Origin of the sequence: Ottowia beijingensis (assembly GCF_013423955.1) — a bacterium.
Taxonomy (GTDB): domain Bacteria; phylum Pseudomonadota; class Gammaproteobacteria; order Burkholderiales; family Burkholderiaceae_C; genus Ottowia; species Ottowia beijingensis.
In genome coordinates, this window is the sequence record NZ_JACCKX010000001.1 from 55,280 (window position 1) to 285,461 (window position 230,182).

Consider the following 230,182-nt stretch of genomic DNA (forward strand, 5'->3'; position numbering starts at 1 on the left):
AGCACGGGGCGCAAGGTCGCCTCCGGCAGCGCCTGGGGCGAATCGGTGGCGATGGCGACGATGAATTCGTCGTCGGGGTAGCGCGCCGGCTTGCTGGCAGCGGCGCGCCAGACCTCGACCTTCGGCAGGTCGCTTTCCTTGAAGCCCTCGACCAGCACCCAGTCGACGCCGTCGTACAGCTCGGCGATCAGGTGGTGCACCGACAGTTGCGCCTCCTGCTCGAACTCGCGCATCAGCGCCAGACGATTGCGCGAGGCGACGACCACCTCGAACGCGCCGGCCTCGCGGTGGCGGAAGGTGTCCTTGCCTTCGTGGTCGATGTCGAACCTGTGGTGCGCGTGCTTGACGACCGACACGCGCAGCCCGCGCAGCTTGAGCGCCGGGATCAGCCGCTCGACCAGATGCGTCTTGCCCGAACCGGAATACCCGGCAAAGCCGACCACCTTCATGGATTCATTCTCGCTTCACTATCAGAGCAGGAGCTGCCGGCGCTTGCTTAGCGGGCGCTGGTGGCCAATTTCATTCACATTCTTGTGTGATCAGCGCCTTCACGCGGTCAGCGTCGGCGGGCAGCACCTGCACGCGGCGCGGCAGGTCTTCGATGCCGTCGAACTTGGCCGGGCGGTCCGGGTCGCGCCCCAGCGCCTCGCGGATGGTGGCGGCGAACTTGATGGGCAGCGCCGTTTCCAGCACGATCATCGGCACGCTGGGCTGCACGTGCTCGCGCGCCACCTTCACGCCGTCAGCGGTGTGGGTGTCGATCATCACACCGTGCTTCTGGAACACGTCTCGGATGGTCGCCAGGCGGTCGCCGTGCGTACTCTTGCCGCTGACGAAGCCGAAGCGCTGGCGCGTCTGCTGGAAAGCCGGGTCGCCACTCAGGTCGAATTGGCCGTCCTTGGCGAGTGCATCGTGGAACAGCGCCTTCGTGCGCGCGCCATCGCGGCCGAGCAGATCGAACACGAAGCGCTCGAAGTTGCTGGCCTTGCTGATGTCCATCGACGGGCTGCTGGTCTCGTGCGTGTCGGCACTGCCGCGCACGCGGTAAACGCCGGTGCGGAAGAACTCGTCGAGCACGTCGTTCTCGTTGGTCGCGACGACCAGCTTGTTGATTGGCAGGCCCATCTGGCGTGCCACGTGGCCCGCGCAGACGTTGCCGAAGTTGCCGCTGGGCACGGTGAAATCGACCTTCTCGTCGTTCCGCCCGGCGCCGGGCCGCCCTGCCGGGCACGGCCCCTCGGGGCAGCGCAGACGCGCCAGCGCGAAGCATGGGGGCATGTGACGTGGCCTGAAAATAGCCCGCGAAGTAGTACACCACCTGCGCCAGCAGCCGTGCCCAGTTGATCGAGTTGACGGTGCCGATCTTGTACTGGCGCTTGAAGGCCAGATCGTTGCTCACGGCCTTGACGATGTCCTGGCAGTCGTCGAACACGCCTTCGACGGCGATGTTGTGGATGTTGGCGTCCTGCAGGCTGAACATCTGCGCCTGCTGGAACGCGCTCATGCGCCCGTGCGGGCTGAGCATGAACACGCGGATGCCCTGCTTGCCGCGCATGGCGTATTCGGCCGCGCTGCCGGTGTCGCCGCTGGTGGCGCCCAGGATATTGAGCTGCTCGCCACGGCGCGCCAGTTCGTACTCGAACAGGTTGCCCAGCAGTTGCATCGCCATGTCCTTGAAGGCCAGCGTGGGGCCGTTGGACAGGGCTTCGAGGTAGAAGCCGTTGCCGAGCTTCTTGAGCGGAACGATCTCCAGCGTGCCGAACACCTCGGGCGTGTAGGTCTTCTCGCAGATGCGTTGAAGGTCGGCGGCCGGAATGTCGTCGATGTAGAGCGACAGGATCTCGAACGCCAGCGTGGCGTAGCCGTGCTGGGCATACAGGTGGCGCCAGTGGTCGAGCGTGGTGCGGTCGATCTGTGGATAGTGCTCGGGCAGGTACAGGCCGCCATCGGGCGCCAAGCCCTCCAGCAGGATGTCGCAGAACTTGCGCGGCGTGCTGTCGCCACGGGTGGAGAGGTAGTTCATAGATCAGGCTGGGCACGCCGGCGCGCGCGGCATGCCCCAACGGTCAATGGGTCGGTCAGGCCAGTTCTTCCTTGCGGATGCGCACGATGGGCGCCAGCACGCTGGGCAGCGCCTGCAACTGCGCCAGCGCCGTGCTCATGGCGCCTTCGCGCGTGTCGTGCGTGAGGATGATCAGGTCGGTGTGGTCGGGCGTGGGCTCGCCGGCGCCGGCGTCGGTGCCGGCCACGTCGTCGGCCTCGCGCTGCAGCACGGCGTTGATGCTGATGCCGGCGTCGGCCAGGATGCGCGTGACGTTCGATAGCACACCCGCCTCGTCCTTCACCCGCAGGCGCAGGTAGTAGCTGGTGATCACCTGCTCCATCGGCAGCACGCTGACGTCGCGCATCTGCCCCGGCTGGAAGGCCAGGTGCGGCACGCGGTGCTGCGGGTCGCTGGTGGCCAGGCGGGTGACGTCGACCAGGTCGGCGATGACAGCGCTGGCCGTGGGCTCGCTGCCGGCGCCCTTGCCGTAGTACAGCGTGGTGCCCACGGCATCGCCGTTGACGACGACGGCGTTCATGGCGCCCTCGACGTTGGCGATCAGCCGCTTGGCCGGCACCAGCGTGGGGTGCACGCGCAGCTCGACGCCCTCGCCTTCGCGGCGCTTGGTGATGCCCAGCAGCTTGATGCGGTAGCCCAGTTGCTCGGCATAGCGGATGTCGGTGGCCGACAGCTTGGTGATGCCCTCGACGTAGGCCTTGTCGAACTGCACCGGGATGCCGTAGGCGATGGCGCTCATGATGGTGGCCTTGTGCGCGGCATCCACGCCTTCGATGTCGAAGGTCGGGTCGGCCTCGGCGTAGCCCAGCGCCTGCGCCTCTTTCAGCACCACGTCGAAGTCCAGGCCCTTGTCGCGCATCTCGCTCAGGATGAAGTTCGTGGTGCCGTTGATGATGCCGGCGATCCACTGGATGCGGTTGGCCGTCAGGCCCTCGCGCAGCGCCTTGATGATGGGGATGCCGCCAGCCACGGCGGCCTCGAAGGCGACCATCACGCCCTTGTCGTGCGCGGCCTGGAAGATCTGGGTGCCGTGCACGGCCAGCAGCGCCTTGTTGGCGGTGACCACGTGCTTGCCGGCGGCAATGGCCTCCATCACCAGCGTCCTGGCGATGCCGTAGCCGCCGATCAGCTCGATGACGATCTCGATGTCGGGATTGGCGAGCACCTCGCGCGCATCGCCCACCACCTTGACGCCGGAGCCGACGATCTGCTGCGCGCGCTCGGTGTCGAGGTCAGCCACCATGGTGATTTCGATGCCGCGGCCAGCGCGGCGCTTGATTTCCTCCTGGTTGCGCTGCAGCACGTTGAAGGTGCCGCTGCCCACCGTCCCGATGCCCAACAGGCCGACTTGGATCGCTTTCATGTTCTCTTGGTTTTTAAGTCAAATATGCCTCTAGCACCCGTCCATCAAGCGCGGGCAGCTTCTTTTTGCAGCAATCTGCACCACCGATGCCGACTTGGCATGGCGCGCACGGTACTGCTCGAGGAACTTCGCCAACCGCCCGATGGCTTCGCGCAGATCGTCCTCGTGCGGCAGGAACACGATGCGGAAGTGCTGGTTGTCGGGGTAGTTGAAGCCCGAGCCCTGCACCAGCATCACGCGCGTGGCACGCAGCACTTCCATGAAGAACTGGCGGTCGTCCTGAATGGGGTACATCTTGGGATCGAGCCGCGGGAACATGTACAGCGCGGCCTGCGGCTTGACGCAGCTGACGCCCGGAATGGCACTGATCAGCTCATAGGCCAGGTCGCGCTGGCGGCGCAGGCGGCCGCCCTCCTTCACCAGGTCGTGGATGCTCTGGTAGCCACCCAGCGCGGTCTGGATGGCGTACTGCCCCGGCACGTTGCTGCCCAGCTTGATGTTGGCCAGCATGTTGATGCCTTCGATGTAGTCGCGCGCCGACTCCTTGTCGCCCGAGATCACCATCCAGCCGGCGCGGAAGCCGCACGAGCGGTAGGCTTTCGACAGCGAGTTGAAGGTGAGCGTCAGCACGTCGGTCGCCAGGCTGGCCAGCGCCGTGTGCTTCACGCCGTCGTACAGCACCTTGTCGTACACCTCGTCGGCCATGATGACGAGGTTGTGCTCGCGCGCGATCTCGATGATGCCGAGCAGCAGTTCGTTGGAATACAGCGCGCCGGTCGGGTTGTTGGGATTGATGACGACGATGGCCTTGGTACGCGACGTGACCTTGGCGCGGATGTCGTCCAGATTGGGCATCCAGCCATTGGCCTCGTCGCACAGGTAGTGCACGGGCTTGCCGCCCGACAGGCTGGCCACGGCGGTCCACAGCGGGTAGTCGGGCGCGGGCACCAGCATCTCGTCGCCCTCGGACAGCAGTGCGTTGGCGGCCATGCCGATCAGGTCGCTGGCGCCATTGCCCAGGTAGATGTCGTCGATGGTGACGCCTTCGATGCCCTGCTCCTGCGTGTAGTGCATCACCGCCTTGCGGGCCGAGAAGATGCCCTTGCTGTCCGAGTAACCGGCCGAATCCGGCAGGTTGCGGATCATGTCCTGCACGATCTCCTCGGGCGGCTGAAAGCCGAACGGCGCCAGGTTGCCGATATTCAGCTTGATGATCTTCTGGCCCTCGTCCTCCATCTGCTTGGCCGCGTCCACGATGGGCCCACGCACGTCATAAAGCACGTTCGCCAGCTTGGCGGATTTGTGGATGGGTTTCATGGCAAGACCTTCCGGGCGAAGCTTCAAGGAGGGAAAACATAGAATTGGAACACATCTGCGCCCTTCGCCCCCTCTTCCTGCATGAAATTCCAGCCCGATCAGTTCGGCTCTGCCATCACCAGCTACGGCCCCGGTTGGATCGCCGTGGCCGGCGAGCGCATCGACCGCAGCGTGGTGCTGCACAGCACGGGCGAACGCACGGATTGGCGCTGCAGCCATTTCGATGAATTGACCGATGCGCATTTCGCGCCGCTGGCCGCGCACAAGCCCGAACTGGTGGTGTTCGGCAGCGGCGCTGCCACCCGCTTTCCCAGGCCGGCGTGGATCCGCGCCCTGGTCGAGGCTGGCATCGGCGTGGAAGCCATGGACACCGGTGCCGCCTGCCGCACCTACAACATCCTGGCGGGCGAAGGCAGGCGCGTGATCGCCGCCTTGTTGCTGGAGCCGGGCGAAGAAAGTCAGGATGGGTTAAAATAAAGGGCTGGCAACTGTTGCCCTCGCCACACCTTCTGCAACAGCGGCGGATGGTTCGGCCGGGCAGTCACGTGTGCCCTACGCCCCCTCGATAAAACCGTCCGGAGATTGAAGTTCATATGGCGATCGTTGTCAACAAACCCCTCCCTGAATTCGAAGCGATTGCGACCGGCGACGTCAAAGTTACCAACACCTCCCACAACGGGCAAGCCCTCGTTCTGTACTTTTATCCCAAAGACAACACCCCGGCTGCACCACCGAGGCGATGCAGTTCCGCGACAAATACAAGGATTTCGTGAAGGCGGGTGCCGTGGTGTTTGGCGTCAGCCGCGACAACATGACGTCGCACGACAGTTTCAAGGCCAAGCTCGAACTGCCCTTCGAACTGATCGCCGATACCGAAGAGAAGATGTGCCACATGTTCGGTGTGGTCAAGAACAAGATCATGTACGGCAAGAAGGTCAAGGGCATCGAGCGCAGTACCTTCCTGGTCAACGCCGACGGCATCCTGGTGCAGGAGTGGCGCGGCCTGAAGGTGCCCGGCCATGTCGAGGAAGTGCTGAAGGCCGTGAAGGTGCTGAAAAAGCCGCCTGAAAGCCTGACGGTGACTGCCACCGTGCTCATGCATAATGAGCCGGAATGTTGTTGCAGCCGTATCGACTGACTTTTCTCGCGAAAGCCGCCTTGGCTGACAAGGCGGCTTTTTCTTTGGCCGACGCCAGCCGCATCGCGGCCGGGCGGTGCGCCCTCCGCTGAACCTTCCAATCCGCATGCCCCTGCCCCTCCCCCGACCAAACGTGGCGCCAAGCTGTCTTCCGACGTCATCGACCTGTCCACCCGCCGCGCCACGGCGCGTTCCACGGCAACGGCAACGGCAACGGCAACGCCCGCCAGCCGCAGCCGCGCGCCGGCACAGCAGGCGCGCTTGCTGACGGAATCCGTGGACGAGGTGGTCACCCCGCTGCCGGTGCCCGGCGCCCGCAGCCCCGTGGCACGCACGGAGGCGCCCGCCCCGGCCCGACCGGCCGAGCGCGTGGCTGAGAAACCTGCTCCCCAAAAGGCTGCCGCCCGCGCCCCCAAGGCCAAGGCCACAGGCCCCACGCGGCTGTTCGTGCTCGACACCAACGTGCTGCTGCACGACCCGACGGCGCTGTTCCGCTTCGAGGAGCACGACATCTTCCTGCCGATGATCGTGCTGGAGGAACTGGACGGCCACAAGAAAGGCATGACCGAGGTGGCCCGCAACGGCCGCCAGACCAGCCGCCTGCTGGATGCGCTGGCCGGCGTGAAGGGCGCCGACATGGCGCAGGGTTTGGCACTGGATTCGACCGGCAACGTGGCCGCCGGCGGCAAGCTGTACTTCCAGACCGCGCCGCTGGACGTGACCATGCCCGCCGCCCTGCCCCAGGGCAAGGCCGACAACCAGATCCTGGGCGTGGTCGCCGCGCTGGAGAAGCAATACGCACCGCGCGAAGTGATCCTGGTGTCGAAGGACATCAACATGCGCGTGAAGGCGCGCGCGCTGGGCCTGAAGGCCGAGGATTACGAGAACGACAAGACGCTGGAGGACGGCGACCTGCTGTATTCGGGCGTGCTGCAGTTGCCGCCCGACTTCTGGACGCGGCAGAGCAAGACCGTCGAGAGCTGGCAGAGCGGCAGTTCGACCTATTACCGCGTCAGCGGCCCGGCGGTGGCCAGTCTGTACATTAACCAGTTCGTCTATTTCGAGTCGCCCGGCGAGCCCAGCCTGTATGCGCGCGTGACGGAGATCCGCGACAAGACGGCGGTGCTGAAGACGCTGAAGGACTTCACGCACCTGAAGAACGGCGTGTGGGGCGTGACGGCGCGCAACCGCGAGCAGAACTTCGCCCTCAACCTGCTGATGGATCCGGAGATCGACTTCGTCACCCTGGCCGGCACGGCGGGCACCGGCAAGACGCTGCTGGCGCTGGCGTCGGGCCTGACGCAGGTGCTGGACGACCGCCGCTACACCGAGATCATCATGACGCGTGCCACCGTGAGCGTGGGCGAAGACATCGGCTTCCTGCCCGGCACCGAGGAAGAGAAGATGGGTCCGTGGATGGGCGCGCTGGACGACAACCTGGAGTTCCTCTCCAAGGGCGATGCCTCGGGCGCCGGCGAATGGGGGCGTGCCGCCACCAACGAGTTGATCCGCAGCCGCGTGAAGATCAAGAGCATGAACTTCATGCGCGGACGCACCTTCATGAACAAGTGGGTGATCATCGACGAGGCGCAGAACCTGACGCCCAAGCAGATGAAGACGCTGATCACGCGCGCCGGCCCCGGCACCAAGATCATCTGCATGGGCAACCTGGCGCAGATCGACACGCCCTACCTGACCGAAGGCTCGTCGGGCATGACCTACGCGGTGGACCGCTTCAAGGGCTGGCCGCACGGCGGCCACGTGACGCTGGCGCGCGGTGAGCGCTCGCGGCTGGCGGACTTTGCCAGCGAAGTGCTGTAGTCGCCCCTGAAGCCCCCACCCCCGCATGAACACTGGCTTTGCGGGTGATTGCCGATGTCCGGAACTCCCGGTTTGATATTCAATGGTGGCTGATTTCTGGGAGTTTTTCAGCCGTGCTGTTTGCCTGCTCTGCCACCGAGGACTTCTTTCGCTCGCGCATCGACCACATGATCGATCTGCACCATCCGCTGGCCGTGCTGGCCTCGCGCATGCCCTGGCAGCAGATCGAGGCATCGGTGTCGCACTTGCTGTCACGCAAAGGCCGCACGGGCGTGGCCATGCCCGATCTGGACCTCTTTGGCGAGCAGGTGCAACGTATCCGGGGCCCAGCAACGCTGGGCGCCCGCGCATACCGCTGCGGGTGATGATCTCCTTGCTGTACCTCAAGCACGCGTTCAACGAGTCCGACGAAGGCGTGGTGGCGCGCTGGGCCGACACGCCCCGCTGGCAGTTCTTCTCCGGCTGCGCCTACTACGAAGACCGCCAACCCTGCGACGCCAGCACCCTGATCAAATTCCGCCAGCTGCTGGGCGAAGAAGGTGTCGAAGAGCTGCTGGCACAGACCATCCACGTGGCCGTTGACCTCAAGCTCATCAAGGCACAGGAGCTCAGCCGCGTGATCGTCGACACCACGGTGCAACCCAAGGCCGTCGCGCACCCCACCGACAGCCGATTGCTGGAGACGGCCAGGAGCAAACTGGTCGAGGCCGCCAAGCAGGCCGGCATCGGACTGAAGCAGACCTTTGCAAGGAAGGCAAGCAACTGGCTCGCCAGGCCGGGCGTTATGCCCATGCCCGGCAGTTCAAACGCATGCGCCGGGTCATCAAGCGGCAGAGAACCATCGCTGGGCGCCTGCAGCGCGAGATCGAGCGCAAGGCCAGCGCCATCGCAGCGGCTGCGCGGCAGGCCCTGGATGAGACGCTGGGCAAAGCCCGGCGCATTGCCGCGCAAAGCGGCCAGCGCAAGGCAATTGATGGCTCCAAGCTCTACGCCTGGCACGCCCCCGAGGTGGAATGCATCAACAAAGGCAAGGCCCGCCAGCCCTACGAGTTCGGCGTCAAGGCAGGCATTGCCAGCACCTTCAAGGGCAATCTGATCGTGGGTGCAAGGACCTTTGCCGGCAACCCGTATGACGGGCACACCCTCCATGAGCAACTGGAGCAAGCCAGCATCCTGATGCAGGACTGCCAGATCAGGCCAGCAACAGCCTTCGTCGATCTGGGCTATCGGGGTGTGGAGAAGGACAACCCGGGCGTGGACATCAGGCACCGGGGCAAAGCCAGGCAGCTGAGCAAGGCAGAAAGAAAGCAACTCAAGCGCCGTCAGGCGATCGAGCCGGTGATCGGGCACCTCAAGAGCGATCATGGCCTGGATCGCTGTCATCTCAAGGGCCAGACTGGAGATGCGATGCATGCGGTGCTGTGCGCGGCGGGCTACAACATCCAATGGCTGCTGCGCATGATCGCCAAGAAGAGCATCGCCTTCTTGTGGCGGCTTTATTGGCGCCTATGCCAGAGTCTGCCCCCGGCGCCGCACTGCACGCCATCGCGTTGGAAGTTGATCGACCGAACGTCCAGCAGTCGTTCAGAGTCACTGGCCTGGGCGTGAAAATGAATAGGGTCTTAGGAAGCAAACCTCTCTACCAAGTGAGCTAACTTCCTATCGTGATTCAGAAAACAGGTACTTCAGGCGTTCCAAGATCAGTGAAGCGAAGTTTCGCCAGCTCGTGCGCTACTTCGCCATGGATTTGACGGCCACCGACTGCGCCCAACTGTGCGGGCTGTCGCTGCGTTCGGTCAACAGCATCTATCTGCGCATGCGTGCTCGCATGGCCGAGCACTGTGAAGCGCGCTCGCCCTTTGTCGGAGAGCTCGAAGCCGATGAGTCCTACTTCGGTCCCCGGCGCGTACGCGGCTTGCGCGGCCGCGGCGCGGGCCGCAAGACGGTGGTCTTTGGTTTGTTCAAGCGAGGCGACTGTGTCTACACCGAGATCGTGCCCGATGCCCCCAAACGCACCTTGCAGGCCATCATCCGGGGCAAGGCCGACATTGCCAGCATCATTCACACTGATGGCTGGAGAGGCTACGACGGGCTGGTGGACGTGGGCTTTGACAAGCACTTTCGGGTCAGCCACGGGGCCAATGAGTTCGAACGTGGCTCGGTGCATGTCAATGGCATCGAGAGCTTCTGGAGCTTGGCCAAGCGGCGACTGGCGCAGTTCAATGGCGTGCCGCGCAAGACGTTCTATCTGCACTTGAAGGAGACCGAGTTTCGCTTCAATCATCGAAATCAGAACCTCTACAAAGCATTGCTATCCTTGCTCAGAAACAATCCGCTTTGATAGCGTTTGCTTCCTAAGACCCATGAATAAATCAGGGACGACGCTGTAAGCATGAAATGATAAGAATTTGATAGCTGCTTGCGCATGTCCACAAAGGATTTGAGATAAAAACCTATCTGAAATCATTTAATAACGGGCGCAGGAAGCTATGATTTTTGAGTAGCCAGCCGCTCCCAACACTGTACGCTGGCGCCCACGAAAAAGCCCCGCACCTCTCGGTAGCGGGGCTTTGCTTTTCAGCCGATCGGGCCGATTACACGGTCACTTCCTTGGCCACGTCCGCGTACTCCTCGATCTGGTCGAAGTTCATGTAGCGGTACACGCTGGCCTTGTCGGCGTCGATGATGCCCATCTCGGCGCTGTACTCCTCCACCGTGGGGATGCGGCCCAGCTTGGAGCAGATGGCCGCCAGCTCGGCGCTGCCCAGGAACACGTTGGTGTTCCTGCCCAGGCGGTTGGGGAAGTTGCGCGTGCTGGTCGACATGACGGTGGCACCCTCGCGCACCTGCGCCTGGTTGCCCATGCACAGGCTGCAGCCCGGCATCTCGGTGCGTGCGCCGGCGGCGCCGAAGGCGGCGTACTGGCCTTCCTTCATCAGCTCGTCCTGGTCCATCTTGGTGGGCGGTGCCACCCACAGCTTGACGGGGATGTCGCGCTGGCCGCCCAGCAGCTTGGCGGCGGCGCGAAAGTGGCCGATGTTGGTCATGCACGAGCCGATGAAGGCTTCGTCGATCTTGGTGCCGGCCACTTCGGACATGAACTTGGCGTCGTCCGGATCATTCGGGCAGCAGACGATCGGCTCCTTGATGTCGGCCAGGTCGATCTCGATGACGGCGGCGTACTCGGCGTCCTTGTCGGCTTCCAGCAGCTGCGGGTTGGCCAGCCACTGTTCGACCTTCTCGATGCGGCGCGCCAGTGTCTTGGCGTCGGCGTAGCCGTTGGCGATCATGTTCTTCATCAGCACCACGTTGGATTGGAGGTACTCGATGATCGGCTCCTTGTCGAGCTTGATCGTGCAGCCGGCGGCCGAGCGCTCGGCGCTGGCGTCGGACAGCTCGAACGCCTGCTCCACCTTCAGCTGCGGCAAGCCTTCGATCTCCAGCACGCGGCCCGAGAAGATGTTCTTCTTGCCTGCCTTCTCGACGGTCAGCAGGCCCTGCTTGATGGCGTACAGCGGAATGGCGTGCACCAGGTCGCGCAGGGTCACACCCGGCTGCATCTCGCCCTTGAAGCGCACCAGCACCGACTCGGGCATGTCCAGCGGCATCACGCCCGTGGCGGCGGCAAACGCCACCAGGCCGGAACCGGCCGGGAAGCTGATGCCGATCGGGAAGCGCGTGTGCGAATCACCGCCGGTGCCCACGGTGTCGGGCAGCAGCAGGCGGTTGAGCCAGCTGTGGATCACGCCGTCGCCCGGGCGCAGGGCCACGCCGCCGCGGTTGCTGATGAAAGCGGGCAGCTCGCGGTGCATCTTGGCATCGACGGGCTTCGGATAGGCAGCGGTGTGGCAGAAGGACTGCATCACCATGTCGGCACTGAAGCCCAGGCAGGCCAGGTCCTTCAGTTCGTCGCGCGTCATCGGGCCGGTGGTGTCCTGGCTGCCGACGGTGGTCATCTTGGGCTCGCAGTAGGTGCCGGGGCGGATACCCTGGCCTTCCGGCAGGCCGCAGGCGCGGCCGACCATCTTCTGCGCCAGCGTGAAGCCGGCCTTGGTCGCGGCGGGGGCCTGCGGCAGACGGAACTTGTCCGACGCCGGCAAACCGAGGAATTCGCGCGCCTTGGCGGTCAGGCTGCGGCCGATGATCAGGTTGATGCGGCCGCCGGCGCGCACTTCGTCCAGCAGCACGTCGCTCTTGAGCGCGAAGTCGGCCACCTTCTGGCCGCCCTTCTCGATCTTGCCCTCGTAGGGGTAGATGTCGATCACGTCGCCCATCTCGAACTTCGACACGTCAACTTCGATCGGCAGCGAGCCAGAGTCTTCCTGCGTGTTGAAGAAGATCGGCGCGATCTTGCCGCCCAGCGTGACGCCGCCGAAGCGCTTGTTCGGCACGAAGGGAATGTCCTGGCCGGTGGCCCAGATCACGCTGTTGGTGGCCGACTTGCGGCTGGAGCCGGTGCCCACCACGTCGCCCACGTAGGCGACGATGTGGCCCTTCTTCTTCAGGTCCTCGATGAACTGCATCGGGCCGCGCTTGCCGTCTTCCTCGGGCTTGAAGGCCGCGTCGGGGCGCGTGTTCTTCAGCATCGCCAGGTAGTGCAGCGGAATGTCGGGGCGGCTCCAGGCGTCGGGCGCGGGCGACAGGTCGTCGGTGTTGGTTTCGCCCGGCACCTTGAACACGGTGACGGTGATCTTCTTCTCGACCTCGGGACGGCTGGTGAACCACTCGGCGTCGGCCCAGCTCTGCATCACCTCCTTGGCCTTGGCGTTGCCCGCCTTGGCCTTGGCGGCGACGTCGTTGAAGAAGTCGAACATCAGCAGCGTTTTCTTCAGCGCGTCGGCGGCTTGCTGAGCGACTTCGGCATCGTCCAGCAGCTCGATCAGCGGGTGCACGTTGTAGCCGCCGACCATGGTGCCCAGCAGCTCGGTGGCCTTGGCCTTGCTGATCAGGCCCACCTGGACGTCGCCGTGCGCCACGGCGGCCAGGAAGCTGGCCTTGACCTTGGCCGCGTCGTCCACGCCGGGCGGCACGCGGTGGGTCAGCAGGTCGAGCAGGAAGGCGGCGTCTTCACCCGCGGGCGGGTTTTTGATCAGCTCGATCAGCTCAGCAGTCTGCTTGGCATCCAACGGCAGCGGCGGGATGCCCAGGGTGGCTCGTTCGGCGACGTGGGCGCGATAGGCGTTCAACACTTTCTTCTCTCCTGATTGATGACTTCGATTCGTTGCGGATCGCCGCCGGCCCCATGCCGGGTGGCGACCCTTGCTGACCGCGCAACCACCGCCGGCCGCCCGAGGCGGGCTTACTTGCTGTCGAGCAGGCTGGACTGCGGGTTGGCCTGCATCTGGGCGGCGAACTCGCGCTGCGTGGGGGTGGCGCATTCGTCGGCCACGCGCTGACCCAGCTTCTGGTTCAGCAGCATGGATTTGTTGCCCAGCTGCAGCCACATGGCGCCCTGGCGGTTGTCTTCCATGCGGATGGCGCCGGTGCGGCTTTCGACCGGGTGCATGTAGTAGTTCTGCTTGCCGGTGCTGACGCGGAAGAAACCGGGGTTCTTGTCGTCCGGCGTCACCGTCACGTCGGCGCCCAGCTCGCACTGGATCTTGCCGGTGTGCACATGCTGGGCGATGGCCACTTCGGCATCGGTCAGGCGCTGGGTCAGCGTCTGCACCGGCGTGACCGATTCGACCGCCTTGGCAGTCTTGCTCGGCACACGCTTCTTCGGCGCAGCCTTGACGGTCTTCTTGGCGGGCGCCTTGGCCGGTGCCTTCTTGGTGGCGGCTGGCTTCTTGGCCGTACCGGACGACTGTGCCTGCACGGCACCCATGGGCAGGCTCAAAGCGACCGCGACGGAGGCAAGGGCGAGGAGTTTCATACTGCGTTCACTCTCAAGAAAAAGGTAGGGGTGGCGATGATGACATGCCGGCCGTGTCAGAACCATGGCGCCACCTCGGTGGGCAGGTGCCGTCCGGTGGCGTGGGCACGCTCCAGCACCTGCCAGAAATGGCGGTAGCTGGCGCGGTCGTGCAGGGCGCCGTCGTGGCTGATCGGCGCCCAGTCGGCCTGGGCCGCCGCCAGCAGGATGGCGCTGGCGGTGTGGATCTGCTGCTCGTCGGGCGCGAAGGCCTCAAGGATGGGGCGGATCTGGCTCGGGTGGATGCTCCACATGCGGGTGTAGCCGAACTCGCGCGCGGCGCGGCGCGCCGCGGTGCGCATGGCGGCTTCGTCCCTGAATTCGGTGACCACGCAGTGCGACGGCACCTTGCCGAAGGCGTGCGCGGCGCTGGCGATCTCCAGCTTGGCGCGCAGCACCAGCGGGTGCGTGAACTGGCCTTCGATGCCCATGCCCTCGGCCGGGATGGCGCCGGCGTGGGCCGAGACGAAGTCCATCAGCCCGAAGCTGAGCGACTGCACGCGTGGGTGCGCGGCGATGTCGAAGGCGCGGTGCACGGCGCCGGGCGATTCGATCAAAACTTGTAGCGGCAGGCCCTTGCTGTACGCCGACAGAAGGGCTTTTTCGGCCCGGATCACGTCCTCGACCGACTCCACCTTGGGAATCATGATGTGCGTCAGGCGCGGGCCGGCGTCGCGGGCGATGATGTCCATGTCGGCCTCGAAGGCCGGATGGTCGACCGGGTGCACGCGCACGCCCACGCGGGCGCCGTCGGGGGCGGACATGACCAGCTCGGTCACCAGCAACGCGTGCTCCGCCTCGCCGCCCACGGGCGCGCCGTCCTCGCAATCCAGCGTGACGTCGAACACGCAGGCGCCGAATTCCTCGGCCATCTCGGCCTGCAGTTGCAGGCTCTTGCGCATGCGCACTTCGACACCGCTGTAGTGGTCGCACACCGGCAGCATGCCGGCGGCGGCCTGGGCGCCGAGGAGGATGTCGCGCGGGTGGGTCATGGGCGGTGCGGAATCGGAAACGCTGTGGTATTCAAAAAGATAGCTTCCTGCGCACGCTGAGCCTTGATTTCAAGACAAATCGATCTGAAACCGGCTTGAATCGGGCGCAAGCAGCTATGTTTTTGCAGTCACGCCGGGTGGCCGGCGTGACTGCGGGGGCGCATCACAGCAGGTGCTTCACGCCTTCCTGCTCGCCTTCCAGCTCGGCCAGGGTCTTGTTGATGCATTCCTGGCTGAAGGCGTCGATCGGCAGCCCTTCGACGACCTTGTACTCGCCGTTCTCGGTGGTGACGGGGAAGCCGAACATCACGTCCTTGGGGATGCCATACCAGCCCTGCGACGGGATGCCCATGGTCACCCACTCGCCGTTGGTGCCCAGCGCCCAGTCGCGCATGTGGTCGATGGCGGCGTTGGCGGCCGAGGCGGCCGACGACAGGCCGCGCGCCTCGATGATGGCGGCGCCGCGCTTGCCCACGGTGGGCAGGAAGGTGTTGGCGTTCCATTCCTGGTCGTTGATCATGTCCTTGACGCTGGCGCCGTCGATGGTGGCGAAGCGGTAGTCGGCGTACATGGTGGGCGAGTGGTTGCCCCACACGGTGAGCTTCTTGATGTCCTTGACGGCCTTGCCGGTCTTGGCGGCGATCTGGCTAGCGGCACGGTTGTGGTCCAGGCGCAGCATCGCGGTGAAGTTCTTGGCCGGCAGGTCGGGCGCCGACTTCATGGCGATGTAGGCGTTGGTGTTGGCCGGGTTGCCCACCACCAGCACCTTGACGTTGCGGCTGGCCACGGCGTTCAGTGCCTTGCCCTGCGCGGTGAAGATCTGCGCGTTGGCGGCCAGCAGGTCGGCGCGCTCCATGCCGGGGCCGCGCGGACGGGCGCCCACCAGCAGGGCGTAGTCGGTGTCCTTGAAGGCGGTCATCGGGTCGCTGTGCGCTTCCATGCCGGCCAGCAGCGGGAAGGCGCAGTCTTCCAGTTCCATCATCACGCCCTTGAGCGCCTTCTGCGCCTTCTCGTCGGGGATCTCGAGCAGTTGCAGGATCACCGGCTGGTCCTTGCCCAGCATCTCGCCGGAGGCGATACGGAACAGCAGGGCGTAGCCGATCTGGCCAGCGGCGCCGGTGACGGCCACGCGAACGGGCTTCTTGCTCATGGAAAACACTCCAAAGGTTGTGATGAAACGGTGACAGGACGAACGTGCCAGACCACTGAAAACCGCCGGGCCAGGGCATTCCGAACAGCCCTCAAGTGTATCCGCAGAAACCCGGAGGGTCAATTTGTCTTGTGTCTTATATAAGATATCATTACCCTTCCAGCAACCTGACAAGGCAAGCCGCGATGGCCAGCGCCGCCACCCCTCCTCCCCCTGCCGACACCGATTCGCCGCCGGCGCCGGCCGCGGCCGCCTGGGGCGGGCAAGCGCCCGCGTTCAGCCCGCTGTACCAGCAGATCAAGGGGCTGATCCTGCAGGGCCTGCAGCAGGGCGAATGGAAGCCGGGCGAAGTCATCCCCAGCGAGTTCGACCTGGCCGCGCGCTACAAGGTCAGCCAGGGCACGGTGCGCAAGGCCGTCGACGAACTGGCGGCCGAAAACCTGCTGGTGCGCCGCCAGGGCCGCGGCACCTTCGTGGCCACGCACGCCGAGCAGCACATGCAGTACCGCTTTCTGCGCCTGCAGCCCGACAGCGGCACGGTGGACAGCGAGGGCCCGGCGCAGCGCGATTTCGTCGACTGCCGGCGCCAGCGCGCCAGCGCCGAGGTGGCCCGCCTGCTGGGCCTGCGCGCGGGCGACCCGGTGCTGCAAGCGCGGCGCCTGCTGCGCTACGGCGGCGTGCCGACGATCCTGGAGGACATCTGGCTGCCGGGCGGGCCGTTCAAGGGGCTGACGGTGGAGCGCCTGTCGGACTACCACGGGCCGATGTACGCGCTGTTCGAGGCCGAATTCGGCGTGCGCATGGTGCGCGCCGACGAGAAGATCCGCGCCGTGCTGCCCGACGCCGCGCAGGCTGCCCTGCTGGATGTGACGCCCGCCACGCCGCTGCTGAGCGTGGAGCGCATCGCCTACACCTACAACGACGTGCCCATGGAACTGCGCCGCGGGCTGTACCGCACCGACACGCACCACTACCGCAACGAACTGAACTGAGCGGCTTGGGCCACTTTGATCGTGATAGCTGCTCGCGCCCGATGCGCCTCGATTTCAGCATCGTTTGGATCTGAAATCGCCATGCACCAAGCGCAAGCAGCTACTGAATTCGAAGCAATCCTCGACATGCCCCTGCGTGCGCCGATGCAATGCTCCAGTCAGCTTGTTGCATTGCAATAGAATTTGCAGGTTCACTCCCGAAGAATTACAACGTCGTTACATTTTTCCCCACGAGAGCCCCACCATGAGCGAAGTCGCCAAGCCCCGGCCCGAATACCGAAACATCAACGCCCTGGGCGACCTGCCCAGCTACCGCTGGCCGCTGGCTGCGCTGGTGTCGGGCGCGCACCGCCTCAGCGGCGTGCTGATGTTCCTGCTGCTGCCCTTCATCCTGTGGCTGTTCGACAAGTCGGTGTCGTCCGAGATCTCCTTCGGCCAGTTCACCGCCGCCTTCTCGTCGGGGCTGGGCATCTTCGGCGGCTGGTTCATCAAGCTGGTGGTGCTGGCGCTCATCTGGGCCTACCTGCACCACCTGTTCGCCGGCGTGCGCCACCTGTACATGGACGTGTCGCACAACACCACCAAGGATTTCGGCCGCCGCTCGGCCGCCACCGTGCTGGTGGCCAGCCTCGGGCTGACGCTGATCCTGGGCGCCAAGCTGTTCGGCCTGTACTGATTCAAGAGGAAGAAGGAGCAAACCCATGGCTGTCAACTACGGCTCCAAGCGCACCGTCGTCGGTGCCCACTACGGCACCGGCGACTGGCTGGTGCAGCGCTTCACCGCCGCGCTGATGGTGATCTTCACCCTGGTGGTGCTGGCGCAGGTGATCCTGACCAAGGGCACCATCGGCTACGACAAGTGGGCCGGCATCTTCGCGTCGCAGTGGATGAAGGTGCTGACCTTCGCCGTCGTCGTGGCGCTGATCTGGCACATCTGGGTCGGCATGCGCAACGTGTGGATGGACTACATCAAGCCCGTCGGCATGCGCATGACGCTGCAGGCGCTGACCCTGGCCTGGCTGGTCGGCTGCGCGGGCTGGGCCTTCCAGGTGCTGTGGCGCCTGTAAGCCGCCGCTGCCCACCCCCGATGACAAGAATTACTGAGCCAAGAACATGAGTTACACCAAAGACAAAATCAACGTCCGCAAGTTCGACGTGGTGATCGTCGGCGCGGGCGGCTCGGGCATGCGTGCCTCGCTGCAGCTGGCGCGCGCCGGCCTCAACGTCGCCGTGCTGTCCAAGGTCTTCCCCACCCGCTCGCACACCGTGGCGGCGCAGGGCGGCGTCGGCGCCTCGCTGGGCAACATGAGCGAGGACAACTGGCACTACCACTTCTACGACACCATCAAGGGCAGTGACTGGCTGGGCGACCAGGACGCCATCGAGTTCATGTGCCAGGAAGCGCCCAAGGTGGTGTACGAGCTGGAGCACTTCGGCATGCCGTTCGACCGCAACCCCGACGGCACCATCTACCAGCGCCCCTTCGGCGGCCACACCGCCAACTACGGCGAGAAGCCCGTGCAGCGCGCCTGCGCTGCCGCCGACCGCACCGGCCACGCCATGCTGCACACGCTGTACCAGCAGAACGTGGCCAGCAAGACGACCTTCTTCGTCGAGTGGATGGCGCTCGACCTGATCCGCGACGCCGAGGGCGACGTGGTCGGCGTCACCGCCATCGAGATGGAAACCGGCGACCTGTACGTGCTGCACGCCAAGACGGTGATGCTGGCCACCGGCGGTGCCGGCCGCATCTTCGCCGCCTCGACCAACGCCTTCATCAACACCGGCGACGGCTTGGGCATGGCGGCGCGCGCCGGCGTCCCGCTGCAGGACATGGAGTTCTGGCAGTTCCACCCCACCGGCGTGGCCGGCGCCGGCGTGCTGCTGACCGAAGGCTGCCGCGGCGAAGGCGCCATCCTGCTCAACAGCGAGGGCGAGCGCTTCATGGAGCGCTACGCCCCGACGCTGAAGGACCTGGCGCCGCGCGACTTCGTCTCGCGCTCGATGGACCAGGAAATCAAGGAAGGCCGCGGCTGCGGCCCCAACAAGGACTATGTGGTTCTCAAGCTCGACCACCTGGGCGCCGAGACCATCCACAAGCGCCTGCCCTCGGTGTACGAGATCGGCATCAACTTCGCCAACGTCGACATCACCAAGGAGCCGATTCCCGTGGTGCCGACCATCCACTACCAGATGGGCGGCGTGCCGACCAACATCAACGGCCAGGTCTGCGTGCCCACCGGCGGCGACAACTTCAACACGCCGGTGAACGGCCTGTACGCCGTGGGCGAATGCTCCTGCGTCAGCGTGCACGGCGCCAACCGCCTGGGCACCAACTCGCTGCTCGACCTGCTGGTGTTCGGCAAGGCCGCCGGCAACCACATCATCGCCAACCATTCAAAGGGCGCGTACAAGCCGCTGCCGGCCGATGCGGCGGATCGCTCGCTGGAGCGCCTGAACCGGCTGGAAAACGCCAACGATGGCGAATACGCGCAAAGCATTGCCAACGACATCCGCGCCAGCATGCAGGCGCACGCCGGCGTCTTCCGCACCCAAGCCAGCATGGACGAAGGCGTGCGCAAGATCGCCGAGTTGCGCGAGCGCGTGAACGGCCTGGGCCTGAAAGACCATTCGCGCGTCTTCAACATGGCGCGCCAGGAAGCGCTGGAGGTCGAGAACCTGATCGAGGCGGCGCAGGCCACCATGGTGTCGGCCGCCGCCCGCCACGAATGCCGCGGCGCCCACACGGTGGTCGATTACGAGAAGCCGGCCGACGATCCGCAAGCCCCGCTGGGTCGCGACGACGCCCACTGGATGAAGCACACGCTGTGGCACAAGGACGGCAACCAGCTCAGCTACAAGCCCGTGCGCCTGCAGCCGCTCACCGTCGAAAGCGTGCCGCCCAAAGTGCGCACGTTCTAAAGCCAGCGCCCGGTCACAAGGAAAAACACGATGCAAAAACGCACCTTCAAGATCTACCGCTACGACCCGGACAAGGACGCCAAGCCGTACATGCAGACGGTGGAGATCGAGCTGGAAGGCAACGAGCGCATGCTGCTTGACGCCCTGATGAAGCTCAAGGCGGTCGACCCGACGCTGTCGTTCCGCCGCTCGTGCCGCGAAGGCGTCTGCGGCTCCGACGCCATGAACATCAACGGCAAGAACGGTCTGGCCTGTCTGACCAACCTGCGCACGTTGAAAGACCCGATCATCCTCAAGCCGCTGCCCGGCCTGCCGGTGGTGCGCGACCTGATCGTGGACATGACGCAGTTCTTCAAGCAGTACCACTCGATCAAGCCCTACGTCATCAACAACGACCCGCCGCCCGAGACCGAGCGCCTGCAGTCGCCGGAGGAACGCGAGGAACTGAACGGCCTGTACGAGTGCATCCTGTGCGCCAGCTGCTCAACCGCCTGCCCCAGCTTCTGGTGGAACCCCGACAAGTTCGTCGGCCCGGCCGGCCTGCTGCAGGCCTACCGCTTCCTGGCCGACAGCCGCGATCAGGCCACCGGCGAGCGGCTGGACAACCTGGAAGACCCGTACCGCCTGTTCCGCTGCCACAGCATCCTGAACTGCGTCGACGTGTGTCCCAAGGGCCTGAACCCGACCCGCGCCATCGGCAAGATCAAGGAGTTGATGGTTCGCCGCGCGGTCTAGAAATGCCCCCTGAGTCGCTTCGCGCCTTCCCCCGAGGGGGACAACACCACTGGCCGGCACAGGTCCGGCCACGGCGTTTGCTGGCATGGTCTGCTCCGCGGCCTTCTGAGCTGAAGTGACCCAGGGATCCCCGCCATGACGACTCCCCTCGATGAGCGCGCGCTCTCCAAGCTCAAGTGGCGCTGCCGCCGGGGCATGCTGGAGAACGACCTCTTCATCAAGCGCTTCTTCGTGCGCCACGAAGGCCGCCTGACGCCGCGCCACGCCGATGCGCTGACGCAGCTAATGGATCTGTCCGACAACGATCTGCTCGACCTGCTGCTGCGGCGCAAGGAGCCGGCAGACGATCTCGATTCGCCCGACGTGCGGGAAGTCCTGGGGATGCTGCGCACGCAGCCCCGGGCGACACCGCCACCCAACGTTCGACCGCCAACCCCCAAGGAAACCCGACATGAACCTTTCCGACAACAAAGCCAAGCTGACGTTCTCCAACGGCAGCCCCGACGTCGACCTTCCGGTCTATCAGGGCAGCATCGGCCCGGATGTCATCGACATCCGCAAGCTGTACGCACAGACCGGCATGTTCACCTACGACCCCGGCTTCCTGTCCACGGCCTCCTGCCAGTCGTCCATTACCTACATCGACGGCGACAAGGGCGAGCTGCTGTACCGCGGCTACCCCATCGAGCAGCTGGCCGAGAAGGTCGACTACCTCGACACCTGCTACCTGCTGCTGAAAGGCGAGCTGCCCGACAGCCAGCAGCGCGACCAATTCCACAAGCTCGTCACCAACCACACCATGGTGAACGAGCAGATGCAGTTCTTCCTGCGCGGCTTCCGCCGCGACGCGCACCCGATGGCGGTGCTGACGGGCCTGGTGGGCGCCATGTCGGCCTTCTACCACGAGAACACCGACATCCATAACCCCGACCACCGCGACCGCGCCGCCATCCAGCTGATCGCCAAGATGCCCACGCTGGTGGCCATGGCCTACAAGTACGGCAAGGGCGAGCCCTACATGTACCCGCAGAACAGCCTGAGCTACGCCGGCAACTTTCTGCGCATGATGTTCGGCACGCCGTGCGAGGAGTACAAGGTCAACCCGGTCATCGAAAAGGCGATGGACCGCATCTTCATCCTGCACGCCGACCACGAGCAGAACGCCTCCACCTCCACCGTGCGCCTGTGCGGCAGCTCGGGCACCAACCCGTTCGCGGCCATCGCCGCCGGCGTGGCCTGCCTGTGGGGCCCGGCCCACGGCGGCGCCAACGAGGCCTGCCTGAACATGCTGGAAGACATCCAGAAGATGGGCGGCGTGGCCAAGGTGGGCGAGTTCATGGAGCAGGTCAAGGACAAGAACTCGGGCGTACGCCTGATGGGCTTTGGCCACCGCGTCTACAAGAACTACGACCCGCGCGCCAAGCTGATGCAGGAAACCACCAACGAGGTGCTGGCCGCGCTGGGCCTCGAGAAGGACCCGCTGTTCGCCCTGGCCAAGGCGCTCGAGAAGATCGCCCTGGAAGACGACTACTTCGTGCAGCGCAAGCTCTACCCGAACGTCGACTTCTACTCCGGCATCGTGCAGCGCGCCATCGGCATCCCGGTCAACCTGTTCACCGGCATCTTCGCCCTGGCCCGCACCGTCGGCTGGATCGCCCAGCTCAACGAGATGATCAGCGACCCCGAGTACAAGATCGGCCGCCCGCGCCAGCTGTACGTCGGCTCGCCGCGCCGCGACGTGGCCTGACCGGTCAGCAACCGGACGCTGCACCCAGCCCGCCCGCCCCGGCGGGCTTTTTCTTGCGCGCTGCCGTGGCCCGCGGCGCCAAACCCCTGCAATGCAGGGGGGACCTGTCAAATTTTTCTGATGAAGAAAAACGGCTTCAGCGCCCATTCAACGGGCGCAAGCAGCTCCTGATCTTGAACTGCCATACCGCACCAAATGGCTATCGCCTGATTCAGCGTTTCATCACGCCTTGCGCTCAGAACAATGCCCCATGACGGCGTCTGGCGCCGCCTGACCGATGGCGAACGGGCCCTTTGTCATTGAAGCGCAGCGAAGTCGTTCGTCATTCTTGATGGCGAATGCGCCTCAGCCCCCGTCCATGTGCTCCAGCGCGAACAGCGGCACCTCGGCCTGGCGGCTCAGCCAGAGGCCGCCGCCGAGCTCGCGCATCTGCTCGCGCAGGCCGCGCCGGTACAGCGCCACGCGGTGGCGGAACTGGCGCCCATCGGTCAGCTCCTCATCGATCACGTCGCGCTCGTAGTCCTCGCGCGACACGGCCTCCAGGTACAGCGCGCCGCGGCTCAGGCGGCCCAGGGTGGCCGCGCGCGCTGCAGGTCGGGCGGGCTCAGGTAAGGCAGCACGCCCTGGCAGATCACCAGATCGAACGGTTCGCTGGCGCTGTAATCCACCACCGAGCCGCGCTCCCAGCCGTAGCGCTGGCACAGGTAGTCGCTGATCTCCACCCCGTGGTAGCTGGCCGCCGGAAAGTGCCGCGCGATCAGTTCACGCCACAGGCCGATGCCGCAGCCCATGTCCAGCACGCGCCGCACCGGCACGCGCAGGTACTGCAGGTAGGCCGCCACGAAGGCGCTCAGGCGCTCAACGTGGGCGGGATCGACCACGCTGGTCTTCTTGTCGAAATAGAAGCGCTGGTAATAGGCTTCGTCGAAGGTGGTCGGGGGCGCGGATTGCATGTGGTGGGCGGTGAAGAAAGACAGGCGCCGGTGGCGCGCATTCTGAATAAAAATGGCTCCAGCGCTTATGCTGCAAGCGCAGGCAGCTTCTGTTTATATAGCAATTCGGTGTCGAACCAAGGTGCGGCGCACCGGCGGAACGCAGGGCGAACGCCCGCCGCCCGCGCCACGGCGCCCCGCACCATACCTCACAGCCGCGCGCTGCCGCGCCGTCACCCCCAGCCATCCCCACCCGCCACCCCATCCATCGCCATTCACGATGCCCACCCATCGAATTACTGGAAAAATCGCTCCAAGCCATCTTCAACCAAGACGCCACCTCTGCCCGCCATGAAACCCACCGAACGCAGCTTTGCCCGCCGCATCGACCTGACCAGCCTGCAGCTGTTCGTGGCCGTGGGCGAGACGGGCAGCATCGGCAAGGCGGCCGAGCGCGAGTTCATTGCCGCCTCGGCCGTCAGCAAGCGGCTGGCCGAGCTGGAAAGCGCCCTGGGCACCGCCCTGCTCTACCGCCACGCCCGCGGCGTGGACCTGACGCCCGCCGGCCAGGCGCTGCTGCACCACGCGCGCAGCGTGCTGTTCGGGCTGGAGAAGATGCAGGGCGAGCTGAGCGAATACGCCGACGGCGTGCGCGGCCACGTGCGCGTGCACGCCAGCATCTCGGCCATCGTGCAGTTCCTGCCCGAGGACCTGGGCCGCTTCGCGCGCCAGCACCCCGATGTCAAGATCGACCTGGCCGAGCACCTCTCGGGCGAGGTGCTGCGCGCCGTGCAAGAGGGCGCGGCCGACATCGGCATCTGCAATGCCAGCGCCGTCGGACACGGTGCCGAGGCGCTGCAACTGCAGCCCTACCGCCACGACCATTTGGCATTGATTGTGCCCTCAGCGCACGCCCTGTCGGCGCTGACAGCTATCAATTTTGAAGAAACGCTGGATTTCGACCACGTCGGCCTGCAGGCCAACAGCTCGATCGCGCTGGCCATGCACCAGGCCGCGGCGCAGGCCAGGCGGCCGATCCGCCTGCGCATCCGCGTCAGCGGCCTGGACGCCATGTGCCGCATGATCGACAACGGCCTGGGCGTGGGCGTGATGCCCGCCCGCGCCTTCGCGCTGATGCGCGGCGCCAGCGCGCTGGTGGCGGTGCCGCTGGCCGACGCCTGGGCCCGGCGCACGCTGGGGCTGGTGGCGCGCGACTTCGCCACCCTGCCCGCCACGGCGCGGGCGCTGGTCGAACACTTGCGGCAAGCGCCTACGCCGGCCGAGGCCGCGGCAGCCTAGAATTTGAACCCACGAGAGAATGCCCCGATGACCGCCAAGACGCTTTACGACAAGATCTGGGACGAGCACGTCGTCCACACCGAGGAGGACGGCACCGCCATCCTCTACATCGACCGCCACCTGGTGCATGAAGTCACCAGCCCGCAGGCCTACGAGGGCCTGCGCCAGGCCGGCCGCAAGGTCTGGCGCATCAGCAGCGTGGTGGCCACCGCCGACCACAACACGCCCACCACCGGCTGGGAGCGCGGCTACGACGGCATCGAGGACCCGATCAGCAAGGAACAGGTCACCACGCTCGACGCCAACATCAAGGAGCACGGCGCGGCGGCCTTCTTCCCCTTCCTGCACGCGCGCCAGGGCATCGTGCACGTGATCGGCCCCGAAAACGGCGCCACCCTGCCCGGCATGACCGTCGTCTGCGGCGACAGCCACACCAGCACGCACGGCGCCTTCGGCGCGCTGGCGCACGGCATTGGCACCAGCGAGGTCGAGCACGTGCTGGCCACGCAGACCCTGCTGGCCAAGAAGGCCAGGAACATGCTGATCAAGGTGAACGGCCAGGCCGCGCCCGGCGTGACCGCCAAGGACATCGTGCTGGCCATCATCGGCAAGATCGGCACCGCCGGCGGCACCGGCTACACCATCGAATTCGGCGGCGACGCCATCCGCGCGCTCAGCATGGAAGGCCGCATGACGGTGTGCAACATGGCCATCGAAGCCGGCGCCCGTGCGGGCCTGGTGGCCGTGGACGACAAGACTATCGAGTACGTCAAGGGCCGCCTGCTGGCCCCGGGCACCGACTCGGCCACGGGCAAGTTCGTGGGCGGCCCCGAGTGGGACCAGGCCGTCGCCTACTGGAAGACGCTGCATTCCGACCCCGGCGCGCACTTCGACGCCGTGGTCGAACTCGACGCGGCACAGATCGTGCCGCAGGTCACCTGGGGCACCAGCCCCGAGATGGTGCTGGGCATCGACGGCCGCGTGCCCGACCCCGACAAGGAAAAGGACGCCAACAAGCGCGGCGCCATCGAGCGCGCCCTGACCTACATGGGGCTGGAGCCGAACAAGGCGCTGAACGACGTGCACGTCGACAAGGTGTTCATCGGCAGCTGCACCAACAGCCGCATCGAGGACATGCGCGAAGCCGCCGCGGTGGTGAAAAAGCTGGGCCGCAAGGTGGCCCCCAACATCAAGCTGGCCATGGTGGTACCCGGCTCCGGCCTGGTCAAGCGCCAAGCCGAGGCCGAGGGCCTGGACAAGGTGTTCACCGCCGCCGGCTTCGAGTGGCGCGAACCCGGCTGCAGCATGTGCCTGGCCATGAACGCCGACCGGCTGGAGCCGGGCGAGCGCTGCGCCTCCACCAGCAACCGCAACTTCGAGGGCCGGCAGGGCAATGGCGGCCGCACCCATCTGGTCAGCCCGGCAATGGCCGCGGCGGCCGCCGTGCACGGGCATTTTGTCGATGTCCGTGTTTTTCGTGACGCCCGGCGACGGGGTCTTTTTGCTAACCAAGGAGATGAAGATGTTCAAGAAAATCGCAGCAACGATGGCCGCCCTTGCCATGGTGATGGGCCTGGCCGCCTGCAACACCGTCAAGGGTGTGGGCAAGGACGTCGAGCGCGCCGGCGAAGGCGTGCAGAACGCCGCTGACAAGGCCAAGCGCTGATCGTCGGCCGGTAGCCCGGGCGGGCCCGCAGGGCGCGCCCGGCGCTTCTGTCGCCCTCGCGCGTGGCGGCCCGGCAGCACCCGCGCCGCTTTCCTGATCCTTCTCCCCGCGTCTGTCTTCACGTTCTGGTGCCCGGCCTGAAAGTGCCGCGCCCACCTCATCCACCATGGACAAGTTCACCATTCACCAGGGCCTGGTCGTTCCCATCGACCGCGAGAACGTCGACACCGACGCCATCATCCCCAAGCAATTCCTGAAGTCGATCAAGAAGACCGGCTTCGGCCCCAACCTGTTCGACGAGTGGCGCTACCTGGACAAGGGCGAGCCCGGCATGGACCCGGCGTCGCGCCAGCCCAACCCCGACTTCGTGCTGAACCAGCCGCGCTATGCGGGTGCCAGCGTGCTGCTGGCGCGCAAGAACTTCGGCTGCGGCTCCAGCCGCGAGCACGCGCCCTGGGCGCTGCAGCAGTACGGCATCCGCGCGCTGATTGCGCCCAGCTTTGCCGACATCTTCTTCAACAACTGCTTCAAGAACGGCCTGCTGCCCATCGTGCTGCCTGAAAGCACGGTGGCCAAGCTGTTCGACGAAGTGGCCGCCTTCCCCGGCTACCAGCTCACCGTCGACCTGCCGCGCCAGGTCATCGTCAAGCCCGACGGCAGCGAATTGCCCTTCGACGTGCAGCCCTTCCGCAAGGAATGCCTGCTGAACGGCTGGGACGACATCGGCCTGACCCTGCGCCAGAGCGACAAGATCAAGACCTTCGAAGCCGAGCGCCTGGCCAGCAAGCCCTGGCTGGCACACACCGCCTGAAGATCCGGACATCCGGACATCCGGACATCCGGACATCCGGACATCCGGACGCAGAAGGCGCAGAAACTCGCAGAGGACGCAGAACAAACCATTTTTTGGATTTTTGCGTCTTATGCGAAACCTCTGCGTCCTCTGCGTTCGGCTGTTTTTGACGGCCATTCCATTCTTTCCACCTACACGCTCCCATGAAAATCGCAGTTCTCCCCGGTGACGGCATCGGCACCGAAATCGTCGCTGAAGCCGTCAAGGTGCTCAAAGCGCTCGACCTCCAGTTCGAAATGGAAGAAGCCCCGGTGGGCGGCGCCGCCTACGACGCGGCCGGCCACCCGCTGCCCGAAGCCACGCTGAATCTCGCCAAGCAGGCCGACGCCATCCTGTTCGGCGCCGTGGGCGACTGGAAGTACGACAAGCTCGACCGCCCGCTGCGCCCAGAGCAGGCCATCCTGGGCCTGCGCAAGCACCTGGGCCTGTTTGCCAATTTCCGCCCCGCCATCTGCTACGAGCAGCTCACCCATGCCAGCAGCCTGAAGCCCGAGCTGGTGGCGGGCCTGGACATCCTCATCATCCGCGAGCTGACGGGCGACATCTACTTCGGCCAGCCGCGCGGCCGCCGCGTGGCGACTGACGGGCATTTCCCCGGCGCCGAGGAAGCCTTCGACACCATGCGCTATTCGCGCCCCGAGATCGAGCGCATCGCCCGCGTGGCCTTCGAGGCGGCGCGCAAGCGCCACAAGCGCGTCACCAGCGTCGACAAGGCCAACGTGCTGGAGACCTTCCAGCTGTGGAAGGACGTGGTGACCGAGGTGCACAAGGACTACCCGGACATCGAACTCGACCACATGTACGTCGACAACGCGGCGATGCAGCTGGTGAAGGAGCCCAAGCGCTTCGACGTGGTGGTCACCGGCAACATGTTCGGCGACATCCTCTCTGACGAAGCCTCGATGCTCACCGGCTCCATCGGCATGTTGCCCTCGGCCAGCCTGAACGACAAAAAGCAGGGCCTGTACGAGCCCAGCCACGGCAGCGCGCCCGACATCGCCGGCAAGGGCGTGGCCAACCCGCTGGCCACCATCCTGAGCGCGGCCATGATGCTGCGCTTCAGCCTGAACCAGCCCGAGGCGGCCGACCGCATCGAGGCGGCGGTGAAGAAGGTGCTGGCGCAGGGCCTGCGCACGCCCGACATCTACAGCGAGAGCACGACGAAAGTCGGCACGCGTGAGATGGGCGAGGCGGTGGTCAAGGCGCTGGGCTGACAGCCCCTGGTCCGGCCGGCGGTCGCCGCCGCGCACGGCCCGGTTCCATCGAGCCCTGACCTTGCCTGCGCACGGCCGTGCTGCAAGACCGGGTGATTCCAATGCCCGATCAAGACAGCCAGAAATTCGTCATTCCGGCGAAAGCCGAAATCCAGGCGGCGTGCACCAGAACACATGGGCCCCGGCTTTCGCCGGGATGACGGTTGTTCACGTTTTAAAGCAGAGGCAGAAATAGGGTAGTATATGCCTCAAACGCCCAGTTGACGGGCGCTGCAGCTTTGCATATAGGGAGTAATGCACCCCAGCCGCTACCTGCCGGCGTTCACTGGCGCCAGTGGACGTCTTCCAGCACGAAGGACGGGATGGGGCTTTCCTCCCACACGCCCATCAGGTCCTTGTGCATGAAGTTGCGCTCGGGCCGCATCAGCAGGAACACGTTGACCGCGTCGTCGCTGATCCTGCGCTGCGCCTCGCCCAGGCGGCGGTGCAGTTCGGCCTCGTTCGGCGCCGACAGCACGCGCTCCCACAGCGCGCGGAATTCGGGGCTCTGGTAGTTGAAGTAGTAGCCCGGCCGGGCGTAGATGTTCAGGTCCAGCGGCTCGACGTGCAGGATCAGCGACAGGTCGTAATCCTTCTTCTCGAACACCTGGCTCATCCACTGCTTCCAGTCCACCTGTTGCAGCTCGACGCGAAAGCCCACCTCCTCCAGGTTGGCGGCGATCTTCAGGCCGCCGAAGCGGCCGTAGTCGGTGGGCGGCACGGTCAGCGTCACGCGCTGGCCGGGCGCCACGCCCGCCTCGGCCAGCAGCGCCCTGGCGCGTGCCGGCTCGAACGGGTAGCGCTGCGCCAGGTCGACATACGCCGGGTGCCAGGGCGCGAAGTGGCTGCCGATGAGCTGGGGCTTGAACTGCGTGCCGTAGATGGTGCTCAGGTCGAACCGGTCGATGGCGTGCGCCAGCGCCCGGCGCACGCGCACGTCGTTGAACGGCGGGCGGGCGTTGTTGATGGCCACGATCATCTTGCTCTCGAGCTTGCGCGAGCCCATGCGGTAGTCCGGGCGCTCCATGAACGGGCCGGTCATCTTGGTCACGCTGCCCAGCCAGTCGAGCCGCCCCTCGGCCAGCATGTTCTCGGTCTCGGCGCTGCTGCTGAGAAACACGAACGGGGCGCTGCGCAGGGCCGGCTTCCTGCCCCAGTAGCCGGTGTGCCGGTCGATCCGCACCGAATGGCCGCGCTGCCATTCGCCGAAGCGGAACGGCCCGGTGCCGACCGGCTGCGTGGCGTTGCCCGCCGCCGAATCGGGGTGCACGATCAGCGCCGCCGGCAGGGCCAGGGCAAACGGCAGCAGCGCATCGGGCTGGTGCAGGCCGATGACGAGCTGGTGGCTGCCCAGCGCCTGCACCCCGGCGATCTTCTCGAACCACTGCTTCTGCGGGTTGCGTGAACCCGGCGCCAGGATGCGGCGCAGGCTGGCCGCCGCCACGCTGGCGTCGAAGGGCTTGCCGTCGTGAAAGCGCACGCCGCGGCGCAGCGTGAAGGTGTAGCTCAGGCCGTCGGGCGCGCGCACCCAGTCGGTGGCCAGGCGCGGCGCCACCCGGCCCTTGCCGTGGATCACCGTCAGGCCTTCCAGCACGTTGGCGTACACGATCTCGCCCGCCGTGGCGGCGGCGGTGGCGGTGGGGTCGAGCATCGGCGGCTCGAGCTGCACGCCGAGCCGGACGGTGTCGCGCGCCGCCAGCGCCGGCAGGCACAGCAGCAGCCCGCACAACAGCACGGCCACGGCGCGCCAGCCGCGGTGAATCGCGTCAGATTTCAAGCACTTCTCCCTGAACAGCAGGCGCCGCCGCTGCCGATGCCGCGCCCGGCGGCGCCAGCTGCACGCGGTTGCGGCCGCAACGCTTGGCCACGTACAGCGCGTCGTCGGCCGCGCGCAAGGCAATGTCGAGCGCCCGGCGGGGCGCGGCGGCGTCACCGGCCTGGGCGGCCGGCGGCGCGGCGATGGGCGCGAGGCCGAAGCTGATGCTCATGCCCAGCTGGCCGCCGTCCGGCAGCGCCATGGGCGTGGCGGCAATCGCCGCGCGCACGCGCTCGACCACGCTGTACACCGCTTCGGCCGTCTGCGCCGGAATCACGGCCACGAACTCCTCGCCGCCAAAGCGCGCCAGGGCCTCGCCCTCGCGCAGATTGGCCCGCAGCAGGCCGGCCACGTGCACCAGCGCCTGGTCGCCGATGGCGTGCCCGTGCTGGTCGTTGATCTGCTTGAAGTGGTCGATGTCGCCCATCAGCACCCACAGCGGCCCGCCCGGCTGCGCCACGCGCCGCATGGCCCGCCGCTCGAAGAAGCGACGGTTCGGCAGCTGCGTCAGCAAGTCGTGGTCGGCCAGGAAGGCCAGCTCCTCGTTGGCGCGGTTCATCTCGCGCTCGTGCGCCTGGATGCGGGCCACGTAGCTGCCCACGGTCTGCGCCAGGCTGCTGATTTCGTCAGGCGCCCCCACCGCCAGGGCCTGGGGCGCCACGGCGCCCTCGTCCACCATGCGCTTGAGCGTCAGCACGCGGCGCACCACCACGCGGTTGAACCACAGGGCGGCGGCGATCACGGCCAGCAGCAGCAGCAGGCCCACCGCCATCGTGGTGCGGCGGTGCGCGTCCACGTCCTGCGCCAGCTGGCTGCTCTGCTCGGCCAGCAGGCGGCGGCTGTTGGCGGCCACCAGGCCGAGCTGCGTGCTGAGCACCGCCGTCGCGTTCTCGTTGTCCTTCTGCAGCCGCGCCACCGCCTGTGCGGCCTCGCCGTCGGCCGGCTCGTCGATGCGCTGGCCCACGGCAGCGCTCAGCGCGCGCCCGGTCTCCTGGATCTGGCCGATGCGGTTGGCCAGCTCGCCGGCCAAGGCGGCGTCTGCCGGCGGCAGCTTCAGGTCGTCCAGCAGCTTGTTGACCCAGGTGATGCGGTCCGTCAGCGCCACCCAGGCGGCCCGGCGCTCGGCCTGGGTGCGGGCAGCGGCCAGCATCGCGGACTCGTTGTCGAGCAGATCGGCCTGCTGCATCAGGCGGGTGGAGGCCATCAGGTGCTCGACCTGCACCTGGCGCAGCTGCTCCAGCGCCTGGCTCTGGCGGGTCAGGGCCCACAGCGTGAGGCCCATGGCCCCCACCACGAGCAGGGCCACCATCGACGACACCAGCGCGCTGCGGGCCGTAAGGCCTGTGGGAATGAAGGGAAACCGGGCGCCGCGGGGCATGAATCTAAATGTAACTTGTATAGCGCTTTTGGTATAGCACCGCGAGGTATGGCCGTGCGTTTTTCGGCCGATGTGCGCCTACAAGCGCGAGGGCGCTCGTCTGGCCGCGGGGTGCGGCCCCGGTGCCACACTGGCGCTTTCAACCGCCTTTGCAGGAGCCGCCGATGGCCCAAGCCACTTCCAGCGAAACCGACGAAGCGCCCCGCCCCACCGCGCGCGTGGTGTGGAAGGGCGCGATCAGCTTCGGCCTGGTGCACATTCCGGTGGCGCTGTACACCGCCACCACCTCGTCGGCGGTCGATTTCGACTGGCTCGACCGCCGCACCATGGAGCCGGTCGGTTACAAGCGCATCAACAAGAAGACCGGCAAGGAGATCGCCGCCGCCGACATCGTGAAAGGCGTGGAGATCGAGGACGGCCAGTACGTGGTGCTGAGCACGGACGAGATCAAGGCGGCGTTCCCCAAGACCACGCAGACGATCGAGATCGAATCCTTCATCCAGGCCAGCGAGATCCCGTTCGTCTACCTCGAGCGCCCGTATTACCTCGCCCCCATCAACCGCGGCGAAAAGGTGTACGCCCTCCTGCGCGAGGCGCTGCTGGAGAGCGGCCGCGTCGGCGTGGCGCGGGTGGTGATCTCGACCCGGCAGCACCTGGCGGTGCTGGTGCCCAGCGGCCCGGCGCTGATCCTGAACCTGCTGCGCTGGGGCGGCGAGATCCGCTCCTTCGAGGCGCTCAAACTGCCACCCGCCGGCGCCAGGGCGTCGGGGCTGAAGGAGAGCGAGCTGAAGATGGCGCGCCAGCTGATCGAGGAAATGTCCGCGCCATGGGATGCCGACGACTTCCGCGATTCGTTCAAGGACGAGATCATGCGCCTGGTCCGGGAAAAGGCCGAGGCCGGCGAGGTGCAGAGCGTGGAAAAGGTCGACACGCCGACCGAAGGCACGCGCAAGGGCGCCGAGATCATCGACCTGACCGAGTTGCTCAAGCGCAGCCTGCAGGGCGGCGCCGGCAAGGACGACGATGGCCCCGCCGCCAAAGCCCCAGCCAAGTCGCGCCCGCGCAAGCGCGCCTGAACGCCCGGCGCGCACGCGCGGCGGCGCCAAGAACGCGGCCGCCGCCCGCCGCAGCGGCGCTGGCCAGGCTGGCAAGAATTACAAGACAAAAACGGCTCCAGCGCCCGCCCAACAAGCGCCGGAAGCTACAAAATTAAAGCGCCTGCACCCAGCACCGCCCTCGCCCGCTACCACGCCAGGCGCGACTTCACCCGCACGCCCGAACCGGCCGGCACCGTGGGCCCGCCCACAAAGGGCGCGCTGCAGTACGTCATCCACAAGCACTGGGCCACGCGCCTGCATTACGACCTGCGGCTGGAGCTGGACGGCACCATGCACAGCTGGGCCGTGCCCAAGGGCCCGAGCCTGGACCCGCGCGACAAGCGGCTGGCGGTGCAGGTCGAAGACCACCCGGTCGACTACAACGACTTCGAGGGCCAGATTCCGGCCGGGCAGTACGGCGGCGGGCGCGTCATCATCTGGGACCGCGGCAGCTGGCAGCCCACCGGCGGCGTAGCCGCGGCGCGCGCCGGCCTGGCCAAGGGCGAGCTGAAGTTCCGCCTGCACGGCGCCAAGCTCACCGGCCTGTGGGCGCTGGTGCGCATGAAGCCGCGCGCCGGCGAACCGAAACCCGCCTGGCTGCTGATCAAGGACCGCGACGACGTGGCGCGTGCCGCCAGCGAGTTCGATGTGACCGAGGCGCTGCCCGATTCGGTCGGCCCGGCGCAGATCAAGGCCCGCCAGCCGCCCACCTCCCATTCCAAACCAAATCAGCCCCCAGCGCCCGCCAGTCAAGCGCAAGCAGCTATCGAAACGAAAGCATCGAAAGCCGTGCCGCTGCCCGCCACCACCGCCCCGCAGCTTGCAAGCCTGATGCGCGAGCCGCCCGCCGACGCCGCCGACTGGCTGTGGGAGCTGAAGTTCGACGGCTACCGCCTGCTGGCGCGCATCGACGGCGGCCGGGCGCGCCTGTTCACGCGCAATGGCCTCGACTGGACAGCGCGCATGCCCGAGCTGGCGCGCGCCCTGGCCGCCCTGCCCGTGCGCCAGGCCTGGCTGGATGGCGAAGTGGCGATGCCGGGCGACGACGGCCTGCCCGACTTCGGCGCGCTGCAGAACGCCTTCGACGGTGGCCGCAGCGCGGGCCTGGTGATGTACCTGTTCGACCTGCTGCACCTGGACGGCGCCGACCTGCGCGAGCAGCCGCTGACCGAACGCCGCGCCCGGCTCGAGGCGCTGCTGAAGCGCGCCAGGCGGCCCAAGACGTCGCCGCTGCGCCTGTCCGAGGCGTTTGACGAAGCGCCGCACAACCTGATCGCCAGCGCCTGCAGGCTGGGCATGGAGGGCATCATCGGCAAGCGGCGCGACGCGGCGTATCGGCCCGGCCGCAGCAGCGATTGGATCAAGCTGAAGTGCGGCCAGGGCGAGGAACTGGTGATCGCCGGCCACACCGAAGGCCAGGGCGCCCGCAGCGGCGAAGTCGGCGCGCTGGTGATGGCGGCGCACGACGCGGACGGAAAGCTGCGCTGGGCCGGCAACGTGGGCAGCGGCTTCGACACGCGCACGCTGGTGCGGCTGAAGGAAAAGTTGGCGCCCCTGAAAGTCAAGACCAGCCCGCTCGAAACCGGCCCCCAGCCGCCCGGCCGCGTGCACTGGGTGCGGCCCGAGCTGGTGGCGCAGATCAGCCATGCCGGCTTCACACACGCGCGCCGCCTGCGCCACGGCGTGTTCCGCGGCCTGCGCGAAGACAAGCTCGCGGCGGATGTGGTCTTCGAGCAGGATTCATTGAAAAATCGGCCTCAGCGCCCGCCACACAAGCGCCAGCAGCTATTAAAACAGGATCAAAAGCCGCTGCCACACCAACCTTCAAGGGGCGCGGCGGCGGCGCCCTGTCGTCGGCGGGCAGGCCATCTCCAGCCCCGACCGCGTGGTCGATGCCAGCACCGGCACCACCAAGCTCGACATCGCCCGCTACTACGCCACCGTCGCCCCGCTGCTGCTGCCGCACCTTGACCAGCGCCCCGTCGCCTTGGTGCGCGCGCCGGATGGCATCGCGGGCGCGCTGTTCTTCCAGAAGCACCTGGAGCGCATCACCCTGCCCGGCGTGATTCAGCTCGACCCCGCGCTCGACCCCGGCCACGCCAGCCTGCTCGAGATCGACAGCCTGCCCGGCCTGATGGGCGCGGTGCAGATGAACACGCTGGAGCTGCACACCTGGAACGCCCGGCACGACCGCATCGAGCGCCCCGACCGCTTCGTCATCGACCTCGACCCCGGCGACGGCGTGCCGTGGGACAAGGTGCAGGAGGCCGCCCTGCTCACCCGCACCCTGCTGACCGAACTGGGCTTCACCCCGTTCTTGAAGACCAGCGGCGGCAAGGGCCTGCACGTCGTCACACCCATCAAGCGGCTGCACGACTGGGACACGGTGAAGGGCTTTACCAAGCAGCTCACCGAGCATCTCGCGCGCCTGATGCCCGACCGCTTCAGCGCGCTCAGCGGGCCGAAGAACCGCGTCGGCAAGATCTACCCCGACTACCTGCGCAACGGGCGCGGGGCGACGACGGTGGCCGCGTGGTCGGCCAGGGCGCGCGCGGGGATCGGCGTGTCGGTGCCCATCGGATGGGATGAACTGGCCGCAGTGACCGGCGGGGCGCATTGGCATCTTGGCAACGTCGAAGAGCGGTTGCGCGTGGGCGCGGGGCCTTGGGCGGGGTATGACAAGGCGGCCGTGTCCATCGGCGGGCCGGCGAAGCAACTGGGCGCGGTGCGCCCCCGCGTGTGACGCAGGTGATCGCCCGCGCGCCCGACGGCTGCGCTATAACCCCTTGACACGGCGCCCAGCCGTTGGCCAATGACGTGTGTGGAAAGCCAAGCCATGACCACCCTCACCCCCAAAATCCTCGCCTTCGACGTCTTCGGCACCGTGGTCGACTGGCACGGCAGCATCGTGGCCGAAATGGCGCGGCTGTACCCGCAGGTCGATGGCAACGCCTTCGCGCTGGCCTGGCGCGAGGGCTACCGGCCGGCGATGGCGCGCGTGATGTCGGGCGAACTGGGCTGGACGCGGATCGACGAACTGCATCGCATGATCCTCGACGACATCCTGCCGCGCTTCGGCCTGCAGGCCATGCCAGAGGCCGAGCGCCGCCTGCTCAACCGTGTCTGGCATCGGCTCAACGCCTGGCCCGACGTGGTGCCGGGCCTCATGCGGCTGAAGCAGCGGCACGTGATCTGCACGCTGTCGAACGGCAACATCGGCCTGCTCACCCACATGGCCAGGCACGCCCAGCTGCCCTGGGATTGCGTGCTCTCGGCCGAGGTGTTCCAGGCGTACAAGCCCGACCCGCGGGTGTACCGGGGCGTGGCCGAGGTGTTCTACGTGGCGCCGGCCGAGGTGATGATGGTGGCCGCGCACCAGGACGACCTGGCCGCCGCGCGCGCCTGCGGGCTGCTGACGGCCTACATCGAGCGGCCGCTGGAGTTCGGCGCCGGGCAGCCCAAGGACGTGTCGCCCGAGCCCGCCAACACGCTGCATGCGCGCGACTTCCTCGACCTGGCGGATCAGTTGGGCGCCTGAACTTCTTTTTGATAGCTGCTCGCGCTTGGTGGGCGGGCGCTTAGGGCTGATTTGGCTTAATTTACTGAAGATCAGGGCGCGGGCGTCGCATCCGCACATCAGCACGCCCGCGCGCAACCCCTGCACGGCGTGTGGCACGGGGTGACTGGGTTAGAATCGCCCCCATGAACACGCCTGATCGCTTCGATTCCGCTGCCGCCGCTTCCGGCCAGCGCGCGTGCGTGCGCATCTCCCCCATTACCACGACCACCCAAAAGGGCTGACCAGCCCCGGTTCGTCGTGCGCGCCGCCTCCGGGCCAGACGAGCCCGGCAGGCCAGACAGTTCTTATATTGTTTGAAAGGCGCGAAGCAAAATGAAAGTCGGTAACGTTGTAGGCCTCGTCGGCTGGCGCGGCATGGTCGGCTCGGTCCTGATGGACCGCATGCAGGCCGAGGGTGATTTCGACCTGATCGAGCCCATTTTCTTCTCCACCAGCAACGCCGGCGGCGCCGCCCCGGCGATGGCCAAGAACGAGAAGAAGCTCAAGGACGCGACCGACATCGACGCGCTGAAGGCCTGCGACATCATCATCACCTGCCAGGGCGGCGACTACACCAACGAGGCGTTCCCCAAGCTGCGCGCCGCCGGCTGGAAAGGCCACTGGATCGACGCCGCCAGCGCCCTGCGCATGCAGGACGACGCGGTCATCATCCTCGACCCGGTGAACATGCCGGTGATCCAGAACGCGCTGGCCAAGGGCGGCAACAACTGGGTGGGCGGCAATTGCACCGTCAGCTGCATGCTGATGGGCGTCGGCGCGCTGTTCAAGGCCGGGCTGGTCGAGTGGATGAGCACGCAAACGTACCAAGCGGCCAGCGGCGGCGGCGCGCAGCATATGCGCGAGCTGCTGGCCCAGTTCGGCACGCTGAACCACGAGGTCAAGGCCCTGCTGGCCGACCCGACCAGCGCCATCCTGGAGATCGACCGCAAGGTGATCGCCAAGCAGCGCGGCCTGGAAGACGCCGAGAAGGCCAACTTTGGCGTGCCGCTGGGCGGCTCGCTGATTCCCTGGATCGACAAGGACCTGGGCAACGGCGTGAGCCGCGAAGAATGGAAGGGCATGGCCGAAACCAACAAGATCATGGGCTGGGGCGAAGGCTTCGGCACGCCCGCCGTGCCGGTGGACGGCTACTGCGTGCGCATCGGCGCCATGCGCTGCCACAGCCAGGCGCTGACCTTCAAGCTGAAGAAGGACGTGCCGGTGGCCGACATCGAGGCCATGATCGCCGCCGACAACGAGTGGGTGAAGGTGGTGCCCAACAACCGCGAGGACACCATGCGCGACCTGACCCCGGTGGCCGTCACCGGCACGCTGACCATTCCCGTGGGCCGCATCCGCAAGATGGCCATGGGCCCGGAATACGTGGGCGCCTTCACCATCGGCGACCAGTTGCTGTGGGGCGCTGCCGAGCCGCTGCGCCGCATGCTGCGCATCCTGCTGGCGGCCTGAAGCCTCATAGAAAACGATAGCGGGCGCCGCTGCAACGGCGCCGCCCGTTGTCGCAAGACAACATGGCCGTCCGAGATTCGAGCCTGTGTGAACTTGTGAAGATGGTTAACCAGTGTCTCAGCTTGTCAGCCTAATACGTTGATGTTAATGTCGATTTTCATATTCGTTCCGGCGAGGCTTGGCCTGCCCAACACCAGACATGCAGAATAAAACCGCACAGGCTCCGCAGGGGTCGATCAATATGAAAATGGCCAAGCAGCCTTGGAAGAGGGGTGTGCTGGCATCGGCCGTGGCGTTGACGATGTTCGGCGTCAGCCTGGATGCGCAGGCGCTGGCCCTGGGCGCCATCACCGTGCGCTCTGCCCTGGGCGAGCCGCTGCGCGCCGAGATTGAGGTGCCGCAAATTTCGTCCGAGGAAGCCGCCACCTTCCAGGCAGCCGTGGCCTCCCCCAAGCCTTCCGTTCCGCCGGCGTCGATTATTCGCCTGCGCTCAGCGGCGCCCGCGTCACGCTGCACCGCCGTGCCAACGGCCAGGCCTATCTGCGCGTGGTTGGCGACCGCCCGGTGAACGAGCCTTTCCTGGGCATCGTGATCGACGCCAACTGGGCCAATGGCCGCGTGGTGCGCGACTACACCATGCTGGTCGATCCCCGGGCCGCGCGGCGCCCGCCGGTCGTGGTCACCCAGCCGCAGACCGCATCGCCAGCACCGATGGCGCCGGCAGCGCCCGCGCCCGTGGCACCGCCTCCCGTGGTGCCGGCCACCGTGGCGGAACAGACAACGCCCGCCACCGCAGATGCCGCGACGCGCGCACGCAGCGCGCGCATGGCCGAGGCGCGCCGCAAGGCCGCTGCCCCCGCTGCGGCGCCCGCGCCCGCCCCGCCGCCAGCGGCGGCGGTGACCAGGTGAGGGTGCAGCGCGGCGACACCGCCTATGCCCTGGCGTCGGCCCACCGTGTCGAAGGTGTGTCGCTCGACCAGATGCTGGTGGCCATGCTGCGCGCCAACCCGAACGCATTCATCCGCGGCAACTTCAACCTGATGAAGGCGGGCGCCGTGATCAACATGCCGACGGCCGAGCAGGCCGCGGCAACGTCGCGTCAGGCCGCGCGCCGCACCGTGGTGGCCCAGAGCCGGGATTTCAACGCCTACCGCCGCGGCGTGGCCCAGCGTGCCGGCGGCACGCGCGTGGCCGCCGCCACGCGCAGCGCATCGGGCGGCGTGCAGGCGCAAGTGCGCGACACGCGCGCCGCCGCCCCGGCACAGGATCGCCTCACGCTGTCGCGCGGCGGCTCGCCGTCCGGCAGCGAAGCCACGGTGGCCCAGTCCCGCCAGGCGCAGGAGCAGGCCGAGCGCGTGGCCGAACTGAACAAGAACATCAGCGAACTCTCGCGCCTGCAGGCAGCCTCGGGCAGCCCGGCCGCCGCGCCGGCGGCCACACCGGCCAGCAGCGCCGTTCCTGCCATCAACGTGCCGACAGGCGCACCCGCTGCCGCACCAGCCGCAGCCGCATCTGCCCCGGCGGCCCCGCCGGCTGCTGCGCCAGCGCCGGCACCCACGGCCGCCACCGTCACCGCGCCGGCCTCTGCCGCCTCGGCCGCCGCTGATGCGGCCTCCAGTGCTGTCGCCGCGGCGGCCAGCGCCGCGTCTGCCGCAGCATCGGCCACCGAAACGGCCGTGGTCAGCGCAGCCTCGGCCGCCAGTGCGGCAGCCGACGCCGCTTCTGCCGCCACCGCTGCGGCCAGCGCGGCACCGGCACCCCAGCGGCCGCGCGTGGCACCGCCGCCACCGATGCCGGTGCAGGAGCCTTCCTTCCTCGACACGCTGACGGAAAATCCGCTGCTGCCAATTGCCGGCGCCGGCCTGCTGGCCCTGTTGGCTGGCTATGGCGTGTACCGCTCGCGCCAGCGCAAGAAAGATGCCGCCCCGCTGGACAGCTCCTTCATCGAAAGCCGCCTGCAACCCGATTCCTTCTTCGGCGCCAGCGGCGGCCAGCGGGTGAACACCAAGGATGGTGGCAGTTCCGTCAGCGGCAACTCGTCCATGGCCTACTCGCCCAGCCAGCTGGATGCGGCTGGCGACGTGGACCCCGTGGCAGAAGCCGACGTGTACCTGGCCTATGGCCGCGACATGCAGGCCGAGGAAATCCTCAAGGAAGCCCTGCGCACCCACCCCGGCCGCATTTCGATCCACCGCAAGCTGGCCGAGATCTACGCCAAGCGCCGCGATGCCCGCGCCTTCGAAGCCATCGCCACCGAAGCCTACGCCATCACCCAGGGCCAGGGTCCCGACTGGCAGGCCATCACCAGCCTGGGCAGCGAGCTGGAGCCCGCCAACCCGCTGTACCAGCCCGGCGGCGCCCCGTCGATCAAACCGGTGCCCATGGCCGCACGCCCCAGCTTCGGTGCCGACACGGAGCCGCAGACTGCGCAGGTGCTCGAAGCCAAGGGGCCCGACAGCAGTGGCCTTCCGCTGGATCTCGACCTCGATCTGGACGATGCGCCCGTGCGTGCGGCCACCACCGCGCCCTCGCCCTTGCCGCCTGCTGCACCTTCGATAGCACCTGCCGCAGTGGCTGCAGGGGTGACAGCAGCCGCAGCCGGCGCTGCTGCGGCGGCCCGCGCGCCGGTTCCCCCACCGCCAGCACCGGCGCCAGCGCCTGTGGCCGACGCCCATGCACCGCTGGATTTCGACCTGGATCTCGACTTCTCGCCGCCTTCGGAGCTGGGCACCACGCGTCCGCCCGTGGCACCGGCTGAGCCTGCACGCCCGGTTGCCGCCGCTCCCGTCGTGCCGCCCCTGCCCCCGCGGTCGAGCGCAACTCCGGCATGATCGACTTCGACATGGACGCCCTGTCGCTCGATCCCGATTCGCGCTCTGGTGGCGAGCTGAAAACCGAGCAGCCAGAAGATGCGGACGAGGATCCCCTGGGCACCAAGCTGTCGCTGGCACAGGAGTTCCACGCCATCGGCGACACCGAGGGCGCGCGTGCCCTGGTGAAGGAGGTGATTGCCGAGTCCTCCGGCGCCATGCGCGTCCGTGCCGAGCGCTTCCTGGCGGAACTCCACTGATTTTCTGCCCTGTCACCTGGTCACGCGGCGCCCACTCGGGCGCCGCGTTGTTTTGTCCTGCGCCTGCAGCCACAATGACGCCATCGTGAGAATTGCGCTCGGCATCAGTTACCTCGGCACCGCCTACCAGGGCTGGCAAAGTCAGCCGTCCGGCCAGACCGTGCAGGACCGCCTGGAATCGGCACTGGGCCAGTTCGCCACCGTGCCGATCGCCACCCTGTGCGCCGGCCGCACCGACGCCGGCGTGCATGGTCTGATGCAGGTGGTGCATTTCGACACCGACCTGGTGCGCGAGCCGTTCTCCTGGGTGCGCGGCACCAACCGCTTCCTGCCGCCCGACATTGCCGTGCAATGGGCGCAGCCGGCGCCCGATGCGTTTCATGCCCGCGCCAGCGCCCTCGCCCGCCGCTACACCTACGTGCTGCTTGAGTCGCCCGTGCGCCCCAGCGTCGATGCCGGGCGCGTGGGCTGGACGTTTCGCCCGCTCGACGGCGACGCCCTGCGCCAGGGCGCCAAGCACCTGATCGGCGAGCACGATTTCACGTCCTTCCGCGCCTCGGCCTGCCAGGCGCTTTCGCCCGTCAAGCACCTCACGCGCATCGACATCAGCCGCCGTGGCGCCTACTGGCGCTTCGATTTCGAGGCCAGCGCCTTCCTGCACCACATGATCCGCAACATCATGGGCTGCCTGCTGCAGATCGGCCAGGGCCTGCAGCCGCCCGGCTGGATGCGCGAAGTGCTGGCCGCGCGCGACCGCGACGCCGCCGCGCCCACCTTCGCGCCGGACGGCCTGTACTTCCTCGGCCCGCGCTACGGGCCGGAATGGGATTGCCGGAGCGCACCGCGGCCTATGATTGGCTGCCATGAGCCCAAGCACCCACCGCACCCGCATCAAGATCTGCGGTCTGACCCGCGAAGCCGACGTGGACGCCGCGGTGGCCGCGGGCGCCGATGCCATCGGCTTCGTGCTCTACCCGAAAAGCCCGCGCTTCGTCGCGCCCGAACGCGCTGCCGAACTGGCGCGGCGCCTGCCTCCGTTCGTCACCCCGGTGCTGCTATTCGTCAACGAGAATGCTACCAATATAGAAGCTGCCTGCGCCCATGTGGCGGGCGCTACAATGCAATTTCATGGTGATGAATCAGCCGCCGACTGTGTGGCTGTCGCACGTACCACCGGCCGCCCGTTCATGCGTGCCGCGCGCATTCCCGCACCGCCCGCCGCGATGCCCGACTTGGTAAACTTCACCCACACATTCAGCGCCGCACAAGCCATCCTGCTCGACGCCCACGTCGACGGCTACGGCGGCGGCGGAAAGACATTCGATTGGACAAGCCTTCCACCAAACGTACCCGCTCACCTCGTCTTGTCTGGTGGGCTCACACCTGCAAACGTGAGCGATGGAATCGCCGCGCTGCGCGGGCGGGGTTATTCGCTCGCGGTTGACGTTTCCTCCGGCGTCGAGTGCCAGGCCGAAGACGGCAAGCTCCTGAAGGGCATCAAGGACGCCGGCAAGATTCACCAGTTCGTCGCCGCCGTGCGCGCGGCGGACGCTCAAGTTTTGACAGCCCCATGATCGATTACCAGCAGCCCGACGCGAGCGGGCATTTCGGCCGCTACGGCGGCAGCTTCGTCAGCGAGACGCTGACCTACGCCATCAACGAGCTGAAGGACGCCTACGCGAAGTACCAGCATGACGCGGACTTCCTGGCCGAATTCAAGTACGAGCTGGCGCATTACGTCGGCCGCCCCTCGCCCGTCTACCACGCCGCGCGCACCAGCCGCGAGCTGGGCGGGGCGCAGATCTATCTGAAGCGCGAAGACCTCAACCACACCGGCGCGCACAAGATCAACAACGTGATCGGCCAGGCCATGCTCGCCAAGCGCATGGGCAAGCCGCGCATCATCGCCGAGACCGGCGCCGGCCAGCACGGCGTGGCCACGGCCACCATCTGCGCACGCTACGGGCTGGAATGCGTGGTCTACATGGGCGCCGAGGACGTGAAACGCCAGTCGCCCAACGTCTACCGCATGAAGCTGCTGGGCGCCACCGTGATCCCGGTCGAATCCGGCAGCAAGACGCTGAAGGACGCGCTGAACGAAGCCATGCGCGACTGGGTGGCCAACGTGGACAACACCTTCTACATCATCGGCACCGTGGCCGGCCCGCACCCCTACCCGATGATGGTGCGCGACTTCCAGAGCGTGATCGGCACCGAATGCCTGACGCAGATGCCCGAGATGCTGGCCGCGCAAGGCATTGCCGCCACGCAGCCGGATGCCGTCATCGCCTGCGTGGGCGGTGGCAGCAACGCCATGGGTATCTTCCACCCCTACATCCCGTATGCCGACACGCGCCTGATCGGCGTCGAGGCCGCCGGTGAGGGCCTCGACAGCGGCAAGCATTCCGCCAGCCTGCAACGCGGCAGCAGCGGCGTGCTGCACGGCAACCGCACCTACATCCTGCAGGACGACAACGGTCAGATCACCGAAACGCATTCGATCAGCGCCGGCCTGGACTACCCCGGCGTCGGCCCCGAGCACGCCTGGCTCAAGGACATCGGCCGCGCCGAGTACGTGGGCGCCACCGACGCCGAGGCGCTGGCCGCCTTCCACCATCTGTGCCGGGCCGAAGGCATCATCCCGGCGCTCGAATCGAGCCATGCCATGGCCTATGCCATGAAGCTGGCGCCAACCATGCATCAAGACCAGTCGATCCTGGTCTGCCTCTCGGGCCGTGGCGACAAGGACATCGGCACCGTGGCCGACCTGGATGGCGTCGATTTCTACGACCGCCCGTCGATGCGCGGCCACGTGGTGAAAGGGGCCAAAGCATGAACCGCATCACCGCCACCTTCGCCGCCCTGGCCGAGCAAAAGCGCAAGGCGCTGATCCCCTACGTCACCGCCGGCTTTCCCTACGCCGACATCACGCCCGCGCTGATGCACGGCATGGTCACCGCTGGCGCCGATGTGATCGAACTCGGCGTGCCGTTTTCCGACCCCAGCGCTGATGGCGCCGTGATCCAGAAAGCGGGCGACCGCGCGCTGGCGCTGGGCATCGGCCTGGCGCAGGTGCTGGGGTATGTGAAGACCTTCCGCGAGAAGGACCCCAAGACGCCCGTGGTGCTGATGGGTTACGCCAACCCGGTGGAGCGCTACGACCAGAAGCACGGTGACGACGCCTTCATCCGCGATGCCGCCGCGGCCGGCGTGGATGGCCTGTTGATCGTCGACTACCCGCCCGAGGAATGCACCGACTTTGCCGCCAGGCTGCGTGCGCACGGCATGGACCTGATCTTTTGCTGGCGCCCACCAGTACCGAGCAGCGCATGCAGCAGGTGGCCGCGGTCGCCAGCGGCTACGTGTATTACGTGTCGCTCAAGGGCGTCACCGGCTCGGGGGCGCTCAACACGGCCGAGGTCGAGGCCATGCTGCCGCGCATCCGCCAGCATGTGCACATCCCCGTGGGCGTGGGCTTCGGCATCCGCGATGCCGAAACCGCCCGGGCCATCGGCAAGGTGGCCGATGCCGTGGTCATCGGCAGCCGCCTGATCCAGGTGATCGAAGTGCAGCCGCACGAACGCGTGGTCGCTGCCGCGATGGACTTCCTGCGCCCGGTGCGCGCGGCGCTGGATGCATAATCGCCGCTATCACTCAAGGAGCATTACATGAGCAGCTGGCTTGAAAAACTCCTGCCACCCAAGATTCAGAAATCCGAAGCCTCCGAGCGCCGGCAGATGCCGGAGGGGCTGTGGATCAAGTGCCCCGACTGCGACGCGGTGCTGTACAAGACCGATCTGGACCAGAACCAGAACGTCTGCCCCCAGTGCGGCTACCACCACCGCATCGGTGCGCGCGAGCGGCTGAACGTGTTCCTCGACGCCGAGGGCCGCTACGAGATCGGGCAGGAGGTGCTGCCCGTCGACGCCCTGAAGTTCAAGGACAGTCGAAAGTACCCCGAGCGCCTGAAGGAAGCGCTGGAGAACTCCGGCGAGACCGATGCCCTGGTGGTGATGGGCGGCGCCGTGCACTCCATCAGCGTGGTGGCGGCGGCGTTCGAGTTCGACTTCATGGGCGGCAGCATGGGCAGCGTGGTGGGCGAGCGCTTCGTGCGCGGTGTCGAGACCGCCATCGAGCAGAAAGTGCCCTTCATCTGCTTCACCGCCACCGGCGGCGCGCGCATGCAGGAAGGGCTGCTGAGCCTGATGCAGATGGCCAAGACCAACGCCTCCCTCACCCGCCTGGCCAAGAAGGGCCTGCCCTACATCAGCGTGCTGACCGACCCGACCATGGGCGGCGTATCGGCCGGCTTCGCCTTCGTCGGCGACGTGGTGATCGCCGAGCCCAAAGCGCTGATCGGCTTTGCCGGCCCACGCGTGATCGAGAACACGGTGCGCGTGAAGCTGCCCGACGGCTTTCAGCGCGCCGAGTTCCTGCAGACCAAGGGCGCGGTCGACTTCATCTGCGACCGGCGCGAACTGCGCGAGAAGATCGCCAAGGTGCTGGCCATGCTGCAGCGCCAGCCGGCGGATGCGGTGCAGTGAAGCCCATCAACAGTAGCGATTGACTCGATAAAGTCAGCTGCTCGCGCCCGCCCCGCAAGGATTTCAGTCCATTTCCTCTTGAATTCGGCTTCCATCCTGAGCAGGCAGCTATCATTTTTGCTTGATTATCAAGAAATTTCAGATCACGCGCGGACCGCATCCGCGGTGTGGCAGCGGGCTTGCCCGCGATGCGGCGCCTCGTCGCCACGAACGCTTGATCGCGGGCAAGCCCGCTCCCACAATGCTGTCTGAGACTTGTTGCTCATCAAGCATTTTTTGCCTGTCCACCCCACGCGGCGGGCGCCCTGACCGCGCTTCGGCGCGTGTGCCTCAAGCCCCGTTGGGCAGCACGCCCGCGCCAAACAGGCCGCCCTGCAGCGAGCCCAGCACGATGCCGAGCACCTGCAGGCCGATGATCAGCACCAGCGGCGACAGGTCGACCCCGCCCACCAGCGGCAGCAGCTTGCGGATCGGCGCCAGCAGCGGCGCGCTGAGCCGCTCGAACACGTCGTAGACCGGCGTGCGGTTGCCCGTCCACGACAGCACAGCGGCCACGATGATCACCGCCGTGGCCACCGACACCGCCAGCTTAGCCACGCCCAGCAAGGCCAGCAGCGGCAGCACGCTCCAGCGCGCCAGGCCCAGCAGGCCCATCAGCGCCGCGTACTGCACGAGCTTCAGCAGCCAGGCCGCCAGCAGACTGGCCACGTCCAGTTGCGCACCCTGCCCCACGATGCGCTGCAGCGGCAGCACCAGCCAGTCCGACAACGCCTGCACGAAGCGCCCCACGGGATTGTCCATCGACATGCGGCGCCAGCGCATGTAAAGCCGCAGCAGGCAGGCGCCGCCGATCAGCGTGACGGCGACTTCGATCAGGAAGGTGAGAACTTGATAAAGCATGCCCAGGCAAAGCGGAACTTGTTCACGCCCCCAGCGGCGCAAGCAATTCCAAAGTGTTCATGCGTGCGATGATAGCGAGCACTGGTGTTCACATTCGCCGCGGTTGCGACGGGCGTGCTGTTGGATGGCCCGGACGATGACCGAAGAACTGCTGACCCTCACCTCCCTGCCCCTGTTCCCGCTCGGCACCGTGCTGTTTCCGGGCGGCGTGCTGCCGCTGCGGGTGTTCGAGGTGCGCTATCTCGACATGATCGGCAAGTGCCACCGCGCCGGCGCCCCGTTCGGCGTCGTCGCGCTGACGCAGGGCCACGAGGTGCGCGCCGCCGGTGCACCGCCCGAGCAACTGGCCACCATCGGCACGCTGGCGCACATCACCACGCTGGAGCAACCGCAGGCCGGCCTGCTGCTGGTGCAATGCCGCGGCGAGCAGCGCTTTCGCATCGATCGGCCCAGCCAGCTCAAGCATGGCCTGTGGGTGGCCGACGTGAGCCTGCTGCCACCCGACCGCGCGCTGGCCGTGCCCGACGATCTGCAGCACGTGGCGCGCGCGCTGCGGCAGGTGTATGCCGGCCTGCGCGTGCAGTCGCCCGGCGCACCGCTGCCCGCCGTGGGCAGCGAGCAATACGACGACTGCGCCTGGGTGTCGAACCGCTGGTGCGAACTGCTGCCGCTGCCCGCCGCCACGCGACAGCAGCTGATGAGCCTGGACAACCCGCTGCTGCGGCTGGAACTGGTGGCCGACCTGCTGGGCAAGACGGGGATCGGCGCACCGAACAGTTGACGACGCTCGCCAACAGTAATAACGATAGCTGCCTGCGCCGAATCCAAGCTGGTCTGAGCGCGATTCAACTCGGAATCTGCGCTCGCAAACAGTCCTTCTTGACTATCAAGAAGTCTCAGACCGTGTTGTAGGAGCGGGCTTGCCCGCGATGAGGCGCCTCGTCCCCACCAACGCTTGATCGCGGGCAAGCCCGCTCCCACACAGCGGATGAGTTCAGCGCGTCATCTGAGACTTCTTGATAATCAAGCAGTCCTTACACATCGCATATCGGCAGCCCGATCCACGCGACCAGCCATGACGATCGAAAACATGAAGCAGGAAAAACTGGCGGTGTTGATCGACGCAGACAACACGTCGTCATCCGTCGCCCAGGGCTTGTTCGAGGAAATCGCCAAGTACGGCGTCGCCAGCGTCAAGCGCATTTATGGGGACTGGAGCAGCAACACCCTCAGCGGCTGGCGCGCCATCCTGCTCAAGCACGCCCTCACGCCCGTGCAGCAGTTTGCCTACACCAAGGGCAAGGATGCGACGGACATGGGCTTGATCATCGACGCGATGGATCTGCTGTACAGCGGCAACTTCAGCGGCTTCTGCCTCGTGTCGAGCGACAGTGATTTCACGCCGCTGGCTTCGCGCATCCGCGCTTCCGGCCTGGTGGTCTATGGCTTCGGCCGGGAGAAGACCCCGAAGCATTCCGGCAAGCCTGCGACCGATTCTTCTATGTCGAGAACCTGGGAGAAGTGGAAAAAGCGGAACGACAAGCGAGTGCCCCGACACCAACCGCCTCGGTATCCGGCAATAACGGGACAGCGCGACCGACCCCCGCCACGCCCGCCGTGGCCAGACAGATGGATGCTGGAACGCGCGCGTTGCTCTACAAGGCCATCAAGGATTCGACCGACGAAGCCACTGGCTGGGCCTTCGTGGGCAAAATAGGCAGCTACATCAATCAGACGCACCCGGACTTCGACTCGCGCAGCTACGGCTACGCCAAATTGTCGGGCATGCTGCGCGATCTTCGCGGGCTGCAGTTCCGCACGGATGAAGCCAGCCGCATGTTCTGCCGCAAGATTCCGTTTCTCGAACTCGTCAAGCTGCTGGATGAATCCTTCAACAAGTTCAAGAGCGCCAAAGGCTGGGCCCATATCGAGGCCGTGGGCAAATACGTGAAGCCGCGCTGGAACTGGCAGGAGTGGGGATTCGAGTCCTTCCCCGAGTTGCTGGCCAAGGTGGATCACGTCGAGCTTGCAGACGACAGCATGCGCATGAGGCCTGCGACGGAGAAAAGCCAAGCGGTTTGAAGTCGTTGCTCTCAAGCAACGGCCCATTCAGAACCGCACCGGCTGCGCCCGGTATTCCGGCACGCGCTGGTGCAGCCAGTCGCGGATGGCCGCCGCCTCGGGCGCGGCACCGGCAGCGGCCAGCCACGATTCCGTTGCCCGCACCACATCGCCACCTGCCGCCGCCACCTTGGCCACGCGCAGCTTGGGGTGCGGCGTGGGTTCGGTGGTTTCGTCGTCGGCCAGCAGTTCCTCGTACAGCTTCTCGCCCGGGCGCAGGCCGGTGAAGGCGATGGGCACCTCGGCCTCGCTCTTGCCCGACAGGCGGATCAGCAGACGCGCCAGGTCGACGATCTTCACCGGCTCGCCCATGTCGAGCACGAAGATCTGGCCCGACTGCCCCATCAGCCCGGCCTGCAGCACCAGCTGCGCGGCCTCGGGGATGGTCATGAAGTAGCGCACGATATCGGGGTGTGTCACCGTCACCGGGCCGCCCAGCTCGATCTGCGCCGTGAACAGCGGCACCACCGAGCCGCTGGAGCCCAGCACGTTGCCGAAGCGCACCGACACGTACTGTGTGCCCGCGAATTCGGCCGCCACCGCCTGCACCACCTGCTCGGCCAGGCGCTTGGTGGCGCCCATCACGTTGGTCGGGTTCACGGCCTTGTCGGTCGACACGAGCACGAAGCGCGCCGCCCCCACCTCGCCCGCCACGCGCGCGGCGTGCAGCGTGCCCAGCACGTTGGTGCGCAGCGCCTCGATCTCGTTGTGCGCCTCCATCAGCGGCACGTGCTTGTAGGCGGCGGCGTGCAGCACCACGCTGGGGCGGTGTTCGAGCGCGATGGCACGCAGGCGCTCCGCCTCGCGCACGTTGGCGGTATAGTACACGCCTTCCATGGCAGGGAAGGCTTGGCGCAGTTCCTGCTCCAGCCGGTAGGTGGCGTATTCCGACACGTCCACGCACACCAGCCGCGCCGCGCCCAGCCGCGCCACCTGCCGACACAGCTCGGCGCCGATGGAGCCGCCCGCGCCCGTGACCAGCACCGTGGCGCCGCTGATCAGGCCGGCCAGGCCGGCGGCATCCAGCTGCACCGGCGTGCGGCCCAGCAAATCCTCCAGCCGCACCTGGCGCAACCGGGCCGCCGCGCCGGGGCGCAGCAGTTCGTCAGCGGTGGGCAGCGTCAGCAGGTTCAGCCCGCTGCCCGACCAGCGCATCAGCACCTCGCGCCGCGTCGGCTCGCCCGGCGCGCTGGCCAGCAGCACGGTGGCCGTCTGCTGCGCGCGCGCCAGTTCATCCAGTGCGCCCACGCTGCCCAGCACGCGCACGCCCTGCACGGTGCGGCCGGCATCCTGCGCGCGCGGCGAGGCGATGCCCACCACGTGCCAGCCTTCCACGCCTTTCAGCGTGCGCAGCGCCTGGTCGGCTTCGTCGATGGTGCCGACGATCAGCAGCGGCTGCTGTGCCGCATCGGTGCGCGCGTGGGCCTGGGTGTATTCCGCCAGCGTGCGCCAGGCCGCACGCGCCCCGGCCAGCAGCAGCAGCGTGAGCAGCGCGCTGATCAGGAACACCGAGCGCGGAAAGCCGCCGATGCGCCAGCCCAGCACCGCCGCCGTGACCAGCAGCGCGCCCAGCGCCACGCCGGCGGCCAGATGTCGCAGATCGGCCAGGCTGACGTAGCGCCACGACTGGCGAGGAACGCGCAGCAGCAGCAGGCCCGCGGCCATGCAAGCCAGCGCCACGGGCGTGGTGCGCAGTGCCTGGTCAAAGTACGGCTGCGGCAGGCTCAGGTTGAAGCGCAACCAGAACGCCGCCCACCAGGCCAGCACGATCAGCGGCCCGTCGAACAGCCAGCTCTTGCTGCGCAGGCTGCGCCCCAGATCGTTCAGCACGGCTGCTCCGCGTCGCCCCGGATCGCGCCGATGGCCTTGCTGCCCCACAACCCCACGGCTTGACAGTCGGCGCTGTTGTGGGAGCGGGTTTGCCCGCGATGCGGCGCCCGGTCATCGCGGTGCCGCCCGATCGCGGGCAAGCCCGCTCCCACACCGGGGCACGCATGCGCGTGTGGACATGCCAGGTCAGGCTGATTGCTTTCATATTCATAGCTGCTCGCGCTTGTCTGGTGGGCGCTGAATGCCAATTTGGCACAAATTCCATGGTCATCGCAGCAGCGCCCGCACGGTGTCGAACAGGATGCGCAGGTCACCTGCCAAGGTGCGCTGCGCCACGTAGTCCAGGTAGTAGCGTTGTTTGACCGGCATGACACGTTCTATATAGGCGCGCTCCGGATCAGTGGCATCGGCCAGCAGCCGCTCCTCATCGCGGAATTCGATGGCCGCCTGGTCGGTGATGCCCGGCCGCACGCTCAGGATCCGCCGGCGCACGTCATCGGCGTACAGCGCCATGTAGCGCGGCACCTCGGGGCGTGGGCCGACCAGGCTCATGTCGCCCTTTAGCACGTCAATCAACTGCGGCAACTCGTCCAGCTTGGTGGCGCGCAGCCAGCGGCCGGCGCGGGTGATGCGGGCATCGCCGGCCGCCGTGACCTGTGGCCCGCTGCCGTCATGCACGTGCATGGTGCGGAACTTGTGGATGCGAAACGGCACGCCACCGCGCCCCACGCGCTCCTGCCGGAACAGCGCCGGCCCGGGCGAATCCAGCCGCACCCACAGCGCGATGGCCGCCATCAATGGCAGTGCCGGCAGCAGCGCGGCCAGCGTCAGCGCCAGGTCCATCGCGCGCTTGGTGGCGGCGCCGCGCGCGGTCACAAGCCGCACACTCTCATCTTTCGATAGCTGCCCGCGCTTGCCAGTCGGGCGCTGCAGGCCCAAAACGCTTGAAAACCCCATGCACTCATCGCACACAGGCTTTCAGCGCCGCGATCACGCGCGTCTGCTCTTCATCGCTCATCGAGGTGAACAGCGGAACGCTCAGCATGCGCTGGTAAGCGTGCTCGGCCACGGGGAACTGCTCAGGCGTCAAGCCGTAGCGGTCGCGCCAATAGGGCTGGCGGTGCAGCGGCACGTAATGCACGCTGGTGCCGATGCCGGCATCGCTCAATGCCTGGATCACCTCGTCGCGCGTCACCCGGGCATCGTCCCGAAGGCGGATCACGAACAGGTGCCAGGCATGCGTTTCGCCTGGCGGTGCGTCGGCGGGCAGGATCAGCGGCAGGGCTTTCAGCTCGTGCAGATAGCGCGCCGCCAGTTGCTGCCGACGCTGCACGAAAGCCGGCAGTCGCTGCAACTGCACGCGGCCCAGCGCGCCGGCCATGTCGGTCATGTTGTATTTGAAGCCGGGCGCGACGATTTCGTAATACCAGGCGGGCGTCTTGCTGCTGAAGCGGTCGAACGCATCGCGGCTGATGCCGTGCAGGCGCATCACCCGCATGCGTGCGGCGAGCTGCTCATCCTTCGTGACCACCATGCCGCCCTCGCCGGTCGTCATCGTCTTGTTGGCGTAGAAGCTGAACACCGCGGCAGCGCTGGGCAACTGGCCGACCAGCGCTCCATTGGCAGTCGTGGGCAGCGCGTGCGCGGCGTCCTCCACCACCTGCAGGCCGTGGCGGCGCGCGATGTCGAAGATAGCCGCCATGTCGCACGCCAGGCCGCCGTAGTGCACGGGCAAGATGGCCTTGGTTCGCGGGGTGATGGCCGCCTCGATCTGCGCCGGGTCGATGTTCAGCGTGACCGGATCCACGTCCACCAGCTTCGCATCCGCGCCCAGATAGCGCGCCACCTCCACCGTGGCGGTGAAGGTCAGCGTCGGCGCGATCACCTCGTCGCCCTGCGTGACGCCGATGGCTTCCAGCGCCAGGTGCAGACCGGCCGTGGCGGAGTTGACGGCGATGGCCTGCACACCGCCGCCCAGATAGGCGGCGAACTCCTGCTCGAAGGCCTTGGTCTCGGGGCCGGTGGTGACCCAGCCCGAGCGCATGGCGCGCGCCACGGCGTCGATTTCGGCCTCGGTGATGTCAGGGCGGGCGAAAGGAAGGAACGGTGAGGTGTTCATGATCAAATCCGGCTTCAGCGCTTTTCCATTCGGCGCAAGAAGCTATCATTAAGCTAGCGCGTCAGTCGGCTCCAGTGCTGCCCGGCACGGCGTTTCAGCAGCAGATCGGTCAGGCCGCGCCAGGTGCCGACGCCATAGCCCAGATGATAGGCGGCGATCACCAAGGGCAGGCGCGCCAGCAAACCCCACTCGCCCGCCTGCCGCGCCGCTGCCAGCGAGGTGCCGGCCAGGTACAGCGCGTAGCTGGCCAGCAAGACCCCCAGCGGCCAGGGCCACCAGGGCGCCAGCAGCGCACCGCCCGCCAGCGCCAGCACGAACAGCGCCGGCACCAGTTGCCGCACCGATCCGGGCTGGCCGTGTTTGCGCATCACGAACGGACGCCAGTAACCGTACTGCTGCTGCTGGCGGAACAGGTCACTCAAACGGCTGCGCGGCTGGTACACCGAGCGGATGCGCGCGCTTTGCCAAAGGCGCGCGCCTTGCAAACGCAGGCGCAGGTTGTGCTCGTCGTCCTGATTGCGCACCAGCTGTTCGTCGAAACCGCCGAAGCGCTCGAACACGGCGCGCGGCCAGCAACCCAGGTAGAGGGTGTCGGCCTCGCCCTCGTAGGCACGGTCGCGCGAGCGCGCGCCGCCGACCACCCAGCGGCACTGGAAGGCCGCCGCAATCGCGCGCCCGGTGGCGCCCTGCCCGCGCGCCACCCACGGGCCGCCCACGTTGTCGGCACCGGTGCGCGCCAGCGCGGCCAGGCATTCGGCCAGGTAGTCGGGCGCAAATTCGGTGTGGATGTCGAAGCGCGCGATGACGGCGCCGCGCGCCGCGGCCAGCGCGGCGTTCAGGCCGGTGGAAACGATGCGGTCCGGGTTGTCGATGAGCTTCAGGCGCGCGTCCTGCGCGGCACGCTCGGCCAACCGTTCGCGCGTGCCGTCGTCGCTGCGGCCATCGGCCACCAGCACCTCGAGCTGCCAGCCGGGCGGCAACTGCTGCGCCAGGGCGCTGTCGCAGAAGGCGTCGATGGCGGCGCGCTCATTGCGGCAGGGGGCGATCACGCTGATGAGCTGGGGCGCGGATGGGGCAGCCGAATGCAGGGGCGAGTTCATGGGCTGGCCCCTACATGCATCGCCGCGCCCTCACCCTGGCCTCTCCCGCCAGCGGGAGAGGGAGAAAAGCGAGCGCTGCCGTCCTCCTGCTCATGCAGCCAAGGCTTGGGCTGGCAGGCAGCAGGTCGCGTTGCTCCACTTCGCCCAGGTCTTGCCCCTCTCCCGCTGGCGGGAGAGGGTTGGGGTGAGGGCATGGCGCATCACGGCGCGCGCCCTTTCCACTCATCCAGCAAGCGCCGGTACATCGCATCGGCCGCATCCATCTGCACGCGGCGGTCGCCGTCGCGGGCGATGCGCTCGGCATTGCGCGCGCCGGCCTCGCGGGCCTGTGCCTCCTGGTCGATCAAGTGGCCCCACACGCGGGCCAGCGCGCGCGCATCGCCCGCGGGCACCAGCATGCGCGCGTCGAGCCAGTCGCGGTTGGCCGGCAGGTCGCTGCCGATCACGGCCAGACCGCAGGCCATGCTTTCGAGCACCGAGACGGAAGTCGCATCGCTGTGCGGCACGCTGATGGACAGTTTGCAGCGCGCCAGAACGGCGGCCATGCCGGCATCATTCAGGCGGCCATGCACCTGCACGGCGTCGGTCAGCCCGAGTTGGGCGATCTGCGCGCGCAGCGCCGGCTCCTGCGAGCCGCCGCCCAGCAGGTGCAGCCGCGCTTGCGGGTGGGTCGAATGCACTCGCGCGAAGGCTTCCAGAATGGTCCCGATGGCGTAATTCGGCTCCCAGCTGCGCAGGCTGACGGCCTCGAAGCCCGGCTTGCCGTCCCAGGGCGCGGGGGCGAAGCGGGCGCGTTCCACGCCCCAGTGAATCAGCTCGGTGCGCACACCGGGCGCCAGCACGCGTGCGGCGGCCAGCAGATCGGGCGAGTCGCCGGTCACGCCATCGGCCTGGCGCAGCGTCCAGGCCGTCAGGTGGCGCTTGAGGGCGCTTTCCTTCGGCGTGACCAGCAGGTCGCTGCCCCAGGCGGTCATCACCAGCGGGTGACGGCCGGCGCGCGCGGCCAGGTAGCCATACGAGGTAACGTAATGCGCGTGCACCAGATCGGGCGCCAGCGCCGCCACCGCGCGCCGCGCCGCGCCCACGCGCCACAGCCAGTCGGTGGCGCGGCGCACGGGCGGCAGCACGATTTGCTGTACGCCCTCGATGGCTTGTGGCCGCGCCGTGACCAGCGACAGGCGCCAGCCGCGCGCCAGCATCTCGCGCGCCCAGCGCTGCACGTGCACGCTGTTGGCGTCGCCGAGCAGGCAGATGTGGTGGGCAGTCATGGTTGCCGGGCGCTGTGAGGCGCTTCTCTATTCATAGCTGCTCGCGCATGTCCATCAAGCGCTGAGGTCCGATTTGGCTTGAAATTTTTGGCCCCTGCCATCATGCCCCACCCTCGCCGGCGTGCAGCGCCAGCCAGCGCTGGTAATCGGCCTGCAGCGCGGGGTGGGCCTGCAGCCAGCGCGCATCCGCCTCTCGCGTGTCGCCCACCACCCCCGCCGGGCTGCCGGCCAGCACGGCGAAGTCGGCAAACTGCCCGCGCACGCGGCTGTGCGATGCCACCAGCGTGCCATGACCGAGCACCGTGCCGGCCTCGATGGTGCTGTGCGGGCCGATGAAGCAGCGCTCGCCGATGGCGATGGGCGCACGGATCACCGCGTCTTCCAGCGCTGCGCCCGACAGCCCCGCCGCCACGCGCACCGCCCGGTGCGTGCTGTGGCTGACGATGCTGACGAAGTTGGTGACCTGCGTGCCACGGCCGATGCGCACGCCGGCGCTGGCTTCGATGTAGTTGAAGTGGCCGATGAACACGTCGTCGGCCAGGTGCAGTCGGTCTTCATGCTCGATGACGGTGGATGGCGAAATGCGCGTGCCGGGCAGGTCAACGCCCGCGCTGCGCTCACCGAACAGGATGCGGAAGAACACCGCGTGCCACAGCCGACGGCGCCAGCGGTTGGCGAACGTGCGCAAGCCCACGCTCATGCCCCGCCCTCGGCCGCCGCCACGGCCCGCGCCGGAATCGACGGCCAGTTCGCCAGCCGCCAGAAGTAATAGCCGAAATAAAGCACCATGCCCGCCGATACCGCCCACGCTCCTCGCAGCAACCCGCCCGTCCACAACCCCCAGGCCAGGCACAGCAGAAATACCGCCTGCCCCACCAGCGCCAGCCGGAAGGCCCAGCGCTGGCTCTGCCAGGCCATCGTCACCACCGCCAGCGGCGCGGCGACGAAGTGCGCGGCAATGTAGGGCGCCAGCGCACGCGCCAACTCGCCGGCGTCGCGCCACTGGGCGCCGAACACGGTGGCGAACAGCCACGGACCCACCAGCAGCAATACCAGCATCAGCACCAGCGCCAGTGCGCCCAGCAGCGCCATCACCTGCCGCACCGCGCGCTGCGCCTCGGCCGGGGTCGATTGTGTCAGCCGTGGATACAGCGCCTGCGACACGGCGGTGCCCACCAGCGTGGCGGGCGCCTTCAGGTAGCGCAGCGCGAGGCCCCAGAAGCCAGCCGCCGCTTCACCCGACCAGGCGATCAGCAGCGCCACCGCCAGCGCGTCCTGCAGCGTGCCCAAAAAGGCGTGTGGCGTGTTCAGCAGCGGAAAGTCGCGGTAGCGCCGCGCCACGCTGCGCATGGCATGGCCCGGCACGCGCCACAGGGCGCTCCAGCCACCAGCGGGCGCCGTCCGCGCCAGCAACGGCGCAGCCAGCGCCACGGCGATGACCGGCCCCAGCACCAGTGCCCAGGCTGCATCCGCCCCCGCTGCGCTGCCACGCCACAGCCACCAGCCCAGGGCCACTTGCAGCAGCGCGGCGCCCGCGTACTGCACGAAGCGGCTGGCGGCCAGTGCGCCGTAGGCCTCGGCGCGGTTGCTCCACATCATCAGCAGTTGCAGCAGGCCCGTGGCCGCCACCGACAGCGGCAGTGCCCAGGCCACTGGCAGGCGCCCCGCCGCGTGCAGCCCCCACGCCAGTGGCAGGCTGAACGCCGCCACGCCCACCCAGATGCGCAACGCCAGCGCCAGCAGCGCGGCGGCCTCGGCCTCGTCGCGTGCCATGGGCAAGGCGTATTCGTAACGCGCGCAGGCCACCACCGCGATGGCGGCGGCGATGGTGGCAAAGGCGGTGAACAGGCCGAACGCCTCGGGGCTGAACAGCCGCGCCAGCACCGGCCCCAGCAGCAGCGGCACCAGTTGCGCCAGCGCGCCGCCGGTCAGCAGGGTGAAGGTGGCGCGCAGCATGGGTGGTGAAAACCGACAGGCGGGTTGAACAAGAAGCGTGGTGGTCGACGGCTCGGGATATGTGGGCGCGGGCTTGCCCGCGATCAGCCTCCGCGCCGCACGGAACGCGCCATCGCGGCCAAGGCCGCTCCCACAAGAGACAAACCGGCAAGCCGCCTAAAATCGAGGGTTTCGCGTGAGCGTGCCGATTATCGGCGACCGGGCTCGCGCGATGTTTCTTTCAGCCACCTGCGATTCACCGTGACCCAGACCCCGCCCACCGACGACCTGCCCCAAGACGAAAACAAGCTGATCGCCGAGCGGCGCGACAAGCTCAAGGCCATCCGCGAAGGCGCCGGCGTGGCCTTCCCCAACGACTTCAAGCCGAAGGACCGCGCCGACCAGTTGCACCAGGCGCACGGCGCTGCCACCAAGGAAGCGCTGGAAGCTGGCGAGAAGATTCCCGCCAGCATCGCCGGCCGCATGATGCTGAAAAGGGTGATGGGCAAGGCCAGCTTCGCCACCGTGCAGGATGCCACCGGCCGCATCCAGGCCTACATCACCAAGGACGTGGGCGAGGACGTCTACGAAGCCTTCAAGCACTGGGACCTGGGCGACATCATCGCCGTCGAAGGCCACATGTTCCGCACCGGAAAGGGCGAGCTGTCGATCCACGCCACGTCGATCCGTCTGCTCACCAAGAGCCTGCGCCCGCTGCCCGACAAGTTCCACGGCATGCAGGACCAGGAGCTGAAATACCGCCAGCGCTACGTCGACCTGATCATGGACGAGGCCGCGCGCACGCGCTTTGCCGCGCGCAGCAAGACGCTGTCGGCCATGCGCCACTTCATGACCGACAACGGCTTCATGGAAGTGGAAACGCCCATGCTGCACCCCATTCCCGGCGGGGCCAACGCCAAGCCCTTCGTCACGCACCACAACGCGCTGGACCAGCAGATGTTCCTGCGCATCGCGCCGGAGCTGTACTTGAAGCGCCTGATCGTCGGCGGCTTCGAGCGCGTGTTCGAGATCAACCGGAGTTTCCGCAACGAAGGCATCAGCGTGCGGCACAACCCCGAGTTCACGATGATGGAGTTCTACGCCGCGTACTGGAACTACCAGGATCTGATGGACTTCACCGAACAGCTGCTGCGCGCCACGGCGCAACAGGCCGTGGGCACGCTGCAGCTGCAGTACCAGGGCCGCGAGGTCGATCTGAGCCAGCCCTTCGCGCGCATGACGATCCGCGAGGCGCTGCACGCCCACACCGACATCGGTGCGCACGTCGACGATGCGGCCGAACTGATCAGCCGCCTGAAGAAATTGGGTCTGAGCGAGGAGAAGGACAAGCTGAGCACGCGCAGCCTGGCCAGCCTGCAAGTGCTGTACTTCGAGGAAGAGGTGGAGCAGCACCTGTGGGCGCCCACCTTCATCATGGAGCACCCGACCGAGATCAGCCCGCTGGCGCGCGCCAACGATGCCCGGCCCGAGGTGACCGAGCGCTTCGAGCTCTACATCACCGGCCGCGAGATGGCCAACGGTTTCAGCGAGCTGAACGACGCCGAAGACCAGGCCGCGCGCCTGCAGGCGCAGGTGGCCTCGAAGGACGCGGGCGACGACGAGGCGATGTTCTACGACGCCGACTTCGTGCGCGCGCTGGAATACGGCATGCCACCCACCGGCGGCTGCGGCGTGGGCATCGATCGCTTCATGATGCTGCTGACCGACAGCCCCAGCATCCGCGACGTGATCCTGTTCCCGGCGCTGCGGCACGAGGCTTGATGGCGCCGCGCCTTGGACGCTGCATCCAAGGCTGGATTTTCAATCGTTTAGGGCTGAAATTCTTATCCAGCAAGCGCGAGCAGCTATGAATCAGGTAGCAACCGATTCAGGAGCGCGCCGCGCGCCGGCGCGTTCGCCCAGCAGCCGCCGCAGCCCCAGCCACTGCTGCGCCCAGAAGCCGCGGCCATAGTCGCGGCCCTGCAGCACCTGGTCGTCGATGCCGGTGGCGTCCAAGCCGGGGCGCCAGTCGGCGCTGCCAAACAGCAAATCCCACCACGAAAACAGCACGCCGTAGTTGGCGCCGTAGGGCGACAGAGGCTGCGAACCCGGCTCGTGTCCCAGCGCGATGGCGTGGTGGCGGCGGTGAAAGCTGGGGCTGACCAGCAGCCTGTTGCCCAGCCAGCCCCACGACCAGCGCAGGTTGGCGTGGTGCAGGCTTTCCAGCAGTTGCGTGACGGCCACCAGCGCCACGAACTGCGCGGGGGCCACGCCGATCAGGATGGCGGCGCAGACGAAGATCACGTCGGTGATCACCGAATCCAGCAGGTGGTTGCGGTTGTCGGTCCACATCGTCATCTGGCGCTGGCTGTGGTGCACGGCGTGCAGTTGCCACCACCAGTGCCAGCGGTGCTGTGCGCGGTGGATGAGGTAGCCGATCAAGTCGAACACCACCAGGTAGATCAGGAAGCTGACCCACGCGCGGTCCGTCACGCCGGGCCACAGCTGGTCGATCTGCAGCGTGGGCAGGCCGTGCGCGCGCAGCCAGCCGATGCCCTGCGTCAGCCACAGCTCGACGCTGAAGAACATCACCAGCTTGAACAGGCCCAGGCGGTGGATCAGCGTGTAGATCACGTCGATGCCGATGGCGTGGCGGTCGGTCACCCGCTCCACCGGCCACAGGCGCTGCAGGGGGCCGATGACGGCCAGCATCACCACGATCTGCAGCACGCCCGCCAGCAGCCAGCCGGTGGCGGCAAAGCCGTCTTCCAGCAGGTTGCCGGCGCCCAGGCCAAAAGCCAGCGGCTGCACGGCGGTTTCGAACAGCCACTGCTGCGCGGTCTCGAACGCATCGGTCAGGGTGGCCAGCATGTCAGCGGCCTTCTGCCCGGTTCAGGCGGCAGGCGGGCTGCGGCCGCTGCAGCGCGTCACTCATCATCCAGCTCATATACTCCACAACATATCATCCGCCAGCGCCCGTCAATCAAGCGCTGAAGACACATACTCCCCATATTTTCAGCCGCCATGGGTGCTGATCCAGGTCTGGTAATCGGGGTGCTCGCGCAACGTGCGAAAGCAGAAGCCACGGCTTTTGAGCCCGCTGACCAGCGGCTCCAGCACGTCGGGCGCCCACGGGTCCTGGCGTGACCAGATGCCCAGGTGTGCCATCAGGATGTCGCCCGCGCGAATATCGCGCAGCGCCTTGGCCAGCAAGGCGCTGTTGGGGTACTGGCCGCTGGGCAGCTCGTCGCCCAGAAAGCCGGCCGGCGCCCAGCCCACGTGCTTGAAGCCGCAGGCTTCGGCCGCGGCCAGCAGCCTGGGCGAGGTCTTGCCGCCCGCGGCGCGGAACAGCGGCAGCGGCTTCTTCACAGTGACGGATGACAGCCGGTCGGCCCCCAGCTGCAGGTTGCCGCAGTACTGCGCGGCGGTCCAGGTCAGCGTCTTGCCGGCCTGCGCCCCGGACGACGGGCGAATGCGAAAGCGCGGCTCGCCGCCCGGCTGCGCCGGCGGCAGGTCGGCCTGCCAGTAGGCGTGGTCCCAGGTGTGCGATGCGAACTCATGCCCCTCGGCCGCACGCGCCTTCCACCACGGCGCCCAGTGCCGGCCCAGCGTGCCGTCGCCTTCCTTCGTGCGCTCCTGCGCGGCGAAGAAGGTCGCCTTGACGCCCTGGCGCTTCAGCACCTCGGCCACCAGCGGCGCCACGCCCATGTGGCCGGTGTCGAAGGTCAGGTACACCGGCTTGCAGGGTTCAGGGCCGTTTTGGGCTGCAGCCGTTGTGCAGACGGCGCTGGCAGCTATCATGAAAATAGCAAACAGACCGCGACGCGCTGACTGCGGGCGTCGCGCATCCGGACGACGCATGCCCTCAGCCCCGCCCTCTCCCGCACGCGGGAGAGGGTGCCAGGCCCGCAACGATTCATCCGAGACCGATGGCCGCGGAGCAGGCCACGCCAGCGATCGCCGTCGGCGGACCTGTGCCGACGACGGGCGACGCGCCCCTGCGCAGCCAAGGGGAAAGCGGCGTCAGCCGCTCAGGGGGTCAAATCCTTTCCGCATGATCGAGCGTCCACACCCCGTGTGGCGACTTGCCGACCTTGACCTGGTGCACCACCTGGCGCTTGGCCACGTCGATCAGCGTCAGCCGCCCGGCCCAGCGCGAGCCGACCATGATCAGCGAGCCGTCGGCCGACACGTCCATGCAGTCCGGCCCGGCCGGCGCCGGAAAGGTGTCGACCACCGTGAACTTCTCGTAGTCGATCTTGCTGATGGTGTTGGCCACGCGGTTGCTGACGAACACGTGCCGCCGGTCCCCGTGGCGCGGAAGGCGTGCGCGCCCTTGCCCGTGGCGATGGTCTGCACCAGCTGCGGCATCTTGCCGCCGGCCACGTCGTACACCTCCACGCCGGTACCGCCCGTCAGGCCCAGCAGCAGGTGCCGGTCGTCGGGCGTGACGAACACGTCGGCCGGCATGGGGCCGGTCTTGGCGCGGTGCGTCAGCTGCTGCGTGGCCAGGTCGATCACCACCAGCTCGTTGCTGTCCTGCATGCTCGACCACACGGTGGTGCTCTTCGTGTCGATCCACAGGTGGCTGGGCGTGCGCGCGGTGGGAATGCGCTTGACCAGCGTGGGATTGGCGCCGTCCCAGCTGTAGATGTCGATGTGGTTCAGCCGGTTGGCGGCGGTGACGAACCACTTCATGTCGGGCGAGAAGCGCAGGTGGTACGGGTCGCGGATGTCGCGGATCGTGCGCTGCACCTCGGCCGTGCGCGGGTCGATGAAGGTGAGCGAATCGCTGGCCGCATTGGCCACGATGACCGATTTGTCGTCCGGCGTCAGGTACAGGTGGTGCGGCTCCTTGCCGGTGGGAATGCGCTTGATCTCGGTCCAGCGGATGGCGTCGATCACGCTGACGTTGCCATCGAGCGAATTGAGCACGAACACCGGCGCGCCCCAGCGTGGCGGCGCTGCGGCCGGCTGGGGCGCCACTGCAGTTTGCGCGCGCGCCCAGGGCACCGGCAGCGCGGCCAGCCCCAGCAGGCCGGCAAAGCGGCGCCGGGACGGTGAAAAACGGGAAAGAACGGCGTTCACGAGATGAACCCTCTTCAGACGGCGAGCGAGTGTAGCCCTGCGCTCTGACGCAGGGCCTTCACTTAACATCCGGCCCATGCAACAGGTGGACATCGACGGCGTTTTTCTTGAAGTGCATCACATCCCCGTGGCGGCCGGCACACAACCCGGCGGTGCACCGCTGGTGTTCCTGCACGAGGGGCTGGGCTCGGTCGCCATGTGGCGCGACTGGCCTGCCAGCCTGTGCGCCGCCACCGGCCGGGCGGGCTGGGTGTATTCGCGCCAGGGCTACGGCCGCAGCAGCCCGGTGCCCGACGTGCGCGGCGAGCCGCGCGAACACCCCGACGGCACGCGCAGCGGCCGCCTGCAGCCCGACTACATGCACCGCGAGGCGCTGGAGGTGCTGCCCAGGCTGCTGGCGCGGCTGGGCATCGAGCGGCCGGTGCTCGTCGGCCATTCGGACGGCGGCACCATCGCCCTGATCCACGCCGCCGCGCACCCGGTGACGGCCTGCGTGGTGATGGCGCCGCACGTGATGGTGGAAGACATTTCGGTGCAATCCATCGACGAGGCCCGCCGCGCCTTCGAGACGACCGATCTGCCGGATCGGCTGGCGCGCTACCACGACGACGTGCAGGTCGCCTTCTGGCAATGGAACGACGTGTGGCTGAGCCCGGCGTTCCGCGATTTCGACATCCGCGGCGAGATCGGCGGCATCAGCGCACCGCTGCTGGCCATCCAGGGCCTGGATGACCAGTACGGCACCCTGGCGCAGATCGAGGATGTGGCGCGCGCCGTGCCGCACGCGCAACTGCTCGCTGGCGGCCTGCGGCCATTCGCCGCACCGCGACCAGCCGGCGCTGGTCAACGAGGCGATCACGCGCTTTCTGGCCCCGCTGGCCGATGCCTGAAGCCTGACAGCGCGCCACGGGGCATGGTGTGGAGCGGCCCCTGCCCACCAACCCCTGTGGGAGCGGGCTTGCCCGCGATGCGGCGGCCATGCTGCAAGCAGGCGGGCATAGGACCGAATACTCCCCTCATACCTGTCCGCCAGCGCTTATCCATCAAGCGCCAAAACAACATACTCCCCACCACCACCGCATCGACAGGCTGAAACCACGGCGGGGACAGCGGCCCGCCGCACGACTCAGGCCGCGGGCTTGGCGGCCAGCGCGGCCTGCTCGGCCTCGGTCAGCCAGCGCCACTCACCGGGCGCCAGCTCGGGCGGCAGCACCAGGCGGCCCACCTGCGAGCGGTGCAGCCCCTCCACGCGGTTGCCCACGGCCGCCAGCATGCGCTTGACCTGGTGGTACTTGCCCTCGGTCAGCGTCAGCCGCAGGTGGTGGTCGCCCACCGCCTCGGCCGCTGTGGCGGCCACCGGCTTCGGGTCGTCGTCCAGCACTACGCCGGCGCGCAGGCGGGCGATCTGGCGCTCGTCCAGCGGGTGCTTGGTCGTCACCTCGTACACCTTGGGCACGTGGTGGCGCGGCGAATTCATGCGGTGGATGAAGGCGCCGTCGTCGGACAGCAGCAGCAGGCCGGTGGTGTCCTGGTCCAGCCGCCCCACGGCCTGCACGCCCGGCACCTTGCCGGTGGTGGGGCGCTGGCGCAGCGGCACGGGCAGCAGGGTGTACACGCTGGGCCAGGCGCCCGGGCGGTGCGAACACTCGTAGCCCGCCGGCTTGTGCAGCATCACGTAGGCACGCGGCTGGTAAACCCAGGCCTGCCCCTGCACCGAGAAGGCCAGCGGCTGGGCCGACAGGTCCACCTCGGCGGAGGGATCGGTGCACAGGCCATCGGCCAGCGCCACATGGCCTTTTTCGATCAGGCCAGCACACACGCGGCGGGTGCCGAAGCCCTGGGTGAAAAGCAGTTCGCTCAGGCGCATTTCACGATCATCCTGCAACAATAGTCCGGTCTGTATGCTGCGATGCATGACAAATTTCTCGTTGCGCGCACCCAAGCAGGGGTGAACCGCGCCAAGATGCTGTCACGCAAGTAACATTCGGCAATGAATAATGCGCGCAAAGCGCCATCAAGGGAGATGTTGTGAGTCTGTTGACCAGTTCGACCGCCATCGTGGCGACCGTGCTGGCCGCTGTCGGGTTGGTGGCGGCCACGCTGGGGTTGCGATCCACCTGTCGCGCCGCGGCAGCCCGGTGTTTGCCAAGCCCAGCGCCAAGCGGCGCCTGCCGGCGCAGTGGCCCGTCAACCCGCGCCCGCTGGCCAACAGCAGCGAGCGCCAGGTGTGGCACTGGCTGCAGACCGTGTTCCCCGACCACCACATCATGGTCAAGCTGCCGGTCACCCGCTTCACCATGCCGCGCCAGCCCGGCGAGGGCAAGGACTGGTTCGAGGTGCTGAGCGGCGCCTACTGCAGCTTCACCATCTGCAACAACCTGGGCCAGGTGGTGGGCTGCGTGGACGTGATGAGCCGCAACGGCCTGTCGCGCGGCAACCGGCAGCTCAAACAGACCCTGCTGGCGCAGTGCGGCATCGGCTACTGGGTGCTGTCGCCCGAATCGCTGCCGCAGGCCGATGCGCTGCGGGCCGAGTTCCTGGGCGCGTCGGCGCTGGATTCGCAGCCACCCCGCCACAGCCAGCGTGCCGAGCTGGAATCGGTGCGCCACCAGCTGCACGAGGTGCTGGACCGCAACCGCAGCTTCCGCCATCACCGGGCGCTCGACGGCCACGGCGACGACGCGCTGCAGGATGGCGAGGTCACGCCCTGGCCGCAGGCGGATTCGTTCCTTGGCACGCTCGACAGCCGCCGGGCACCGCTGTAACCGCGCAGAAACGCCCCGCACCGCTCCATCACGCCGCCAGGCGGATGAAGTGCTCGCGGTAGTGCACCAGTTCGTCGATGGATTCGTGCACGTCGGCCAGCGCGGTGTGCAGCTGCTGCTTCTTGAAGGCATCCACCACCTCGGGCCGCCAGCGGCGCGCCAGCTCCTTCAGCGTGCTCACGTCCACGTTGCGGTAGTGGAAGAACGCCTCCAGCCGCGGCATGTACTTGACCAGGAAGCGCCGGTCTTGCCCGATGGTGTTGCCGCACATGGGCGAGGTGCCCTTCGGCACGTACTGCGACAGGAAGGCGATCAGCTGGTCGGTGGCCTGCTCCTCGGTCAGGGTGGAGGCCTTCACCTTCGCCGTCAGGCCGCTGCGCCCGTGCGTGCCGGTGTTCCAGCTGTCCATGGCGTCCAGCACGCTGTCGGGCTGGTGGATCACCAGCACCGGGCCTTCCACGCGCGGCGTCAGTTCGGGGCCGGTCACGATCACGGCGATCTCGATGATGCGTTCCTTCTCGGGGTCCAGCCCGGTCATCTCGCAGTCGAGCCAGATCAGGTTCTGCTCGGATTTGGCCAGCGCGGGCGTGGCCTGGGGGTGTTCACAGTCTCGTTCATGGCGCCGATTGTCCACGGCGCGCGCCGGCTTCCTGGCGGCGCCGGCCTGCAGCGGCGCCACGCGCCCTAAACTCCGGGGTTGCAGCCGCCCTGCCCTTGCCCCTGCCCGAGTCCACCATCTTGAACCCACCGCTGTCCCCCGCCCTCGTACTCACCCTGCTGTTCAGCCTGGCGCTGCTGGCCAACGTGGCCGTGAAGTTCTGGCTGGCCTCGCGCCAGATCCGCGCCGTGGCGCGCCACCGCGGCGCCGTGCCGGCCGAGTTTGCCGCCACCATCCCGCTCGATGCCCACCAGCGCGCGGCTGACTACACCATCGCCAAGCTGCGCTTCGGCCTGCTGGAGCTGGCACTGGCCGCCGCCGTGCTGCTGGCCTGGACGCTGCTGGGCGGGCTGGACTGGATCAACAGCCTGCTGCTGGACACGCTGGGCCCGCGCCCACTGCTGCAGCCGCTGGCGCTGCTGGTGGTGTTCGCCGCCATCAACGCCCTGATCGAGCTGCCGGTGTCGCTGTACCAGACCTTCGTCATCGAGGAGCGCTTCGGCTTCAATAAGATGACGCTGCGGCTGTGGCTGGGCGATTTGCTCAAGTCCACCCTGGTCAGCTTTGTCATCGGCGTGCCGCTGGCGGCGCTGGTGCTGTGGCTGATGCAGGCCACCGGCAGCCTGTGGTGGCTGTGGACGTGGGCGCTGTGGATGGGCTTCAGCCTGCTGATGCTGGTGATCTACCCCACCGTCATCGCGCCGCTGTTCAACAAGTTTCAGCCGCTGCAGGACGAATCGCTGACAGAGCGCGTCACCCAGCTCATGGCGCGCTGCGGCTTTGCTGCCAAGGGCCTGTTCGTGATGGACGGCAGCCGCCGCAGCGCGCACGCCAATGCCTACTTCACTGGCTTTGGCGCCGCCAAGCGCGTGGTGTTCTTCGACACCCTGTTGCAGCAGCTCACCCCACCCGAGGTCGAGGCCGTGCTGGCGCACGAGCTGGGCCACTTCAAGCACAAGCACATCATCAAGCGCATCGCCGGCCTGTTCGCGGCCAGCCTGGCCGGGCTGGCGCTGCTGGGCTGGCTGTCGCAGCAGGCGTGGTTCTATGCCGGGCTGGGCGTGGCGCCCAACCTGCCGCCCGCCATGGGCGGCGCGGTGCCCAACCACGCGCTGGCGCTGCTGCTGTTCATGCTGGCGGTGCCGCTGTTCACCTTCTTCCTGTCGCCGCTGATGGCACAGCTGTCGCGCAAGCACGAGTTCGAGGCCGACGCCTACGCCGCCACCCAGGCCAGCGCGCAAGACCTGAGCAACGCGCTGGTCAAGCTGTACAAGGACAACGCCAGCACGCTCACGCCCGATCCGCTGTACGTGCGCTTCTACTACTCGCACCCGCCCGCCAGCGAACGCATCGCGCGCATGGGTGCGCGGGTGCAGCTGGCTTGAGTGGCACAGGCATGAGTTCCAAGCCAAATCAGGCTCCATCGCCCGTCCATCAAGCGCTGGCAGCTATTGAATTGGAAGCATTCTTGAGCACCTTGCCCGGCTGGCGCACCACCACATTGAACGCTGCTCCCGCCATCGAGAAGCACTGGCGCCTGCCCGGTTTCCGCCAGGCCATGGCGCTGGCCCAGGCCGTGGCCGACCTGGCCGAGCAGTTGAACCATCACCCTGATTTGCTGGTCAGCTACGGCCATTGCACCGTGCGCTGGACCACGCACGACGCCGGCGGCGTCACCGCGCTCGACCTCGACGCCGCCCGCCACACCGACGCCCTGGCCGAGCGCCTGGGCGCCACCGCGCACACCGCATGAGCCGCCCGCGCCGCGCGCCCGCCCCCGCCGATGCGCGCCTGCGCGAAGGCCTGGTTGTCAGCGCGCATGGCCGTCACTGCGTGGTCGAGACGCCCGCCGGCGAGCGCGTCATCTGCCACCCGCGCGGCAAGAAGCTGGCCGTGGTGGTGGGCGACCGCGTGCGCTGGCTGCCCAGCCAGGACGAGGGCACCATCGAGCGCATCGACGAGCGCCGCAACCTGCTCTACCGCCAGGACGAGGTGCGTACCAAGAGCTTCGCCGCCAATCTGGATCAGGTGCTGATCCTCGTCGCTGCCGAGCCGGAGTTTTCAGAGCACCAGCTGGCCCGCGCCCTGATCGCCTGCGAGGCCGAGCACATCGAGCCGCTCATCGTGCTCAACAAGGCCGATTTGACCGAGCCCTTCGCCCGCGCCTGGGCGCGCCTGGCGCCGTACCGCGCCATGGGCTACACGGTGCTGCCGCTGGCGGCCAAGCCGGCGCACCCTCACCACAACCCACTCCCGCCGGCGGGAGAGGGCGACAAGCGCCCCACCCGCAGCCTCGTCGGAGTTACTCCCTCGCCCCTCTGGGGAGAGGGCTGGGGTGAGGGGCGACGGCGATGCCATCACCGCCTGCTCGTTCGAAGCGCTGCTCGCCCGCCTGCACGGCCACACCACCCTCATCCTCGGCCCCAGCGGCGCCGGCAAGAGCACCCTCATCAACCGCGCCGTCCCCGGCGCTGCCGCGCAGACCGGCGAAATCTCGCAGGCGCTGAACAGCGGCAAGCACACCACCACCACGACCACCTGGTACTGGCTGGACGACGCCCGCATCAGCGCCCTCATCGACTCCCCGGCTTCCAGGAATTCGGCCTGCGCCACATCGACCCGATGCAACTCGCCGCCTACATGCCCGACATCAAGCCGCACGTGGCCGAGTGCCGGTTCTACAACTGCACGCACCTGCACGAGCCGGGGTGCGGGGTGCGAGCGGCGGTCACGCCCGATGCCCAAACGCCCGCCAGCGCCTCAGCAATCGGCGCCAATCGCTACAAGATTTACAGCGATTTGTTTGCCGAACTGCATGGCGCGTGACGCCGCCGCGGTAGGCTGGCGTTGAGCGAAGCGAAACCCAGCGCGCCACCCTGTGCAGCCGCAGGGTGTCGACAAAAATGGGGAGTATGCTTGTCCAGCACCCGTCCATCCTGCGCTACAAGAAACATGCATAGGGAGTATGTAAAGCGACTGGGTCACGGATCATGCTCATGCCAACGAAGCTTCGCCCCGCTGAAGACCCCAAGGCGCGGATCGACGCGAACGCTGGGTTTCGTGCCTCAACCCAGCTACGCGCCGCGATTTCAGCGGCGAGTAACCGAGATGACATAGAGCAGAACGCCCGGTAACGTGCCGGCCAACCCGGCTACCCAGAAAGCAATCAGCCGCTCGTCCACCCCGGCGGTGAGCCAACCCACCAGGCCCCTGATCAGTTGAAACGGCGCGACGTACATCGCGACGCGCACCAGGCGATGGCGTCGGGCGAACTCGGCCAACTGTTGCAATGGGTCGTCGTCGCGAAACGCGTAGACGACACCCAGCACCGTCGCTCCCCACACGATCCCAATGCCGATGACGGCCAATGCCACTTGCACCGCTCTCCCCACTGGCCCGGAACACCAGCGACGACGAGCGATAAAGCAAAGATCGCGAAGCCGCGCAGACTCCAACGCAGACTCGCGTCGCGGTGGCTCTCGCCTTCCTTGCGCCACTTCACGGTGTTGCCGGGGAGGTGAGCGGCTGCACCAAATCCATCCGCCGCCTGACCCTTGCCGCCTCCGCCGCATCCCCCGCTGCTCTGCCAACCTTGCCTGCACGCCCAGCCACGCCAGCAGCGGGCGGCGCCAGCCCTGGTGGGAGGCGGTTTCGACGGCCTGCTCGACCACCGCCGGGCTGGCCTGGGTGCGACGCAGCAGCACGCCGGCGGCGATGAGGCGGCCGAGCGGGTCGTCGGCCGGGGGCAGCGCGGCGCTGGCGGCGCCCGCCGCCACGGCGCGGTGGTGCTCGGGCAGCAGCGCGGCCTGGGCGGCGGTGAGGATGCGACCGTCCAGGTAATCGGCGTAGGCTCGCTCCGCGTCGCCCGCGTCGGCGCGCAGCTGCTCGAAGCCGGTGCAGGGCTCGAACACCAGGCTGGCGACGCGGGTGGCGCAGCGGTTGAGTTCGATGCGCGCCACCTGATCGGGCTTGCCGGTGCGCGCGGTTTCGGCGCGGGCCAGCTCGAACTCGCGCGCCTCGACGCGGTGGTCGCCCTTCAAATACGCCTCGGTGAAGCGCTCGATGTGGCCGATGGCGTTGATCTTCCAGTCGGGCACCTTGGGGCCGCTGCTGCAGCCGGCCAGCATCACTATTGAAACAATAGCTGTTAGCGCTTGATGGACGGGCGCTGAAGGCCATTTTGGCTTGTAAACTGCAAAGGGCGTCACGGCAGCTTCACCTCTTTGTCGGTGGGCGCGAACGGCCACTTGCGGTTCAGCTCGGTGATCAGCCCGTCGATCTTGCGCAGGCTGCTTTCGACGTCGGCGCGCAGGTCGGTCAGGTTCACCGTGGCCTCGCGCGCGTTGCCGGCCACGCCCTGCACTTCCTTCAGCACGGCGTCGATCTTGACCACGGTCTGCCGCGTGTCCTGCAGCAGCGCGTTGAGCTGGCGCACGGCGGCCTGGGCGTCGGTGACCAGGCCGTCCTGGCCCAGCACCTGGGTGTCGGCCTTCTTCACCATGCCGTCCACGCGCACGGCCACGGCATCCAGGCTCTTCATCAACTGGTTGGCGCGGTCCAGCAGTTCGGCCACGCGCTTCGCGTCGGCCTCGTTGCCGGTCACGGCGGCCATCAGCCCGCCTTTGCTGCTGTTGATCCGCTCGCTGAAGGTGCGGATCTCCGTCATGGTCTGCGACAGCGCCGATTCGGCGGCGGTGAGGCGGTTGACGTTCTGCAGCACGTCGCGCGCGTCGGCCACCATCTTGGGGATTTCGGCCGACACGTCGCCGCGCAGCACCATGCGCTCGCTGTCGGGCGGCAGCGGCGGGTCGTCCAGAATGCCGGTGAAGGCGCGCAGCCGCGCCGCGCCGACCAGGCCGCGCTCCAGCGTGAACACGCTGGAGATGCGCAGCCAGTGCGCGTCCTTCACGGGCACGTCGACGTGGATGCGCACGGTGCCCTGCTCGGCCAGCTCGATGCGGCTGACACGGCCGATGGGAAAGCCGGAGAAGGTCATGTCCATGCCCACCACCACGCCGTCGGAGTCGTCGGCGGTCAGGTACAGCTTCTGCGTGGCCTCGAAGGCGCCGCGCACCCACATCAGGTACAGCACCGAGATGGCGATGAGCAGCGCCATGAAGATCAGCAGCAGCGCGGCGCGCGCCTCCAGCCGGCGCTGGGCGCGGCGCGTGGCCGGTGGCACGGGCTCGTCGCTGCCGGGCAGCGGCGCGGCGGCCGGCTCGGGCAGGCCGGGCGACGGGCTGTGGGGGCCGGGGGCGGCGGGCTGCCGTGCTGGTCGGTCATCGCGGTCAATAGTAATTGCCGATGAGCGAGGCGATCTCGATGATCAGCATCAGCACGAACATCTGCACCAGGCCCTGCAGTTCCACACTGGTGCGCGAGGCGCGCCGCGGCATGTCGCGCAGCGCGTTGGCCACCGGCAGCAGGGCCACGGACAGGGCGAAGGCCAGCGTCTTCATGCTGAAGATCAGCGACACCACCGGGTTGAAGATGTTGCCCACCGCGTGGTTGTACGACGGCAGCCCCGCCAGCGTGAAGCCGTGCACGGCCACGTAGGCCAGCACCAGCGACAGCAGGCAGCTCAGCACCGCCAGCAGCAGCACGGCGAACATGCCGGCCAGCACGCGCGGCAGCACCTCGTGGCTGAGCGGGTCGATGCCGTGCCGGCGCATGCGGTCGAAGGCGCCGTCGCGGCGCAGCTTGTACAGCTCGGAGCCGCCGGGGATGGTGTATTCCACCGCCACGAACAGCGCCGCCACCAGCGGAATCAGCTCCAGCACCAGCACGCGCACCACGGCGTCGAGCGCGTACTGCGTCAGCCCGTAGGCGAAGGCAGTGACCACCACGATGCGGATCACCACCACGTTGAACAGCGCCATCAGCGTGGTGAAGCCCGGCAGGCCCGGGCCGGCCGCGTAGTAGATGTGGCGCAGCACCACGGCGCGCGATTCGCGCCGATAGCTGGAGGGCGAGAACGCCAGCACGGCCAGCTGCGCGCCGATGAAGACCACCAGCCACCAGCCCCGCAGCCAGCCCAGCACGCCGCGCCCGACATCCAGCAGCCAGCCGTACAGTGAAACACCGGTGGTCATGGCGCGGGATGATACCCGCGGGGCTGTCAGCGCAGCGCAAATCGGCGGCGTTACGATCCACGTCGCCCATGCGTCGCCCATGCGTCGCCCATGCGTCGCCGGTGCGACGCGGACATCTGGGAAAATGCGTCCTTTAGTACGCCTTCAAAAGCCCCTTTAAAGCCTGCTTCCCAGCGCGAGAACACGGGGCTGCGCTATATTGCGCCGCAACAGCCTTGCGGGAGATATCAAACCAATGCTTTATCAGATCTACGAAGCGCAGCGTTCGCTGCTTGAGCCGTTTGCCGACATGGCCGATGCCGCCTCCAAGGCCTACGGCAACCGCCACACCTTGCTGGGCCAGCTGCCCATGGCGCAGCGCGTATCGGCCGCCTATGCCCTGTTCCACCGCCTGGGCAAGGATTACGAGAAACCCGAGTTCGACATCCGCAAGGTCGACGTGGATGGCGTCGAGGTGGCCATCGACGAGCGCGTGGAGATCGACAAGCCCTTCTGCCAGCTGCTGCGCTTCAAGCGCTTCTCGGACGATCCGCCGACGCTGGACAAGCTCAAGGAGCAGCCGCCGGTGCTGATCGTGGCGCCGCTGTCTGGCCACTACGCCACGCTGCTGCGCGACACCGTGCGCACCATGCTGGAAGGCCACAAGGTCTACATCACCGACTGGAAGAACGCCCGCATGGTGCCGCTGTCCGAAGGCGAATTCCATCTGGACGACTACGTCAACTACGTGCAGGAGTTCATCCGCCACGTGCAGGGCAAGTACGGCAACTGCCACATCATCAGCGTGTGCCAGCCCACGGTGCCCACGCTGGCCGCCGTGTCGCTGATGGCCAGCCGCGGCGAGAAGACCCCCATCACCATGACCATGATGGGCGGCCCCATCGACGCGCGCAAGTCGCCCACCACCGTGAACGACCTGGCCGTGCAGCGCAGCTACGAGTGGTTCGAGAACAACGTCATCTACCGCGTGCCGCCCAACTACCCCGGTGCCGGCCGCCGCGTGTACCCGGGCTTCCTGCAGCACGCCGGCTTCATCGCCATGAACCCGGACCGCCACGCCAGCAGCCACTACGACTACTTCAAGGACCTGATCAAGGGCGATCAGTCCAGCGCCGACACGCACCGCAAGTTCTACGACGAGTACAACGCCGTGCTCGACATGGATGCCGACTATTACCTGGAGACCATCAAGACCGTCTTCCAGGATTACAGCCTGGTCAACGGCACCTGGGACGTGCGCTCGCCGGACGGCGCGGTGGAGCGCGTGCGCCCGCAGGACATCACCACCACGGCGCAGATGACGGTGGAAGGCGAACTGGACGACATCTCCGGCTCCGGCCAGACCAAGGCCGCCCACGCACTGTGCACGGGCGTGCCGCGCCGCGAAGGCGACCACCTGGAGGTCAAGGGCGCGGGGCATTACGGCATCTTCAGCGGCCGCCGCTGGCGCACCGTGGTGTATCCGCAGGTCAAGGCCTTCATTGCCCGCTACCATGCCGAAGCCGCGCAGCGCGGTGAAGTGACGATGCCCGCGCCCAGGCAGCCCGCCCCTGCCCCTGTCCAGCAGGTCGCGCCGGCACAGCGCGCCGCGGCCGAGGAACTGGGCCAGTTGCGCCTGGACGATCTGGAAACCGCGGTGCCCGACATCACCGTGCCGTCGCCGGCCAAACGCGCCGCACCGCGCCGCGGCAACGGCAACGGTGCCGCCGCCGTCGCCAAGAGCGCACCCAAGACGGCGGCCAAGCGCACGACCAAGGCCACCACCAAGGCCGTGAGCAAGGCGCCCAGCAAGCGCAGCAATGGCGCACGCGCAAGCTGACTTCGGCCTCACCGCCCTGTCCACGCCCGCTCCGGCGGGCGTTTTCATTGCCGGCTGACGAACACACCGCCCATGGCCGACCAGCGCTCCCGGGCCGCACGCATTCTGGCCGCCCTGCCGCAAACCCAGTGCCAGCGCTGCGGCTACCCCGACTGTGCCGCCTATGCCCAGGCCATTGCCGACGGCCAAGCCGCCATCAACCAGTGCCCACCCGGCGGCGCCGAGGGCGTGCAGCGCCTGGCCGCGCTCACGGGCCAGCCCGCCCTGCCCCTGAACCCCGAGCACGGCGCCGAGGGCCCGCGCCACGTCGCCTGGATCGACGAAGCCTGGTGCATCGGCTGCACCCTGTGCATCAAGGCCTGCCCGGTCGACTGCATCGTCGGCGGCAACAAGCGCATGCACACCGTCATCGAAGCGCAGTGCACCGGCTGCGAGCTGTGCATTCCCGCCTGCCCCGTCGATTGCATCGCGCTAGAGAACGTGACCGGCACCCGCACTGGCTGGGCAGCGTGGTCAGCCGCCGACGCCGACAGCGCCCGTGAACGCTATGAATTCACGAGCTGTCGGCGCAAGCGGATGAGGCCGAGCACACGAAAAGGCTTGAAAAGAAGGCCGAAGAAAAACTCGCCCGCCTGCCCGAGCTGACCAAGATGGCCGAAGGCCCCGAACTGGACCGCAAGCGCGCCATCATCGAAGCCGCGCTGGCACGTGCACGCGCGCGGCGCGATGCGGGCTGACGCACCAGCGCACGGCCATGCCGGGCGCAAGAAAGCGGTAGACAAAGGATTTGTTGGGAGTATGTGCCGTTGGCGCTTGTCCATCAAGCGCTAGCGAGCAGGCACATGGGGAGTATTTAAAAACAAGGCTCCACTTGCATGCCTTCATATACGCCTCATCGCCATGCACCCATTCATCGAAGCGCAGTGAGGTCATTCCGTCATCGAGCTACGCGGCCAACGCGCACGGAATGGTCCGCCGGCTGTCAGCGCAGGCGCGCGTTGATCTGCTCCAGCGCCGCCGCGCCGGGGCACAGGTCGGCCTTGCCCAGGCTGTTGAGCGGCCGGGCGCTGGTGTGCTGCGCCGCGTGCAGATCGCCGGCCTCGGCCTCCAGGTACAGCAGGCCGGTCACCAGCTCGCCCTCGGCGGCGCGGGCGTGCATGTAGCTCATGGCGGCCACGCGGTCTGTGGGGTCGTAGTTGGTGTGCAGCTTGCGCAGGCGCAGGACGGTGCCGTCGTGCTGCTCCACGTCGACCACCTGCCCCGGCTCGATGGTGGCGGTGATCTCCTCGCGGCCGGTGATGAAGTCGATGCGGCTCACGGCCTCGTTGTGCTCGCGCACCCAGTCGTAGCTGCGCGTGGAGCCGGCATGGTTGTTGAAGGTGACGCAGGGGCTGATGATGTCGATGAAGGCCGCGCCGCCGTGGCCCATGGCGGCCTTGATCAGCGGCACCATCTGCGCCTTGTCGCCCGAGAAGCTGCGCGCCACGAAGCTGGCGCCCAGCTGCATCGCCAGGCCCACCAGGTCGACCGGGCTGTCCATGTTCTCGACGCCCTTCTTGCTCTTGCTGCCCTTGTCGGCGGTGGCGCTGAACTGGCCCTTGGTCAGGCCGTAGACGCCGTTGTTCTCGACGATGTAGACCATGTTGACGTTGCGCCGCATGGCGTGCGCGAACTGGCCCAGGCCGATGGAGGCCGAGTCGCCGTCGCCCGACACGCCGAGGTACAGCAGATCGCGATTCGCCAGGTTGGCGCCCGTGAGCACGCTGGGCATGCGCCCGTGCACGGTGTTGAAGCCGTGGCTGGCGCCGAGGAAGTAGTCGGGCGTCTTGGACGAGCAGCCGATGCCCGAGAGCTTGGCCACGCGGTGCGGCTCGATGTCGAGTTCCCAGCAGGCCTGGATGATGGCGGCCGAGATCGAGTCGTGCCCGCAGCCGGCGCACAGGGTGGAGACCTTGCCCTCGTAGTCGCGCCGCGTGTAGCCGACCTTGTTCTGCTGCAGCGACGGGTGATGCAGGCGGGGTTTGGCGATGTAGGTCATACCTTGGTCTCCACGGGGGCAACGGCGGCGGCCAGCACATGCTGGGTGATGGCCTGGGTGATGAAACGCGCGGTGATGGGCGTGCCATCGAAATGCAGCACCTTCTGCAGCTTGGCGGGGTCGATCTCCAGCTCGTTGACCAGCAGCGAGCGCAGTTGCGCGTCGCGGTTCTGCTCGACCACGAACACCCGATCGTGCTCGGCGATGAACTGCCTGACGCTGTCCGGGAACGGAAAGGCGCGCAGGCGCAGCGCATCGAGGTGGATGCCCTGCCCGGCCAGCACGTCCAGCGCCTCCTGCATCGCGGGGCTGGTGGAGCCGTAGTAGATGACGCCCAGCCGCGTGCGCTTGGCCGCCGGCCGCAGAACGGGCTGCGGCACCAGCGTGGCGGCGGTGGCGAATTTCTTCAGCAGGCGCTCGACGTTGTAGATGTAGTCCGGCCCGCGCTCGGAGTACACGGCGTAGGCGTTGCGCGTGGTGCCACGCGTGAAGTAGCTGCCCTTGGTGGGGTGCGTGCCGGGCAGCGTGCGCCACGGGATGCCGTCGCCATCCACGTCCTTGTAGCGGCCGAAGTCCTTGTGCTCCAGGTCGTCGGCGCTCATCACCTTGCCGCGGTCGTAGTCGCGGCGGTCGTCCCAGGCCAACGGCTCGCACAGGCGCTGGTTCATGCCGATGTCCAGGTCGGTCATGACGAACACCGGGGTCTGCAGGCGGTCGGCCAGGTCCAGCGCGGCGGCGGCGTGCTCGAAGCACTCCTTCGGGTCTTCGGGGAACAGCAGCACGTGCTTGGTGTCGCCATGCGACGCATAGGCGCAGGCCAGGATGTCGGCCTGCTGCGTGCGCGTGGGCATGCCGGTGGAGGGGCCGCCGCGCTGCACGTTGATGAGCGTGACCGGAATCTCGGCGAAGTACGCCAGCCCCAGGAACTCGGTCATCAGCGACACGCCCGGGCCGGACGTGGCGGTGAAGGCGCGCGCGCCGTTCCAGCCCGCGCCCACCACCATGCCGATGGAGGCCAGTTCGTCCTCGCCCTGCACGATGGCGTAGTTGTGGCGGCCCTCGGAATCGACGCGGAACTTGGCGCAGTACTTCATGAACGCCTCGGCCACCGAGGTGGACGGCGTGATGGGGTACCACGCGCACACCGTGGCGCCGCCGTACACGGCGCCCAGGCCGGCGGCCTCGTTGCCCTCGATGAAGATGCGCTGGCCCACGGCGTCGGCGCGCCGCACCTGGATCGGCAGCGGGTGCTTCAGGTGCTCGGTGGCGAAGTCGCGCCCCAGGTTCAGCGCCTGCACGTTGGCGGCGATGAGCTTCTCCTTGCCCTTGAACTGCTCGGCCAGCAGGCCCTCGATGGCCTGGTGCTCGATGCCCAGCAGCACCGACAGCGCGCCCACGTACATGATGTTCTTGAACAGCTGGCGCTGGCGCGGGTCGCTGTAGACGGCGTTGCAGATCTCGGTCAGCGGCATGCCGATGACGGTGATGTCGTCACGCAGCTCGGCCGGCCCGCGCGGGCGCGTGCTGTCGTACAGCAGGTAGCCGCCGGGTTCGATCTCGGCCAGGTCGGCAGCCCAGGTCTGCGGGTTCATGGCCACCATCAGGTCCACGCCGCCGCGCCGGCCCTGGTAGCCCTTCTCGTTGATGCGCACCTCGTACCAGGTCGGCAGGCCCTGGATGTTGCTGGGGAAGATGTTGCGCGGGCTCACGGGCACGCCCATGCGCAGCACCGCCTTGGCGAACAGCTCGTTGGCGCTGGCCGAGCCCGAGCCGTTGACGTTGGCGAACTTGACGACGAAGTCGTTGATGCCCTCGATCTGTTTCATGCCGCCACCCCTTCCCTGGTCTTGCCGATGGTGCCCGCCGCGCCGCCCGCCTTGGCGGTGTGCAGCAAAAACTTCTGCATGTCCCACGCCCCCGTCGGGCAGCGCTCGGCGCACAGGCCGCAGTGCAGGCACACGTCCTCGTCCTTCACCATCACGCGGCCAGTCTTGAGTTCGCCCGAGACATACAACGCCTGTTCGGCGTTCTCGGCCGGTGCGTTCAGGCGCTGGCGCAGGTCGGCCTCGTCGCCGTTGCTGGTGAAGGTTATGCAATCCATCGGGCAAATGTCCACGCAGCCGTCGCATTCGATGCACAGCTCGTCGGTGAACACCGTCTGCACATCGCAGTTCAGGCAGCGCGCCGCCTCCTTGAAGGCGGTCGCGGCGTCAAAGCCCAGTTCCACCTCCACCTTGATGCTGGCCAGCGCCTTTTCGGCGTTGGCCCAGGGCACCTTGTAGCGCTCGTCGTTCGACGGGTTCTGGTCGTAGCTCCACTCGTGGATGCCCATCTTCTGCGACACCAGGTTGGTGCGCGGCGCGGGCCGCTGGGCCACATCCTGCCCGTTCAGGAATAGGTCGATCGACACCGCCGCCTCGTGGCCCTGCGCCACGGCGGTGATGATGTTCTTGGGCCCATAGGCCGCGTCGCCGCCGAAAAACACGTTCGGCAGCGTGGACTGGTAGGTGGGTGCCTGATCCTGACCGTGGCCCAGCACCGGCAGGCCCCATTTGTCGAAGTCCAGCCCCAGGTCGCGCTCGATCCAGGGGAAGGCGTTCTCTTGGCCGACGGCGATCAGCACCTCGTCGCAGGCGAAGAAGGCCTCGGGCTCGCCGGTGGGCACCAACCTGCGCCGGCCCTGCTCGTCGTACTCGGCGCGCACGATCTCGAAGCGCATGCCGGTCAGCTTGCCGCCCTCGTGCACGAAGGCCTTGGGCACGTGCATGTTGATGATCGGAATGCCCTCGTGCTGCGCGTCCTCCTTCTCCCAGGGCGAGGCCTTCATCTCGTCGAAGCCACTGCGCACGATGACCTTGACATCCTCGCCACCCAGGCGCCGGGCCGAACGGCAGCAGTCCATGGCGGTGTTGCCGCCGCCCAGCACGATGACGCGCTTGCCCACCTGCGTGACGTGGCCGAACGAGACGGACGCCAGCCAGTCGATGCCGATGCGGATGTGATCGGCCGCCTCCTGCCGGCCAGGGATGTCCAGATCGCGCCCACGCGGCGCACCGCTGCCGACGAACACCGCGTCAAACCCTTCAGCCAGCAGCGCCTTCATCGAATCGATGCGCTGGCCGGCCTTGAACTCGGGCCCCAGCGCGAAGACGTAGCCGGTTTCCTCGTCGATCACGCTTTCGGGCAGGCGAAAGCGCGGAATCTGCTGGTGCATGAAGCCGCCGGCCTTGCGCTCGCCGTCGAACACCGTCACGGCGTAGCCCAGCGGCGCCAGGTCGCGCGCCACCGTCAGCGACGCCGGGCCGGCGCCCACGCAGGCCACGCGCTTGCCGTTCTTGCGCGCCGCGGGGCGCGGCATGCGCGGCACCACGTCGTCCTTCAGGTCGGCCGCCACGCGCTTGAGGCGGCAGATGGCCACGGGCTCGGGCTGCGCGGCGTTCTCTTCCTCCACGCGGCCGCGCCGGCAGGCGGGCTCACAGGGGCGGTCGCAGGTGCGGCCCAGGATGCCCGGAAACACGTTCGACACCCAGTTGATCATGTACGCGTCGGCGTAGCGCTGCTGCGCGATCAGGCGGATGTATTCGGGCACGGGGGTGTGGGCGGGGCACGCCCACTGGCAATCGACGACCTTGTGGAAGTAGGCCGGGTCCTGCGTGTTAGTCGGCTGCAAAGCGAGTCTCCTTCTCGCCGCACCGGCGCCGCTTTCTGCGGTCTGCATGACGGTGGGCAGCCCACAGTCTACGCCCGGCGCGGGCGGCTTTTTCGCCGCGCCCCCGGCTCGCGGGGCTGTGGCAGCCGTCACACGGTGAAGCCGGCGTCCTACGCCGGCGGCGCGGCCGGGCTTCTAGACTGCAGCGGCACCCCCGCCCTGCCCCGGCCCATGCCACGATCACGACAAAAGAAGATGTTCTGGACGATTGCCATCACCGCGCTTGTGACCGTGCTGGCCGTGGTGCTGGCGATGAACTTCGCCACGCCCGAGAAGAAGCTCGACCGCAAGATCGAGCACCACTACGCCATCAGCGACCCGCAGTACCGGCGCGAGATGAGCGTGATGCTCGGCCCCGCCATCGTCGGCGGCAACCGCGTGCTCGATTTGCAGAACGGCGACGAGATCTTCCCCGCTATGCTGGGCGCCATCCGCGCGGCGCAGAAGACCATCACCTTCGAGACCTACATCTACTGGTCGGGCGACATCGGCAAGGAACTGGCCGAGGCACTGGCCGAGCGCGCCAAGGCTGGCGTGAAGGTGTCGGTGCTGCTCGACTGGGTGGGCAGCCTGAAGATGGAAGCCGAACTCATCGACCTGATGAAGGACGCCGGCGCGCAGGTGGAGCGCTACCGCCCCTGCACTGGTACAACCTCGGCCGCATGAACAACCGCACCCACCGCAAGCTGCTGGTGGTGGACGGTAGCATCGCCTTCACCGGCGGGGTGGGCGTGGCCGAGCAATGGACCGGCAACGCGCAGGACCCCGACCATTGGCGCGACATGCACTTCCAGCTCGAAGGCCCGGCGGTGGCGCAGTTCCAGGCCGCGTTCAACGACAACTGGATCAAGGCCACGGGCGAGGTGTTGAATGGCGAGGGCTACTTTCCGCCGCTGCAGCGCGTGGGCCACATGGACGCGCACCTGTTCATCGCCTCGCCCGCAGGCGGCAGCGAGAGCATGCATCTGATGTACCTGATGGGCATTGCCGCGGCCGAGCAGTCGATCGACCTGCAGGCCTCGTACTTCGTGCCCGATGAATTGATTCACAAGGCGCTGATCGCCGCGCGGCAACGTGGCGTGAAGGTGCGCGTGCTGGTGCCGGGCGAGCACATCGACTCCGACACCGTGCGCCTGGCCTCCAAGGCCGAATGGGGCCCGCTGCTGCAGGCCGGCGTGGAGATCCACGAATACCTGCCGACGATGATGCACAACAAGCTGCTCATCATCGACCGGGAGATGGTGTCGGTGGGCTCGACCAACTTCGACGTGCGCTCGTTCCGCCTGAACGACGAGGCCAGCCTGAACGTCTACGACCGCCCCTTCGCCGAGAAGATGACGCGCGTGTTCGAGGACGACCTGAAGCACACCAAGCGCTACACCTACGAGATCTGGGAAAAGCGCCCGCTGAAGGAAAAGCTGATCGAGCGCTTCGTGCTGCCGATCAAGTCGCAGCTTTGAGGCGGCTTTCGGGGCGGCAAGTCACATTTTGATAGTGGGTTGCGCTTGACTGTAAAGGGTTTTAAGACGAAATTACTTGAAACCCACAATGGGCGAGCGCAAGCAGCTATTGTTTTTGAATCTTTTACCCTCACCCCAGCCCTCTCCCGCCAGCGGGAGAGGGAGCAAGAGGCACGCCGCGCGAAGCAGCGGCCTGACGAAACCAAGGCCGAGCGCAGCGATGGCCCGTATGGGCTTCCCTCCTCTGGCCGTGCCGAGAAGCGCAGGGCGTGGGGCGGGCGCGGCCGCGCAGCATGCCGCGCTTCGTGCTCTGACTCGCTGCGGTTGTCTGAGCGGAGCGCGCAAGCGCGAAGCGAGTTCCGCAGCGCCGCCCCGCGCCCGAGCATCGCAGGTTGCCCCGAAGCGAAGCGCAGGGGACACGGCCAGTGGGGTCGCCTTTTCTTTGGTTACTTTTTTGGCGAGACAAAAGAAAGTGACTGCGCCGCCGGGCGCACATCCCGGCCAGCAGCGCATCCAGCCCCAGCAACAACTCACCCCCAGACAACGCCGCAAACGCCTCGATCACCTCCGCCGGCGCCTGCACCAACTCAATCAGCACGCCCTCGCCCGCGATGGGAAACTCCTCATTCGCCTTCGGATGCAGAAAGGTGATGTCGAACCCCGCCGCCCCCTTGCGGATACCCCCGGCGCAAAGCGCACGCCCTGCGCCGTCAACCACTCCACCGCCTTCGGCAGATCGTCGATCCACAGCCCGATGTGATTGAGCGGCGTCGCATGCACCGCAGGCTTCTTCTCAGGGTCCAGCGGCTGCATCAGATCCACCTCGACCTTGAACGGCCCGCTGCCGATGGCGCAGATGTCCTCGTCCACGTTCTCGCGCTCGCTCTTGAAGGTGCCGGTCTTCTCCAGCCCGAACATGTCGACCCACAGCGTCTGCAGGCGCTGCTTGTCGGGGCCGCCAATGGCGATCTGTTGAACGCCGAGGACTTTGAAGGGACGGGTCATGCAATGCTCCTTGAATTGCTCATGATTCGATAGCTCCCAGCGCTTGTCCATCAAGCGCTGGCGGCCGATTTGGTTCAAATCTGGTCGGACGTGATCCGCTCCACGCCCGCCGCCGCCATGTCGGCCCAGGCCTTGGCCAGCGAGCCGTTCAGGTCGATGGCGCGGCAGGCGTCCTCGATCACCGTGGCCTCGAAACCGGCGGCGCGGGCGTCCAGCGCGCTCCAGGCCACGCAATAGTCGGTGGCCAGCCCGCACAAGTACAGATGCTGGATGCCGCGCGCCTGCAGGTAGGCGGCCAGGCCGGTGCTGGTGCGGCGGTCGGCCTCGACGAAGGCGGAGTAGCTGTCCACGTGCTGGTGGAAGCCCTTGCGGATGATGAGTTGCGCGTGCGCCACCTGCAGCTCGGCGTGCAGCGCGGCATCGGGCGTGCCCTGCACGCAGTGCTTGGGCCACAGCACCTGCTCGCCATAGGGCAGTGTGATGGTCTCGTACGGCTGCTTGCCGGGGTGATTGATGGCGAACGACACGTGGTCGGCCGGGTGCCAGTCCTGCGTGAGCACGATGTTGGCAAAGCGCGGCGCGATGCGGTTGATGACGGGCACGATGGCATCGCCGCCCGCCACCGGCAGGCCGCCGCCGGGCATGAAGCCGTATTGCGCGTCGACGATGAGCAGGCAGGTGTTCGAATCAATCAGCAGTGCAGTCATGGCGTGGCAGGCGTACGGTCATGGGAAGCCTGATGGTAACGACGGATGGCCGCCGCGGCCGCCTGCGCCCACAGCAGATTGGCGCGCGCGCCGGGGTGAAAGCCGTCGGGCGCCATCAGGCCAGGGTCGTCCAGCGGGAACGGCGCGGCCAGCAGCGCGCAGCCCGGTGTGCGCTGCGCCAGCGTGGCCAGCGCATGGTTCAGGCGCCGCGCGCCCTGCCCCAGGGTCCAGCGCAGCGGCTGCGGCAGCGCCGGGAACAGGTGCATGGGCGGCACCGGCGTGAGCACGCTCAGGCGCACGCCGTGGTCGCGCCGCAGCTGCGCCAGCAGATCGGCGTAGGCACGCGCCCAGCGCGCCGGCGGCGTGCGGCCGGTGACGTCGTTGACGCCGATCGACAGCACGGCCACGTCGAAGCGCTCGGCGGCCAGCGCTGGCAGGCGCTGCGCAGTCTGCGCCAGGTCGTCGCCGATGTGCGCCAGCAGGCGCCAGTGCAGCGTGTGGTGCGGCGCCAGCTCGGCCAGCAGGCAGCCCGTCAGGGCCTCGCTCTGCCGCGCCACGCCCACGCCGGCCGCTGCCGAATCGCCCAGTACCAGCAGACGCAGCGGCGGGCCGTGGCCGGTGGTGCCGGCGCGCGGCCCGGCGGCCTCGGGCAGGCGCGGGGTGACGCGGCGCACATGGCGCCCCTGCCACAGCAGCAGCGGCGCCAACGCGGCGGTGACGAGGGCGTGGCGCATGCTCAGCGCAGGCCCTGCAGCGCGGGCAGCACGTCGCGCCGGATCAGCGTCAGCGCCTGGCCGCGCGCCATGCTCTCGGGCGTGCGGCGCGAGGTGGCGGCCACCACCAGATCGAGCGGCGGGTAGACGTAGATCCACTGCCCGCCGTAGCCGTTGGCCATGGCGGTGCGGCGCTCGGCGCGGCGGCTGGGTGCGGTGGCGGCCACCCACCACAGGTAGCCGTAGGCCGCGAACAGCGGCGCGCCGCCGGCATTGCGCCGCTCGGTGGCCTGGCGCACGAAGTCGGCCGGCACCAGCGCCCGGCCCTGCCAGCGGCCTTCGGCCAGGGCCAGCTCGCCCAGCCGCAGCATGGCACGCGGGGTCAACGACAGGCCGAGCGCGCCCAGCGCATGGCCCTGCGCGCCGCGCCGCCAGTTGAAGGCGTGAATGCCGAGCGGCGCGAACAGGCGCTCGCGCGCGTAATCGGCCAGGGGCCGCCGCACGGCGTTGGCCAGGGCCAGCGCCAGCAGGTTGGCGGCGCCGTTGTCGTAGGCAAAGCGGGTGCCGGGCTCGGCCACGAAGGGGCGGCGGGCCAGCTGGCGCAGGTCGTCGTCGCGGTCGCGCTGGGCGGTCTGCTCGGCGGGCCAGCCGGCGGTCATGGTCAGCAGGTGCTCGAAGCGCAGGCGCTGCACGCGCGCGTCGGCGCCCACGCGCAGCAGCTGCGGCAGGCGCATGGCCACCAGCTCCTGCGGGCCGCGCACGTGCCCGTCGGCCATGGCACAGCCGAACAGCAGGGCCAGCACGCTCTTGGTCACGGACTGGGTGTCCTGCAGGGTGGCGGCGGTGATGCCGGCACGGTAATGCTCGAACGCCAGGTGGCCGCGGTGCAGCACGGCCAGGCTTTGCACGTCGGGCAGTTGCTGGTCGATGCGCGCCGCCAGGCCGGTGAAGGCGCGCCGGTGCTGCGCCGCCAGCGGAGCGGGCGCGGCTGGCCACGCCACCTGATCGGCCACGGCGGGTGCCGCCGCGGGTGCCCGCTGCGCCCCGGCAGGCATGCCCACGGCCGCCGCGCCGCCGGCCAGCAGTTGATGGCTGAAACGGCGGCGGGACAGGCCGGCGCCCGGTGAGAGCGTCGGCGTGAGAGCGTCGGGCGGGGTCAGCATGGGGTGGTCAATTCATGCGGCGAGGCGCCGGTTGGATGCTTGCGTGCCAGCGGCAGCGCCGCGCACCACGCGTGCCCGTGCGCAGCGATCCGGCCGCTGAGCGCAGCGAACAGGCAAAAAACCTCAAAACGGGCGATAGCTATTTGGCGCCACATTGCGGTCATTAAAAAGAGCTGCTTGCGCCCGCCAATCGGGCGCGAAAGCCTTTTTCAATGTCAAAAAATTTCCAAGGTCACCCCTGTCTGGAAGGGCCTTGCGTGCCACTCACAGGCCACATGCTCACGCCCCAGCCTGCGCGCCGCCCGCCATCCAGCGCGCCACCTGCGCCCGCGCCGCCGCCAGTGCCGCCGCATCGGCAAAGTGCAGGCCCAGCACCTTCTGCCGCCCCGCCGCGCCGTGCAGCAGCTCGACCTGCTTCTTCGGCACACCGAAGGCGGCGGCCGCCCAGTCGATCAGCGCCGCGTTGGCCTTGCCATCCACCGGCGGCGCACCCAGCCGCACGCGCAGCGCATCGCCGTGCGCGCCGGCGGCCTCGGTGCGCTTGGCGCCGGGCGTGGCGTGGATGGGGAGCTTGAGCACGTGCATCGCGCGCATCACAGCCGCTGGAGGTGACGGCGCAGCCAGTCGGCGAAGGCGGCTTCGTCGATGTCGCTGGCGGCCAGCGACAAGGTGGTCAACACGCAGTCCACATGCGGCGCCTGGATGCGATGGCCGTTAAGACGCAGAAAAAGCTGTGCCGCCACGAAACCGGTGCGCTTGTTGCCGTCGATGAACGGGTGGTTGCGCACCAGGCCAAAGGCGTAGGCAGCCGCCAGGTCGGCCACATCCGGTTCGCCGTAATTCGCCAGTTGCCGGGGCGCGCCAGCGCGGAGTCAAACAAGCCCTCATCACGCAGACCAGCAGCGCCGCCGTGCTCGGCCAGCTGCTCCTCGTGCACCGCAATCAGTACCTCGCGCGGCAACCAGCGCCAGGCCGCGTTGGCGGCGGTCATTTGGCCAGTTCGCGCAGCACGTCGCGATATTCCTTCATGATCTCGCGCGCCGCCTCCATCGCCTCGGCGAACTCGGCATCGTAAGGGCGCAAGGCCACGCCATCGGGCAGGTCGGTGACGAAGAGCGAATCGCCCTTGCCCACCTTCAGCCGCGCCAGCACTTCCTTGGGCAGGATGACGCCGACCGAGTTGCCGATCTGGGTGACTTTGAGCGCGACGGAAGTGGACATGGCGGCCTCAGCAGAAAAACGTTATAACGATTGTTATATCGTACGCCGACCCCACGGGATTGCAATCACGGCCGCCTTGCACGGCGGGCACGTCACGAACCCGCCAGCCTGGCCGCCCGCGCCCGTACCGAGGCCTGCGACGCCCCAAGTGCCACCCGCAGCGCCTCGCCCGAAGCGCTTGCAAACGGCTCGCCGCGCGACGCCAACTCGTGCAGCGCCTGCAAGGCGTTCACCTGGACGATGGCGCTGCCATCGCGCAGCGCCGACCGGATGGCCGCCAGAACGCGCGCGCATTCCAGTGGCGACCAATTGACGCGCGGCAGCATCTGCATCAGGTGCCAGCGCACCTCCTTGGGCTGGGGCGTTTGCGCCAATTGCAGCAAGGCCGCGCGGCGCGCATCAATGAAAGCTGGCTGCAGGCGGCTGAACTTCTCCAGCGCATCGGCGCAGCGCATGCGCACCACCGGCTCGGCCGGCCCGAGCAAACCCTGCCACAGCACTTCGGCACATGCCGCACCCTCGAGGGCCGCACGCACCGCCGCATCGGCCTGGCCGATGGACCGGCGATCGCCGCCACGCAGGAGCGCAGCAGCGGATGCTCGTCACTGCTCATGCGGCCGTGGCGGCGCGGCGTTTATTCGAACTCCACGATCGCCTGGTCCACCGCCAGACTGTCGCCCTGCTGCGCCTTGACTTCCTTGACCACGCCGTCGGCGCTGGCGAACAGCACGTTCTCCATCTTCATGGCCTCGATCACGGCCACGCGCTCGCCGGCCTTCACCTCCTGCCCCGGCTGCACCGCCACCTGCACCAGCAGGCCGGGCATGGGCGAGAGCACGTACTTGCTCATGTCGGGCGGCGCCTTGTAGGGCATCAGCCGGTGCAGTTCGGCCGTGCGCGGGTGCATCACGATGGCGTCGAGCTGCGTGCCGTTGTGGATCACGCGCGTCACCAGCGGGTTCTTGGTGTGGCCGCGCTCCATCTGCACCGTGAACGGCTGGCCGTTGGCGGTGCCCGACAGGCGCGTGTCTCCCAGCATGTGCTCCACATGCAGGTCGTATTCGCGATCGCCCTCGGGCGCGTGCACGGTAACGACGCTGGAATGGTTCAGCGCCACTTCGCCCAGCTCACGTCGACATACTGGTTGTCACCCTCCTTGCCCAGCGTGCAGACGGTGAACTCGCGCTTGGGCAGGCGCTTGAAGCCTTCCCAGAACTGCCCCTGCAGCCCCTGCGCGCGGTTGCGGTACCACATGTGCAGGCGCGCGGCCAGCGCCACCAGGAAGTACGGGTCGTCGTGCGGCACGTCCTCGGCGCGGAAGCCATCGGCGTAGTGCTCGGCAATGAAACCGGTGTTGAAATCGCCCGCCACGAACTTCGGGTGCGCCAGCAGCGCCGCCTGGAACGGGATGTTGCTCTGCACGCCCTTGATGACGAAGCCGTTCAGCGCCTCGCGCATGCGGGCAATGGCGTCGTTGCGATCGGTGCCGTGCACGATGAGCTTGGCGATCATCGAGTCGTAGTGCATCGGAATCTCGCCGCCGTCGATCACGCCGGTGTCGACACGCACGCCGACATCCGTCGTCGCCTGGCCCTGGAACAGGTTCTGCGCCGGCGGCTCGAAGCGCACCAGCCGGCCGGTGGACGGCAGGAAGTTGCGGAACGGGTCTTCGGCGTTGATGCGGCACTCGATGGCCCAGCCGATCTTCTGCACGTCGGCCTGCGTGAAGGCGAGCTTCTCGCCCGCGGCCACGCGGATCATCTGCTCGACCAGATCGAGCCCGGTGATCAACTCCGTCACTGGGTGCTCCACCTGCAGGCGCGTGTTCATCTCCAGGAAGTAGAAGTCCTGGTCCTTGCCGACCACGAACTCCACCGTGCCCGCGCTCTGGTACTTCACCGCCTTGGCCAGCGCCACGGCCTGCTCGCCCATGGCCTTGCGCGTGGCGTCGCTGATGAAGGGCGACGGCGCCTCTTCAATCACCTTCTGGTGCCGGCGCTGGATGGAGCATTCTCGCTCGTTCAGATACACCACGTTGCCAAAGCTGTCGCCCAGCACCTGGATCTCGATGTGGCGCGGCTGCTCGACGAACTTCTCGATGAACACGCGGTCGTCACCGAAGCTGTTGCGCGCCTCGTTGCGGCAACTGGTGAAGCCTTCGTGCGCTTCCTTGTCATTGAAGGCCACACGCAGGCCCTTGCCGCCGCCGCCAGCCGATGCCTTGATCATCACCGGGTAACCGATGCCCTTGGCGATGTCCACCGCCTTCTCGGGCGTCTCGATGGCGTCGTTGTAGCCGGGGATGGTGCTGACCTTGGCCTCGTCGGCCAGCTTCTTCGACGCGATCTTGTCGCCCATCGCCGCGATGCTGTGCGCCTTGGGGCCGATGAAGGCAATGCCGTTGTCTTCACACGCCTTGGCAAAGGCTTCGTTCTCGCTCAGGAAACCGTAGCCTGGATGAATTGCCTGCGCGCCGGTCTCCTTGGCCGCTTCGATGATCTTGTCGCCCAACAGATAGGACTCGCGCGACGGCGGCGGGCCCAGGCGAACGGCCTCGTCGGCCATCTGCACGAAGCGCGCGTCCTTGTCGGCGTCGGAATACACCGCCACCGTGGCGATGCCCATTTTCTTGGCGGTGGCAATGACGCGGCAAGCTATCTCACCACGGTTGGCAATCAGGATTTTGGTGAACATGATGTGTTTCCTAGCTTTCTTTTATCTTGGTCAGAACCCGGTGATGCGGGCCTTCGGGCAGCGCTGGCGCAACTCGTCCACAAAGCGCTGCCGCTCACGCGGTGAAATCAGGATGCGCCTGGCGCCGTAGTCGATCTGGATGCGGTCGAGCGACAGCGCCGGGGCCGACAGGATGCTGCGCGAGGGCCGGACGCTGGAGATTTCCGCCAGCGGCACCGTCCACCTGAAAGGGCCAGCCCGAACCTTCAGTGCGTCGTCGGTCAAGCTGTAGCGGGTGCCCAGCAGCAGCCAGGCCGGCAGCAGCAGCGACAGCAACAGCACGGCCGCCACGCCCAGCAGTTGCGCGGCGCCGGCTGAGCGCGCAAAACTCCCCGATGGCTGGCGCCACCGCCAGCAGCGCCAGCACGCCGCCGCCCAGCATCAACACGGCGAGCCACGCATCCACCTTGAGGCGAATTGCATGCTCGGCGGCATGGTCATGGCGCAACCAGCTCCCAAAATCAGAGCGGAATGTTCCCATGCTTGCGCCACGGGTTTTCCAGCTTCTTGTCCTTGAGCATCGCCAGGCTGCGGCAGATGCGCTTGCGGGTTTCGTGCGGCTGGATCACGTCGTCGATGAAGCCACGCGCGCCGGCGACGAAGGGGTTGGCGAAGCGGGCCTTGTATTCGGCCTCGCGCGCGGCGAGTTTTTCGGGGTCTTTCTTCTCTTCGCGGAAGATGATCTCGACCGCGCCCTTGGCGCCCATCACCGCGATCTCGGCGTTGGGCCAGGCCAGGTTGACGTCGCCGCGCAGATGCTTCGATGACATCACGTCGTAGGCGCCGCCATAGGCCTTGCGCGTGATGACGGTGATCTTGGGCACGGTGCATTCGGCGTAGGCATAGAGCAGCTTGGCGCCGTGCTTGATGATGCCGCCGTATTCCTGCGCGGTGCCGGGCATGAAGCCGGGCACGTCGACGAAGGTGATGACGGGGATGTTGAACGCGTCGCAGAAGCGCACGAAGCGCGCCGCCTTGATGCTGCTCTTGATGTCGAGGCAGCCGGCCAGCACCAACGGCTGGTTGGCCACGATGCCGACCACCTGCCCGTCCATGCGCGCCATGCCGATGACGATGTTGGCGGCGTAGTCGGGCTGCAGCTCGAAGAACTCGCCGTCGTCCACGGTCTTGGTGATGGCTTCCTTGATGTCGTACGGCAGGTTCGGGTTGTCGGGCACCAGGGTGTCCAGGCTCATGTCGGCGCGGTCGGCGGCGTCCTGCGTCGGCCGGTAAGGCGCCTTCTCGCGGTTGCTGGCGGGGATGTAGTTGAAGAAGCGCCGCAGCATCAACAGCGCCTCGACATCGTTCTCGAACGCCAGGTCGGCCACGCCGCTGCGCGTGGTGTGCGTCAGCGCGCCGCCCAGTTCCTCGGACGTCACACTCTCGTGCGTGACGGTCTTCACCACCTCGGGGCCGGTGACGAACATGTAGCTGGTGTCCTTCACCATGAAGATGAAGTCGGTCATGGCCGGTGAATACACGGCGCCACCGGCGCACGGGCCCATGATCATGCTGATCTGCGGGATGACGCCCGAGGCCATCACGTTGCGCTGGAACACCTCGGCATAGCCGCCGAGCGAGGCCACGCCCTCTTGAATGCGCGCGCCGCCCGAGTCGTTGAGGCCGATCACCGGCGCGCCGACCTTCATGGCCTGGTCCATCACCTTGCAGATCTTCTCGGCGTGCGCTTCGCTCAAGGCGCCGCCGAACACGGTGAAGTCCTGGCTGAAGACGAACACCAGGCGGCCGTTGATGGTGCCGTAGCCAATGACCACGCCGTCACCGGGGATGTGCGTCTGGTCCATGCCGAAGTCGGCACAGCGGTGCTCGACGAACATGTCCCACTCTTCGAAGCTGCCGGCATCGAGCAGCACCTCGATGCGCTCGCGCGCGGTGAGCTTGCCCTTGCCGTGCTGGGCGTCGATGCGCTTCTGGCCGCCGCCCAGGCGCGGCGGCGCGCTTTTGTTCGAGTTGTTCCAGGATCTGTTTCATGGGTGCTCTTCTCTTGCTGAAGTTTTCAATCTGATGTGGGTGCGCCGGTATGGCGCTGGAGATAACGGTGGGCGGCGGCGGCGGCGGCCTGCAGCGAAAGCGTGTCGCGGCCAAAGCGCCGGTGCCTAGGCAGAAAGCGCAGCCAGCTCATGCGGCGGCAGGCCTGCAGGTAGCGCGCACGCACGGCCGGGCTTTCGGCGGCCATCCAGGCGTCGATGCGCGCGTCCGCCTCGGCCTCGGGCATGGGCAGCATCCACAGCGTGCTGTGCAGGTAGGTGAGCCAATCGCGTACCTGCGCATCGGGCAGGCTCATCACCTGCAGCGGGTCGTCCTCGAAGTCGATCAGCCCGGCCAGGCGGGCGCCGCGGGCGCGCCGTCCACGATCATGTTGCGCGCAAAGCCCTGGCTCAGGTACTGGCCTGCGGCGTGCAGGCGCACCAAGGCATCACCCGCCTCGCGCCACAGGGCCGCGGCCTGCGGGTGGTGCGACTGGATCACGTCGCCCAGATGGTCCTGGCCGAGCCAGCGCATCACGAAGTGGTCCTCGTCGACATGCAGCACCTCGGGCACGCGCGCACCCACCCCGTGCAGGGCACGCAGGCGGGCCACCTCGGTCTGCTGCGCCTGCCGGCCGCCCGGCATGGGCGCGGCCTGCAGGAAAGGCAGGCCCAGCAGGCGCGCCACCCCGTTCAGCAGGTGGTAGCGCGCCGCGTGGCGGGTGGCACGCAGGCCCTTGACGGTGACCTTGCCGGACGCGGTGTCGAACACCTCGACACGCCCGTCGCGCCAGCCGCGCGACTGCGCGATGCGGTGCAGGTCTTGCGGAGACAGGGCCATGGTCATCACGTGCGCGGCCCCAGGCCGGCCATGTCCAGCAGGCGGCGCGCGGCGGTGGACGGCGGCAGTTGCCCATCGGCCACGGCCTGCGTGGTCGCCGGGAGCGCGTCGCGCACACCGGCATGCTGGCGGAAGGCGGTTTTCAGCCCGGCGTCGATGCGCTCCCACATCCACGCCAGCGACTGCTGCCGGCGCCGCTCGGCCAGGCGGCCATTGGCCGTCTGCATGGCCTTGAATTCGGTCACGGCGTGCCAGAACGCATCCAGCCCCTCGCCCTTCAGGCCGCTGATCTGCAGCACCCTGGGCTGCCAGCGGGTGGGTGCGGGCTCGTGCACGTCACCATGGCCATGCGCCACACCCGGCGCGTGCGCGCTGCGCTCGGGATTGCCGTGAAAGCCGAACAGCCGCAGCGCCGACTGAATCTGCGCCCGCGCGCGCGTAGCGGCGGCGGGGTCGATGTCGGCCTTGTTGATGACCACCAGGTCGGCCAGTTCCATCACGCCCTTCTTGATGGCCTGCAGATCGTCGCCGGCGTTGGGCAGTTGCAGCAGCACGAACATGTCGCTCATGCCGCTCACGGCGGTTTCGCTCTGGCCCACGCCCACGGTTTCGATCAGCACCACGTCGTAGCCGGCGGCCTCGCACACCAGCATGGCCTCGCGCGTCTTTTCGGCCACGCCGCCCAGGGTGCCGCTGCTGGGGCTGGGGCGGATGTAAGCGCGCTCCAATGTCGACAGGCGCTCCATGCGCGTCTTGTCGCCCAGGATGGAGCCGCCCGACACCGTGGACGAGGGATCGATGGCCAGCACCGCCACCCGGTGGCCGCGCTCGATCAGATGGACGCCCAGCGACTCGATGAACGTGCTCTTGCCCACGCCCGGCACGCCGCTGATGCCGAGGCGCAGGCTGTTGCCGGTGTGCGGCAGCAGCGCGGTCAGCAACTCGTCGCCCTGCGCGCGGTGGTCGGCGCGGGTCGATTCGAGCAGGGTGATGGCCTTGGCGATGGCGCGGCGCTGGGCCGGCGGCGTGCCGGCGACGATGGGTTGGAGCAGATCAGCAGGCGTGGCCACGGCGTGCACTCACAACAGCTCGAAAGCCTGCCCGTTCGACAGGCGATAGCGCGAGAAGTCGCGCACGTCCAGCGTCATCACCGCGGTGACGCCGGTCTCCGATGCCAGCCACACCAGGCTGGCGTCGGCAAAGTCCATGTCGGTGCGGGGAAGCTCGGTGTAGCGCTGCATCGACTCCACCATCTCACCCAGGTGCCCCTGGTCGAACGGGAACACCGACGCGCCGCCCCGCTCCAGCCAGCGCAGCATCTGGGCCCGCGTGTCGGCGCGCAGAAAGTTGCACGCCTCGACCACGCAAGGCCAGGTCGTGCACAGGCGCCAGTCGATGCGCCGGTCGGCCAGCAGGTGCACGTAGTGCGCGTGGGCAAACGATGATCGGTCGTACAGGGCCACCAGCGGACCGGCGTCAAGCAGCGCGATTTTCAAGACGCGGCTTCCTGGTCATCGGCCGGCGGCCAGCGCTCGCCACGCCGCCTGGCGGCCTGGAAAGCCTCCCAGTCGCTGCGCGCGGCTTCATGGCGGGCAGCCAGCTTGTCGCGCAACTGCTCGGACAGGAGGTATCCGCCGCCAGCAAGGAAGGCGGCGCGGGCTCGCGCGCAACGTGCTGCGCTTCGGCCTGCACCTGCAGCATCAGGTCGTACGGGTTCTTGTGGCCCAAGGCCCGCTCCACCGCGTCGATGATGAACTGCGACTTGGTCACGCCCTTGCGCTGAGCGGCAAGCTCCAGTTGCTTTTCGAGCAAGGGATCCATGCGAACAGAGACGGCCATGATGTGCTCCGAAGGAAAATGAATACGGTATTACTGTATCACAACCTCAGGTTTTCGCCTTCCTGATCTGCTCCAGCACATCCTTGGCACTGGCCGGGATCGGCGTGCCAGGGCCGTAGATGCCCTTCACGCCCGCTTCAAACAGGAAGTCGTAGTCCTGGCGTGGAATCACGCCGCCGACGAACACGATGATGTCGTCGGCGCCCTGCTTCTTCAGCTCGGCCAGGATGGCGGGCACCAGCGTCTTGTGGCCGGCGGCCAGCGTGCTGACACCGACGGCGTGCACGTCGTTCTCGACCGCCTGGCGCGCGCACTCTTCCGGCGTCTGGAACAGGCTGCCGATGTCGACATCGAACCCCAGGTCGGCGAAGGCCGTGGCCACCACCTTGGCGCCGCGGTCGTGGCCGTCCTGACCCAGCTTGGCGATCATCACGCGGGGGCGGCGGCCTTCTTCTTCGGCGAAGGCGGCGATTTCTGCTTTCAGTTTGTCCCAGCCCTCGGCCGAGTCGTAAGCGGCTGCGTACACACCGGTCACCTTTTGCGTATCGGCGCGGTGGCGCCCGAAGACTTGTTCCATCGCATCGCTCACTTCGCCCACCGTGGCGCGGGCGCGGATGGCGTCGATGGCGGCGGCAAGCAGGTTGCCCTGGCCGCCTTCAGCTATCTTCGTGATAGCTGCCAGCGCTTTCTGCACCTGGGTTGCATCGCGTTTTTGCTTGATATCCTGAAGGCGGGCGATCTGCGATTCGCGCACCTTCACGTTGTCCACCTCCAGAATCTCGACTGGGTCTTCCTTGTCCAGCTTGTACTTGTTGACGCCGACGATCACGTCGCGCCCCGAGTCGATGCGCGCCTGCTTCTCGGCGGCGGCGGCCTCGATCTTCAGCTTGGCCCAGCCCGAATCCACCGCCTTGGTCATGCCGCCCATGGCATCGACCTCCTCGATGATTTTCCACGCGGCGTCGGCCATCTGCTGGGTCAGGCTTTCCATCATGTAGCTACCGGCCCAGGGATCGACCACGTTGGTGATGTGCGTCTCCTCCTGGATGATGAGTTGCGTGTTACGCGCGATGCGGGCGCTGAACTCGGTCGGCAGCGCAATGGCTTCGTCGAGCGCGTTGGTGTGCAGGCTCTGCGTGCCGCCGAACACCGCCGCCATGGCCTCGATGGTGGTGCGCACCACGTTGTTGTACGGGTCCTGCTCGGTCAGGCTCCAGCCGCTGGTCTGGCTGTGCGTGCGCAGCATCAGCGACTTCGGGTTCTTGGGGTTGAACTCTTTCATGATGCGGCACCACAGCAGGCGTGCGGCGCGCATCTTGGCGATCTCCAGATAGAAGTTCATGCCCACCGCCCAGAAGAACGACAGGCGGCCGGCGAACGCATCCACGTCCATGCCCTTGGCGATGGCGGTCTTCACATACTCCTTGCCGTCGGCCAGGGTGAAGGCCATCTCCAGCGCCTGGTTGGCGCCGGCCTCCTGCATGTGATAGCCGCTGATGCTGATCGAGTTGAACTTGGGCATGTGCTGCGCCGTGTACTCGATGATGTCGCCGATGATGCGCATGCTGGGCTCGGGCGGGTAGATGTAGGTGTTGCGAACCATGAACTCCTTGAGGATGTCGTTCTGGATCGTGCCCGCGAGTTGCTCCTGCTTCACGCCCTGCTCTTCCGCCGCCACCACGTAGCCCGCCAGGATGGGCAGCACGGCGCCGTTCATCGTCATCGACACGCTGACCTTGTCCAGCGGAATGCCGTCGAACAGGATCTTCATGTCTTCCACGCTGTCGATGGCCACGCCGGCCTTGCCCACGTCGCCCGTCACGCGCGGGTGGTCGCTGTCGTAGCCACGGTGCGTGGCCAGGTCGAACGCCACGCTGACACCCTGCCCACCCGCAGCCAGCGCCTTGCGGTAGAAGGCGTTGGACTCCTCGGCGGTGGAGAAACCCGCGTACTGGCGGATCGTCCACGGCCGACCCGCGTACATGGTGGCCTGCGGTCCGCGAATGAAGGGCTCGAAACCCGGCAGCGTGTTGGCGTAGGGCAGATCCTTGGTGTCCTCGGCCGTGTACAGCGGCTTGACGCTGATGCCATCGGGCGTGAGCCAGTTGAGTGCCGCCACGTCGCCATTCGGCGCCGATTTCTGCGCAGCCTTGTGCCAGTCGGCCAGGGTGGAGGTTTGGAACGATGGGGGTTTGGTGCTCATGGCTCTGCTTCTCTTTCGGACGATCGGTGTTCGGCACGGCGGCGGCCCGGCGCCGACGATGGGCTGATTGTCGCCCTCACCGCCACCCATGGGCGATTTGCCGCCCAATCGTGGCGCGACACCGAAGGCTGTAATTATTAATTCAAATTCTCTTGCCGGCCTTACAATCGCGCAAAATTTTTCTCCCCGGCCATGTCGACCAACGCCCGCCTCGCCCCGCGCGCCCTCTACGAAGAGGTGGCCGAGCGCCTGCGCCAGCGCATCTTCAGCCGCGAGCTGGCGCCGGGCGACTGGATCGACGAGATGAAGATCGCTGAGGAACTGGGCATCAGCCGCACGCCGCTGCGCGAGGCACTGAAGGTGTTGGCCGCCGAGGGCCTGGTGACCATGAAGGTGCGGCGCGGGGCCTACGTGACCGAGGTGTCCGAGAAGGACCTGACCGATGTGTACCACCTGCTGGCGCTGCTGGAGGCGGACGCGGCCGACGCTGTGGCCCGCACGGCCACGCCGGAACAGCTGGCGGAGCTGCAGACGCTGCACGCCGAGCTGGCGGGCGCACTGGGCGAGCAGGAGCGCTTCTTCTCGCTCAACGAACGCTTTCACCTGCGCCTGCTGGAACTGGACGGCAACCGCTGGCGCGCGCAGATGGTGACCGACCTGCGCAAGGTGATGAAGCTGAACCGCCATGCCTCGCTGTTCCAGCGCGGGCGCATCGACCAGTCGCTGGCCGAGCACGCGGCCATCATGCAGGCGCTGGGCCAGCGCGACGGCGCCGCCGCCAGCGCCGCGGTGCGGGCGCACTTTGCCAGCGGGCTGCAGGCGGCATCGCACACCCTGCCTTGATGCGAAGCAGGCTCAAAGCCCCAGCACGCGCGCCAGCCAGCCCTTCTTGGCCTGCTGCTGCGCCGCCAGTTCGCGCAGCACCTGGGCCTTAAGTTGCTCGCGCTCCGACTGCTGACCGGCAGCGGTCATGCGCAGGTAGGCCTTGGCCGAATCGATGTAGCCGTGGTCCTCGTTGCGGATGTGGTTGAACAGCCAGCGCGACAGCATGCGGTGCAACTCCTCCGTCACGTCCTCGCCGGCGTCGAAGCGGCTCTGCATCTCGGCCACGCGGCGCACGAACAGGTCGTGCACCTTCTTATGCGGGCCCGAGAACAGGTAGCCCGCGTTTTCCATCAGGCTTTCCTCGAACGCGAAATGCGACATCGTGTAGTCGACCATCTCGGCGATCACCTCGCTCACGCCAGCGCGATCGGGCGTGTGGCGCAACTCGTTCAGCCGGTTGATGTAATCGACGATGCGGCGGTGCTGGTTGTCGATTTCGGCAATGCCGGTATCCAGATCGGGGTCCAACTAAGGTTCGCCATGCTGTGTACCTTGGTGCTAATCATTGAAGTGGGTCGATTTTCCGCGCGCGGCGCCAGAAACGTCTTGACACACGTCAAGTGCACTCTGCTTGAACACCCCTGTATGGGGGATACCGGGCGTTTTCGACGTCCTGCACGCCGTTCAGGGCCAGAGCGGCCGCTTGGGCGCCGTTCCCGCTCGCTATATGATTCATAGCTGTCAGCGCAGATCACACCGGGACCAACCATGCAGTTTTCAACCCAGTACCCGACCAGGCGCCAGCCGCTATCGCGCCGCACCTTGCTTCTGGCCGCCGCGGGCTCGGCCGCCGCAGGCGCGCTGCGCGCGCAGGAGCGTGGTGCGCCCGAGCTGTTTCCGCGCGCTGCCGCCGTGCCCGGTGGCGTGGCGCGCATCGATCTCGGCCCGGCGCCTGCCCGCCCACAGGCCTTTGCCGGTGATGCGCCGCTGCTGGTGCTGGGCGATCCCATCGTCTGGACGGCGCTGGTGGGCATCCCGCTGGCGGCCACGCCGGGCGAGGCGCACATTCGCGCGCGGGGCACCGAAGGCGAGCGCGACATCGCCTACACCATCACCCCAAAGCGCTACACCGAGCAGCACCTGAAGGTGTCGCCCCGCACCGTCGACCTGGCACCCGAAGACCTGGCACGGCACGAGCGCGAGCGCGCGCACCAGCAGGGCGTGATCGCCACCTTCAGCGCCCCGCCCGCCGGCGGCTTGCGCATGCAGCAGCCTTGCAGCGGGCGGCGTTCCAGCTCGTTCGGGTTGCGCCGCTTCTTCAACGGCCAGCCGCGCAACCCGCACAGCGGCATGGACATCGCCGCGCCCACCGGCACGCCGGTGGTGGCGCCGCTGCCCGGCACGGTGATCGACACCGGCGACTACTTCTTCAACGGCCACACGGTGTGGCTCGACCACGGCGGCGGCCTGCTGTCGATGATGTGCCACCTGAGCCGCATCGACTGCCAGGTGGGCGAGCGCCTGGCCACCGGCCAGCGCCTGGGCGCCGTGGGCGCCACCGGCCGCGTGACCGGCCCGCACCTGCACTGGACGGTGGTGCTGAACCGCGCCTCCGTCGATCCGGCGTTGTTTCTGGACGCCTGAAGCCCCGCCCCTTGACCGCCCGCGTTGACACCACGCAGGCCCACTGACAGCATCGCGCCATGTCGCTGATTTCCTGCCCGACCCCGCGCCCCTGGCGCGACCGCCTGATGCCCCTGGCCGCCGCGTTGCTGCTGGCCGCCTGTGCCGCACCGTCGCCTCAGCTGGCGCCGCCCATCGCGCGCCAAGCGGCATCGGCGGCGTTCAGCGACGGCATCGGCATGCGCTTCGTGCGCATCCCGGCGGGCGAGTTCATGATGGGCAGCGACGAATCGCCCCAGGCGCTGGCCCAGGCCTTCCCGCACGCCGACCCCGAGCGCCTGGCCGAGCTGGTGGACGAGCGCCCGGTGCACCGCGTGCGCATCACGCGCGACTTCTGGCTCGGCGCGCACGAAGTCACGGTGGGCCAGTTCCGCCAGTTCGTGGCGGCCAGCGGCTACGTGCCCGAATCGGTGCGCGATGGCAGCGGCGGCTACGGCTTCTACCCCAATTACGACCCCGCCCACACCGAGCGCGCCGACCTGTTCGAAGGCCGCAACCCCGGCTACTCCTGGGCCAACCCGGGCTTCACGCAGACCGACAGCCACCCGGTGATCAACGTCACCTGGAACGACGCCACGGCCATGGCGAAATGGCTGGGCGAGCGCGAAGGCGTTACCTACCGCCTGCCGACCGAGGCCGAGTGGGAGTACGCCGCGCGCGGCGGCACGCGGACGCGCTTTCCGGCCGGCGACGACCCCGATGTGCTGCTGCGGACTGCCAACACCTTCGACCGCGAAGCCGCGCTGCGCTGGCCGCGCTGGCGCGAGCAGGCCGGCACCGGCAGCGACGGCCATGCCTTCACCGCGCCGGTGGGCAGCTTCGCGCCCAACGCGTTCGGGCTGTACGACATGGTGGGCAACGTGTGGGAGTGGGTGGCCGACTGGTACGACGAGGCCTACTACGCGCACTCGCCCGGCGTCGATCCGCAAGGCCCGGCCAGCGGCGACGTGCGCGTGCGCCGCGGCGGCTCGTGGCACAGCTGGCCGCTGTATGCGCGCGTGGCCTACCGCAACTACAACACGCCGCAGTCGCGCCACGTGCTGGGCGGCTTCAGGCTGCTGCGCGAGCAGGGCTGGTGCGTTGATGCACCTGAAACAATAGCTGCCTGCGCTTGCCACGCCTTGATTTCAGATGAATTTCTCTTGAAACTATTGACCAGCAAGCGCAAGCCACTATTGAAAACATAGTAACCCAAGGCGCCGCCGACGCCACCGTCAACGCCCCGCGCTACACCAGCGATAGCTCGTCACGCTCATCCGGCGTGCCCTGGCGGGCCGCCTGGCTTCTTCTCTCGATCTCCGCCCCGCTCTCGCGCTCGCCGATCTGCTGGCGCCACATGGCGTAGTACAGGCCGCGCTGCGCCACCAGTTCGTCGTGGCTGCCGCTCTCCACGATGCGGCCGCGCTCCAGCACGTGGATCACATCAGCGTGCATCACCGTCGACAGCCGGTGCGCGATCAGGATGCTGATCTGCGTGGCCTGCTGCGAAATCTCGCGCACCGTCTCCGTCACCTGCTGCTCGGTCAGTGAATCGAGCGCCGACGTCGCCTCGTCGAAGATCAGCAGGCGCGGCTCGCGCAGCAGCGCGCGGGCAATCGACAAGCGCTGGCGCTCGCCGCCCGACAGCTTGTAGCCCGACTCGCCCACCAGCGTGTCCAGCCCCTGGGGCAGCTTGGCAATCAGTGCCGCGGCCTGCGCCTGCTGCAGCGCGGTCATGATCTGCTCATCCGTCGCGTCGGGCCGCACGAACTGCATGTTCTCGCGCACCGTGCCGGCGAACAGCGTGGGCTCCTGCGTCACGTAGCCGACCTGGCGCCGCGCCTCGTTGTAGCGCAGGCGGCGCGCGTCGATGTCGTTGAACAGCACGGCGCCGCTGTCGGGTTGGTACAGGCCCAGCAGCAGCTTGACCAGCGTCGACTTGCCCGAGCCGGACGGCCCGACGAAGGCCAGCGTGTCGCCACGCCGCGCGGCAAAGCTCACGCCGTCGATCGAGTTCTCGGTCGCGCCGCGGTGGCGGAACACCACGTCGTCCAGCCGCAGCGACTCGATCGGCCCCAGCGGCACAGCGTCGGGCGGGCGCTTTTCCACCGGCTTGGCCATCAGCTCCTCGAAGTTGGCGAGCGACGACGAGGCCTCGCGCCAGGCCAGGATGATGGTGCCCAGCTCCTGCAGCGGCGCCAGGATGGCGACCGAGATGAACTGCATGGCGATCAGTTCGCCCGTGGTCAGCACGTCGCGGAAGATCAGCCACAGCAGCGTGAACAGCACGCTCAGCTTGAGCAGGCTGAGCGTGCTGCCCTGCAGAAAGCTCAGCCAGCGGATGCGCCGCACCTTGGCCATCTCCAGCGCAAAAATCTCCTCGGTCTTGGCGTGCATGCGGCGGATTTCGCGGAACGTCAGGCCCAGGCTCTTGATCAGCACCACGTTGCGCAGGCTCTCGGTGATGAAGCCGGCGTTCTTGGTCGTCTCGCGGTTGATGCTGCGCTGCTGGCTGCGGATCTGCCGGCTGAGCAGGCCCGACAACCCGCCCAGCAGCACCAGCCCGATCAGGAACACGGGCACCAGCAGCCAGGTCTTGGTCACCGCGTACCACAGCAGAAAGGTCATGCCGATCAGCGAGGCGAACAGCACGTTGATGAAGGCGTTGATGAAGCGCTCGGTGTCCTGCCGCACGCGCATCAGCAGCGCCAGGGTTTCGCCGCTGCGCGCGTCTTCATACTCCTGAAAGTTCAGGCGCATGGTCTGGCGCAGGCCGTCGTTGAAGATCTGCGTGCCGAAGCGCTGCACCACGCGGCGCACGGTGTAGTCCTGCAGCGCCCGCGCCGCGCGCGAAGCCAGCGCCACGCCCACCGCCAGCGCCAGCAGCAGCAGCGCGGTGCGCACCAGTTCGTCGTTGGGCCGGCTGCCGCGTTGCGTGGCCACCTCGTCGATCAGCTTGCCGAAGATGATGGGATCGACCAGCGCCAGCACCTGGCTGATGGCGGCCAGCAGCAGCGCCAGCAAGGCCAGCCGCCATTGTGGCTTGAGGTATTTCCAGAGAGTTTGCATTGCCAGCCATCTTGGGCCGATACGACAGTCATGTATGTCGGACGGCATCGCCGCCAGTCGCTCGGCCTGCCTGCCGAGAGCTAACAAGCACTCGATAGCACCCCACCAACGAGCCAGTTGGCTGGCGCAAGGGCAAGCCATGGCCAAAGATCGGAATCGAAGGCCTCGTACGGTGGCAGTCGAAGGCCCGACCGTGCCCAATAAAGCCAGCAGACAGCCACACCGATCAGCGCTCCTCCTGCCCAGTGAACGACGCCAACGGATGCACAACTCACACCCAGCCAGATAAGAACAACGTCAAACGCAAGCCATGCGATAACGATCTTCACTTGGACTGGCGCATGCATGGAGAGGTCAACTCGAATCAACGGTTCCCCGGCAATCACTAGGGCGCCAACACGTTCAATAGCCAGCCCCGCAGATCGCCCACCTCCTCCATGCAGACCGAATGCCCCATCGGGTACGCATGCCAATCCACACCGTAGCCCAGCGCCTGCAGCGCATCGCGCGACGCGGTGGCGCGCGGCAGCGCCACCATCTCGTCCTGCGTGCCGTGGGCCAGGAAGATGGGCACGTCGGCGTTGGCGGCGCTGCGCTCGGCCGCCAGCGTGCCGGCCAGCGGCAGGTAGCCGCTCATGCCGACGATGCCGGCCAGGCGCTCGGTGTGGCGCAGCCCGGTCAGCAGCGCCATCGCGCAGCCTTGCGAGAAGCCGCCCAGCACGATGCGGTGCGCCGGCATGCCGCGCGCCTTCTCGTGCGCCAGCAAGGCCTCGATGGCGGCCTGCGAGCGGCGCAGGCCGGCTTCGTCCTCGTCGCCGCGGTCGTGGCGAATGTCGAACCAGGCCGGCATGACGTAGCCGCCGTTGATGGTCACCGGCTGCTGCGGCGCGTTGGGAACAGCCAGCGCACCGGGCCGATGGGGCGCAGGTCGATCTCGTCGACGAAGGGTGCGAAGTCGCTGCCATCGGCGCCCAGGCCGTGCATGACGATGATGCTGGCGACGGGATCGGGGCCGGTTTCGGCTTCAAGGGTGTGGGGTGGCGAGGTCATGGCGGCATGGTAGCGTGCCTGACGGTGGCCTGCACCCACCGCACTTGAGCATGAAAACCGCGTTCATCGCCCTACCAGCGGGCGCGAGCAGCTATCGAAATTGAAGCAATCAATGTCAGGCCAGCGCTGCTTCGCGCGTCTGGCGGGCCTCGTCGCCCAACTGGCGAAGCGCCTTGTCGACCACCGCGCTGGCGTCGACCGGGCGCAGGTGGCGGTTGCGGATCAGTTTTTCGCAGGTGCGCTGCGTCATGCTGTGCGGCCGACCGCCGCGGCTGATGAACATGAACAGCGTGCCGTTGTCGCTGGTCCACTGAAGCTGCGCGCGGCGCCAATGGCCACGCACTTTCAGGTCGACCCAGTCGCCCACGCGCAGGCGCGCCAGGGTGGCGCGGGTGCGGGCCTCGATGTCCTCGGTGCTTTCGGCCGCCGTTGCCGGCATCTGGGCGACGGGCTGCGGTTCGGCAGGCTGATCGAGCGGCACGAAGGGCTGGTCGGATGGGTCAGGCGCGGCAAGCGCGGCGGGCGCCGTCAGAACACCGAGATCGGTGTCTGCAGCCGCCATCGGCCCTGGCTGCTGTGCGGCGTGCTCGGTCAATGGCGCCGGCCCTGAATCGGCCTCGTCGTGGAAGCCGGCCGCCTGCAGCTCGTGGCGGCCCAGCCAGGGCTGTTCGGCGGCGCGGGGTTTGGGCCGCTCCAGCGGCGCGGCTTCGGTCTCCAGCGGCATCAGGCCGGATTCGTCGCCGAGGGACGCGAAGCCCAACGCCTCGGCGTCGCGCGCGCTGCGCAGGCGGCGCAGGCGCAGCACCGGATCGTGGTAGCGCATCAGCGCGTCGAAGAAGGTGGCGGTTTCCTCGGGCTCCTTGCCCAGCATTTCCAGGCCGCGCCGCAGGGTCTGCACCAGGCCGGGCACCACCTGGAACAGGCGCGCCGGCTGCTTCAGCGCGGCCTCGCGCTTGACACTCCAGAGCAGGTCGCTCACCACCGCCAGGTAACCGCCGGGGTCGAGCTGACCACGTTCGTCGGTCAGCTGCGCGTGCGCGATCACCAGCGACCAGTCCTGGAACAGGAAGTCGGCCACCACGCCGGGCACGCCCTCCAGGTCGGAGCGCAGGCTGAACTCCCAGGCGATCTTGTCGGCCAGCGCCTGGCGCTCCTGCGCGAAGTGCATCGAGCGCAGACCCGGCTCGTGCGCCTGCTTGTCGGCCTCGTCCTGGCGCTGCCAGTCCGACTCGATGGCCTGCAGGCGGGTGGCGAAGGCTTCGGCCGAAGCCTCGGGCTCGGCGTTCAGCTCGCGCACGGCCTGGCGCACCGGCGCCATGAACTGCTCGAACTCCTCGGCGTATTCGTCGTTGTAGCGGAAGCTGCGCTGCGCCACGCCCTCGATCAGGCGCCGCGCGGGATGGTGGTCGTCGCCGAAGAAGCGCGGGTCGGCCATGGCCATGCGCAGCAGCGCCGGCTCCAGGGCGACAAAGGCTTCGCGCACCGGCGCCAGCACGCGCTGGTCGTCGGCCACCTGCTGCACCAGCGTGCGCACGGCATCCAGCCCCAGCGCCTGCCGGATGTGCGTGGCCTGCGCCTTCAGCCCCATCAGCGTGTGCGTGCGCGCCTGGGGCGAAGCGGCCTCACCCCATTCCTGGGGCGGCAGCGGCTGGTCCAGCGACACCGGGCGCGCCGGCCGGTCGACCACGCTCAGGGCCCGCGCCCGCGCGCGGGTGCGCGCCGCGGCGGCCTCGTCGTACTGGTCCACCGGCGCCTGCCGCAAGGCGGCAGACTGTGCCTGCACGGCGTCGTAATAGGCGGGCGGCAGCGGCTCGTCGTTTTCGGCCACCCACTGCGGGCGGTACAGGAAATCGCGCATCAGCGCATGCGACACCGCAGGCCTGGCCTGCGCCAGGTCGTCCATGCGCGGGAACAGCGTGCGCCGCTGCTGCAACTGCTCGGCCTCGGAGGGCAGTGCCCCGCCCTCGGCCGCCGCACCACCGCCCCAGCCGCCACCACCCCAGCCGCCACTGCCAGCGCCGCCACCCTGTCCTGAACCGGCAGCGGGGCCGCGCCCGCCGTGCCGGGCGGCAGGACGCCGCCCTCGGTCAGCTTCAGGCGGTAACGCGCTTCTTCAACGCCCTGCTCCGCCAGCAGCTTGTTCACGCTCTCGTAGAGCTTCTTCAGCTCTTGGGCCAACGGCCTGGCCATGTGGCGCACCCAGTGTGCGCGCACCTCGGGCGGCTCGGGCAGCGTGTCCAGCAGTTCCATCACCGCTGTGCAGGCCACGTCGGGGCGCAGTGGGTTCAGGTCGGCCCGCACCACGGGCAGACCCAGCGCCGAACTCATCAGCGAATCGAGCAGGGCCAGCGACTCCTCGACCACCGGCATCACCGTCTGCTGCAGGCGCGAGGCTTCGACGAAGCGGGAGACCTCGGCATCCTCGACCAGCGCCAGGTCGTCCTCCGACAGGATCTGGCGCGTCGGCGCGACCGCAGCGTGGCGGGCGGTGTCCAGCGCCAGCGCCATGGCGGTATCCAGCCGCGCAGGAAACGCGCCGCGCAGCTCGGCCCGGTGCTTCGACAGCGCGGCCCAGGCCTCGCCCAGCTCCATGCGCACGCCGATGGCGCGCGACTTGCGCTCGGCATCTTCCAGGGCCTCGATGGTGGCCCCGATGCAGCGGTCGAACAGCGACGACGACAGGAAGACGACTTCCTGCCGGGCACGCTTGATCAGGGGACTGTGAATGCTGGCGGTGGACATGGCAGACGCGGGCCGCAACGTCGTCCGCGCTGGGGGCACGGCGATGCGGAATCCATCCGACTTTATAGCGCCTGGCGCCGAATCGATGACGACAAGGGCGCCGCTGGCGTGAAAACGTCGACGATGTCAGCTTCGCGGGGCGGCATCCTGGTCGAACACCGCATCCACGGGCACCTGCAGCGCCGTGACCAGGTGGTTGGTCTTGGCCGCCAGCCCGACGATGGTCAGCAGCTCGGCGTGCTGCGCCGCCGTCATGCCCTTGGCTCGCGCAGCGCCGGTGTGCGAATGCACGCAGTAGCCGCAGCCATTGGCCACCGACACGGCGATGTAGATCATCTCCTTGGTCAGCGGATCGAGCCCGGAGGGCGTGGCCATGACGCGGTTGACCTCGGCCCAGGTCGACTCCAGCAGCGCCGGGTCGAACGCCAGGTAGCGCCAGAAGTTGTTGATGAAGTCCGTGCCGCGCGTGGCGCGGATGTCGTCGAACACGGCCTTTACGCGCGGGTCCAGGCCGGCATCGCCAGCAGAATTGACGGTGGACATGGGTCTTGTGCTCCTGTTGATCGTGCGGTTTTTGCTATCTTATAAATAGCTTCTCGCGCTTGCTGCACAAGCGCTGAAGGCCTATTTCTTTCATAAAATCTGTGTCGACCGGTGTCAGCCATTGGCCAGGATCGGCCGCGTCAGGTACACCGCCTCGCGCCCCACGATGGGCTGGCGCGTGGGCATGAGCACGGTGCAGTCGTCGCACGGCGCGCGGATTTCGCCCGCATCGCCGTCGTTGGCGATCAGCTCGCCCAGGGCGAAGGTCTCGAAGCCCACCAGCGGGCGCACGAAGCGGAAGTCGGGCGTGCGCACCATGCAGGTCTGCAGCAGCTGAAAGCGCCGCTGCCTTGCAGCCGGCGCCGCGGCGTGCGACGGCGCGTCGACCAGGCCGAAGTACGCCAGGAAGTCGAGCGTGACCGCCGTCGCCAGGTCGGCCGAGGCCTGCAGGAAGTGCTGGCCGCATTCGGCCACCAGCGCCACGCCGGCGCCACCGTCGGCCCGGCCGTGGCGGCCGTGCTGGATCAGCGGCGTGCCGCTGCCCAGGCCGGCGGGCATCACCAGATGCGTGGTCACGCGGTCCAGCGCGCCGATGGCCAGGGCCGCGCGCGCGTTGCGCTCGAAGCCGGGGTAGACCCAGAACGGCGCCACGGCCTGGCTGGTGGAATGGATGTCCAGGATGTGGTCGGCCGCCGCGACCACCGGGCGCAGTTCGCGCGCACGGCGCAGCTCGGGGCTGTGCTCGGGGCCGTCCAGCCACTCGTCGGACCAGATGCGGTTGAGGTTGTGCACCAGTTGCCGGTTGGCGAAGGGTTCGTCGTGGCGGAAGGCCTCGTAGGCCTCGACGTGCGCCAGGCTGACGATGAGCGTGCCGATCTTCGGCCGCACGCCCGTATCCAGCAGGTGCGTGGCGGCCACCATGCCGCAGATCTCGTTGCCGTGCGTCAGCGCGTTGATCAGCACGTGCGGGCCGGGCCGGCCGCTGTCGAAACGGTGCACAAACGGGATGCCGGTGTTGCCGACGCGGTAGGCCGACAGGTCGCGCGGCAGGACTTCGAGGACGGGGGCTGCGTGGTTCATGAGGCGATGCGAGCTTGAGCGCGGCATCTTATCGGCTGCCGCTAAGCTCGCGGCCATGACACCCGCCCTGCCCGACACCGCCCACCCCTGGAACTGAAGCACGCCTACCGGCTGCTGAACACCGGTGCCTCGGTCCTGGTCAGCGCCGCGCACGCCGGGCGACGCGACGTGATGGCCTGCGCCTGGAACATGGCGCTGGACTTCAGCCCCGCCAAGGTGGCGGTGTGCCTCGACAAGGCCAGCTTCACGCGCGAACTGCTCGAAGCCAGTGGCAGCTTCGCTATCGGCGTGCCCTGCGTGGCGCAGGCCGATCTGGTGTTCACCGTGGGCAGCATCAGCGGGCGTGAACTGCCGGGCCAGGACAAGTTCGCCGCCTTCGGCATCGCGCACCACGCCGCCTCGGTGATCGACGCGCCGCTGGTGGCCGGCTGCATCGGCTGGCTGGAATGCCGCCTGATCCCCGAGCCGCACCTCCAGCAGGCGCACGACCTGTTCATCGGCGAGGCGGTGGCGGCGTGGGTGGATGAGCGCGCCTTCGAAGGCGGCAAGTTCCGCCCGCTGGACGACACGCCGCCCGCATGGCGAACGCCGCACCACCTGGGGGCGGGCAACTTCGTGGTGCCGGGCGCGCAGCTCAAGGCGCGTGCCCAGACTTCGGGTTAGGTGCCTCGCCCTCCGTGCTCGGCACGCCAGCGGTCGAGCGAGGCCAGCGCGCTGTCGAGCAGATCGTGCAGGCGGTGCCAGTCGTCCTCGGGCATGTCGGCAAACATCTCGGCCTCCAGCCGGCGGCCGATGCGCTCGCACTCGCGCCACACGCGCAGGCCTTCGGCGCTGAGATGCAGGCGCTGCACGCGGTTGTCGTGCGGGTCGGTCTCGCGCTCGATCAGGCCGCGTTTTTCCAGATCGGCCAGGTTCTTCGACAGCAGGGTCTTGTCCAGCACCAGCCGGTGCCGCAGCTCGGTCGCGGCCACGCCGGGCGTGTCGTGCACCAGGCGCAGCAGGCGCAGCTCGCGCACCCGCATGCCGCTGGCCTCGACGTAATAGGCGTCGGCGGCCTTGGTGGCCAGCGTCTTGATCAGGTCGAGCTTGTAGGTCAGGTAGCGCTTCTGAACCGTGGCACGGCGCGCCGCACCACCAGGCCTGGCCGGCTTTTTCGGGGTGTTCATCGCGCCATCTTGGCACGGCCGGCCGCCGCGCAGGGCGCGGCGGCCGGCCGGGAGGCGATTACCGTGCAGGAATCGACCGTCCGGGGTTCACTTCAGGTAGGCCTCAGCCACCGCCACCCAGTACGCCGCACCGACCGGCAGGTTCTTCTGGTCGAACACGTACATCGGGTGGTGCACGTTGGGCGTGTCGCCGTTGCCGACGAAGCAGTACACGCCCGGCACCTTCTGGGCGTAGAAGGCGAAGTCCTCGCTGCCCATGAAGGTGGGGCCAGGCGTGACGACGTTGTCGTCGCCCAGCACCTGCCGCGCGATGTCGATGCATTTGTCGGTGTTGGCCTCGTCGTTGATCAGGATGGCGCCCGGCTGGCCCTCGCGGATCTCGAACTTGACGTTGTACGCCTCGGCCGTGGCCTTGGTGATGGAGCGGATCTTGTCCAGCACCATCTGGCGCGTCTCGGGCTTGCGGGTGCGGGTGCTCATGCGCAGGATGGCGTTCTGCGGGATCACGTTGCCCGCGTTGCCCGCCAGGAACGCCCCGACGCTGACGACGGCGGCGTCCATCGGCGCCACGTTGCGCGAGACGATGGTCTGCAGCGACATCACCAGCGCCGCGCCGGCCACCAGCGGGTCGATGCTCTTTTCGGGCATGGAGCCGTGGCTGCCGACGCCGGTGAGTTCGATCTCCCAGTTGTCCACCGCGGCCATGATCGGGCCGCCGGTGAAGTGCAGCTTGCCCACCGGCAGGCCGGGCATGTTGTGCATGCCGAAGATCACGTCCATCGGAAACTTCTCGAACAGGCCGTCGGCGATCATGGCGGGCGCGCCGGCCATCACCTCCTCGGCGGGCTGGAAGATCACGTTCAGCGTGCCGTTGAAGTTCTTCGTCTTCGCCAGGTATTCGGCCGCGCCCAGCAGCATGGCGCTGTGCGCATCGTGCCCGCACATGTGCGACTTGCCTTCGATCTTGCTCTTGTACGGCAGGTCGGAACCCTCCTGCACCGGCAGGGCATCGGTGTCGGCGCGCAGCCCGATGCGGGCCTTGCCGTCGCCCACCTTGAGCTGGCCGACGACGCCCGTCTTGCCGATGCCCTCGGTCACTTCGTACCCCCATTCGCGCAGCTTGCCGGCGATGTAGGTGGCAGCGGTCTGCTCCTCGAAGGCCACGCCCGGGTTCTGATGCAGGTAGTGGAAGTGGCTTTCGATCTTGCCCTTGTCAGCGTTCACTTTTTCAAGGATGGCGGTCATTGGTCTATCTCCTGGAATCGATGTTTATGGAATGGGCTCGCGCCATGGCGGCGCGAGCCGGTCAGGCCATCAGGCCTTCTTGCCTTTCGGGATGGTGAGCATGATCGAGATCATGGCGAACACCACCATCAGCAGGTTGAAGCCGAGGGCGATGATGGCGGCCTCGCGGATGGCCACGTTGTCCTGGCGGCCGACGAAGGTGATCACGCCTTCCAGCCAGTGGATGCTGTCGTTGTTGGCGCGCAGGGCCGTGAAGATGGCCGCCGAGATGGCCACGCCGAAGGCGCCACCGAGCGAAGAAGCCATCTTGTAGATGCCCGAGCCCGAGCCGGCCTGTGCGGCGGGCAGGTTGGACAGCGCGGCGTCGGTCGAAGGCGTGGCGTAGAAGGCCAGGCCAATGCCGAACAGGATGTAGGCGATCACGGCCAGAACCTTGTAGTCGCCCAGCATGAGGTTGGTGGGCATCAGCAGGATGATCGACAGGCCCGTGATCAGGCAACCCCACATCATGGGTTTGCGCGAGCCGAAGCGCTGCAGCAACTTTTCACCCACGCGTATGAAGGCGATGATGGCGATGGCGTAGCCCAGCGTCAGCATGCCGGCCTGTTGCGCGTTCATGTTGCCACCCAGCTGCACCAGCTGCAGCGACACGATCAGCATGCCGGCCACGCCGTTGAGCATGAAGTTGGAGATGGTGGCGCCGGTGAAGATCTTGTTGTCGAACAGCTTGAAGTCGATGAACGGCTTGCCGGCCTTGCCTTCGGCCATGAAGAACAGCACGCCAGCCACCACGGTCAAGGCAGCAGCCGTCAGGATGAAGGGGCTCGTCCAGCCGAGCTTGTTGCCTTGCGTGATCACGATCTGCAGGCCCACCATGCCGACCATGAAGGTCACGATGCCGGCCAAGTCAAGCGTGGCGTTGCCGTCGCTGTCGACCTTGCTCTCGGGCGTGCCGCGGATCATCAGCATGCCCAGCACGGACACCGCCGCACAGGCAAAGAAGATCGAGCGCCAGCCGAAGTTCTGCGTCATCAGGCCGCCGAACAGCGCGCACAGGCCCGAGCCGCCCCACGAGCCGATCGACCACATCGACACCGCACGCTGGCGTTCGGCGCCGTCCCAATAGGTCTTCACCAAGGCCAGGCTGGCGGGCATGATGCAGGCCGCCGACACGCCCTGGATGGCGCGGCCGAGCATCAGGAACGGGGTGGACATGGCGCCCGTGGGCGTCAGGGCGATCATCAGCGCACCCACGATGCTGAGGATGAAACCCAGGTTCATGATGCGCACGCGCCCGATGCGGTCGGCCAGGCCGCCCATCACCACGATGAACATCCCCGAGAACAGGGACGTGATGGCCACGGCGATGTTCATCAGGTTGGCCTCGATGCCGAGGTCCTTCTGCATGTCGGGCGCGATGTTGAGCGTGGTCTGGGCAAACAGCCAGAACGCGATCACGCCCATGATCATGCCGAACAGCAGCTTGTCGTTGCCCTTGAAGGCGACGGCCTGGCTATTGCCGGCGGAAGCGGCGACGGTACTCATGTGTGAATCTCCTCGATTCGGTTTCAGACAAGGGGCGAGAAGCGGCAGGACGCCGCAGGGGCACAGGGCAAACAAGGCAGTCGAGCGCCGGGGACGCTGGCTGCGGTTCGGTCGGTGGCTGATGGCATCTGAAGGGCTCCCCTCTTGACAAGTTGAACTATTCAACAGTTGAAATGTTACGACCATCAGTTGCAATCTTCAACTTTCAGCCGCTGCTTCTTTGACGTGCATCAAACCGAGTGTGGCCGGCAAAAATGACAGCTGTTGCGGCCCGGCGACGATGGTCGGCAGCCGGCGCACTGCCCACCCACCGCCTGCAGGCCGGGCGCGAACGCACCACAATACGGGCATGACCAAAGCACTGAAAGACATCGCCTTCTCCATGCTCGACCTGGTGCCGGTGCGCGAGGGCCACAGCGTGGCCGACGCGCTGGCCGTGTCGCTGCAGACCGCGCAGCACGCCGAGCGCCTGGGCTTCACCCGTTACTGGCTGGCCGAGCACCACAACATGGCGGGCATCGCCAGTTCGGCCACCGCCGTGCTGGTGGGCCACATTGCCGGCGGCACGCAGCGCATCCGCGTCGGCTCGGGCGGGGTGATGCTGCCCAACCACCCGCCGCTGACGGTGGCCGAGAGCTTCGGTACCCTGGCCGAGCTGTACCCCGGCCGCATCGACCTGGGCCTGGGTCGCGCCCCCGGCACCGACCCGATGACCATGCGCGCGCTGCGCCGCGACCGCGTGGAGACGGTGGACGACTTCCCGCGCGACGTGGCCGAGCTGCAGCACCTGCTGGGCGAGCCCAGGGCGGGCCAGAAGCTGATCGCCAACCCCGGCGCCGGCACGCAGGTGCCCATCTGGCTGCTGGGCTCCAGCCTGTTCAGCGCCCAGCTGGCGGCCGAGCGCGGCCTGCCCTACGCCTTCGCCTCGCATTTCGCGCCGGCCATGCTGCTGCAGGCGATCGAGGTGTACCGGCGCGGCTTCAAGCCCTCGGCCCAGTGCGAAAAGCCTTACGTGATGATCGGCGTGCCGCTGGTGGCCGCGCCCAGCGACGCGGAAGCCACCTACCTGGCCAGCAGCATCTTCCAGCGCGTGCTGGGCATCCTGCGTGGCGCGCGCGGGCTGCTGCAGCCGCCGCAGGAGGGCTTCTTCGAGCGCCTGAGCGCGCAGGAGAAGGCCGGCATCGCCGACTTCCTGGCCTGCGCCGTCATCGGCTCGCCAGACACCGTGCGCCAGGGCCTGCAGGCGCTGGCCGCCGAGACCGGCTGCGACGAGATGATCTTCACCTGCGACCTCTACGACCCGGCGCTGCGCCTGCGCTCGCTCGACATCGCCGCCCAGGTGCGCCAGGGCGGCGTGACGGCCAGCACCACGGGCGCATGAAGCAGGCCGGCCCGCGCGCGGCCCTGTGCGCAGTGCTGCTCGCGTCCACCTGGCTGGCCGAAGGTTGCGCCGTGGCCAGCGCCACCGCCGGTGCCGCCATCTCGGTCACCGGCGCGGTGGTGTCCACCGGCGTCAGCCTGACGGGCAAGGCGATCGGTGCGGGCATCGATGCCATGTCGTCGAAGCCGGACGAGGCCGACGGCAGCGGCATCGTCATCCGCGAACGCATGGCACCGGCGCCCGAGGCGGCGCCACGCTGCACCCCATCACGGGCGATGCCGCCCCTGCCGAGGGGATGGTGCACTGCCGCTGACCACGGATCACTACACTTTATATAGCTGCTTGCGCTTACTGGATAAGCGCCAGAGGCCAAAAACACCTGAAACCCATCACATGCCCACCCTGCCCCACAGCCCCGCCGCCGAGCGCAACCAGGGCCCCATCCTGGCCGTGCTGCGCGGCCTGCTGGGCGCCGAAGGCCGGGCGCTGGAGATTGCCAGCGGCACCGGCCAGCACGTCGCGCATTTCGCCGCCGCCCTGCCCGGCTGGCACTGGCAACCGACCGACGTGGACGACGCAGGCTTCGGCACCATCCGTGGCTGGGCCTTGCAGACCGGCGCCACCAACGTCGCCCGGCCGCGGCGGCTGGATGTGCTGGACGCCCCTGGCCGTCCGACGGCGAGCCGTTTGCCGAGCCGTTCGACCTGGTCTACGCCGCCAACCTGCTGCACATCAGCCCCTGGCCTTGCTGCGCCGGGTTGATGGCCGGCGCCGCCCGTCACCTCGCGCCCGAGGGGCACCTGGTGGTGTACGGCCCCTTCATCGAGCACGGCGTGCCCACCGCCCCCAGCAACCTGGCCTTCGACGCCGACTTGCGCCGCCGCCGCCCCGCCTGGGGCTTGCGCCAGCTGGACGAGGTGCAGCGCACGGCGCAGGCGGCGGGGCTGCAGCTCACCCAGCGCCACGCCCTGCCGGCCAACAACCTGCTGCTGGTGTTCGGGCGCCATCGCTAAAATCCGCGCCATCGGGTGGCACGGCCACTCCTGAATCAATAGCTGCTCGCGCCCACCACCTATGGACCATCCTGGCAATCTCTTCGTCGTCGCTGCGCCCAGCGGATCGGGCAAATCCACCCTGGTCAATGCGCTGCTGGAGGTCGACGCCGGCGTGGCGCCCTCCATCTCGCACACCACGCGCGCGCCGCGCGGGCAAGAGAAGGACGGCCGCGAGTACTTCTTCATCAGCAACGAGGCGTTCGACGCCAAGATCGCCGCCGGCGACTTCCTCGAATGGGCGCTGGTGCACGGCAACCGCTACGGCACCTCGCGCCAGGCCATCGAGGCGCGCATCGCCGCCGGCGGCGACGTGGTGCTGGAGATCGACTGGCAGGGCGCGCTGCAGATCCAGAAGCTGTTTCCCGACGCCATCCTGGTGTTCGTGCTGCCGCCCAGCTGGGAAGAACTGCGCTCGCGCCTGACCCGCCGCGGCGAGGACGCGCCCGACGTGATCGAACTGCGGCTGGCCAATGCCCGCGAAGAGCTGGCGCAGGCCCAGCACTTCGACTTCGTTATAATCAATGAGGTATTTGAACGTGCGCTTTTCGACCTGAAAACCATTGTTCACGCGCAGCGCCTGCGCTACATCGCCCAGAAAAGCGCCCGCGCCGACACCTTCAAGCCCTCGGCATCGCCTGACACCTCCCGGAGAGACCGCCCCCATGGCCCGCATCACTGTCGAAGACTGCCTCGAGCAGATCCCCAACCGTTTCCAGCTGGTGCTGGCCGCCACCTACCGCGCCCGCATGCTGAGCCAGGGCCACACGCCCAAGATCGAAACGCGCAACAAACCCGGCGTGACCGCGCTGCGCGAGATCGCCGCCGGCAAGGTGGGCCTGGAAATGCTCAAGAAAGTGCCCTGAAAGTTACCGAGCACCGCTCAACGGCTGCCAGCGCCTGTCGCTTCCAGCCCAGCAAAGGCGCCCCGCGGGCGCCTTTCTCGTTGCAGCTGCACAAATTGGTGACAGCCCGGTTAAATTAGGGGCCATGGGATCCGTCATGCCGCCGATCATCGAGCAGCCCATGGCCGCCGCCAACGCCGCCGCTGCCAGCTTTGCCGCACTCGAGGCCAAGCTCGATTACCTGGATCCGGCCGACGTCGAACTGGTGCGCCGCGCCTACCGCTTTGCCGACCAGGCGCATCTGGGCCAGTTGCGCCACAGCGGCGAGCCCTACATCACCCACCCCATCGCCGTGGCGGCGCAATGCACCGAATGGAAGCTGGACGCCCACGCCCTGATGGCCGCGCTGCTGCACGACGCGATGGAAGACTGCGGCGTGACCAAGGCCGACCTGGTGGAGGAGTTCGGCGCCCCGGTGGCCGAGCTGGTCGATGGCCTCACCAAGCTCGACAAATTGCAGTTCAGCACGCGCGAGGAAGGCCAGGCCGAATCCTTCCGCAAGATGCTGCTGGCCATGGCGCGCGACGTGCGCGTGATCCTGGTCAAGCTGGCCGACCGCCTGCACAACATGCGCACCATAGGCGACATGCCGCGCAGCAAATGGGGCCGCATCAGCACCGAAACCATCGAGATCTACGCCCCCATCGCCCACCGCCTGGGCCTGAACCAGGCCTACCGCGAGCTGCAGGACCTGGCCTTCCGCCACCTCAAGCCGTGGCGCTACGTGGTGCTGGCCAAGGCCGTGCACAAGGCGCGCCAGCGCCGGCGCGACCTGATCCAGAAGGTGCAGGCCGAGGTGCTGGCCGCGCTGACCGATGCCGGCCTGACGGCGCACATCATCGGCCGCGAGAAGACGCTCTACTCCATCTACCGCAAGATGGACGACAAGCACCTGTCGTTCGCGCAGGTGAACGATTTGTACGGCGTGCGCGTGGTGCTGCTCAACACCATCAGCTGCTACACCGCGCTGGGCCTGCTGCACCAGCTGTACAAGCCGGTGCCGGGCCGCTTCAAGGACTACATCGCCATCCCCAAGGTCAACGGCTACCAGTCGCTGCACACCACGCTGGTGGGGCCGGCCAGCATCAACATCGAGTTCCAGATCCGCACCGACGCCATGGACCTGGTGGCCGAGGCCGGCGTGGCCGCGCACTGGCTGTACAAGGCCGGCAAGACCGAGGGCGGCGACGAGCTGGGCACCAAGTGGCTGCAGTCGCTGCTCGACATCCAGAACGAGACGCGCGACGCCACCGAGTTCTGGGAGCACATCAAGGTCGATCTCGTGCCCGACGCGGTCTACATGTTCACGCCCAAGGGCCAGATCATGGCGCTGCCGCAGGGCGCCACGGTGGTCGATTTCGCCTACGCCATCCACAGCAACATCGGTGACCACGCCGTGGCCGCCAAGGTCAATGGCGAGCAGGTGCCGCTGCGCACCGAGCTGCACAACGGCGACGTGATCGAGATCATCACCGCGCCCGTCTCCACCCCCAACCCGGCGTGGCTGGGCTTCGTGCGCACAGGCCGCGCTCGCTCGCGCATCCGCAGTCACCTGAAGGGGCTGGCGCAGAACGAGTCGCGCGAACTGGGCGAGAAGCTGCTGGCGCAGGCGCTGCGCGCCGAAGGCGTGGGCCAGCCGCCCGGCCAGGAGGAAACCGACAAGCCGCTGTGGGACAAGCTGCTGCGCTTCACCGGCAACCGCACGCGCGAGGAAATGATGACCGACATCGGCCTGGGCAAGCGCAGCGCCAACATGGTGGCCAAGCGCCTGGTCACCATGCTGGCGGCCAGCGGCGTGCGGCCCGACGCGCTGATGCTGACCCACGCGCGCTACACGGCGCACGAGAACCTGTCGCAAGGCGCCGTGATCCTGGACGGCGCGCCCAACACCACGGTGAAGTACGCCACCTGCTGCCGCCCCATCCCCGGCGACGGCGTGCTGGGCTACCTGGGCCGCGGCGAAGGCCTGGTGGTGCACACCGACGACTGCGCCGTGGCGCGCCGCCTGCAGAACAAGGACGCCGAGCGCTTCATCACCGTGGCCTGGGCCGACGAGCCGGTGCGCAACTTCGAGGTCGGCGTGGTCGTCACCGTGGTCAACGGCAAGGGCGTGCTGGCCCGCGTGGCCGCCGCCATGGCCGCGGCCGAGGCCGACATCGTGCACATGGGCATGACCGACGAAGCCGCGCAGGACGCGCTGGACCTGCGCTTCGTCATCACCGTGCGCGACCGCGAGCACCTCGACACCGTGCTGCGCCACCTGCGGCGCACGCAGTCGGTGCTGCGCGCGGCGCGCATCATGCCGGCGGCGGGTTGATTCCGCACATACTCCCCAACTACCTGGCCGCTAGCGCCCGTGTGACGGGCGCAACAAGCCTATACTCCCCATGAGATGTTCGGCGGAGAGAATTCCCACGCAGCCTGCAGCCTGCGTCGCTACGCCGGCCCGGCCGGCGCCGGGTACGCCACCGCCAGCACCTCGATCTCCTTCACGCCCGCGGGCGTCGGCAGTTGCAGCACGTCGCCCACGCGCGCGCGCAGCAGGGTGCGGGCGATGGGGCTGATCCAACTCACCTCGCCCTGGCTGTTGTCCACCTCGTCGATGCCCTTGATGGTGACGCTGCGCTCGGCGCTGTCGTCATCGGCATAGGTCACGCGCGCGCCGAAGAACACCTGCTCGCCGCCATGGTGCACGCTCGGGTCGGTCACCTCGGCCACCTCCAGCCGCTTGGTCAGAAAGCGGATGCGGCGGTCGATCTCGCGCAGGCGCTTCTTGCCGTACAGGTAGTCGCCGTTCTCGCTGCGGTCGCCGTTCTTGGCCGCCCAGTGCACGGTCTCCACCACCTTCGGCCGCTCGTCGTCGATCAGCGTCAGCAATTCGCCGCGCAGGCGCGCATAGCCCTGCGGCGTGATGTAGTTCTTGCCGCCCACAGGCAGCGGCGGCAGTGCGATGTCGTCATCATCGTCGCCGCCATCGGTCTCGCGGGTGAAGGCCTTGCTCACGGATCGAGCCCTTCCTGCCTCAAGCCATGGTCACGATGGCTTGCCCTGGGTGTAGAAGCTGCCCACGAAGGGCGTGCTGGGCAGCGTCAGGCGGGCGCCGCCTCTGCCGTGCGCACGCCCATCGGCTGGCTGGCGCGGGGGCTTTTGCAGCAGGCGTTCGATCGCGGCCACGCTGGTGTTCTTGGGCGCGGCCGTCTCGACGGCGCCGAAGGTCTCGGTCCACAGGCCATGCAGTTCGTCCCAGGTCAGGTCGGGCATGCCCGAAACCTTCTGGCGGTTCAGCCAGTGGCGCCAGCACGGCGTGTGGTAGCTCGCGTCCTGCATGCAAATCGATTCGCCGTCGTAGTTCGGCCATTCGGGGAGGGTGATGTTTCCTTTGATTTCGTGACTCATGCCCCCACATATAGGGGCACTTGTCCCGATTTCAAACCGGGCGGCTTTGTGTGGCTGCCAGACGCTGCCGCCGCGTGGCGCCACCGCCGGCGCGCAGCGTAAGATGCCGCGAAAAATCCACGCCGGTGGGCCGGCCACATCAGCGCCGGCCCCGCCCGGCCGGGCCGTGACATGAGCAGAGCCGTACCGCCAGAACCCACCCCCGCCGCACAAGCCCCCAGCGCCGGCGCCGCCCACACGCCGATGATGGCGCAGTATCTGCGCCTGAAGGCCGACTTCCCTGACACCCTGCTGTTCTACCGCATGGGTGACTTCTACGAGATGTTCTACGCCGACGCCGAACGAGCCGCGGCGCTGCTCGACATCACGCTCACCACGCGCGGCCAGTCGGCCGGGCAACCGATTCCGATGGCGGGCGTGCCCTTCCATTCGGTCGAAGGCTATCTGGCGCGCCTGATCAAGCTGGGCGAATCGGTGGCCATCTGCGAGCAGGTGGGCGACGTGGCCACCAGCAAAGGCCCGGTGGAGCGCAAGGTGGTGCGCGTGGTCACGCCCGGCACGCTGACAGACAGCGAACTGCTGAGCGACAAGAGCGAATCCATCCTGCTGGCCTTGCACGCGGGGCCACGCAACCGCTGCGGCCTGGCCTGGCTGGCGGTAACGCAGGGCCAGGTGCACCTGGCCGAATGCGCGGCCGACGAACTGCCCGGCTGGCTGGAGCGCGTGGCGCCCAGCGAGCTGCTGCTGCCCCAGGACGCCACGCCCGCCTTCGAGCAGCGCCTGAAGGACGTGCGCCCCGCCGCGGGCCGCGCACCCGCCCTCACCCACCGGCCCGAATTCCAGTTCGACGCCGCCCTGGGCCGCCGCAAGCTGCTGGCGCAGTTGCAGACCGCCAGCCTGGCCGCCTGGAACGCCGAAGACCTGCCCCACGCCCACGCCGCCGCCGCCGCGCTGCTCACGTATGCCGAGCACACGCAGGGCCGCGCGCTGACGCACGTGCGCGGCGTGATGGTCGAGCGGCCGGGTGAGCTAATCGACCTGCCCGCCACCACGCGCCGCAACCTGGAACTGGTACAGACGCTGCGCGGCGAGGACGCACCCACCGTGTTCTCGCTGCTCGACACCTGCATGACCGGCATGGGCAGCCGCCTGCTGAAAAGCTGGCTGCTGGCGCCCGCGCGCGACCGGGCCCAGGCCAGCGCGCGCCTGCAGGCCATCGGCGCGCTGCGCGACGACTTGTGGCAGAAGCTGCGCGCGCAGCTCAAGGGCACCAGCGACGTGGAGCGCATCAGCGCCCGCCTGGCCTTGAACCAGGTGCGCCCGCGCGAGTTGGTGGCGTTGCGCCACGCACTACAAAAACATGAGCTTCTGGCGCTGGTGGGACGGGCGCCAGAGCCACTTTGGCTCAAATCTCCGCCGACCTGGCACCGCCCGCCGAAGCGCTCGATCTGCTGCGCACCGCGCTGCTCGACGAACCCGCGGCGCTGATCCGCGACGGTGGCGTGATCGCGCCGGGGCTGGACGCCGAACTGGACGAACTGCGCGCCATCTCGGAAAACTGCGACGCCTTCCTGATCGACCTGGAAGCGCGCGAGCGCCAGCGCACCGGCATCCATAACCTGCGCGTGCAGTTCAACAAGGTGCACGGCTTCTACATCGAGGTCACGCAAGGCCAGGCCTCGAAAGTGCCCGACGACTACCGCCGCCGCCAGACGCTGAAGAACGCCGAGCGCTTCATCACGCCCGAACTCAAGGCCTTCGAGGACAAGGCCCTGAGCGCGCAGGAGCGCGCCCTGGCGCGCGAGAAATGGCTGTACGAGCACCTGCTGGCCGAACTGCAGCCGCACGTGCCGCAGCTCACCCGCTTTGCCCGCGCCATCGCGGCGCTGGATGCGCTGAGCGCGCTGGCCGAGCGCTCGCTCACGCTGAACTGGTGCGCGCCGCAATTCGTGCGCGAACCCTGCATCGAGATCCGCGCCGGCCGCCACCCGGTGGTCGAAGCGCGCCTGGCCGAGACCAGCGGCACGCCCTTCATCGCCAACGATACGGTGCTCGGCCCCAAGACCCGCATGCAGGTCATCACCGGCCCCAACATGGGTGGCAAGAGCACCTACATGCGGCAGGTGGCGCTGATCGTGCTGCTGGCGTCGATGGGCTCGTACGTGCCGGCGCAGAGCTGCCGCCTCGGCCCCATCGACGCCATCCACACCCGCATCGGCGCCGCCGACGACCTGGCCAACGCGCAGTCCACCTTCATGCTCGAGATGACCGAGGCGGCGCAGATCCTGCACACGGCCACGCGCGAATCGCTGGTGCTGATGGACGAGATCGGCCGCGGCACCAGCACCTTCGACGGCCTGGCGCTGGCCAGCGGCATCGCGGCGCAGCTGCACGACAGGCTGCAGTGCTTCACGCTGTTCGCCACGCACTATTTCGAGCTGACCGAGTTTCCGGGCACGCACCACGCGGCCGTCAACGTGCACGTGGCCGCCGCCGAAAGCGGTCACGACATCGTGTTCCTGCACGAGCTGCAGCCCGGCCCGGCCAGCCGCAGCTACGGCATCCAGGTGGCGCGACTGGCCGGCGTGCCGGCGCCGGTGGTCAACCATGCGCGGCATGTGCTGAGCGCGCTGGAGCAAGGCGCCAGCGCCAGCCAGGCACAGGTCGATCTGTTCGCGCCGCCGCCCGCCGCCGCGCCGGCCGAGCCCAGCGCCGTAGAATCCGCCCTCGCCCGCATCGACCCCGATGCCCTGAGCCCGCGCGACGCCCTGGACGCGCTTTACCAGCTCAAATCGCTTGCAGCCAAGGCCTGACGGGCGCAAGCAGCTACATACTCCATAGCAAAATGACCTACTGCTGCGCCATCAAAGTCAACGCAGGCATGGTGTTCCTGTCGGATTCGCGCACCAATGCGGGTGTCGACGCCATCAGCACCTTCCGCAAGATGCTGATCTACGAACGCGCCGGCGACCGCTTCATGGTGATGCTGTCGGCCGGCAACCTGTCGATCTCGCAGTCGGTGCGCGAGATCCTGCAGACCGAATCCGTGCGAGACCCGGAGAGCGGCGACCCGATCACGATCTGGAACGCCCGCAGCATGTTCGACGCCGCCCAGGTGCTGGGCGCGGCGGTGCGCCACATCAACCAGCGCGACGGCGCGGCGCTGCGGCAGGCGGGGCTCGAATTCAACGTGTCGCTGATCCTGGGCGGGCAGATCGCGGGTGAAGGCATGCGCCTGTTCCTGGTGTATTCGGCCGGCAACTTCATCGAGGCCACCACCGAGACGCCGTTCTTCCAGATCGGCGAATCGAAATACGGCAAGCCCGTGCTCGACCGCGTGGTCGAGCCCGAGATGCCGCTGGACGAAGCCACCAAGTGCGCGCTGGTGTCGATGGATTCGACCATGATGTCCAACCTGTCGGTCGGCCTGCCGCTCGACCTGGTGGTGTACGAAGCGGGTGCGCTGGCCAGCGACCGCGTGGTCTGCATCGACCAGGAGAACCCCTACTTCGAGATGCTGCACAAGAGCTGGGGCCAGCGCCTGCGCCAGGTGTTCGACAGCATCGAGGACCCGCAATGGAACGGCGAAGCGACCGACGTGCCGCTCAAGGTGTGCTCGACGCGCCACCCGCCGCTGAAGAAGATCACCCAGGCCGACGAGCGGCTGATCTGAATTTCAAGCCAAATCGGGCCGCAGCGCGCGCCGGTAAAGCGCTGCCAGCAACAGTATTGATAGCAAGGTGAGCAGCGGCCCGGCCCAGGCCAGGGCCTCGATCCAGGGCTGTGCCAGGCGCACATCGGGGTAGCGCGCCAGGCCCGTGGCCAGCGCCAGCGTGTTGTTCAGGCTGTGCAGCAGGATCGGCGCGCTGATCGAGCCCGTAAGCTCGTACGCCAGCACCAGCACCAGGCCCACGCCCACCAGTTGCCACAGTTGCTGGGCCTGCCCCTCGCCGCCGTGCGCCCAGGCAAACAGCCCGGCCGACACCGCCGCGCCCACGGCCACGCCCCAGCCCAGCGGCCCATGCCGCGCCAGGCCATCGCGCAGGCTGCGGTAGATGAGGCCGCGGAACAGCAGCTCCTCGCCCAGCGGTGCCAGGGCCACGATGCACAGCACCAGCGCCAGGTCGAACACCGTGTCGTGCCCCAGGCCGAAGCTGCGCATCACGGTGGCCGAGGCCTGCGCGGCGGCGGGGTCGACGGCCTCGATGGCCTCGACCACGGCGAAGGTGACCACCGCGAGCACCGCCACCACCACCGCCGTGCGCCACGGCCGCGCCGGCACCCAGCCCCAGTCTGCCGCCAGGGCGCGCCGGCCGATGGCCCACGGCACCGCCAGCGCCACCGCGATGAACATCAGGAACTGCGCCACCTGCCCCCACACGCCCACCCAGCCCAGCAGCACCAGCGCGAACAGCAGCCCCAGCGACAGCGCCACGCCCACCACCGCATACCACCAGCGCCAGTGGCCCACGGGCAGCGCGCTCCAGCGCGGTTGCGGGCGCGGGGGTGCGAAGGGCGGGCGACGTGGCATGGCGGGGTGGAAAGAAAGACGGCATTGAAACATGGCCGCAGCCAGCGCCCCGGCCGATGCGGTGTAATCCAGGGTTCGACCTTTCGCCTTGCAGTGTCTCGTTCATGTCCGCCATCGTCTTCTCTCACGGCAACAGCTTTCCGGCCAGCACCTACCGCGTCATGCTCGACAGCCTGCGCGCGCGCGGCTACCAGGTCAGCGCCATCGAGAAATACGGCCACGACCCCGCCTATCCCGTCACCGACAGCTGGCCGCACCTGGTGCGCCAGCTGGCCGACTTCGCCGCCCAGCGCCAGCAGGAAGCGGGCGGCCAGCCGCTGTGGCTGGTGGGCCATTCGCTGGGCGGCATCCTGAGCCTGATGTGCGCGGCGCGCCACCCCACGCTGGCGCGCGGCGTGCTGATGCTGGATTCGCCCCTCATCGCCGGCTGGCGCGCCGGCGCCATGGGCGTGGTCAAGCGCACGGCGCTGATGAAGCGCCTCTCGCCCAGCCTGGTCAGCCGCCGCCGGCGCGACCAGTGGGAAAGCCGCGAGGCCGTGTTCGAGCACTTCCGCGGCAAGAAGATGTTTGCCGCCTGGCACGAACAGGTGCTGCACGATTACGTCGACCACGGCACCTTCGACGCCGATGGCACCTGGCGCCTGGCCTTCGACCGCGAGGTCGAATCCGCCATCTACGACACGCTGCCGCACCAGATCGGCGCGCTCCTGCGCGAACACCCGCTGCAATGCCCGGTGGCCTTCGTCGGCGGCCTGGCCTCGGTCGAGATGAAGCAGGCGGGCGGACTGGATTCGATCGCCGAGCTCACGCAAGGCCGCGTGATGATGCTGGACGGCTCGCACCTGTTCCCCATGGAAAAGCCGCTGGCCACCGCCGCCGCCGTGGAAGCCAGCCTGCGCGGGCTGGACGATTCGGCGCGTGGCGTGTGAATGTCACGCTCTGGCGGCGCGAGGGCACCGCCGGCGGGGCCGTTGCGCGGCCCGCCACCCTGGAATCGGCTGTGATGATTTCGTATGACTTCCGGCGTGCCGTTTGGCACCCGCACCAGGGATTGCTGCATGGCTGAATGGAGTGTGTTGTTCATGGGGCCGGTGGGCGCGGGCAAGACCACCGCCATCCACACGCTGTCCGACATCGAGGTGGTGCATACCGAGGCACGCGCCACCGACGCCACGCGCCATCTCAAGGCCACCACCACGGTGTCGATGGACGTCGGCGTGCTGCACCTGCCAGGCAACGACAAGCTGCGCCTGTACGGCGCGCCGGGCCAGGACCGCTTCGACTTCATGTGGGACATCCTGCTGGAGCAGGCCAAGGCGGCCATCGTGCTCGTCAACCACGCCGCGCCCCACCCCGAGCGCGACCTGGCCCTGTACATGCGCAACATCGCCGAGCGCCTGGGCCAGCGGCCGCTGCCGCTGGTGGTGGGCGTGACGCATGCCGACCGCCAGCCAGACCGGCCCCTCAGCATCTACGACGACTGCCTGATCCCCCGCCCCACGTGCCCGCCCACAGCCGCGTACCGCTGCTGCAGCTGGATGCGCGCGACCGGGCGCAGGTGCGCGCGCTGCTGATGGCGGCGGTCGGCCTGCTGGAACAGAGCCGCACGGCGACCGCCTGACTCAGCCGCCCGCCGGTGGAACGCCGGCACCCTGAACCCCCGCACCCTGAACGCCAGGCTGATGCGCGGCCCCAGCGGCGCGCTGCATTTGGGAATGCCGTGGTCGTGCGTGCGCTGCGCCGCGTGGCTCATCACCAGCACGCTGCCCGGCGCCAGCCGCACCCGCTGCGCACTGCCCCCGCGCTTGGGCTTGATCAGCATGTCGCGCGCCGCGCCCAGCGACAGGATGGCGATGGGCTGGCCTGGCGCCAGGTCGTGGATGCGGTCGTTGTGCATGGCCACGCTGTCGCGCCCGTCGCGGTACAGGTTGAGCCCGGCGCGCGTGTAAGGCGCCGGCGCCACGGCCTGCACGGCGGCCAGCGCGGCGTCGATGCAGGCGGGGCGCTCGGGGTCGTTCAGGGCCACGCTGGCCATCAGGCGCGGCACATCGACGATGCGGTCGTACATCGGCCGCCGCTCGCTGCGCCAGGGCACCAGCGGCAGCAATGCGGCAAACCAGCCGGCCACCACCTCTTCGGGCACGCAGGCCGGGTGGTAGCGGATGCCGCCTTCGGCGTCGTGCACCAGTTGCACAGCCTCGTCGGCGAACAGAGAATACTGTGATTGCATCCAGTGATGCTAGCGCTGCGCGCTGAGGTGCGCAAGCTTGTTGACGACTTGATGCCGGCGATGGAGCAGGTCAGAGGGAACGCGCCGCATCGCGGCCCAGGCCGCTCCTGCGAAAGCGGCTCCACCACATACTCCCAATGCATCATGCCTCTGCCGCTGATGTGATGGGCGCTGAAATCATATACTCCCCATTAATGCCACTGTCTTTCGATGCAACCCTGACCCGTCGGGAGCGGGCTTGCCCGCGATGGGAAGCGCGTCGACGACACCCGCGCTGCCCGCGCGCCCAAGCCGCCCTACCCCGCCGAGCGCAAAACCATCAGCTCGCCGAACGGCAGCGCCTCGGCCGGCCAGCCCGCCGCGCTGCCCGGCACCCGCACGCCGCGCGACAGCAGCAGCGCCGCACGCATCACGCCGGCGTGGGTAACCCACAGCGCATCGGCCCCGCTGGCACGCCAGTCGTCCCACGCCGCGCCGACGCGCTCCATCAGTGCCCGCACCGTCTCGGCGCCCGCCGCCGGTGGCGTGTCGGCAAACCCGGCCAGCCAGCGGTCGAATTCGGCGCGCGGAATGTCGGCCCAGCGGCGGCCCTCCCAACTGCCGAAGTCCATCTCGCGCAGCCGGGCATCGGTTTGCAGCACCAGATCGGGCCGCAGCCCTTGCAGAGCCAGCGCGAGGCGCTCACAACGCTGTAGCGGCGAGGTCAGCACGGTGAGCCCTCGCGGCAGCCGCGCCGCCAGGGCCTCGGCCGCTGCGCGCGTCTCGATGTCGTCGGCCCGCAAGTCGGTGGCGCCGTAGCACAGCCCACTTTCGGCCAGCACCGGCGCATGGCGCGCAAGCCAGAGCGTGGCCTGGCGCATCACGGCCATGCCAGCGCGAAGCCCAGGTACAGCGCCAGTTCACACACCTGCTGCGTGGCCCCCAGCGTGTCGCCGGTGAAGCCCTGCAGGCGCCGCCGCAGCAGCCGCAGCATGAACGCCAGCGCCGCCGCCCACAGCAGCAGCGACGCTATCAGACCAAGAGCACCCTGCGCTTGCCAGATGAGCGCCAGCGCCGGAATCGACCACAAACACCCGATGCCGAAGCCGCGCCCCGTCACCGCCTCGGCGATGGGCTTGGCCTTGGCGTGGGCGGCGTCGCTCACGTAGGGCAGCGAACGCATCACCACCAGCGGCGCCAGCCGCGACAGCGCATGGGCGGCCAGCAGCGCCGCCGCCGCCGGCCAGGCGCCGCGCTGGGCGATCAGCGCCAGCAGCGCCACCTTCAGCACCAGGGCCAGCAGCAGCGCCACGGTGCCGTAGCTGCCGATGCGCGAGTCCTTCATGATCTCCAGCGCCCGCTCGCGCGTCAGCCCGCCGCCCAGGCCGTCGGCGGTGTCGGCCAGGCCGTCCTCATGGAAGGCGCCGGTGATCCACACCGTGGCGATGGTCGCCAGCACGGCCGCCACCAGCGCGCCCAGCGGCCCCGCCGGCAGCCAGGCCAGCGCGCCCGCCATCACCAGCGCCGCCACGCCGCCCACCACCCAGCCCACGCCCGGAAAGTGAGCGCTGCTGGCGTGCAACATGGCCGGGCTGTAGCCCACCCACGCGGCCAGCCGCCCGGTGACCGGAATGCGGGTGAAAAACTGCAGGGCGAGCAGGAAGTGACGCAGTGCGGTCATGGGCTGGACAGCTCGGACACGGCGCGTTTCAGCGCCCTGCCGCTTCCTGATCGATCGCCTGCTGCACCGCGCGGTAGAAGGCCTCGCGCGCGGCCATGGCGGTGGCGTCGAGCGCGCCACCGGCCCAGTTGGCGTTGGCGACGATCACCAGTTGCCGCTTCGGATCGATGAAGATGCCCTGCCCGAAGATGCCGCGCGCGCTGAAGCTGCCGTCGTCATACGTCCACCATTGGTAGCCATAGCCGCGCCCGGGCACGCCGATGTCGGCCTGCTTGTACGTGGCCTGTTCGAGCCAGCCCTCGGGCACGATCGAGTGAAGGCCCCCACGCTCCGCGGCGGCGCCTGCTGTGCGGCCCCCAAGGGAGCCGCACCCGGCCCTGGGAGCGACCCGGCGGCTGGCTCGCCGCTCACCCGCGCGCCTTCCAGGATGAACTGGCCAAAGCGCGCGTAGTCGCGCGGCGCCGCCTGAATGCAGCAGCCGCTGATCTCGCGGCCGGTCTTGCTCAGCAGCCAGGTGGCGGGCGCGGCCATGCCGGCGGGTTGCCAGATCTTTTCCTGCAGGTATTGCGCCAGCGGCTTGCCCGTGGCCTGGCTGACCAGGATGCCGATCAGATTGGTCTCGCCGGTGCTGTAGTTCCAGCGCGTGCCGGGCGGCGCGGCGCGTGGCAGGCGGCGCAGGTAGCTCAGCAGCGCGTCGGCGCCGGGTTCGGGCTGGTGGTTGTTGAAGCGGGCTACGTCGGAGTGGGGGTCGCCGTAGTCCTCGTTCCACTGCACGCCCGAGGTCATGCTGAGCAGCTGGGCCACGCTCACGTCGTCGTAGGCCGAGCCCTTCAGCTCCGGCACGTAGGCACTGACCTTGTCGTCCATGCTTTTGATGGCGCCATCGCGCAGCGCCGCGCCGACCAGGGTGGAAGTAAACGACTTGGCGACCGAGAAGCTGGTCCAGCGGCCGTCGCCGTCGAAGCCCAGGCCGTAGCGCTCCAGCCGCAGCTGGCCGACCTGCACGATCAGCAGCGCCGCGCTGCGCTGGCCGGCCATGTAGGCGTCAACGTCCAGCGGCAGCTTCAGCGGCGGGCCGGGCGGCAAGGGCCGCGGGCTGGCGCCGGGCACGATGGTGTGCCACTTGGCCAGCAGCGGGATGCGGTCCAGCGCGCGGAAGGCCGCATCGCGCTGCGGCACGCTCCAGAACAGCAGGTCGCGGTTGGTGGGCACGGTGGCGAGCAGGCCGCGCGTTTCCTTGTCCAGGCTGAACCACACGCCCGCGGTGGCGAGGATCACCACCAGCAGCAGGCCGAGGCCGATTCGTTTCAGCGTTCTTTTCATCAGGCTCATTCCATGCCCGGGGCGGGCGCGTGCATGGTAGCCGCGCTCAGGCCTTGTCCGACACACCGGCCGACTCGAAGCTGGCCATTTCGTTCAGGATCGCGCACGCGCTCACCAGCAGCGGCCAGGCCAGTGCCGCGCCGCTGCCCTCGCCCACGCGCAGACCCATGTCGATCAGCGGCTCGGCCCCCAGCAATTGCAGCAGGCGCGCGTGGCCGCGCTCGTCGCTGCGGTGCGCGAACACGCAGCGCTGCAGCACGTGCGGCGCGATCTTCGATGCCACCAGCACGGCGGCACTGGCGATGAAGCCATCGACCACCACCACGCGCCGCTCGCTCGCGGCCTGCAACACGCTGCCCACCATGGTGGCGATCTCGAAGCCGCCCAGCGCGGCCAGCACGGCCAGCGGCGCGGTGGCGCCCGCGTTGGCGGCCAGCGCCTCGCGCAGCACCGCGGTCTTGCGCGCGATGCCGGCCGCGTCGAGCCCGTGCCGGCGCCCGTCACCTCGGCCACGTCGATGCCGCCCAGCCGCGCCGTCAGCAGCGCCGCGGGGCTGGTGTTGCCGATGCCCATCTCGCCCAGCAGCAGCGCATTGCCGGGCAGCCCCTTCACCAGTTCGATGCCGTTGGCCAGGGCCTGCCCGCATTGCGCGGCGCTCATCGCCGGGCCGACGGAGCAATCCGCCGTGCCGGGCGCAATCTTGGCGGTGTGCAGGCCCGGCGCGGCGTCGAAGTCGCGCCGCACGCCGCAATCGACCACCGTCTGCGCGATGCCGTGCTGGCGCGCCAGCACGCTCACCGCCGCGCCGCCGGCCACAAAGTTGCCCACCATCTGCCCCGTCACGTCGCTCGGGTAGGCCGACACGCCGCGCGCCGCGATGCCGTGGTCGGCGGCGAACACCACCAGCTGTGGCTTGTCGAGGCGCGGCTCGGTCGTGCCCAGGATCGCGCCCAGCCGCTCGGCCAGGGCCGCCAGCCGGCCCAGGGCGCCGTGGGGCACGGTCTTGCGGTCGATCTTGTGGCGCAGGGCGGCGGCGAGCGCGGGGTCGTGCAGGTCGGGCACAGGGGGAGATTCAGGGACATCGCTTCTTTGGGAATGACAGGAAATTTCAGGGCGCGATCAGCGCGTCGAGCACGCCGGGGGCGCAGGCCTGCGCCAGCGTATCGACCAGGCGGTCGAACACGTCATCGAGCGACGGCGCCCGCGCACCGAACAGCGCGCGCAGCACCGCCGCGTCCTCGAACAGGCCGTGCAGGTAGCAGCCCATCACGTTGCCGGCGGCGTTCTGCCAGGCCAGGCCGGGGATGACTTCGCGCGCCACGTCGCCCTTGGCCGCCATGGCCGGGTGCTGGGCGGTCTGGCCGCTGTGGATTTCGTAGCCGCTCACGGGCACGCCCGACAGCGCCCCCAAGCGCCCGCCAGTTCACCAAAGCGCGTCGTGGTCCGACGCACGGTTTTCTGCGGCTCGAAGCTGGTGACCAGCGGCAGCAGGCCCAGGCCGGGGGCGTTGCCCTGGCTTTCAACGCCGTGCACGTCGATCAACGCCTCGCCCAGCATCTGCAGGCCGCCGCAGACGCCCAGCACGCGCCCGCCTGTCGCGGCGTGGGCGGCGATGGCGGCATCCAGCCCTTGCGCGCGCAGCCAGGCCAGATCGGCCGCGGTGGCCTTGCTGCCGGGCAGCACGATGGTGTCGGCGCCGTGCAGCGCGGCGGGCGTGCGCGCCCAGCTCAGCGTGACGCCGGGCACGTTCTTCAGCGGCTGGAATTCGTCTAGGTTGCTGATGCGGGGGTGGCGACGATGGCGATGTGGGTGATGGGCGGGGCACCCTCACCCCGGCCCTCTCCCGCCAGCGGGAGAGGGAGGAAATCCACGGAGCCAGGCGCGCCGGGCTGGCTCCCTCGCCCCTTTGGGGAGAGGGCTGGGGTGAGGGCCGGCGGCGCCGATGGCTGGCGCGGTCTGCCCCCACCCCAACCCTCCCCAGCGGGGGAGGGGCGCCCTCACCCCGCCCTCTCCCGCCAGCGGGAGAGGGAGCAAGTCCATGTCGCCGCCCAAACGCGCGGGGCCCACTCCTCGCCCCTTTGGGGTGAGGGGCCAGCGGCGCCCATGGGTGGCGCTGCCGGCCCCAGCCCAACCCTCCCCCACTGGGGGAGGGAGCATGCCAGGCCCGGTCATCGAACACGCCATCTTCCTCCGGCAAACCGTGCCCGAAACGCATCGGCACCACGGCGACGGTGGGCACGCCGGTCAACTCCTCCAACTGCTCGGGCGCCGGTGCCAGCAGCGCCGCGTCACCCTGAACTTGTTCAGCACGAAGCCGGCGATGCGCGCGCGATCATCCTCGGGCAGCAGCGCCCAGGTGCCGTACAGGTGCGCGAAGGCGCCGCCGCGGTCGATGTCAGTCACGAGCAGGCAGCGCGCGTTGGCATGCCGCGCCACGCGCAGGTTCACCACGTCGCTGGCCATCAGGTTGATCTCGGCCGGCGAGCCGGCGCCTTCGATCACCACCACATCGTTTTCGGCGATCAGCGCATCCAGCGCGGCGGCGATGTGCGGCCACACGCGCTCGCTGCGGCCGCGCCAGGGCAGGTCGGTCAGCTCGCAGTTCACCTGCCCCATCAGCACCACCTGGCTGCGCGTGTCGGCCTCGGGCTTGAGCAGCAGCGGGTTCATGCGCACGTCGGGCTCGGCGCGCGCAGCCAGGGCCTGGAAGTACTGGGCTGAGCCGATCTCGCCCAGAGGGGCGCCGGCGCCCTCGGCACGCGCAGCTGGCCCCCACCCCAACCCTCCCCCAACGGGGGAGGGAGCGCCCTCACCCATACTTTCTCCCGCAGGCGGGAGAGGGAGCAAGTCCATGTCGCCGCCCAAACGCGCGGGGCCCACTCCCTCGCCCCTTTGGGGAGAGGGCTGGGGTGAGGGGCCAGCGGCGCCCGTAGGTGGCGCTGCCAGCCCCACCCTCCCCCAGCGGACGAGGGAGCCACGCCCCCGCCACCACGCGCGCGTTGTTGCTCATGTTCTGCGCCTTGAACGGCGCTACCTTCAGGCCCTGGTTGGCGTAGTGGCGGCACAGCGCGGTGGCGATCCAGCTCTTGCCCGCGCCACTGCTCGTGCCCAGCACCATGATGCAGCGGGCGGTCATGCCATGTCCTTTCGAGTCACATCGTCCAACGCAGCCATCAACGCATCCTGCACCGCCGGCGCCACCACCGCCATGCGCACCCTGCCGGGCAGGCCGAAGCTGGCGCAGTCGCGCAGCTTGATGCCTTGCGCGCGCAGCGCAGTCAACAGCGGATTCAAGCCAAATCGACCTTCAACGCCCGCTCCATCTGCGCCAGCAGCTACCAAAAAGTTAGCAGCACTGGCCGCCACCCGCCAGCCGGCGGCTTGCAGCAAGTCGATCTGGCGCGCCTTCCAGCCGCGCAGCGTGGCGCGGCAGTCCTGCAGCCAGTCGTGCGCATCCACCGTGGCCCAGGCTTGCAGCAGCGCCACGCCGTGCGCGCCCACGGGCCACGAAGGCGCCAGCGCGTGCAGGCGCGCCAGCAAGGCCGCGTCGGCACCCCGCGGCGCAATCGCGTAGGCCGCGCGCACGCCCGTCAGGCCCAGCGCCTTGTTGGGGGTGACGAGGCGCCACACGCGGTCCTGCGCCGCCGCGTCCAGCGCCAGCGCACCGGCCAGGCGCAGCGGCTCGTAGGCCTGGTCGAGCACCAGCGCCTGCCCCCGCCGCAGCGCCGCCACCTGATCGGCCAGGCCCGCGTGCGGCTGGCCCAGCGGGCTGGACGGGTCGCACGCCCACAGCAGCGCGGCATCGGTGGGATGGTCCACCCGCGCCAGCCCCGCCGCCTGCGCCGCGCGGGCGTAGTCGCCATAGGCGTGCGCGGGCAGCCAGACACGCGCGCCCGGCGCCTGCAGGGCGACGGCCACGCTGATGCGCTGGATGAACTCGCTGCCGCTGGCCGCCAGCACGATGCGCGCCGGCGCCACGCCGTGCCAGGCCGCCAGCTGCACGGTGAGCGCGGTGTAGGCCGGGTCGGGGTAGTGCCGCGCATCGGCCACCCGCAGCGCCTGCACGGCGGGTGCGTAGGGGCCGCAGGCATTGGCGTTGGTCGACAAGTCGTGCGCCGGCACGCCCAGTGCGTCGGGGCCGCCGTGCGTGGGCGGGCTCATCACTTCGTTATTCATAGCTGCCTGCGCTTGACTGGCGGGCGCTGGAGCCCGAAAACGCTTGAAAACCGTCGTAGGAGCGGCGGCAGCCGTGAATCAGCGCACCCATGCATAACGGCACCTTTTCGCGGCTGCCGCCGCTCCTACGGCACCCCGCCATCGCCCGCCACACGTTCAAACCAACACCCCCAGCAACGCCCCGCACGCCAGCAGCGTGGCCACGCCCACCGTGCGCGATCCGATGGCGCAGGCGCGCAGCGTGTCGGCAGGCTCGGGCGTGCGGCCTTCGGGGTTCAACGTGTAGATGCCCGGCTTGCGCAGCTGCACGCGCAGGGCCAGCGCCATGGCCGCCATGGGCCAGCCGCCGTTGGGCGATGGCGTGCGCGCCGCCTCCACCCACAGGCGGCCCGGGCCGGCGGTGTGGCCGGCCGGCAGCGCGATCAGCGCCGCGGTGATGCGCGCCGGCACCCAGGCCAGCACGTCGTCCGCACGCGCCGCCCACTTGCCGGCCCATTGCCAGTCGCGCCCGCCGCGCACGCCGGGGTAGCCCCACATGGCATCGGCCGTGTTGGCAAAGCGAAACAGCACCGCCCCCGGCAGCCCCAGCAGCACGAACCAGAACAGCGGCGCCACCACCGAATCGTTCAGGTTCTCGGCCAGCTCTCGATGGCGCTCTCGCGCACCTGGTGCGCCGACAGCGCGCTCACGTCGCGACTCACCAGCCGCGCCAGTTGCGCGCGGCCCGCGTCCAGCGATTCGCCCAGCGCGCGCTCCACCGCCAGCACCTCGTCGTGCAGCATGGCCCAGGCCAGCAACGGCTTCAAGAACAGCCCCAGCGCCAGCGCCGCCAGCCAGGCCGGCTGCGTCAGCACCCAGCCCTGAAACAGCCAGGCCACGGCAAAAACGCCGCCGCCGCCGCGCACCACGACAGCGCCGCGAACCAGAACACGCGCGCATCCGACAGCACGCGCGCCTCACCCACGCGCGGCGCCAGCCGCTCGCCCGCCCAGGCCAGCCAGCGCCCCATCCATGCCACCGGGTGCCAGCGCAAGGGCGGCTCGCCCAGCAGGCGGTCGATGGCGATGGCCAGCGCCGGAGCGCTGGCCAGCAGCACGGCCCAGGGTTCGCCGGCAACGGACCACCATGCAATCACGGCGCGCCCTCCCCGCCGGCCAGAGCCCGCAGGGTCACATTCGGGTCGTTCGGATTCACGACTGCAGGCGCTCCTCGATCAGCGGCAGCGCCAGCGCGCGCTCGTGCGGGCTGCCGGCGCGCACGGCATCGAACAGCGCCAGCAGCTCGTACAGCGCCGGGTTGCGCCGCGCCGCCTCGGGCACGCTCGGGTACAGCGGGTGCAGCGTCATGCCACGGCGCGTGCCGTGCGGGTCGGGCCAGACGGGCGGCGGCTCGCTGGCGGGCGCCACGATCAGACCCTCCAGCGGCGCCGCGGCATAGCCCGTGGGCAGGCCGCGCGTCAGCTCGCCGCGCAGCGGTGCAAAGCAGTAGCGCGCCCCGTGCTGCACAAACAGGCGCAGCGCCTCGCGCACCACGCGCGGGCCGCCCTCCGGGTCGATGTAGGCCAGCCCGGCCGCCACCGCGCGCTGCACGGCGCCGTGCGTTTCCGACGCCGTCAGGCCCAGCTCGGCCGCCAGCGCTGCATAGGACGGCGCCGGCCCATCCTGCAGCACCAGGCGCAGCAGCACCAGCAGATCCTGCGGGCGCAGCATGGGTTGGGGGTTGGATTTGCCAGCGGCCATGGGCGACGTTCATTCGCTATTTGCGAATAGCGAATATAGCCGCCAGCGCCTGGCGACGCAAGCCGCCCCATCCTGTCACACCCTTGTTCGGCAAGCGCGTCAGAATGGCCTGGCACCAGGCAACCCGCCGGGGGCACCATCCAAGGAGAACGCGACATGGACATCACCACCCAAACCCTGCTGGCCGCCGACCTGGCCGACCGCTGGATCGACGCCATCCTGGGCGAACAGCCCGACGTGCTGCTGCAGGCCGACACCGACGAACCCCTGACCCCCGAAGACATGGCGCGCAACCTGGCGCAGTTCCGCGCCACGCTGATCGAGGAGCTGAGCGAGCAGCCCATCGCCTTCGCCATGGACGACGATGACGATGACGACGAGGATGACGACGGCGAGGACGACGCGCCGCGCTGACGCCGAGCCGCGCCCGCGCGCGGCCGCCAGCCCTGCGCTGTTCCATCCTTGAAAATTGGGGAGTATGCGCCTTCAGCGCCTGTCTGGCGGGCGCTGGCGGATATCTATATAGGGAGTATGTGGCCAGTTCCAGCTGCGCGGCGCACCGCATCCAAACGGAGCGCGTGCCAACCCGGCAGCGCCTGCCGCATGGGCACGCATCGCCCCGACGCGTAGGCGCTCACCGCTTCTTGCGTCGCCGCCGCGCGGCGGCGGGCAGCAGGCTGGTCATGCGCTGGTACAGCGTGAACAGAAAGGCCACGCGCTCGGCGTCGCCTTGATTTCGTTCCAGGACAGGGTCCAGTCGGCGAACTTCTGCTGGTCGGCGGGTATGTTCAGGTCCAGGCCCTTGGTCTGCGCATACCGGGCCAGCATGGGCATCACGTTGTAGCCCTCCCCGCTCTGGTCGTTGAGTGCTGCGGCGGCGGACTCCGACAGGCCGGCGTGCTGCAGGAATCGCGTCGAGACGCCGCCATCGTTGCCGGGCTCGTGCTTGTTGGCCTCCTTGACGGAGTTCCAGATACCCAGGCCAACCACCGACACCACGACCAGGCCGATGCCGATCGGCCCGGCGATGCTGCCGGCGCCCAGCGCTGCCATCACGCCACCGGTGGCGCCGACGCCGCGCCGCGCCGCGCTTGCACAGCTGCCAGCGTTCCCATTGGGAAGCCTACCTATGGGCTTGTCATCGCTTTGTCATGCAAGCGAGGGCTGGGCACATACTCCCAATATAGAGCAGCTGTAGCACCCGACTGACGCGCGCTAACCAGGCATACTCCCCGTCATTCGTCGCCCATGTTCATGGCGTGGCGCCCTCAGCCGGCCGGCAGCAGCGCGTCCATCCCCGGCACGCCCGCCCTGCCCTTGACGCCCAGGCGCTGGAACAGCGCGCGGTCGCCCGCCACCTCGGGGTTGCCGGTGATGAGCAGCTTTTCGCCATAGAAGATGCTGTTGGCGCCGGCCAGAAAGCACAGCGCCTGCACCGCCTCGCCCAGCTGCTGGCGGCCGGCCGACAGGCGCACGCGCGACTTCGGCATGGTGATGCGCGCGGCGGCGATCATGCGCACGAACTCGAACGGGTCCAGGTCGGGCTGTTCGGCCAGCGGCGTGCCTTCGACCTTGACCAAGTGGTTGATGGGCACGCTGTCGGGCACCTCGGGCAGGTTGGCCAGTTGCGCGATCAGCGCGGCGCGCTGGCGGCGCGATTCGCCCATGCCGACGATGCCGCCCGAGCACACCTTGACGCCCGCGCCGCGCACGCGGTCGAGCGTGTCGAGCCGGTCCTGGTAGTCGCGCGTGCTGATGATCTCGCCGTAGAAGTCGGGCGCGCAGTCGAGGTTGTGGTTGTAGTAGTCGAGGCCGGCGGCCTTGAGCTTTTCCGCCTGCCCGTCGGCCAGCATGCCGAGGGTGACGCAGGCTTCCAGACCCACATCCTTGACGGTGCGCACCAGTTCGGCCACGGCGTCGATGTCGCGGTCTTTGGGCGCGCGCCAGGCGGCGCCCATGCAGAAGCGCGTGGCACCCGCGGCCCTGGCGGCTTCGGCGGCCTGCTTCACGGCGCCGCTTTCCATCAGCTTCTCGGCCTTCACGCCGGTGTCGTAATGCACCGACTGCGGGCAGTAGCCGCAGTCCTCGGGGCAACCGCCGGTTTTCACGCTGAGCAGCGTGGCCAGCTCGACCTCGTTCGGATCGTGGTGCGCGCGGTGCACTTTCTGGGCCTGCCACAGCAGGTCGGTGAAGGGCAGGTTCAGCAGCGCCTCGATCTGCTCGACGCTCCAGCGTTCGGTGCCGGCGGTCGCTGCGGGCGCGGCGCGCTTGTGGAGGGTGATGGGTTGCGGCGGGGTCGTGGCGGTGAGGGGCATCGGTGTCCTTTCGAAGTCAACAACTACTGAATGCATGACGCCGCGCGTGCTGCAGGGCGCGCTGTCACGGTTTATCGCGGGGCATCGGTTTTACTCCCTCGCCCCTTTGGGGAGAGGGCTGGGGTGAGGCGCCGGCGGCGCCACCCGCCCCAACCGTCCCCATCAGAAAACCAGACCCTCACCCCGCCCTCTCCCGCTGGCGGGAGAGGGAGCAAGTCGGTCTCGCCACGCTCCAGGCCCAGCAACCACTGCTTGCGCGGCAGACCGCCGCCGTAGCCGGTGAGCTGGCCGCTGCTGCCGATGACGCGGTGGCACGGCACGATGATGGAGACCTTGTTCTGCCCGTTGGCGGCCGCCACGGCGCGCACGGCGGTCGGCCGGCCGATGGTGGCGGCCTGCTCGGCGTAGCTGCGCGTCTGGCCGTAGGGGATATTCAGCAACGCCTGCCACACGCTCTGCTGGAACGGCGTGCCGACCAGGTCGAGCGGCACGTCGAAATCCTTGAGTTCACCCCTGAAGTAGGCATCGATCTGCTGGCCCAGCGCACGCGTGCGCGCATCCTCGCCCACCTGCGCCAGCGCGCCCGCATGGCGCTCCACATCGCGCCATTCGCGGCTCAGCCCCTTGGTGTCGCAGCTGAACTCCAGCAGGGCGAGGCCCTGCGGCGTGAACAGCGCCACCATGTCGCCCAGCGGCGTGGGGTAATGGTGTTCGATCAGGTTCATGCGGCAGCGATCCAGTTGTCCAGCAGCAAGGCCGGCACGCGGGCGAATTCGCGCTGGTTGTGGGTGACCAGGGTCAGGCCCTCGCTGCGTGCGTGGGCTGCGATGTGCAGATCGTTTTCGCTGATGGGCTGGCCCGCACGCTCCAACGCGGTGCGAATCTGGCCGTAGTGCATGGCGGCCTTGGGGCCATAGGCCAGCACCTCCAGCCGCGACGCGAAGCTTTCGACCACGCGCAGGTTGTGCTCCACGCGGGCGCTTTTTCGGCGCCGTGGTACAGCTCGGCCAGCGTGATGCTGCTGATGCACAGGCCATCGGCATGGCGGTTGAAATGCGCCAGCGCCTCGGGCGGGCGGCGCTTGATGACGTAGATGACGATATTCGTGTCGAGCATGTGGCGCAGCATGGTTACCCTAGAAACTGCAGTTGGATGCGCCCGAGCGTGCCGTGATGGGCGTGCCAGGCAAGACGCGAGGACGCGGCAGGCTCGTGCCTGCAAGGACGAGCAACGCGGCATGGCGCGGCCAGTGTGGCGCGATCGGGTGCATAGCGCGCTCGCCCAATGGGTGAACGTGATCGAAGCCAAGGAAGTCAGCGCTCATGCGGGTTGCCCAAGGATGTCTAGCGGTCAACTGCCGTTTCTAGGGTTAAAGCTCCTCGCGCTGGGCGGGGCGCTGCTCGACACGCTCGTTCATGAAGTCGTCGTCCGCCGGTGCTTCGTGCAGGAAGAAGCTGTCCCAGACCCGGTCGGCGGGCGCCAGAATGCGCTCGGCGCCCAGGGCTCGCACACGCAGCTTTTTCACGTCGTCGCCAAAGCGCATCTCAGCCGGCAGGCGCACGGCTTGCGAACGGTTGTTCATGAAAATGGTGGCTTGCGCGGTCATCAGATTCCCCTGTCGTGCACGTAGATGCCAAGTGTATATGCCAGTAACAGGGATGTCGAACCGGACTGGAATCCGGCCTCAATCCTCGATGCCGCGCTGGGCCGGAACGCCGGCCTTGAAGGCGTGCTTGACCATGGTCATCTCGGTCACGGTATCCGCGATGTCGATGATCTCCTGCGGGCAACGCCGGCCCGTCAGGCACACGTGCACGTCCTTGGGGCGCTGCTGCAGGGTCTGCAGCACATCGTCCAGCGGCAGCCAGCCGTAGATCAGCGGGTAGGTGATCTCGTCGAGCACCACCAGGAAATGCTCGCCGTCCAGGATCGCCGCCTTGGCCCGCTGCCAGCCGTCGCGCGCCAGTTGCGCCGAATGGTCGAGATCCTTGCTCTTCCAGCTGAAGCCGTCGCCCAGCCCTTCGATGGGCAAACCAATCTGCTCGAACATGCGGTGCTCGCCAAAGCGCGCCGTGGGCACTTTCATGAACTGGAAAATCTTCACCTGCCTGCCGTGCACGTGCTGGCGGCCGAAGGCGCGCAGTGCCAGGCCGAAGGCGGCCGTGCTCTTGCCCTTGCCGTCGCCGGTGTTCACGATGACGAGGCCGCGGCGCTCGCCCTCGGGGCGGTCGTAGCGCTTTTCGGTGGGCGGGGTTTCAGTCTGCATGTTCGTGCTCCGGTTGTGGCAGGCGTGGCAGCGCCACCCAGCGGTCTTTCACCTGATAGACGCCGATGCGCCAGTCGAAAGCGGCCTGCAGCGCGCGGTGCGTGCTGGGGCTGGCGCAAGGGCCATGATGCGCGATGCCACCGTCCTTGACGATCAGCAGCTCATCGGCCTGCAGCGCCATGCCCAGCTCGTGCAGCACGCTGACCACGGTGCCGCCGGCGGCCTGCGCGCGCACCACGGCCAGCCAGTCGGCCTGGTGCGGCGGGTCGAGGTGGGCCAGCGGCTCGTCCATCAGCAGCAGCGGCGCCTGCACCGCCAGCGCGCGCGCCAGCAGCACGCGCTGACGCTCGCCGCCCGACAACTCGCCCAGGCGGCGCGTCTGCAGGTGCGCGACCTGCATCGCCGCGAGCGCCTGCCGCACGGCCGCGTGGTCGGCGTCGCTGGCGGGCGCCAGCCAGGCGCGGTGCGGCAGGCGCCCGAGCATGACCACGTCGTAGGCCGACAAGTCGTCGCTGCCGCCTTCGGCCTGGCCCAGCCAGGCCAGCTGGCGGGCGCGTTCGCGTGCGGGCCAGTCGGCCAGCGGCCGGCCGTGCAACTGCACCGTGCCATCGGTCGGCAGCAGGCCGGCCAGCACGCGCAGCAGGGTCGATTTGCCGGCGCCGTTGGGGCCGACGATGGCGGTCCAGCGGCCGGCGGCTATCCGCACGTCGATCCCATGCAGGATGAGGGCCTTGCCGATGCGGGTGGCCGTGGACCGTGCGCTGACTGCGATCGAATCCGTCATCGCGATCTCTGGTGCATCAGCCACAGCAGGTACATGCCGCCCAGCACCGCCGTCAACACGCCCACCGGCAGCTCCTGCGGCGCGATGACCACGCGCGCGGCCACGTCGGCGGCCATCAGCAGCAGGCCGCCGGCCAGCGCGCTCAGCAGCACCAGCGGCCCGTGCGTACTGGGCGCCATGGCGCGCACCAGGTGCGGCGCCACCAGGCCGACGAAGCCGATCAGCCCGGTCTGCGCCACCGCCGTGCCGGTGCCCAGCGCCAGCACGCCGATCAGCAGCGCGCGCATCGGCGCCAGCGGCAGGCCCAGGCTGTGCGCGGTGGATTCGCCCAGCTCAGGCCGTCGAGCACGCGCGCCAGCGCCCAGGCGGTGAGCATCAGCGGCGCCAGCACGGCGGCCATCAGGCCCACCGCGCTCCAGCCCACGAAGCCGGTCACGCCCAGGGTGAAGCCCTGCATGGCCTGCAGGATGTCGGGCTCGGCCAGTTGCACCAGGTCGCGCACCGCGCCCAGTACGTAGCCCACCACCACGCCGGCCAGCAGCAAGCGCAGCGTCTGCTGCACGCCCTGCGCCAGCACCAGCGCCAGCAGCACGCCACCCAGCGCGCCGACGAAGGCGGCGCCGGTCAGACCCAGGCGGGCCAACCAGGGCGAGGCCATCTGCGCCAGCGCTGCGCCGTGGGCGCCCCCGCGGCCATCACGGCGAACGCGATCGCCACCGCCAGCGCCGCGCCCGAGGCGCTGCCCAGCAGAAACGGATCGGCCAGCGGGTTGCGGAACAGCCCCTGCGCCACCGCCCCGGCCAGCCCCAGCAGCGCGCCGGCCAGCCAGGCACCCAGCGTGCGCGGCAGGCGGATGTCCCACACGATCTGCCAGGCCACGGCGTCGTGGCGCGCACGCAGCACGCTGTCGAAACCCGTGCTGCCCACACTGGCGCCCAGCGCCAGGCCGAAAACCGCCAGCGCCAGCAGCGCGAGCGCCAGCCATGCGGTGCGCGCCATGCCGGCGCGCGGCGCAGAAGAAGACAGCGCGGCGTCGGTCATGGATGCTGGGCTTTTGCGCGGCTGGCCATTGGGCATGGAATCGGGCGTTGGGCCTTTGCTGTCAAGCGCGTGCAGCTATAATTTTTGATTCTCGGGGTGGCAAGGGGCGCCACCCTCACCCCGGCCCTCTCCCGCTGGCGGGAGAGGGAGAGAGGAGCGTCAAGCGCCGCGGTATGGCACTCTCACCCCTCTGGGGAGAGGGTTGGGGTGAGGGGCGGCGGCGCCGGCAGGTGGCGTGGCCGGCCCCCACCCTCCCCCATGGCAGCAAAACTGTCCCATCAAGCCCCGGCCATTGCCCAGCAAGCGCAAGCTGCTCATTTTTGCAGCCACCGATTTCGCCGCGCAATCGGCCATCAGGCGCGCCGCCTCGGGCATGCGCGGTCCGGGGCGCACCAGGATGTTGCGGTGCTCGGCGTCGAACACGCACACGCGCCCGTCGCGCAGCGCCTTCAGGCTGGCCCAGCCGGGGCGGCGCGGCATGTCGGCGGCACTCTGGCTGCTGCTCATGATGAGGTCGGGCGCGGCGCGCACCACCAGCTCGGGGTTGATGCGCGGAAACGGCCCTTGCTCCGGCCCGATGATGTTGCCCAGGCCCAGCTCGGTCAGCAGTTCGCCGATGAAGCTGCCGTGCCCGGCCGCGTGCGGCGACGGGCTGACCTCGAAGTACACGCGCTGCCCGCGCGCGGCGGCCGGCACCGACTGCGCCGCAGCGGCCACGCCGGCGTCGATCTGGCGCATCAGCGCGTCGGCGCCGGGCACTTGCAGCACCTTGCCCAGGCGAGCGACGACGCGGCCCACGTCGGCGCGTGTCTTGGGCTCCAGCGCCACCACCTTCAGCCCCAGCGCGCGCAGGCGCACCCCGGCGCGCGAGGAGTTGGCCATCAGCACCACATCGGGCCGCAGCGCCACGATGGCCTCGACGCTCGGATCCAGCCCGCCGCCCACCTGCGGCAGCTTCTGCACGCTGGCGGGCCAGTTGGAATAGCGGTCCACGCCGACCAGGCGGTCGCAGGCATCGAGCGCGCACACGGTTTCGGTCAGCGAGGGCAGCAGGCTGACGATGCGCCGCGGCGGCGCGTCGAAGCGCGTGGTCTGGCCGGCGTCGTCCTGGATGTCGTAGGCGTGCGCGGCCAGGGCGAGCGGCCACAGCAGCAGGGCCAGCAGCCAGCGGGCGGGCCGGCGTGCCTCCTTCCCCTGGGGAAAGGCAGGGATGGGGGCCGCGCCGTGGGGCGTGGTCGATGGATTCGCCCCCACCCCGGCCCTCCCCGGGGGCGGGAGAAAACCGGCGCGGCGGAAGATGGGTGGTGCTTTCATGGCTGTCCTTTCAGCGTCAGCGGCAGCCCGGCCGCCATCAGCGTCACGCGCTCGCACGCCGCCGCCACCTGCTGGTTGAGCGTGCCCAGCGCATCGACGAAGGCGCGCACCTCGCGCCCGAGCGGGATGACGCCCAGGCCGATCTCGTTGCCGACCAGCACGATGGGGCCGGGGCAGGCCCTGATTGCTTCGATAAAAGAGCTGTTTGCGCCCGCCAGTCGGGCGCTGGCGGCCGATTCGGTCCAGAATCCTCCAGCGGCATCAGCTGTTGCGTCAGCCACAGCGTGAGGCAATCGACGATGTGCAGTGTGTCAGCGCCGCCGGCCTGGGCGATGGCGGTGGGCAGGTCGTGCCGCGCCTCCAGCGTGCGCAGGCCCGGCACGCGCGCGGCGCGCTCGCGCTGGTGGCGAGCAATGCGCGCGCGCATCTCGTCGTCGTGCGCTTCGGCGGTGGCGATCAGCACCGCGCGGTGATCAGGCGACCGCGCCAGCCAAGCGGCGGCCAGGTTTTCGGCCCGGCGCGATTTGCCGCTCTTCTGGCCGCCCAGGATGAGCTCGCTGCACGCCACCGTCAGGGCTTCAGCCATGCGCGTCCATCCATTGCGTGACGATGCGGTGCAGTTGTTCGACGCCATCGGTCAGCGCCGCCGGTCCGGGCTGCAGGATGTCGGCGGACTTGATCTCGAACAGCTGGCCGTGCCGCACGGCGGGCACGTCCTGCCAGCCGGGGCGCGCGGCGACCTTCTCGGGGCGAAACTTCTTGCCGCACCACGAGCCGACGATGATGTCGGGCGCTCGCCGCACGATCTCCAGCGGGTTGGCAATGATGCGGTCCTTGCCCAGCGGCTGGGCCGCGAGTTCAGGAAACACGTCCTCGCCGCCGGCGATGCCGATCAGCTCCGACACCCAGCGGATGCCGCTGATGGGCGGCTCGTCCCACTCCTCGAAGTAGATGCGCGGGCGGCGCTTGCCAAGGGCGAATTGGGCCTGAACCGCTTTCTGAATAAGCGCCAGACGCTCCTCAAATTGAAGCAGGAGCGCCTGCCCGCGTTCGGCGGCGCCAACCAGCGCCGCCAGCTGCGCCAGCATGTCGGCGATCTGCGCCACGCTGCGCTGGTTGAACACCATCACCGGCAGGCCGGCACGGATCAGCGCGGCGGCGATGTCGGCCTGCATATCGGAAAAGCCCAGCACCAGGTCGGGTTCGAGCGCGAGGATCTTGTCGAGCTTGGCGCTGGTGAAGGCGCTCACCTTCGGCTTCTCGTCGCGCGCGCGGCGCGGCCGCACGGTGTAGCCACTGATGCCGGCGATGCGGCGCTCCTCGCCCAGCAGGTAGAGCCACTCGGTCGTTTCCTCGGTCAGGCAGACGATGCGCTGCGGGCCGCCCGCCATCCCCAACAGGCCTGCATTCATGGCTGATCGCCCTTGCTGCATGCCGACCCGGCGCCGATGCCGCTTGAAAAAGCCGCACCGCCGCGCGCGGGCTGGAGGCCAGCCAGGCGTGGAAATAGCTGCCGCGCACGGCGCCGCGCGGGCCGCCCACGTACACGGCTTCGCCCTCGCGCCGCGCGCTGCCGGGCGCGGGCGTGGTGCGGCCCACGGGCGCCAGAGGCGTGTCGCACACCGAATAGTGAAAGCTGTGGCCGCGCAGCGGCGGCGCGTCGGCCGCAGCCGCCCAGGCCTGCATGCCCAGGCCGGCCAGCTTTTTCTGCATGGTCGTGCGACCCGGCAGCAGGCCCCACATTGCGTGCGCGGCACCGTCCGCCGTGACCAGCTCTTCGAACAGCGCCATCATGCCGCCGCATTCGGCCCAGATCGGCTTGCCGTCGGCGGCGTGCCTGTGCAGGGCGCTCCGCAAATCAGAGCGCGCGGCCAGCGCGGCGGCGTGCAGCTCGGGGTAGCCGCCGGGCAGCCACAGCGCGTCGCATTCGGGCAACGCATCGCCCGCCAGCGGCGAGAAGAACACCACGCGCGCGCCCAGCGCCTGCAGCGTGGCCACGTTGGCAGGGTAGATGAAGGCAAAAGCCGCATCGCGCGCCACGGCTACGGTGCGGCCGGCGAGCAGCGGCGGCACGGCGTCGGCATCGCCGGCGGCGGGCGCGGCAAACGCCACGGCCCAGCGCGCGCGCCAGTCGTCCAGCGTCAGCGCGCCCAGCGGCGTGGCGGCCAGCAGGTCGGCGGCGGCGTCCAGCCGCGCCAGCGCGGCATCCTGGCCCAGTTCGTGCGCGGCCACCAGGCCCAGGTGCCGCTCGGGCAGCTGCATGGCGGCGCTGCGCGGCAGGTGGCCGAGCCAGCCCTCGGGCGGATCGACCGCACCCTGCAACAGCGCCGCGTGCCCGGCGCTGGCCACGCCGTTTGCCAGCACGCCGGCCCAGGGCAGGCGCCCGTTGCTATCCTTTTGTAGTGGCGCAGGCCATGCACGACGGCGCCCAGCGTCTGCGCCATGGCGCCGGCCTGCACCACGGCCAGCACCGGCAGGCCGAAGCGGCGCGCCAGGTCGGCCGCGCTGGGCGTGCCGTCGTGCAGGCCCATCACGCCTTCGACCAACAGCACATCAGCCTCGCCAGCCGCGGCGTGCAGGCGCGCGCGGATGTCGGCCTCGCCGGTCATCCACAGGTCGACGTTGTGCACCGGCGCGCCGCTGGCAAGCTGGTGCCAGAACGGGTCCAGAAAGTCCGGCCCGCACTTGAACACCCGCACGCGCCAGCCGCGCCGCGCCAGCATGCGCGCCAGCGCGGCTGTGACGGTGGTCTTGCCCTGGCCGGAGGCCGGAGCGGTGATCAAGAGAGCGGGGCAATCGGCCATGGTGCGCGGCTAAAGAACACAACTTGACGATGGGGCATGGTGTGCCGAAGGGGCACGCCAGCCCCGTGGGCACGCGTTTACCTGGGCGTCCATTTCAGGCCGACGTAGAAGGTGCGGCCCGCCGTGTCGTAACCCCGGGCCGTCTGATAGTCCTTGTCGGTCAGGTTGTCGATGCGCGCCAGCAGCGTCCATTCGCGCGCGATGGTGGTGCTGGCATACAGGTTGACCAGGCCATAGCCGCCCAGGCGGTTGGTGTTGGCGGCGTTGTCCCAGCGGTGGCTGACGCCTTGCAGCTCGGCGCCCAGGGTCCAGTTCAGTGCGCCAGTGGTCACGCGCGTGTCGGCATTGAGTTTCAGGGTGCGCTGGGCGCGGCGCGCCAGCAGCTTGTCGGTCAGGTCGTTGCGCGGATCCTGGTAGTCGAACGAACCCGACAGGTTGACGCCGCCCAGCTTGTGCGCGCCCGACACCGTCACGCCCTGCAGCACGGCGCGGCCGGTGTTTTCGTAGCAGCCGAAGCTGTCGCTGCACGGTCCGGGCGCGCCGAAGTTGATGAGGTTGGTGATGCGGTTGCGGTAGACGGTGACGCCGAAGGCGCTGCCGGCCTGCGCCCAGTGCAGGCCCAGCTCGACGTTGCGGCTTTTCTCCGGCTCCAGGCCGGGCTGGCCGTACTGGGAAAAGCGCTGGTACAGCGTCGGCACGCGGAAGGCCGTGCCGACCGCCCCGGTCACGCGCCATCCGGGCGCGAAGGCGTAGCCGTAGGCCAGCCCGCCGGTGGTCTGGCCGCCGAATTCGCTGTCGCGGTCGTGGCGCAGGTTGGCCTGCAGCGTGTGCGCGCCGCTGCTGTAGCCATAGCCCAGGGCCACGGCGTTCTGGTGGCGGCCCTGGTCGATGGGGCCGTTGACCAGGTGATCCTCGCGCCGCTCCAGGGCGGCGGTGACCAGGTGGCCACCCTGGCGCCACTCGTTGTGCAGCAGGTAATTGCGCAGCGTGGTCTTGGTCAGGTAGGGCGAGGGCACAGTTTCGTAGCGCTGGCGCGATTCGCTGACCGACAGCCGGGTGCTGTAGTTGCGCGTCCACTGCGCCGACCAGGTGCCGCCCAGCGTGTACAGGCGATTCAGCGCATGGTCGTCGTTGCCCGGCGCGAAGCCGTCGTACTGCGCGTCCATATCGCTGGCGGTGCCGCTCAGGTCGACGCGGTGCGCGTCGTTGACCTTCCAGCCCAGCCGGCCGCTGGCGGCGCTCTGGCGGTAGCCGTCGCGGTCGGGGTTGCCGTCGGACTTGATGTTGAAGCCGCGGCTCACGGCGCGCTCGACGCCGAGCGAATAGTCGATGGCGCCGCTGGCGCCCGAGAAACCTGCCTCCAGCTTGCCGGTGCGGCGATTGCCCACACCCACGCCGACGTAGGGCGTGAACGGCCCTTCGCCCTTGCGGGTGAAAATCTGGATCACGCCGGCAATGGCGTCGGAGCCGTACACCGCCGCCGCCGGGCCGCGCACAATTTCGATGCGCTCGATCTGGCCGAGCGAAATCGCTTCCCACGGCGCGCCGCCACTGCCCGATTGCGTATCGACCCGCACGCCATCGATGTAGACGGCGGTGAAGCGGTTTTCGGCACCGCGCATGAACACGCTGGTGGCGGTGCCGGGGCCGCCGTTGCGCGACAGCTCCAGCCCCGGCTGGCGCTGCAGCAGATCGGAGACGCTGACCGCGCCGCTCTGTTCGATCTGCTCGCGGTCGATCAGGGTGACGTCGGCCAGCACGTCGGTCAGCGGCTGAGCCACGCGCGTGGCGGTGACCACCGTCTCGGGCAGGCTGGGGCCGCTGGCCTGAGCCACCGTGGTGGATTCGGATGGCGTCTGGGCATGGGCAGGCCAGGCTGCGGCGAACGCGCAGGACAAAGCCAGCGGCAGCACGCCAGGCCGGAACGGAAGCAAGGTATTTTTCATGACGGAAGCACGGATGAGCGCCCCTGCCGGCTTCCCCGCCAGCGTATGGGGCAAACATGGCCCGCACCGCCCTCCTCGGGCACTGCGCGGTCCTCCTCGTTGGCCGGTATCCGGGCTGGCGGTGGTTGCTCCGTGTCGCCTCGCCTTCCCGGCATCGTGTGTGATGAACCAGTGGCGGTGTGAGGCTGGAGCCGGCGCCTGAGCTGCGTCAGGGCGCCGTCCGCTTACCGTTGCGGGGGCAGCGCAGGTTAGGCACCGGTCGGAGGTGACCGGCAAGCCCTCCTGCTTCCCGTTGAACTGCGGCCGTGAGAGTCACGGCGCGCGAGCACCAACGCCGGTGATTGTAAGCGCCGCCCTGCAGGCGCCGCCTACAATCCCCGGCTATCCCGACCCGAGTGCGCCCCGATGACGAACCCACCCCTGATCGAACAGATTGCCGAGCGCGTGGAACGCCTGCTCGTGCGCCACGAGGAACTGCGCCGCACCAACGAGTTGCTGACGCAGCAGGTGCAGGCGCTGACGCACGAGCGCGACAACCTCAAGTCGCGCCTCATGGCGGCGCGTGCGCGGGTCGATTCGCTGATCGACCGCCTGCCTGCCGCCGCCGCTGCAGTGGCCGCCGCGCCGGCCAGCGACGACAAGGAGGGCGCCGCATGAAGCAGCTCGAAGTCAAGATCATGGGCCAGGGCTACCTGCTAGGCTGCCCCGAGGGCGGCGAGGAGCGCCTGCAGCAGGCCGTGCAACGCGTCGACGCCGCCATGTGCAAGATCCGCGACGCCGGCAAGATCAAGGCGCGCGACCGCATCGCCGTGCTGGCGGCGCTGAACATGGCCTTCGAGCTGACCGAGCCGCAGCGCACTGCGGCCCCCGCCGACGACGCCGCGGCAGCTGCATCCGGTGATGCACCCGCGCTGAGCGTGGCCGAGCAAGCCACCCTGGGCGCCCTGCTCGGCCGGCTGGACGAGGCGCTGAGTGACGACGGGCGTCTGCTGTAAGCGGCCTGTTTCGATCCGCCCCTCCTTCTGAAGCCGACCAAGAAGTACGACTTCGCCGCAGGCGGAGGAGTGCTCGCGGCAGCCGCTGCGCTGGCTTTGCCAGGCCGCTGGCTGCGTCCCCCGCGCAGCAGGGGGAAGGCGCGCCAGCGCCTCAGGGGGTAAAATCCATCCTGTCTGTGAATGCACGCCGGGCTTTATATTTCCTTGAACCAATGCTCATATGAGCCCGGGCTTGGAACATCGCCTGGTCGGCGTGAACGTCTCGCGTCAGATGATCCCAGGATCAGGTTGACCTCGCCCACCTGAACCCCTGCGTTCAGGATGACGGTCCGGTGGCATTCGCAGACACCTAATTCGGCGTTCCCCCTGAGGCGCTGGCGCGCCTTCCCCTGTCGAGCGGGGGACGACGCCAGTGGCCGGTGCAAGCCCGGCCACGGCGCCACTTGCATGGCCTGCTCCGCGGCCATTTGATTTCTTGGGGTTCTGGGCGTCGCCGTCTTTTTGATCAGCCACCGTGTGTTGTTGAGCGCTGCTTTCTTTTTGCCTGTCGCTCGCTTTTCTCCTCCTTCCCCGCTCTCCATGCCCATCGAACCTATTCTTGTCGTCCAGCTCGCCGTGCTCGGCCTTGTCACTGGCTTTCTGGCCGGGCTGCTGGGCATCGGGGGCGGGATGATCATGGTGCCGTTCATCTCGGCCATTCTCAGCGGGCGCGGTGTGGAGCCGGGGCTGGCGGTGAAGATGGCGATTGCGACGTCGATGGCGACGATCATCTTCACCTCGGTCAGCAGCGTGCGCGCGCACCACCAGAAGGGGCGGTGCGCTGGGACATCGTCAAGCGCCTGGCGCCGGGCATCGTGCTGGGGGCCATGGTGGCCAGCCTGGGCGTGTTCGCGCTGCTCAAGGGCGCGGCGCTGTATTTCGTGTTCGCGGCCTTCGTGGCGTTCTCGGGCTCGCAGATGTTCCTCGACAAGAAGCCGGCGCCCACGCGCCAGTTGCCGGGCACACCAGGGCTGCTGGGCGCGGGCGGGGTGATCGGTTTTCTGTCCGGCCTGGTGGGTGCGGGCGGCGGCTTCGTCAGCGTGCCGTTCATGACCTCGTGCAACGTGGCCATTCACAACGCGGTGGCCACCAGCGCGGCGCTGGGCTTCCCGATTGCGCTGGCCAACGTGGTGGGCTACGTCATCGCCGGGCAGCGGCTGGAGGGGCTGCCGCCCTACGCCTTCGGCTACCTGTGGCTGCCGGCGCTGGTGGTCATCGCCAGCTGCAGCGTGCTGATGGCGCCGCTGGGCGCCAAGGCGGCGCATGCGCTGCCGGTGAAGAAGCTCAAGCGCGTGTTCGCGCTGGTGCTGTTCGTGCTGGCGGGCTACATGCTGATGAAGGGGCTGGGTGCCACGGCGGGCTGATGCAGCGGCGTGCGGCCGTTGCAGGGTGCCATGATTTTGATAGCTGGTTGCGCCCGTCAATAAACGATTTCAGTCACAAATATGCCTGAAATCGCCGATTAGCGAGCGCGAGCAGCTATCATTTTCTTCGTTCTGCATCAAGGCACGACGCACCACGGCGCCTGGTCGTGCACCAGGCCCATGTACAGGCCCCAGGCCGAGACGGCCATCAGCGCCAGGCCGGCGATGCGCATGCTCCAGGCGCCGCGCCCGTTGCTGCCCAGCCGCAGCAGCAGCCACGGCCCGGCCCACAGCGACACGCCCGAGCCGATGGCGAACACCGCCATCACCGCCGCGCCACCGGCCACGCTGCCGGCCAGTGCCGCCACCATCAGCGCCGAATACAGCAGCCCGCAGGGCAGCAGCGCCCAGGCCACGCCCAGGCCCAGCGGCGCGGCCAGGCCCATCGACTGCGTGGCCGAACGCACCTTGGTCCAGATGCGGCGCGCGCCCGTTTCCAGCCACACGGGCTGCTGCGCCAGCACCACCAGTGCCAGGCCCATCAGCACGGCGGCCACGTGCACCATGGTCCACACCGGGCGCAGCGCGGCCGATTGCACGGTGAGCCAGCCCAGCCCCTGCATGGTGGCCGCTGCCAGCCCGCCCAGGGCGCCGTAGCCGATCACGCGGCCCAGCTGGAACGTGCCGATGGCCCGCGTGCTGTGCGGCGCCGCCGCCTGCCCGATGCCGGCGCAGGCCGCGCCGCACATGGCAATGCAGTGCGGGCCACCGGCCAGCCCCATCAGCAGCGCGGTGACCAGAAGAGAAGTTTGCATGGCCCAAGTCTAAGGGCGCCGGCCACCGCAGGGCGTTGCGCAAAGTCATGCGCAGACGCCTTCACGGGCCGGGCGGGGACGATCAGAGGATCTTGGAGAAGCGCGCCCGCGTGCGGTCGGCCTGCAGGTACTTGTCGAACACCATGGCCACGCCGCGCACGAAGAACCAGCCCATGGGCGTGACCTTGATGCCGGTGTCGCTCAACTCCACCAGGCCCTGGTCCTGCATGCCGCGCAGGGTTTCCAGCTCGCTGGCGAAGTAGCTCCTGAAGTCGATCAGGTGCGCCAGCTCGGCCGATTCGAACATCACCTCGCCCTGGCACATCAGCGCCATGATCACGCAGCGCCGCAGCAAATCGTCGCGCGACACGGCCAGCCCGCGCGCCACGGGCAGATGGCCGTGGTCCAGCAGGTCCTGGTATTCCTCCAGCGACTTGGCGTTCTGGCTGTAGGTGGCGCCCACCTTGCCAATGGCCGACACGCCCAGGCCGATCAGGTCGCAATCGGGCTGCGTGCTGTAGCCCTGGAAGTTGCGGTGCAGCCGGCCCTGGCGCTTGGCCACGGCCAGGGCGTCGTTGGGCAGCGCGAAGTGGTCCATGCCGATGTAGTCGTAGCCCGCGGCCTCGAACGCCGCCAGCGAGCGCGCCAGCATCGCCACCTTGTTGGGTGCACCCGGCAGGTCGATGGCGATGATGCGCCGCTGCGGCTTGAAGCGCTCGGGCAGGTGCGCGTAGGCGTACAGCGCGATGCGGTCGGGCCGCAGCTCGGCCACCTGGGCCAGCGTGCGGTCGAAGGATTCGGGCGTCTGCTTGGGCAGGCCGTAGATCAGGTCGACGTTGATCGACTCGAAGCCGATCTCGCGCGCCGCGGCGACCAGGGCAAACACCTGCTCGGCCGGCTGGATGCGGTGCACCGCCTTCTGCACGATGGGGTCGAAATCCTGCACGCCGAACGACAGGCGGTTGAAGCCGAGCTGTGCCAGGTGGCGCAGCCGCTCGGGCGTGACGGTGCGCGGGTCGACCTCGATCGAATACTCGCCGCCCGGCACCAGGCTGAAGTTGCGGCGCAGCATGGCCATCAGCTCGCTGAGTTCGTCGTCGCTGAAGAAGGTGGGCGTGCCGCCGCCCAGGTGCAGCTGGCTGACGGCCTGGCCGGCGCCGATGCGCGCCACGTGCAGGTCCACCTCGCGGCTCAGGTAGCGCAGGTAGGGCGCGCTGCGGTCGTGGTGCTTGGTGATGATCTTGTTGCAGGCGCAGTAGTAGCACAGCGATTCGCAGAACGGAATGTGCACGTACAGCGACAGCGGCAGCGCCATGGCGGCCGGGCCGGCGCGGCGCTGCTCCAGCGCCTGGATGTAATCGGCCTCGCCGAACGCCTCGACGAAGCGGTCCGCCGTCGGGTACGAGGTGTAGCGCGGCCCGGGCACGTCGAATTTGGTGAGCAGTTCGGTGGTGATGGCTTGCATCGGACTTCCTTTGACTAGCAAAGCCAACTGTCGCCGGGAGCGCGACCCGTTTCCTTGACGACGATCAATTTAACCGAGCTGAATCGTCGGGATTTGTGCTGGATCAAGGCCGCGGCCGCCTGGCGCCACCCTCGCCTAAAATGCCTGTGCCGTTGCCATCCGTCACCCCCGATTCCTTCGCCTTACATGACACCCCAGACCATCCGCGTAGCCTGTTCCAACTGCAATCTGCGCGAGCTGTGCATGCCGATGGGCCTGTCGGAGTCGGACATCGGGCGTCTGGACGACCTGGTGGCCACGCGCCGCAAGATCAAGCGCGGCGCGGCGCTGTTCTCCAACGGCGACCGCTTCAACGCGCTGTACGCCATCCGCACCGGCTTCTTCAAGACCTGTGTGGCCACGGCCGACGGGCGCGACCAGGTGACGGGCTTTCAGATGGCGGGCGAGATCATCGGCCTGGACGGCATCGTGGCCGACCGCCACAGCTGCGACGCCGTGGCGCTGGAAGACGCCGAGGTGTGCGTGATGCCCTACGACCGCATCGAGGAGCTGTCGCGCGAAGTGCCGGCGCTGCAAAGCCACGTGCACAAGATCATGAGCCGCGAGATCGTGCGCGAGCACGGCGTGATGCTGCTGCTGGGCAGCATGCGCGCCGAGGAGCGCCTGGCCGCCTTTCTGCTGAACCTGGTGCAGCGGCTGCATGCGCGCGGCTTCTCGCAGAGCGAGCTGGTGCTGCGCATGACGCGCGAGGAAATCGGCAGCTACCTGGGCCTGAAGCTGGAGACGGTGAGCCGCACCTTCTCGAAGTTCGCCGAGGAAGGCATCGTCGAGGTCAAGCAGCGCCACGTGCGCATCCTGGACACCGAGGCACTGCGCGCCATCGTCAACGCGCCGGCCTGCGCCTGAGGGGTTGTTGCCCTGAAGCTGGCAGCGCCCGGTCGCTTTCATATTGATAGCTGCTTGCGCCTGCTATACCTTGATTTCAGAATGATTTCATACTGAAATCTTTGTATATCAAGAGCAAGCAGCTATCAAAACTATTGCAAGGTGTTCTTGAAGCCGGCCGGAATCGGCAGCGGCATGACGGCGATGCCTTCGTCCAGGAGTTCCTCGGTCTGCGCCGGCGTGGCCTGGCCGCGGATGCCGCGCTCTTTCGATTCGCCGTAGTGCATCTTGCGCGCCTCTTCGGCAAAGCGCTCGCCCACGTCCTCGGTGCTGGCCATCACGCGCCGCACCATGTGCATCCAGGCGGCCTGCAGTGCGGCCGGCGGCATGGCGGCCACGGGGGCGGCATCGCTGGCGCTGCGCCCTGCTCCGGCGTGCGCCTCGGCTGCAGCGGGCGCGCTGCCGGCGCCGCTCAGGTTCAGGCGCGGCGCGCTGGGCAGCTTGGCCACCGCCCGGTCGCCACACAGCGGGCATTCGACCAACTGGCGCGCCAGCTGGCTCTGAAAATCGTCCTCGGACGAGAACCAACCCTCGAACGCATGGCCCTGGGTGCATTGCAGATCGAGCACCTTCATCGGTCCACCCTCACACGGCGCCCGCGGCCTGCCAATCCAACGGCCAGGCCCCGCTCTGCACATTCTGCAGCCACAGCGCGCCGATCAGCGTCTTGGCGTCGGTGATCTGCCCGGCGCGGCACCAGTCGTACAACTGCGTGGCCGAGGCGGTGAACACGTCCAGGAACTCGCCCTCGTCCAGGCGCCGTTCGCCCGGCTGCAGCCCGCGGGCGAACCAGATCTCGATGAACTCGGTGGAATACGACACCACCGGGTGCAGCACGCCGGCACGCGCCCATTCGCGGGCGGTGTAGCCGGTTTCCTCGCGCAGCTCGCGCTGGGCACAGGCCAAGGTGTCTTCGCCAGGGTCGAGCTTGCCGGCCGGGAACTCGATGATCTCCTGCTGCACCGGGTAGCGGTACTGGCGCTCCAGCACCAGCTGCATGGCGCCATCGGCCGCTTCCAGCAAGGGCACGATCATCACCGCGCCGGGGTGCACCACGTATTCGCGCTGCGTGAGCTGGCCATTGGGCAGGCGCACCTGGTCGCGGAAGGCGTGCAGGAAGCCGCCCTTGAACAGCTCCTGGCTGTCCACCCGCTGTTCCGCCAGCTTGCTCATGTCAGGCGCGGCGCCGCGCCAGATAGCGGTAAACGAATCCGGGGAACGCCAGGGTCAGGAACAGCGAGGCCGTGACGGCATAGAACTCCCAACCCTGCGGGTAGTTCTGCCCCATCGACTTTTCGAGCGCCATGCCGACGCCGCCGACGATGAAGTACCACACCACCAGCTCGGCCAGCCGCCACGCCAGCGACTTGACCGGCGTGCGCAGCGGCACCACGGTCATCAGGCGCTGGTTGATGAACGGCAGGTTGGCGGCAATGGCAGCCAGCCCGATCAGCAGCCAGATGGACAGGTTCTGCGACATGCCGTCAGGTCGCCAGCATCTGCACGATGGCCTTGGCGCACAGCGCCATCAGCGCACCCGGCAGAATGCCCAACACCAGCAGCAGCGCGCCGTTGAGCGACAGCACGGCCCGCATGTCGAGCGGCGCCTGGATCGGTGCGTCGATGGCTGCGTCGTCGAAGTACATGACCTTGATGACGCGCAGGTAATAGAAGGCACCGATCAGCGACATGATCACCGCGAACACCGCCAGCGCGATGTACGCTGCCAGCCCGGTGCTGACCAGCGCCTGCAGCACCGACAGCTTGGCCTGGAAGCCCACCAGCGGCGGCAGGCCCGCCAGCGAGAACAGGCAGATGGCCATGATGCCGGCATACAGCGGGCTGCGCTGGTTCAGGCCGGCAAAGTCGGCGATCTCCTCGCTCTCGAAGCCTTCGCGCGACAGCAGCAGGATGACGCCGAAGCTCACCAGCGTGGTCAACACGTAGGTGACGATGTAGAACATGGCCGAGCTGTAGGCGTTGGCCGCCGCCAGCGCATTGCCGTTGACCACGCCCGCCATCAGGCCCAGCAGCACGAAGCCCATCTGCGAGATGGTGGAATAGGCCAGCATGCGCTTGAGGTTGGTCTGCGCGATGGCGGCCAGGTTGCCGATCAACAGCGAGGCGATCGCCAGCAGGCCCAGCATCTGCTGCCAGTCGAACGCCAGCGGCAGCAACCCTCGACCAGCAGGCGGATGGCCATGGCGAAGGCCGCCAGCTTGGGCGCGGCCCCGATCATCAGCGTGGAGGCCGTGGGCGCGCCCTGGTAGACGTCCGGGATCCACATGTGGAACGGCACGGCACCGAACTTGAACGCCAGGCCTGCGACGATGAACACCAGCCCGAACACCAGCACCTGCTGCTTGATCTGGCCCGACGCCACGGCCTTGAAGACGCCGGCGATGTCGAGCGTGCCGGTGGCGCCGTACAGCATCGACAGGCCGTAGAGCAGGAAACCCGACGCCATGGCGCCCAGCACGAAGTATTTCATCGCCGCCTCGACCGCGGTGCCGTGGTCGCGGCGCAGCGCCACCAGGGCATAGCCGGACAGCGTCAGGCACTCGAGCCCGAGGTAGATCAGGATGAAGTTGTTGGCCGAGATCAGCACGAAGCCGCCCAGCAACGACAGCAGGCTGAGCACATACCATTCGCCACCGCGCAGCATGCCGCGCTCGACCACGTAGGTGCGGCCGTAGACAAAGGTCACCAGCACCGCCAAGGCGGCAAAGCACTTCAGCCAATTGGCCATGGGGTCGCTGACCACCATGCCCTCGAAGCCGTAGATGGTCTGCCCGCCGATGGCATACGTGGCGGTCAGGCCAGCCACGGCCAGCAAGGTGAGCACCGACAGGATGTAGGCGCCCATGCGGCGCTGGCTCTTGTCGAGCAGGTCGGTCAGCGCGATCACGCACGCCATCACCAGGAGCACGATCTCCGGATAAATGGCGATCCAACTGAATCTGTCAATCATCTGCACGTCCTCAATTCAGCTTGGATACCGCCACTTGCTTGAGCAGGTTGGCCACCGACGCATCCATCACGTCGGTCATCGGTTTGGGATACAGGCCCATCCACAGCACGGCGACGGCCAGCACCGCCAGCATCAGGAATTCACGGCCATTGATGTCCTTGAGCTGGCGCACGTCGTCGTTGGCGACCGGACCCAGATAGACGCGCTTGAACATCCACAGCGTGTAGGCGGCGCCGGTGATCAACGCCGTGGCTGCCAGCAGGCCGAGCCAGAAATTGGCCTTCACCGACGCCAGGATCACCATCCATTCGCCCACGAAGCCGGCCGTGCCCGGCATGCCGCAGTTGGCAAAGGCGAACAGCAGCGCGAACGTGGTGAAACGCGGCATGGTGTTGATCACGCCGCCGTAGCTGGCGATCTCGCGCGAATGCACGCGGTCGTACAGCACGCCGATGCACAGGAACATGGCACCCGAGACGAAGCCGTGCGCGATCATCTGGACCAGGCCACCGGTGATGCCCAGGTCGTTGAAGACGAAGAAGCCCAGCGTGACGAAACCCATGTGCGCCACCGACGAATAGGCCACCAGCTTCTTCATGTCCTGCTGCACCAGGGCCACCAGGCCGACGTAGATCACGGCGATGAGCGACAGCGCGATCATCAGCCAGGCCCATTCACGCGAGGCATCGGGCAGGATCGGCAGCGAGAAGCGCAGGAAACCGTAGGCACCCAGCTTCAGCATGATGGCCGCCAACACGGCGGAGCCGCCCGTCGGTGCCTCGACGTGCACGTCCGGCAACCAGGTGTGCACCGGCCACATCGGCACCTTGACCGCGAAGGCCGCGAACAGCGCAAAGAACAGCAGCGACTGCGCCGTGCCCGACAGCGGCAGCTTGTGCCAGGTCAGGATATCGAAGCTGCCGCCCGAACTCGTGTACAGGTAGATGAAGGCCACCAGGGTGAGCAGCGAACCCAGCAGCGTGTACAGGAAGAACTTGAACGCGGCGTAGATCTTGTTGGGGCCGCCCCAGATGCCGATGATCAGGTACATCGGGATCAGCGTGGCCTCGAAGAACACGTAGAACAGCACGCCGTCGAGCGCCGCGAACACGCCGACCATGAGGCCCGACAGGATCAGGAAGGCCGCCATGTACTGGTTGACCTTGCGCTGGATCACTTCCCAGCCGGCAATGACGACGATGATCGTGATGAAGGCCGTCAGCAGCACGAACCAGACCGAAATGCCGTCGACACCCAGGTGGTAGTTCACGTTGAAACGCTCGATCCAGGACGTCTTCTCGACGAACTGCATCTCGGCGGTGCCGAGTCTGAAACCGGTGTACAGCGGAATCGTGACCAGAAAGCTGATCACCGACCCGATGAGAGCGATCCAGCGCACGAGCTGCGCCTGACTCTCCCGGCCCAGTGCCAGCAACACGGCGCCGAAAACAATCGGCGTCCAGATGGCAAGGCTCAACCAACCCATTTTGTTCTCGCTCTTCCTTACTTGTTGAGCCAGACGAAGTACGTCATCAGCACGAAGATGCCCAGAATCATCACCAGCGCATAGTGGTACAGGTAGCCAGACTGCAACCGGCGCACGATGCCCGACACCCAGCCCACCAGCTTCCAGGAACCATTGACCAGGGCGCCATCGATCAGGGCACGATCACCGCCCTGCCAGAGACCGGTGCCCAGCAGGCGTGCACCGCGCGCAATGACGTTCTCGTTGAACCAGTCCATGTAGTACTTGTTGTCGAGCACGGTGTAGACCGGCTGGAACATGTGCTTGATGGCGGCCGGCAGCGCCGGATTGATCATGTACATGTAGAACGCCGCCACCACGCCCGCCAGCGCCAACCAGAACGGCGCCGTGACAAAGCCGTGCACGCCCATCGCCGCCCAGCCGTGAATCTTCTCGGCCAGTTCCGCCATCGCCGGATGGCGGGCCGCATCGACATGGATCACGCCCTTGAAGAAGTCGCCGAACAGCATCGGCATCAGGGTCATGGCGCCGATGACCACGGACGGAATCGCCAGCAGCACCAGCGGCAGCCAGACCACCCAGGGAGATTCGTGCGGCTTCTCGTCGTGGCCATGCCCGTGGCCGTGATCGTCATGATGCGCGTCCGGGTTCTGGTCAAAGCGCTCCTTCCCGTGGAACACCAGGAAATACAGGCGGAACGAATAGAAGGCCGTCACGAACACGCCGGCCAGCACGGCAAAGTGGGCGAAGCCCGCAGCGGGAAGAGTGCTCGCATGCACCGCTTCGATGATGGCGTCCTTGGAGTAGAAGCCGGAGAAGAACGGTGTGCCGATCAGCGCCAGCGAGCCGAGCAGGAAGGTGATCCAGGTGATGGGCATGTACTTGCGCACGCCACCCATCCACCGGATGTCCTGATTGTGGTGCATGCCGATGATCACGGAGCCGGCCGCCAGGAACAGCAGCGCCTTGAAGAAGGCGTGCGTCATCAGGTGGAACACGGCCACCGAATAGGCGGAAGCGCCCAGCGCCACCGTCATGTAGCCCAGCTGCGACAGCGTGGAATAGGCCACCACGCGCTTGATGTCGTTCTGGATGATCCCCAGAAAGCCCATGAACAGCGCAGTGATCGCCCCGATGATCAGGATGAAGTTGAGCGCAGTGTCGGACAGCTCGAACAGCGGCGACATGCGCGCCACCATGAAGATGCCGGCTGTCACCATGGTCGCCGCGTGAATCAGTGCCGAGATCGGCGTCGGGCCTTCCATCGAGTCGGGCAGCCACACGTGCAGCGGGAACTGCGCGGACTTGCCCATGGCACCGACGAACAAGCCGATGCAGATGACAGTGATCAGCATCCAGTCGGTGCCCGGGAAGCCCATGGCCGCCAGTTCGCCGGACTTGGCGAACACCTCGCTGTAGTTGAGCGTGCCGGCGAATGCCGCGATCAGCCCGATGCCGAGGATGAAACCGAAGTCGCCGACGCGGTTGACCAGAAAGGCCTTCATGTTGGCGAAGACGGCCGTCTCGCGCTTGTACCAGAAGCCGATCAGCAGATAGGACACCAGGCCCACGGCCTCCCAGCCGAAGAACAGCTGCAGGAAGTTGTTGCTCATGACGAGCATGAGCATCGAGAACGTGAACAGCGAGATGTAGGAGAAGAAACGGTTGTAGCCGTCGTCCTCGGCCATGTAGCCGATGGTGTAGATGTGCACCATCAGTGACACGAAGGTCACCACGCACATCATCGTGGCGGTCAGGCTGTCGATCAGAAAGCCGACCTCCATCTTCAGGTTGCCCACCGTCATCCATTCGTAGATGGTCTGGTTGAAATGGGCGCCGCCCAGCACGCTCTGGAGGGTCAGGGCCGACAGGATGAAGGCCACCAGCACGCCCAGGATGGTCGCCCCGTGCGAAGCCGCGCGGCCAATGCGGTTGCCACCAAATGCAGTGCCCAGGATACCGGCCAGCAACGATCCTGCCAGCGGTGCCAGCGGCACGGTCAGCAGGGTTGCGGCAGAAAGGGTCTGACTCATTGTTCTTTTAGCCCTTCAGCGAATTGAGCTCATCCACATTGATGCTGGACTTGGTGCGGAACAGCAGCATCAGGATGGCAAGACCGATGGCCGACTCGGCAGCGGCCACCGTGAGGATGAAAAACACGAACACCTGCCCGTGCATGTCGCCCAGGTAATGCGAGAAGGCGACGAAGTTCATGTTGATGGCCAGCAGCATCAACTCGATCGCCATCAGCAGCACGATGATGTTCTTGCGGTTCAGGAAGATCCCGACCACCGAGAGCGCGAACAGGATCGCACCCAGCGTCAGGAAGTGCGCGAGCGTCAAGGTCATTGCTTGCCCTCCTCCGCGGGCGCGGCGGCCTGCGGCTCCACAGGCACGGGCGCCTGCGTCGGTTCGATCTTCACCATCTCCAGCCGGTCGCTCGCACGAACCCGGACCTGGAGCGCGGGATCGATCTTCTTGCTGTCCTTGCGCTCACGCAGCGTCAGCGCGATCGCGGTGATCATGGCGATCAGCAGCAGCACGGCCGCGATCTCCACGGGGTACAGATACTTGCTGTAGAGCAGCGTGCCCAGCGCCTTGGTGTTGGAATACTGGACCACCTCGCCCGCCGCGTTGGTCACGGTTTCCGGCACGGTCGGCGCCTCGCTGATGCGGAAACCGCCGAACAGCACCACGGCCATCTCCAGGGTAATCAACGCACCGATGACCAGGGCCAGCGGAAAGTGACGCCAGAACCCCTGCCGCAGGCTGTCGATGTGGATATCCAGCATCATCACCACGAACAGGAACAGCACCATGACCGCGCCCAGGTAGACCAGCACCAGCGTGATGGCAAGGAACTCGGCCTTGAGCAGCAGCCAGATGCCGGCGGCCTGCGAGAAGGCCAGCATCAGAAACAGCACCGCATGCACGGGGTTGCGCGCGGTGACCACCCGGAATGCCGCAAACAGCAGCACGAGTGCAAACAGGTAGAAAAAGGCGGTGGTGACGTCCATGGTCTTGTCTGGTCTGTTCGCCTTCAGCGGTACTTGGCGTCGGCCGCCTTGGCAGCGGCGATCTCGGTTTCGTACCGGTCACCAACGGCCAGGAGCATGTCCTTGGTGAAATACAGATCACCGCGCTTCTCGCCGTGGTATTCGAGGATGTGCGTCTCGACGATCGAATCCACCGGGCAGCTTTCCTCGCAAAAACCGCAGAAGATGCACTTGGTCAGATCGATGTCGTAACGTGTCGTGCGGCGCGAGCCGTCTTCACGCTGCCCGGCCTCGATGGTGATGGCCACGGCAGGACACACCGCCTCGCACAGCTTGCAGGCGATGCAGCGCTCTTCGCCGTTTTCGTAACGGCGCAGCGCATGCAGGCCGCGAAAGCGCGGCGACAGCGGTGTCTTCTCTTCCGGGAACTGAATCGTCACCTTGCGGCTGAAGGCGTACCGACCGGTCAGGGCCATGCCCTTGAGCAGTTCCACGAGCATGAAGCTCTTGAAGAAGTCGCGAAGCGAAAAAGGTGATGCTGCTACGGAAGCCATGACTCCTCCTCCGTTCAATGCCAGATGTTCCACGGGCTGTGCATCCAGAAGCCCACGACGAGCAGCCAGACCAGCGTGACGGGAATGAAGATCTTCCAGCCCAGGCGCATGATCTGGTCGTAACGGAAGCGCGGGAACGTGGCACGGATCCAGATGAACATCGACACCACGATAAAGGTCTTGATGCCCAGCCAGATCCAGCCCGGCACCCAGTTGAACAAAGCGCTGTCGATGGGCGACAGCCAGCCACCCAGGAACATGATCACGGCCAGGATCGACACCAGCCACATGGCCGCGTATTCCGCCAGGAAGAAGGTGGCAAAACCCATGCCCGAATACTCGACCATGTGACCGGCCACAATCTCGGCCTCGCCCTCCACCACGTCGAACGGATGGCGGTTGGTCTCGGCCACACCCGAGATCAGGTAGACGACGAAGATGGGCAGCAGGGGCAACCAGTTCCAGGACAGGAAGGCCAGGCCCTTGTCGGCCGCCATGCCCTGCCCTTGTGCCATCACGATGTCGGTCAGGTTCATGCTGCCCGAAACCATCAGCACCACCAGGAAGCAGAAGCCCATGGCGATTTCGTAACTGACCATTTGCGCCGAAGCGCGCAGCGCACCGAGGAACGCGTATTTCGAGTTGGAGGCCCAGCCCGCAATGATCACACCATAGACCTCGATCGACGTGATGGCCATGACCAGCAGCAAGCCGGCATTGACGTTGGCCAGCGCCATGTCGGGGCCGAACGGGATCACCACCCACGCCGCCAGCGCCGGCATGATGGCCATCAGCGGCCCCAGGAAGAACAGCGGCTTGTTGGCAGCCGTCGGTCGAATGATTTCCTTGGTGAGCAGCTTGACTGCATCAGCAATGGGTTGCAGCAGACCCCAAGGCCCCGTGCGGTTCGGGCCGTGACGCACCTGCATGTAACCCAGCAGCTTGCGCTCCCACAGCGTCAGGTAGGCGACGGCGCCCATCAAGGGCAGCAGCACCACCACGATCTTGATGAGGTTCCAGATCACCGGCCAGGCGATGCCCGACCACCAGCCACCGCTGAAGAGATGCAGGCCACCGTTGTAGAAGGCGTCGATCATGCTGCGGCTCCTTCTCGTGCATCGGCCGTCAATTGCAGCGAGGGCGCACGGCGCACGATGCCATCCAACTGGTAGATGCCGACCGGCACCCCAGCCACGAACGACGGCCCTGCATCGATCGATGCAGTCGTCCGGTTGCTCAGGACCGCTGTCGGAATGGTGTCCGGTTCAGCACCGCCGAGGGCCTGCGCGAGCACTTCCTGCGAACTGTCGTAAGCAGGTTGTGCGATGCCCAGCATGTCGGCCAGCACACGCAGCACCTTCCAGGCCGGGCGCGCCTCACCCAGAGGACGCACCACGGCGTGGAAACTCTGCACGCGTCCTTCCGCGTTGACGAAGGTGCCGGAGGTTTCAGTGAACGGCGCAATGGGCAGCAGCACGTCGCTGATATCCAGGTTCGCCTTGAACGGGCTCAAGGTGACCACCATGTCGCATCCCGACAGTGGCCGCCCCGCCGTATCCGCGCCAGGTTCACAGTTGAGAAACAGGGCTGCTTTCAAACCACCCGCCAGCATCTGTGCTGCGTTCTGGCCACCATCCTGCGGCAGCGCCTTGACGAACTGCGCCCCCACGGTGTTCGCCGCCTCGGTCAGATAACCGACCACGGCACCCGATTGCGCCCCGATCCATTGGCACAGTGCCAGCAGGCTCGATGCCTTGGGGTGGTGTGCAGCCGCATTGCCCAGCAGGATCGCCTTCTGCTCGCCCGACATGAGCGCCTGCACGATGGCCTTGGCTGCGTCGGTCGATGTGCCGGCAGCAGGCGCCGAAACGCCTTTCTGCTCTGCCATCGCGGCAGCCACGTCCGCCAGCCGTTGCACCCACTCTCCGGGTTCTGCCAGCGTGTGGGCGCTCAAGGGCATGGCCCAGGCGCCTTCAGTCTTCAGCAACGCTTCGGAAGTAATAGCACTCACTGCACATCCGTGGCGCGCTGCCTGCCGAATTCGCTGTGCAAACAGAGGATGGTCCTTGCGCAGGTTGGAGCCGACGACGAGCACGCTCTGCAGTTTGGACAACGCTGCGATGGGCATGCCCAACCAGCGGATGCCTTCGGTTGGCGCAAACTCCTGGTGGCGCAACCGATGGTCGATGTTCTGACTGCCGAGCCCGCGCACCAGCGTGCCGGCCAGATACAGCTCTTCCAAGGTGCTGTGCGGACTGACCAGGGCACCGATGGCCCCTGCGCCGTGCTGCGCCTTGACCTGATTCAGGCCGTTGGCCACGTACTCCAGCGCCGTCCGCCAATCGACCTCTTTCCAGGCACCCCCTGCTTGAGCATGGGCTTGGTCAGGCGCTCCTCGCCATTCAGCGCCTCATAGGAGAAACGGTCGCGATCAGCGATCCAGCACTCGTTGACGGCCTCGTTCTCGAGCGGCACGACGCGCATCACCCGATTGCTCTTGACCTGCACGATCAGGTTGGTGCCGGTCGAATCGTGCGGGCTGACGCTCTTGCGGCGCGACAGCTCCCAGGTGCGGGCGCTGTAGCGGAACGGCTTGCTGGTCAGTGCGCCGACCGGGCAAATGTCGATCATGTTGCCCGACAGCTCGGAATCCACTGACTGCCCGATGAAGGTCTCGATCTCGGAGTGCTCGCCGCGATGGGACATGCCGAACTCCATCACGCCGGCAATCTCCTGGCCGAAGCGCACACAGCGGGTGCAATGGATGCAGCGGCTCATTTCCTCCATCGAAATGAGCGGCCCCACATCCTTGTGGAACACCACGCGCTTTTCTTCCCCGTAGCGAGACCCCGATGCGCCATAACCCACCGCCAGATCCTGAAGCTGGCATTCGCCGCCCTGGTCGCAGATCGGGCAGTCGAGCGGGTGGTTGATGAGCAGAAATTCCATCACCGACTTCTGCGCCTTCACGGCCTTGTCGGTCTGCGTGTGCACCACCATGCCCTGCGTCACCGGCGTAGCACAGGCCGGCATGGGCTTGGGCGCCTTCTCCACATCCACCAGGCACATGCGGCAATTGGCAGCGATGGAGAGCTTCTTGTGATAGCAGAAGTGCGGGATGTAGGTACCAGCCTTCTCGGCTGCATGCATGACCATGCTGCCTTCAGGCACTTCCACCTTCTTGCCGTCGATTTCGATTTCAACCATTTGCTCAGTCCGATCCGATCAGGCGGCCGCCTTCATTGCAGCATCGATCTTGGCCGCGAACTCGTGCCGGAAATGTTTCAGCATGGCACGCACCGGCATCGCTGCGGCGTCACCCAGGGCGCAGATGGTGCGGCCCATGATGTTTTCCGCCACGTTGTCGAGTTTGGCCAGATCCTCTGGCCGGCCCTGCCCGTTCTGGATGCGGTGCACCATGCGCCACAGCCAGCCCGTACCCTCCCGGCAGGGTGTGCACTGACCGCACGATTCGTGCATGTAGAAGTACGACAGGCGCTGCAGCGTTTCGACCATGTCGCGCGAATCGTCCATCACCATCACGGCGCCGGAGCCCAGCATCGAGCCGGCCTTGGCAATGGAGTCGTAGTCCATCGTGCACTGCATGATGATGTCGGCCGGCAGCACCGGGGACGAGGAACCCCCGGAATCACCGCCTTCAGCGTCTTGCCGCCGCGCACGCCGCCGGCCAGCTCCAGCAGCTTGGCGAACGGGGTGCCCATGGGGATCTCGTAGTTGCCGGGACGCTCCACATCGCCCTGGATCGAGAAAATCTTGGTGCCACCGTTGTTCGGCTTGCCGCATTCCAGATAGGCCTGACCACCGTTGCGGATGATCCAGGGCGTGGCGGCGAAGGTTTCGGTGTTGTTGATGGTGGTCGGCTTGCCATACAGGCCGAAACTGGCCGGAAACGGCGGCTTGAAGCGCGGCTGCCCCTTCTTGCCTTCCAGCGATTCCAGCAGCGCGGTTTCCTCGCCGCAGATGTAGGCACCGAAACCGTGGTGCGCGTGGAGCTGGAAATCGAACTTGCTGCCCATCACGCCCCGGCCCAGGTAGCCTGCTTCACGCGCCTGCTCAATGGCGGCTTCGAAGCGTTCGTAGACTTGGAAGATTTCACCGTGGATGTAGTTGTAGCCCACACTGGCGCCCATGGCGTAGGCCGCGATGGCCATGCCCTCGATCACCGCATGCGGGTTGTGCATGAGGATGTCGCGGTCCTTGAAGGTGCCCGGCTCGCCCTCGTCCGAGTTGCACACCAGGTACTTCTGGCCGGGAAAGTTGCGCGGCATGAAGCTCCACTTGAGGCCAGTCGGGAAGCCCGCGCCACCGCGACCGCGCAGGCTGGATGCCTTCAGTTCGGCAATCACTTCATCCTGCGTCATGCCGGCACCGCCATCCTGGCCTAGGATCTTGCGCAGCGCCTGGTAGCCACCGCGCGCCTCGTAGTCCTTCAAGCCCCAGTTGCTGCCATTCAAGCCAGCGTAGATCTGGGGATCGATATGGCGGCCATGAAAGCAGGTTTCCACGCCCTTGGCCTGGAACTGCGCGAGGATGTCTTGCACACGTGCCATGGGTTCAGTCCTCCGCCCGGCGCAGGCCATCGACCAGTTGATCCAGCTTGTCGTTGGACATGAAGCTGCACATGTTGCGGTCGTTCACCAGCATCACCGGCGCATCCCCGCACGCACCCAGGCATTCGCAGGGTTGAACGGTGAACTGACCATCGGCCGTGGTGCCATAAGGCTCGATGCCCAGCTTGTCGCACAGGTGCTTCAAGGCCTCGGGTCCGCCCGCAAACATGCACGGCGCATTGGTGCACACGGCAAGCTTGAAGCGGCCCACCGGCTTCTGGTTGTACATGTTGTAGAAGGTCGTGACCTCATGCACGGCCATGGGCGGCATGCCCAGGTATTCGGCCACGGCCTTCTCGCTTTCGGAACTGACCCAGCCCTGCTCCTGCTGCACGATGGCCAGACACGCCATCACGGCCGACTGCTTCTGCTCGGCGGGGTACTTGGCGACCTCGCGGGCAAAACGCGCCAGCGTAGCATCTGACAGGGGAGCCGCAGCGGCGGTTGCGACGGCGGTGCTCATCGATCGATCTCTCCAAACACGATATCCAGCGTGCCGATGATGGCCACGGCGTCGGCCAGCATGTGGCCCTTGGCCAGTTCGTCCAGCGTGGACAGGTGCACAAACCCCGGCGGCCGGATCTTCATGCGGTAAGGCTTGTTGGCACCGTCGCTGATCAGGTAGATGCCGAATTCGCCCTTCGGATGCTCGACCGCAGCATAGGCTTCGCCCTCCGGCACGTGCATGCCTTCAGTGAAGAGCTTGAAGTGGTGGATCAGCTCTTCCATGTTGGTCTTCATCGACTCACGCGAAGGCGGCGCGACCTTGTAGTTGTCGACGATCACCGGACCGGGGTTGGCACGCAACCAGTTCGCGCACTGCTGAATGATGCGGTTGGATTGCCGCATCTCCTGCACGCGCACCAGATAACGGTCGTAGCTGTCACCGGTCTTGCCGACCGGGATGTCGAAGTCCATCTGATCGTACACGTCGTAGGGCTGCTTCTTGCGCAGATCCCAGGCGATGCCCGAGCCACGCAGCATGGGACCGGTCATGCCGAGATTCAGGGCACGCTCGGCCGCCACGACGCCGATGCCTACCGTGCGCTGCTTCCAGATGCGGTTGTCGGTGAACAGCGTCTCGTACTCATCGATGCACTTGGGGAAGCGCCGGGTGAAATCTTCGATGAAGTCCAGCAGTGAACCCTGGCGGTTGGCGTTCAGCTGCTCCATGCCCTTGGCGTTGCGCAGCTTGCTGGCCTTGTACTGCGGCATGGTTTCCGGCAGGTCGCGGTACACGCCGCCGGGACGGAAGTAGGCCGCGTGCATACGCGCGCCCGAAACCGCCTCGTACATGTCGAACAGATCCTCCCGCTCGCGGAAGGTGTAGATCAGCATGGTGGACGAACCGCAATCGTTGCCGTGCGAGCCGAGCCACATCAGGTGGTTCATGATGCGCGTGATCTCGGAGAACATCACGCGGATGTACTGCGCACGGATCGGCACCTCGATGCCCAGCAGCTTCTCGATGGCCAGGCAGTACGCGTGCTCGTTGCACATCATCGAGCAGTAGTCCAGCCGGTCCATGTAGGGCAGCGACTGGATGAAGGTCTTGTGCTCGGCCAGTTTCTCGGTGGCGCGGTGCAGCAGGCCGATGTGCGGGTCGGCACGCTGCACGACCTCGCCATCGAGTTCGAGCACCAGACGCAGCACGCCGTGCGCGGCCGGGTGCTGCGGACCGAAGTTCAGGGTGTAGTTCTTGATTTCAGCCATGGGTCAAAGACGAACTCGCTACAGCGCGCGTTCAGTGCAGCCCCCGTAATGGTCTTCGCGGATCACGCGTGGCGTGACTTCTCGCGGCTCGATCGACACCGGCTCGTACACCACGCGCTGGCGCTCGGCGTCGTAGCGCATTTCCACGTGACCAGAGAGCGGGAAGTCCTTGCGGAACGGGTGGCCGATGAAACCGTAGTCGGTCAGGATGCGGCGCAGGTCGGCGTGGCCTTCGAACATGATGCCGTACAGGTCGAACGCCTCGCGCTCGAACCAGTTGGCCGAACTCCAGAGGTCATTGACCGACTGCACCACCGGAAAGTCGTCGTCGGCGCAGAACACCCGCAGGCGCACGCGCTGGTTCAGGCTGACGGACAGAAGATGCGACACGACGGCAAAGCGCGGGCCTTCCCAGCGGCCGTCTCCATAGGTGGAGTAATCGACGCCGCAGAGGTCGATGAGCTGCTCGAAGCGGCAACCCGCGGCGTCGCGCAGCGTCTTCATGACCTCGTGGTACTGCGCGGGCGCCACCGTAACGGTCACTTCGCCCAGCGCCACGCTGACGTGCTGCGCCAGCGCACCCAATGCGGTCGCCAGCGTGTCTTTCAGGGCTTCGGGAGCAATTGCGATCTCGGTCATGCTCACACCCTCGCGATGGTGTTGGTGCGACGCACCTTCTGCTGCAATTGGATGATGCCGTACAGCAAGGCTTCCGCGGTCGGCGGGCAACCCGGCACGTACACATCCACCGGCACGATGCGGTCGCAGCCGCGCACCACGGAGTAGCTGTAGTGGTAGTAACCGCCGCCATTGGCGCACGAGCCCATGCTCAGCACCCAGCGCGGCTCGGCCATCTGGTCGTAGACCTTGCGCAGGGCCGGCGCCATCTTGTTGCACAGCGTGCCGGCCACGATCATCAGGTCGGACTGGCGCGGACTGGCGCGGAACACTTCGGCGCCGAAGCGCGCGATGTCGTAGCGCGCCGCAGCGGCGTGCATCATCTCCACTGCGCAGCAGGCCAGGCCGAAAGTGACCGGCCACAGCGAGCCGGTCTTGGCCCAGTTCACCGCCGCGTCGACGCCGGTGAGCAGAAAGCCCTTTGCTGAAGCTGTTCATTCATGTGCAAACTTCCTGTCAGGGCGCTGCCGCCCCAGGACTCACTCCCAATCAAGCGCGCCTTTTTCCATTCGTACACGAACCCCACCACGAGGATCGTCAGGAAAATCAGCACGGCAACGAAACCGGCCAGTCCCACGTCCTTGAGCGCGACGGCCCAGGGGAAGAGGAAGGCGATTTCAAGATCGAACAGGATGAACAGGATGGCGACGAGGTAATAGCGCACGTCGAACTTCATGCGCGCGTCCTCGAAGGCCTCGAAGCCGCACTCGTAGGGCGAGTTCTTGGCCGCGTCGGCCTTGTGCGGCTTCAGCAGGTTGCCCATGCCCAGACAGAGCGCCCCGACAGCCAAGCCCACCAGAATGAAGAGCAGAACGGGAAGATACTGGGCGAGATTCATCGGGCGTCTTTGTCGTTATGGCCTGCGCTGGCGCGTGCCTGCAGGCGCTTGTGTCTGGTGCCGTCGGCGAGACTCGAACTCGCACAGCTTTCGCCACTACCCCTCAAGATAGCGTGTCTACCAATTTCACCACGACGGCTGAATTTTTCCGGCTGTCATGCGAACTTGATGTGAGCGTGACATGCTGCCAGAGCACCTAGGAGTTTACCCTGAAAAACCACCCGTTACAGAGGGAGGCGGTGGTTTTCAAGATCAACTTGCAGGGCGCTTACTTGGTTGGAATCTGCGCGGCACCGCTGGCTGCCGAAGCCGGCGGCACGGCAGCCGCCGAAGCCGTGGGCGCCGGCGTTGTGGCAGCGCCCGACGGGATCGCATCCGCAGCACCCGCAGGCGTGGGCACCGGCGCCGACGCGGCGCCCGCAGGTGCCGTGATCGGTGCGCGATCCAGCACGCTGCCGCCGCTGGCCGGTGCGCTGCGCACGCTGAAGCCGAAGTACGCCAGGGCCAGCGTGCTGACCAGGAACACCGTCGCCAGCGCTGCCGTGGCGCGTGACAGGAAGTTGGCGCTGCCGGAGGCACCGAACAGACTGCCCGATGCACCACTGCCGAAGGCCGCACCCATGTCGGCACCCTTGCCGTGCTGCATCAGGATCAGGCCGACCATGGCCAGCGCCGACACGATCTGCGCCACCAGCACCAGGTTCAAGACGAAATTCATGCTTGTTTACTCCAAAATCAATAGCATCCGGCGCCCGCCCATCAAGCGGCAGCGCCAATAATCTTCAGGAATTCAGGGGCCTTGAGCGCTGCGCCGCCGATCAGGCCGCCGTCGATGTCGGGCTGCGCCAGCAGCTCGGCGGCGTTGCCGGCGTTCATGCTGCCGCCGTAGAGGATGCGCACGCGGTCGGCGTGCTCGGTCGCGGCCTTGATCTGCGCACGCAGCACGGCGTGCACGGCCTGCGCCTGCTCGGGCGTGGCGGTCTTGCCGGTGCCGATGGCCCACACGGGCTCGTAGGCCACCACGATCTCGCTGGTGCAGTGGCCGTTGAGGTGGATCACCGCGGCCAGCTGGCGCTTGACGATGAACTCGGTCATACCCTCCTCGCGCTCGCGCAGCGTCTCGCCCACGCACACGATGGGGTGATGCCCGCCGCCAGCGCGCGCTTGGCCTTGATGGCCACGTGCACGTCGCTCTCGGCCTGGTGCAGGCGCCGCTCGCTGTGCCCGACGATGGCGTAGCGCACGCCGAAGTCCTTCAGCATGTCGGCCGACACGTCGCCGGTGAAGGGGCCATTCTCGTGCGTCGACACGTTCTGCACGCCCAGTTCGATGGGCGAGCCCGCCAGCAGGCCCTGCAGCTGCGCGACATAGACGCCGGGCGGGCAGACCACCACGTCGCACGCGGGCTGGCCGATGCCGGCCAGCAGCTCCTTCACCAGGGCCTCGTTGGCGGCCAGGCTGCCATTCATCTTCCAGTTGCCGGCGATGAGTTTTCTCTTGCTCATGTCAGTTCCAGGTCAATACGATCTTGCCGATGTGCTGATTGCTCTGCATCAGCGCATGCGCGCGCGCCGCGCCGCTGGGCAGGCCATCGCCCGCCTCGGTGGCCGGGAACACGCTGTGGATCACGGGCTTGATGGTGCCGTTCTCCAGCCAGGGCCAGACCCGCGCTTTGAGCGCCTGCGCAATGGCTCCCTTGAACGCCACCGGCCGCGGGCGCAGCGTGCTGCCGGTGATGGTCAGGCGCCGGCGCAGCACCAGGCCGGCGTTGAAGTCGGCCTTGGTGCCGCCCTGCACGGCGATGATGACGAGGCGCCCGTCCTCGGCCAGGCAATCCACCTCGCGCTTCACGTAGTCGCCGGCCACCATGTCGAGGATGACATCGACACCCTGCCCATCGGTCAGCTTCCGGGCTTCCTCGGCAAAGTCGGTTGCTTTGTAATTGATAGCGTGATCCGCACCCAGTTCAAGGGCTGCGGTACATTTTCATCCGAACCCGCGGTGACGATCACCGTGGCGCCGGCGGCCTTGGCCATCTGGATGGCCGTGACGCCGATGCCGCTGGTGCCGCCCTGCACCAGCAGGGTTTCGCCCTGCTGCAGGCGGCCGCGGTCGAACACGTTGCTCCACACGGTGAAGAAGGTCTCGGGCAGCGAGGCGGCCTCGACATCGCTCAGACCCTGCGGCACCGGCAGGCACTGCGCGACGGGCGCCACGCAATACTCAGCGTAGCCACCGCCGGCCACCAGCGCGCACACGCGGTCGCCCGGCTTGAACCCTGCTTCGGCCATCGCCCCGGCATCACCGGATTCGATGACACCCGCCACTTCCAGCCCCGGCAGATCGGACGCGCCAGGCGGCACCGGGTAGTTGCCGGTGCGCTGCAGCACGTCGGGGCGGTTGACGCCGGAGGCGCTGACGCGGATCAGCACCTCGCCCGCGCCGGCCACCGGAGTGGCGCGCTCGGCGGGCACCAATACCTCGGGTGCGCCGTATTCGCGGATCTCGATGCATTTCATGGTCAAATCAACCTCCAGGCCTTGTATAGCAAGCGCGAGCAGCTATGGAAACCGCAGCAAATCACTGCTGCTGTTGCTGCTCGGGGCTCTCCGCGCTCTCGGCCGGCACCGGGCGCTCCTCGCGCTCGGCACGCGGGGGCGCTCGCCACGGTCTTCACGCGGGCCGCGGTCACCACGGTCGCCGCGATCACCCCGGTCGCCGCGATCACCACGCTCGCCACGGGGCGGGCGGTCGCCACGCTCGCGGTATTCGCGCGGCGGGCGGTCCTCGCCGTAGCCGTTGCCGCCGTCTTCACGCGCCGGGCGATCCAGCAGCGCCTTCATCGACAGCTTGATGCGGCCCTTGTCGTCGGTCTCCAGTACCTTGACCTTGACGATCTGGCCTTCCTGCAGGTAGTCGCTGACCTTCTCCACGCGCTCGTGCGCGATCTGGCTGATGTGCAGCAGGCCGTCCTTGCCGGGCAGGATGTTGACCAGCGCGCCGAACTCCAGCAGCTTGGTGATCGGGCCTTCGTACACGGCGCCCACCTCGGCCTCGGCCGTGATGGCCTCGATGCGCGCGCGGGCCTCGTCGGCCTTGGCGGCATCGGTGCTGCCGATGGTGATGGTGCCGTCCTCGGCGATGTCGATGGTGCAGCCGGTTTCTTCCGTCAGCTGGCGGATGGTGGCGCCGCCCTTGCCGATCACGTCGCGGATCTTCTCGGGGTTGATCTTCATCGTGTACAGCTTGGGCGCGTAGGCGCTGATCTCGGTCTTGGCCTCGCCCATCGCCTCCTGCATCTTGCCCAGGATGTGCATGCGCGCTTCCTTGGCCTGCGCCAGAGCGACCTGCATGATCTCCTTGGTGATGCCCTGGATCTTGATGTCCATCTGCAGCGCGGTGATGCCGCTGGTGGTGCCGGCCACCTTGAAGTCCATGTCGCCCAGATGATCCTCATCGCCCAGGATGTCGGTCAGCACGGCGAAGCGGTTGTCTTCCTTGATCAGGCCCATGGCGATGCCCGCCACGTGCGCCTTCATCGGCACGCCGGCGTCCATCATCGACAGGCAGCCGCCGCACACGGAGGCCATCGAGCTGGAGCCGTTGGATTCGGTGATCTCCGACACCACGCGGATGGTGTACGGAAACTCGTCCTTGGCCGGCAGCAGCGGAATCAGCGCGCGCTTGGCCAGGCGGCCGTGGCCGACTTCGCGGCGCTTGGTGCTGCCCATGCGGCCCGCCTCGCCGGTGGCGAAGGGGGCATGTTGTAGTGGAACAGGAAGCGGTCCTCGAACTCGCCGGCCAGCGCGTCGATGCGCTGCGCATCGCGCTCGGTGCCCAGCGTGGTGACCACCAGCGCCTGCGTCTCGCCGCGCGTGAACAGCGCCGAGCCGTGGGTGCGCGGCAGCACGCTGTTGCGGATCTCGATGGGGCGCACGGTGCGCGTGTCGCGGCCGTCGATGCGCGGCTCGCCGGCCAGAATCTGGCCGCGCACGATGCGGGCCTCGGCCTCGAACAGCAGGTTGTCGAGCTTGACGGCGTCGAACTCGACGCCTTGCGCGGCCAGCTCGGCCTTGACGGCGGCATTGGCCTCGCGCAGGGCTTGCGTGCGGGCCTGCTTGCTGCGAATCTGGTAGGCGGCGCGCAGCTTCTCTTCAGCGGCGGCGTTCACCTTGGCGATGAAGTCCTCGTCCTTGGCCTCGGGCGTCCAGGTGCCGTTCTCGGCCCACAGCGGCTTGCCGGCTTCGCGCACCAGCTCGTGGATGGCGTTGATGGCGATCTTGCCCTGCTCGTGGCCGAACACCACGCCGCCCAGCATCACGTCTTCGCTCAGCTGGTCGGCCTCGGATTCGACCATCAGCACGGCGGCTTCGGTGCCGGCCACGACCAGGTCAAGCTTGCTGTTCTTGCGCGCCGTGGGGCCGGGGTTCAGCACGTATTCACCGTTGACGTAGCCCACGCGCGCGGCGCCGATGGGGCCGTTGAACGGGATGCCGCTGATCGACAGCGCTGCGCTGACGCCGATCATGGCGGCGATGTCGGCATCGACCTCGGGGTTCAGCGACAGCGTGTGGATGACGACGTGCACTTCGTTGAAGAAGCCATCGGGGAACAGCGGACGGATCGGGCGGTCGATCAGGCGGCTGGTCAGCGTCTCCAGCTCGCTCGGCTTGGCCTCGCGCTTGAAGAAGCTGCCGGGGATCTTGCCGGCGGCGTAGGTCTTCTCGATGTAGTCGACGGTGAGCGGGAAGAAGTCCTGCCCCGGCTTGGCCGACTTGCTGGCGGCCACGGTGGCCAGCACCACGGTGCCGTCGATCTCGACCAGCACGGCGCCGCTGGCCTGGCGGGCGATTTCGCCGGTTTCCATGACGACGGTCTTGTCGCCCCACTGGAAGGACTTGGTGACTTTGTTGAACAGGCTCATGATTGCTCCTTTAATAGTAGCTGCTTGCGCAAGCTGGTCCTGCGTTGGAGCCGGATTTCACTCAGAACACGATGCCATTCCATCAACGCGCGCCGCCGGCGCCCCGCTGGTGGAATGACACAGCTTCAGCTTCTGAATGCCCGTCGCTCCGGGTTGAAAAAGACAAAAACGCCTGAGCCACATGCGGCGTCAGGCGTTTTGGCATGCATGGGCGCTTACTTGCGCAGGCCCAGCTTCTGGATCAGGGCGAGGTAGCGGTCGGCATCCTTGCCCTTAAGGTAGTCGAGCAGCTTGCGGCGGCGGCTGACCATGCGCAGCAGGCCGCGGCGGCCGTGGTGGTCCTTGGCGTGCTGCTTGAAGTGGGGGTGAGCTCGTTGATGCGGGCCGTGAGGATGGCGACTTGCACTTCGGGGCTGCCCGTGTCGCCGGCGGCGCGTGCGTTGTCGGCGACCACGGTGGCCTTGTTCTCTTTGGAGATCATTGAAAAATTCCTCGTTCCAAATGGTTTGACTTGCGTGGCGCGCCGGAACTGCATGCCACGTGCGTTCTGCAAGATGCAAAACCTGAGGATTATAGCGCGTGAACCTCAGGGACAGCGCAGCGGCGCGTGCAGCAGCTCGAGCCAGGCCCGCACGCGCGCCGGCAATGGCCGCTGCCCGGCCAGGCGTCAAAACAGGCGATAGCGATTTGGCGCGTTATGCCGGTATTGAAAAAGAGCTGCTTGCGCTTGGTGGATGGGCGCAAAAGCTGTTTTTCGATATGTAAAAATCTTGGAAGTCCCCCTGCCCCGGACAGTGCGCCGCCCGCCCTGCGGGGCGGCGCCGTGTAGGGGCGGGCGAACCTGGCGCGGTCGGCTGCGCGTGGCGGCGGCGTGCGTCAGCCGGCCACCAGTCGCAGCGCGCCGGCGGCCTGCGCCAGGCTGGGCTCGTCCAGGCTGTCGCCGTCGTCCACCGGCTGGGCGGGCGCGGCCAGCAACGCTTGCACGAAGGGCGGCAGGCTCAGTATGCCGTGGTGGGTGGCGCCGCTGTAGAGCTGCAAATCGGTCAGCCCGTCGCGCGCCAGGCGGGCATCGACCTCGGCCGCGGGCAGGGCCAGCGGGTCGGCGCTGTCGGAGGCCATGGCCATGGCCCACAGGGTGCCGTACAGCGGCACGTATTGCAGGTACGGCCGCACCACGCCGAACACGCCGCGCAGCGAGGCGACGATGCGCGCCATGGTGTCGCCGCGGTGGATGGGCGACTGGATGTGCAGCGAGATGACGCCGCCGGGCTTGAGCGCGCGCTGGCAGGCGCGGTAGAACTGGCGCGTGTACAGCGCCACGGCGGGGCCGAAGGGGTCGGTCAGGTCGAGCACGATCTGGTCGAACTGGGCCTCGCAGCCTTCGATGAAGGCGCGGCCGTCGCCCAGGCGGATGTCCAGGCGCGGATCGTCGAAGGCGCCGCGGTGCACGGCGGGCAGCCATTGGCGCGCCATGTCGATGACTTCGCGGTCGAGTTCGGCCAGCACCACGCGCTGCATCTGCGGGTAGCGCAGCAGGTTGTGCGCGGCACCGCCGTCGCCGCCGCCCACCACCAGCGCCTGGCGCACGTCGCCGTGCGTGATGGCGGGCAGGTGGATCATGGGCTCGTGGTAGAAGAATTCGTCGCGCTCGCTGGTCATGAAGCAGCCGTCGATGCGCATGGCGCGGCCGAACAGCGGCGTCTGCACGATCTCGATGTGCTGGTCGGGCGAGCGCGCCTCGGCCAGCAGTTCGGTGGTGCGCACGTAGAAGCCGAAGTCGGGCGAGAGCTGCTCGACGGCGAAGGCGCCGCCGCCGGCGGGCGTGCCCGCGTCGTGGGGCGCGCTCATGCGCGCACGACCCGGTGCAGGTGCGGGTCGGTCGGCTGGAAGGCCTGTTGCAGCGCGGCGAACAGCGCCTCGGCCTTGGCCGAGTTGTCGCAGCTGTAGCTGCACACGTAGACGTCGAGCGTGACGTAGTCGTCTTCCGGCCAGGTGTGCAGGGCCAGGTGCGATTCGGCCAGCACCACGGCGCCGGTCACGCCCTCGCCTTCGCCGAAGCTGTGGAACAGGCTGCCCACGGTGGTCAGGCCGGCGTCGGCCACGGCCTGCTTGCAGAAGGCCTCCAGCCTGGCGGCGTCGGTCATCAGGGCGGCATCGCCGCGGCAGCCGTACAGGTCGCCGATCAGGTGCAGGCCGGGCGCATGGCGCGGCACGGTGCGTTCGCTCTGCAGCGAGGCACGCGACGAAACAATGGGAACAGGGGAATCGGTGTGAGGCAATACGCGCATGTCACATCTCCACGGTCAAGGTGGCAAACAGGACGCGCCGCCTGAACAAGCCGGCGGCGGCCACGGAAACCGCTGACCGGAGGCTTTTGACAACCCCCGCGCGGAAACGAAAGTCCGCCCCAACAAGCCTGCGCTCACACCGAAGCGGTTTGCAGAAAAAGGCGGAAGATGGCCCGAACGCGGCGGCCACTTAAAAAGCAGCCAGCCCCGTCCGGGGAACCAAGGATTATATCGTTTTTGACATAAGCTTGCAACCAATCAGCGGTAATAACGCACATCAACGCACGCCCGGGGCATGGGCGCGCGGGCGGTCGGCGCAAGAAATGGGGCAGCCGAAGCCGCGGGCGCTTCAGGCCTGGGCGGCTAGCCAGGCGCGCAGCCGGTCGACGCCCTGCCCCAGCCGCGCCGCGTCCTGCGAGGCAAAGCACCAGCGCAGCCAGCCCTCGGCTTCGGGGCCGAAGGCGATGCCGGGCGCCAGGCCCAGGCCGGCCTCGGCCACCAGGCGCTTGGCCAGCGACAGCGAATCGTCCTGCCCTTCGATGCGCAGAAAGGCGTACATGCCGCCCGGCGCGGCGCTGGTGCGCACGCCCGGCACGGCCTGCAGCAGCGGCACCAGCGTGTCGCGGCAGCGCTGCAGGTGCGCCACGATGCGCGGGGTGATGGCCTCGGTCTGCGCCAGCGCCACCATGGCGGCGCGCTGCACGAACACCGGCGCGCACGAGGTGTTGAACTCCAGCAGCTTGCCGACCTGCGGCGTCATGTCGGGCGGCATCACGAGGTAGCCCAGGCGCCAGCCGGTCATCAGGAAGGCTTTCGAGAAGCTCTGCACCACCACCAGGCGGTCGTCGGGCCGGGCGATGTCGAGAAAGCTGGGCGCCGCGCCGCTGGCGGTGTCGCCGGCGTAGTACAGGCGCTCGTACACCTCGTCCGACAGGATCCAGGTGCCGGTGGCGCGGCAGCGCTCCAGGATCGCCTGCTGCTCTGCTTTCGAGAGCGTCCAGCCCGTGGGGTTGTTGGGCGAATTGACCACCAGCATCTTCGTGGCCGGCGTGATGGCGGCCAGCAGCGCGGGCAGGTCCAGCCGCCAGGCGCCTGCGGCGTCCGGCTGCAGTGCCACGCAGCGCAGGCGCGCGCCCAGGATGCGCGGCTGCGCCGTCAGGTTGGGCCACACGGGGGTCACGGCGACCACCTCGTCGCCGGCGTCGATCAGCGCCTGCATGGCGACGATGAGCGCATTGACGCCGCCCGAGGTGATGGCGATGCGGTCGATGGCCACGCCGCCGTGCAGCGCGCTGGTGTAGGCGGCGACGGCGTCGCGCAGCGCGGGCAGGCCCAGGTTGTGCGAGTAGAAGGTTTCGCCCGCCTGCAGCGAGGCGATGCCGGCGGCGCGGATCGCCTCGGGCGTGACCTCGTCGCTCTCGCCGAACCAGAACGGCAGCACGTCGGCACGCCCCATGCCGGCGTTGGCGACTTCACGGATCTTGGATTCTTCGAGGTTGAGGACGGCTTGACGCATGGTGGGCGGGGCTCATCTAATGGCGCAGGCCGCGAGCATCGCACGAAAACCGGCACGCGCGCGGCGGCCCAAAATGCTGGAGAACCCCATGAGGAGCACCGTGACCGCGTTGTCGACCCCGTCCACCCGCTGGCTGGCGCTGGCTGCCGGCGCGCTGTGCCTGGCCCTCGCCGCCGGGCCGGCCGATGCCAAGCCGCGCAGCGGCAAGCGCGGCCAGCCGAAGGAGCCCAAGGTGACCTACGTGGACGGCCAGACCCCGGCGCAGCGCCAGCGCAGCGAGGACGCGCGCCTGCGCCGCGAATGCCAGGGCCGCCCGAACGCGGGCGCGTGCCTGGGGTACGCAGCGCCGCCCAAGGCGCGCCGGTAACGGTCGGGCGCCGTGCCTGCCATCGGCAGCACACGCGGGGAAATCAAATACTCCCCACCCATTCGACCGCCAGCTCCCGACTGACGGGCGCCAGAGACACATACTCCCCCATCAATACCTGTCAACCCACGCGCATGGGCACGAACAGCTGCTGCCCGTCACGCCGAATCAACAGCGCCACCGACTTGTCGGCCTGGGCGACGATGCCGCGCACCTGCGCGACGTCCTTCACCGGCTGGCCGTTGACCGAGACGACCACGTCGCCCGGCTGCACGCCGGCGCGTGCGGCGGCGCCGCTGGCCTGCTCCACCAGCAGGCCGCCGGCGACCTGGGCGGCTGCCTTCTCCTGCGGCTGCAAGGGGCGCAGCGCCAGCCCCAGCTTGCCCTGGCCGGCGGGCGCTGCCGTCACGGCCTGGGCCTGGCCCTGGGCGTTGCCGAGTTGCGCCGTTAGCGTCTGCGGCTTGCCGCCGCGCCACACGTCCAGCCGCACCGATTCGCCCGGCCGCGCCATGCCGATGATGGCCGGCAGGTCGCCCGAGGCCACCACGCGCTGCCCGTTCACGCCGGTGATGACGTCGCCCGAGCGCAGGCCGGCCCGCGCCGCCGGGCCGCCGTCTTCCACGCTCGACACCAGCGCGCCTTCGGGCCGCGGCAGCCTGAACGAATCGGCGAAGGCCTGGTTCACCTCCTGCACCGTCACGCCCAGGCGCGCGTGCTCGACCTTGCCGTGCGCCACGATCTGGCGCTGGATGTGCGTGGCCAGCTCGATCGGAATGGCGAACGACACACCCTGGTAGCCGCCCGAGCGGCTGTAGATCTGCGAGTTGATGCCCACCACCTCGCCCCGCGCGTTGAACAGCGGGCCGCCCGAGTTGCCGGGGTTGACCGCCACGTCGGTCTGGATGAAGGGCACGGCGCTGTCGTCGGGCAGCGACCGGCCCTTGGCGCTGACCACGCCGGCCGTCACCGTGTTCTCGAAGCCGAAGGGCGAGCCGATGGCCAGCACCCATTCGCCCGCCTTCAGCGCCTGGCTGCTGCCCAGCGGCACGGTGGGCAGGCCGCTGGCGTCGATCTTCAGCACCGCGACGTCGGTCCTGGCGTCCTGGCCCAGCACCTTGGCGCGGAACTCGCGCCGGTCGGTGAGCTTGACCGTCACCTCGTCGGCGCCGCGCACCACGTGGGCGTTGGTCAGGATCACGCCGTCGGGGCTGACGATGAAGCCCGAGCCCTGCCCGCGCGTGGGCAGCTCCTGCGCCGGCCCGCCGCGCTGGCCCTGGCCGAACATGCCGGGCGGAAAGCCGAACTGGCGCAGGAACTCCTGCATCTGCGCATCCGGCCCGCCGCGCTGGGCGGCGGGGGCGCTGTCGGCGTCGTCCTCGTCATCGCCCTGCAGCGACACCTTGCGTGTGCCCGTGGTGCTGATGTTGACCACCGCCGGGCCGTAGCGGGCGGTGATGGCGCTGAAATCGGGCGCCGCCACGCCCGTGGCCGATGGCAGCGGCGCCGTGGCGGTCACGGCGGGCGGTGCCGCCTGCGCCTGCGCATGGCCGGCGAACGGCGCCTGCTGCACCGCCGTGGCGCCCATGCCGCCCAGCACGCCGGCGGCGATCAGGGCCGCCACCAGCTTCTTCGAAGTCCATTGCACGCTCGTGTTCATGAGCATCATCCTTTCGTGTGAGGCCGCCACGCCGGGCGGTATGGAAAGGACTGTGCCGCCCGACAGTTAGGCGAAACTTAGGATCAGCACCGGCGCTCGGCGCGAACCGGCCGGGATGCGGATGGAGACGACACGCAAGGCGCGATGCGCAGCCTGGGGCTGGTGCCTTTGGCAGGAACGGCAATGCCGCTGCCCGCCGCCAAACCGGCGCCCGGCGGCGCGCGACGGCCACCTGCGCAGCTTTTCATTCCATTTCCAATTCAATGCGTCCATCACCGTCATCCCGGCGAAGGCCGGATCCATGGCTCTCCGCACACGCCGTCTGGAGTGCGGCCCCGTATCGCCGTACTGGGCAGGCTTTGCGTCGGAATGACGAGATGTTGCAGCTTTGATCTGGAATCAGGCCGCGCCCGCGTCGGGCGCGAAGCACACCGCGATGCGCGCGCCGCCCAGCGCGGCGGAGGCGTCGATGTGCAGCCGGGCGCCGTGTCGCTCGGCCACCGCGGCCACGATGGCCAGGCCCAGGCCGCTGCCGTGGCCCGGCGTGCCGGGCACGCGGTAAAGCGCGCCAGCACGCGGTCGCGGTCTTCGGGCGCGATGCCGGGGCCGCTGTCGTCCACCGCCAGCACCGGGCCGGCGCACTGCGCGGCCGGCACCACCTGCACCCGCACCTGCCCGCCCTCGAGCGTGTGGCGCAAGGCGTTGTCGAGCAGGTTGCGCAGCAGCACCGCCAGGGCCTCGGGCTGGCCCTGCACCATGGCGGGGGCCGGTGCGTCCAGCGCCAGCGCCACGGCGCGGCGCAGCGCCTCGGGCCGGGCGTCGTCGGCCGCGGCGTGGGCCAGCGCCACCAGGTCGACCGGGGTGCGCGGGGCATCGCGCGCGGCGCCTTCCTGGCGCGCCAGTGCCAGCAGCTGCTCCACCAGGCGTGTGGCGCGGTCGATGCCGGCCAGCAGGCGCTGCGTGGCCAGCTGGCGCGCGGCGGGCGAATCGGCGCGCTGCAGGCCCTGCACCTGCAGGCGCAGCGCGGCCAGCGGCGAGCGCAACTCGTGCGCGGCGTCGGCGGTGAAGTCGGCCAGCGCGGCCCAGGCCGCGGCCAGGCGGCTGAACAGGCCGTTCATCTCGTCCACCAGCGGCCGCAATTCGGCCGGCAGATCGGCGGTGGGCAGGGGCGAGAGGTCGTCGGGCCGGCGCGCGGCCACCTGGCGGCGCGCGCGCTCGATGGGGCCGAGCGCGCGGCCCACCACCCAACACACGATCAGCATCAGCACCGGCGCCAGCAGCGCGACCGGCAGCACGGCGCGCAGCGCCAGCGCGCCGGCCATCTGGCGCCGCGCCTCGGTGTGCTGCGCCACCTGCACCACCTGGGTGGCGGTGCGCAGGGCGTAGACGCGGTAGCGCTCGGCGCCGGCCGCGACGTCGCTGAAGCCGATCACCGTCTGCGGCGGCAGCAGGCGGCCGAGCGGGCTGCGGTACTGCATCACGCCATCGGCGCGCCACACCTGGATGATCATCTCCTGCGCGGCCGGGCTGTCGGCGGGCGGGTCGGCCTCGTTCAGCGCACCGGCCGCCAGCCCGCCCGACAGCGACAGCGCGATGCGCTGCATCTGGGCGTCGAACAGCGCCTCGGTCTCGGCACGCGCCGTGCGGTAGGTGACGGCCGCCTGCAACAGCGCAAACAGCAGCACCGCCGCCAGCAGCGCGCCGGTCAGGCGCCCGCGCAGCGAGAACTCGCGCTTCACTTCGTTTTTCAAGCCTTTTGCCCTCCAGCCCTTGTGCATCAAGCGCAAGCAGCTATTGAATCAGGAGTTTTCATGTCGGCACCTCACCGGCGATCCTTGAAGTTCGAACGGCCGCGGAGCAGGCCAGGCCAGTGATCGCCGTGCAAGGGCTTGGCCCGCCCGCTGGCGATGTCTCCCTCGCGCAGCGCAAGGGAAGGCGCCGCCAGGCGACTCAGCGGGGTGCCTCTTCATCCGGCACCCGGTAACCCAGCCCGCGCTGGTTCTCGATCAGCCCGGCGCCCAGCTTCTTGCGCACGCCGTGGATGTAGACCTCGACCGCGTTGCTGCTGACCTCGTCGCGCCACGAATACAGCTTGTCCTCCAGCTGCTGGCGCGACAGCACGCGCCCCGGACGGGCCAGCAGCGGCTCCAGCACCGCCCATTCGCGCGCCGACAGCTGCACCGGCACGCCGCGCAGCGTGACCTCGCGCGTGGCCGGCACGATGCGCACGTCGCCCCACTCGTAGGCCGGCTCGGCGCGGCCGTCGGCGCGGCGCAGCAGCGCGCGGATGCGCGCCAGCAGCTCATCCAGGTCGTAGGGCTTGACGATGTAGTCGTCGGCGCCGGCGTCCAGCCCCGCCACGCGCTGGGCCACGGCATCGCGCGCCGTGGCGATCAGCACCGGCAGGCGCTGGCGGCGCGCGCGCAGGCCGCGCAGCACGGCCAGCCCGTCCTGGCGCGGCAGGCCCAGGTCCAGCAGCAGCAGGTCGTAGTCGGTGGTGGCCAGGGCGGTTTCGGCCATGGCGCCGTCCTTCACCCAGTCCACGGCGTAGTGCTCGGCGCGCAGGGCGTCGAGCACGATCTCGCCGATCATGGTGTCGTCCTCGGCCAGCAGGATGCGCATGGAATGCGATGTTACGGCCAGAAGCGGCGGGCGCCGATCACTCCGTTTTCGATAGCTGCTGGCGCATGTCCCGAGCCGGGTACGCATCAAAACATCACTGTTATCATTGCGCCTCTCGCGGCCACCGCCAGTGGTCGTTCCCGCACCGTTTCCCGACCCTGCCGCCACTGGCCGCGGCACCCGCAGCGCGGGTGCACGGGGCTGGCTTCCACCCGTTTTCCCCTGATGGATCTGGTTTACCTGCTTCTCCTGCCTTTCGCCGGCAGCCTGGTGGCCGCACTGATGCCCACCCACGCCCGCACCGCAGCGGCGACGTGGGCGGCGCTGGTGGCCGCAGCGGGGCTGGTGTGGGTGGCGCTGCTGTTCCCGCAGCTGCGCGCGGGCGAGGTGCTGCGCGAGGAATACCGCTGGATTCCGTCGGCCGGCATCAATTTCGTCATCCGCATGGACGGCTTTGCCTGGATGTTCGCCATGCTGGTGACGGGCATCGGCACGCTGGTGGCGCTGTACGCGCGCTACTACATGAGCAAGAACGACCCGGTGCCGCGCTTCTTCTCGTTCTTCCTGGCGTTCATGGGCGCCATGCTGGGGTGGTGCTGTCGGGCAACCTGGTGCAGATCGCCTTCTTCTGGGAGCTGACCAGCCTGTTCAGCTTTCTGCTGATCGGCTACTGGCACCACCGGCGCGACGCGCGGCGCGGCGCGCGCATGGCGCTCACCATCACCGGCGCCGGCGGCCTGGCGCTGCTGGCCGGCATGCTGATGCTGGGCCACATCGTGGGCAGCTACGACCTGGACGCCGTGCTGGCCGCGGGCGACCGCATCCGCGCGCACGAGCTGTACACCACCATGGTGGTGCTGGTGCTGCTGGGCGCGCTCACCAAGAGCGCGCAGTTCCCTTCCACGTCTGGCTGCCGCGCGCCATGGCGGCGCCCACGCCGGTGTCGGCCTACCTGCACTCGGCCACCATGGTGAAGGCGGGCGTGTTCCTGCTGGCGCGGCTGTGGCCGGCGCTGTCGGGCACGCCGGAATGGTTCTGGATCGTCGGCGGCGCGGGCGTGGTCACGCTGGTGCTGGGCGCGTACATCGCCATGTTCCAGAACGACCTGAAGGGGCTGCTGGCCTATTCCACCATCAGCCACCTGGGCCTGATCACCCTGCTGCTGGGCCTGAACCGCGACCTGGCCGCCGTGGCCGCCGTGTTCCACATCATGAACCACGCGACCTTCAAGGCCTCGCTGTTCATGGCCGCCGGCATCATCGACCACGAAACCGGCTCGCGCGACATCCGGCGCCTGTCGGGCCTGTTCAAGGCCATGCCGATCACCGGCACGCTGGCGCTGGTGGCCAGCGCGGCCATGGCGGGCGTGCCGTTGATGAACGGCTTCCTGTCGAAGGAGATGTTCTTCGCCGAGACCATCGACCTGAGCGCCATGCCCTGGCTCGACGTCGGCCTGCCGATCGCCGCCACGGTGGCGGGCATCTTCGCCGTGGTGTATTCGCTGCGCTTCTCGGTCGACGTGTTCTTCGGCCCGCCGGCCAAGGACCTGCCGCTGGAGCCGCACGAGCCGGTGCGCTGGATGCGCGTGCCGATCGAGGTGCTGGTGCTGGTGTGCATCGTGGTGGGCATCTTTCCGCAGTGGTCCATCGGCCCGGCGCTGGACCTGGCGGCGCGCCCGGTGGTAGGCGGCGCCATGCCCGCCTACAGCCTGGCCATCTGGCACGGCGTGAACAAGCCGCTGGTGATGAGCATGATCGCGCTGGTGGGCGGCATCGCGCTGTTCCTGCTGCTGCACAAGGCGCTGGAAACCGGCCGCCTGAAGCACGTGCCGCTGCTGCAGGGCATCGACGGGCAGCGCCTGTTCCAGAGCCTGCTGTACGGGCTGGACCGCGCCAGCCGCCGCGGGCTGACGCTGCTGTCCACCCACCGGCTGCAGCCGCAGATGCTGCTGATCGTGCTGGCGGCCATCGCGCTGGCGGCCGGCGCGCTGTGGCGCGGCGGCGTGACCTGGGGCGACCGCGAGCGCGTGCCGGCCAGCTTCGAGTTCGCGCTGATCTGGGTGCTGGGCTGCGTGTGCGCCATCGCCACCGCCAACCAGGCCAAGTTCCACCGGCTGGCGGCGCTGGTCATGATCGGTGCCGTGGGCCTGGCGGTCAGCCTCACCTTCCTGTGGTTCTCGGCGCCCGACCTGGCGCTGACGCAGCTGACGGTGGAGGTGGTCACCACCATCCTGTTCCTGCTCGGCCTGCGCTGGCTGCCCAAGCGCCTGCAGGACGAATCGCCCCGCCTGGGCCTGAAGGTGCGCGCCCGCCGCGCGCGCGACTTCACCATCGCCATCGCCTCGGGCTGCGGCCTGGCCGCCCTGGCCTACGCCATGATGACGCGGCCGGCGCCGCAGAGCATCTCGCCCTTCTTCATCGACCGCGCCCTGCCCGAGGGCGGCGGCACCAACGTGGTCAACGTGATGCTGGTGGACTTCCGCGGTTTCGACACCATGGGCGAGATCACCGTGCTGGGCATCGTGGGCCTGACGGTGTACGCGCTGCTGCGGCGCTTCCGCCCGCCGCGCGAGATGATCGAGCTGCCGCCGCAGCAGCGCGCCGTGCCGCCCGATCTGGTGAGCGACCTGATCAACCCCCGCACCGCGCAGGACACGGCGCTGGGCTACGCCATGGTGCCCGCCGTGCTGGTGCGGCTGCTGATGCCGGTGGCGGCGGTGATCTCGATGCATTTCTTCATGCGCGGGCACAACCTGCCGGGTGGCGGCTTCGTGGCCGGGCTGGTGCTGTCGATCGCCTTCATCACGCAGTACATCGTGGCCGGCACGCACTGGGTCGAGGCGCACCTGCAGCTGCGCGTGATCCGCTGGATCGCCGTCGGCCTGCTGCTGGCGCTGGGCACGGGGCTGGGGGCGCTGTTCCTGGGCTACCCGTTCCTGACCTCGCACACGGCGCACTTCACGCTGCCGCTGCTGGGCGAGATCCACTTCGCCAGCGCGCTGTTCTTCGATGCCGGCGTGTTCGCGGCGGTGGTCGGCTCCACCCTGCTGATCCTGACGGCACTGGCCCACCAGTCGGTGCGCAGCCACCGCAAGGCGCCCGAGAAGACCGTGACGGCCACCACCGGCCCGAGGGAGGTGGACTAGAACATGAAGCACCTCCCTGAGTCGCTGTCGCGCCTTCCCTCCTCTCCTGCGGGAGGAGGGACACAGCCAGTGCCCGGCGCAGGTCCGGGCACGGCTGTCGCTGGCATGGCCTGCTCCGCGGCCTTTGGTGCCGTGCCTGGCGCAGCCCTTCTGCCTGCCATGGAGGCCGTGCCATGGAAATGATTCTGGCGATTGCCATCGGCGTGCTCGGCGGCTCGGGCGTGTGGCTGGTGCTGCGCCCGCGCACCTTCCAGGTGCTGATGGGGCTGGCCCTGCTGTCGTACGCGGTCAACCTGTTCATCTTCGCCATGGGCAGCCTGTCGCTCGACAAGGAGCCCATCGTGCAGCCCGGCCTGGTGCCCAACCTGGAGAACTACACCGACCCGCTGCCGCAGGCGCTGGTGCTGACGGCCATCGTGATCGGCTTCGCCACCACGGCGCTGTTCCTGGTGGTGCTGCTGGCCTCGCGCGGGCTGTCGGACACCGACCACGTGGACGGCGAGGAGCCCGACGACGGCACCGTCCTGCTGCCGCGCCCGACCACCTACGCCGACAAGCCGGAGGGCGCGCCATGAGCTTTGCCAGCCTGGTCGAATGGGCGATGCCACACCTCATCATCGCGCCCGTCCTGCTGCCCATGGCCACCGCGGCGCTGATGCTGCTGCTGGGCGACACGCGCCGCCCGCTGAAGGCCTTCGTCAACGTGCTGTCGTGCGTGCTGGGCGTGGCCATGGCCATCGGCCTGGTTTTCTGGGTGCAGCACACCAGTGGCGTGCAGGCCGTGGGCGTGTACCTGCCGGCCAACTGGCCCGTGCCCTACGGCATCGTGCTGGTGGCCGATCGCCTGTCGGCCATGATGGTGCTGCTGACCAGCGTGCTGGGCCTGGCCGCCGTGCTGTACGCCAGCGCGCGCTGGCACAAGGCCGGGGTGCACTTCCACCCGCTGTTCCAGCTGCAGCTGATGGGCCTGTACGGCGCCTTCCTCACGGCCGACCTGTTCAACCTGTTCGTGTTCTTCGAGATCATGCTGACGGCCTCTTACGGCCTGCTGCTGCACGGCTCGGGCTGGGCGCGCGTGCGCTCGGGGCTGCACTACATCGCCATGAACCTGATGGCGTCCAGCATGTTCCTGATCGGCGTGGCCATGCTGTACGGCGTGACCGGCACGCTGAACATGGCCGACATGGCCATCATGGTGCCCGCCATCCCCGAGGACGACCGTGGCCTGCTGCACGCGGGCGCGGCCATCCTGGCGGTGGCCTTCCTGGTCAAGGCCGCGGCCTGGCCGCTCAACTTCTGGTTGCCCTCGACGTACTCGGCGGCGGCGGCGCCGGTGTCGGCGCTGTTCGCCATCATGACCAAGCTGGGCGTGTACGCCATCCTGCGCGTGTGGACGCTGCTGTTCCCGCAGGACGCCGGTGTCTCGGCGCTGTTCGGCGGCCCGGTGCTGGTGGGGCTGGGCCTGGTCACGCTGGCCTTCGGCGCGCTCGGCATCATCGCCACCCAGCACCTGGGGCGCATGGCGGCGTTCTGCGCCATCCTGTCATCGGGCACGCTGCTGGCGGGGCTGGGCTTCGGCCAGCCGGCGGTCACCGGCGGCGCGCTGTACTACACGCTGGGCTCCACGCTGGCCATCAGCGCCTTCTTCCTGCTGGTCGAACTGGTGGACCGCACGCGCGAGGTGGAAGAGCAACCGCTCTACATCAGCGAGATCGAGCCCGACGACGCCTTTGCCTACCCCGTCGACCTGGTGCCCACGCGCGACGTCAACCTGGACGACGACGAGCAGGCGCTGATCGGCCGCGCCATCCCCGCCGCCATGGCCTTTCTGGGCCTCGCCTTCATCGTCTGCGCGCTCACCATCGCCGGGCTGCCGCCCATGGCCGGCTTCGTCGGCAAGGTGGTGATGCTGTCGGCCCTGCTCAACCCGGCCGGCTTCGGCGAGGACGCCGGTGTCTCCGGCGCCGCCTGGCTGCTGCTGGGCCTGCTGCTGGTGGGTGGCCTGCTCACCATCATCGCCATGTCGCGCGCCGGCGTGCGCTACTTCTGGGCCACGTTCGACCGCCCGCTGCCGCGCCTGCGCGTCATCGAGACCCTGCCCATCGGCGCGCTGCTGCTGCTGGTGGGCATGCTGGTGTGGCAGGCCGACGCGGTGCTGCGCTATGTCAACGCCACCGCCCGCGGCCTGCACGACCCCAAGGAGTACATCGGCAGCGTGCTCTCGGCCAAGCCACTGCCCTCGCCCACGGCCACGGGTGAAGGAGGACTGCGGCGATGATGAAACGCCTGCTGCCCTGGCCGCTGCTGTCGCTGTCGCTGGTGGTGATGTGGCTGATGCTGAACGGCTTCAGCCTCGGCCAGCTGCTGCTGGGCGTGCTGTTCGGCGTCGGCGCGCCGGCGCTGCTGGCGCCGCTGCGACCGGCGCGCCCGCGTGTGCGGCACCCGCTGACGGTGATCCGCCTGATCCTCGCGGTCGGCCACGACGTCATCGAATCCACGCTGGACGTGTTCTGGACCCTGCTGCGCAACCGGCGCACCCCGGTGAACAGTGCCTTCGTCATCATCCCGCTGGAGCTGCGCGACCCGACGGCCCTGGCCTCGCTGGCCATGATCACCACCGTGGTGCCCGGCACCGTGTGGAGCGAGCTGGCGCGCGACAGCAGCGCCATGCTGCTGCACGTGTGGAACGTGCCCGACGAGGCCGAGTTCATCCGCTTCTTCAAGGCCCGGTACGAACAACCCCTGATGAAGATCTTCGAATCATGAGCCCGCTACTATCCAACGCCATCACCATCACGCTGGTCGCCTACGGCCTCGCCATGCTGCTGGCCCTGTGGCGCATGCTGCGCGGCCCCGCGGCGCAGGACCGCGTGCTGGCGCTCGACCTGATCTACATCATCGGCATGCTGATCGCCCTGGTCATCGGCCTGCGCTACACCAGCAGCATGTACTTCGAAGCCGCGCTGCTGATCGCCCTGTTCGGCTTCGTCAGCTCGGCGGCGATGGCCAAGTTTCTGTTGCGCGGGGAGGTGATTGAGTGACCACAAACACCCTCCCCTCTGGATCGAAATCATCGTCGCCATCCTGCTGCTGGCCAGCGCCGTGCTCACGCTGGGCGCCTCCTGGGGCCTGGTGCGGATGCGGACCTTCGTGCAGCGCATGCACCCGCCCGCGCTGGCCTACGTGGGCGCCTCGTGGTGCGTGACCTTCGCATCGATCGTCTATTTTTCGGCGCAGAACGAGGGGCCGCAACTGCACGTGTGGCTCATCATCATCCTGCTGTCGATCACGGTACCGATCACCACGGTGCTGCTGGCGCGCGCGGCGTTGTTCCGTGGTCGGCGCCTGAACGATGCCACGCTGCCGCCCGCGCTGCAGCCGAAGACGCCGCCGCCCACTGCGCCTGAGCAGCACTGATGTCGTTTTGCACTCGAAACGATGACGAATGACCGCGGCTGGCGCCGCATGACAAATGACGAATGCGCCATTTGTCATTGAAGCGCAGCGAAGTCATTTGTCATTTGTCATTTGTCACCCCGGCCGCACCATCTTGCAGCTGTGCGGCATGCCCGCCTGGTCGGCGCTGAGCTGGCGCACCACGCGAAAGCCGTAGCCCGAGCCTTCGACGTCGAAGGGCACGCCGGGCGTGCCGGCCTTGTCCATCACGCCCACGGCCAGCGGCTGCTGAAACTGGTGGTCGGCCGCGCGCATGCGCCCGCGCTGGCCGGCCAGCGTGACGTCGGCCGACTCCAGCGCGCGCGCCACCGCCAGCGGGTCGGTACCGCCGGCGCGCTCGATGGCCTGCGCCAGCGCCTCGATCAGCAGTTGCATGCGCAGGTGCACGTAGTCGTCCTGCGGCTTCGGAAAGCGCTCGCGGAACGACTTGTAGAACGCCGCGCTTTCGGCCGTAGGCACGTTGGGCAGCCAGTCGGCCACCGCCACCACCTTGCCGATGCCGGCGTCGCCAATGGCTGCCGGCGCGCCCAGCGCGTTGCCGTAGAAGGTGTAGAAGCGCCCGTCGAAGCCGACGTCGCGCGCGGCCTTGACGAGCAGCGTCAGGTCGTTGCCCCAGTTGCCCGTCAGCACCGCCTGCGCGCCGCTGTTGCGGATCTTGGTGGCGTAGGGCAGGAAGTCCTTGATGCGGCCGATGGGGTGCAGCTCTTCACCGGCAATCGCCACGTCGGGCCGCAGCTGGGCCAGCTGGCGCTTGGCCTCGCGCAGCACGGCGTGGCCGAAGCTGTAGTCCTGCCCGATCAGGTACATGCGCTCCAGCTGTTCGTCGGCCTTGATCAGCTCCATCAGCGCCGTCATGCGCATGTCGGCGTGGGCGTCGAAGCGGAAGTGCCAGAAGCTGCACAGCTCGTTGGTCAGGATCGGATCGACCGCCGAGTAGTTGAGGAACACCACGCGCCGCGCCGGCTCGCGCTCGTTGTGCTTGTTGATGGCGTCGATCAGCGCCGCCGCCGCGGCCGACGAGTTGCCCTGCAGCACGAAGTGGATGCCGCCGTCGACGGCCGCGCGCAGCATCGACAGCGACTCTTCCACCTGCCCCTTGTTGTCGAAGCGCTGCAGCTGCAGCGGGCGCCGGCCCTGCGCCGTGGGCACGCCGCCGCGCGCGTTCACGCGCTCGATGGCCCAGGCCAGGTTGCGGAACACCGCTTCGCCGGTGTTGGCGAACGGGCCCGAGAGCGATTCGATCAGCCCCAGCTTGATGGGCGCGCCCTGCGCCTGGCCGAACAGCGGCGTGGCGCCCAGCAGTGCCAGGCCGGCGCGCAGCACCGCGCGGCGGGAGGTGATGGACATGGTTTACTCCTGAATAAATAGCAATCAGCGCCCGGTGGATAGGCGCTAGAGGCCGAAAAGGCTTTGAATCACTGAGCAGGCACCGAAGCAGCCGACGCGCTGGCCGCTTCCGCTTGCGGTGCGGGTGCGCGGTCGAGGTAGCCGTGCACCAGCTCGAAGAAGCGCGCGTACAGCGCGGCATCGGTCACGGTTTCGCTGGCCACCTTGACCATCGAATCCAGGCTGCCCTCCAGCGGCAGCGACAGCGAGCCGATGCCGCCCACGCCCAGCGAGGCCGAGTCCTTGACCTTGCGCACCACGTACTGCTCCTTCAGCCCGCTGACGAACATGGTCGCGGCCTGCGCATCGCCCAGCTCGGGCGCGCAGACGACGCGGAACTCGAGCTGCACGTGGTGCTCCGCCGTGGGCTGGAAGTACTTGCGGCCCGTTACCTGCTCGGGCTGCGCCGGCGTCAGCACGTAGCCCTGGCTCAGCAGCGCGCGGCGCGCCGCCTCGCAGCTGCGGCCGGGCGCGGCGTCGAAGTGGCGCACATGGGCGGCGCCATCAAAGCTTTCGGGCTGGAAGTTCAGCAAGGGCGCGGGCCCCTGCGACAAGCCGGCGCAACCCGTCAGCACGACGGGTGCCAGGCCCACAGCCAGGCGGCGCAATACAACAGCAAACGGCATCCGGAATCGGTGGTGCTCAGACAAGGCGCGATGGTAACGCGCGGGCATTTCACCAGCCGGCAAGCGGCGGCGCATGGGGCTGCAAGGGGTGATTTTCAAGGGCCGGTTGCTCTGGTTTTTGCCTTGCAGGCGCTTGAAATGGGCGCCCGGGCGCGCAACTGGGGCATCAAGCGGACGACGCCGATGGCCGATCCGCCACCCTCCAACCGAAAGGAAATTGACCGATGTTCTTCACCGCTTCTGCCCCCATCGCCCGCCGCTCGGCCTATGCCCCTGCCCTGCGCTCGCTCGACCGCTTTCTGGACGACGCCCTGACTGTGGCGCGCACCGCCGCCGCCAACGTGAGCGAGGACGACAAGGCCTGGACGCTAGCCATCGACGTGCCCGGCGTCAGCCGCGAGCAACTGGCCATCGCCATCGAAGGCGCCACCGTCAAGGTCGAGACGGTGGAAGGCGCGCCGCGCCAGTACAGGAAGGCCTACGAGTTCGCGCAGGACGTGGACGCCGCCGCCAGCAGCGCCAAGCTGGAGCACGGCGTGCTGACGCTGACCCTGGCCAAGCTGGTGCCCGAGAGCAAGGCCACCACGCTGGCCATCAACTGAAGCACCCATGGCGGCGGGCCACCGCGCCCGCGCCACCCACGCGACAACGCCGCAGCGGCCGCCTGGCCCTGCGGCGTTGTTGCGTCCGGGACGGGGTGATTTCAAAAATGACGAATGACAAATGACTTCGCTGCGCTTCAATGACAAAGCGGCGGTTCGTCATGGGTCATTGTTTTGAACGCGAAGCGGTATGAGACATCGCCACGCCGAACAAAAAGGGGGGACTTGCAAAATTTTCTGGATGTCGAAAACAGGCTTCAGCGCCCGCCAACCGGGCGCCAGCAGCTCACTTATTGATACGTCAACACCGCGCCAATTCGTTAGCGCCTGGAACAGGGCCTGCCCCGCCCGCGAACGCCCTGCCCCGCACCCTTCAGGCCGCCAGCGGCAGCATGTCCAGCGGCCAGCGCGGTTTGACGTCGAAGGCGTAGTCGGTGTTCGGTGCCTCGATGCCGGCCTGCACGCGCATGGCGGCGGCCAGGGCGATCATGGCGCCGTTGTCGGTGCACAGGTGCAGCTCGGGGTAGTGCACGCGCACGCCGCGCTGGGCACAGGCGGCGTTCAGCGCCGCGCGCAGGCGGGCGTTGGCGCCCACGCCGCCGGCCACCACCAGGCGCTTCAGGCCCGTGGCTTTCAGCGCCGCCAGCGACTTCTTCACCAGCACCTCGACGATGGCGGCCTGTGTGCTGGCCGCCAGGTCGGCGCGCATCTGCTCGCACGGCGCGCCCTCGAACTTCTTCGCCTGCGTCAGCACCGCCGTCTTCAGCCCGGCAAACGAAAAATCCAGGTTGCCGCTGTGCAGCAGCGGGCGCGGCAGCTTGTAGGCCGTGTCGTCGCCAAACTCGGCCAGCCGCGCCAGTGCCGGCCCGCCGGGGTAGCCCAGGCCGAGCAGCTTGGCGGACTTGTCGAAGGCCTCGCCGGCCGCGTCGTCGATGGTTTCGCCCAGCAGCTGGTAGCGGCCCACGCCATCGACGCGCATCAGCTGCGTGTGGCCGCCGCTGACCAGCAGGGCGACGAAGGGAAATTCGGGTGGATCGGCGCTGAGGAAGGGCGACAGCAGGTGCCCCTCCAGGTGGTGCACGCCCAGCACCGGCTTGCCCAACGCCGCACCCAGCGCGCAGGCCACGCCGGCGCCCACCAGCAACGCACCCGCCAGGCCGGGGCCGCGCGTGTAAGCTATTACATCGATAGCTGCCAGCGCCTGCCCCGCCTGCGCCAGCACGTGATTGGCCAATGGAATCACGCGGCGGATGTGGTCACGGCTGGCCAGCTCGGGCACCACGCCGCCGTAGTCGGCATGCATCGCCACCTGGGTGTGCAGCGCGTGCGCCAGCAGCTCGGGCACGCCGTGTTCACGCGTGCGCACCAGCGCCACGCCGGTTTCGTCGCAGGACGATTCGATACCGAGAACCAGGGTCGACATGGCGCAGGATTATCCGCCGCGGCCCGGCGCGCGGTGCGGCCGGGCGCCCTGTGCGCGGGCTAGAACTGGCTGTCGCCCATGTTGCCGACGATGTAGTTCTCCATCTGCGAGATGATGAAGCGCTGCTCCTCCAGCTGCGCATTCACCAGATCGCCGATGGAGACCAAGCCCACCAGCTCGCCGCCATCGACCACCGGCAGATGGCGCAGGCGGCCCTTGGTGATGATGCCCAGGCATTCCTGCACCGTCTGGCGCGGGCTGACGACGTACAGGCGCGCGGTCATCACGTTCACCAGCATCGTCTCGGCCGACGACAGGCCTTGCAGCGCCAGCTTGCGGGCGTAGTCGCGCTCGGTGAAGATGCCCAGCAGCGCATCGCCCTGCACCACCAGCACCGAGCCGATCTGGCGCTCGGCCATCAGCTGCAGCGCATCGCGCACGGTGGCGGTGGGCGGCAGCGCTGCCAGGGTGACACCCGGGCGGGAAGACAGGATCTCGGCAACGGTGGTGGCCATGGCGGGTTCTCCTCGTTGTCAGGCGGCTGTCCATGCGATGCCGCCCATTGTTGAATGGCACGTACATCGTGCCAGAAGCAGCGCCGATTTGCCATGCTCAGGTGTAAGCCATCGCAGGGCCACCGCCGCAAGCCGGGCCGCCGGCACAATACGGGGGCGCCCGCAGCTGCACTTTGCTTTTATTTTCATAGCTGCTTGCGCCCGTCCATAGGGCGCTGCAGCCGTTTTTGGCAATTGATCCTGAATTCATCACCATGCCCACCGCCCCGCTCGCCCTCATCTCCTCCATGGCCACCAGGAAGCTGCTGACCGAGCTGGTCGACAGCCACCAGCGCCAGCACCCCGGCGTGGCGGTGGCGCTCGAATCGGTGGGCGGCGTGGATGCGGCCCGGCGCGTGGCCGCGGGCGAAGCCTTCGACGCCGTGGCGCTGGGCTCCGACGCCATCGACCAGCTCATCGCCGACGGCCACCTGCTGCCCGGCAGCCGGGTGGACATCGTGCGCTCGGGCGTCGCCGTGGCCGTGCGCGCCGGCGCGCCGCACCCCGACATCGGCAGCGAAGCCGCGGTGCAGGCCGCCGTGCTGGCCGCGCCCACGGTGAGCTACTCCACCGGCCCCAGCGGCGTGGCCCTGGCCCGGCTGTTCCAGCGCTGGGGCATCGCCGACGCCGTGCAGGCCAAGCTGGTGGTGCCGCCGCCCGGCACGCCGGTGGGCGCGCTCGTCGCGCGGGGCGAGGTAGCGCTGGGCTTTCAGCAGCTGAGCGAGCTGATGCACCTGCCCGGCATCGACGTGCTGGGCCCGCTGCCCGAGGCGATCCAGATCACCACCATCTTCGCCGGCGGCGTGGCAGCCGCGTCGAAGCAACCCGAGGCGGCGCGCGCCCTGCTGGCCTTTCTGGCCGCGCCTGAAACCGCCGCCATCAAGCAGGCCAACGGCATGGCGCCCGCCTGAGCGCAATGGGCCTGGCGCTGACCGACCCCGACCTGCGCGCGCTGCTGGCGCGCACGCTGGCGAGCTTGCCGGCCGATGGCGCCGTGGTCTGCCTGTGCGCGGCCTGGTGCCGCGTGTGCGACGACTTTCGCCCCGGCTTCGAGCAGGCCGCCGCCGCGCGGCCCACGCTGGCCTTCCGCTGGCTCGACATCGAGGACGAGGCCGATGCCCTGGGCGACATCGACGTCGAGACCTTTCCCACCCTGGTGATCGGCGGGCGCGACGGCGCCGTGCGCTTTGCCGGGCCGGTGGTGCCGCAGCCTGGGCAGATCGCGCGCCTGCTGCAAAGCCTGGGCCTGTGATGGTGCTGCACGCCGCAACTGGCTTATTCTTGACTCCCATCAATTGAGCGCCCTTCGGTGCCAGACCACAATGCCACCCATGGGAATCAGCCCCTACATCAAGGAAATCGGCCGGGGCGCGCAGGGCGCACGCGCCTTGTCGCGCGAGCAGGCCACCGACCTGCTGTGCCAGCTGCTCGACGGCCAGTGCTCCGACTTCGAGATCGGCGCCTTCTGCGTCGCCATGCGCATCAAGGGCGAGACGCCAGAAGAAATGGCCGGCTTTCTGGACGCGCTGGACCTGCGCCTGACCAAGCTGCCGCGCAGCGACCGCCCGGTGGTCGTGCTGCCCAGCTACAACGGCGCGCGCAAGCTGCCGGGGCTCACCACCCTGCTGGCCGCCCTGCTGGCGCGCAAGGGCCTGCCGGTGCTGGTGCACGGCACGCCCACCGAAGACGCGCGCGTCAGCAGCCAGGCCGTGCTGGCCGCGCTGGGCATCGACCCCAGCGCGCCCCATGAGCGCATCGACAACGGCCGCGTGCACTTCGTCGCCACCGAGGCGCTGCACCCGGGCCTGAAACGCCTGCTGGACGTGCGCCGCGCCATCGGCCTGCGCAACCCGGCGCACGCGCTGGTCAAGCTGATGAACCCGGTGGACGGCCCCGCGCTGGTGGTGGCCAGCTACACGCACCCCGAATACGCCGAATCCATGGCCGCCACCTTCAGGCTGATGCGCACGCCCGCCCTGCTGCTGCGCGGCACCGAGGGCGAGCCCGTGGCCGACCCGCGCCGCACGCCGCGCATGGACCTGTTCCTCAACGGCGAAAGCCACACCGTGCAGGACGCGCAGCCCGGCCCGCTGGCCACGCTGCCCGCGCTGCCCACCAGCACCGACGCCGCCGTCACCGCCGATTACATCCGCGACGTGATGGAAGGCCGCCTGCCGCCGCCCGAGCCCATCCTGTTGCAGGTCGAGCACATCGTGCGTGCCTGCAAGGCGCTGGAGGCCGAGGGCGACCCGACCTGCCTGCAGGAGCTGGCCGCATGAGCAAAGCCCCCTGCACCAACCGGCCGCGTCACCCTGGTGGGCGCCGGCCCGGGCGACCCCGATCTGCTCACGCTCAAGGCCGTCAAGGCGATTGCCGCCGCCAGCGTCATCCTGGTCGACGACCTGGTGGGCGAAGGCGTGCTGGCCCACGCCCGGCCCGACGCGCGCATCACCTACGTCGGCAAGCGCGGCGGCTGCAAGAGCACGCCGCAGGCCACCATCGAGCAGCTGATGCTGGAGGCCGCCCGCGCCGGCGAGAACGTGGTGCGCCTGAAGGGCGGCGATCCGTTCATCTTCGGCCGCGGCGGCGAAGAGGTGGAAAGCCTGCGCCGCGCCGGCATCGAGCCGGTGGTGGTCAACGGCATCACCTCGGGCCTGGCCGCCATGACCAGCCTGGGCGCGCCGCTGACGCACCGCGACCGCGCGCACGGCGTGGTCTTCGTCACCGGCCACCCGCAGAAGGACGGCCCCGGCCTGGACTGGGCGCGGCTGGGCGAATCGGCGCACGGCCTGCGCCTGACGCTGGTGATCTACATGGGCATCAGCAGCGCCGCGCGCATCCAGGCCGGGCTGCTGTCGGCCCTGCCGGCTTCCACGCCGGTGGCCGTGATCCAGCGCGCCACCCTGCCGGCGCAGCGCCAGTGCCTCACCACCTTGGGCGAGCTGCCCGACAGGCTGGCTGCCTGCGGCCTGGGCAGCCCGGCCATCATGGTGGTGGGCGACGTGGTGCTGGGCGTGCGCGCGGCGCTGCAGGACGCGGCGCTGGCCGCCTGAGAAACTCCTTTATTGATAGCTTCTTGCGCTTGATCCACGAAGGTTTCAAACCGATTCCATCTGAGTAGGCCTCTAACTCAGGTCCGCGCATGGCATGCCAGAAAACCATACGCAGAGGACGCAGAAGAATTCAAGCAGGGCTGTCTTTTGCGTCCTCTGCGGTTCTTCTGCGTCCTCTGCGTCCGGTATTCAGTGGCTGCTCATGGCTCGGCAACTTGTCATGACCTGCGCGAGCAGCTCCGATTCTTGAGGTGCCCGGCGGGCCTACTACCATCGCCCCATGCCTCCTCCCCGCTTCGACGCCGTCATTCTGGGTGCCGGTGCCGCCGGCCTGTTCTGCGCGGCGCAGGCGGGCAGCGCGGCCTGCGCGTGCTGCTCATCGACCACAGCGAACGCGTGGCGGAAAAGGTGCGCGTCTCGGGCGGCGGGCGCGCCAACTTCACCAACCGCGACCTCGACCCGGCCGCGCCGCACAAGCATTTCATCAGCGCCAATCCGCACTTCTGCCGCTCGGCGCTGGCGCGCTTCACGCCGCAGCACTTCATCGCCCTGCTCGACCGGCACGGCGTGCCCTGGCACGAGAAGCACAAGGGCCAGCTGTTCTGCGACCGCTCGGCCGAAGATCTGATTGCCCTGCTGCTGGCCGAATGTGCCGCTGCGACCGCGCACGGCGGCTTGGTGGAACGCTGGCAGCCGTGCCGCGTGCAGAGCGTGCGGTTTCAAGCCAAAGAGGCCGCCAGCGCTGATGCAGCAAGCGCAGGCAGCTATCTCATCGATAGCGATCGTGGCCCCATCGAAGCGCCCGCCCTGGTCATCGCCACCGGCGGCCTGTCGATCCCCAAGATCGGCGCCAGCAGCTTGGGGCTGGACATCGCGCGCCAGTTCGGCCTGAAGATCATCGACACCCGCCCCGGCCTGGTGCCGCTCACCTTCGACGGCGCGGCCTGGGCACCCTACGCACAACTGGCCGGTCTGGCGCTGCCGGTGCGCATCGGCACGGGCGAGAAGAAGCAGCATGTGACCTTCCACGAAGACCTGCTGTTCACCCACCGCGGCCTGTCCGGCCCGGCGGTGCTGCAGATCTCCAGCTACTGGCGCCCGGGCACGCCCATCGTCATCGACCTGGCGCCCGAGGTGGACGTGGCGGCCGAACTGCTGGCCGCCAAGGCGCGCTCGCGCAAGCTGATCGTGAACGAACTGGCGCAGTGGCTGCCGCAGCGCCTGGCCGAAGCCTGGGTGGCGCAGGACGCCGCCTGGCAGCGCCCCGTCAACGAGGCCAGCGACAAGGCGCTGCTTCAACTGGCCGAGCAACTCCAGCGCTGGCCGCTCACCCCCACCGGCACCGAGGGCTACAAAAGGCCGAAGTCACCCTGGGCGGCGTCGACACGCGCGCACTGTCGTCGCAGACGCTGGAAGCGCGCCAGCAGCCCGGCCTGTACTTCATCGGCGAGGTGGTCGACGTCACCGGCTGGCTGGGCGGCTACAACTTCCAGTGGGCCTGGGCCAGCGCCGCCGCCTGCGCCGAGGCGTTGGCAGCACGCCACACCGGCACGCCAGCCACCCCTGACTTCTCTCCAGGCGGCCGCGCAGCATGCCGCAAGAAGGGCCGCGGAGCAGGCCATTCGAGGACGCCGTGGCCGGACCTGCGCCGGCCACCAGCGTCGTCCCCTGGGGGAAGGCGCGCAAGCGCCTCAGGGGGTTATAATCCTTGGTTTGCTGGCAAACGCCCCGCCGGCCATACTAGTTCGAATGTGCGGGGCAACAACTGCGGCGTATGGCGTGAAGCCTGATCTACTTCACACCCGCTGGCCGCGCAAATACCTGAAATTTGAATGACCACCATCCGAGTCAAAGAAAACGAGCCGTTCGACGTGGCCCTGCGCCGCTTCAAGCGCACCATTGAAAAGCTGGGCCTGCTGACCGACCTGCGCGCCCGCGAGTTTTACGAGAAGCCCACGGCCGAGCGCAAGCGCAAGAAGGCCGCTGCCGTCAAGCGCCACTACAAGCGCGTGCGCAGCCAGCAACTGCCCAAGAAGCTGTACTGATTCAGCCGCTTCTCGCAACCAAAAAGCTCGCCGGGGACGCTCAGCGAGCTTTTTCGTTTCTGCAAGGACAAAACCATGAGCCTGAAAGACCAGATCACCGAAGACATGAAGACCGCCATGCGCGCCAAGGACAGCGAGCGCCTGGGCACCATCCGCCTGCTGCAGGCGGCGATGAAGCAGAAGGAAGTGGACGAGCGCATCGAACTGGACGACACCGCCGTCATCGCCATCGTCGACAAGCTCATCAAGCAGCGCAAGGACAGCATCGCCGCCTTCACCCAGGCCGGCCGCCAGGACCTGGCCGACAAGGAAGCCGCCGAAATGAAGGTGCTGGAGGCCTACCTGCCCGCCCGCCTGTCGGAGAGCGAAATCGTTGCCGAGGTGAAGGCCATCGTGGCCGAACTGGGCGCCAGCGGGCCCGGCGACATGGGCAAGGTGATGGGTGCCGTGAAGCAGCGCCTGGCCGGCAAGGCGGACATGGGCGCCGTCAGCGCGGCGGTGAAGGCTGCGCTGGCGGGTTGAGTGCCCCCGGCCTTGTGGGAGCGGCCTTGGCCGCGATGGCAGCGCATCGCCCACCCCGCATGCCGCATCGCGGGCCAGCCCGCTCCCACACACCGCTCTGGCGATCAGAAAAATCAAAAACCATAGCTGCTTGCGCTTGCCAGCAAACGATTTCAGATACTTTTCTCTTGAAATCAAGGCTGCACAAGCGCAAGCCACTATCAATCCATGAGCAAGCAAACCGCTTTCTGACAATTGCTTGCAAACTGCGCCGCAGCTTTGCACAGCGCGACCGCCCGCGGCAAACCGAAGCCCGCGCCGGCGCGTTATGAAGAGGCAGGAACGCTTCCGTTCCCCGAGGCCTCTGACCACCATGACGCAACCCACCTCTTCCCCTGGCGCCGCTGGCTTGGCGGCGCACTGCTGGCGGCCGCGCCCGTGCTGGGCTGGGCCCAGGCCGACCCGCCGTCACGCGTGGCCTACATCAGCGCCGCCGAAGGCGCGGTGCAGATCGCCACCGACGGCCAGCGCTTCGCGCCCGCCTCCATCAACTGGCCGGCGACCACCGGCACCCGCCTCGTCACCGACCCCAACGCGCGCGCCGAACTGCACGGCGGCTGGACCGCCGTGCGCCTGACCGGCCACGCCGACCTGAGCGTGACCGTGCTGGACGACGACACCGCGCAGTTTGCGCTGATGGACGGCACCGCCTCGGTGCGCGTGCGCCAGCTGCAGCCCGGCGAGCGCGTCGAGATCGACACCCCACACCTGGCCGTGGTGGCCAGCCAGGCGGGCGAATACCGCGTCGACGTCGATCCGCGCGCCGACACCACGCGCGTCACCGTGCACGCCGGCGTGGCCACGGTGTACGGCGAGGCGGGGCAATCCACCACCGTGGGCCAGCGCCAGCAGGCGCTGTTCACCGGCCGCAACCTGCAGCCGTTGCAGCGCGGCGGCGTGGCCGTGCGCGACGGTTTCGACCAGTGGGTGGCCCAGCGCGATGCGCTGGAAGACCGCTCGGCCTCGGCCCGCTACGTGCCGCGCGACGTGCCCGGCTACCAGCAGCTCGACGCCTACGGCGAATGGGCGCAGGACGCCACCTACGGCCCCGTGTGGTACCCGCAGGTCACCGTGGCCGACTGGGCGCCCTACCGCTACGGCCGCTGGGCCTGGGTGGAGCCCTGGGGCTGGACCTGGGTGGACGACGCGCCCTGGGGCTTCGCGCCCTCGCACTACGGCCGCTGGGCGCAGATCGGCCCGCGCTGGGCTTGGGTGCCCGGCAGCTTCGGCCCGCGCCCGGTGTACGCGCCGGCGCTGGTGGCCTTCGTCGGTGGCGACAACTGGAGCGTGGCGCTGGGCAGCCCCGGTGCCGCGTGGTTCCCGCTGGCGCCGGGCGAATACTGGCGCCCGCACTACCACGCCAGCGACCGCTACCACCGCGGCCTGAACTGGGGCCGCGAGCGCGTGCGCCCGCCGGCCGACGGCTACCACTTCCATCGCCGCCCCAACGCCGTCACCTACGCTCCGGCCGACCAGTTCGGCGGTGGCCAGCGCGGCCGCCGGCCCGGCTTCGGCGACGGCAGCCGCCTGCCGTCCGGCGCACTGAACGACAGCCGCATCGTCGCCCCGCCGCCGCGCGCCTGGGTGCCCGGCGTGCAGACGCAGGCGCCGCTGCCCACGCTGCGCCCTGACCGGCCCGATCGCCCAGGTGCTGGCGTGCGCGAGCCGCGCCCGCCGCGTGGCGGCGCCGACCGCGGCGTGGCCGCACCCGCGCCGTCGCCCGCCCGCCTGCCCGTGCCCGACGGCCGCGGCATGCGCCATGGCGACGATGCCCAGCCGCCGATGGCTCGGCCCGCGCGGCCCGCACCGCCGGAGCGCTACGAATCCGGCAGCCTGGAGCGCAACCGCTACCTGCGCGACCAGGCCGAGCGCGACGGCGCCCACATGGGCGTGCCGCAGCCACGCAACCCGCAGGTGCGCGAGGCGCAGCAACAGCAGTGGCAGATGCAGCGCCAGCAGGAAGAGCGCGTGCGCGAATTGCAGCCGCGCCCGGCGGTCATCAACCCGCCGCCCGCCGCGGCCCCGCAGATGCCGCGCGTGCAGCCGATGCCGGCGCAGCGGCCGTTCTCGTCGGGCGAGCTGGGCCATGTGCCGCGCCAGATGGAGCGCCCCGCCATGCCGCAACGCGAGCAGCGCGCCATGCCGATGCGCGACTCCGGCGCGCTGGCACCGCGCGAGCCGCGCGAACGGCGCGGCATGATGGAGCCGTGAAGGCGAACGCCAGCGCTTCGTTATTGATAGCTGCTGGCGCTTGATGGGTGGGCGCTGAAGGCGGTTTTGGCCTGAAAATCAAGCCGGCCGCAAGGCAGCCCGTTCCACGTCCGGATCGAAACGACATGAACTTCTTCATTCCGGCGACAGCCGGAATCCAGACGACGCGCGTGCGCAGCACATGGAGCCCGGCTTTCGCCGGGATGACGGTGGTTGACGTCTTGAGGTGGAAACGGACTCAGTTGCCCGCCACCGTCATCCGGTCGATGAGCACCGAACCCACGGTTTTCGAGCCGTAGGTGTAGGCATCGGCCCCCACGGCCTGCAGCCCCAAGAACATCTCGCGAAGGTTGCCGGCGATGGTGATCTCCTGCACCGGGTAGGCGATGCGGCCGTTCTCCACCCAGAAGCCGCTGGCGCCGCGCGAATAGTCGCCGGTGACGTAGTTCACGCCCTGGCCCATCAGCTCGATCACGAACAGGCCGGTGCCCAGCTTGCGCAGCATCTCGTCCAGGTCGTCGCCCGCGCGCGTCAGGCGCGACCGCAGCGTGAGGTTGTGCGAGCCGCCGGCGTTGCCGGTGGTCCTCATGCCCAGCTTGCGCGCCGAATAGGTGCTGAGGAAGTAGCCCGCCACCCGCCCCGCATCCACCACCTTGCGCGCCTGCACGCGCACGCCTTCCTCGTCGAACGGCGACGAGCCCTTGCCGCCGACGACGAACGGGTCTTCGAGCACGTCGATGTGCTTGGGCAGCACCGGCTTGCCCAGCGAATCGACCAGGAACGAGGTCTTGCGGTACAGCGCGCCGCCGCTCAGCGCCTGCGTCAGGCTGCCCAGCAGGCCGGCGGCCAAGGGCGACTCGAACAGCACCGGGCACTGGCGCGTGCCGATTTTGCGGCTCTTCAGCCGGCTCAGCGCGCGCTCGGCGGCGTAGCGGCCCACGGCCTCGGGCGCGGCCAGGTCGCGCGCATTGCGCTCCGAGCTGTACCAGTAGTCGCGCTGCATGTCGTTGCCCTTGCCGGCAATCGGCGCGACAGACAGCGAATGGCGCGAGCTGGCATAGCCCCCACGAAAGCCGTGCGTGTGCGCGCTAAAGAAATGGCTTTGCTGCGCCGACACGCCGGCGCCCTCGCTGTTGGTGATGCGCTTGTCCACCGCCAGCGCGGCGTGCTCGCAGGCCAGCGCCAACTCGGCCGCCTGCTCGCTGGTGATGGGCCAGGGTGGAACAGGTCCAGGTCGCGCTGCTCGGTGGCGATGTCGGCCTCGTCCGGCAGGCCGGCCACCGGGTCTTCGGCGGTGAAGCGGGCGATGTCGTAGGCCGCCTGCACCGTCTGCTCGATGGCGGCGCGCGAGAAGTCCGACGTGCTGGCATTGCCGCGCCGCTGGCCCAGGTACACCGTCACGCCCAGCGACTTGTCGCGGTTGCGCTCCACCGTCTCCAGTTCGCCCTTGCGCACGCTCACGCTCAGGCCCGAACCTTCGGATGCCTCGGCACCCGCGTCGGTGGCGCCGAGCTTCTTGGCATGGGCCAGCGCGGTGTCCACCAGCTCTTCGAAGAAGGCGCGCGAATAAGAAAAGCCCGGCAGGGCTTTGGAGTCGTTTTGCATGGTGGCGGCTATCATACTTCTCGACTTTTCAGATTCCTATCCATGTCCCGCAAACCCAAGAAAGGCTATTTCGTCCGCGGCCAGTTCGTCGCCGAAGGCAGCGAGCTGGACGAACAGCTCAAGGCCGAGCTGCGCGGCGATGGCCCCAGCAAGACCGAGCTGAAGGCGCAGAGCGCCGAGCTGCAGGCGCTGGGCGAGGCGCTGCTGACGCTGCGGCGCGATCTGTTCGAGCCGCTCGATCTGCCCACCAAGCTGGTCGATGGGCTGGAGGAGCTCAAGCGCATCACCAACTTCGAAGGCAAGCGCCGCCAGAGCCAGTACGTGGGCAAGCTGATGCGCCAGCTTCATGATGAACAGCTGGCCGCCGTGCGCGCCGCATTGGAAGAGCAGCGCAAGGGCCCAGCTGCCGAAACCCTGCGCCTGCACGCCGCCGAGCGCTGGCGTGAGCGCCTGATCGCCGAAGACGCCGCCGTCAACGCCTGGGTGACGCAGTTCCCCGACACCGACGTGCAGCAGCTGCGCGCGCTGGTGCGCCAGGCGCGCAAGGATGCGCCCACGCCCGACGCCGCCAAAGAGGCCGAAGCCAAGGGTCAGGCGCAGCGCAACAGCCGTGCCTTCCGCGAGCTGTTCCAGTTGGTGAACACCGCGCTGGCGCAGGCCGAGGCGCACCCGCCCGAGGTGCAACCCATCGATGCCGAGGACGTGGGCTACGTCAACGACGCCCGCGCCGGTTGACTGCATGACAAATGACCTCGGCCTGCGGCCTCGATGACAAAGGCGCGGCCGCGGCGCCCGGCTCCTTTGTCATTGAAGCCGCGAAGCGGCGGAGTCATTTGTCATTTGTCATCCGTCATTGGCCCAGCAAGGAACCCGCATGAACGCACACGACCCCATCACCATCGGCATCGTCTCCATCAGCGACCGCGCCTCCAGCGGCACGTATGAAGACAAGGGCCTGCCCGCGCTGCAGGAGTGGCTAGGCAAGGCGCTGAAGAACCCGATCAGCTTCGAGCCGCGCCTGATCCCCGACGAGCAGGCCACCATCAGCCGCACGCTGATCGAGTTGGTCGACGCCGGGTGCGCCCTGGTGTTGACCACCGGCGGCACCGGCCCCGCCGTGCGCGACGTGACGCCCGAGGCCACGCTGGCCGTCGCCGACAAGGAAATGCCGGGCTTTGGCGAGCAGATGCGCCAGATCAGCCTGGCCTTCGTGCCCACGGCCATCCTGAGCCGCCAGGTGGCGGTGATCCGCGGGCAGTGCCTCATCATCAACCTGCCCGGCCAGCCCAAGGCGATTGCCGAGACGCTGGAAGGCCTGAAGGACAACGCCGGCAACCCGCAGGTGCACGGCATCTTCGCCGCCGTGCCCTACTGCATCGACCTGATCGGCGGCCCCTACCTGGAAACCAACGACGCCGTGTGCAAGGCCTTCCGACCCAAGAACGCGGTGCGGCCCGCGCGCGACTGAGCGCGCCCTGCGGTGGCCGCGCCACGGCGCGCTGCAACAGGTGTCACGGGATGCAAGCAGGGCGATGTCCCACAAGCGCCTGGATACAACACCGACCCGGCGCTTCACATGGCCGGGGCACATTGAAGGTGCGCGCCGCGGTCGTCCTTGAATTTTTCCATTTCCCATTGCCGCGGTGCTGAACCAAGGAGCCACGCCATGAAACTTCGCCAATACAGCCTTGCCGCCGTCCTCGCCGCCACGCTGGCCGCCGCGGGTTGTTCCACCTCCCCCACCAATGCACAGATCGGCACCGGCGTGGGCGCCGTGGCCGGCGGTGTGGCCGGCAACGTGCTGTTCGGCAACACGCTCGGCACCGTGGGGGCGCCGCTGCCGGCGCACTGATCGGCAACGAGGTGGGCAAGCGCCGCTGATTCCAACGCCACGCTGGCGCGCCGGATGCATCGCCGCGCCGGCCTTCAGCAGCATCCGCCGTCCTGGCGCGTTGAGGCAGGCTGCAACCCAAAGCCGGCCTTGCGGCGGATCAGTTCTTACACCGCCGCGTGCCTTCAGAAAGCGAAAAGCCCCTGTGCGCCTGGTGCACCGGCAAAGCCAACAGAAAGCGCGGCGCACAATAGGCGCGACCTCGCGCAGGATCGCCTCGCAGCCACCGAAGGTGGGCCCGTCCCTGGGCGGGCGCGGTGTCTGTTTTGCTTGACCTATCAAGAAGTCTCAAATGACCCACGGGCCGCATCCGCCGTGTGCGAGCGGGCTTGCCCGCGATCAAGCGCTGGTGGCGACGAGGCGCCTCATCGCGGGCAAGCCCGCTCCCACAACACAGTCTGAGACTTCTTGATAAACAAGCTGTCTTGATCGTCCACGGTGCCGGGGCGTTGGGCGGCAGCCGTGGTCCGGGGCGCCCCCTGCTGCGTCCGCTACTTGCCCACCAACTCGTTCAGCTTGTCGGCCTCGAAGGTTTCCTCGCGCGTGGCGTCGTCGGGCACGCAGTTCGGGTCGATCTGGCACGACAGCTTCTCGATGGCCTGCCACAGCAGCATGATCTGGTGCTCCTGGCTGGCCGTGCCGTCGATCAGGCCGCGCAGCGCCTGGCTCACGGGGTCGTCGTTCTGCGTCACGCCGTAGGCCGAAAAGCCCAGCTTGGCAGCCGCCTCTTCGCGCTTGGCCGCGTCTTCGGCCACGATGATGCGCGCCGGGTTGCCCACCGCCGTGGCGCCCGGGGGCACCGGCTTGGTGACCACGGCGGATGAGCCGATCTTGGCCCCGTCGCCCACCGTGAAGCCGCCCAGCACCTGGCTGCTGGCGCCCACGACCACGCCCTTGCCCAGCGTGGGGTGCCGCTTGGTGCCCTTGCCGAGCGAGGTGCCGCCCAGCGTGACGCCCTGGTAGATGGTGCAGTCGTCGCCGATCTCGGCCGTCTCGCCGATCACCACGCCCATGCCGTGGTCGATGAACACGCGCTCGCCGATCTTTGCGCCGGGGTGGATCTCGATGCCCGTGAGAAAGCGCCCCCAGTGCGAGATCCAGCGCGCCAGCCAGTGCCAGCCGCGCTCCCACAGCGGGTGGGCGATGCGGTGCAGCACCAGGGCGTGGAAACCGGGTATGAGAACACCACATCCCACACCGAGCGCGCGGCCGGGTCGCGCTCGAGAATGGCCTGGGTGTAGGAACGGATGCGCTGCAACATGGTGGGTGGCGAGTCTAGCGTTTGTGCACTGCCGGCGCTGTGTCCGCACTCGTGGCGTGGGCAGCGGCCGCGCCCTGCATGGCCTTGGCAATGCCGCGCAGGATGTGAATCTCCTCCGCCGTGGGCTGCGCGCGGTTGAACAGCTGCTGCAGACGCGGCATCAGCTTCTTGGGCGCAGCGGGGTCGAGAAAGCCGATGTCGACCAGCGCCTGCTGCCAGTGCGCCAGCATGCCGGCCACCTGCGCCGCGTCGGCGTGCTGCGGCGCCGCGGTGGCGGGTTGCACGTCGAAGCCGTGGCCGAGCACACTCAACGCCTGGCGCCAGTCGTAGGCGATCAGCTGCACGGCGGCGGCGATGTTGAGCGAGCCGTAGTCGGGGTGCGTGGGAATGCTGAGCGCAACGTGGCAGCGGTACACGTCCTCGTTCTTCATGCCGTAACGCTCGGAGCCGAACAGGAAGGCGATACCTTCCGGCGCATTCAATGCCAAACCAGGCTTCAACGCCCGTCCATCAAGCGCTGGAAGCTCCTTTTTCAATAGCATCCTGAAATGATCCCGCGGTGCGCGCGTGGGCGGTCCAAAGTCGCGCGGCGTCATCGCCGTGGCGCACAGGTGGGTCATGCCGCCCAGCGCCTCGTCCAGCGTGGGCACGATGCGCGCCCGCGCCAGCACGTCGGTGGCGCCGCTGGCGCGCTCGATGGCCTCGGTGCGCGTCAGCACGTCGGGCCAGCGCGGGTTAACCAGCACCAGATCGTCAAAACCCATCACCTTCATCGCCCGCGCCACCGCGCCCACGTTGCCGGCGTGGCTGGTGTCGATCAGGATGAAGCGCGTGCGGGGATGGCCATGGTTGCGATTGTCGCCGGCACGCCCCCGCCTCTTGTGGGAGCGGCCTTGGCCGCGATGGGCGCTTCGCCGCTGCAGAGCTTGCCATCGCGGCCAAGGCCGCTCCCACAGCCCGGGTTGAGGGGCGCGCCTCGCTAACATCACGGCTTTGCCCATTCATCCTTCACCATGACCACCGCCACCCTGCCCAACGTCACCCTCACCACCCAGGCCAACGTCTACTTCGACGGCAAGTGCGTGTCGCACAGCTTCACGCTGGCCGATGGCACGAAGAAGAGCGTGGGCGTGGTGCTGCCCGCCACGCTCACCTTCAACACCGGCGCGGCCGAGATCATGGAGTGCGTGGGCGGCGGCTGCGAATACAAGCTGGCCGGCAGCGACGAGTGGAAATCGTCCGGCCCCGGCGAGCGGTTCAGCATCCCGGCCAATTCGTCGTTCGACATTCGCGTGGCCGAGCAATACCACTACATCTGCCATTACGGATAACACCCCCTGAGCGGCTGACGCCGCTTCCCCTCTCCTGCGGGAGGGGGACAACGCCAGTGGCCGGCGCGAGTTGAGGCCACGGCGTTCGCTGGCATGGGCTGCTGCGCGGCCATTGGGTCGTAGCGTCGTGGAGGTCACGCAACGGACCGCCGCCGCGCGCAACGCGTGCTACGCTGCCGCGCATGTCCGCCCGCCCTGCCCCTGCCGACGCCAGCCTGATCGATTCGCGCACCGCCGCCTGGCGGCTGCTGGTGACGGTGCTGCTGGTCACGCTGGGCAACAGCGCGATGTACGTCGTCTCCGTGGTGCTGCCGGCGGTGCAGGCCGAGTTCGGCATCGGCCGTGCGGGGGCGTCGATGCCTTACACGGTGATGATGGTGTGCCTGGGGCTGGGTGGCCTGTTCACCGGCATCTGGGCCGACCGCTGGGGCATCGCGCGCGTGCTGTGGCTGGGCTCGGCCGCCGTGCTGGCCGGTTACGTGCTGGCGGCGCTGTCGGGCAATGTGTGGATGTTCGGGCTGGCGCACGGGCTGCTGGGCCTGCTGGGCGGCGCAGCCACCTTCGCGCCGCTGATGGCCGACACCGGCCTGTGGTGGAACAAGCGGCGCGGCATCGCCATGGCGGTGTGCGCCAGCGGTAACTACATCGCCGGCACGCTGTGGCCGCCGCTGGCGCAGTGGGGCATCACGCATTACGGCTGGCGGCCGACCTACATCGTGCTGGGCCTGGTGTGCGGCATCGGCATGGCGCTGCTGGCCTTCTACATGCGCCAGCGCCCGCCCGCGCTGGCGCTGCCGGCGGCCGGGGCGGCCGCGGCGCCGCGTGCCACCATCTGGCCGCCGGATCGGCCCTTCGGCCTCTCGACGGCGCACGCGCAGTGGCTGCTGTGCGTGGCCGGCGTGGCCTGCTGCGTGGCGATGTCGATGCCGCAGGTGCACATCGTGGCCTACTGCACCGACCTGGGCTACGGCGCGGCGCGCGGGGCCGAGATGCTGTCGCTGATGCTGTTTTCCGGCATCATCAGCCGGCTGGTGTCGGGCTGGATATGCGACCACATCGGCGGCATCCGCACGCTGTTGCTGGGCTCGGCGCTGCAGGGCGTGGCGCTGCTGATGTTCCTGCCCGTGGACGGGCTGGTGCCGCTGTACGTGGTGTCGGCGCTGTTCGGGCTGTTTCAGGGCGGCATCGTGCCGTCGTACGCCATCATCGTGCGCGAGCACTTTCCGCCGCGCGAGGCCGGCGCGCGCACCGGCGCCGTCATCATGGCCACGCTGCTGGGCATGGCGCTGGGTGGATGGATGTCGGGCTGGGTGTTCGACATGACGGGCAGCTACGATGCGGCCTTCATCAACGGCATCGGCTGGAACCTGCTGAACCTGGCGATTGCCAGCTGGCTGTTCTGGCGCACGCGCGGGCCTTCGACACGGCTGGTGGCCACCTGACGGGTCTGGCCAGGCCGGGCGGGCCATATACTCCCCACCATTAAGGCCGCCAGCGCCCGAAACACGGGCGCAAAAGAGCATACTCCCCATTATTTGCGACGGCGCCAGGCTGCCTCAGAACCAGCGCGTCACCACCGCCGCCGCCAGCACCACGACGCCGAAGACCGCCGCGCGCACCGCTTTGCGGCGGTAGGCCAGCGCCTCGTCCTGCATGCCTTCCATGCGGCCAATGGCCGCGGCGCGGATGACGGCCATGATGATGTACAGCACCGTGCCGATGAGCAGCACGGCCATGATGGTGGACAGGCGCATGGCGTGGTTCCTTTCGTTCGACGGCCTGCGGGCATCATAGGCCGCAGCCCGCTCACTCCATTTCCACTTCAAGGTGTCGATCACCGACATCCCGGCGAAGGCCGGGATCCATGTTTCCCGCACACGTCGGCTGGATTGCGGCCCCGTATCGCAGTACGGGGCAGGCTTTGCGCCGGAATGACGAGCTATGGCAGCTTTGATCTGGAATTGGAATCACACCCGCCCCGGCACGCCGCGCACCAGGCCGGTGTCGATGGCGGCGCGTTGCAGCCGCTGCCGGTCGGCGTCGTGCGCGGGGCAATGCATCTGCAGGTGCTGCAGGGCCAGCTCCAGCGCCTGCGCCCAGGCGCCCTGCAGCAGCCAGGCACCGGCGGCATCGGCCAGGCCCGCAGCGCAGCGCGGCAGCACGGCCGCCACGGCCTCGCTGGCATGCTGCGCGGCATCGAAGCCATCGGTGGCGGCGCGCCGGGCGATGAAGCCGGTGCCCGCCAGCGCCACGATCAGCTGTCGCGCCGCATCGTCTGAAGCCACCGCCACCTGCGGCTTGCCGCCGCCCACGGCGTGGTGCACCACGGCCAGCGCCGCCTCGGCGGACAGTCCCGCATGGCGCATCAACAGATCGACAGCCCCTGGCTTGTCACGCACGCGGCGCAGGTGAAACAACTCGATGGTGCTCACACCACGGTGGGCTCGGGTTCGAGTCGGATACCGAAGCGCTCGTACACGCTGGTCTGGATGGCCTTGGCCAGCGTCATCACCTCGCCGCCGGTGGCGGGGTTTGCGTGCCGCCGGCGTTGACCAGCACCAGCGCCTGCCGCTCGTACACGGCGGCGTTGCCCACGCGCTTGCCCTTCCAGCCGCAGGCGTCGATCAGCCAGCCTGCCGCTAGCTTCACGCTGCCGTCGGGCATGGGGTAGTGCACCACCTTGGGGTCGCGGCCGATGATGTCGGCGCACTGCTCGGGCGTGACGGTGGGGTTCTTGAAGAAGCTGCCCGCGTTGCCGACGACGGCCGGGTCGGGCAGCTTGGCGCGGCGGATGGCGACGATCCAGTCGTACAGCTGGCGCGCGCTGGGCGCGGTCACGCCCTCCTCGGCCATGCGGCGTTCGATGTCGAGGTAGCCCAGCACCGGCTGCCATTGTTTGGACAGCGCAAAGCGCACGCGCAGGATCAGCGCGCGGCCGGCCAGGCCGAAGTCGCCGGGCTGCGCCGGCACGTGCTTGAACACCGAATCGCGGTAGCCGAAGCCGCACTGCGCGGCATCCAGCGTGAACACCTCGCCCGTCAGGAGGTCGATGGCGTCCAGCGCGTGAAAGCGGTCCTGCAGCTCGACGCCGTAGGCGCCGATGTTCTGCACCGGCGATGCGCCCACGGTGCCGGGGATCAGCGCCAGGTTCTCCAGCCCGGGCAGGCCCTGGTCCAGCGTCCAGGTCACGAAGTCGTGCCAGTTCTCCCCGCGCCGGCCTCGACGATGGTGTGGCGCGCGGTCTCGCCCACCACGCGGCGGCCTGGCACTTCCACCTTCAGCACCGCGGCCTTCACATCGCCCGTCAGCACGATGTTGCTGCCGCCGCCGAGCACGAACTTCGGAGCCGGCGCCAGCTCGGCATCGGCCAGCACGGCACGCACGTCGGCCTCGCCGCGCACGCGCGTGAGCAGGGCCGCGCGCGCGGCGATGCCGAAGCTGTTGAGGGGCTGCAGGGACACGTTGCGCTCGATGAACATGGGACAATTGTCGCATTCGGTTTTGCGACATTCGGCTTACAGGAGACCAGCACCCATGCCCTCATTCGACACGGTTTGCGACCCCGACATGGTGGAAGTGAAGAACGCGGTGGAGAACGCCACCAAGGAGATCGGCACGCGCTTCGACTTCAAGGGCACCAGCGCCGGCATCGAGCTGAAGGACAAGGAGATCACCCTGCTGGGCGATGCCGAGTTCCAGCTGCAGCAGGTCGAGGACATCCTGCGCAACAAGCTGACCAAGCGCAACGTGGACGTGCGCTTTCTCGACAAGGGCGCGGTGCAGAAGATCGGCGGCGACAAGGTCAAGCAGGTCATCAAGGTGAAAAGCGGCATCGCCGGCGAGGACGCCAAGAAGATCCAGCGCCTGATCAAGGACAGCAAGCTGAAGGTGCAGGCCGCCATCCAGGGCGACAGCGTGCGCGTGACGGGCGCCAAGCGCGACGACCTGCAGGCCGTGATGGCGCTGCTGCGCAAGGACATGGCCGAGCTGCCGCTGTCGTTCGACAACTTCAGGGATTGAGCAAATGCGCCTTACGCTGCTGACCTTGTTGCTCCTTGGCGCAGGCGCTGCCTCGGCCCAATCCGTCTCGCTCCAAGGCATGCTGGGCAACAAGGCGTTGCTGCTGGTGGGCGGCGGTGCGCCGCGCGCGGTGGCGCCGGGCGAGACGCACCAGGGCGTGAAGGTGGTCTCCACCAGCGGCGACCAGGCCGTGGTGCTGATCGACGGCCGTCGCCACACGCTGCGCGTGGGCGAAGCGCCCGCCAGCGTGGGCAGCGCAGCGCCCAGCGGCAGCGACCGCGTGGCGCTGACGGCCGACGGACGCGGCCATTTCCTCACGCCGGGCAGCATCAACAACCGGCCAGTGCAGTTCATGGTGGACACGGGCGCGTCCACCATCGCCATCGGCCAGGCCGAGGCCGACCGGCTGGGCCTGAACTACAAGGCGGGCCGGCAGGTGATGATGAACACCGCCAACGGCAGCGCGCCCGGCTGGCTGTTCAAGCTCAACACCGTGCGCGTGGGCGACGTGACGGCTTACGACATCGACGCCGTGGTCACGCCCGCCGCGATGCCCATGGTGCTGCTGGGCAACAGCTTTCTCAACCGCTTCAGCATGCGGCGCGACGGCGACACGATGATGCTGATCAAGCGCTGAGTTTCAAGCGTTTTGGGCCTCCAGAGACCGCCACACGGGCGCTAGAAGCTATATTATTGATAGCAACTCGGCTGGCGTCAGCCGCTCATTTCTTCCTGGCACCCAGCTTGGATTCGGTGCCCGCCAGCAGGCGCTGGATGTTCTCGCGGTGGCGCCAGATCAGCAGCAGGCCCATGGCCACCATGGCCAGCGTCTTGGCGCCCGAGGCCTGCCAGGCCACGCCATCCACCAGCAGGTAATAGGCCGGCGCGAACACGGCCGCCACGATGGATGCCAGCGACACGTAGCGGAAGAAGGCCACGATGATGGCGAAGGTGAGCAGCGCGGCCAGCGCCAGCAGCGGCTCGAACGCGATCAGCACGCCCACGGCCGTGGCCACGCCCTTGCCGCCCGTGAAGCCGAAGAACACCGGGTACAGATGGCCCAGAAAGGCGGCCAGCCCGGCCAGCGCCTGCGTGCCCTCGCCCAGCCCCCAGGCCGGGCCGAACCACTTCACCAGCATCACCGGCAGCCAGCCCTTGGCCGCATCCAGCAGCAGCGTGACGATGGCCGCCGGTTTGCTGCCGGAGCGCAGCACGTTGGTGGCGCCGGGGTTGCCGCTGCCATAGGTGCGCGGGTCCGACAGGCCCATGGCGCGGCTGACGATGACGGCGAAGCTGAGCGAGCCGATCAGGTAGGCGGCCAGGGCCGCCAGCACGGACATGAGGTTCATGGCGAGGTACTCCTGAATCAATAGCTGCCTGCGCCCGATGGATGGGCGCCAACGGCATATTTTGCCAGTGAAATCGGATTCAGAGATCGATGGCGCACTGCACCGGCCGCGCGCCCAGCAGCTGCACGCACACCTGCGGGTCAAGGCCGACGAGGTAGCCGCGCCGCCCGCCGTTGAGGGCGATGCGCGGCAGGGCCAGGATGCCTTCTTCGATGTACACCGGCATGGCGCGCCGCGTGCCGAACGGCGAGGTGCCGCCCACCTGGTAGCCGCTGTGGCGGCTGGCCACCTCGGGGGCGCAGGGCTCGACCGACTTGGCGCCGATCTGGCGCGCCAGGTTCTTGGTGCTGACCTTGCGGTTGCCGTGCATCAGCACGATGAGCGGCTTGCCGTCCTGGTCCTGCATGACCAGGGTCTTGACCACAGCGAACGGATCGAAGCCCAGCACCTCGGCGCTGTGCGTGGCGCCGCCGTGCTCCACGTAGTCGTAGGGGTGTTCGGTGAAGGCCACGCCGTGCGAGCGCAGCAGCGCGGTGGCCGGCGTTTCGCTGACGTGGGCGACCTTCGCGGACTTGGCCATGGGCGTGGCTCAGCCCAGCCTGGCGGCTTCGGTCTCGGCGGCCTCGATCTCCTCTTCGCGCGCCTTCACGGCGGCGCGCAGGTCGAGCAGGATCGAGGTCAGCTCCAGCTTGCCCTTGCGCCCGGCGATGTCGGCCATGGTGACCAGGTCACGGCCGAAACGCTCGCGCTGCTCGGGCGACAGGATCTGCGTCAGGCACAGGGTGACGGCCGACATGGCGTCGATGACGGCGTTGAGGGATTTCTCGTTCAGCGGCAGTTCGTTGTGGCGGGCGGGCATGGGCAATCAAGGCGGGGCGAAGCGGGGTACGAATGGGATGGAAATGTTAACCGCGTGTGCATCGTGATGTAAGGAACTGCATCACGCCCCCGCGCCCATCAGTTCGCCGGGTCGCGCATCTCCAGCCGGATGGCGTCGCAGGCGGCCAGCAGTTCGTCGGACAGCTGCACATTCCAGGCGTCCAGGTCCTCGTCCAGCTGCGCCAGCGTGGTCACGCCGATGATGGTGCTGGCCACGCGCCAGCTGCGGTAGCAGAAGGCCAGGGCCAGTTGCGTGGGCGTCAGGCCATGGGCGCGCGCCAAGTCGTTGTAGCGCCTGGCCGCGGCCAGCGACGATTCACGGCCCCAGCGCTGGCTCTTCATGCGCTCGTACAGCGCCATGCGGCCGCGCGGCGCCTCGGGGCTGTGGATACCGCTTGCGTCGTACTTGCCCGTGAGCAGGCCGAAGCCGAGCGGCGAATAGGCCAGCAGGCCGACGTTCAGGCGGTGGCAGGTCTCGTCCAGCGCGTTGTCGTAAGTGCGGCTAATGAGGCAGTACGGGTTCTGCGTGCTGACGATGCGCGGCAGGCCGTGCTGCTCGGCCAGGCGGACGAATTCGTGCACGCCGTAGGGCGTTTCGTTCGACAACCCGATGTGGCGCACCTTGCCGGCCTTGACCAGCCCGGCCAGCGCCTCCAGCTGCGCGCGGATCGGCGTTTCGGATTTTTCCTGCGCCGGGTCGTAGTAAAGGTTGCCGAAGGCGGGCACATGGCGCTCGGGCCAGTGGATCTGGTAGAGGTCGATCACGTCGGTCTGCAGGCGCTTGAGGCTCGCGTGGCACGAGGCCTCGATGTCGGCCGGCGTCATGCCTTGCCCTTCGCGAATCCACGGCATGCCGCGCGACGGGCCGGCCACCTTGCTGGCCAGCACGATCTTCTGGCGCATGCCGGGACGGGCCTTGAGCCAGTGGCCGATGAAGGTCTCGGTGGCGCCGCAGGTGGGCGCGCTGGGCGGCACGGGGTACATCTCGGCCGTGTCGAGGAAGTTGATGCCGCGCTCGATGGCGCGGTCCATGATGGCGTGCGAGGTGGGCTCGTCCACCTGTTCGCCGAAGGTCATGGTGCCGAGGCAGATGGGGGTGACGCGCAGGTCGCTGGTGCCGAGGGAAATGGTGTTCATGAAAAACGTGAGGTTCGAAAAACAGGCGGCCCGAGTGTAGGCGGCATCAATCGAGGCGCGTCGCGCGCGCCCGCTCCTCCTCCTGCAGCCGCAGCACGCGGCGCTGCACCTTGCCGGTGGTGGTCATGGGCAGCTGGTCGATGAATTCGATCTCCTTGGGGTATTCGTAGGGCGCCAGCTGGCCTTTGACGTGCTCCTGCAGCGAGGCGATCAAATCCTGGTCAAACTGCCCTCCATAGCCCGCCTGATGGGCGCGAGCAGCTACGAAATCAGGAGTCAACACCACGTAGGCCTTCACCACGGCACCGCGCTGCGTATCCGGCTTGGGGACCACGGCGCAGTTGGCCACGGCCGGGTGCTTGACCAGGCAGTTCTCGATCTCCCCGGACCGATGCGGTAGCCGGCGGCCTTGAACACGTCGTCGGCACGGCCGTGGTACCAGAGGTAGCCGTCGGCGTCGCGCACCGCCATGTCGCCGGTGCGCCACCAATCGCCGCTGAACTTGGCGCGCGTGGCGGCGGCGTTGTTCCAGTAGCCAAGAAAGAAGATCGGATCGGGATCGCCGTGGATGTCGGTGCGGCGGATGGCGACTTCGCCGGGTTCGCCGGGCGGCACTTCGGCGCCCTCGTCGTCGATCACCGTGACCAGGTGGCCGGGGTAGCCGCGGCCCATGCTGCCGGGCCGGGCGGGCCAGCCGACGGCACCGCGGCCAGTCAATCCGCCGCCGGGCCGCCCCAGGGCGGGTTGCGCCCCTCGGGGGCAGCGCAGCCACGTCAGTGCGGAGCGTGGGGGCCACATTCATGGCGCAGTTGCCGACGATGTAGTTGACCTCGGTCTGGCCGAACATCTCGTTGACGATCACGCCCAGTTCGTCGCGGCACCAGGCGAACACCGCGTCGCCCACGGCCTCGCCGGCGCTCATCAGGCCCTGCAGGTGCAGCGTGTGCTGCCGGCGCGGGTGCGGCACGGCCTTCATCATGGCCTTGAGCGCGGTCGGGAACAGGAAGCTGTGCGTGACGCGGTGCTGCTCGAGGATCTGGAACGCCAGCTCGGGGCTGAAGCGGCCGTTGAAGGCGACGATGGGGCGGCCGAAGTACAGGGTGGGGAGCAGCGCATCCATCAACCCTCCCGTCCAGGCCCAGTCTGCCGGACTCCAGAAGATGCTTTGCGTCTTTGGGTCGCTCGGCAGACTGGGCGTTGCCCCGATGTGCCCGCCCCCATCCCCGCCCTCCCCGCGCGGGGCGGAGTCTCATCGGGAGGAAGCGTTTCGGCAGTCGGCTCGAACCCGAACCAGTTCTGGCTGCAGACGAAGCCGGGCAGGTTGCCGATGAGGGCGCGGTGGGGGATGAGCGCGCCCTTGGGCGGGCCGGTGGTGCCGCTGGTGTAGATCAGCACGGCGGGGTCGTCGGCCGCGGTGTCGGCGGCATCGAAGGTGTCGGCGGCGGTGGCCAGCAGCGTTTGCCAGTCGTGGTCGGCGCGCGCGGCGCCCTGCCCCAGGCCGATGACCACGGCGAGCGTGGGGCAACTGCCGCGCACCGACAGCAAGGCCTCCATCGAGGCCTCGTCGCAGATCGCGGCCAGCGCGCCGGCGTCGTTGATGCGGTATTCCAGCGCCTCGGGGCCGAACAGCTGCGACAGCGGCATGGCGATGGCGCCCAGCTGCAGCACGGCGATGTAGGCCACGGCGGTTTCGAAGCGCTGCGGCATCACGATGGCCACGCGATCATCGCGCCGCACGCCCACCTTGGCCAGCGCGTTCGACAACCGGTTGGCCGCCGCCTGCAGCGCGGCATATGAATGCAATCGCGGTGCAGCGCCCGCCACATGCTCGATGACTGCTATCTTCTCAGTAGCATCCGGCGCCTGCGCCCAGCGCCGGCTGCACACCTCGGCCATGTTGAAGCGCGCTGGCACCTGCCAGCGGAACGCCTGCTGCATGGCGGCGTGGTGGTCATCGCCGCTGTCGCTGACTGGACGCTGGGGCATGGCCTGTCTCCTCTAAGATTTCTGCAATGTATCAAGTCCAACGCCCCTCGCGCAGCGCCTTCGTCCCCATCCGCCTGCACCGCTACCACGTCCGCCTGTGGGGCGATCCGGCCGCGAAGCCGCTGGTGCTGGTGCACGGGTGGATGGACGTGGCGGCGTCATACCAGTTCATGGTCGACGCGCTGTCGCCTGCCTTCTTCGCGGGCCGCTTCATCATCGCGCCCGACTGGCGCGGCTTCGGCCAGTCCACCGGGCCGGCGTGCGACCACTACAGCTTTGCCGACTACCTGGGCGATCTGGAATGCCTGCTCGACCATTACGCGGGCGAGCGCCCGGTCGATCTGGTCGGCCACAGCATGGGCGGCAACATCGCCATGATGTTCGCCGGCACGCGGCCGGCACGCATCCGCCGCCTGGTCAACCTGGAGGGCTACGGCATGCCCGCCACGCGACCCACGCAGGCACCGGCGCGCTACGCCAAGTGGCTGGACGAGATCAAGGCCCTGCACCGCGGCGAGATGGCGCTGCGCAGCTACGACGACCTGCCCGGCGTGGCCGCGCGCCTGATGAAGACCAACCACCGCCTGCCGCAGGCCAAGGCCGACTGGCTGGCGCGCGAATGGTCGGAAGACCGCCTGCAGGCGGATGGCAGCACGCGCCGCGCCATCCTGGGCGACGCGGCGCACCGCATCATCAATGCCCAGCTGTTCCGCGTCGACGAGATGCTGGCCCTGTACGCTGCCATCCAGGCACCCACGCTGATGGTGGACGCCAGCGACGACAGCCTGGCCGGCTGGTGGGGCGATCGCTTCACCCGCGCCGAATTCCACGAGCGCCTGAACGCCGTGGCCAACGTGCGGCGCGAAGTCATCCAGGACGCCGGCCACATGCTGCACCACGACCAGCCGCAGGCACTGGCGGCACTGGTCGAAGCCTTCCTGGGCTGAAGCCGCGGCGCAGTAACGCACCCGTGCGGCGGGCTATTCGGCGCCCGCGGCCGGTGCCGCGCCCGCATGAGAAAATTCGCGGTTTCGCGCCCGTGCGGCGCGCCCGTTTTTTGTTGAGAACAAGCACCATGGAAGCAGAACGCATCAACCAGATTGGCCACCAGATCGAAGACCTGACCGCTCGCACCGCCGAGCTACGGGGGTATCTTTGACTACGCTGCCAAGGCCGAACGCCTGAGGACCGTCAACGCCGCGCTGGAAGACCCGGCCGTCTGGAACGACCCCAAGAAGGCCCAGGAACTGGGCAAGGAAAAGAAGGCGCTCGACGGCGTGGTCGTCACGCTGGATGAACTGACGCGCGACCTGGCCGACAACGCCGAGCTGTTCGAGCTGAGCAGCGACGAGGACGACGAGGCCAGCCTGCAGGCCATTGCCGACGACGTGGCCAAGCTGGAAAAGACGGTGGAAGAACTCGAGTTCCGCCGCATGTTCAACCAGCCCGCCGACGCCAACAACGCCTTCCTCGACATCAGGCCGGTGCCGGCGGCACCGAGGCGCAGGACTGGGCCAGCATGCTGCTGCGCCAGTACCTGAAGTACGCCGAGCGCAAGGGCTTCAAGACCGACATCGAGGACGAGACGCCCGGCGACACCGCCGGCATCAAGGGCGCCACCATCAAGATCGAGGGCGAATACGCCTACGGCCTGCTGCGCACCGAAACCGGCGTGCACCGCCTGGTGCGCAAGAGCCCGTTCGATTCCTCCGGCGGGCGCCACACCAGCTTTGCCAGCGTGTTCGTCTACCCCGAGATCGACGACTCGATCGAGATCGACATCAACCCCGCCGACGTGCGCGTGGACACCTACCGCGCATCGGGCGCCGGCGGTCAGCACATCAACAAGACCGATTCGGCCGTGCGCCTGACGCACGAGCCCACCGGCATCGTGGTGCAGTGCCAGGACAGCCGCAGCCAGCACAGCAACCGCGACGTGGCCTGGCAGCGCTTGCGCAGCCGCCTGTACGACCACGAAATGCGCAAGCGCCTGGACGAGCAGCAAAAGCTCGAAGACAGCAAAACCGACGTCGGCTGGGGCCACCAGATCCGCAGCTACGTGCTGGACAACAGCCGCATCAAGGACCTGCGCACCAACGTCGAAATCAGCAACACGCAGAAGGTGCTGGACGGCGATCTCGACGCCTTCATCGAGGCCAGCCTGAAGCAGGGCGTTTGATTTTTCAAGCCATTTTGGCCTCCAGAGCTTGCCAGACAAGCGCTGGCAGCTATTTATTTTGAATTAAAAGGATTCACCATGCGAGAAGGACAACCCGCCGTCACCCGGCGACTGGACTACGCCCCGCCCGCGTTCTGGATCGATTCGGTCGAACTCACCTTCGACCTCGACCCGGCCAAGACTCGGGTGCTCAACCGCATGCGCCTGCGCCGCAACCCCGACGTGCCGGCGCAGCCGCTGCGCCTGGATGGCGACGAGCTGAACCTGTCGCGCGTGATGCTGGCCGGCCAGGCCTGCAGCTTCCGCATGGACGGCGAGACCCTGGTGCTGGAGAACCTGCCCGAGGGAACCACGCCGTTCGAGCTGGAAATCTTCACCACCTGCTACCCCGAGAAGAACAGCAAGCTCATGGGGCTGTTCATGAGCGGTGGCGACTTCTTCACGCAGTGCGAGGCCGAAGGCTTTCGCCGCATCACCTACTTCCTCGACCGGCCCGACGTGATGGCGACTTACACCGTCACCCTGCGCGCCGACAAGGCGCGCTACCCGGTGCTGCTGTCCAACGGCAACCTGACCGACGCGGGCGAGCTGCCCGAAGGCCGCCACTTCGCCACCTGGCACGACCCGCACAAGAAGCCCAGCTACCTGTTCGCCCTGGTGGCCGGCCAGCTGGTGGCGCGCGAGCAGCGCATCGCCACGCGCTCCGGATCAGAACATCTGTTGCAGGTCTACGTGCGCCCGGGCGATCTGGACAAGACCGAGCACGCGATGAACTCGCTGATCCACTCGGTGCTGTGGGACGAGGCGCGCTTTGGCCTGCCGCTGGACCTGGAGCGCTTCATGGTGGTGGCCACCAGCGACTTCAACGCCGGCGCGATGGAGAACAAGGGCCTGAACATCTTCAACACCAAGTACGTGCTGGCCAAGCCAGCCACCGCTACCGACGGCGACTACGACGCCATCGAGAGCGTGATCGGCCACGAGTACTTCCACAACTGGACGGGCAACCGCGTCACCTGCCGCGACTGGTTCCAGCTCAGCCTGAAGGAAGGGCTGACGGTGTTCCGCGACCAGGAATTCAGCCAGGACCTGGCCGGCACGCCCAGCGCCCGCGCCGTCAAGCGCATCCAGGACGTCATCAACCTGCGCGCCGCCCAGTTCCCCGAAGACGCCGGCCCCATGGCCCACCCCGTGCGGCCCGACGAATACCTGGAGATCAGCAACTTCTACACCACCACCATCTACGAGAAGGGCGCCGAGGTGGTGCGCATGTACCAGACGCTGGTGGGGCGCGAGGGCTTCTGCAAGGGCATGGACTTGTACTTCCAGCGCCACGACGGCCAGGCCGTGACCTGCGACGATTTCGCGCAGGCCATGGCCGATGCGAACCCGGACAGCGACCTCGCCCGCCTGCTGCCGCAATTCAAGCGCTGGTACAGCCAGGCCGGCACGCCGGTGGTGAAAGCCGAAGGCCGTTACGACGGCGCCGCGCGCAGCTACACGCTGACTCTGTCGCAGAGCTGCCCCGCCACGCCGGGCCAGCCGCAGAAGGCGCCGTTCGTCATCCCGCTACGCATGGGCCTGGTGGGGCCGGACGGGCGCGACCTGCCGCTGCAGCTGGAGCACTGGCAGCACGCAGTCGAAGGCAGCCACACCGTGGTGCTGACCGAAGCGCAGACCACGCTGACCTTCATCAGCGTCGACGCCGAGCCCGTGCCCTCGCTGCTGCGCGGCTTCTCGGCCCCCGTCGAGCTGGACTGCGACTACAGCAGCGCGCAGCTGTTGCACCTGCTGGCGCACGACAGCGACCCCTTCAACCGCTGGGAGGCCGGGCAGCAGCTGGGCCTGCGCAAGGCCATCGAGCTGCTAGCGCACGCCGGCGACGTGCCAACCAGGCCGCTGAACGACGCCTACGTGGCCGCCCTGCGCGCCGTGCTGCGTCACCCCACGCTGGATGCCGCGTTCAAGGAACTGGTGCTCACCCTGCCCGGCGAGGACTACATCGCCGAGCAGCTCGACGTGGTCGACCCCCAGCGCATCCACGCCGTGTGCGACGCCATGGAGCGCCAGCTGGCCGCCGACCTGCGTGACGACTGGCAGTGGGCCTGCGAGCAGAACGAGCACACCGGCGCCTACACGCCCGATCCGGTCTCGGCCGGCCGCCGTGCGCTGGCCGGGCTGGCGCTGCACATGCTGTGCCTGGCCGCGCGCGACAGCGGCGACACCGTGTGGCCCGGCAAGGCCTACCAGCGCGCCAAGGACGCCGGCAACATGACCGACCGCCTGAACGCCCTCAGCGCCCTGCTCTACAGCGGGCACGAGCTGGCCGGCCGCGCGCTGGAACGCTTCTACCGCCTGTTCAAGGACGAGCCGCTGGCGCTGGACAAATGGTTCTCACTGCAGGCCCGCGCGCCCGACCGCGGCGGCAACGTGCTGCCGCAGGTGCGCGAGCTGATGAAGCACCCCGACTTCAGCCTGCGCAACCCCAACCGCGCGCGCAGCGTGGTGTTCAGCTACTGCCACGGCAACCCGGCCGCCTTCCACCGGCGCGACGCCGCCGGCTACGTCTACTGGGCCGACCGCGTGCTGGAACTCGACACGCTCAACCCCCAGGTGGCCGCCCGCCTGGCCCGCGCCATGGACGCCTGGGCGCGCCTGGCCGAGCCCTACCGCAGCGCCGCGCGCGAGGCCATTGCCCGCGTCGCCGCGCAGGCCAACCTGAGCAACGACGTGCGCGAGGTGGTCACGCGCGCACTGGCCGAAACCGGCGCCCCCACGGCCGGGCCGGCCGACGCCGAAGCACGCACCGCCCCCACCCCCGACACCCTGACGAGGCCCACCCATGAGCAACCGCATCTCCCTCACCCGCTACCTGGTCGAGAAACAGCGCCTGGACGACCACATCCCCGGCCAGCTGCGCCTGCTGCTGGAAGTGGTGGCGCGTGCCTGCAAGACCATCAGCCACGCCGTCAACAAGGGCGCCCTGGGCGGCGTGCTGGGCAGCGCCGGCAGCGAGAACGTGCAGGGCGAGGTGCAGAAGAAGCTCGACATCATCGCCAACGAGGTGCTGATCGAGGCCAACGAATGGGGTGGCCACCTGGCGGCCATGGCCAGCGAGGAGATGAACAACATCTACCTCATCCCCAACCGCTACCCGCGCGGCGAATACCTGTTGCTGATCGACCCGCTGGACGGCTCCAGCAACATCGACGTCAACGTCAGCATCGGCACCATCTTCAGCGTGCTGCGCATGCCCGAGGGCGACCGCGGCGTGGAAGAGAACGACTTCCTGCAGCCCGGCAAATGCCAGGTGGCGGCCGGCTACTGCGTCTATGGCCCGCAGACCACGCTGGTGCTGACGGTGGGCGACGGCGTGGCCATGTTCACGCTGGACCGCGAGATGGGCAGCTTCGTGCTGACGCAGGACGCGGTGCAGATCCCCGCCGACACCCGGGAATTCGCCATCAACATGAGCAACATGCGCCACTGGGACGCCCCGGTCAAGCGCTACATCGACGAATGCCTGGCCGGCAAGGACGGCCCTAGGGCTAAGGACTTCAACATGCGCTGGGTGGCCAGCATGGTGGCCGACGTGCACCGCATCATGACGCGCGGCGGCATCTTCATGTACCCCTGGGACAAGCGCGAACCCAACAAGCCCGGCAAGCTGCGCCTGATGTACGAGGCCAACCCCATGGCCTGGCTGATCGAGCAGGCCGGCGGCGCCGCCACCAACGGGCGCGAGCGCATCATGGACGTGCAACCCACGCAACTGCACGAACGCGTGAGCGTCATCCTGGGCAGCAGGAACGAGGTGGACCGGGTGACGCAGTACCACCTGGAGGCAGGCTCGGCGACCTGAGCCGCACAAGCCGGTTGGTCGGGCCGAGTGCTGTCAAAAGCATAGCTGCCAGCGCTTGATGGGCAAGCGTGAGGCCGAGTTTCAATCAGTAAGAACCATTCCCAGCAAGGCCACTAACAGGACAGCCCATCAAAGGTAACAGCAGCGACGACGCATTCGCTTGACACCGCCCCTTCCCCTCGTAACTGCTCCATCCCACGGTCGAATTCATCAAGCAAGTGCAGAGAAATGCCAAGAATATTTGACAACATCGAAACGCCCTTGATGCCTGCGCTCCAAAAGACGCTTCAGGTTGCAAGGCGCGCCGACTTCTGCGTTGGCTATTTCAACCTGCGCGGCTGGCAGCATCTCGCGCCCCACCTGATGAAATCAGGAGAGGAGAGGAGAGGAGAGGAGAGGAGAGGAGAGGAGAGGAGAGGAGAGGAGAGGAGAATGGAACATGCCGCCTGCTGGTCGGTATGCATGTCTCGCCCAGTGAAGAACTGCGCCACGCCTTACGTCACCAAAACGACGACGAACTTCTAGACAATCAAACGGCGCAGCGCGACAAGCGCCGCATCGCCGAAGAGTTCCGCCAGCAACTCACCTTCGGCGCCCCGTCCAACGGGGACGAAGCCGCCTTGCGGCAACTGGCCGCACAAATCCATTCTGGCCAACTGACCGTCAAGGTCTATCTGCGCCACCCGCTGCACGCCAAGCTCTACCTGCTATTCACGCCGCAGTTCCCCAACAACCCCGTCACGGGTTTCCTCGGCAGCTCCAACCTCACGCTCGCGGGCCTTTCCAAACAGGGCGAACTCAACGTTGACGTGCTGGAGCACGATGCCTGCAACAAGCTGGCCGCGTGGTTCGATGACCGCTGGAACGACCGCTGGTGCGTCGACATCTCCAAGGAACTGGCGACCATCATCGACGAAAGCTGGGCGGGCGAGCGCCTGTTACCGCCCTATCACGTCTATTTGAAGATGGCCTACCACCTCGCGCAGGAAGCGAGGGCCGGGCTCACGGAATTCCGCATTCCCGCGATCTTCAACGGCACGCTGTTCGACTTCCAGACCGCCGCCGTCAAGATCGCCGCGCACCACCTCAACAAGCGCGGTGGCGTGCTGATCGGCGACGTGGTGGGCCTGGGCAAGTCGATGATGGCCACGGCGCTGGCCAAGGTCTTCGAAGACGACTATCACACCGAAACCCTCGTCATCTGCCCCAAGAACCTGGTGCCAATGTGGGAGGACTACGTCCACCGCTACCGCCTGCACGCCAAGGTGCTGTCGCTGTCTAGGGTCCTCAATGAGTTGCCAGAGAAAACCCGGCGCTACCGGCTGGTACTGATCGACGAATCGCACAACCTGCGCAACAAGGACGGCAAGCGATGGAAGGTCATCCGCGAATACATCGAACGCAACGAAAGCCTCACCGTCCTGCTCTCGGCCACGCCGTACAACAAGACCTACCTCGACCTCTCGGCGCAACTCGGCCTGTTCCTGAATGAAGACGCCGACATCGGCATCCGCCCCGAACACCTCCTCAAAGACCTGGGCGGCGAGCACGAATTCATCCGCCGCCACCAATGCGGCGTGCGCACCCTCGCTGCTTTCGAGAAAAGCGACATCCCCGACGACTGGCGCGAACTCATGCGGCTGTACATGGTGCGCCGCACGCGCGGCTTCATCATGCAGCACTATGCGCAGCAAGACGAACACGGCAAATACCTGCTCTTCGCCGATGGCCGCAAGTCCTACTTCCCCAAGCGGGTGCCCAAAAGCCTGGGCTTTGCCATCGACGAAACCAACCCCGAAGACCCCTACGCCCGCTTCTACAGCAACACGGTCGTGGGCACCATCAACGATCTCCTGCTGCCACGCTACGGCCTGGGCAATTACATCGCACCCAAACCCAAGACGCCACCCACACCGCAGCAGAACAAGATCATCGATGGACTGTCACGCGCAGGCACGCGGCTCATGGGTTTTGCCGCACCAACCTGTTCAAGCGACTGGAAAGTGCCGGGCCTGCCTTCATCCTGTCCATCGAGCGGCACATCCTGCGCAACTTCATCGTCCTACACGCCGTCGAGAACGGGCTGGACATTCCGCTGGGCACCCAGGGCGCGGAACTGCTGGACACTCGCCACTACGACGAAGACCCGGACGGGGTACTTGCCGATGAGGAAGGCGACGAGGAAGCTGACACCACCAGCAGCAACGGGCTGCGCACCGAAGCCGACTACCGCACTCGCGCCACCCAAGCCTATGCAGCCTACAGCGGCCCACTGAAAAGCCGCTTCAAGTGGTTGCCCGGCGCGCTGTTCAAGAAAACGTTGGCCAAGGATTTGCTGGCCGACGCCCACGCCCTGCTGGGCGTGTTGCGCACCTGCGGCAACTGGCAACCTCAGGCAGACGCCAAACTTGCCGCCCTGGCCGAACTCATCGAGAAGCAGCACCCCAAGGACAAGCTGCTCATCTTCACCCAGTTCGCCGATACCGCACGCTACCTGAATACGCAACTCGCGGCACGCGGAATGCTGCAAGTGGCCGAAGCCACCGGCCAAAGCGCCGACCCCACAGCCCTGGCCTGGCGCTTCTCGCCGCAGTCCAACGACAAGCGTCAACAGGTCAAGAAGGCCGACGAACTGCGCGTGCTCATCGCCACTGACGTGCTGTCCGAAGGCCAGAACCTGCAAGACGCGCACATCATCGTCAACTACGACCTGCCCTGGGCCATCATTCGCCTGATCCAGCGCGCGGGCCGCGTGGACCGCATCGGCCAGCAGTCCGACACCATCCTCTGCTATTCCTTCGTGCCTGCCGATGGCGTCGAGCGTCTCATCAGGCTGCGCGCTCGCGTCAGGCAGCGCCTGATCGAGAACGCCGAAGTCGTCGGCTCCGACGAAACCTTCTTCGACGACGACAGCGATGACGACGACCGTCTGATCCGCGACCTGTACACCGAGAAGAACGGCATCCTCGACGACGACGGCGACACCGAGGTCGATCTGGCCTCCTACGCCTGGCAGATCTGGAAGAACGCCACCGACGCCGACCCATCGCTCGCCGCCACCATAGAAAGCCTGCCCAACGTGGTCTATGCCACCAAGGCACACACGGCCACGCCCGCCGCACCTCAGGGCGTGCTCGTCTATCTGCGCACCGACCAGGGCAACGACGCACTCGCATGGGTGGACGAAAGCGGCCAGCCCGTCACGCAGTCGCAATTCACCATCCTGAAGGCCGCCGCCTGCGCGGCCGACACCCTGCCCTGCCGCGCACGGACAACCACCACGCCCTCACCCAGCAGGGCATGGCGCACATCGCCGAAGAAGAGAAATCCACCGGCGGCGCACTGGGCCGGCCCTCCGGCGCGCGCTTCAAGACCTACGAGCGCATCAAGCGCTGGCGCGAGCGACAAGGCAGCACGCGCGACCTGTTCATCACCGAAGACCACATCCGCCGCATCGACAAGGCGCTGGAAGACATCTACCGCTACCCGCTGTACCAAAGCGCCACCGACACGCTCAACCGCCAGCTCAAGGCGGGCATCAACGACCACGACCTGATCGACCTCGTCTTCTCGCTGCGCGAAGACGGTCGCCTGTGCCTGGTGGACGAACAAGACCAGCAACGCGAGCCTCGGCTCATCTGCTCGCTCGGCCTGGCCTGAAGCGCCAACGCCCTGCAATCACTCAAATTTCATAGCTGCTCGCCCTTGTCAGGCGGGCGCTGGAGGCCAATTTGACATGAATATCGACGCCCCCGCTTTCAGCAGCTGCTGAGCCAATTCAAGCTGCCTCAACTGTTCAACGAACTCGGTTGGGACCAACCCGCGCTGAAGGCTCAAACTATCCATGCGGGTGGCGCGGCCTTCACGCTCACACCCATCGCCCACAAGCGCGGCGTGGCCGTGCTGCGCTGCTCGCCAGACGCCAGCGGCAAGATTCCGCCCCGCCCCGTGCTGCTCAAGATCGAGCACGAAGCCCGCAAGCTCGCCCATGAACATCTGCTGGTCTTTGCCGACGCGGGCGAAACCATGCTCACGTGGCTGTGGGTGCTGCGCGCGCCGGGCCAGCCCGCCAGTACCCGCACCCATACCTGGCACAAGGGGCAAAGCGGCGAAGCGTTGCGTCAGAAGCTCTCGCAAATCGTCTGGTCGCTGGAAGCAGAAGAGGCCATCACCCTCACCGACGTCATCACCGGACTGCGCCGCGCCTTCGACCGCGACAGGGTTTCCAAGAGCTTCTACGACAAGTTCAAGGCCCAGCACGACGCCTTTGCCGCCTTCATCACGGGCCTGAACCAGACGGCAGACCGAGCCTGGTACGCCTCGCTCATGCTCAACCGGCTGATGTTCGCCTACTTCATCCAGAAAAAGGCTTTCTGGACGGCGACGAAAACTATCTGCAAAACCGCATGTCCCAGGTGCAGCAGGCGGCTGGCAAAGGGCAGTTCCACAGCTTCTACCGCCGGTTTCTGCGCCGCCTGTTCCACGACGGGCTGGGCCAACCCCAACCGCGCGACGCCGGCCTGAACCAACTCATCGGCGCGAACATTCCCTACCTGAACGGCGGCCTGTTCGACGTGCATGAACTCGAAGCTCATCAGGACATAGACGTACCCGACGAAGCCTTCGAGAAACTGTTTGCATTCTTCGACGCCTGGGACTGGCACCTGGACGACCGCCCCTTGACAAGCGGCAAGGAAATCAACCCCGACGTGCTCGGTTACATCTTCGAGAAATACATCAACCAAAAGCAGATGGGGGCGTACTACACCAAGGAAGACATCACCGAGTACATCAGCAAGAACACCGTCATCCCGCATCTGCTGGAGAAGGCGCGCGAACGCTGCAGAGTAGCGTTCGAGGGCGATTCATCGGTGTGGAAGCTGCTCCAGGCCGAGCCGGATCGCTACATCTACCCGGCGATGAAGACCGAAGGTGCGTTGCCCACCGAAACCGAGCGCGAACTGGCCGACCGTCGCCAACGCTGTCAAGACCTGCGTCACAAGCTTGTGCAAGGCGAAATCCAATCCGCCGATGACCTCATCACCCTGAACCTGGACATCCGCCAGTTCATGCAGGACGTGATCGACACCACCACCGGCCCGGAGCTGCTGCGCGCCGTGTGGCAGGCCATCGTGGGCCGCGTGCCGGAGAAGTCGAACGAGAAATTCCGCCACGGCATCACCATCCTCGACCCGACCTGCGGCTCGGGCGCATTTCTATTCGCCGCGCTGGGCGTGCTGGAGCCGCTGTATGCCGCCTGCCTGGACCGCATGGCAGGCTTTGTCGAAGACGCGCAGAAACTCGGCAGGGCCGCCGAACCCGACTTCGTGAAGGTTTTGGACGAGGTGAAGAAACACCCCTCGCCCGACTACTACATCTACAAAAGCATCATCCTGCACAACCTGTTCGGCGTGGACATCATGGCCGAGGCGGTAGAGATTTGTAAGCTGCGCCTGTTCCTCAAACTCGTCTCTCAGGTGGACAAGGGCCAGCAACTGGAGCCGCTGCCCGACATCGACTTCAACATCCGTGCAGGCAACACGCTGGTCGGTTATGCCACCGAAGCGCAGTTCGATGCCTCGGGTGACCTGGCCAGCGACCAGCAACGCAAATCCGACATCAAGGCGGATATTGCCGACTTGGCCGACCTTTTCACCCGCTTCCGCGAACAGCAAACCGTGCAGGGCGGCAAGGTCACGGCGCAGGACAAGCGCACGCTGCGCGACAAGCTCAAGGGCTTGAGCGTGGAACTTGACCGCTATCTGGCACACGACTACGGCATCAACCCCAGCAATGCAAAAGCCTTTGCCGACTGGCGCGCAAGCCACCAGCCTTTCCATTGGTTCGCCGAGTTCTACGGCGTGATGCGCGAAGGTGGGTTCGATGTGGTCATCGGCAACCCGCCCTATGTCGCCAAGCGCAGGGTCACGGGCTACACCGTCAAGGGCTATGCCACCGAAGATTGCACTGACATCTACGCCTGGTGCCTGGAGCGCGTCATCGCCATCGCCCATCCCAAGGCGCATACCGGCATGATCGTTCCACTTAGCCTGTCCTTCAGCGGCGATTTCGACGTTCTGCGCAAGTTGCTCTACAACCGCTACCGGACCAACTGGTTTTCACACTTCGCCCGCATACCCGCCGCGCTATTTGCGGCCGATGTGCGGGTGCGCAACACCATCCACATCGGCAAGCTCGGCAGCGGCACGCAAAGCGCGCAATACACCTCGCGCCTGCACCGCTGGTTTGAAGAGGCGCGGCCCCATCTCTTCGCCACGCTGTCCTACGCCAGCTTCATGCCGGAGCTTTGGAAACACCGCATTCCCAAACTCAATACGCAGGCGCTCATCGCCGCATTCGAGCAACTACTCGCTCCCGGCCATCACACGGTTGAACGCCATCTGAACCCCGGGGCCACGCCACACCGTCTGCATTTCAAGAAGACGGCCTACAACTGGTTGTCTTTCACACACGAGGAAGCGCCTTGCTTCGATGCGCGTGGCCAGCGCGTGCCACAAACGAAATATGGCGACATCAGTTTTGCCAGTGCCGAAGAATGCGATCTGGCATTTCATCTGCTCAACGGCAAGCTCCAGTTCAGCTTTTGGATTGCCATCGGCGACGACTTCGATGTGACCAAATGGATGTTCGCCGACTTGCCCCTGCATCCGGCCAAGCTGTCGGCAGCACAACGGCAGCGACTCCAGGAACTGACGCCATCCTTGAAGGCAGCGGTTGAAGATGCCGTGCAATACAAGCTCAATGCGGGCAAGCGCGTCGGCAACTACAACCTGGCCAAGTGCCGCCCCGTCACCGATCAGGCCGACCACATCTATGCGCAGGCGTTCGGCCTGACGCCGGTGTGGGACGACATCGAATTGCTCTACGCACAAACCGTCAAGACCGACTTTGAAGACGGCGCGGACGATGAAGCATGAAGCCCACACCCATCCTGCTGCCGCCCCACCTCACCCCACGCATAGCCACTGATCTCGCAACCCGCTTCATCGGCATCGGCAACCCTGCCCTGCTCGCCGAGCCGCTGCTGGGCCTCATCGCCTCGCGCCAATGCCCTGGCCACGTCTTCATTGAAACGTTGGAGCGCGTGCCGCAATGGGCCAAGGCTGGCCGCGTGCTCGTCAGCGGCTTCCACTCCCCGCTGGAACAACAGGTGCTGCACTCCCTGCTGCGCCGCCAGGGCCGCGCCGTCAAAGTGCTGGCCCGCCACCTGCTCCCAGACCGCGACTATCGCCCCGCCGCAGAGGAGCGCGAGCCCCTGGCACAAGGTCGCCTGCTCATCGTCAGCGCCAGCCCCGCCACTGAAACCCGCACCACCCGCGCCTCGGCGCTTGCCCGCAACGGTCTGGTGCTGGTCCTTGCCCGTGAGCATTGGGCGCCTCGGATTGCGCCGGAGAGCCCGCTGACTGCACTGCGGGCCGACGACGTGGTGTGAACACCTCCACGGCACCTATGAATTGGATAGCACAAACTGCAGAATCGACGGCGACCGGGGCCTGGAATCGCTTGAAATGGAAGCGCCCGGCCGGGGGCATCAATGGGCCTGCTCCCAATTCGGCCCCACGCCCACCTCGGCCAGCAGAGGCACCTTCAGCTCGGCCACGCCGGCCATCAACCGGGGCACTTCGCCCTTGACCCAATCGACCTCGGCTTCGGGCACTTCAAAGACCAGTTCGTCATGCACCTGCATGATCATGCGCGTGGCGCGCTGCTCTTTGCAGCGCATCCTGCACGGCCAGCATGGACTTCTTGATCAGATCGGCTGCCGTTCCCTGCATCGGCGCGTTGATGGCGGCGCGCTCTGCGGCGGCGCGACGCGGGCCGTTGGGGCTGTTGATCTCGGGCAGGATCAGGCGACGCCCGAACACGGTCTCGACGTAACCCTTGGCTTTCGCCGCCAGGCGCGTCTCGTCCATGTAGCGCTTGACGCCTGGATAGCGCTCGAAATAGCGCTCGATGTAGTTGCGCGCCGCCGTGTTGTCTATGCCCAAGTTGCGGGCCAGGCCGAAGCTGCTCATGCCGTAGATCAGCCCGAAGTTGATGACCTTGGCGTAGCGGCGCTGCTCGCTGCTGACCTGATCGGCGGCCAGGCCGAACACCTCGGCCGCGGTGGCACGGTGCACGTCCAGCCCGTCGGTGAAGGCGCGCAGCAGCGCTTCGTCGCCGGAAAGGTGCGCCATGATGCGCAGCTCGATCTGACTGTAGTCGGCGCTGACGATGACGTGGCCCGGCGGTGCGACAAAGGCCTCGCGAATGCGCCGGCCTTCCGTGGTGCGGATGGGAATGTTCTGCAGGTTCGGGTCGTTGCTGGACAGCCGTCCGGTCACGGCCACCGCCTGCGCGTAGTGCGTGTGTACGCGACCGGTGGTCGGGTTGACCATCTGCGGCAGCTTGTCGGTGTAGGTGCCTTTCAGCTTGGACAGGCTCCGATGCTCCAGAATGCGCGCCGGCAACGGATAGTCTTCGGCCAGCTTCTCCAGCACTTCCTCGTCGGTGCTGGGCTTGCCGGTGGCGGTTTTCTTGACCACGGGCAGGCCGAGCTTGTCGAAGAAGATTTCGCCGATCTGCTTGGGCGATCCGAGGTTGAACGACTGGCCGGCGAGTTCGTGCGCCTCCTGCTCCAGTTGCAGGATGCGCTGGCCCAGCTCGTGGCTTTGCTGGCGCAGCAGTTCGCTGTCGATCAGCACGCCGTGGCGCTCGATCAGGAACAGCACCTCGCTGGTGGCGATCTCCAGTTCGTAGATGCGCAGCAGGCCGGCGTTCTGCTGCAGGCGCGGCCACAGCGTGAGGTGCACGTCCAGCGTCTGGTCGGCGTCCTCGGCGCCGTAGTGCACGGCCTTGTCGAACGGCGCCTGCGCGAACGGAATCTGGTGCACGCCCTTGCCGCACAGGTCTTCGTAGCTGGTGCCGCTGCGGCCCAGGTGCCGGTCGGCCAGGCTGGCCAGGCCGTGCGGGCGGTGCACTTCCAGCACGTAGCTCTGCAGCATGGTGTCGTGCGCGTAGCCCGCCACCTGGATGCCGTGGTTGGCGAACACGTGGCGGTCGTACTTGATGTGCTGGCCGAGCTTCTTCTTCGATGCGTCTTCCAGCCAGGGCTTGAGCCGCGCCAGCACTTCATCCAGCGGCAGCTGCGCCGGCGCATCCGGCCCTGCGTGCGCCAGCGGGACGTAGGCCGCTTCACCCGGCGCCACGCTGAACGAGATGCCGACGATGCGCGCCTGCATCTCGTCGAGCGAGGTGGTTTCGGTGTCCAGCGCCGTCAGCTCGGCCGCATCGATCTTCGCCAGCCAGCGGTCGAAGGCGGGCCAGTCGAGCACCGTTTCGTAGCGCACATCGCCGCTCACCTGCGATGCGGCCGGTGCGTCGGCAAACAGGTCGTCGGCGGGCGCGGCGGCCGCTGCGGCGGGCTTGCGGGTGGGCTTGGCCGCTTCGGCGCCGGTCAAGGCCCTGGCCAGCGTCTTGAAACCGAAATTTTCATAAAAAGTGGCCAAATCGCCCTTCTGCTGGGCGCGAACAGCTATCGAATCAAGAGCTGGCAGACCCTCCACGTGGCCATCCAGATCGCAATCGGTGCGGATCTGCAGCAGCTGGCGGCCCAGCGGCAGCCAGTCGATCGCCTTGCGCAGGTTCTCGCCCGCGGCGCCCTTTATTTGCTCGGCGGCGGCCAGGATGCCTTGCAGCGAGCCATGCTCGTTCAGCCACTTGGCGGCGGTCTTGGGGCCGACCTTGTCGACGCCCGGCACGTTGTCGATGGCGTCGCCCAGCAGCACCTGGTAGTCGAGCATCTGGTCGGGCCGCACGCCGAACTCGGCCTGCACGCCGGCTTCGTCGCGGCGCTTGCCGCTCATGGTGTCGATGATGCTGATGTGCGGCGTGACAAGCTGCGCCAGGTCCTTGTCGCCGCTGGAGATGACCACCTCCACCCCTGCTGCGCGGCCGCGTGCGCCAGCGTTCCGATCACGTCGTCGGCCTCCACGCCGGGCACGGCCAGCACCGTCCAGCCCAGCAGCCGCACCACTTCGTGGATCGGCTCGATCTGGCTGCGCAGGCCGTCGGGCATGGGTGCGCGGTTGGCCTTGTAGTCGGGGTACAGGTCGTCGCGGAAGGTCTTGCCCGGCGCATCGAACACGCAGGCGGCGTACTGGGCGTCGGGGTATTCCTTGCGCAGCGCGCCCAGCATGTTGATCATGCCGCGGATGGCGCCCGTGGGCTGGCTGGCCGGGTCGGCGGGGTCCGCGCGCAGGTCGGGCATGGCGTGGTAGGCGCGGTACAGGTAGCTGGAGCCGTCGACCAGCAGCAGGCGCGGCGGCTGCGCGGCGGCTGGCGCGGCGTCGGAGGGTGTCGGTCATGCCGGCATTGTGCACGCCGTCCTACGGCCCGCCAGCGTGGCCCGCCTAGAATACGGGCATGCGTTCCCTCACCGTCTTCAAGGCCCTGATCGCCGCCTGCGGCCTGTCCCTGCTGGCCCCGCTGGCCGTGGCGCAGACCGCGCCCGCCCCTGCCGCCGGCACCGTGCGCGACGAGCCCGTGCTGGACCGCAATACGC

176 protein-coding genes, 1 tRNA gene, 51 pseudogenes and 1 riboswitch (2 of these 229 cut by a window edge) are annotated in these 230,182 nt (G+C 68.0%); of the genes and pseudogenes, 96 read left to right on the plus strand and 132 right to left on the minus strand.

Going from position 1 to position 230,182, the window contains the following annotated elements; genetic code table 11:
• The 4 genes and pseudogenes from mobB to H0I39_RS00350 all read right to left on the minus strand — a co-directional run.
• Positions 1-449: the 5' portion of a molybdopterin-guanine dinucleotide biosynthesis protein B gene (gene mobB, locus H0I39_RS00335; protein ID WP_180549178.1), read on the minus strand. Its footprint begins 97 nt before the window's first position; the window shows 449 of its 546 coding nt (coding positions 1-449); it begins with the start codon at positions 447-449; its stop codon lies beyond the left edge, outside the window.
• A gap of 70 nt (positions 450-519) precedes the next feature.
• Positions 520-2,023, minus strand: a pseudogene (thrC, locus tag H0I39_RS00340) (threonine synthase).
• Between the two features lie 55 nt (positions 2,024-2,078).
• Complete coding sequence (locus H0I39_RS00345) at positions 2,079-3,425, minus strand: homoserine dehydrogenase (protein WP_180549179.1); 1,347 nt, start codon at positions 3,423-3,425, stop codon at positions 2,079-2,081.
• Between the two features lie 30 nt (positions 3,426-3,455).
• Positions 3,456-4,742, minus strand: coding sequence for a pyridoxal phosphate-dependent aminotransferase (locus tag H0I39_RS00350; RefSeq protein WP_180549180.1), 1,287 nt, complete (start codon positions 4,740-4,742; stop codon positions 3,456-3,458).
• Between the two features lie 81 nt (positions 4,743-4,823).
• Here H0I39_RS00350 and H0I39_RS00355 point away from each other — a divergent pair, with 81 nt between their 5' ends.
• The 5 genes and pseudogenes from H0I39_RS00355 to H0I39_RS00375 all read left to right on the plus strand — a co-directional run bounded on the left by H0I39_RS00355 (position 4,824) and on the right by H0I39_RS00375 (position 10,042).
• Positions 4,824-5,219, plus strand: coding sequence for an Mth938-like domain-containing protein (locus tag H0I39_RS00355; RefSeq protein WP_180549181.1), 396 nt, complete (start codon positions 4,824-4,826; stop codon positions 5,217-5,219).
• Positions 5,220-5,335: 116 nt separating this feature from the next.
• A pseudogene (locus H0I39_RS00360) lies at positions 5,336-5,880 on the plus strand (peroxiredoxin).
• Positions 5,881-5,904: 24 nt separating this feature from the next.
• The gene (locus tag H0I39_RS00365) at positions 5,905-7,701 is read left to right on the plus strand and encodes a PhoH family protein (RefSeq protein WP_180551619.1); all 1,797 of its coding nucleotides are present in this window, start codon (positions 5,905-5,907) and stop codon (positions 7,699-7,701) included.
• A 167-nt stretch (positions 7,702-7,868) separates the two neighbouring features.
• Positions 7,869-9,309, plus strand: a pseudogene (locus tag H0I39_RS00370) (IS5 family transposase).
• 91 nt (positions 9,310-9,400) lie between these two features.
• Positions 9,401-10,042, plus strand: a complete 642-nt coding sequence (locus H0I39_RS00375) for an IS1595 family transposase (protein ID WP_180551620.1) — start codon at positions 9,401-9,403, stop codon at positions 10,040-10,042.
• Positions 10,043-10,295: 253 nt separating this feature from the next.
• Here H0I39_RS00375 and acnB read toward each other — a convergent pair whose 3' ends face one another.
• The 4 genes from acnB to H0I39_RS00395 all read right to left on the minus strand — a co-directional run bounded on the left by acnB (position 10,296) and on the right by H0I39_RS00395 (position 15,754).
• Positions 10,296-12,890: a bifunctional aconitate hydratase 2/2-methylisocitrate dehydratase gene (acnB, locus tag H0I39_RS00380; RefSeq protein ID WP_180549182.1), complete on the minus strand. Its 2,595-nt coding sequence runs from the start codon at positions 12,888-12,890 to the stop codon at positions 10,296-10,298.
• 110 nt (positions 12,891-13,000) lie between these two features.
• Entirely contained in the window at positions 13,001-13,573 is a 573-nt protein-coding gene (locus H0I39_RS00385) for a hypothetical protein (protein ID WP_180549183.1), read from the minus strand.
• Between the two features lie 56 nt (positions 13,574-13,629).
• Positions 13,630-14,604 (minus strand): HpcH/HpaI aldolase/citrate lyase family protein, encoded by a 975-nt coding sequence (locus H0I39_RS00390; protein WP_180549184.1) that lies wholly within the window; start codon positions 14,602-14,604, stop codon positions 13,630-13,632.
• A 163-nt stretch (positions 14,605-14,767) separates the two neighbouring features.
• Complete coding sequence (locus H0I39_RS00395) at positions 14,768-15,754, minus strand: malate dehydrogenase (protein ID WP_180549185.1); 987 nt, start codon at positions 15,752-15,754, stop codon at positions 14,768-14,770.
• 185 nt (positions 15,755-15,939) lie between these two features.
• Here H0I39_RS00395 and H0I39_RS00400 point away from each other — a divergent pair, with 185 nt between their 5' ends.
• The 7 genes and pseudogenes from H0I39_RS00400 to H0I39_RS00430 all read left to right on the plus strand — a co-directional run bounded on the left by H0I39_RS00400 (position 15,940) and on the right by H0I39_RS00430 (position 22,150).
• Positions 15,940-16,746, plus strand: coding sequence for a GntR family transcriptional regulator (locus tag H0I39_RS00400; RefSeq protein WP_180549186.1), 807 nt, complete (start codon positions 15,940-15,942; stop codon positions 16,744-16,746).
• 244 nt (positions 16,747-16,990) lie between these two features.
• Positions 16,991-17,422 (plus strand): succinate dehydrogenase, cytochrome b556 subunit, encoded by a 432-nt coding sequence (gene sdhC / locus H0I39_RS00405; protein WP_180549187.1) that lies wholly within the window; start codon positions 16,991-16,993, stop codon positions 17,420-17,422.
• A 25-nt stretch (positions 17,423-17,447) separates the two neighbouring features.
• A complete protein-coding gene (gene sdhD / locus H0I39_RS00410; RefSeq protein WP_180549188.1) occupies positions 17,448-17,813 on the plus strand; it encodes a succinate dehydrogenase, hydrophobic membrane anchor protein in 366 nt (121 codons plus the stop codon).
• 46 nt (positions 17,814-17,859) lie between these two features.
• Entirely contained in the window at positions 17,860-19,668 is a 1,809-nt protein-coding gene (gene sdhA / locus H0I39_RS00415) for a succinate dehydrogenase flavoprotein subunit (protein ID WP_180549189.1), read from the plus strand.
• 30 nt (positions 19,669-19,698) lie between these two features.
• Positions 19,699-20,403, plus strand: coding sequence for a succinate dehydrogenase iron-sulfur subunit (locus H0I39_RS00420; protein WP_180549190.1), 705 nt, complete (start codon positions 19,699-19,701; stop codon positions 20,401-20,403).
• 135 nt (positions 20,404-20,538) lie between these two features.
• Positions 20,539-20,811, plus strand: a pseudogene (locus tag H0I39_RS00425) (FAD assembly factor SdhE); the annotation flags it as partial.
• Positions 20,812-20,854: 43 nt separating this feature from the next.
• The gene (locus H0I39_RS00430) at positions 20,855-22,150 is read left to right on the plus strand and encodes a citrate synthase (protein ID WP_180549191.1); all 1,296 of its coding nucleotides are present in this window, start codon (positions 20,855-20,857) and stop codon (positions 22,148-22,150) included.
• Between the two features lie 345 nt (positions 22,151-22,495).
• Here the strand turns inward: H0I39_RS00430 and H0I39_RS00435 are convergent.
• A pseudogene (locus H0I39_RS00435) lies at positions 22,496-23,103 on the minus strand (class I SAM-dependent methyltransferase).
• A 330-nt stretch (positions 23,104-23,433) separates the two neighbouring features.
• Here H0I39_RS00435 and H0I39_RS00440 point away from each other — a divergent pair.
• From H0I39_RS00440 to leuB, 5 genes and pseudogenes are all read left to right on the plus strand, one after another.
• Entirely contained in the window at positions 23,434-24,381 is a 948-nt protein-coding gene (locus tag H0I39_RS00440) for a LysR family transcriptional regulator (RefSeq protein WP_180549192.1), read from the plus strand.
• A 27-nt stretch (positions 24,382-24,408) separates the two neighbouring features.
• Positions 24,409-25,857, plus strand: a pseudogene (leuC, locus tag H0I39_RS00445) (3-isopropylmalate dehydratase large subunit); the annotation flags it as partial.
• 91 nt (positions 25,858-25,948) lie between these two features.
• A complete protein-coding gene (locus H0I39_RS00450; RefSeq protein WP_373368326.1) occupies positions 25,949-26,047 on the plus strand; it encodes an entericidin A/B family lipoprotein in 99 nt (32 codons plus the stop codon).
• A 166-nt stretch (positions 26,048-26,213) separates the two neighbouring features.
• Positions 26,214-26,858, plus strand: coding sequence for a 3-isopropylmalate dehydratase small subunit (gene leuD / locus H0I39_RS00455; RefSeq protein WP_180549194.1), 645 nt, complete (start codon positions 26,214-26,216; stop codon positions 26,856-26,858).
• Positions 26,859-27,043: 185 nt separating this feature from the next.
• Positions 27,044-28,114: a 3-isopropylmalate dehydrogenase gene (gene leuB / locus H0I39_RS00460; RefSeq protein WP_180549195.1), complete on the plus strand. Its 1,071-nt coding sequence runs from the start codon at positions 27,044-27,046 to the stop codon at positions 28,112-28,114.
• A gap of 322 nt (positions 28,115-28,436) precedes the next feature.
• Here leuB and H0I39_RS00465 read toward each other — a convergent pair whose 3' ends face one another.
• Both H0I39_RS00465 and H0I39_RS00470 read right to left on the minus strand, forming a co-directional pair.
• Entirely contained in the window at positions 28,437-29,930 is a 1,494-nt protein-coding gene (locus H0I39_RS00465) for an ABC transporter substrate-binding protein (RefSeq protein WP_257645528.1), read from the minus strand.
• A complete protein-coding gene (locus H0I39_RS00470; RefSeq protein WP_180549196.1) occupies positions 29,920-31,278 on the minus strand; it encodes a GGDEF domain-containing protein in 1,359 nt (452 codons plus the stop codon). The genes H0I39_RS00465 and H0I39_RS00470 overlap by 11 nt, the downstream gene beginning before the upstream one ends.
• A gap of 233 nt (positions 31,279-31,511) precedes the next feature.
• On the opposite strand from H0I39_RS00470, the gene ku reads away from it, so the two are divergent.
• The 13 genes and pseudogenes from ku to accD all read left to right on the plus strand — a co-directional run bounded on the left by ku (position 31,512) and on the right by accD (position 45,087).
• Positions 31,512-32,423 (plus strand): non-homologous end joining protein Ku, encoded by a 912-nt coding sequence (gene ku / locus H0I39_RS00475; protein ID WP_180549197.1) that lies wholly within the window; start codon positions 31,512-31,514, stop codon positions 32,421-32,423.
• Between the two features lie 216 nt (positions 32,424-32,639).
• Positions 32,640-34,415 (plus strand): non-homologous end-joining DNA ligase, encoded by a 1,776-nt coding sequence (gene ligD / locus H0I39_RS23680; RefSeq protein WP_308645722.1) that lies wholly within the window; start codon positions 32,640-32,642, stop codon positions 34,413-34,415.
• Positions 34,330-35,187, plus strand: coding sequence for a non-homologous end-joining DNA ligase (ligD, locus tag H0I39_RS00485; RefSeq protein WP_308645723.1), 858 nt, complete (start codon positions 34,330-34,332; stop codon positions 35,185-35,187). Before ligD (H0I39_RS23680) ends, ligD (H0I39_RS00485) begins: the two co-directional genes overlap by 86 nt.
• Positions 35,188-35,280: 93 nt before the next feature.
• The gene (locus H0I39_RS00490; protein ID WP_180549198.1) at positions 35,281-35,982 is read left to right on the plus strand and encodes a haloacid dehalogenase type II; all 702 of its coding nucleotides are present in this window, start codon (positions 35,281-35,283) and stop codon (positions 35,980-35,982) included.
• A 354-nt stretch (positions 35,983-36,336) separates the two neighbouring features.
• A complete protein-coding gene (gene asd / locus H0I39_RS00495) occupies positions 36,337-37,473 on the plus strand; it encodes an aspartate-semialdehyde dehydrogenase (RefSeq protein ID WP_180549199.1) in 1,137 nt (378 codons plus the stop codon).
• A gap of 301 nt (positions 37,474-37,774) precedes the next feature.
• Positions 37,775-38,382, plus strand: a pseudogene (locus H0I39_RS24530) (type IV pilus assembly protein FimV).
• Positions 38,379-40,304, plus strand: a complete 1,926-nt coding sequence (locus tag H0I39_RS00500) for a type IV pilus assembly protein FimV (RefSeq protein ID WP_308645724.1) — start codon at positions 38,379-38,381, stop codon at positions 40,302-40,304. Before H0I39_RS24530 ends, H0I39_RS00500 begins: the two are co-directional and overlap by 4 nt.
• Positions 40,301-40,543 (plus strand): FimV/HubP family polar landmark protein, encoded by a 243-nt coding sequence (locus H0I39_RS21245; RefSeq protein ID WP_257645531.1) that lies wholly within the window; start codon positions 40,301-40,303, stop codon positions 40,541-40,543. The genes H0I39_RS00500 and H0I39_RS21245 overlap by 4 nt, the downstream gene beginning before the upstream one ends.
• Positions 40,544-40,628: 85 nt before the next feature.
• Positions 40,629-41,410: pseudogene (truA, locus tag H0I39_RS00505) on the plus strand (tRNA pseudouridine(38-40) synthase TruA).
• Positions 41,407-42,105: pseudogene (locus H0I39_RS00510) on the plus strand (phosphoribosylanthranilate isomerase); the annotation flags it as partial. The pseudogenes truA and H0I39_RS00510, both read left to right, overlap by 4 nt.
• A gap of 8 nt (positions 42,106-42,113) precedes the next feature.
• Positions 42,114-43,379, plus strand: coding sequence for a tryptophan synthase subunit beta (gene trpB, locus H0I39_RS00515; protein WP_180549201.1), 1,266 nt, complete (start codon positions 42,114-42,116; stop codon positions 43,377-43,379).
• A pseudogene (trpA, locus tag H0I39_RS00520) lies at positions 43,376-44,184 on the plus strand (tryptophan synthase subunit alpha). The gene trpB and the pseudogene trpA overlap by 4 nt, the downstream one beginning before the upstream one ends.
• A gap of 27 nt (positions 44,185-44,211) precedes the next feature.
• Positions 44,212-45,087 (plus strand): acetyl-CoA carboxylase, carboxyltransferase subunit beta, encoded by an 876-nt coding sequence (gene accD, locus H0I39_RS00525; RefSeq protein ID WP_180549202.1) that lies wholly within the window; start codon positions 44,212-44,214, stop codon positions 45,085-45,087.
• A 330-nt stretch (positions 45,088-45,417) separates the two neighbouring features.
• Here accD and H0I39_RS00530 read toward each other — a convergent pair whose 3' ends face one another.
• Positions 45,418-45,987 (minus strand): YggT family protein, encoded by a 570-nt coding sequence (locus H0I39_RS00530; RefSeq protein WP_180549203.1) that lies wholly within the window; start codon positions 45,985-45,987, stop codon positions 45,418-45,420.
• A 136-nt stretch (positions 45,988-46,123) separates the two neighbouring features.
• Between H0I39_RS00530 and H0I39_RS00535 the strand changes: the two genes are divergently transcribed.
• The 3 genes from H0I39_RS00535 (at position 46,124) to H0I39_RS21255 (ending at position 48,069) form a co-directional block, all read left to right on the plus strand.
• On the plus strand, positions 46,124-46,768 hold the full coding sequence (locus H0I39_RS00535) for an LON peptidase substrate-binding domain-containing protein (protein ID WP_180549204.1): 645 nt from the start codon (positions 46,124-46,126) through the stop codon (positions 46,766-46,768).
• 174 nt (positions 46,769-46,942) lie between these two features.
• Positions 46,943-47,704, plus strand: a complete 762-nt coding sequence (locus H0I39_RS21250; RefSeq protein ID WP_257645532.1) for an NYN domain-containing protein — start codon at positions 46,943-46,945, stop codon at positions 47,702-47,704.
• Positions 47,692-48,069, plus strand: coding sequence for an OST-HTH/LOTUS domain-containing protein (locus tag H0I39_RS21255; protein WP_308645725.1), 378 nt, complete (start codon positions 47,692-47,694; stop codon positions 48,067-48,069). Before H0I39_RS21250 ends, H0I39_RS21255 begins: the two co-directional genes overlap by 13 nt.
• 27 nt (positions 48,070-48,096) lie before the next feature.
• Here the strand turns inward: H0I39_RS21255 and H0I39_RS00545 are convergent, their stop codons facing one another.
• From H0I39_RS00545 to H0I39_RS00575, 7 genes are all read right to left on the minus strand, one after another.
• Positions 48,097-49,938 carry a polysaccharide biosynthesis protein gene (locus H0I39_RS00545; RefSeq protein WP_308645726.1) on the minus strand — a complete coding sequence of 614 codons (1,842 nt, stop codon included), beginning with the start codon at positions 49,936-49,938 and terminating at the stop codon, positions 48,097-48,099.
• A gap of 267 nt (positions 49,939-50,205) precedes the next feature.
• Positions 50,206-50,823 (minus strand): sugar transferase, encoded by a 618-nt coding sequence (locus tag H0I39_RS00550; RefSeq protein ID WP_506329672.1) that lies wholly within the window; start codon positions 50,821-50,823, stop codon positions 50,206-50,208.
• 76 nt (positions 50,824-50,899) lie between these two features.
• Positions 50,900-52,057, minus strand: a complete 1,158-nt coding sequence (locus tag H0I39_RS00555; protein WP_180549205.1) for a DegT/DnrJ/EryC1/StrS family aminotransferase — start codon at positions 52,055-52,057, stop codon at positions 50,900-50,902.
• Positions 52,058-52,110: 53 nt separating this feature from the next.
• Positions 52,111-53,157 carry a glycosyltransferase family 2 protein gene (locus tag H0I39_RS00560; RefSeq protein WP_180549206.1) on the minus strand — a complete coding sequence of 349 codons (1,047 nt, stop codon included), beginning with the start codon at positions 53,155-53,157 and terminating at the stop codon, positions 52,111-52,113.
• A 200-nt stretch (positions 53,158-53,357) separates the two neighbouring features.
• Positions 53,358-54,425 (minus strand): glycosyltransferase, encoded by a 1,068-nt coding sequence (locus tag H0I39_RS00565; RefSeq protein WP_180549207.1) that lies wholly within the window; start codon positions 54,423-54,425, stop codon positions 53,358-53,360.
• A 100-nt stretch (positions 54,426-54,525) separates the two neighbouring features.
• Positions 54,526-55,125, minus strand: a complete 600-nt coding sequence (locus H0I39_RS00570) for an acyltransferase (RefSeq protein WP_257645534.1) — start codon at positions 55,123-55,125, stop codon at positions 54,526-54,528.
• Entirely contained in the window at positions 55,122-56,381 is a 1,260-nt protein-coding gene (locus H0I39_RS00575) for a lipopolysaccharide biosynthesis protein (RefSeq protein ID WP_180549208.1), read from the minus strand. The genes H0I39_RS00570 and H0I39_RS00575 overlap by 4 nt, the downstream gene beginning before the upstream one ends.
• 240 nt (positions 56,382-56,621) lie before the next feature.
• On the opposite strand from H0I39_RS00575, the gene lysS reads away from it, so the two are divergent.
• Positions 56,622-58,142: a lysine--tRNA ligase gene (gene lysS / locus H0I39_RS00580; RefSeq protein ID WP_308645727.1), complete on the plus strand. Its 1,521-nt coding sequence runs from the start codon at positions 56,622-56,624 to the stop codon at positions 58,140-58,142.
• A gap of 90 nt (positions 58,143-58,232) precedes the next feature.
• Here lysS and H0I39_RS00585 read toward each other — a convergent pair whose 3' ends face one another.
• The 3 genes and pseudogenes from H0I39_RS00585 to H0I39_RS00595 form a co-directional block, all read right to left on the minus strand.
• Complete coding sequence (locus H0I39_RS00585) at positions 58,233-59,231, minus strand: sterol desaturase family protein (protein ID WP_180549209.1); 999 nt, start codon at positions 59,229-59,231, stop codon at positions 58,233-58,235.
• Positions 59,232-59,375: 144 nt separating this feature from the next.
• Positions 59,376-60,161, minus strand: a complete 786-nt coding sequence (locus tag H0I39_RS00590; protein ID WP_180549210.1) for a polysaccharide deacetylase family protein — start codon at positions 60,159-60,161, stop codon at positions 59,376-59,378.
• Between the two features lie 238 nt (positions 60,162-60,399).
• Positions 60,400-61,346 (minus strand): annotated as a pseudogene (locus tag H0I39_RS00595) (YncE family protein).
• Positions 61,347-61,524: 178 nt separating this feature from the next.
• On the opposite strand from H0I39_RS00595, the gene H0I39_RS00600 reads away from it, so the two are divergent.
• Positions 61,525-62,541, plus strand: coding sequence for an alpha/beta fold hydrolase (locus H0I39_RS00600; RefSeq protein ID WP_307776747.1), 1,017 nt, complete (start codon positions 61,525-61,527; stop codon positions 62,539-62,541).
• 33 nt (positions 62,542-62,574) lie between these two features.
• Here H0I39_RS00600 and H0I39_RS00605 read toward each other — a convergent pair whose 3' ends face one another.
• A complete protein-coding gene (locus H0I39_RS00605) occupies positions 62,575-63,315 on the minus strand; it encodes a pseudouridine synthase (RefSeq protein ID WP_180549211.1) in 741 nt (246 codons plus the stop codon).
• Between the two features lie 271 nt (positions 63,316-63,586).
• Here H0I39_RS00605 and H0I39_RS00610 point away from each other — a divergent pair, with 271 nt between their 5' ends.
• Positions 63,587-64,213: a DUF2726 domain-containing protein gene (locus tag H0I39_RS00610; protein WP_180549212.1), complete on the plus strand. Its 627-nt coding sequence runs from the start codon at positions 63,587-63,589 to the stop codon at positions 64,211-64,213.
• 28 nt (positions 64,214-64,241) lie between these two features.
• Here the strand turns inward: H0I39_RS00610 and orn are convergent, their stop codons facing one another.
• On the minus strand, positions 64,242-64,847 hold the full coding sequence (gene orn / locus H0I39_RS00615; RefSeq protein WP_308645904.1) for an oligoribonuclease: 606 nt from the start codon (positions 64,845-64,847) through the stop codon (positions 64,242-64,244).
• Positions 64,848-64,951: 104 nt separating this feature from the next.
• Between orn and H0I39_RS00620 the strand changes: the two genes are divergently transcribed.
• The 3 genes and pseudogenes from H0I39_RS00620 (at position 64,952) to rsgA (ending at position 67,697) form a co-directional block, all read left to right on the plus strand.
• Entirely contained in the window at positions 64,952-66,256 is a 1,305-nt protein-coding gene (locus tag H0I39_RS00620; protein ID WP_373368241.1) for a M48 family metallopeptidase, read from the plus strand.
• 83 nt (positions 66,257-66,339) lie between these two features.
• Positions 66,340-66,624 (plus strand): 4a-hydroxytetrahydrobiopterin dehydratase, encoded by a 285-nt coding sequence (locus H0I39_RS00625; protein ID WP_180549213.1) that lies wholly within the window; start codon positions 66,340-66,342, stop codon positions 66,622-66,624.
• Positions 66,621-67,697, plus strand: a pseudogene (rsgA, locus tag H0I39_RS23825) (ribosome small subunit-dependent GTPase A). The gene H0I39_RS00625 and the pseudogene rsgA overlap by 4 nt, the downstream one beginning before the upstream one ends.
• 263 nt (positions 67,698-67,960) lie before the next feature.
• Here the strand turns inward: rsgA and H0I39_RS23005 are convergent.
• The 3 genes from H0I39_RS23005 to H0I39_RS00655 form a co-directional block, all read right to left on the minus strand.
• Positions 67,961-68,998 (minus strand): hypothetical protein, encoded by a 1,038-nt coding sequence (locus H0I39_RS23005; RefSeq protein WP_307776748.1) that lies wholly within the window; start codon positions 68,996-68,998, stop codon positions 67,961-67,963.
• Positions 68,999-69,075: 77 nt separating this feature from the next.
• Entirely contained in the window at positions 69,076-70,053 is a 978-nt protein-coding gene (locus H0I39_RS00650) for an MlaD family protein (protein WP_308645728.1), read from the minus strand.
• A gap of 106 nt (positions 70,054-70,159) precedes the next feature.
• Positions 70,160-70,963 (minus strand): MlaE family ABC transporter permease, encoded by an 804-nt coding sequence (locus H0I39_RS00655; RefSeq protein WP_180549215.1) that lies wholly within the window; start codon positions 70,961-70,963, stop codon positions 70,160-70,162.
• Positions 70,964-71,198: 235 nt separating this feature from the next.
• Between H0I39_RS00655 and H0I39_RS00660 the strand changes: the two genes are divergently transcribed.
• Complete coding sequence (locus H0I39_RS00660) at positions 71,199-72,782, plus strand: polyhydroxyalkanoate depolymerase (RefSeq protein ID WP_180549216.1); 1,584 nt, start codon at positions 71,199-71,201, stop codon at positions 72,780-72,782.
• A gap of 72 nt (positions 72,783-72,854) precedes the next feature.
• Positions 72,855-73,519: pseudogene (rsxB, locus tag H0I39_RS00665) on the plus strand (electron transport complex subunit RsxB).
• Between the two features lie 245 nt (positions 73,520-73,764).
• On the opposite strand, the gene H0I39_RS00670 reads toward rsxB, so the two are convergent.
• The 3 genes from H0I39_RS00670 to H0I39_RS00680 are packed head-to-tail and all read right to left on the minus strand — an operon-like array spanning position 73,765 to position 78,490.
• Positions 73,765-74,820, minus strand: coding sequence for a 2-oxoacid:ferredoxin oxidoreductase subunit beta (locus H0I39_RS00670; RefSeq protein ID WP_180549217.1), 1,056 nt, complete (start codon positions 74,818-74,820; stop codon positions 73,765-73,767).
• On the minus strand, positions 74,817-76,646 hold the full coding sequence (locus H0I39_RS00675; RefSeq protein WP_180549218.1) for a 2-oxoacid:acceptor oxidoreductase subunit alpha: 1,830 nt from the start codon (positions 76,644-76,646) through the stop codon (positions 74,817-74,819). Before H0I39_RS00675 ends, H0I39_RS00670 begins: the two co-directional genes overlap by 4 nt.
• Complete coding sequence (locus H0I39_RS00680) at positions 76,643-78,490, minus strand: FAD-dependent oxidoreductase (RefSeq protein WP_180549219.1); 1,848 nt, start codon at positions 78,488-78,490, stop codon at positions 76,643-76,645. The genes H0I39_RS00675 and H0I39_RS00680 overlap by 4 nt, the downstream gene beginning before the upstream one ends.
• 234 nt (positions 78,491-78,724) lie before the next feature.
• Between H0I39_RS00680 and H0I39_RS00685 the strand changes: the two are divergent.
• Positions 78,725-79,989 (plus strand): annotated as a pseudogene (locus H0I39_RS00685) (phospholipase D-like domain-containing protein).
• Positions 79,990-80,527: 538 nt separating this feature from the next.
• Here H0I39_RS00685 and H0I39_RS00690 read toward each other — a convergent pair.
• From H0I39_RS00690 to scpA, 17 genes and pseudogenes are all read right to left on the minus strand, one after another.
• Positions 80,528-80,994: pseudogene (locus tag H0I39_RS00690) on the minus strand (VOC family protein); the annotation flags it as partial.
• A gap of 74 nt (positions 80,995-81,068) precedes the next feature.
• On the minus strand, positions 81,069-81,701 hold the full coding sequence (gene pncA / locus H0I39_RS00695) for a bifunctional nicotinamidase/pyrazinamidase (protein ID WP_180549220.1): 633 nt from the start codon (positions 81,699-81,701) through the stop codon (positions 81,069-81,071).
• Positions 81,698-82,435, minus strand: a complete 738-nt coding sequence (locus H0I39_RS00700) for an SGNH/GDSL hydrolase family protein (protein WP_180549221.1) — start codon at positions 82,433-82,435, stop codon at positions 81,698-81,700. Before H0I39_RS00700 ends, pncA begins: the two co-directional genes overlap by 4 nt.
• 2 nt (positions 82,436-82,437) lie before the next feature.
• Complete coding sequence (locus H0I39_RS00705; protein ID WP_180549222.1) at positions 82,438-83,577, minus strand: serine hydrolase domain-containing protein; 1,140 nt, start codon at positions 83,575-83,577, stop codon at positions 82,438-82,440.
• Positions 83,578-83,856: 279 nt separating this feature from the next.
• Positions 83,857-84,171, minus strand: coding sequence for a DUF167 domain-containing protein (locus tag H0I39_RS00710; protein ID WP_180549223.1), 315 nt, complete (start codon positions 84,169-84,171; stop codon positions 83,857-83,859).
• A pseudogene (locus H0I39_RS00715) lies at positions 84,171-84,568 on the minus strand (type II toxin-antitoxin system death-on-curing family toxin). Before H0I39_RS00715 ends, H0I39_RS00710 begins: the two are co-directional and overlap by 1 nt.
• Positions 84,565-84,798, minus strand: coding sequence for an AbrB/MazE/SpoVT family DNA-binding domain-containing protein (locus H0I39_RS00720; RefSeq protein ID WP_180549224.1), 234 nt, complete (start codon positions 84,796-84,798; stop codon positions 84,565-84,567). Before H0I39_RS00720 ends, H0I39_RS00715 begins: the two are co-directional and overlap by 4 nt.
• Positions 84,799-84,890: 92 nt before the next feature.
• Positions 84,891-85,334 carry a hypothetical protein gene (locus H0I39_RS00725; protein ID WP_180549225.1) on the minus strand — a complete coding sequence of 148 codons (444 nt, stop codon included), beginning with the start codon at positions 85,332-85,334 and terminating at the stop codon, positions 84,891-84,893.
• Between the two features lie 98 nt (positions 85,335-85,432).
• Positions 85,433-87,492: pseudogene (locus H0I39_RS00730) on the minus strand (acetyl-CoA carboxylase biotin carboxylase subunit).
• 30 nt (positions 87,493-87,522) lie between these two features.
• Positions 87,523-87,822: a PH domain-containing protein gene (locus H0I39_RS21260; RefSeq protein ID WP_308645729.1), complete on the minus strand. Its 300-nt coding sequence runs from the start codon at positions 87,820-87,822 to the stop codon at positions 87,523-87,525.
• A 170-nt stretch (positions 87,823-87,992) separates the two neighbouring features.
• Positions 87,993-89,523, minus strand: a pseudogene (locus H0I39_RS00740) (acyl-CoA carboxylase subunit beta).
• Positions 89,524-89,548: 25 nt separating this feature from the next.
• The gene (locus H0I39_RS00745; RefSeq protein ID WP_180549226.1) at positions 89,549-89,836 is read right to left on the minus strand and encodes a hypothetical protein; all 288 of its coding nucleotides are present in this window, start codon (positions 89,834-89,836) and stop codon (positions 89,549-89,551) included.
• A 29-nt stretch (positions 89,837-89,865) separates the two neighbouring features.
• The gene (locus H0I39_RS00750) at positions 89,866-90,360 is read right to left on the minus strand and encodes a phosphotransferase (protein WP_180549227.1); all 495 of its coding nucleotides are present in this window, start codon (positions 90,358-90,360) and stop codon (positions 89,866-89,868) included.
• 5 nt (positions 90,361-90,365) lie between these two features.
• Positions 90,366-91,430 (minus strand): methylmalonyl Co-A mutase-associated GTPase MeaB, encoded by a 1,065-nt coding sequence (meaB, locus tag H0I39_RS00755; RefSeq protein ID WP_180549228.1) that lies wholly within the window; start codon positions 91,428-91,430, stop codon positions 90,366-90,368.
• 9 nt (positions 91,431-91,439) lie between these two features.
• Complete coding sequence (locus H0I39_RS00760; protein WP_180549229.1) at positions 91,440-91,856, minus strand: type II toxin-antitoxin system VapC family toxin; 417 nt, start codon at positions 91,854-91,856, stop codon at positions 91,440-91,442.
• A complete protein-coding gene (locus H0I39_RS00765; protein ID WP_180549230.1) occupies positions 91,837-92,199 on the minus strand; it encodes a YlcI/YnfO family protein in 363 nt (120 codons plus the stop codon). The genes H0I39_RS00760 and H0I39_RS00765 overlap by 20 nt, the downstream gene beginning before the upstream one ends.
• 46 nt (positions 92,200-92,245) lie before the next feature.
• Positions 92,246-94,402 (minus strand): methylmalonyl-CoA mutase, encoded by a 2,157-nt coding sequence (gene scpA, locus H0I39_RS00770; protein ID WP_180549231.1) that lies wholly within the window; start codon positions 94,400-94,402, stop codon positions 92,246-92,248.
• Between the two features lie 192 nt (positions 94,403-94,594).
• Between scpA and H0I39_RS00775 the strand changes: the two genes are divergently transcribed.
• Entirely contained in the window at positions 94,595-95,245 is a 651-nt protein-coding gene (locus tag H0I39_RS00775; protein ID WP_180549232.1) for a GntR family transcriptional regulator, read from the plus strand.
• A 12-nt stretch (positions 95,246-95,257) separates the two neighbouring features.
• Here the strand turns inward: H0I39_RS00775 and H0I39_RS00780 are convergent, their stop codons facing one another.
• On the minus strand, positions 95,258-95,755 hold the full coding sequence (locus tag H0I39_RS00780; RefSeq protein WP_257645537.1) for a bacteriohemerythrin: 498 nt from the start codon (positions 95,753-95,755) through the stop codon (positions 95,258-95,260).
• A 240-nt stretch (positions 95,756-95,995) separates the two neighbouring features.
• Between H0I39_RS00780 and H0I39_RS00785 the strand changes: the two genes are divergently transcribed.
• Together H0I39_RS00785 and H0I39_RS00790 are read left to right on the plus strand one after the other, a co-directional pair.
• Positions 95,996-96,871: a peptidoglycan DD-metalloendopeptidase family protein gene (locus H0I39_RS00785; RefSeq protein ID WP_180549233.1), complete on the plus strand. Its 876-nt coding sequence runs from the start codon at positions 95,996-95,998 to the stop codon at positions 96,869-96,871.
• 59 nt (positions 96,872-96,930) lie between these two features.
• Positions 96,931-98,097 carry a formylglycine-generating enzyme family protein gene (locus H0I39_RS00790; protein ID WP_373368242.1) on the plus strand — a complete coding sequence of 389 codons (1,167 nt, stop codon included), beginning with the start codon at positions 96,931-96,933 and terminating at the stop codon, positions 98,095-98,097.
• Positions 98,098-98,137: 40 nt separating this feature from the next.
• Here H0I39_RS00790 and H0I39_RS00795 read toward each other — a convergent pair whose 3' ends face one another.
• The 6 genes and pseudogenes from H0I39_RS00795 to H0I39_RS00820 all read right to left on the minus strand — a co-directional run bounded on the left by H0I39_RS00795 (position 98,138) and on the right by H0I39_RS00820 (position 105,373).
• The gene (locus H0I39_RS00795; protein WP_180549234.1) at positions 98,138-99,958 is read right to left on the minus strand and encodes an ABC transporter ATP-binding protein; all 1,821 of its coding nucleotides are present in this window, start codon (positions 99,956-99,958) and stop codon (positions 98,138-98,140) included.
• 385 nt (positions 99,959-100,343) lie between these two features.
• A pseudogene (locus H0I39_RS00800) lies at positions 100,344-101,008 on the minus strand (alpha/beta hydrolase).
• 115 nt (positions 101,009-101,123) lie between these two features.
• Entirely contained in the window at positions 101,124-102,941 is a 1,818-nt protein-coding gene (locus H0I39_RS00805; RefSeq protein WP_180549235.1) for a DUF1631 family protein, read from the minus strand.
• Positions 102,866-103,750 carry a DUF1631 family protein gene (locus H0I39_RS00810; protein WP_180549236.1) on the minus strand — a complete coding sequence of 295 codons (885 nt, stop codon included), beginning with the start codon at positions 103,748-103,750 and terminating at the stop codon, positions 102,866-102,868. The genes H0I39_RS00805 and H0I39_RS00810 overlap by 76 nt, the downstream gene beginning before the upstream one ends.
• 126 nt (positions 103,751-103,876) lie before the next feature.
• Positions 103,877-104,293, minus strand: a complete 417-nt coding sequence (locus H0I39_RS00815) for a carboxymuconolactone decarboxylase family protein (protein WP_180549237.1) — start codon at positions 104,291-104,293, stop codon at positions 103,877-103,879.
• Positions 104,294-104,407: 114 nt separating this feature from the next.
• Positions 104,408-105,373: a M14 family metallopeptidase gene (locus H0I39_RS00820; protein WP_180549238.1), complete on the minus strand. Its 966-nt coding sequence runs from the start codon at positions 105,371-105,373 to the stop codon at positions 104,408-104,410.
• Between the two features lie 135 nt (positions 105,374-105,508).
• Here H0I39_RS00820 and H0I39_RS00825 point away from each other — a divergent pair, with 135 nt between their 5' ends.
• Positions 105,509-106,036 (plus strand): flavin reductase family protein, encoded by a 528-nt coding sequence (locus H0I39_RS00825; protein ID WP_373368327.1) that lies wholly within the window; start codon positions 105,509-105,511, stop codon positions 106,034-106,036.
• Here H0I39_RS00825 and H0I39_RS00830 read toward each other — a convergent pair.
• The 3 genes from H0I39_RS00830 to H0I39_RS00840 all read right to left on the minus strand — a co-directional run bounded on the left by H0I39_RS00830 (position 106,033) and on the right by H0I39_RS00840 (position 109,329).
• On the minus strand, positions 106,033-106,539 hold the full coding sequence (locus tag H0I39_RS00830; RefSeq protein WP_180549239.1) for a MarR family winged helix-turn-helix transcriptional regulator: 507 nt from the start codon (positions 106,537-106,539) through the stop codon (positions 106,033-106,035). The genes H0I39_RS00825 and H0I39_RS00830 overlap by 4 nt on opposite strands.
• Positions 106,540-106,626: 87 nt before the next feature.
• Positions 106,627-107,784 carry a M20 aminoacylase family protein gene (locus H0I39_RS00835; protein ID WP_180549240.1) on the minus strand — a complete coding sequence of 386 codons (1,158 nt, stop codon included), beginning with the start codon at positions 107,782-107,784 and terminating at the stop codon, positions 106,627-106,629.
• 69 nt (positions 107,785-107,853) lie between these two features.
• Complete coding sequence (locus tag H0I39_RS00840; protein ID WP_180549241.1) at positions 107,854-109,329, minus strand: MFS transporter; 1,476 nt, start codon at positions 109,327-109,329, stop codon at positions 107,854-107,856.
• A gap of 349 nt (positions 109,330-109,678) precedes the next feature.
• Between H0I39_RS00840 and H0I39_RS00845 the strand changes: the two genes are divergently transcribed.
• From H0I39_RS00845 to H0I39_RS00870, 6 genes and pseudogenes are all read left to right on the plus strand, one after another.
• The gene (locus H0I39_RS00845) at positions 109,679-110,710 is read left to right on the plus strand and encodes an LLM class flavin-dependent oxidoreductase (RefSeq protein WP_180549242.1); all 1,032 of its coding nucleotides are present in this window, start codon (positions 109,679-109,681) and stop codon (positions 110,708-110,710) included.
• Positions 110,707-111,048: a hypothetical protein gene (locus tag H0I39_RS00850; protein ID WP_180549243.1), complete on the plus strand. Its 342-nt coding sequence runs from the start codon at positions 110,707-110,709 to the stop codon at positions 111,046-111,048. The genes H0I39_RS00845 and H0I39_RS00850 overlap by 4 nt, the downstream gene beginning before the upstream one ends.
• 55 nt (positions 111,049-111,103) lie before the next feature.
• Positions 111,104-111,723 (plus strand): annotated as a pseudogene (locus tag H0I39_RS00855) (DUF938 domain-containing protein).
• A gap of 61 nt (positions 111,724-111,784) precedes the next feature.
• Positions 111,785-112,387: pseudogene (gmk, locus tag H0I39_RS00860) on the plus strand (guanylate kinase); the annotation flags it as partial.
• 40 nt (positions 112,388-112,427) lie between these two features.
• Positions 112,428-112,628, plus strand: coding sequence for a DNA-directed RNA polymerase subunit omega (gene rpoZ / locus H0I39_RS00865; protein WP_180551632.1), 201 nt, complete (start codon positions 112,428-112,430; stop codon positions 112,626-112,628).
• Positions 112,629-112,764: 136 nt separating this feature from the next.
• Positions 112,765-114,984, plus strand: a complete 2,220-nt coding sequence (locus tag H0I39_RS00870; RefSeq protein ID WP_257645538.1) for a RelA/SpoT family protein — start codon at positions 112,765-112,767, stop codon at positions 114,982-114,984.
• A gap of 119 nt (positions 114,985-115,103) precedes the next feature.
• On the opposite strand, the gene greB is transcribed toward H0I39_RS00870, so the two are convergent.
• Positions 115,104-115,670 carry a transcription elongation factor GreB gene (greB, locus tag H0I39_RS00875; RefSeq protein ID WP_180549245.1) on the minus strand — a complete coding sequence of 189 codons (567 nt, stop codon included), beginning with the start codon at positions 115,668-115,670 and terminating at the stop codon, positions 115,104-115,106.
• A gap of 30 nt (positions 115,671-115,700) precedes the next feature.
• On the minus strand, positions 115,701-116,063 hold the full coding sequence (locus tag H0I39_RS00880) for a hypothetical protein (RefSeq protein WP_180549246.1): 363 nt from the start codon (positions 116,061-116,063) through the stop codon (positions 115,701-115,703).
• Between the two features lie 171 nt (positions 116,064-116,234).
• On the opposite strand from H0I39_RS00880, the pseudogene mutS reads away from it, so the two are divergent.
• Positions 116,235-118,876 (plus strand): annotated as a pseudogene (gene mutS, locus H0I39_RS00885) (DNA mismatch repair protein MutS).
• A 32-nt stretch (positions 118,877-118,908) separates the two neighbouring features.
• Positions 118,909-119,736, plus strand: coding sequence for a proteasome-type protease (locus H0I39_RS00890; protein ID WP_180549247.1), 828 nt, complete (start codon positions 118,909-118,911; stop codon positions 119,734-119,736).
• Positions 119,737-119,739: 3 nt separating this feature from the next.
• Here H0I39_RS00890 and H0I39_RS00895 read toward each other — a convergent pair whose 3' ends face one another.
• A complete protein-coding gene (locus H0I39_RS00895; protein WP_180549248.1) occupies positions 119,740-120,594 on the minus strand; it encodes a CPBP family intramembrane glutamic endopeptidase in 855 nt (284 codons plus the stop codon).
• Positions 120,595-120,698: 104 nt separating this feature from the next.
• On the opposite strand from H0I39_RS00895, the gene H0I39_RS00900 reads away from it, so the two are divergent.
• On the plus strand, positions 120,699-121,523 hold the full coding sequence (locus H0I39_RS00900; RefSeq protein ID WP_180549249.1) for an alpha/beta fold hydrolase: 825 nt from the start codon (positions 120,699-120,701) through the stop codon (positions 121,521-121,523).
• Between the two features lie 129 nt (positions 121,524-121,652).
• Positions 121,653-122,168, plus strand: a complete 516-nt coding sequence (locus tag H0I39_RS00905) for a GTP-binding protein (protein WP_180549250.1) — start codon at positions 121,653-121,655, stop codon at positions 122,166-122,168.
• Here the strand turns inward: H0I39_RS00905 and H0I39_RS00910 are convergent.
• The 11 genes and pseudogenes from H0I39_RS00910 to H0I39_RS00960 form a co-directional block, all read right to left on the minus strand.
• A complete protein-coding gene (locus tag H0I39_RS00910; protein ID WP_180549251.1) occupies positions 122,066-122,824 on the minus strand; it encodes an alpha-ketoglutarate-dependent dioxygenase AlkB in 759 nt (252 codons plus the stop codon). The two genes, H0I39_RS00905 and H0I39_RS00910, sit on opposite strands and share 103 nt — an antisense overlap.
• A gap of 296 nt (positions 122,825-123,120) precedes the next feature.
• Positions 123,121-123,693: a histidine phosphatase family protein gene (locus H0I39_RS00915; RefSeq protein ID WP_257645539.1), complete on the minus strand. Its 573-nt coding sequence runs from the start codon at positions 123,691-123,693 to the stop codon at positions 123,121-123,123.
• The gene (locus H0I39_RS00920; RefSeq protein WP_180549252.1) at positions 123,684-124,484 is read right to left on the minus strand and encodes an adenosylcobinamide-GDP ribazoletransferase; all 801 of its coding nucleotides are present in this window, start codon (positions 124,482-124,484) and stop codon (positions 123,684-123,686) included. Before H0I39_RS00920 ends, H0I39_RS00915 begins: the two co-directional genes overlap by 10 nt.
• A gap of 144 nt (positions 124,485-124,628) precedes the next feature.
• Positions 124,629-125,807, minus strand: a complete 1,179-nt coding sequence (locus tag H0I39_RS00925; RefSeq protein WP_257645540.1) for a serine hydrolase domain-containing protein — start codon at positions 125,805-125,807, stop codon at positions 124,629-124,631.
• A gap of 46 nt (positions 125,808-125,853) precedes the next feature.
• A pseudogene (cobT, locus tag H0I39_RS00930) lies at positions 125,854-126,914 on the minus strand (nicotinate-nucleotide--dimethylbenzimidazole phosphoribosyltransferase).
• Position 126,915: 1 nt separating this feature from the next.
• A pseudogene (locus H0I39_RS00935) lies at positions 126,916-127,612 on the minus strand (cobyric acid synthase); the annotation flags it as partial.
• 359 nt (positions 127,613-127,971) lie between these two features.
• Positions 127,972-128,540: pseudogene (locus tag H0I39_RS00940) on the minus strand (AAA family ATPase); the annotation flags it as partial.
• Positions 128,541-128,777: 237 nt separating this feature from the next.
• Positions 128,778-128,943: pseudogene (locus tag H0I39_RS00945) on the minus strand (nucleotide-binding protein); the annotation flags it as partial.
• Positions 128,940-129,968 (minus strand): aminotransferase class I/II-fold pyridoxal phosphate-dependent enzyme, encoded by a 1,029-nt coding sequence (locus H0I39_RS00950; protein ID WP_180549253.1) that lies wholly within the window; start codon positions 129,966-129,968, stop codon positions 128,940-128,942. The gene H0I39_RS00950 and the pseudogene H0I39_RS00945, both read right to left, overlap by 4 nt.
• Positions 129,969-130,139: 171 nt before the next feature.
• Positions 130,140-131,118: pseudogene (gene cbiB / locus H0I39_RS00955) on the minus strand (adenosylcobinamide-phosphate synthase CbiB).
• Positions 131,119-131,173: 55 nt separating this feature from the next.
• Complete coding sequence (locus H0I39_RS00960) at positions 131,174-131,692, minus strand: hypothetical protein (protein ID WP_180549254.1); 519 nt, start codon at positions 131,690-131,692, stop codon at positions 131,174-131,176.
• Positions 131,693-131,878: 186 nt separating this feature from the next.
• Here H0I39_RS00960 and H0I39_RS00965 point away from each other — a divergent pair, with 186 nt between their 5' ends.
• On the plus strand, positions 131,879-132,136 hold the full coding sequence (locus H0I39_RS00965; RefSeq protein ID WP_180549255.1) for a hypothetical protein: 258 nt from the start codon (positions 131,879-131,881) through the stop codon (positions 132,134-132,136).
• A gap of 267 nt (positions 132,137-132,403) precedes the next feature.
• On the opposite strand, the gene H0I39_RS00970 is transcribed toward H0I39_RS00965, so the two are convergent.
• From H0I39_RS00970 to H0I39_RS00985, 4 genes and pseudogenes are all read right to left on the minus strand, one after another.
• Positions 132,404-132,775, minus strand: coding sequence for a hypothetical protein (locus H0I39_RS00970; protein WP_180549256.1), 372 nt, complete (start codon positions 132,773-132,775; stop codon positions 132,404-132,406).
• Positions 132,776-132,990: 215 nt separating this feature from the next.
• Positions 132,991-134,037, minus strand: coding sequence for a biotin synthase BioB (gene bioB / locus H0I39_RS00975; RefSeq protein ID WP_180549257.1), 1,047 nt, complete (start codon positions 134,035-134,037; stop codon positions 132,991-132,993).
• A gap of 71 nt (positions 134,038-134,108) precedes the next feature.
• Positions 134,109-134,762, minus strand: a complete 654-nt coding sequence (locus H0I39_RS00980; protein WP_180549258.1) for a methylated-DNA--[protein]-cysteine S-methyltransferase — start codon at positions 134,760-134,762, stop codon at positions 134,109-134,111.
• Positions 134,759-135,099, minus strand: a pseudogene (locus H0I39_RS00985) (type II toxin-antitoxin system VapC family toxin). The gene H0I39_RS00980 and the pseudogene H0I39_RS00985 overlap by 4 nt, the downstream one beginning before the upstream one ends.
• On the opposite strand from H0I39_RS00985, the gene H0I39_RS23685 reads away from it, so the two are divergent.
• A complete protein-coding gene (locus tag H0I39_RS23685; RefSeq protein WP_308645943.1) occupies positions 135,031-135,210 on the plus strand; it encodes a hypothetical protein in 180 nt (59 codons plus the stop codon). The pseudogene H0I39_RS00985 and the gene H0I39_RS23685 overlap by 69 nt on opposite strands.
• A gap of 196 nt (positions 135,211-135,406) precedes the next feature.
• Here H0I39_RS23685 and vapB read toward each other — a convergent pair whose 3' ends face one another.
• The 9 genes and pseudogenes from vapB to H0I39_RS01030 all read right to left on the minus strand — a co-directional run bounded on the left by vapB (position 135,407) and on the right by H0I39_RS01030 (position 144,192).
• Positions 135,407-135,643 (minus strand): type II toxin-antitoxin system VapB family antitoxin, encoded by a 237-nt coding sequence (vapB, locus tag H0I39_RS00990; RefSeq protein ID WP_180549259.1) that lies wholly within the window; start codon positions 135,641-135,643, stop codon positions 135,407-135,409.
• 78 nt (positions 135,644-135,721) lie between these two features.
• Complete coding sequence (gene cobO, locus H0I39_RS00995) at positions 135,722-136,303, minus strand: cob(I)yrinic acid a,c-diamide adenosyltransferase (RefSeq protein WP_180549260.1); 582 nt, start codon at positions 136,301-136,303, stop codon at positions 135,722-135,724.
• Complete coding sequence (locus tag H0I39_RS01000; protein ID WP_180549261.1) at positions 136,293-137,087, minus strand: ABC transporter ATP-binding protein; 795 nt, start codon at positions 137,085-137,087, stop codon at positions 136,293-136,295. Before H0I39_RS01000 ends, cobO begins: the two co-directional genes overlap by 11 nt.
• Positions 137,084-138,128: pseudogene (locus H0I39_RS01005) on the minus strand (FecCD family ABC transporter permease). Before H0I39_RS01005 ends, H0I39_RS01000 begins: the two are co-directional and overlap by 4 nt.
• 159 nt (positions 138,129-138,287) lie before the next feature.
• Complete coding sequence (locus tag H0I39_RS01010) at positions 138,288-139,442, minus strand: ABC transporter substrate-binding protein (protein ID WP_180549262.1); 1,155 nt, start codon at positions 139,440-139,442, stop codon at positions 138,288-138,290.
• Positions 139,439-140,028: pseudogene (locus tag H0I39_RS01015) on the minus strand (bifunctional adenosylcobinamide kinase/adenosylcobinamide-phosphate guanylyltransferase). Before H0I39_RS01015 ends, H0I39_RS01010 begins: the two are co-directional and overlap by 4 nt.
• A complete protein-coding gene (locus tag H0I39_RS01020; RefSeq protein ID WP_257645541.1) occupies positions 140,021-140,854 on the minus strand; it encodes a cobalamin-binding protein in 834 nt (277 codons plus the stop codon). Before H0I39_RS01020 ends, H0I39_RS01015 begins: the two are co-directional and overlap by 8 nt.
• Positions 140,855-140,882: 28 nt before the next feature.
• Positions 140,883-142,246, minus strand: a pseudogene (locus H0I39_RS01025) (cobyrinic acid a,c-diamide synthase CobB); the annotation flags it as partial.
• Between the two features lie 77 nt (positions 142,247-142,323).
• Positions 142,324-144,192, minus strand: a complete 1,869-nt coding sequence (locus tag H0I39_RS01030; RefSeq protein ID WP_180549264.1) for a TonB-dependent receptor domain-containing protein — start codon at positions 144,190-144,192, stop codon at positions 142,324-142,326.
• A gap of 84 nt (positions 144,193-144,276) precedes the next feature.
• Positions 144,277-144,540, minus strand: a riboswitch (cobalamin riboswitch).
• Positions 144,541-144,597: 57 nt separating this feature from the next.
• Here H0I39_RS01030 and H0I39_RS01035 point away from each other — a divergent pair.
• From H0I39_RS01035 to H0I39_RS01045, 3 genes and pseudogenes are all read left to right on the plus strand, one after another.
• Entirely contained in the window at positions 144,598-144,849 is a 252-nt protein-coding gene (locus H0I39_RS01035; RefSeq protein WP_180549265.1) for a restriction endonuclease subunit S domain-containing protein, read from the plus strand.
• On the plus strand, positions 144,846-145,187 hold the full coding sequence (locus H0I39_RS01040; protein WP_180549266.1) for a cell division protein ZapA: 342 nt from the start codon (positions 144,846-144,848) through the stop codon (positions 145,185-145,187). Before H0I39_RS01035 ends, H0I39_RS01040 begins: the two co-directional genes overlap by 4 nt.
• A 579-nt stretch (positions 145,188-145,766) precedes the next feature.
• Positions 145,767-146,590, plus strand: a pseudogene (locus H0I39_RS01045) (sulfite exporter TauE/SafE family protein).
• 137 nt (positions 146,591-146,727) lie between these two features.
• Here H0I39_RS01045 and H0I39_RS01050 read toward each other — a convergent pair.
• Entirely contained in the window at positions 146,728-147,405 is a 678-nt protein-coding gene (locus H0I39_RS01050) for a sulfite exporter TauE/SafE family protein (protein WP_180549267.1), read from the minus strand.
• An 82-nt stretch (positions 147,406-147,487) separates the two neighbouring features.
• On the minus strand, positions 147,488-148,870 hold the full coding sequence (gene hemN / locus H0I39_RS01055; RefSeq protein ID WP_180549268.1) for an oxygen-independent coproporphyrinogen III oxidase: 1,383 nt from the start codon (positions 148,868-148,870) through the stop codon (positions 147,488-147,490).
• A gap of 186 nt (positions 148,871-149,056) precedes the next feature.
• Between hemN and fnr the strand changes: the two genes are divergently transcribed.
• On the plus strand, positions 149,057-149,776 hold the full coding sequence (gene fnr / locus H0I39_RS01060) for a fumarate/nitrate reduction transcriptional regulator Fnr (protein ID WP_180549269.1): 720 nt from the start codon (positions 149,057-149,059) through the stop codon (positions 149,774-149,776).
• A 131-nt stretch (positions 149,777-149,907) separates the two neighbouring features.
• On the opposite strand, the gene H0I39_RS01065 is transcribed toward fnr, so the two are convergent.
• The 23 genes and pseudogenes from H0I39_RS01065 to rpsO form a co-directional block, all read right to left on the minus strand.
• On the minus strand, positions 149,908-150,390 hold the full coding sequence (locus H0I39_RS01065; protein WP_180549270.1) for a DUF1178 family protein: 483 nt from the start codon (positions 150,388-150,390) through the stop codon (positions 149,908-149,910).
• Positions 150,391-150,400: 10 nt separating this feature from the next.
• Entirely contained in the window at positions 150,401-150,988 is a 588-nt protein-coding gene (locus H0I39_RS01070; RefSeq protein WP_180549271.1) for an NUDIX domain-containing protein, read from the minus strand.
• Between the two features lies 1 nt (position 150,989).
• Positions 150,990-151,295 (minus strand): DUF2818 family protein, encoded by a 306-nt coding sequence (locus H0I39_RS01075; RefSeq protein ID WP_180549272.1) that lies wholly within the window; start codon positions 151,293-151,295, stop codon positions 150,990-150,992.
• Between the two features lie 4 nt (positions 151,296-151,299).
• Positions 151,300-152,786, minus strand: a pseudogene (nuoN, locus tag H0I39_RS01080) (NADH-quinone oxidoreductase subunit NuoN).
• Positions 152,787-152,796: 10 nt separating this feature from the next.
• A complete protein-coding gene (locus H0I39_RS01085) occupies positions 152,797-154,272 on the minus strand; it encodes an NADH-quinone oxidoreductase subunit M (RefSeq protein ID WP_180549273.1) in 1,476 nt (491 codons plus the stop codon).
• 17 nt (positions 154,273-154,289) lie between these two features.
• Positions 154,290-156,305, minus strand: coding sequence for an NADH-quinone oxidoreductase subunit L (gene nuoL / locus H0I39_RS01090; RefSeq protein WP_180549274.1), 2,016 nt, complete (start codon positions 156,303-156,305; stop codon positions 154,290-154,292).
• A gap of 7 nt (positions 156,306-156,312) precedes the next feature.
• Positions 156,313-156,621, minus strand: coding sequence for an NADH-quinone oxidoreductase subunit NuoK (gene nuoK, locus H0I39_RS01095; protein ID WP_180549275.1), 309 nt, complete (start codon positions 156,619-156,621; stop codon positions 156,313-156,315).
• Positions 156,618-157,289, minus strand: coding sequence for an NADH-quinone oxidoreductase subunit J (locus tag H0I39_RS01100; RefSeq protein ID WP_180549276.1), 672 nt, complete (start codon positions 157,287-157,289; stop codon positions 156,618-156,620). The genes nuoK and H0I39_RS01100 overlap by 4 nt, the downstream gene beginning before the upstream one ends.
• Positions 157,290-157,312: 23 nt before the next feature.
• Positions 157,313-157,822: an NADH-quinone oxidoreductase subunit NuoI gene (gene nuoI, locus H0I39_RS01105; RefSeq protein WP_180551634.1), complete on the minus strand. Its 510-nt coding sequence runs from the start codon at positions 157,820-157,822 to the stop codon at positions 157,313-157,315.
• Between the two features lie 14 nt (positions 157,823-157,836).
• Entirely contained in the window at positions 157,837-158,919 is a 1,083-nt protein-coding gene (gene nuoH, locus H0I39_RS01110) for an NADH-quinone oxidoreductase subunit NuoH (protein WP_180549277.1), read from the minus strand.
• A pseudogene (nuoG, locus tag H0I39_RS01115) lies at positions 158,916-161,029 on the minus strand (NADH-quinone oxidoreductase subunit NuoG). Before nuoG ends, nuoH begins: the two are co-directional and overlap by 4 nt.
• Before the next feature lie 18 nt (positions 161,030-161,047).
• Positions 161,048-162,393: pseudogene (gene nuoF / locus H0I39_RS01120) on the minus strand (NADH-quinone oxidoreductase subunit NuoF).
• Positions 162,394-162,397: 4 nt separating this feature from the next.
• Entirely contained in the window at positions 162,398-162,916 is a 519-nt protein-coding gene (nuoE, locus tag H0I39_RS01125) for an NADH-quinone oxidoreductase subunit NuoE (protein WP_180549278.1), read from the minus strand.
• Positions 162,913-164,166: an NADH-quinone oxidoreductase subunit D gene (locus H0I39_RS01130; protein WP_180549279.1), complete on the minus strand. Its 1,254-nt coding sequence runs from the start codon at positions 164,164-164,166 to the stop codon at positions 162,913-162,915. Before H0I39_RS01130 ends, nuoE begins: the two co-directional genes overlap by 4 nt.
• An 18-nt stretch (positions 164,167-164,184) precedes the next feature.
• Positions 164,185-164,805 carry an NADH-quinone oxidoreductase subunit C gene (locus tag H0I39_RS01135; RefSeq protein ID WP_180549280.1) on the minus strand — a complete coding sequence of 207 codons (621 nt, stop codon included), beginning with the start codon at positions 164,803-164,805 and terminating at the stop codon, positions 164,185-164,187.
• Between the two features lie 2 nt (positions 164,806-164,807).
• Complete coding sequence (locus tag H0I39_RS01140) at positions 164,808-165,257, minus strand: NuoB/complex I 20 kDa subunit family protein (RefSeq protein ID WP_180551635.1); 450 nt, start codon at positions 165,255-165,257, stop codon at positions 164,808-164,810.
• A gap of 66 nt (positions 165,258-165,323) precedes the next feature.
• Positions 165,324-165,682: pseudogene (locus H0I39_RS01145) on the minus strand (NADH-quinone oxidoreductase subunit A).
• A 55-nt stretch (positions 165,683-165,737) separates the two neighbouring features.
• A tRNA-OTHER gene (locus H0I39_RS01150) sits at positions 165,738-165,821 on the minus strand.
• A 129-nt stretch (positions 165,822-165,950) separates the two neighbouring features.
• Positions 165,951-166,400, minus strand: coding sequence for a preprotein translocase subunit SecG (gene secG / locus H0I39_RS01155; protein ID WP_180549282.1), 450 nt, complete (start codon positions 166,398-166,400; stop codon positions 165,951-165,953).
• Between the two features lie 41 nt (positions 166,401-166,441).
• Positions 166,442-167,187 (minus strand): annotated as a pseudogene (gene tpiA, locus H0I39_RS01160) (triose-phosphate isomerase).
• A 1-nt stretch (position 167,188) separates the two neighbouring features.
• A pseudogene (locus H0I39_RS01165) lies at positions 167,189-168,201 on the minus strand (NAD(P)H-quinone oxidoreductase).
• Positions 168,202-168,243: 42 nt separating this feature from the next.
• A pseudogene (gene pnp, locus H0I39_RS01170) lies at positions 168,244-170,606 on the minus strand (polyribonucleotide nucleotidyltransferase).
• 215 nt (positions 170,607-170,821) lie between these two features.
• Positions 170,822-171,087: pseudogene (gene rpsO, locus H0I39_RS01175) on the minus strand (30S ribosomal protein S15).
• 98 nt (positions 171,088-171,185) lie between these two features.
• Here rpsO and H0I39_RS01180 point away from each other — a divergent pair.
• Positions 171,186-171,371 (plus strand): hypothetical protein, encoded by a 186-nt coding sequence (locus tag H0I39_RS01180; RefSeq protein ID WP_180549283.1) that lies wholly within the window; start codon positions 171,186-171,188, stop codon positions 171,369-171,371.
• 111 nt (positions 171,372-171,482) lie between these two features.
• On the opposite strand, the gene speE is transcribed toward H0I39_RS01180, so the two are convergent.
• The 3 genes from speE to H0I39_RS01195 all read right to left on the minus strand — a co-directional run bounded on the left by speE (position 171,483) and on the right by H0I39_RS01195 (position 174,410).
• Entirely contained in the window at positions 171,483-172,454 is a 972-nt protein-coding gene (gene speE / locus H0I39_RS01185; protein WP_180549284.1) for a polyamine aminopropyltransferase, read from the minus strand.
• Positions 172,451-172,885, minus strand: a complete 435-nt coding sequence (speD, locus tag H0I39_RS01190; protein WP_373368328.1) for an adenosylmethionine decarboxylase — start codon at positions 172,883-172,885, stop codon at positions 172,451-172,453. Before speD ends, speE begins: the two co-directional genes overlap by 4 nt.
• Before the next feature lie 358 nt (positions 172,886-173,243).
• Positions 173,244-174,410: a pyridoxal phosphate-dependent aminotransferase gene (locus tag H0I39_RS01195; protein ID WP_180549286.1), complete on the minus strand. Its 1,167-nt coding sequence runs from the start codon at positions 174,408-174,410 to the stop codon at positions 173,244-173,246.
• 88 nt (positions 174,411-174,498) lie between these two features.
• On the opposite strand from H0I39_RS01195, the gene H0I39_RS01200 reads away from it, so the two are divergent.
• Positions 174,499-174,777 (plus strand): hypothetical protein, encoded by a 279-nt coding sequence (locus H0I39_RS01200; protein WP_257645542.1) that lies wholly within the window; start codon positions 174,499-174,501, stop codon positions 174,775-174,777.
• A gap of 121 nt (positions 174,778-174,898) precedes the next feature.
• Here the strand turns inward: H0I39_RS01200 and H0I39_RS01205 are convergent, their stop codons facing one another.
• From H0I39_RS01205 to H0I39_RS01220, 3 genes are all read right to left on the minus strand, one after another.
• Positions 174,899-176,434, minus strand: a complete 1,536-nt coding sequence (locus H0I39_RS01205) for a DegQ family serine endoprotease (protein WP_180549287.1) — start codon at positions 176,432-176,434, stop codon at positions 174,899-174,901.
• A gap of 278 nt (positions 176,435-176,712) precedes the next feature.
• The gene (locus H0I39_RS01215; protein WP_307776749.1) at positions 176,713-178,185 is read right to left on the minus strand and encodes a histidine kinase dimerization/phospho-acceptor domain-containing protein; all 1,473 of its coding nucleotides are present in this window, start codon (positions 178,183-178,185) and stop codon (positions 176,713-176,715) included.
• A 199-nt stretch (positions 178,186-178,384) separates the two neighbouring features.
• A complete protein-coding gene (locus H0I39_RS01220) occupies positions 178,385-179,056 on the minus strand; it encodes a response regulator (RefSeq protein WP_180549289.1) in 672 nt (223 codons plus the stop codon).
• Between the two features lie 225 nt (positions 179,057-179,281).
• Between H0I39_RS01220 and H0I39_RS01225 the strand changes: the two are divergent.
• From H0I39_RS01225 to H0I39_RS01250, 6 genes and pseudogenes are all read left to right on the plus strand, one after another.
• Positions 179,282-182,201: pseudogene (locus H0I39_RS01225) on the plus strand (monovalent cation/H+ antiporter subunit A).
• Positions 182,202-182,374: 173 nt separating this feature from the next.
• Positions 182,375-182,776, plus strand: a complete 402-nt coding sequence (locus H0I39_RS01230; RefSeq protein WP_180549290.1) for a Na+/H+ antiporter subunit C — start codon at positions 182,375-182,377, stop codon at positions 182,774-182,776.
• Complete coding sequence (locus tag H0I39_RS01235) at positions 182,773-184,479, plus strand: monovalent cation/H+ antiporter subunit D (protein WP_257645543.1); 1,707 nt, start codon at positions 182,773-182,775, stop codon at positions 184,477-184,479. The genes H0I39_RS01230 and H0I39_RS01235 overlap by 4 nt, the downstream gene beginning before the upstream one ends.
• Positions 184,476-184,967, plus strand: coding sequence for a Na+/H+ antiporter subunit E (locus H0I39_RS01240; protein WP_257645544.1), 492 nt, complete (start codon positions 184,476-184,478; stop codon positions 184,965-184,967). Before H0I39_RS01235 ends, H0I39_RS01240 begins: the two co-directional genes overlap by 4 nt.
• The gene (locus tag H0I39_RS01245) at positions 184,964-185,242 is read left to right on the plus strand and encodes a K+/H+ antiporter subunit F (RefSeq protein WP_180549291.1); all 279 of its coding nucleotides are present in this window, start codon (positions 184,964-184,966) and stop codon (positions 185,240-185,242) included. The genes H0I39_RS01240 and H0I39_RS01245 overlap by 4 nt, the downstream gene beginning before the upstream one ends.
• Positions 185,235-185,618, plus strand: coding sequence for a Na+/H+ antiporter subunit G (locus tag H0I39_RS01250; protein ID WP_180549292.1), 384 nt, complete (start codon positions 185,235-185,237; stop codon positions 185,616-185,618). Before H0I39_RS01245 ends, H0I39_RS01250 begins: the two co-directional genes overlap by 8 nt.
• Before the next feature lie 114 nt (positions 185,619-185,732).
• Here the strand turns inward: H0I39_RS01250 and H0I39_RS01255 are convergent, their stop codons facing one another.
• Both H0I39_RS01255 and H0I39_RS01260 read right to left on the minus strand, forming a co-directional pair.
• On the minus strand, positions 185,733-187,004 hold the full coding sequence (locus tag H0I39_RS01255) for a branched-chain amino acid ABC transporter substrate-binding protein (RefSeq protein WP_180549293.1): 1,272 nt from the start codon (positions 187,002-187,004) through the stop codon (positions 185,733-185,735).
• A 68-nt stretch (positions 187,005-187,072) separates the two neighbouring features.
• Positions 187,073-187,669 (minus strand): DUF2242 domain-containing protein, encoded by a 597-nt coding sequence (locus H0I39_RS01260; RefSeq protein ID WP_180549294.1) that lies wholly within the window; start codon positions 187,667-187,669, stop codon positions 187,073-187,075.
• Between the two features lie 224 nt (positions 187,670-187,893).
• Between H0I39_RS01260 and H0I39_RS01265 the strand changes: the two genes are divergently transcribed.
• Positions 187,894-188,271, plus strand: a complete 378-nt coding sequence (locus H0I39_RS01265; RefSeq protein ID WP_180549295.1) for an Hsp20/alpha crystallin family protein — start codon at positions 187,894-187,896, stop codon at positions 188,269-188,271.
• A 373-nt stretch (positions 188,272-188,644) separates the two neighbouring features.
• On the opposite strand, the gene tsaD is transcribed toward H0I39_RS01265, so the two are convergent.
• Positions 188,645-189,694, minus strand: a complete 1,050-nt coding sequence (tsaD, locus tag H0I39_RS01270; RefSeq protein WP_180549296.1) for a tRNA (adenosine(37)-N6)-threonylcarbamoyltransferase complex transferase subunit TsaD — start codon at positions 189,692-189,694, stop codon at positions 188,645-188,647.
• A 59-nt stretch (positions 189,695-189,753) separates the two neighbouring features.
• Complete coding sequence (locus H0I39_RS01275; RefSeq protein ID WP_180549297.1) at positions 189,754-190,209, minus strand: CBS domain-containing protein; 456 nt, start codon at positions 190,207-190,209, stop codon at positions 189,754-189,756.
• 254 nt (positions 190,210-190,463) lie between these two features.
• On the opposite strand from H0I39_RS01275, the gene H0I39_RS01280 reads away from it, so the two are divergent.
• The 8 genes and pseudogenes from H0I39_RS01280 (at position 190,464) to H0I39_RS01315 (ending at position 198,118) form a co-directional block, all read left to right on the plus strand.
• Entirely contained in the window at positions 190,464-191,159 is a 696-nt protein-coding gene (locus H0I39_RS01280; RefSeq protein WP_257645545.1) for a substrate-binding domain-containing protein, read from the plus strand.
• Between the two features lie 5 nt (positions 191,160-191,164).
• Positions 191,165-191,500 carry a thioredoxin family protein gene (locus tag H0I39_RS01285; RefSeq protein WP_180549298.1) on the plus strand — a complete coding sequence of 112 codons (336 nt, stop codon included), beginning with the start codon at positions 191,165-191,167 and terminating at the stop codon, positions 191,498-191,500.
• A gap of 79 nt (positions 191,501-191,579) precedes the next feature.
• The gene (gene ybiB / locus H0I39_RS01290) at positions 191,580-192,527 is read left to right on the plus strand and encodes a DNA-binding protein YbiB (RefSeq protein WP_180549299.1); all 948 of its coding nucleotides are present in this window, start codon (positions 191,580-191,582) and stop codon (positions 192,525-192,527) included.
• Between the two features lie 12 nt (positions 192,528-192,539).
• Positions 192,540-193,301 (plus strand): annotated as a pseudogene (gene cobA / locus H0I39_RS01295) (uroporphyrinogen-III C-methyltransferase); the annotation flags it as partial.
• Between the two features lie 280 nt (positions 193,302-193,581).
• Positions 193,582-194,833 (plus strand): annotated as a pseudogene (locus H0I39_RS01300) (BaiN/RdsA family NAD(P)/FAD-dependent oxidoreductase); the annotation flags it as partial.
• A gap of 300 nt (positions 194,834-195,133) precedes the next feature.
• A complete protein-coding gene (rpsU, locus tag H0I39_RS01305; protein WP_180549300.1) occupies positions 195,134-195,346 on the plus strand; it encodes a 30S ribosomal protein S21 in 213 nt (70 codons plus the stop codon).
• Positions 195,347-195,421: 75 nt separating this feature from the next.
• Positions 195,422-195,868, plus strand: a complete 447-nt coding sequence (locus H0I39_RS01310) for a GatB/YqeY domain-containing protein (RefSeq protein ID WP_180549301.1) — start codon at positions 195,422-195,424, stop codon at positions 195,866-195,868.
• A 417-nt stretch (positions 195,869-196,285) separates the two neighbouring features.
• On the plus strand, positions 196,286-198,118 hold the full coding sequence (locus tag H0I39_RS01315; RefSeq protein ID WP_180549302.1) for a DUF6600 domain-containing protein: 1,833 nt from the start codon (positions 196,286-196,288) through the stop codon (positions 198,116-198,118).
• Positions 198,119-198,356: 238 nt separating this feature from the next.
• On the opposite strand, the pseudogene pmbA reads toward H0I39_RS01315, so the two are convergent.
• A pseudogene (gene pmbA, locus H0I39_RS01320) lies at positions 198,357-199,723 on the minus strand (metalloprotease PmbA).
• Between the two features lie 42 nt (positions 199,724-199,765).
• Between pmbA and yjgA the strand changes: the two are divergent.
• The 3 genes and pseudogenes from yjgA (at position 199,766) to H0I39_RS01335 (ending at position 201,604) form a co-directional block, all read left to right on the plus strand.
• On the plus strand, positions 199,766-200,458 hold the full coding sequence (gene yjgA / locus H0I39_RS01325) for a ribosome biogenesis factor YjgA (RefSeq protein ID WP_180549303.1): 693 nt from the start codon (positions 199,766-199,768) through the stop codon (positions 200,456-200,458).
• Positions 200,459-200,597: 139 nt separating this feature from the next.
• Positions 200,598-201,191: a molybdopterin adenylyltransferase gene (gene mog, locus H0I39_RS01330; protein ID WP_180549304.1), complete on the plus strand. Its 594-nt coding sequence runs from the start codon at positions 200,598-200,600 to the stop codon at positions 201,189-201,191.
• A 198-nt stretch (positions 201,192-201,389) separates the two neighbouring features.
• Positions 201,390-201,604, plus strand: a pseudogene (locus tag H0I39_RS01335) (YMGG-like glycine zipper-containing protein).
• 501 nt (positions 201,605-202,105) lie between these two features.
• On the opposite strand, the pseudogene cysE reads toward H0I39_RS01335, so the two are convergent.
• Positions 202,106-202,875: pseudogene (cysE, locus tag H0I39_RS01340) on the minus strand (serine O-acetyltransferase).
• Positions 202,876-202,889: 14 nt separating this feature from the next.
• Complete coding sequence (locus tag H0I39_RS01345; protein ID WP_373368243.1) at positions 202,890-203,669, minus strand: RNA methyltransferase; 780 nt, start codon at positions 203,667-203,669, stop codon at positions 202,890-202,892.
• 219 nt (positions 203,670-203,888) lie between these two features.
• On the opposite strand from H0I39_RS01345, the gene ppnP reads away from it, so the two are divergent.
• On the plus strand, positions 203,889-204,206 hold the full coding sequence (gene ppnP, locus H0I39_RS01350; RefSeq protein ID WP_180549305.1) for a pyrimidine/purine nucleoside phosphorylase: 318 nt from the start codon (positions 203,889-203,891) through the stop codon (positions 204,204-204,206).
• A gap of 182 nt (positions 204,207-204,388) precedes the next feature.
• Positions 204,389-205,648, plus strand: a complete 1,260-nt coding sequence (locus tag H0I39_RS01355; RefSeq protein WP_180549306.1) for an MFS transporter — start codon at positions 204,389-204,391, stop codon at positions 205,646-205,648.
• 114 nt (positions 205,649-205,762) lie between these two features.
• Here the strand turns inward: H0I39_RS01355 and H0I39_RS01360 are convergent, their stop codons facing one another.
• The 3 genes and pseudogenes from H0I39_RS01360 to murB all read right to left on the minus strand — a co-directional run bounded on the left by H0I39_RS01360 (position 205,763) and on the right by murB (position 207,685).
• On the minus strand, positions 205,763-205,960 hold the full coding sequence (locus tag H0I39_RS01360; RefSeq protein ID WP_180549307.1) for a hypothetical protein: 198 nt from the start codon (positions 205,958-205,960) through the stop codon (positions 205,763-205,765).
• Between the two features lie 213 nt (positions 205,961-206,173).
• The gene (locus tag H0I39_RS01365; protein WP_180549308.1) at positions 206,174-206,638 is read right to left on the minus strand and encodes a hypothetical protein; all 465 of its coding nucleotides are present in this window, start codon (positions 206,636-206,638) and stop codon (positions 206,174-206,176) included.
• Positions 206,635-207,685 (minus strand): annotated as a pseudogene (gene murB, locus H0I39_RS01370) (UDP-N-acetylmuramate dehydrogenase). Before murB ends, H0I39_RS01365 begins: the two are co-directional and overlap by 4 nt.
• A 55-nt stretch (positions 207,686-207,740) precedes the next feature.
• On the opposite strand from murB, the gene H0I39_RS01375 reads away from it, so the two are divergent.
• Together H0I39_RS01375 and H0I39_RS01380 are read left to right on the plus strand one after the other, a co-directional pair.
• The gene (locus tag H0I39_RS01375) at positions 207,741-208,226 is read left to right on the plus strand and encodes a YajQ family cyclic di-GMP-binding protein (RefSeq protein WP_180549309.1); all 486 of its coding nucleotides are present in this window, start codon (positions 207,741-207,743) and stop codon (positions 208,224-208,226) included.
• 25 nt (positions 208,227-208,251) lie between these two features.
• Positions 208,252-208,863: a retropepsin-like aspartic protease family protein gene (locus H0I39_RS01380; protein ID WP_373368244.1), complete on the plus strand. Its 612-nt coding sequence runs from the start codon at positions 208,252-208,254 to the stop codon at positions 208,861-208,863.
• A gap of 85 nt (positions 208,864-208,948) precedes the next feature.
• On the opposite strand, the gene plsY is transcribed toward H0I39_RS01380, so the two are convergent.
• From plsY to H0I39_RS23835, 6 genes and pseudogenes are all read right to left on the minus strand, one after another.
• Entirely contained in the window at positions 208,949-209,575 is a 627-nt protein-coding gene (gene plsY, locus H0I39_RS01385) for a glycerol-3-phosphate 1-O-acyltransferase PlsY (protein ID WP_180549310.1), read from the minus strand.
• Between the two features lie 79 nt (positions 209,576-209,654).
• Positions 209,655-210,155 (minus strand): aminoacyl-tRNA deacylase, encoded by a 501-nt coding sequence (locus H0I39_RS01390; RefSeq protein WP_180549311.1) that lies wholly within the window; start codon positions 210,153-210,155, stop codon positions 209,655-209,657.
• 9 nt (positions 210,156-210,164) lie between these two features.
• The gene (locus H0I39_RS01395) at positions 210,165-210,434 is read right to left on the minus strand and encodes a hypothetical protein (protein WP_180549312.1); all 270 of its coding nucleotides are present in this window, start codon (positions 210,432-210,434) and stop codon (positions 210,165-210,167) included.
• A gap of 98 nt (positions 210,435-210,532) precedes the next feature.
• Positions 210,533-211,591 carry an aldo/keto reductase gene (locus tag H0I39_RS01400; protein WP_180549313.1) on the minus strand — a complete coding sequence of 353 codons (1,059 nt, stop codon included), beginning with the start codon at positions 211,589-211,591 and terminating at the stop codon, positions 210,533-210,535.
• A 46-nt stretch (positions 211,592-211,637) separates the two neighbouring features.
• A pseudogene (locus H0I39_RS23830) lies at positions 211,638-212,768 on the minus strand (AMP-binding enzyme); the annotation flags it as partial.
• Positions 212,711-213,577 carry an AMP-binding protein gene (locus H0I39_RS23835; protein WP_180549314.1) on the minus strand — a complete coding sequence of 289 codons (867 nt, stop codon included), beginning with the start codon at positions 213,575-213,577 and terminating at the stop codon, positions 212,711-212,713. The gene H0I39_RS23835 and the pseudogene H0I39_RS23830, both read right to left, overlap by 58 nt.
• A gap of 26 nt (positions 213,578-213,603) precedes the next feature.
• Between H0I39_RS23835 and H0I39_RS01415 the strand changes: the two genes are divergently transcribed.
• The 9 genes and pseudogenes from H0I39_RS01415 (at position 213,604) to H0I39_RS01450 (ending at position 227,071) form a co-directional block, all read left to right on the plus strand.
• Positions 213,604-214,524, plus strand: coding sequence for an alpha/beta fold hydrolase (locus H0I39_RS01415; RefSeq protein ID WP_180549315.1), 921 nt, complete (start codon positions 213,604-213,606; stop codon positions 214,522-214,524).
• Positions 214,525-214,652: 128 nt separating this feature from the next.
• Positions 214,653-215,753: pseudogene (locus H0I39_RS01420) on the plus strand (PCRF domain-containing protein); the annotation flags it as partial.
• Between the two features lie 81 nt (positions 215,754-215,834).
• Positions 215,835-218,519, plus strand: a pseudogene (gene pepN, locus H0I39_RS01425) (aminopeptidase N); the annotation flags it as partial.
• A 79-nt stretch (positions 218,520-218,598) separates the two neighbouring features.
• On the plus strand, positions 218,599-219,618 hold the full coding sequence (locus H0I39_RS01430; protein WP_180549316.1) for a class 1 fructose-bisphosphatase: 1,020 nt from the start codon (positions 218,599-218,601) through the stop codon (positions 219,616-219,618).
• 458 nt (positions 219,619-220,076) lie between these two features.
• A complete protein-coding gene (locus H0I39_RS21270) occupies positions 220,077-221,894 on the plus strand; it encodes a restriction endonuclease PLD domain-containing protein (protein WP_257645547.1) in 1,818 nt (605 codons plus the stop codon).
• 44 nt (positions 221,895-221,938) lie between these two features.
• Positions 221,939-223,174: a C-terminal helicase domain-containing protein gene (locus H0I39_RS21275; RefSeq protein ID WP_257645548.1), complete on the plus strand. Its 1,236-nt coding sequence runs from the start codon at positions 221,939-221,941 to the stop codon at positions 223,172-223,174.
• Positions 223,175-223,512: 338 nt separating this feature from the next.
• Entirely contained in the window at positions 223,513-224,142 is a 630-nt protein-coding gene (locus H0I39_RS01440) for a hypothetical protein (RefSeq protein ID WP_180549317.1), read from the plus strand.
• Positions 224,025-226,556: an Eco57I restriction-modification methylase domain-containing protein gene (locus H0I39_RS01445; protein ID WP_180549318.1), complete on the plus strand. Its 2,532-nt coding sequence runs from the start codon at positions 224,025-224,027 to the stop codon at positions 226,554-226,556. The genes H0I39_RS01440 and H0I39_RS01445 overlap by 118 nt, the downstream gene beginning before the upstream one ends.
• Positions 226,553-227,071, plus strand: a complete 519-nt coding sequence (locus H0I39_RS01450) for a hypothetical protein (RefSeq protein ID WP_180549319.1) — start codon at positions 226,553-226,555, stop codon at positions 227,069-227,071. Before H0I39_RS01445 ends, H0I39_RS01450 begins: the two co-directional genes overlap by 4 nt.
• 99 nt (positions 227,072-227,170) lie before the next feature.
• Here H0I39_RS01450 and polA read toward each other — a convergent pair.
• Positions 227,171-229,936: pseudogene (gene polA, locus H0I39_RS01455) on the minus strand (DNA polymerase I).
• Between the two features lie 107 nt (positions 229,937-230,043).
• Between polA and H0I39_RS01460 the strand changes: the two are divergent.
• A protein-coding gene (locus H0I39_RS01460; protein ID WP_180549320.1) for a hypothetical protein crosses the window boundary here: on the plus strand, positions 230,044-230,182 show its start. It continues 212 nt past the right edge of the window; only the first 139 of its 351 coding nucleotides appear in the window; its start codon is at positions 230,044-230,046; its stop codon lies beyond the right edge, outside the window.

Excerpts from the sequence above, each read along its gene's own strand:
- H0I39_RS00345 (WP_180549179.1), bottom strand. The coding sequence starts at position 3,425 with ATGAAAGCGATCCAAGTCGGCCTGTTGGGCATCGGGACGGTGGGCAGC.
- H0I39_RS00350 (WP_180549180.1), bottom strand. The coding sequence starts at position 4,742 with ATGAAACCCATCCACAAATCCGCCAAGCTGGCGAACGTGCTTTATGAC.
- H0I39_RS00355 (WP_180549181.1), top strand. The coding sequence starts at position 4,824 with ATGAAATTCCAGCCCGATCAGTTCGGCTCTGCCATCACCAGCTACGGC.
- H0I39_RS00385 (WP_180549183.1), bottom strand. The coding sequence starts at position 13,573 with ATGAAACTCCTCGCCCTTGCCTCCGTCGCGGTCGCTTTGAGCCTGCCC.
- H0I39_RS00390 (WP_180549184.1), bottom strand. The coding sequence starts at position 14,604 with ATGACCCACCCGCGCGACATCCTCCTCGGCGCCCAGGCCGCCGCCGGC.
- H0I39_RS00395 (WP_180549185.1), bottom strand. The coding sequence starts at position 15,754 with ATGAGCAAGAAGCCCGTTCGCGTGGCCGTCACCGGCGCCGCTGGCCAG.
- H0I39_RS00400 (WP_180549186.1), top strand. The coding sequence starts at position 15,940 with ATGGCCAGCGCCGCCACCCCTCCTCCCCCTGCCGACACCGATTCGCCG.
- sdhC (WP_180549187.1), top strand. The coding sequence starts at position 16,991 with ATGAGCGAAGTCGCCAAGCCCCGGCCCGAATACCGAAACATCAACGCC.
- sdhD (WP_180549188.1), top strand. The coding sequence starts at position 17,448 with ATGGCTGTCAACTACGGCTCCAAGCGCACCGTCGTCGGTGCCCACTAC.
- sdhA (WP_180549189.1), top strand. The coding sequence starts at position 17,860 with ATGAGTTACACCAAAGACAAAATCAACGTCCGCAAGTTCGACGTGGTG.
- H0I39_RS00420 (WP_180549190.1), top strand. The coding sequence starts at position 19,699 with ATGCAAAAACGCACCTTCAAGATCTACCGCTACGACCCGGACAAGGAC.
- H0I39_RS00430 (WP_180549191.1), top strand. The coding sequence starts at position 20,855 with ATGAACCTTTCCGACAACAAAGCCAAGCTGACGTTCTCCAACGGCAGC.
- H0I39_RS00440 (WP_180549192.1), top strand. The coding sequence starts at position 23,434 with ATGAAACCCACCGAACGCAGCTTTGCCCGCCGCATCGACCTGACCAGC.
- H0I39_RS00450 (WP_373368326.1), top strand. The coding sequence starts at position 25,949 with ATGGGCCTGGCCGCCTGCAACACCGTCAAGGGTGTGGGCAAGGACGTC.
- leuD (WP_180549194.1), top strand. The coding sequence starts at position 26,214 with ATGGACAAGTTCACCATTCACCAGGGCCTGGTCGTTCCCATCGACCGC.
- leuB (WP_180549195.1), top strand. The coding sequence starts at position 27,044 with ATGAAAATCGCAGTTCTCCCCGGTGACGGCATCGGCACCGAAATCGTC.
- H0I39_RS00470 (WP_180549196.1), bottom strand. The coding sequence starts at position 31,278 with ATGGTGGCCCTGCTCGTGGTGGGGGCCATGGGCCTCACGCTGTGGGCC.
- ku (WP_180549197.1), top strand. The coding sequence starts at position 31,512 with ATGGCCCAAGCCACTTCCAGCGAAACCGACGAAGCGCCCCGCCCCACC.
- H0I39_RS00490 (WP_180549198.1), top strand. The coding sequence starts at position 35,281 with ATGACCACCCTCACCCCCAAAATCCTCGCCTTCGACGTCTTCGGCACC.
- asd (WP_180549199.1), top strand. The coding sequence starts at position 36,337 with ATGAAAGTCGGTAACGTTGTAGGCCTCGTCGGCTGGCGCGGCATGGTC.
- H0I39_RS21245 (WP_257645531.1), top strand. The coding sequence starts at position 40,301 with ATGATCGACTTCGACATGGACGCCCTGTCGCTCGATCCCGATTCGCGC.
- trpB (WP_180549201.1), top strand. The coding sequence starts at position 42,114 with ATGATCGATTACCAGCAGCCCGACGCGAGCGGGCATTTCGGCCGCTAC.
- accD (WP_180549202.1), top strand. The coding sequence starts at position 44,212 with ATGAGCAGCTGGCTTGAAAAACTCCTGCCACCCAAGATTCAGAAATCC.
- H0I39_RS00530 (WP_180549203.1), bottom strand. The coding sequence starts at position 45,987 with ATGCTTTATCAAGTTCTCACCTTCCTGATCGAAGTCGCCGTCACGCTG.
- H0I39_RS00535 (WP_180549204.1), top strand. The coding sequence starts at position 46,124 with ATGACCGAAGAACTGCTGACCCTCACCTCCCTGCCCCTGTTCCCGCTC.
- H0I39_RS00555 (WP_180549205.1), bottom strand. The coding sequence starts at position 52,057 with ATGAACACCTCACCGTTCCTTCCTTTCGCCCGCCCTGACATCACCGAG.
- H0I39_RS00560 (WP_180549206.1), bottom strand. The coding sequence starts at position 53,157 with ATGAACTCGCCCCTGCATTCGGCTGCCCCATCCGCGCCCCAGCTCATC.
- H0I39_RS00565 (WP_180549207.1), bottom strand. The coding sequence starts at position 54,425 with ATGACTGCCCACCACATCTGCCTGCTCGGCGACGCCAACAGCGTGCAC.
- H0I39_RS00570 (WP_257645534.1), bottom strand. The coding sequence starts at position 55,125 with ATGAGCGTGGGCTTGCGCACGTTCGCCAACCGCTGGCGCCGTCGGCTG.
- H0I39_RS00575 (WP_180549208.1), bottom strand. The coding sequence starts at position 56,381 with ATGCTGCGCGCCACCTTCACCCTGCTGACCGGCGGCGCGCTGGCGCAA.
- H0I39_RS00585 (WP_180549209.1), bottom strand. The coding sequence starts at position 59,231 with ATGCTGGCCACCCTGACCGATGCGTTCGAGACCGCGCAGCAGTGGCTG.
- H0I39_RS00590 (WP_180549210.1), bottom strand. The coding sequence starts at position 60,161 with ATGATAGCTGCCAGCGCCGTCTGCACAACGGCTGCAGCCCAAAACGGC.
- H0I39_RS00600 (WP_307776747.1), top strand. The coding sequence starts at position 61,525 with ATGCAACAGGTGGACATCGACGGCGTTTTTCTTGAAGTGCATCACATC.
- H0I39_RS00605 (WP_180549211.1), bottom strand. The coding sequence starts at position 63,315 with ATGCGCCTGAGCGAACTGCTTTTCACCCAGGGCTTCGGCACCCGCCGC.
- H0I39_RS23005 (WP_307776748.1), bottom strand. The coding sequence starts at position 68,998 with ATGCTGGCCGGCTGCAGCAGCGGCCCCAAGGTGCCCGACTGGAAGATC.
- H0I39_RS00655 (WP_180549215.1), bottom strand. The coding sequence starts at position 70,963 with ATGACCACCGGTGTTTCACTGTACGGCTGGCTGCTGGATGTCGGGCGC.
- H0I39_RS00660 (WP_180549216.1), top strand. The coding sequence starts at position 71,199 with ATGCTTTATCAGATCTACGAAGCGCAGCGTTCGCTGCTTGAGCCGTTT.
- H0I39_RS00670 (WP_180549217.1), bottom strand. The coding sequence starts at position 74,820 with ATGACCTACATCGCCAAACCCCGCCTGCATCACCCGTCGCTGCAGCAG.
- H0I39_RS00675 (WP_180549218.1), bottom strand. The coding sequence starts at position 76,646 with ATGAAACAGATCGAGGGCATCAACGACTTCGTCGTCAAGTTCGCCAAC.
- pncA (WP_180549220.1), bottom strand. The coding sequence starts at position 81,701 with ATGACTGCACTGCTGATTGATTCGAACACCTGCCTGCTCATCGTCGAC.
- H0I39_RS00700 (WP_180549221.1), bottom strand. The coding sequence starts at position 82,435 with ATGCGCCACGCCCTCGTCACCGCCGCGTTGGCGCCGCTGCTGCTGTGG.
- H0I39_RS00705 (WP_180549222.1), bottom strand. The coding sequence starts at position 83,577 with ATGCTGACCCCGCCCGACGCTCTCACGCCGACGCTCTCACCGGGCGCC.
- H0I39_RS00710 (WP_180549223.1), bottom strand. The coding sequence starts at position 84,171 with ATGCGCGCGATGCACGTGCTCAAGCTCCCCATCCACGCCACGCCCGGC.
- H0I39_RS00720 (WP_180549224.1), bottom strand. The coding sequence starts at position 84,798 with ATGTCCACTTCCGTCGCGCTCAAAGTCACCCAGATCGGCAACTCGGTC.
- H0I39_RS00745 (WP_180549226.1), bottom strand. The coding sequence starts at position 89,836 with ATGAGCCTGCCCGATGCGCAGGTACGCGATTGGCTCACCTACCTGCAC.
- H0I39_RS00750 (WP_180549227.1), bottom strand. The coding sequence starts at position 90,360 with ATGGCCCTGTCTCCGCAAGACCTGCACCGCATCGCGCAGTCGCGCGGC.
- H0I39_RS00765 (WP_180549230.1), bottom strand. The coding sequence starts at position 92,199 with ATGGCCGTCTCTGTTCGCATGGATCCCTTGCTCGAAAAGCAACTGGAG.
- scpA (WP_180549231.1), bottom strand. The coding sequence starts at position 94,402 with ATGAGCACCAAACCCCCATCGTTCCAAACCTCCACCCTGGCCGACTGG.
- H0I39_RS00775 (WP_180549232.1), top strand. The coding sequence starts at position 94,595 with ATGTCGACCAACGCCCGCCTCGCCCCGCGCGCCCTCTACGAAGAGGTG.
- H0I39_RS00785 (WP_180549233.1), top strand. The coding sequence starts at position 95,996 with ATGCAGTTTTCAACCCAGTACCCGACCAGGCGCCAGCCGCTATCGCGC.
- H0I39_RS00790 (WP_373368242.1), top strand. The coding sequence starts at position 96,931 with ATGTCGCTGATTTCCTGCCCGACCCCGCGCCCCTGGCGCGACCGCCTG.
- H0I39_RS00795 (WP_180549234.1), bottom strand. The coding sequence starts at position 99,958 with ATGCAAACTCTCTGGAAATACCTCAAGCCACAATGGCGGCTGGCCTTG.
- H0I39_RS00810 (WP_180549236.1), bottom strand. The coding sequence starts at position 103,750 with ATGTCCACCGCCAGCATTCACAGTCCCCTGATCAAGCGTGCCCGGCAG.
- H0I39_RS00815 (WP_180549237.1), bottom strand. The coding sequence starts at position 104,293 with ATGTCCACCGTCAATTCTGCTGGCGATGCCGGCCTGGACCCGCGCGTA.
- H0I39_RS00820 (WP_180549238.1), bottom strand. The coding sequence starts at position 105,373 with ATGAACCACGCAGCCCCCGTCCTCGAAGTCCTGCCGCGCGACCTGTCG.
- H0I39_RS00830 (WP_180549239.1), bottom strand. The coding sequence starts at position 106,539 with ATGAACACCCCGAAAAAGCCGGCCAGGCCTGGTGGTGCGGCGCGCCGT.
- H0I39_RS00835 (WP_180549240.1), bottom strand. The coding sequence starts at position 107,784 with ATGACCGCCATCCTTGAAAAAGTGAACGCTGACAAGGGCAAGATCGAA.
- H0I39_RS00840 (WP_180549241.1), bottom strand. The coding sequence starts at position 109,329 with ATGAGTACCGTCGCCGCTTCCGCCGGCAATAGCCAGGCCGTCGCCTTC.
- H0I39_RS00845 (WP_180549242.1), top strand. The coding sequence starts at position 109,679 with ATGACCAAAGCACTGAAAGACATCGCCTTCTCCATGCTCGACCTGGTG.
- H0I39_RS00850 (WP_180549243.1), top strand. The coding sequence starts at position 110,707 with ATGAAGCAGGCCGGCCCGCGCGCGGCCCTGTGCGCAGTGCTGCTCGCG.
- rpoZ (WP_180551632.1), top strand. The coding sequence starts at position 112,428 with ATGGCCCGCATCACTGTCGAAGACTGCCTCGAGCAGATCCCCAACCGT.
- H0I39_RS00870 (WP_257645538.1), top strand. The coding sequence starts at position 112,765 with ATGCCGCCGATCATCGAGCAGCCCATGGCCGCCGCCAACGCCGCCGCT.
- H0I39_RS00880 (WP_180549246.1), bottom strand. The coding sequence starts at position 116,063 with ATGAGTCACGAAATCAAAGGAAACATCACCCTCCCCGAATGGCCGAAC.
- H0I39_RS00890 (WP_180549247.1), top strand. The coding sequence starts at position 118,909 with ATGACCTACTGCTGCGCCATCAAAGTCAACGCAGGCATGGTGTTCCTG.
- H0I39_RS00895 (WP_180549248.1), bottom strand. The coding sequence starts at position 120,594 with ATGCCACGTCGCCCGCCCTTCGCACCCCCGCGCCCGCAACCGCGCTGG.
- H0I39_RS00900 (WP_180549249.1), top strand. The coding sequence starts at position 120,699 with ATGTCCGCCATCGTCTTCTCTCACGGCAACAGCTTTCCGGCCAGCACC.
- H0I39_RS00905 (WP_180549250.1), top strand. The coding sequence starts at position 121,653 with ATGGCTGAATGGAGTGTGTTGTTCATGGGGCCGGTGGGCGCGGGCAAG.
- H0I39_RS00910 (WP_180549251.1), bottom strand. The coding sequence starts at position 122,824 with ATGCAATCACAGTATTCTCTGTTCGCCGACGAGGCTGTGCAACTGGTG.
- H0I39_RS00915 (WP_257645539.1), bottom strand. The coding sequence starts at position 123,693 with ATGGCCGTGATGCGCCAGGCCACGCTCTGGCTTGCGCGCCATGCGCCG.
- H0I39_RS00920 (WP_180549252.1), bottom strand. The coding sequence starts at position 124,484 with ATGACCGCACTGCGTCACTTCCTGCTCGCCCTGCAGTTTTTCACCCGC.
- H0I39_RS00925 (WP_257645540.1), bottom strand. The coding sequence starts at position 125,807 with ATGAAAAGAACGCTGAAACGAATCGGCCTCGGCCTGCTGCTGGTGGTG.
- H0I39_RS00950 (WP_180549253.1), bottom strand. The coding sequence starts at position 129,968 with ATGAGCCCGCCCACGCACGGCGGCCCCGACGCACTGGGCGTGCCGGCG.
- H0I39_RS00960 (WP_180549254.1), bottom strand. The coding sequence starts at position 131,692 with ATGCTGCGCCCGCAGGATCTGCTGGTGCTGCTGCGCCTGGTGCTGCAG.
- H0I39_RS00965 (WP_180549255.1), top strand. The coding sequence starts at position 131,879 with ATGGACATCACCACCCAAACCCTGCTGGCCGCCGACCTGGCCGACCGC.
- H0I39_RS00970 (WP_180549256.1), bottom strand. The coding sequence starts at position 132,775 with ATGGCAGCGCTGGGCGCCGGCAGCATCGCCGGGCCGATCGGCATCGGC.
- bioB (WP_180549257.1), bottom strand. The coding sequence starts at position 134,037 with ATGCCCCTCACCGCCACGACCCCGCCGCAACCCATCACCCTCCACAAG.
- H0I39_RS00980 (WP_180549258.1), bottom strand. The coding sequence starts at position 134,762 with ATGAACCTGATCGAACACCATTACCCCACGCCGCTGGGCGACATGGTG.
- vapB (WP_180549259.1), bottom strand. The coding sequence starts at position 135,643 with ATGACCGCGCAAGCCACCATTTTCATGAACAACCGTTCGCAAGCCGTG.
- cobO (WP_180549260.1), bottom strand. The coding sequence starts at position 136,303 with ATGCAGACTGAAACCCCGCCCACCGAAAAGCGCTACGACCGCCCCGAG.
- H0I39_RS01000 (WP_180549261.1), bottom strand. The coding sequence starts at position 137,087 with ATGACGGATTCGATCGCAGTCAGCGCACGGTCCACGGCCACCCGCATC.
- H0I39_RS01010 (WP_180549262.1), bottom strand. The coding sequence starts at position 139,442 with ATGAAAGCACCACCCATCTTCCGCCGCGCCGGTTTTCTCCCGCCCCCG.
- H0I39_RS01020 (WP_257645541.1), bottom strand. The coding sequence starts at position 140,854 with ATGAATGCAGGCCTGTTGGGGATGGCGGGCGGCCCGCAGCGCATCGTC.
- H0I39_RS01030 (WP_180549264.1), bottom strand. The coding sequence starts at position 144,192 with ATGAAAAATACCTTGCTTCCGTTCCGGCCTGGCGTGCTGCCGCTGGCT.
- H0I39_RS01035 (WP_180549265.1), top strand. The coding sequence starts at position 144,598 with ATGACGAACCCACCCCTGATCGAACAGATTGCCGAGCGCGTGGAACGC.
- H0I39_RS01040 (WP_180549266.1), top strand. The coding sequence starts at position 144,846 with ATGAAGCAGCTCGAAGTCAAGATCATGGGCCAGGGCTACCTGCTAGGC.
- H0I39_RS01050 (WP_180549267.1), bottom strand. The coding sequence starts at position 147,405 with ATGCAAACTTCTCTTCTGGTCACCGCGCTGCTGATGGGGCTGGCCGGT.
- hemN (WP_180549268.1), bottom strand. The coding sequence starts at position 148,870 with ATGCAAGCCATCACCACCGAACTGCTCACCAAATTCGACGTGCCCGGG.
- fnr (WP_180549269.1), top strand. The coding sequence starts at position 149,057 with ATGACACCCCAGACCATCCGCGTAGCCTGTTCCAACTGCAATCTGCGC.
- H0I39_RS01065 (WP_180549270.1), bottom strand. The coding sequence starts at position 150,390 with ATGAAGGTGCTCGATCTGCAATGCACCCAGGGCCATGCGTTCGAGGGT.
- H0I39_RS01070 (WP_180549271.1), bottom strand. The coding sequence starts at position 150,988 with ATGAGCAAGCTGGCGGAACAGCGGGTGGACAGCCAGGAGCTGTTCAAG.
- H0I39_RS01075 (WP_180549272.1), bottom strand. The coding sequence starts at position 151,295 with ATGTCGCAGAACCTGTCCATCTGGCTGCTGATCGGGCTGGCTGCCATT.
- H0I39_RS01085 (WP_180549273.1), bottom strand. The coding sequence starts at position 154,272 with ATGGGTTGGTTGAGCCTTGCCATCTGGACGCCGATTGTTTTCGGCGCC.
- nuoL (WP_180549274.1), bottom strand. The coding sequence starts at position 156,305 with ATGAGTCAGACCCTTTCTGCCGCAACCCTGCTGACCGTGCCGCTGGCA.
- nuoK (WP_180549275.1), bottom strand. The coding sequence starts at position 156,621 with ATGACCTTGACGCTCGCGCACTTCCTGACGCTGGGTGCGATCCTGTTC.
- H0I39_RS01100 (WP_180549276.1), bottom strand. The coding sequence starts at position 157,289 with ATGGACGTCACCACCGCCTTTTTCTACCTGTTTGCACTCGTGCTGCTG.
- nuoI (WP_180551634.1), bottom strand. The coding sequence starts at position 157,822 with ATGGCTTCCGTAGCAGCATCACCTTTTTCGCTTCGCGACTTCTTCAAG.
- nuoH (WP_180549277.1), bottom strand. The coding sequence starts at position 158,919 with ATGATCGACGCCTTCTACAACGGTGGCCTGCATCTCTTCAGCGGTGGC.
- nuoE (WP_180549278.1), bottom strand. The coding sequence starts at position 162,916 with ATGAGCACCGCCGTCGCAACCGCCGCTGCGGCTCCCCTGTCAGATGCT.
- H0I39_RS01130 (WP_180549279.1), bottom strand. The coding sequence starts at position 164,166 with ATGGCTGAAATCAAGAACTACACCCTGAACTTCGGTCCGCAGCACCCG.
- H0I39_RS01135 (WP_180549280.1), bottom strand. The coding sequence starts at position 164,805 with ATGACCGAGATCGCAATTGCTCCCGAAGCCCTGAAAGACACGCTGGCG.
- secG (WP_180549282.1), bottom strand. The coding sequence starts at position 166,400 with ATGAATTTCGTCTTGAACCTGGTGCTGGTGGCGCAGATCGTGTCGGCG.
- speE (WP_180549284.1), bottom strand. The coding sequence starts at position 172,454 with ATGAGCGCGCCCCACGACGCGGGCACGCCCGCCGGCGGCGGCGCCTTC.
- H0I39_RS01195 (WP_180549286.1), bottom strand. The coding sequence starts at position 174,410 with ATGCGTCAAGCCGTCCTCAACCTCGAAGAATCCAAGATCCGTGAAGTC.
- H0I39_RS01200 (WP_257645542.1), top strand. The coding sequence starts at position 174,499 with ATGAGGAGCACCGTGACCGCGTTGTCGACCCCGTCCACCCGCTGGCTG.
- H0I39_RS01205 (WP_180549287.1), bottom strand. The coding sequence starts at position 176,434 with ATGAACACGAGCGTGCAATGGACTTCGAAGAAGCTGGTGGCGGCCCTG.
- H0I39_RS01220 (WP_180549289.1), bottom strand. The coding sequence starts at position 179,056 with ATGCGCATCCTGCTGGCCGAGGACGACACCATGATCGGCGAGATCGTG.
- H0I39_RS01230 (WP_180549290.1), top strand. The coding sequence starts at position 182,375 with ATGGAAATGATTCTGGCGATTGCCATCGGCGTGCTCGGCGGCTCGGGC.
- H0I39_RS01235 (WP_257645543.1), top strand. The coding sequence starts at position 182,773 with ATGAGCTTTGCCAGCCTGGTCGAATGGGCGATGCCACACCTCATCATC.
- H0I39_RS01240 (WP_257645544.1), top strand. The coding sequence starts at position 184,476 with ATGATGAAACGCCTGCTGCCCTGGCCGCTGCTGTCGCTGTCGCTGGTG.
- H0I39_RS01245 (WP_180549291.1), top strand. The coding sequence starts at position 184,964 with ATGAGCCCGCTACTATCCAACGCCATCACCATCACGCTGGTCGCCTAC.
- H0I39_RS01255 (WP_180549293.1), bottom strand. The coding sequence starts at position 187,004 with ATGTCCATCACCTCCCGCCGCGCGGTGCTGCGCGCCGGCCTGGCACTG.
- H0I39_RS01260 (WP_180549294.1), bottom strand. The coding sequence starts at position 187,669 with ATGCCGTTTGCTGTTGTATTGCGCCGCCTGGCTGTGGGCCTGGCACCC.
- H0I39_RS01265 (WP_180549295.1), top strand. The coding sequence starts at position 187,894 with ATGTTCTTCACCGCTTCTGCCCCCATCGCCCGCCGCTCGGCCTATGCC.
- tsaD (WP_180549296.1), bottom strand. The coding sequence starts at position 189,694 with ATGTCGACCCTGGTTCTCGGTATCGAATCGTCCTGCGACGAAACCGGC.
- H0I39_RS01275 (WP_180549297.1), bottom strand. The coding sequence starts at position 190,209 with ATGGCCACCACCGTTGCCGAGATCCTGTCTTCCCGCCCGGGTGTCACC.
- H0I39_RS01280 (WP_257645545.1), top strand. The coding sequence starts at position 190,464 with ATGCCCACCGCCCCGCTCGCCCTCATCTCCTCCATGGCCACCAGGAAG.
- H0I39_RS01285 (WP_180549298.1), top strand. The coding sequence starts at position 191,165 with ATGGGCCTGGCGCTGACCGACCCCGACCTGCGCGCGCTGCTGGCGCGC.
- ybiB (WP_180549299.1), top strand. The coding sequence starts at position 191,580 with ATGGGAATCAGCCCCTACATCAAGGAAATCGGCCGGGGCGCGCAGGGC.
- rpsU (WP_180549300.1), top strand. The coding sequence starts at position 195,134 with ATGACCACCATCCGAGTCAAAGAAAACGAGCCGTTCGACGTGGCCCTG.
- H0I39_RS01310 (WP_180549301.1), top strand. The coding sequence starts at position 195,422 with ATGAGCCTGAAAGACCAGATCACCGAAGACATGAAGACCGCCATGCGC.
- yjgA (WP_180549303.1), top strand. The coding sequence starts at position 199,766 with ATGTCCCGCAAACCCAAGAAAGGCTATTTCGTCCGCGGCCAGTTCGTC.
- mog (WP_180549304.1), top strand. The coding sequence starts at position 200,598 with ATGAACGCACACGACCCCATCACCATCGGCATCGTCTCCATCAGCGAC.
- ppnP (WP_180549305.1), top strand. The coding sequence starts at position 203,889 with ATGACCACCGCCACCCTGCCCAACGTCACCCTCACCACCCAGGCCAAC.
- H0I39_RS01355 (WP_180549306.1), top strand. The coding sequence starts at position 204,389 with ATGTCCGCCCGCCCTGCCCCTGCCGACGCCAGCCTGATCGATTCGCGC.
- H0I39_RS01360 (WP_180549307.1), bottom strand. The coding sequence starts at position 205,960 with ATGCGCCTGTCCACCATCATGGCCGTGCTGCTCATCGGCACGGTGCTG.
- H0I39_RS01375 (WP_180549309.1), top strand. The coding sequence starts at position 207,741 with ATGCCCTCATTCGACACGGTTTGCGACCCCGACATGGTGGAAGTGAAG.
- plsY (WP_180549310.1), bottom strand. The coding sequence starts at position 209,575 with ATGAACCTCATGTCCGTGCTGGCGGCCCTGGCCGCCTACCTGATCGGC.
- H0I39_RS01390 (WP_180549311.1), bottom strand. The coding sequence starts at position 210,155 with ATGGCCAAGTCCGCGAAGGTCGCCCACGTCAGCGAAACGCCGGCCACC.
- H0I39_RS01395 (WP_180549312.1), bottom strand. The coding sequence starts at position 210,434 with ATGCCCGCCCGCCACAACGAACTGCCGCTGAACGAGAAATCCCTCAAC.
- H0I39_RS01400 (WP_180549313.1), bottom strand. The coding sequence starts at position 211,591 with ATGAACACCATTTCCCTCGGCACCAGCGACCTGCGCGTCACCCCCATC.
- H0I39_RS23835 (WP_180549314.1), bottom strand. The coding sequence starts at position 213,577 with ATGCCCCAGCGTCCAGTCAGCGACAGCGGCGATGACCACCACGCCGCC.
- H0I39_RS01415 (WP_180549315.1), top strand. The coding sequence starts at position 213,604 with ATGTATCAAGTCCAACGCCCCTCGCGCAGCGCCTTCGTCCCCATCCGC.
- H0I39_RS01430 (WP_180549316.1), top strand. The coding sequence starts at position 218,599 with ATGAGCAACCGCATCTCCCTCACCCGCTACCTGGTCGAGAAACAGCGC.
- H0I39_RS21270 (WP_257645547.1), top strand. The coding sequence starts at position 220,077 with ATGCATGTCTCGCCCAGTGAAGAACTGCGCCACGCCTTACGTCACCAA.
- H0I39_RS01445 (WP_180549318.1), top strand. The coding sequence starts at position 224,025 with ATGTCCCAGGTGCAGCAGGCGGCTGGCAAAGGGCAGTTCCACAGCTTC.
- H0I39_RS01450 (WP_180549319.1), top strand. The coding sequence starts at position 226,553 with ATGAAGCCCACACCCATCCTGCTGCCGCCCCACCTCACCCCACGCATA.